This window comes from Bradyrhizobium sp. HKCCYLS2038, from assembly GCF_051167655.1.
GTDB lineage: Bacteria > Pseudomonadota > Alphaproteobacteria > Rhizobiales > Xanthobacteraceae > Bradyrhizobium.
On sequence record NZ_JBNPTM010000011.1, the window covers coordinates 1 to 165,816 of the forward strand.

At 65.7% G+C, this 165,816-nt stretch carries 133 protein-coding genes and 2 pseudogenes; 56 read left to right on the forward strand and 79 right to left on the reverse strand.

What is annotated here, in order from left to right; genetic code table 11:
• The 6 genes and pseudogenes from ACQR1I_RS32175 to ACQR1I_RS32200 all read right to left on the reverse strand — a co-directional run.
• Positions 1–413: pseudogene (locus ACQR1I_RS32175) on the reverse strand (2OG-Fe(II) oxygenase); the annotation flags it as partial.
• A 625-nt stretch (positions 414–1,038) separates the two neighbouring features.
• The gene (locus tag ACQR1I_RS32180) at positions 1,039–3,348 is read right to left on the reverse strand and encodes a TIM-barrel domain-containing protein (RefSeq protein WP_434870449.1); all 2,310 of its coding nucleotides are present in this window, start codon (positions 3,346–3,348) and stop codon (positions 1,039–1,041) included.
• Between the two features lie 4 nt (positions 3,349–3,352).
• Entirely contained in the window at positions 3,353–4,447 is a 1,095-nt protein-coding gene (locus tag ACQR1I_RS32185; protein ID WP_434870450.1) for an ABC transporter ATP-binding protein, read from the reverse strand.
• A gap of 18 nt (positions 4,448–4,465) precedes the next feature.
• On the reverse strand, positions 4,466–5,521 hold the full coding sequence (locus ACQR1I_RS32190) for a carbohydrate ABC transporter permease (RefSeq protein ID WP_434870451.1): 1,056 nt from the start codon (positions 5,519–5,521) through the stop codon (positions 4,466–4,468).
• Positions 5,522–5,524: 3 nt separating this feature from the next.
• On the reverse strand, positions 5,525–6,565 hold the full coding sequence (locus tag ACQR1I_RS32195; protein WP_434870452.1) for a carbohydrate ABC transporter permease: 1,041 nt from the start codon (positions 6,563–6,565) through the stop codon (positions 5,525–5,527).
• Positions 6,566–6,597: 32 nt separating this feature from the next.
• The gene (locus ACQR1I_RS32200; RefSeq protein ID WP_434870453.1) at positions 6,598–7,890 is read right to left on the reverse strand and encodes an ABC transporter substrate-binding protein; all 1,293 of its coding nucleotides are present in this window, start codon (positions 7,888–7,890) and stop codon (positions 6,598–6,600) included.
• A 246-nt stretch (positions 7,891–8,136) separates the two neighbouring features.
• On the opposite strand from ACQR1I_RS32200, the gene ACQR1I_RS32205 reads away from it, so the two are divergent.
• The 3 genes from ACQR1I_RS32205 to ACQR1I_RS32215 all read left to right on the forward strand — a co-directional run bounded on the left by ACQR1I_RS32205 (position 8,137) and on the right by ACQR1I_RS32215 (position 12,521).
• Positions 8,137–9,120, forward strand: coding sequence for a LacI family DNA-binding transcriptional regulator (locus ACQR1I_RS32205; RefSeq protein WP_434870454.1), 984 nt, complete (start codon positions 8,137–8,139; stop codon positions 9,118–9,120).
• A gap of 13 nt (positions 9,121–9,133) precedes the next feature.
• Positions 9,134–9,490: a hypothetical protein gene (locus ACQR1I_RS32210; RefSeq protein ID WP_434870455.1), complete on the forward strand. Its 357-nt coding sequence runs from the start codon at positions 9,134–9,136 to the stop codon at positions 9,488–9,490.
• Positions 9,491–9,872: 382 nt separating this feature from the next.
• Positions 9,873–12,521: a PAS domain S-box protein gene (locus ACQR1I_RS32215; protein ID WP_434870456.1), complete on the forward strand. Its 2,649-nt coding sequence runs from the start codon at positions 9,873–9,875 to the stop codon at positions 12,519–12,521.
• Between the two features lie 97 nt (positions 12,522–12,618).
• On the opposite strand, the gene ACQR1I_RS32220 is transcribed toward ACQR1I_RS32215, so the two are convergent.
• Together ACQR1I_RS32220 and ACQR1I_RS32225 are read right to left on the reverse strand one after the other, a co-directional pair.
• Positions 12,619–13,767, reverse strand: a complete 1,149-nt coding sequence (locus tag ACQR1I_RS32220) for an amidohydrolase/deacetylase family metallohydrolase (protein WP_434870457.1) — start codon at positions 13,765–13,767, stop codon at positions 12,619–12,621.
• A 51-nt stretch (positions 13,768–13,818) separates the two neighbouring features.
• On the reverse strand, positions 13,819–14,745 hold the full coding sequence (locus tag ACQR1I_RS32225) for a MurR/RpiR family transcriptional regulator (RefSeq protein WP_434870458.1): 927 nt from the start codon (positions 14,743–14,745) through the stop codon (positions 13,819–13,821).
• A gap of 272 nt (positions 14,746–15,017) precedes the next feature.
• Between ACQR1I_RS32225 and ACQR1I_RS32230 the strand changes: the two genes are divergently transcribed.
• From ACQR1I_RS32230 to ACQR1I_RS32265, 8 genes are all read left to right on the forward strand, one after another.
• Positions 15,018–16,559: an ABC transporter substrate-binding protein gene (locus ACQR1I_RS32230; RefSeq protein ID WP_434870459.1), complete on the forward strand. Its 1,542-nt coding sequence runs from the start codon at positions 15,018–15,020 to the stop codon at positions 16,557–16,559.
• Between the two features lie 73 nt (positions 16,560–16,632).
• Positions 16,633–17,577, forward strand: a complete 945-nt coding sequence (locus tag ACQR1I_RS32235) for an ABC transporter permease (RefSeq protein WP_434870460.1) — start codon at positions 16,633–16,635, stop codon at positions 17,575–17,577.
• Positions 17,574–18,434, forward strand: coding sequence for an ABC transporter permease (locus ACQR1I_RS32240; protein ID WP_434870461.1), 861 nt, complete (start codon positions 17,574–17,576; stop codon positions 18,432–18,434). Before ACQR1I_RS32235 ends, ACQR1I_RS32240 begins: the two co-directional genes overlap by 4 nt.
• 3 nt (positions 18,435–18,437) lie before the next feature.
• Positions 18,438–19,412, forward strand: coding sequence for an ABC transporter ATP-binding protein (locus ACQR1I_RS32245; protein WP_434870462.1), 975 nt, complete (start codon positions 18,438–18,440; stop codon positions 19,410–19,412).
• Positions 19,409–20,377 carry an ABC transporter ATP-binding protein gene (locus ACQR1I_RS32250; protein ID WP_434870463.1) on the forward strand — a complete coding sequence of 323 codons (969 nt, stop codon included), beginning with the start codon at positions 19,409–19,411 and terminating at the stop codon, positions 20,375–20,377. Before ACQR1I_RS32245 ends, ACQR1I_RS32250 begins: the two co-directional genes overlap by 4 nt.
• A gap of 570 nt (positions 20,378–20,947) precedes the next feature.
• On the forward strand, positions 20,948–22,282 hold the full coding sequence (locus ACQR1I_RS32255) for a YadA family autotransporter adhesin (RefSeq protein WP_434870464.1): 1,335 nt from the start codon (positions 20,948–20,950) through the stop codon (positions 22,280–22,282).
• Positions 22,276–22,905: a hypothetical protein gene (locus ACQR1I_RS32260; protein WP_434870465.1), complete on the forward strand. Its 630-nt coding sequence runs from the start codon at positions 22,276–22,278 to the stop codon at positions 22,903–22,905. Before ACQR1I_RS32255 ends, ACQR1I_RS32260 begins: the two co-directional genes overlap by 7 nt.
• A 232-nt stretch (positions 22,906–23,137) precedes the next feature.
• A complete protein-coding gene (locus ACQR1I_RS32265; protein WP_434870574.1) occupies positions 23,138–23,380 on the forward strand; it encodes a hypothetical protein in 243 nt (80 codons plus the stop codon).
• A gap of 110 nt (positions 23,381–23,490) precedes the next feature.
• Here the strand turns inward: ACQR1I_RS32265 and ACQR1I_RS32270 are convergent, their stop codons facing one another.
• The 8 genes from ACQR1I_RS32270 to ACQR1I_RS32305 all read right to left on the reverse strand — a co-directional run bounded on the left by ACQR1I_RS32270 (position 23,491) and on the right by ACQR1I_RS32305 (position 31,287).
• A complete protein-coding gene (locus tag ACQR1I_RS32270) occupies positions 23,491–23,856 on the reverse strand; it encodes a hypothetical protein (protein WP_434870466.1) in 366 nt (121 codons plus the stop codon).
• Between the two features lie 254 nt (positions 23,857–24,110).
• Positions 24,111–25,406 carry a hypothetical protein gene (locus ACQR1I_RS32275; protein WP_434870467.1) on the reverse strand — a complete coding sequence of 432 codons (1,296 nt, stop codon included), beginning with the start codon at positions 25,404–25,406 and terminating at the stop codon, positions 24,111–24,113.
• 373 nt (positions 25,407–25,779) lie between these two features.
• Positions 25,780–26,022, reverse strand: coding sequence for a hypothetical protein (locus ACQR1I_RS32280; RefSeq protein WP_434870468.1), 243 nt, complete (start codon positions 26,020–26,022; stop codon positions 25,780–25,782).
• Between the two features lie 123 nt (positions 26,023–26,145).
• A complete protein-coding gene (locus tag ACQR1I_RS32285; protein ID WP_434870469.1) occupies positions 26,146–27,378 on the reverse strand; it encodes an MFS transporter in 1,233 nt (410 codons plus the stop codon).
• Between the two features lie 227 nt (positions 27,379–27,605).
• Complete coding sequence (locus ACQR1I_RS32290; RefSeq protein WP_434870470.1) at positions 27,606–27,821, reverse strand: DUF6880 family protein; 216 nt, start codon at positions 27,819–27,821, stop codon at positions 27,606–27,608.
• 5 nt (positions 27,822–27,826) lie between these two features.
• Complete coding sequence (locus ACQR1I_RS32295) at positions 27,827–28,192, reverse strand: DUF6880 family protein (protein WP_434870471.1); 366 nt, start codon at positions 28,190–28,192, stop codon at positions 27,827–27,829.
• Between the two features lie 17 nt (positions 28,193–28,209).
• Positions 28,210–28,899, reverse strand: a complete 690-nt coding sequence (locus ACQR1I_RS32300; RefSeq protein ID WP_434870472.1) for a substrate-binding domain-containing protein — start codon at positions 28,897–28,899, stop codon at positions 28,210–28,212.
• A gap of 351 nt (positions 28,900–29,250) precedes the next feature.
• Entirely contained in the window at positions 29,251–31,287 is a 2,037-nt protein-coding gene (locus tag ACQR1I_RS32305; protein ID WP_434870473.1) for an NAD(+) synthase, read from the reverse strand.
• Between the two features lie 164 nt (positions 31,288–31,451).
• On the opposite strand from ACQR1I_RS32305, the gene ACQR1I_RS32310 reads away from it, so the two are divergent.
• A complete protein-coding gene (locus ACQR1I_RS32310; RefSeq protein WP_434870474.1) occupies positions 31,452–32,303 on the forward strand; it encodes an NAD-dependent epimerase/dehydratase family protein in 852 nt (283 codons plus the stop codon).
• A 30-nt stretch (positions 32,304–32,333) separates the two neighbouring features.
• On the opposite strand, the gene ACQR1I_RS32315 is transcribed toward ACQR1I_RS32310, so the two are convergent.
• Positions 32,334–32,993: a TetR/AcrR family transcriptional regulator gene (locus ACQR1I_RS32315; RefSeq protein WP_434870475.1), complete on the reverse strand. Its 660-nt coding sequence runs from the start codon at positions 32,991–32,993 to the stop codon at positions 32,334–32,336.
• Between the two features lie 88 nt (positions 32,994–33,081).
• Here ACQR1I_RS32315 and ACQR1I_RS32320 point away from each other — a divergent pair, with 88 nt between their 5' ends.
• Positions 33,082–34,002 carry an SDR family NAD(P)-dependent oxidoreductase gene (locus tag ACQR1I_RS32320; RefSeq protein WP_434870476.1) on the forward strand — a complete coding sequence of 307 codons (921 nt, stop codon included), beginning with the start codon at positions 33,082–33,084 and terminating at the stop codon, positions 34,000–34,002.
• Positions 34,003–34,119: 117 nt separating this feature from the next.
• Positions 34,120–34,599, forward strand: coding sequence for a hypothetical protein (locus ACQR1I_RS32325; RefSeq protein ID WP_434870477.1), 480 nt, complete (start codon positions 34,120–34,122; stop codon positions 34,597–34,599).
• 69 nt (positions 34,600–34,668) lie between these two features.
• Here ACQR1I_RS32325 and ACQR1I_RS32330 read toward each other — a convergent pair whose 3' ends face one another.
• The 4 genes from ACQR1I_RS32330 to ACQR1I_RS32345 form a co-directional block, all read right to left on the reverse strand.
• Positions 34,669–35,295: a hypothetical protein gene (locus ACQR1I_RS32330; protein WP_434870575.1), complete on the reverse strand. Its 627-nt coding sequence runs from the start codon at positions 35,293–35,295 to the stop codon at positions 34,669–34,671.
• Positions 35,296–35,475: 180 nt separating this feature from the next.
• Positions 35,476–35,742 carry a hypothetical protein gene (locus ACQR1I_RS32335; protein WP_434870478.1) on the reverse strand — a complete coding sequence of 89 codons (267 nt, stop codon included), beginning with the start codon at positions 35,740–35,742 and terminating at the stop codon, positions 35,476–35,478.
• Positions 35,743–35,829: 87 nt separating this feature from the next.
• On the reverse strand, positions 35,830–36,807 hold the full coding sequence (locus ACQR1I_RS32340) for an NAD(P)H-dependent flavin oxidoreductase (protein WP_434870479.1): 978 nt from the start codon (positions 36,805–36,807) through the stop codon (positions 35,830–35,832).
• A gap of 56 nt (positions 36,808–36,863) precedes the next feature.
• Complete coding sequence (locus tag ACQR1I_RS32345) at positions 36,864–37,511, reverse strand: hypothetical protein (protein WP_434870480.1); 648 nt, start codon at positions 37,509–37,511, stop codon at positions 36,864–36,866.
• A gap of 155 nt (positions 37,512–37,666) precedes the next feature.
• On the opposite strand from ACQR1I_RS32345, the gene ACQR1I_RS32350 reads away from it, so the two are divergent.
• Positions 37,667–39,229: an AMP-binding protein gene (locus ACQR1I_RS32350; protein WP_434870481.1), complete on the forward strand. Its 1,563-nt coding sequence runs from the start codon at positions 37,667–37,669 to the stop codon at positions 39,227–39,229.
• A gap of 1,140 nt (positions 39,230–40,369) precedes the next feature.
• Entirely contained in the window at positions 40,370–40,654 is a 285-nt protein-coding gene (locus ACQR1I_RS32355; protein WP_434870482.1) for a hypothetical protein, read from the forward strand.
• A gap of 160 nt (positions 40,655–40,814) precedes the next feature.
• Here ACQR1I_RS32355 and ACQR1I_RS32360 read toward each other — a convergent pair whose 3' ends face one another.
• Positions 40,815–41,294 carry a DUF5680 domain-containing protein gene (locus ACQR1I_RS32360; RefSeq protein WP_434870483.1) on the reverse strand — a complete coding sequence of 160 codons (480 nt, stop codon included), beginning with the start codon at positions 41,292–41,294 and terminating at the stop codon, positions 40,815–40,817.
• 16 nt (positions 41,295–41,310) lie between these two features.
• Positions 41,311–41,721: a DUF1801 domain-containing protein gene (locus ACQR1I_RS32365; RefSeq protein WP_434870484.1), complete on the reverse strand. Its 411-nt coding sequence runs from the start codon at positions 41,719–41,721 to the stop codon at positions 41,311–41,313.
• A 225-nt stretch (positions 41,722–41,946) separates the two neighbouring features.
• On the opposite strand from ACQR1I_RS32365, the gene ACQR1I_RS32370 reads away from it, so the two are divergent.
• Positions 41,947–43,638 (forward strand): methyl-accepting chemotaxis protein, encoded by a 1,692-nt coding sequence (locus ACQR1I_RS32370; RefSeq protein ID WP_434870485.1) that lies wholly within the window; start codon positions 41,947–41,949, stop codon positions 43,636–43,638.
• A gap of 609 nt (positions 43,639–44,247) precedes the next feature.
• Entirely contained in the window at positions 44,248–45,939 is a 1,692-nt protein-coding gene (locus tag ACQR1I_RS32375) for a methyl-accepting chemotaxis protein (protein WP_434870486.1), read from the forward strand.
• 293 nt (positions 45,940–46,232) lie between these two features.
• Here ACQR1I_RS32375 and ACQR1I_RS32380 read toward each other — a convergent pair whose 3' ends face one another.
• The 4 genes from ACQR1I_RS32380 to minC are packed head-to-tail and all read right to left on the reverse strand — an operon-like array spanning position 46,233 to position 48,831.
• Positions 46,233–47,006 (reverse strand): thioesterase family protein, encoded by a 774-nt coding sequence (locus tag ACQR1I_RS32380; RefSeq protein ID WP_434870487.1) that lies wholly within the window; start codon positions 47,004–47,006, stop codon positions 46,233–46,235.
• A 21-nt stretch (positions 47,007–47,027) separates the two neighbouring features.
• Complete coding sequence (gene minE / locus ACQR1I_RS32385) at positions 47,028–47,303, reverse strand: cell division topological specificity factor MinE (protein WP_434870488.1); 276 nt, start codon at positions 47,301–47,303, stop codon at positions 47,028–47,030.
• Positions 47,300–48,115, reverse strand: a complete 816-nt coding sequence (gene minD / locus ACQR1I_RS32390) for a septum site-determining protein MinD (protein WP_434870489.1) — start codon at positions 48,113–48,115, stop codon at positions 47,300–47,302. Before minD ends, minE begins: the two co-directional genes overlap by 4 nt.
• Positions 48,116–48,135: 20 nt before the next feature.
• Positions 48,136–48,831 carry a septum site-determining protein MinC gene (gene minC, locus ACQR1I_RS32395; RefSeq protein WP_434870490.1) on the reverse strand — a complete coding sequence of 232 codons (696 nt, stop codon included), beginning with the start codon at positions 48,829–48,831 and terminating at the stop codon, positions 48,136–48,138.
• Between the two features lie 515 nt (positions 48,832–49,346).
• Here minC and ACQR1I_RS32400 point away from each other — a divergent pair.
• The 7 genes from ACQR1I_RS32400 to ACQR1I_RS32430 all read left to right on the forward strand — a co-directional run bounded on the left by ACQR1I_RS32400 (position 49,347) and on the right by ACQR1I_RS32430 (position 61,986).
• Positions 49,347–49,976, forward strand: coding sequence for a hypothetical protein (locus ACQR1I_RS32400; protein WP_434870491.1), 630 nt, complete (start codon positions 49,347–49,349; stop codon positions 49,974–49,976).
• A 42-nt stretch (positions 49,977–50,018) separates the two neighbouring features.
• Positions 50,019–51,629: an ABC transporter substrate-binding protein gene (locus ACQR1I_RS32405; protein ID WP_434870492.1), complete on the forward strand. Its 1,611-nt coding sequence runs from the start codon at positions 50,019–50,021 to the stop codon at positions 51,627–51,629.
• A gap of 137 nt (positions 51,630–51,766) precedes the next feature.
• Positions 51,767–53,290 (forward strand): ABC transporter substrate-binding protein, encoded by a 1,524-nt coding sequence (locus ACQR1I_RS32410; RefSeq protein ID WP_434870493.1) that lies wholly within the window; start codon positions 51,767–51,769, stop codon positions 53,288–53,290.
• A 213-nt stretch (positions 53,291–53,503) separates the two neighbouring features.
• Positions 53,504–55,075 (forward strand): ABC transporter substrate-binding protein, encoded by a 1,572-nt coding sequence (locus ACQR1I_RS32415; protein ID WP_434870494.1) that lies wholly within the window; start codon positions 53,504–53,506, stop codon positions 55,073–55,075.
• A 503-nt stretch (positions 55,076–55,578) separates the two neighbouring features.
• A complete protein-coding gene (locus ACQR1I_RS32420; RefSeq protein ID WP_434870495.1) occupies positions 55,579–56,388 on the forward strand; it encodes a response regulator transcription factor in 810 nt (269 codons plus the stop codon).
• Between the two features lie 138 nt (positions 56,389–56,526).
• The gene (locus ACQR1I_RS32425; protein WP_434870496.1) at positions 56,527–58,920 is read left to right on the forward strand and encodes an autotransporter outer membrane beta-barrel domain-containing protein; all 2,394 of its coding nucleotides are present in this window, start codon (positions 56,527–56,529) and stop codon (positions 58,918–58,920) included.
• A 42-nt stretch (positions 58,921–58,962) separates the two neighbouring features.
• On the forward strand, positions 58,963–61,986 hold the full coding sequence (locus ACQR1I_RS32430; protein ID WP_434870497.1) for an autotransporter outer membrane beta-barrel domain-containing protein: 3,024 nt from the start codon (positions 58,963–58,965) through the stop codon (positions 61,984–61,986).
• 244 nt (positions 61,987–62,230) lie between these two features.
• Here ACQR1I_RS32430 and ACQR1I_RS32435 read toward each other — a convergent pair whose 3' ends face one another.
• The 5 genes from ACQR1I_RS32435 to ACQR1I_RS32455 all read right to left on the reverse strand — a co-directional run bounded on the left by ACQR1I_RS32435 (position 62,231) and on the right by ACQR1I_RS32455 (position 65,543).
• On the reverse strand, positions 62,231–63,199 hold the full coding sequence (locus ACQR1I_RS32435) for an NAD(P)H-dependent flavin oxidoreductase (protein ID WP_434870498.1): 969 nt from the start codon (positions 63,197–63,199) through the stop codon (positions 62,231–62,233).
• A gap of 170 nt (positions 63,200–63,369) precedes the next feature.
• Entirely contained in the window at positions 63,370–63,996 is a 627-nt protein-coding gene (locus tag ACQR1I_RS32440) for a hypothetical protein (protein WP_434870499.1), read from the reverse strand.
• Positions 63,996–64,577 (reverse strand): YqaA family protein, encoded by a 582-nt coding sequence (locus tag ACQR1I_RS32445; RefSeq protein WP_434870500.1) that lies wholly within the window; start codon positions 64,575–64,577, stop codon positions 63,996–63,998. Before ACQR1I_RS32445 ends, ACQR1I_RS32440 begins: the two co-directional genes overlap by 1 nt.
• A gap of 63 nt (positions 64,578–64,640) precedes the next feature.
• Positions 64,641–65,042, reverse strand: coding sequence for a phosphoribosyl-ATP diphosphatase (gene hisE, locus ACQR1I_RS32450; RefSeq protein WP_434870501.1), 402 nt, complete (start codon positions 65,040–65,042; stop codon positions 64,641–64,643).
• A gap of 105 nt (positions 65,043–65,147) precedes the next feature.
• A complete protein-coding gene (locus ACQR1I_RS32455; protein ID WP_434870502.1) occupies positions 65,148–65,543 on the reverse strand; it encodes a hypothetical protein in 396 nt (131 codons plus the stop codon).
• A gap of 263 nt (positions 65,544–65,806) precedes the next feature.
• Here ACQR1I_RS32455 and ACQR1I_RS32460 point away from each other — a divergent pair, with 263 nt between their 5' ends.
• From ACQR1I_RS32460 to ACQR1I_RS32485, 6 genes are all read left to right on the forward strand, one after another.
• Complete coding sequence (locus ACQR1I_RS32460) at positions 65,807–66,868, forward strand: ABC transporter substrate-binding protein (protein ID WP_434870576.1); 1,062 nt, start codon at positions 65,807–65,809, stop codon at positions 66,866–66,868.
• A gap of 88 nt (positions 66,869–66,956) precedes the next feature.
• The gene (locus tag ACQR1I_RS32465) at positions 66,957–68,747 is read left to right on the forward strand and encodes a glucan ABC transporter ATP-binding protein/ permease (protein WP_434870503.1); all 1,791 of its coding nucleotides are present in this window, start codon (positions 66,957–66,959) and stop codon (positions 68,745–68,747) included.
• A gap of 175 nt (positions 68,748–68,922) precedes the next feature.
• On the forward strand, positions 68,923–70,332 hold the full coding sequence (locus ACQR1I_RS32470) for a D-alanyl-D-alanine carboxypeptidase family protein (RefSeq protein WP_434870504.1): 1,410 nt from the start codon (positions 68,923–68,925) through the stop codon (positions 70,330–70,332).
• Between the two features lie 193 nt (positions 70,333–70,525).
• On the forward strand, positions 70,526–72,214 hold the full coding sequence (locus ACQR1I_RS32475) for a long-chain fatty acid--CoA ligase (RefSeq protein WP_434870505.1): 1,689 nt from the start codon (positions 70,526–70,528) through the stop codon (positions 72,212–72,214).
• A gap of 141 nt (positions 72,215–72,355) precedes the next feature.
• Complete coding sequence (locus ACQR1I_RS32480; protein WP_434870506.1) at positions 72,356–72,841, forward strand: peroxiredoxin; 486 nt, start codon at positions 72,356–72,358, stop codon at positions 72,839–72,841.
• Between the two features lie 231 nt (positions 72,842–73,072).
• On the forward strand, positions 73,073–73,258 hold the full coding sequence (locus ACQR1I_RS32485; RefSeq protein ID WP_434870507.1) for a hypothetical protein: 186 nt from the start codon (positions 73,073–73,075) through the stop codon (positions 73,256–73,258).
• Here ACQR1I_RS32485 and rnhA read toward each other — a convergent pair.
• From rnhA to ispH, 3 genes are all read right to left on the reverse strand, one after another.
• Positions 73,255–73,719, reverse strand: a complete 465-nt coding sequence (gene rnhA, locus ACQR1I_RS32490; protein WP_434870508.1) for a ribonuclease HI — start codon at positions 73,717–73,719, stop codon at positions 73,255–73,257. The genes ACQR1I_RS32485 and rnhA overlap by 4 nt on opposite strands.
• The gene (locus tag ACQR1I_RS32495) at positions 73,716–74,687 is read right to left on the reverse strand and encodes a homoserine kinase (RefSeq protein ID WP_434870509.1); all 972 of its coding nucleotides are present in this window, start codon (positions 74,685–74,687) and stop codon (positions 73,716–73,718) included. The genes rnhA and ACQR1I_RS32495 overlap by 4 nt, the downstream gene beginning before the upstream one ends.
• A 171-nt stretch (positions 74,688–74,858) precedes the next feature.
• Positions 74,859–75,827 carry a 4-hydroxy-3-methylbut-2-enyl diphosphate reductase gene (ispH, locus tag ACQR1I_RS32500; RefSeq protein WP_434870510.1) on the reverse strand — a complete coding sequence of 323 codons (969 nt, stop codon included), beginning with the start codon at positions 75,825–75,827 and terminating at the stop codon, positions 74,859–74,861.
• A gap of 267 nt (positions 75,828–76,094) precedes the next feature.
• On the opposite strand from ispH, the gene ACQR1I_RS32505 reads away from it, so the two are divergent.
• Positions 76,095–76,790: a DUF1013 domain-containing protein gene (locus ACQR1I_RS32505; RefSeq protein ID WP_434870511.1), complete on the forward strand. Its 696-nt coding sequence runs from the start codon at positions 76,095–76,097 to the stop codon at positions 76,788–76,790.
• A gap of 257 nt (positions 76,791–77,047) precedes the next feature.
• Here ACQR1I_RS32505 and ACQR1I_RS32510 read toward each other — a convergent pair whose 3' ends face one another.
• The 10 genes from ACQR1I_RS32510 to ACQR1I_RS32555 form a co-directional block, all read right to left on the reverse strand.
• Entirely contained in the window at positions 77,048–77,779 is a 732-nt protein-coding gene (locus ACQR1I_RS32510) for an OmpW/AlkL family protein (protein ID WP_434870512.1), read from the reverse strand.
• A gap of 194 nt (positions 77,780–77,973) precedes the next feature.
• The gene (locus tag ACQR1I_RS32515; RefSeq protein ID WP_434870513.1) at positions 77,974–78,246 is read right to left on the reverse strand and encodes a hypothetical protein; all 273 of its coding nucleotides are present in this window, start codon (positions 78,244–78,246) and stop codon (positions 77,974–77,976) included.
• Positions 78,247–78,573: 327 nt separating this feature from the next.
• On the reverse strand, positions 78,574–80,478 hold the full coding sequence (locus ACQR1I_RS32520) for a propionyl-CoA synthetase (protein WP_434870514.1): 1,905 nt from the start codon (positions 80,476–80,478) through the stop codon (positions 78,574–78,576).
• A gap of 123 nt (positions 80,479–80,601) precedes the next feature.
• Positions 80,602–81,927, reverse strand: coding sequence for a tetratricopeptide repeat protein (locus ACQR1I_RS32525; protein WP_434870515.1), 1,326 nt, complete (start codon positions 81,925–81,927; stop codon positions 80,602–80,604).
• Between the two features lie 144 nt (positions 81,928–82,071).
• Complete coding sequence (locus ACQR1I_RS32530) at positions 82,072–82,842, reverse strand: tetratricopeptide repeat protein (protein WP_434870577.1); 771 nt, start codon at positions 82,840–82,842, stop codon at positions 82,072–82,074.
• Positions 82,843–82,910: 68 nt separating this feature from the next.
• Positions 82,911–83,711, reverse strand: a complete 801-nt coding sequence (locus tag ACQR1I_RS32535) for an SDR family NAD(P)-dependent oxidoreductase (protein ID WP_434870516.1) — start codon at positions 83,709–83,711, stop codon at positions 82,911–82,913.
• Between the two features lie 19 nt (positions 83,712–83,730).
• On the reverse strand, positions 83,731–84,105 hold the full coding sequence (locus tag ACQR1I_RS32540) for a DUF1850 domain-containing protein (RefSeq protein WP_434870517.1): 375 nt from the start codon (positions 84,103–84,105) through the stop codon (positions 83,731–83,733).
• Entirely contained in the window at positions 84,102–86,195 is a 2,094-nt protein-coding gene (locus ACQR1I_RS32545) for a TRAP transporter permease (protein ID WP_434870578.1), read from the reverse strand. Before ACQR1I_RS32545 ends, ACQR1I_RS32540 begins: the two co-directional genes overlap by 4 nt.
• Before the next feature lie 153 nt (positions 86,196–86,348).
• Positions 86,349–87,311, reverse strand: a complete 963-nt coding sequence (locus ACQR1I_RS32550; protein ID WP_434870518.1) for a TAXI family TRAP transporter solute-binding subunit — start codon at positions 87,309–87,311, stop codon at positions 86,349–86,351.
• A 212-nt stretch (positions 87,312–87,523) separates the two neighbouring features.
• A complete protein-coding gene (locus tag ACQR1I_RS32555; protein ID WP_434870519.1) occupies positions 87,524–88,003 on the reverse strand; it encodes a hypothetical protein in 480 nt (159 codons plus the stop codon).
• A 164-nt stretch (positions 88,004–88,167) separates the two neighbouring features.
• Here ACQR1I_RS32555 and ACQR1I_RS32560 point away from each other — a divergent pair, with 164 nt between their 5' ends.
• The gene (locus ACQR1I_RS32560; protein ID WP_434870520.1) at positions 88,168–88,470 is read left to right on the forward strand and encodes a hypothetical protein; all 303 of its coding nucleotides are present in this window, start codon (positions 88,168–88,170) and stop codon (positions 88,468–88,470) included.
• Between the two features lie 231 nt (positions 88,471–88,701).
• On the opposite strand, the gene ACQR1I_RS32565 is transcribed toward ACQR1I_RS32560, so the two are convergent.
• Together ACQR1I_RS32565 and ACQR1I_RS32570 are read right to left on the reverse strand one after the other, a co-directional pair.
• Entirely contained in the window at positions 88,702–89,883 is a 1,182-nt protein-coding gene (locus ACQR1I_RS32565; protein ID WP_434870521.1) for a hypothetical protein, read from the reverse strand.
• Between the two features lie 25 nt (positions 89,884–89,908).
• On the reverse strand, positions 89,909–90,538 hold the full coding sequence (locus ACQR1I_RS32570; RefSeq protein WP_434870522.1) for an NUDIX hydrolase: 630 nt from the start codon (positions 90,536–90,538) through the stop codon (positions 89,909–89,911).
• An 80-nt stretch (positions 90,539–90,618) separates the two neighbouring features.
• Here ACQR1I_RS32570 and ACQR1I_RS32575 point away from each other — a divergent pair, with 80 nt between their 5' ends.
• From ACQR1I_RS32575 to ACQR1I_RS32585, 3 genes are all read left to right on the forward strand, one after another.
• Complete coding sequence (locus tag ACQR1I_RS32575) at positions 90,619–91,041, forward strand: PaaI family thioesterase (protein ID WP_434870523.1); 423 nt, start codon at positions 90,619–90,621, stop codon at positions 91,039–91,041.
• Between the two features lie 193 nt (positions 91,042–91,234).
• Positions 91,235–92,245, forward strand: a complete 1,011-nt coding sequence (locus tag ACQR1I_RS32580; RefSeq protein WP_434870524.1) for an aldo/keto reductase — start codon at positions 91,235–91,237, stop codon at positions 92,243–92,245.
• A gap of 1 nt (position 92,246) precedes the next feature.
• On the forward strand, positions 92,247–93,560 hold the full coding sequence (locus ACQR1I_RS32585; RefSeq protein ID WP_434870525.1) for a tetratricopeptide repeat protein: 1,314 nt from the start codon (positions 92,247–92,249) through the stop codon (positions 93,558–93,560).
• A gap of 6 nt (positions 93,561–93,566) precedes the next feature.
• Here ACQR1I_RS32585 and ACQR1I_RS32590 read toward each other — a convergent pair whose 3' ends face one another.
• Together ACQR1I_RS32590 and ACQR1I_RS32595 are read right to left on the reverse strand one after the other, a co-directional pair.
• The gene (locus ACQR1I_RS32590) at positions 93,567–94,532 is read right to left on the reverse strand and encodes an NAD(P)-dependent oxidoreductase (protein WP_434870526.1); all 966 of its coding nucleotides are present in this window, start codon (positions 94,530–94,532) and stop codon (positions 93,567–93,569) included.
• Positions 94,533–94,561: 29 nt separating this feature from the next.
• Complete coding sequence (locus ACQR1I_RS32595; RefSeq protein ID WP_434870527.1) at positions 94,562–95,863, reverse strand: M24 family metallopeptidase; 1,302 nt, start codon at positions 95,861–95,863, stop codon at positions 94,562–94,564.
• 121 nt (positions 95,864–95,984) lie between these two features.
• On the opposite strand from ACQR1I_RS32595, the gene ACQR1I_RS32600 reads away from it, so the two are divergent.
• The 3 genes from ACQR1I_RS32600 to ACQR1I_RS32610 are packed head-to-tail and all read left to right on the forward strand — an operon-like array spanning position 95,985 to position 98,668.
• A complete protein-coding gene (locus ACQR1I_RS32600) occupies positions 95,985–97,046 on the forward strand; it encodes a LacI family DNA-binding transcriptional regulator (protein ID WP_434870528.1) in 1,062 nt (353 codons plus the stop codon).
• A 57-nt stretch (positions 97,047–97,103) separates the two neighbouring features.
• On the forward strand, positions 97,104–97,922 hold the full coding sequence (locus ACQR1I_RS32605) for a CoA transferase subunit A (protein WP_434870529.1): 819 nt from the start codon (positions 97,104–97,106) through the stop codon (positions 97,920–97,922).
• A 2-nt stretch (positions 97,923–97,924) separates the two neighbouring features.
• Positions 97,925–98,668: a CoA-transferase gene (locus tag ACQR1I_RS32610; protein ID WP_434870579.1), complete on the forward strand. Its 744-nt coding sequence runs from the start codon at positions 97,925–97,927 to the stop codon at positions 98,666–98,668.
• Between the two features lie 2 nt (positions 98,669–98,670).
• Here the strand turns inward: ACQR1I_RS32610 and ACQR1I_RS32615 are convergent, their stop codons facing one another.
• From ACQR1I_RS32615 to ACQR1I_RS32665, 11 genes are all read right to left on the reverse strand, one after another.
• Positions 98,671–100,140, reverse strand: a complete 1,470-nt coding sequence (locus ACQR1I_RS32615; protein WP_434870530.1) for an N-acyl-D-amino-acid deacylase family protein — start codon at positions 100,138–100,140, stop codon at positions 98,671–98,673.
• A gap of 278 nt (positions 100,141–100,418) precedes the next feature.
• Positions 100,419–101,885, reverse strand: a complete 1,467-nt coding sequence (gene glgA, locus ACQR1I_RS32620; RefSeq protein WP_434870531.1) for a glycogen synthase GlgA — start codon at positions 101,883–101,885, stop codon at positions 100,419–100,421.
• Positions 101,882–103,147, reverse strand: a complete 1,266-nt coding sequence (glgC, locus tag ACQR1I_RS32625; RefSeq protein ID WP_434870532.1) for a glucose-1-phosphate adenylyltransferase — start codon at positions 103,145–103,147, stop codon at positions 101,882–101,884. The genes glgA and glgC overlap by 4 nt, the downstream gene beginning before the upstream one ends.
• Positions 103,148–103,291: 144 nt before the next feature.
• Positions 103,292–104,239, reverse strand: coding sequence for a carbohydrate kinase family protein (locus tag ACQR1I_RS32630; RefSeq protein ID WP_434870533.1), 948 nt, complete (start codon positions 104,237–104,239; stop codon positions 103,292–103,294).
• Positions 104,239–105,888, reverse strand: a complete 1,650-nt coding sequence (locus ACQR1I_RS32635; protein ID WP_434870534.1) for an FGGY-family carbohydrate kinase — start codon at positions 105,886–105,888, stop codon at positions 104,239–104,241. Before ACQR1I_RS32635 ends, ACQR1I_RS32630 begins: the two co-directional genes overlap by 1 nt.
• Positions 105,889–105,917: 29 nt before the next feature.
• Complete coding sequence (locus tag ACQR1I_RS32640; protein WP_434870535.1) at positions 105,918–106,691, reverse strand: SDR family NAD(P)-dependent oxidoreductase; 774 nt, start codon at positions 106,689–106,691, stop codon at positions 105,918–105,920.
• Between the two features lie 47 nt (positions 106,692–106,738).
• On the reverse strand, positions 106,739–107,746 hold the full coding sequence (locus tag ACQR1I_RS32645; RefSeq protein ID WP_434870536.1) for an ABC transporter ATP-binding protein: 1,008 nt from the start codon (positions 107,744–107,746) through the stop codon (positions 106,739–106,741).
• A gap of 18 nt (positions 107,747–107,764) precedes the next feature.
• Positions 107,765–108,595: a carbohydrate ABC transporter permease gene (locus ACQR1I_RS32650; protein ID WP_434870537.1), complete on the reverse strand. Its 831-nt coding sequence runs from the start codon at positions 108,593–108,595 to the stop codon at positions 107,765–107,767.
• Between the two features lie 3 nt (positions 108,596–108,598).
• Positions 108,599–109,471: a carbohydrate ABC transporter permease gene (locus ACQR1I_RS32655; protein ID WP_434870538.1), complete on the reverse strand. Its 873-nt coding sequence runs from the start codon at positions 109,469–109,471 to the stop codon at positions 108,599–108,601.
• Positions 109,472–109,975: 504 nt separating this feature from the next.
• Positions 109,976–111,280 carry an ABC transporter substrate-binding protein gene (locus ACQR1I_RS32660; RefSeq protein WP_434870580.1) on the reverse strand — a complete coding sequence of 435 codons (1,305 nt, stop codon included), beginning with the start codon at positions 111,278–111,280 and terminating at the stop codon, positions 109,976–109,978.
• Between the two features lie 375 nt (positions 111,281–111,655).
• Complete coding sequence (locus ACQR1I_RS32665; protein WP_434870539.1) at positions 111,656–112,606, reverse strand: sugar-binding transcriptional regulator; 951 nt, start codon at positions 112,604–112,606, stop codon at positions 111,656–111,658.
• A gap of 253 nt (positions 112,607–112,859) precedes the next feature.
• On the opposite strand from ACQR1I_RS32665, the gene ACQR1I_RS32670 reads away from it, so the two are divergent.
• From ACQR1I_RS32670 to ubiG, 5 genes are all read left to right on the forward strand, one after another.
• A complete protein-coding gene (locus ACQR1I_RS32670; RefSeq protein ID WP_434870540.1) occupies positions 112,860–113,183 on the forward strand; it encodes a hypothetical protein in 324 nt (107 codons plus the stop codon).
• Positions 113,184–113,298: 115 nt separating this feature from the next.
• Entirely contained in the window at positions 113,299–113,709 is a 411-nt protein-coding gene (locus ACQR1I_RS32675; protein ID WP_434870541.1) for a flagellar basal body rod protein FlgC, read from the forward strand.
• A gap of 227 nt (positions 113,710–113,936) precedes the next feature.
• Complete coding sequence (locus tag ACQR1I_RS32680) at positions 113,937–114,602, forward strand: methyltransferase family protein (RefSeq protein ID WP_434870581.1); 666 nt, start codon at positions 113,937–113,939, stop codon at positions 114,600–114,602.
• Positions 114,599–114,994: a DUF4149 domain-containing protein gene (locus tag ACQR1I_RS32685; RefSeq protein ID WP_434870542.1), complete on the forward strand. Its 396-nt coding sequence runs from the start codon at positions 114,599–114,601 to the stop codon at positions 114,992–114,994. Before ACQR1I_RS32680 ends, ACQR1I_RS32685 begins: the two co-directional genes overlap by 4 nt.
• Positions 114,995–115,019: 25 nt before the next feature.
• Entirely contained in the window at positions 115,020–115,799 is a 780-nt protein-coding gene (gene ubiG / locus ACQR1I_RS32690; protein ID WP_434870543.1) for a bifunctional 2-polyprenyl-6-hydroxyphenol methylase/3-demethylubiquinol 3-O-methyltransferase UbiG, read from the forward strand.
• Positions 115,800–115,828: 29 nt separating this feature from the next.
• Here ubiG and ACQR1I_RS32695 read toward each other — a convergent pair whose 3' ends face one another.
• The 4 genes from ACQR1I_RS32695 to ACQR1I_RS32710 all read right to left on the reverse strand — a co-directional run bounded on the left by ACQR1I_RS32695 (position 115,829) and on the right by ACQR1I_RS32710 (position 120,849).
• Positions 115,829–116,014, reverse strand: a complete 186-nt coding sequence (locus ACQR1I_RS32695) for a hypothetical protein (protein ID WP_434870544.1) — start codon at positions 116,012–116,014, stop codon at positions 115,829–115,831.
• Positions 116,015–116,154: 140 nt separating this feature from the next.
• Positions 116,155–116,409 carry a hypothetical protein gene (locus tag ACQR1I_RS32700; protein WP_434870545.1) on the reverse strand — a complete coding sequence of 85 codons (255 nt, stop codon included), beginning with the start codon at positions 116,407–116,409 and terminating at the stop codon, positions 116,155–116,157.
• Between the two features lie 165 nt (positions 116,410–116,574).
• Complete coding sequence (locus ACQR1I_RS32705) at positions 116,575–118,404, reverse strand: tetratricopeptide repeat-containing sulfotransferase family protein (protein ID WP_434870546.1); 1,830 nt, start codon at positions 118,402–118,404, stop codon at positions 116,575–116,577.
• Between the two features lie 120 nt (positions 118,405–118,524).
• Positions 118,525–120,849: an autotransporter outer membrane beta-barrel domain-containing protein gene (locus tag ACQR1I_RS32710; protein ID WP_434870547.1), complete on the reverse strand. Its 2,325-nt coding sequence runs from the start codon at positions 120,847–120,849 to the stop codon at positions 118,525–118,527.
• Positions 120,850–121,347: 498 nt separating this feature from the next.
• On the opposite strand from ACQR1I_RS32710, the gene ACQR1I_RS32715 reads away from it, so the two are divergent.
• Entirely contained in the window at positions 121,348–122,646 is a 1,299-nt protein-coding gene (locus ACQR1I_RS32715; RefSeq protein WP_434870548.1) for a TadE/TadG family type IV pilus assembly protein, read from the forward strand.
• Positions 122,647–122,719: 73 nt separating this feature from the next.
• On the opposite strand, the gene aqpZ is transcribed toward ACQR1I_RS32715, so the two are convergent.
• Positions 122,720–123,460, reverse strand: a complete 741-nt coding sequence (aqpZ, locus tag ACQR1I_RS32720) for an aquaporin Z (protein ID WP_434870549.1) — start codon at positions 123,458–123,460, stop codon at positions 122,720–122,722.
• A gap of 306 nt (positions 123,461–123,766) precedes the next feature.
• On the opposite strand from aqpZ, the gene ACQR1I_RS32725 reads away from it, so the two are divergent.
• Both ACQR1I_RS32725 and ACQR1I_RS32730 read left to right on the forward strand, forming a co-directional pair.
• Positions 123,767–124,045: a metal/formaldehyde-sensitive transcriptional repressor gene (locus tag ACQR1I_RS32725; RefSeq protein WP_434870550.1), complete on the forward strand. Its 279-nt coding sequence runs from the start codon at positions 123,767–123,769 to the stop codon at positions 124,043–124,045.
• Positions 124,046–124,050: 5 nt separating this feature from the next.
• A complete protein-coding gene (locus ACQR1I_RS32730) occupies positions 124,051–125,112 on the forward strand; it encodes a nickel/cobalt efflux transporter (protein WP_434870551.1) in 1,062 nt (353 codons plus the stop codon).
• Positions 125,113–125,214: 102 nt separating this feature from the next.
• On the opposite strand, the gene ACQR1I_RS32735 is transcribed toward ACQR1I_RS32730, so the two are convergent.
• Entirely contained in the window at positions 125,215–126,120 is a 906-nt protein-coding gene (locus ACQR1I_RS32735) for a DUF1259 domain-containing protein (RefSeq protein ID WP_434870552.1), read from the reverse strand.
• Between the two features lie 17 nt (positions 126,121–126,137).
• Positions 126,138–126,353, reverse strand: a complete 216-nt coding sequence (locus tag ACQR1I_RS32740; RefSeq protein WP_434870553.1) for a hypothetical protein — start codon at positions 126,351–126,353, stop codon at positions 126,138–126,140.
• On the opposite strand from ACQR1I_RS32740, the pseudogene ACQR1I_RS32745 reads away from it, so the two are divergent.
• Positions 126,259–126,570: pseudogene (locus tag ACQR1I_RS32745) on the forward strand (ABC transporter permease); the annotation flags it as partial. The gene ACQR1I_RS32740 and the pseudogene ACQR1I_RS32745 overlap by 95 nt on opposite strands.
• 204 nt (positions 126,571–126,774) lie before the next feature.
• The gene (locus ACQR1I_RS32750; RefSeq protein ID WP_434870554.1) at positions 126,775–128,178 is read left to right on the forward strand and encodes a TAXI family TRAP transporter solute-binding subunit; all 1,404 of its coding nucleotides are present in this window, start codon (positions 126,775–126,777) and stop codon (positions 128,176–128,178) included.
• Positions 128,179–128,316: 138 nt separating this feature from the next.
• On the opposite strand, the gene ACQR1I_RS32755 is transcribed toward ACQR1I_RS32750, so the two are convergent.
• From ACQR1I_RS32755 to ACQR1I_RS32775, 5 genes are all read right to left on the reverse strand, one after another.
• On the reverse strand, positions 128,317–128,682 hold the full coding sequence (locus ACQR1I_RS32755; protein WP_434870555.1) for a DUF7677 family protein: 366 nt from the start codon (positions 128,680–128,682) through the stop codon (positions 128,317–128,319).
• 162 nt (positions 128,683–128,844) lie between these two features.
• Positions 128,845–129,852, reverse strand: a complete 1,008-nt coding sequence (locus tag ACQR1I_RS32760) for an FAD:protein FMN transferase (protein ID WP_434870556.1) — start codon at positions 129,850–129,852, stop codon at positions 128,845–128,847.
• Positions 129,833–132,037 carry a PepSY domain-containing protein gene (locus ACQR1I_RS32765; protein WP_434870557.1) on the reverse strand — a complete coding sequence of 735 codons (2,205 nt, stop codon included), beginning with the start codon at positions 132,035–132,037 and terminating at the stop codon, positions 129,833–129,835. Before ACQR1I_RS32765 ends, ACQR1I_RS32760 begins: the two co-directional genes overlap by 20 nt.
• A gap of 16 nt (positions 132,038–132,053) precedes the next feature.
• Positions 132,054–132,524, reverse strand: coding sequence for a DUF2271 domain-containing protein (locus ACQR1I_RS32770; RefSeq protein WP_434870558.1), 471 nt, complete (start codon positions 132,522–132,524; stop codon positions 132,054–132,056).
• Positions 132,525–132,761: 237 nt separating this feature from the next.
• A complete protein-coding gene (locus tag ACQR1I_RS32775) occupies positions 132,762–133,181 on the reverse strand; it encodes a PepSY domain-containing protein (protein WP_434870559.1) in 420 nt (139 codons plus the stop codon).
• Positions 133,182–133,343: 162 nt separating this feature from the next.
• Here ACQR1I_RS32775 and ACQR1I_RS32780 point away from each other — a divergent pair, with 162 nt between their 5' ends.
• The 3 genes from ACQR1I_RS32780 (at position 133,344) to ACQR1I_RS32790 (ending at position 135,771) form a co-directional block, all read left to right on the forward strand.
• Positions 133,344–134,006 carry a response regulator gene (locus ACQR1I_RS32780; protein ID WP_434870560.1) on the forward strand — a complete coding sequence of 221 codons (663 nt, stop codon included), beginning with the start codon at positions 133,344–133,346 and terminating at the stop codon, positions 134,004–134,006.
• The gene (locus ACQR1I_RS32785; RefSeq protein WP_434870561.1) at positions 134,003–135,328 is read left to right on the forward strand and encodes an ATP-binding protein; all 1,326 of its coding nucleotides are present in this window, start codon (positions 134,003–134,005) and stop codon (positions 135,326–135,328) included. Before ACQR1I_RS32780 ends, ACQR1I_RS32785 begins: the two co-directional genes overlap by 4 nt.
• Before the next feature lie 209 nt (positions 135,329–135,537).
• Positions 135,538–135,771, forward strand: coding sequence for a hypothetical protein (locus tag ACQR1I_RS32790; protein WP_434870562.1), 234 nt, complete (start codon positions 135,538–135,540; stop codon positions 135,769–135,771).
• Positions 135,772–135,906: 135 nt separating this feature from the next.
• On the opposite strand, the gene ACQR1I_RS32795 is transcribed toward ACQR1I_RS32790, so the two are convergent.
• The 4 genes from ACQR1I_RS32795 to ACQR1I_RS32810 all read right to left on the reverse strand — a co-directional run bounded on the left by ACQR1I_RS32795 (position 135,907) and on the right by ACQR1I_RS32810 (position 139,742).
• Complete coding sequence (locus tag ACQR1I_RS32795) at positions 135,907–136,065, reverse strand: hypothetical protein (RefSeq protein WP_434870563.1); 159 nt, start codon at positions 136,063–136,065, stop codon at positions 135,907–135,909.
• Between the two features lie 422 nt (positions 136,066–136,487).
• Complete coding sequence (locus ACQR1I_RS32800; protein WP_434870564.1) at positions 136,488–137,183, reverse strand: hypothetical protein; 696 nt, start codon at positions 137,181–137,183, stop codon at positions 136,488–136,490.
• A complete protein-coding gene (locus tag ACQR1I_RS32805) occupies positions 137,180–138,154 on the reverse strand; it encodes a hypothetical protein (protein ID WP_434870565.1) in 975 nt (324 codons plus the stop codon). Before ACQR1I_RS32805 ends, ACQR1I_RS32800 begins: the two co-directional genes overlap by 4 nt.
• Complete coding sequence (locus tag ACQR1I_RS32810) at positions 138,141–139,742, reverse strand: AMP-binding protein (RefSeq protein ID WP_434870566.1); 1,602 nt, start codon at positions 139,740–139,742, stop codon at positions 138,141–138,143. Before ACQR1I_RS32810 ends, ACQR1I_RS32805 begins: the two co-directional genes overlap by 14 nt.
• 266 nt (positions 139,743–140,008) lie before the next feature.
• On the opposite strand from ACQR1I_RS32810, the gene ACQR1I_RS32815 reads away from it, so the two are divergent.
• The 4 genes from ACQR1I_RS32815 to ACQR1I_RS32830 all read left to right on the forward strand — a co-directional run bounded on the left by ACQR1I_RS32815 (position 140,009) and on the right by ACQR1I_RS32830 (position 144,583).
• Positions 140,009–140,719 carry a hypothetical protein gene (locus ACQR1I_RS32815; protein ID WP_434870567.1) on the forward strand — a complete coding sequence of 237 codons (711 nt, stop codon included), beginning with the start codon at positions 140,009–140,011 and terminating at the stop codon, positions 140,717–140,719.
• Between the two features lie 299 nt (positions 140,720–141,018).
• On the forward strand, positions 141,019–142,671 hold the full coding sequence (locus ACQR1I_RS32820; RefSeq protein ID WP_434870568.1) for an AMP-binding protein: 1,653 nt from the start codon (positions 141,019–141,021) through the stop codon (positions 142,669–142,671).
• Positions 142,672–142,698: 27 nt separating this feature from the next.
• The gene (locus ACQR1I_RS32825; protein ID WP_434870569.1) at positions 142,699–143,604 is read left to right on the forward strand and encodes a hypothetical protein; all 906 of its coding nucleotides are present in this window, start codon (positions 142,699–142,701) and stop codon (positions 143,602–143,604) included.
• Between the two features lies 1 nt (position 143,605).
• Positions 143,606–144,583, forward strand: coding sequence for a UDP-glucuronic acid decarboxylase family protein (locus ACQR1I_RS32830; RefSeq protein WP_434870570.1), 978 nt, complete (start codon positions 143,606–143,608; stop codon positions 144,581–144,583).
• Positions 144,584–144,638: 55 nt separating this feature from the next.
• On the opposite strand, the gene ACQR1I_RS32835 is transcribed toward ACQR1I_RS32830, so the two are convergent.
• The 3 genes from ACQR1I_RS32835 to ACQR1I_RS32845 all read right to left on the reverse strand — a co-directional run bounded on the left by ACQR1I_RS32835 (position 144,639) and on the right by ACQR1I_RS32845 (position 165,777).
• The gene (locus tag ACQR1I_RS32835) at positions 144,639–146,102 is read right to left on the reverse strand and encodes a tetratricopeptide repeat protein (protein ID WP_434870571.1); all 1,464 of its coding nucleotides are present in this window, start codon (positions 146,100–146,102) and stop codon (positions 144,639–144,641) included.
• Positions 146,103–146,194: 92 nt separating this feature from the next.
• Positions 146,195–148,279, reverse strand: a complete 2,085-nt coding sequence (locus tag ACQR1I_RS32840; protein ID WP_434870572.1) for a tetratricopeptide repeat-containing sulfotransferase family protein — start codon at positions 148,277–148,279, stop codon at positions 146,195–146,197.
• 113 nt (positions 148,280–148,392) lie between these two features.
• The gene (locus ACQR1I_RS32845; protein WP_434870573.1) at positions 148,393–165,777 is read right to left on the reverse strand and encodes a beta strand repeat-containing protein; all 17,385 of its coding nucleotides are present in this window, start codon (positions 165,775–165,777) and stop codon (positions 148,393–148,395) included.
• Positions 165,778–165,816 lie beyond the last annotated feature (39 nt).

The window sequence follows — 165,816 nt, forward strand, 5'->3', positions numbered from 1 at the left end:
TCCCTGTTCTTGTCATGCGAATTGTCCAGATGCGGATTCAGGAAATGATCCTTTGCCATCATGCTGATCCCGCCCGCATAGAGGTGGGTGTCGGGCTGCAATCCCTTGATCCCTGTGATTTCGGCAACTTCAGCAACGACGCCGGGCTCCTGAAACGCGTAGATGATCTCTTCAAGAATCGGGGCGTGCTTGTTCATCTGCGCAGACGCGAACTTGAACTCGCGAAGATTCCTTTTCAGCGGCATGTCCCGCCCCGCCGGGAAGGATCTAAAGATGCCGGCAACTTCCTCCTCGGGAAGAAGGTTGTCGATGAAGCAGCTCTGGATCGGATGAGCTTGAAAATCGGCCTTCATCCGCTGACGCTCTGCCAAGAGGCGTTGCGCAATCAGATCACCATATTGTCTGCGGTTCATCAAACACCCCTGCGGCAGTTTGAATAAGAAATGCGAAAAATTCGCGAGAATAGCTCCCAGTATACCTATTGGTACTCTTGGTCTTTGCTAACCACAAGATCACGGCTTATCGGCTGCTTGGTAGCCTTCGCCGATCCGACCATGGTTTTTCCCCCGTCAACGACATCGTCGCCGAACACCAGCGTCGGGGTGTCGGGACCACATGACTTGACCGTCCGCGCGACGAGGTTCGTCCGCATCCCCTATGAGATGCTGCGTCGCCCCGCAGCCACCGCTCCCCGCCGCAACGCCCTGTGACGATCGCGATACGCCCCTCTCCGGGCGGGCGGGATGGCGGCACCAAACCGCTGATTTGGCGAGGGTGTCAGTAGATTTTCTGATATTCAGAATCTACGCGGTTGATGTTGGCCTGCGGCCCGAGCCGCGCAAAATCACGTTTCCGCTCCCCGCTTCTATATCAGCCGTTGAGATGGGGTTACGGTACAGTGCATAAAACTCTGGCGGGCCTGCCTGCTCCCGAGATAGCGCGCTATGGCCCTGGCTCGAATTCATGAGGTTGCGATGACCGCGGGTGCGCGCGCCGGCGTGCTGCATGACAATCGATCCTTCACTTGGCAGAGCGCGCTCACCGCACGGCTCCAGGCCGCAGGTTCGGCACGCCTATGCCGCGGACACGGATCGGGACTGGCAACGCTCCTCCGCTGACGTCGAGCCCGAAGCCCGCGCCATCGCGGCGCAGGCGGAAGCCGATGGCACGACCGGTGTTGCGCCAATCCGCCGTGTCGCCGTCGTCGACATAGAGGCAGCCTGCGCTGCCCTGATCGGGCGCGCCGAACACGACCGCTGTCAGCCCGTTCCCCTCCTCGATCGGAATGATCGCGCCGGCGCGGGCGAACAGGGGCAGGCGGCCGAGCGGGGCGGCGATGGTGATGCTGCGGCCGCCTTCGAACGGCGTGCCGTCGTGCCAGTCGTACCAGCCGCCGGGATGGTCGGGCAGATAGACTTCGCGGGTGGTCGCGCACTGTTCGAGCACGGGAGCGACGAGCAGATCCGGGCCGAGCATGAAGGCGTCCTCGGTCCCGGCCGCGATCGGATCCGACGCGAAATCCCACAGCAGCGGTCGCACTGCCGGCATGTCCTCGACTGCGGCGCGCCACATCTGCGTGTAGAGATAGGGGATCAGGCGGTGGCGCAGCTCGAGCACGGCGCGCACCTGCGGCAGCACGGCGGGATGCATCCAGGGCGTCGAGAAGTTGCCGTCGTCCTTCCATGAGTTCATCACCATGCGCGGCCACAGCGCGCAGAACTCGACGAAGCGGCACAGCAGCTCCGGTCCCGGCGACGGTCCGTGGAAGCCGCCGACGTCGTGGCCGATGTTGTAGAGCCCCGACAGGCTCATGTTCAGGCCCTGGGTGAGATTGTAGCGCAGGGTCTTCCAGGCGGTCTCGTTGTCGCCGCTCCAGGTCTGGCCGTAGCGGGCGATGCCGGCGCCGCCGGCACGCGTGATCGTGTAGGGGCGCTTGCCCGGATCCTGCGCGGCCTGGGTCTCGTAGGCGAGCTTGTGCATCAGGAGCGCCTGCGCCGGGCGGGCGAGCGCCTGCGGGAATGGCCGGCCATCGCCGGCGCACACCGCATCCTCGTCCCAGATCTCGTATTCGTTGTTGTCGCTCCACACCGCCGTGACGCCATAGGCGAGCAGCGCGTCGCGGATGCCGTCCGCCCACCACTGCCGTCCCCTGGGGTTGGTGAAGTCGACATGGAAGCCGAGGCCGTCCCAGAATTGCGCTGTTGCCGGCGCGCCGGTCTCACCATCGGCGACCAGGATGCCGCGCGCCTTGGCCTCGTCGAGCCGCGGATGATCGTCGAGCAGGCAGGGCTTGATGTTGGTGACCGGCACCATGCCCGCCGCCTTGAGCCGCGCCATCGTCGCCGCCGGATCGGGAAACTTGTCGGTGTTCCAGTTGAAGACGTAGCGGCGCTTGCCGATCGAGGTGTAGCCCGAGCCGAAGTGGAAGCTGTCGCAGCGGATGCCGTGGCATTTGCAATCGTCGATGAAGGCGGTGACGCGCGCATCGGCATCGGGCGCATCCGCGATCGTCATCGTCGTCATCGCGAAGCCGAGCGACCAGCGCGGCGCAAACGCCTGTCCGCCGGTCAGCCAGGAAAACCGCCTGGTGACGTCGGGCACGGTCGGGCCGGCCAGCACGTAGTAGTCGAGATCACCATCCTCGGCGCGATAGAAGCGGAACAGGCCGTGATAGTTGTCGATCGTGCAGCCGAGGTCGACCACGCCGGGCGCGAGGTTGTCGTAGAACACGCCATGGGCGCCGCGCGCGCCATCGACGATGACGAACGGCAGCATCTTGTACAGCGGGTCGGACAGTTCGGCATCGAAGCCGCAGGGATCGACCGCGTCGATGGCGAAGCGTCGGCCGGTGCGGTCGAGCGGACCGGCCTTGTCGCCGAGACCGTAATGGCGCTCGTCCTTGTGGCGCTCCATCGCATGCATGAGGGCACCGGATTTGCGCGACAGCAGATAGGCCTGGGTCGGACGATCGCGCAGGAACGGCTGGGATTCACCGGGGCGATGCCAGGCGATGCCGAACGGATCGAGCTTCACTTCTGCGCGCAGCCCGGGCGTGGCGAGCGTGACGACGCCGCCCTGCTCCGACACGTCAAGAACCGGATTGGCAAAGCCGGAGACGTCGTCGCGCGGCCGTCCCGCGAACGGCGGCTCAATGTGGTCGGGCGCGATCGCCCAGCCGCGATCGAGCCGGTAACCCTCCGGCCGGCGCAGGGTGACGCGGCCGATGTCGCGTTCGAGGATGGCGACGCGCAGCGTGGCGAGCACGGGCGCATCGGCTCCGGTCGCGAGATCGAACAGCGCGGCGCCGTCGTGGACGCCGCGGAAGCGGCCGTGGGTGAGGGCTTTCATGAGATCAGGCTCCGGGTCGATCCGGGCCGGCGAGTGCCGCGCCGGTCGCGTCGAACAGATGCAGATGGTCGGGGGTGAAGTTGATCGCGATGGCATCGCCACGGCGCAGGCGCGACTGGCCGTGCTGGCGCAGCGTGATCTGCGGCAGGCCGGGCGCCGTCGCCGAGATAAAGCTCTCGCCGCCGAGCTGCTCGACGAGATCGACGCTCACGGTCAGCATGCCGGCGTCCGGCGCGATCTCGACATGCTCGGGCCGGATGCCAAGCGTCACGCTCTGGCCCACAGCGAGGTGAGAGGCCGGCCTGGGCATCGCGATCTCGCGCTCGCCGATGCCGAGGCGGAGCGTGCCGTCGTCGGCGGCGACCATTGCAGGCAGCAGGTTCATGCGCGGCGAGCCGATGAAGCCGGCGACGAAGACATTGGACGGATGATTGTAGAGCTCGAGCGGCGTGCCGACCTGCGCGATGCGGCCGGCATTGAGCACCACGATGCGATCGGCGAGCGTCATCGCCTCGACCTGGTCATGGGTGACATAGATCATCGTGCCGCCGATCTCGGCGTGCAGGGCCGCGAGCTCCTTGCGCGTGGCGACGCGCAGCTCGGCGTCGAGATTGGACAGCGGCTCGTCGAACAGGAAGATCTTCGGATCGCGCACGATCGCCCGGCCGATGGCGACGCGCTGGCGCTGGCCGCCGGACAACGCCTTGGGCTTGCGGTCGAGATAGTCGGTCAGCCGCAGCATCGCGGCTGCGCGCGCAACGCGCGCCTCGATCTCGGCCGGCTTCAGCCCCATGTTCTCGAGCGCAAACGCCATGTTCCGGCGCACGCTCATATGCGGGTACAGCGCATAGGACTGGAACACCATCGCAAGCCCGCGGTCTGAGGCCGGCAGATGGGTGACGCGCGCGCCGTCGATATGGATCTCGCCGCTGGTCACCGTCTCCAGGCCGGCGATGACCCGCAGCAAGGTCGACTTGCCGCAGCCGGAGGGGCCGACGAAGACGACGAACTCGCCATCCCTGACATCGAGGTCGATGCCGTGCAGCACGTCGATCGGGCCGAACGATTTGCGCGCGCCGGTGAGTTTCAGATCAGCCATGGCTCATAACCCGATTGCTCATTTCATTCCGGTCGAGCCGATGCCCGTGGTGATGAAGCGCTGCAGGAACACGAACACCAGGGCGACCGGCGCGAGCGTCACCACCGTCATCGCCAGCAGATAGTGCCACTGCGTCTGCAGCTCGCCCTGGAAGGCATTGAGCGCGATCTGCAGCGTGTAGACCTCGGTCTTGGTCAGGACCGCGAGCGGCCACAGGAATTCGTTCCAGCGCCACATGATCGAGAAGATCGCCAGCACCGCCAGCGCCGGCAGGGTCAGCGGCATGACGATGCGCCAGTAGATCTGCCACTCCGACGCCTTGTCCATACGTGCGGCCTCGATCAGGTCCTTCGGCAGGGTCAGCATGTATTGCCGCAGCAGGAACACGCCGGTCGGCGTCGCAGCGCCCGGCAGGATCACCGCCCATAGCGAGTTGGCGAGACCGAGCTCGGTCACGACCAGATAGACCGGCACCAGGACGATGGTGATCGGGATCATCAGCGTGCCGATCACCGCGAGCGTGGCGACCTGCTTGCCGGGGAACGCGTAGATGGCGAGCGCATAGGCCGCCATCGAATTGATCAGCAGCGTGATCAAGGTGGCGACCGCGGTCACGAACACCGAGTTGAACAGGAAGCGCAGGAAGGCGAAGCGCTGCAGCGGCTCGGTGTAGTTCTCGGTCGCGAAGGCAACGCGGCGCACCGGCTCGCGCTTGTCGATCGCAACGCGGAACTGCTGCGTGGGATCGGCGGGATCGACCATCTGGGCGACGAGCCCGACGCGACGCAGCTGCGCGAGCTCGCGCACGGAGCCGTCGGGCAGCGTGGTGCGAAACAGCGGCAGCGGCTGCGGCTGGCCGGCGACCTTGACCTCGACCTGCGCGGACGGCAGCAGCGACGGCGGAAACTCCAGCAATGCGCCCGGCGTCTTGAAGGACGACAGCACCAGCCACAGCACCGGGCCGAACATCAGCACGACGCCGAGCGCGAGATAGGCGTAGGCGGCGATGTCGGTCCAATGCAGCGGACGTCCTAGACCGTTGCGGCGCTGACCGAGCAGGCTGGCAAGGCGCATGGGTCAGACCTCCTTGCGCCGCGCGGCGGCGAATTGCAGCAGCGTCAAGATGAACAGCACGACGCCAAGCACCACGGAGGCGGCGGCGGCGAGGCCGAAATTCTGCACCTGGCTGGCGAAGCCGGTCTCGTAGATGTACTGCACGATCATCAGCGTGGCGGTGCCGGGGCCGCCGCCGGTCAGTACGAACACCTCGTCGAAGGTCTGCGCGCCCTTGATCAGCGCCAGCACGATGACGACGATCATGTTCGGCCACAGCAAGGGCAGCGTGACGTGCGTCAGCACGCGCCAGCGCGGCGTCGCATCCATCTCCGCCGCCTCGTAGAGATCGGCCGGGATCGCCTGCAGGCCGGCGAGCAGGATCAGGGTGTAGAAGCCCATATGTGCCCACACCGACACGAACACCGCCCAGAACATCGCCCAGCCGGGATCGACGAAGAACAAAATCTTCTGCCCGCCGAGCGTGGTGATCGCGGCATTCAGCAGCCCGTCGCGCTGCAGGATCCACTTCCAGATCAGCGCGACGACCACCGGCGACAGCAGGACGGGGAAGAAGTAGACCGCGCGGAAGAAGCCGCGGGCGCGGATCTTCATGTTCAGGACCAGCGCGGTGACGAGCGACAGCAGCACCATCGCCGTCACCTGGAACAGCACGAACTTCACGGTGTTGGCGACGCCGCGCCAGAAATGATCCTCGCGGCAGCTACTCGCATCGAGATAGGAGCCGCAGTCGAACAGATAGGCGAATTGCTCGGCGCCGACATAGGGCCGCTGCGATGGAAACAGCGCCACGCCGCCGGTGACCGAGAACACCAGATTGATGCCGATCGGCAGGAACACGAACAGGCCGAAGAACACGAAGTTGGGCAGCAGAAACACGTAGGCCATGCGGCGCGCGCCGATCAGCCGCTGCAGCGCGCGCATCGGCGGATCGAACAGCTGCAGCGCAAGCTCCACCGGCAGCAGCGCGACGCGCCTGAGCCCGGCGGCGGCGTCCGCTGCAAGGCCGGGCTGCGGGCGCGTGGCGGACGGCACGTCCGGCATCGCCGTGCTCTCCTGCCGTGAGCCCGCCGCGCTCACTTCTTGTTGCGCTCGGCGATCTGCTGGGTGACGTCGGCCGTGATGCGCTTATAGGCGTCCTCGAGCGTCGTCTCGCCGGAGACGGCCTGGCCGAGCCGGCTGATGACGGCGTTGAAGATGATGCGGCTGTTGGTGTAGCCCTGGGTGCGATAGGCCAGCGGCGAGATTTGCGCCGCGCTGGCGGTGAACACTTTCAGCGCGGCGGCGGCCTCGGGGCTGGCGGTCGGATAGTCGACGCCCTTCTTCGCCAAACCGAGATGGCCGGGCACGAACAGCGTGCGCGAATAGAACTCCGCCAGCACCGGCTCGCTCGCGAGATACTCCATCAGCCGCGCGACTTCCTTCGGATGCTGCGTCGACTTGAACGCGATCAGGCCGGCACCGCCCGGCATGCTGCTGCAGCCGCCGGGACCGCAGGGGTTCGGCACCGCCACCCAGTCGAACGCATTGCCGACGGTCTTGGCGAACTGCGCGATCTGCCACGAGCCGGACAGATACATCACGACCTGCGCGTTCTTGAACTCGTCATTGGCGCCGCGATAGGCCGTGCCCGACACCGAGCCCCACAGCTCCTTCGACATCACGCCGGACTTGTGCCAGTCGTAGATCAGTTGCGCCGCGCGCTTGAAGCCGTCGTCGACCACGTCGGGCTCGCCAGCGGCGGTGAACACCTGCGCGCCTTGCGACATCGCCAGTGCGTAGAAGCGGTGGCCGGAGCGGTCGAGCGCGAGCGGGAACGGCGCCTGCACCTTGGCCGCGACCTCCTTCAGCGCCTTCGCCCAATCCTCCCACGTCGCCTTATCGCCGGGCATCGGGATGCCAGCCTGCTCGAACAGCGTCTTGTTGACGAACGGACCGGTGACGGTGAGCTGGGTCATGAAGCCCGGGATCGCCTGGGTGTCGCCGGGCGGACGCATCCAGGCGAGGAACGGGCCGAAATTCGCGTCCCAATAGCCGGGATCCTTGAGCAGCGGCCGCATGTCGAGCGCGTAGCGCGACAGCCCGCCCATGTCGACGACCCGCGCCATGTCGGGGCCCTGGCCGGATGCGAGTTGCACCGGCAGATTCTCGTTGATCGCCTTGTACGGCACCTGGTCGAGGACGACCTCGATGTCCTTGTTCTGGTCGTGGAAGCGCTTGAGCAGGTCCGCCATGACCTCGCCCTCGTTGCCGTCCGAGTACCACGCCATGCGCAGCGTGACGGTCTCGGCCACAGCGGGCCCGTTCAATGCGGTCGCGGCCAGCACCGACAACAGAAGCGACGTGACGAGTGGCGTCAGGGCACGCATGATCGTTTCTCCCCTTCTTCTCAGCACCGGTCCCGAGCATTGCGGCACGCCGCGGCGGGTCCGTTGCGAAGCCAGTCACGCAGGGCTGGCGTTTCCTCGAGCGATGCCTCCGGCCCGAGCCGGATGCTTTTTTGCATTTTGGCAAACGTTTGCCAAAGCGTCAACCCAGGTCTAACCTGCCGCTGGTCGTCGCGGCTACCCCGCCAGCGGCTTCCGATGCCCGCCACGTAGGCCCGAGGGAGCGCGATGACCGACGACGTCTCACTTGCCACCGTCGCGACCAAGGCCGGCGTTTCGGTCTCGACCGTGTCGCGGATCGTCAATGGGCAGACGCATCGCGCCTCGATGGCAACGGTGGCGCGGGTGCGCGAGGCGATCGCGGCGGTCGGCTATCGGCCGAACCCTGTGGGGCGCGCGCTCAAGCGCGGCCAGAGCCAGCTGGTGGCGATGATCGCGGCCAATCTCGACAACCCGGCGATGGCGACGATCGCAAGCTCCACCGAAGCGGCGCTGCGCCAGGCCGGCTACGTCATGGTGTTGTGCGACACCCATGACCGGCCCGAGCTGCAGGACGAATATCTCGCAGCGATGCGGGCGCAGCTGGTCAGCGGCTATGTGCTGGTCGCGGCGGTACCCAGCCCCGGGCTCGAAGAGCTCTCGACGTCGGGCGCGCCGGCCGTGTTCGTGAACCGCCGGAATCCGCACGGCTCCGGCCCGTTCGTCGGCATCGACGATCGGGCGGCCGGCGCCGCCGTCGCCGATCATTTCGTCGATCTCGGCCGGCAGAGGCCGGGCGTGGTGTTTCCGCGGCTGGGCTCGTCGGCGACGCGCGACCGCGTCGCCGGCTTCCTGGCGCGGCTGCAGGCGCGCGGCGTCGCGGAGGCGGCGATCATCCGTGAAGGCGGGGACGGCCGAACGCATCTCGAGATCGGATACGATGCCGCCGCGCGCGTGTTCGCGCGCCGCGAGAGGCCGGATGCCCTGCTTTGCGTCAGCGACCAGATCGCCTATGGCGTCAACCGCAGCGCCCGCGAGCACGGCCTGACCATTCCCGCCGACTGCGACCTCGTCAGCATCGACGGCACGCCGCTCAACCAATGGGTCGCGCCGTGGCTGCGATCGATCGAAATTCCCTACGCCGTCTACGGCGCCGAGATCGTTGCCGGCTTGCAATTGCTGTGGCAGGGCGAAGCGTTCGGCGAACGCCTGCTTCCCTACCGGTTCGACTGAGGCGCAGGGCCACATGATCCAACAATGGTTGACGAACTATGGGCCGGTCATCCCGATAGGATTCGTGTTCGGAGCGTTGTTCTCGCTGGTCAAAGAATTCTTTCGCCGGCTCGTCTTCAGCGCAATGCTGTTTCTGATCACCTACAAGGCGATCGTGAACGCGACGGCCCATGCCGGGTTTCAGTGGGATCATCAACTCGCCGCCAGTGGCTTGTTGGGAGTCCTCCTCGGCTGCCTCGTACGACCTGCCGTCGCCGGAATCGGGCGCAGACTGACGTCACCGGCGGGTTCGAGCCGAGAGCATGGTGAAAACGGCGGTCCTACCGCTGTAGCTGACGTATCGTCGAACGACCATGTGACCGAAGACTGAGCCTCTTGTCGTCCACGCGCCAAACGAACACACAGAGGGTGCGCTTAATCATGCAGGCGCGTCCGAAGCCGATCGAGCTACACGATACCTGCGCTATACCAGAGTTCGCTTTTTCATGATGACTTCCGATCATGCCGCCAGCTAGTGGCCTCACACAAACTCGGAAGCCCACGAAACGCGCAAACCCATCGATGGTTCCAACGTCATATCAACTAAAAGCTGTGGACAAAGTCGAAGGTACCATGAGAATGCCTGCCTGTGCGATGTGGCACGGTCGAGCGTGAGACATTCAGTGCGAGTGCGTGCGAGTTCTGGTCGTGTAAGTGCTGCGCTCAGACGGGCTGCGCTGCCACCGCACCGCACCCAATGAAGGGCTGGCCTGATGGTTGTCGGCGACGGAAAAGTAGTAAGGTTTTCGATCCGGCCGACATCACCTCCCGCCGAAAGCCGTCCCATCAACGAGGCCCCTCTCAGGGTATTGATCGTCGACGGCTCTTCGGATCAGCGCATGGCGGTGCGAACCGCTCTCGAAGCGGATGGCTATCTGCTGAGCGAAGTGGACGACGGGACGAAGGCCCTCGCGACGGTCGGGGCGCTTCAACCGGATTGTGTGCTGCTCGATGATCACCTGCCCGACGTCAACGACAGGAACGTGCTGGACCTCCTGCGCCGCTCCGACGGATCAATGCCCTGCGCGGTGGTGATTTTGACCAGTTCGGAGCAAGCCGACAGTCTTGGCCGCTCGCGAGACCCCGGGGAGTTCGACACCTTCAATCGACGGCAGGTGGCTGACGTCAGCCTGAGCCGTACCGTTCGCGCCGCCGTCGAGCGTCATCGCCTCCTCGAACAGCGGCGGCGAACTGCGGAGCGCGATGCCCATCTTGCCGCGCTCCTCGAATCCTCCGACGACGCAATCATCTCGACCGACATCGAGGACCGGGTTAAGACCTGGAATCCGCGGGCGGTGACCCTGTTTGGTTTCGCCGAGCACGAGGCTGTCGGCCGAAAACTCGACGAGTTGGTCGTGCCCGACGATCTCATCCAGCAGCGTCAGAAGCTTTATCAAGACGTGAAGCAAGGCCGGGTCGCAATCAAGTGCGAAAGCCGGCGCCGCCGGAAGGACGGCGGCTCCGTGGAGGTCGAAATCAGAGCGGCGCCGATCTTCGATGCAAATGGCAATGTCGACGGATTGTGCTTCATCAAACGCGACATCACAGACCGCAAGACGACAGAAGACGGACTCGTCCAGGACATCTCCACGCGCAAACAGGCCGAGGCGGCGCTGGCCGAAAGCGAGCAGCGGTTGCGCGACGTCCTGAACGGGATGGACGAGGCGTTCGGCCTGATGGACCGCGACTTCCGCATCCTCATGCAGAACGAAGCGGCGCTGCGGCTCGACGGACGCACGTCAGGGGAGATCTTTGGCCGCACCCACTGGGAGGTCTATCCCGGCTCGGAACACAGCAAACTCGGGCAGCTCTACAAGCGAGCAATGAGCGAGCGTATCCCGGTCGCGCTCGAGCACCAGTCTCGGCGCGACGGCGAACCTGCGCGCTGGCTGGACATGCGCGCCTATCCGGTTCCAGAGGGTCTGGCGGTGTTCTGGCGCGACATCACCGGACGCAAGCAGGCCGAGCAAAGCCTCATTGCTGCTCACGCCACGATGCGCCATTTGGTCGATCACTCGCCGTTCGGCATCTACATGGTCGACGCCGACTTCCGCCTCGTTCAGGTGAGTGAAGGCGCACAATCCGTCTTCAGGAACGTGCGACCGCTGATCGGCCGCGACTTCGCCGATGTGCTGCGCATCGTCTGGCCGGAGCCGTTCGCCAGTGAGGCCATCGAACGATTCCGCCACACGCTCGCGACCGGCGAGGCCTATCACTCGCCGAGTACGGTCGAGCAGCGCGGAGACATCCCCAGCAAGGAAGCCTACGACTGGAAGCTCGAGCGCGTGACCCTGATGGACGGTCGGCCTGGCGTGGTTTGCCACTTCTACGACCTGTCCGAAAGGCAGCGCCATGAGGAGCACGTCCAGCACCTGATGCGCGAGGTCAATCACCGGGCGAAGAACATGCTCACGCTCGTCCAGGCGATTGCCCGGCGAACCGCCGCGACAAGGCCCGACGACTTCATCGCCTACTTCAATCAGCGTGTACGCGCGCTCGCAGCCAACCAGGACCTGCTGGTCAAGAACGAGTGGAAGGCGATCCCGCTGCGCGATCTCGTTCGCTCTCAGCTCGCGCATTTCGATGACACGCGCATTGTGATCGACGGGCTGTCGGTCGAGATCAACGCATGGGCGGCACAATCGCTCGGCCTGGCGCTGCATGAACTTGCTACCAACGCCGTGAAATACGGCGCGCTCTCCAACGATTCAGGTCAGGTCGAAATCAGCTGGGAGGTCTCGCATGGCGAAGACGGCCCGCGCTTCTCGATGTCCTGGGTCGAGAAGGCTGGTCCGGCCGTCGAGCCGCCAACACGTCAAGGCTTCGGCTCGACGGTAATCGGCGGCATGGTCAAGATGAGCCTCGGCTGCGATGTACGCATCGATTATCGACCGAGCGGCCTGACCTGGCGCATCGAGTGCCCGGTGGACAAGGTCGCCGAAGGTGGCAGGGCGTCGATCGCCGCTCACGAGACCGGAGATGCAGCCGTCTCAGGTCTGCCCTCGACACATCATCAACGCCGCGTGCTGGTTCTCGAGGACGAGCCACTGATCGCAATGGATGTCGCCGCGGCCTTGTCGGACGCTGGATGGAGCGTGATTGGACCGGCCAGCACCGTCGCGCAGGCGCTTGCGCTGTTGAGAACGATCGGTTGCGATGCCGCCGTTCTGGACACCAACATCGGCGCCGAGACGGCCGAGCCGGTTGCCGCCGAGCTCGTGAGATCCGGTACGCCGTTCATCACTGTTTCCGGTTACTCGCACGAGCAGCAGCCCGAGATCATGAAAAAGGGTCTGGTGATGAGCAAGCCGGTCGAGCGTGAACGACTGGTCGCCGCGATCGGCAGATGCCTCGTCCGCTAGACAAGGATGCACGCCGGGCGGCGCAATCCGGACGCGTCCATTCTCGACGCCAATCAGGGGACGATAGCAGCATCGCGGCCAGACGCCGGTCAGCGCGCTAGCGGCTGCCGGTCGGATGCCACCACTGTCCGTTCAATGTCATCCCGGCGATTGCAATCTGCTTCGTCCCCGTCATGCGCTCGCCGGTCGAATCGACGTAGGTGAAATTACCCTCGTTGACGGTGAAGACCGTTGCATCTCCGGCAGAGCCCGGCCGCAGGGTTCCAAGCTCAGGCCGGCGAATGGCGGCCGCTGCATTTGCAGTGGTGGCACGAATGACGTCGGTCAATGGCGTGCCGAGACTCAGGAATTTCGACAGCGTGGTCGCCTGGTCGAACACCGGCCCTTCGAGGTTGAGAATGTGCACGTCGGACGAGATCGTATCCGGCATGAAGCCGCCGGCCAGCATGGCGCGGGCGACCTTGAAGGAGAACGAGCCCATGCCGTGGCCGACATCGAATAGGACCCCGCGTTGCCGGGCCTCGATGACCGCCGGCTTGATGGCGCCCTGCCCCGTGACCGGCGTATTGGGAAACGGACGAAAGCAATGCGTGAGAACGTCGCCTGGTCGCAGCCGCGCGAGAACGTCCTCGTAGCTCGGCGGCGGCTCGTCGATATGCGCCATCAACGGCAGACCCAGCTCTTCGGCGACCTGAAGTGCGATGTCGAGCGGCGCTGCGCCGGACGCCCCGCTTGCATTGCGGCCAACCCGGACCTTGATGCCGACGATGACGTCACGATGCGCGTTGGCGACGGCCACCGCGTCCGCCGGGCTCATCAGCCGCATGTCGCTGCTTTCGCCGACCATGATGGTTTTCGAGAACGCGTAGATTCCGGCGAACGAGACGTGAAGATAGGCAAGGATGCGCGGTTCGCTCCGCTCGATGACATGCTTGAGAAAGCCGCGGAAGTTGCCGGGGCCGGCGCTTCCGGCGTCGACCACGGTGGTCACGCCGCTCTGACGCGCAAAATCGGTCGCATCGACGCCGAGCGACGTGCCGCCCCAATAGACATGGGTATGGAGATCGATGAATCCCGGCGCCACGATGCGACCGCTGACGTCGCGGACATCGGCGCTATCCGCGGCAGAAATGCCCGCACCGACGGCGGCGACGCGGCCGCCGGAAAATGCGACGTCCGCGATCTGATCGAGTCCTTGCGCGGGATCGATGACGCGGCCTCCTTTGAGCACCAGGTCATAGGTCATGTCGTTGTCGTCCTTTCCGGTTGCTCGCGGTGAGGAACGCCTGATGCTTGGCTAGTCGCCCAGCGGGCCGTTCGCGTCTTCCTTGGTTGCCTTCAGCAGTTCATATTTGATGCGCCGCATCCGCTCCTGAGCCTCGCGCGGCTTGAGATAGGCGGTCGACGTCGCCAGGAGGTCGATGATGGCGAGTAGGGCATAGCGCGACGCCGTCGGCTTCAGCGCATCCGGCGCCTCCGGCACATGAAACCCAAGCGTGATGTCTGCGACGGCTGCCAGCCGGCTCTGCGGTTTGGTGATCGCGATGACCATCGCGCCGTATCGCTTGGCGACCATGGCGGCCTCGATCACCTCGGCGATGATCCCGGTGGTGGATATCGCGATCACCACGTCGTCGCGGCCGAGCGTCGCCGCGAACATGCGCATCAGGCGTGGATCGGAGGAATGGTTCACGGCAATGCCGAGCCGGAAGAAGCGGTTCTCGACCTCCGCGACCGCGACGGTGGAGCCGCCGCCGACGCCGAAGGCCGCGAGACGCGAGCAGCGCGCGATCGCCTCGGCGGCCCTCTCGACGTCCTCCTTCTGCAACTGCTGCTCGACGGCCGAGATCGCGTTGCGGATTTCCTGAAACACCGATCGCCACAGCGCGGGCCGCGCCAGCTCGGTGCCGACATGGGGCGGCAGTTCGAGATAGATGCGGCCGACAGCGGACGCCTGGGCCAATCGCACCTTGAGCTCGCGAACGCCGCGGCAGCCGACCGACCGGCTGAAGCGGGTCACCGTCGGTTCACTGACCCCGGCGCGGCGTGCGAGCTCGCCATTGCTCGAATGGACGGCAAAGTCGACATCCGCCAGCAACGCAGCCGCGACGCGCTGTTCCGATGGACTGAGCGTCGGCTCGATCTGCCGGATCACGGAAATGATGTCGTCCGGACCAAAGTCGCGCTGCGGCAGCACGGGGCTTGCGCCCGCTTTCTCCGCCACTGCCGCTCGGGGCTTGCGCCTTGCTGATCGTGCCATTCGCCGCCTCTCTGTCCGGAGCACAGCCCGGCCCGTGCTCCCGGACGCCCGTAATAAAGTTACGAGACTGGCCGCACTGCACAAGAGATTCGGCCGAAACTTCGCAAATCCGGACTTGCGCTTTAGCACGTTCTGTACGTAACTTTCAAACAAACACGCTGTCTGGCGATAGAAACAACCAATGCGCGGGACGACCCGCGCGAGCCGGGTCGGCGCGAGCAAAGGGGAGGTTGGCCATGACACCGGGACTGGGCTGGGTGACGCGCGCCGCCGCGGCTCTCATCACCGCATCGCTCTTGACTACGCCGGCCGGCGCGGCCGGCACGCTGCGGGAGGCCACCATCGGCGAGCCGCCGCCGCTCGATGTGATGCTGACGACCGCCGACGTCGCGTCGACCATCGGGCGCCACATCTTCGAGACGCTCTACGCCTGGGACTCGACCTACACGCCGCAGCCGCTGCTGGCCGATCGCGACCGCGTCGAGGATGGCGGCAAGACCATCATCATCACGCTGCGCCAGGGCGTTCTCTTCCATAACGACAAGGAATTGACCGCCAAGGACGTCGCCGCATCGATGGTCCGCTGGGGCAAATTCGGAGCCCGCGGCAAGTTGCTGATGGCCTCTGCGACCTCGGTCGAGGCGACCGGCAAGTATGAAGTCACGCTGAAGCTGTCGGCCCCGAACGGCGCCTGGAAGAACCTCATCGCCGACGTCAATGGCGGGCTGGCGATCTATCCGGAAGACATCGCCGAAAAGGCGGGCAACAAGCCAATCGAGCAGAAGGACTACATCGGCACCGGCCCCTACAAGTTCGTTGACTGGCGGCCGAACCGCTATGTCGAGGTCGAGAAGTTCGACAAATACAAGCCGCGCAGCGAAACGGCCGACGGCTATGCCGGCGCTCGCATCGCCAATTTCGACAAGATCCGTTTCGTTCCGGTGCCCGATGTCGGCACGCGGGTCAGCGGCGTGCAGGCCGGCGACTACGACTATGCCGAGATGATCTCGGGCGACCTCTACGACAATCTGAGCAAGGACAAGACGGTCCAGGTGCAGCGGAGCAACGCGCCGATCTTCGGCCTGTTCTTCATGAATTCGAAGGACGGCATCCTGAAGGACAATTACAAGCTCCGCCGCGCGATCCAGACGGCCCTCGACAAGTCGCAGGCGTTGCGCGTCGCGTTCGGTCCAAAGGATCTGTGGAACGCGGACGGCTCGTTCTTCCAGAAGGGAACGCCCTGGTACACGACAACGGGCGTCGCCGGCTACAGCCCGCATGACGCCGCGAAGGCGAAGGAGCTCGCCAAGGAGGCGGGCTACACCGGCACGCCCATCCGCCTGCTGGTGTCGACCAACTACCAGGCGCATTACGACGAGGCGGCGGTGTTCACCCGCCAGCTCGCGGATGCCGGCATCAACGTCCAGATGATGGTCGTCGACTGGGCGACGCTGTTGAAGATGCGCGGGCAGCCCGAACAGTGGGACATCTTCGTGACCCATCACAGCCTGGCGCCCGATCCCGTGCTGCTGACCTTCATGAATGCGAGTTATCCCGGATGGTGGGACAGCGCGGAAATCCAGGCATTGCGGACCGAACTCGTCAATTCGTCCGATCAAACCGCGCGCAAGGCGGTCTGGGACAAGATCCAGGCGCTGGTCTACGAGCAGGTGCCGGTCATGAAGGTGGGCGATGCCTATACCTATGACGTCGCGTCCCCCAAGCTGAAGGGGCTCAATCCGAACGGTCCGGTGTTCTGGAACGTGTCCACCAAGTAGCTGCGCAGGCGGCGCGGTTCAGGCGGTCGTCCTGGCCTCGCGTCCGTCGCCGCCCGCCAGCCGGCAGGTTTGAATGTGGTCTTACGCCATCAAGCGCACTGCGACGACTGCGGTCACCCTTCTGGCGGCCTCGGTCGTCGTGTTCGCCTTCATCCATGTCATTCCGGGCGATCCGATCTACGTCCTGCTCGGTGATACGGCGACGCCGGACCAGATCGACGCCTTGCGCCATGAGCTCGGCCTCGATCAGCTCATCGTCGTGCAATATCTGCAATGGATGGCCCACGCGCTCCGCGGCGATCTCGGCCGCTCGATCTTCTTCCAGGCGCCGGTTCTGTCAGTGATCGCCGACGGCGCCGAAACCAGCGCGCTGCTCGCCACCATGACGATGGTCTGGGTCGTACTGATCGGCATCCCGATCGGCGTGATCGCAGCTGTCCGACATGGCAGCTGGCTCGACCAGGGGCTGTCCGGCGCGGCGATGCTGATGGCTTCGGTGCCGACGTTCTGGGTCGGCCTCTATCTGATCCTGGTGTTTGCCGCGACGCTGGGCTGGCTGCCCAGTTCGGGCTATCCGTCGATCTTCGACGGCGGCCCGGGCAATCTCCGCTATCTGATCCTGCCGAGCCTGACACTGGCTGCGCCCAACGCCGCGCTGATCCTGCGATTGACGCGCGCCAGCATGCTCGACGTCTCGCGCGAGGACTATGTGCGCGCGGCGCGCGCCAAGGGCATCCGCCCCTTTCAGGTGGTGCGCCGTCACATCCTGCGCAACGCGCTGCTGACGGTGGTGTCGGCGTTCGGCTTCACCTTCGCGGCGCTGCTGTCCGAGGCGGTCGTCACCGAAACGGTGTTTGCGCTGCCCGGCATCGGGCGGCTCGTGGTGCAGTCGATCCTGCGCCGCGACTATCCGGTCATTCAAGGCATCATCCTGGTCATCGTCGTGATCTATCTCGTCATCAACCTGATCGTCGATCTGACCTACCGCCTCCTCGATCCGCGGGTGGAGCTGCAATGACCCGGGGCGGCCTGGCTTTCATGTTGACGCCGTTCGTCGCGCGCCCGATCGCGCTGGCCGGACTTGGCGTCCTCCTGGCCGTCGCGCTCGCCGCAATCACGGCGCCCTGGCTCGCGCCGCACGACCCCTACGCGATCGATCCGATTGCCCGACTGACGCCGCCGAATGCCGCGCACTGGTTCGGCACCGACCAGTTCGGGCGCGATACGCTGTCCCGCGCCATCTACTCCGCGCGCATGGCGCTGCTGATCGGCTCGGGCGTTGTGGTCTTCGCACTCGTCACCGGCGTGCCGATCGCCGTCTTCTCCGCGCTGTTTCCGCGGCTCGGCCATGTCCTGATGCGCATGGTCGACGTGCTGATGGCGTTCCCGTCGCTGCTGCTCGCGCTCGGGCTCATCGTCATCCTCGGGCCCAGCGTCGCCAACTCGATCCTCGCCATCGGCATCGGCTTCATGACGACGACCACACGCATCGTCTACGGCCTGACCCTGCGCCTGCGCGCGGAGACCTATGTCGAGGCCGCGCGCAGCATGGGCTCGGGCACCGGATGGATCGCCGCCAGGCACATTCTGCCAAATCTGATCTCGCCGCTGCTCGTGCAGGCGAGCTTCGTGTTCGCGTTCGCGCAGCTCGGCGCGGCATCGCTCGATTTTCTCGGGCTCGGCGCGCCGCCGGAGATTCCGAGTTGGGGCAACATGCTCGCGGAGTCGCGCACCTTCATCACGCGCGCGCCATGGCTGCTGCTGTTTCCGGGCATGATGATCGTGCTGACCGCGTTCTCGCTCAATCTCGTCGGCGACGCGCTGCGCGACCGGCTCGATCCGCGCTTCCGCGACGTCTTCGGTGGTGAGGGCTAGACGGTGCTGTCGGTTCAAGACCTCGTTGTCTCGCTCGGGCCGGACAGGGCGCCGATCGATATCGTCTCCGGTGTCTCGTTCGATATCGGCAAGGGCGAGATCCTCGGCCTGGTCGGCGAATCCGGCTGCGGCAAGAGCATGACGTCGCTGGCCGTCATGGGCCTGCTGCCGCGGCCGGGGCCACGCATCCGGCGCGGACAGATCGTGCTCGCAGGCTCCGACGTGACGCAATTGCAGCCGTGGCAGCGGGTCGAGGCCGGTCACGGCCGCATGGCGATGATCTTCCAGGAGCCGATGACCTCGCTCAATCCGGTGCGGCGCATCGGTGACCAGATCGTCGAAGCGGTGCGCGTGCACGACGGGCTCACCGGAGCGGCCGCGACGGCGCGGGCCCGCGAGCTGCTGGAGATGGTGAGGATTCCCGACGCGGCGCTGCAGCTCTCCGCCTATCCGCATCAATTGTCCGGCGGACAGCGCCAGCGCATCATGATCGCGATCGCGTTGGCCTGCCGGCCGCAGGTCCTGATCGCCGACGAGCCGACCACGGCGCTCGATGTCACGATCCAGATCCAGATTCTCGGACTGCTGCGCGAGCTCTGCAATCGGCTCGACATGGCGATCCTGTTCATTACCCACGACATGGGCGTGATCGCGCAGCTCGCCGATCGTGTTGCCGTGATGTATGCGGGGCGGATCGTCGAGACCGCGGCGACGACCGCGCTGTTCGGCCGTCCGGCTCATCACTATACGCGCGGGCTGATGGACTGCATGCCGGCGAGCAATCCGAGCGCACGCCGCTTGCCGACCATCCCCGGACAAGCGCCGCGACCAGGCATGATCGCGGCCGGCTGCGCCTTCGCACCCCGCTGCAGCGCGTCGCGTGACGTGTGCCGGGACCGGGCGCCGCCGCGCGTCGAGATCGCAGCCGCGCATGAGGCGCTGTGCGCCTTCCCGATCGACGCCGGGAGGACGACGTGACCGAGACCACGATCCTGACCGTCAGCGACCTGAAGACCTCGTTCAAGGTCAAGCGGGCGGGCCGCAAATATCGCGTGCAGGCCGTCGACGGCGTGTCGCTGTCGCTGCGCGAAGGCGAGGTGCTGGGTCTCGTCGGAGAATCCGGCTGCGGCAAGACCACGGTCGGCCGCTCCCTCGTCCGCCTGGTGCAGCCGGACAGCGGGGCGATCGATTTCAAGGGCACCGACGTGATCGCGGCCAGCGGTGCTTCGCTGCGCGGTCTGCGGCTGAGCATCCGCATGGTGTTCCAGGATCCCTTCGCCTCGCTCAACCCCCGGCGCTCGATCGGCGACTCCGTTGCGGAAGCCGGCGACATCAATGGCGTCTTCAAGAGCCGGTCCGAGCGCGCTGCGCTGATCGCGCAAACGCTCGTGGCCGTCGGTCTCGATCCGTCGTTTGCCGAACGCCATCCGCACGAATTGAGCGGCGGCCAGCGTCAGCGCGTCGGCATCGCGCGGGCGGTCCTGCCGCGACCCGCGGTCATCATCGCCGACGAGCCGGTGTCCGCGCTCGACGTCTCCGTGCAGGCCCAGGTGTTGAACCTGCTGATGGACCTGCGCGAGCAGCTGAAACTGTCGATGCTGTTCATCTCTCACGATCTCGGCGTGATCGAGCGGATCAGCGACCGCGTCGCGGTGATGTACATGGGACGCATCGTCGAAACAGCCGACACCCGAACCATTATTGATCGCCCGCTCCATCCCTATACGCGCGCGCTGATGGCCGCCGTACCGAGGCCAGATCCGTCCAAGCGCATCGCCGGCGCGATCGAGACCGGCGAGCCGCCGAGCCAGTTCAGCCGGCCGAGCGGCTGCACCTACGCCGCCCGATGTCCGCTGCGAACCGCCCGCTGCCTCGCCGAGGTGCCGGCGTTGCGCACGTCCGGTCCCGAGAGGCTGGCGGCGTGCCATAACCTGACGGATTAGACGAGGGTTTCCAACGTGGTGGCAAATTGATCCTGTCGATCCGGCTGTCATCGTCCGCCCCCGGGTCTCGCGAGCCCGAGGACAGGCTCCGGCGGACGATCCAGTACGCCGTCAGCCCTCGTTGAACATCTTCTGCTGCGGAGTACTGGAGGCTCCGCCTTCGCGGAGCATGGCAGCTGCTGCAATCAGTTCGTTCACCCCATCGCGACCGTTTCTCGGTTCCATCCGGCCAATTTTGTGTGGCACGGCGGACACGGTTAGAAACTCGTTGTCGCGAGAAGATTTCTGAACATTTCCAAACCTGTCGAACTAATGAATGATACCGGTAAAAAGGCAGCATGGGCCAATATTGAGAGTAAGATGGGCGGTAAGCATTTTTCGAAGAAGTCATATCTTCTGCGCAATACGGCGGTTCTGTTCGCCCTGTTCGGATCAGTTGCACTGCCCGCGATCTCCAATCCAGCGTCCGCGCAATTCGTATGCGGCGGCAGCGCAACAGGCTCGGCCCCCGTCAGCGGTTCCGGATCGTCTTCAGCCAACCAGCATGACGTCGCCTGCGGCATTTCGTCCGTGGCACAGGGCGCTGCGTCCGGCACCTCGGGCGGCGCGACCGCCGTGGGCTTCGGGGCCTTTGCACTCGGCGCCAACTCAACGACCATCGGCAGCTTCTCGGGCGCGTCCACGCCGTCAGCCGGCGTCACCAGCATCGGCGCCAATGCCAACGCGTTCGGCAGCCCTGCGGGCACCTACAGCACCGCGATTGGCGCTGGCGCCGATCCCAATTCTGGTAACCAGGTTCAGTCGATAGGCAACTACAGCGTCGCCATCGGCGGCGGCGACGGCGTCGGCGCGAACGCAGCCAGATCGCTCGGAAGCCTTAGCGTCGCGATCGGCGGTAGCACGGTCGCGAGTGCGGCGAACAGCACCGTTGTCGGTTCGAACAGTTCAGTGGCCGCCGGCAGCACCGGCAGCGCCGCGTTCGGCACTGGGCAGACCGTGAACGGCACCAACAGCACGTCCATGGGCTCAGCCAACAGCGTCACCGGGAATAACAGCGGTGCGTTCGGCACCGGCCAAACCGTTAACGGCAACGGCACCTTCGCAATCGGCGATCCCAACACCGTCAACGGCAACAGCAGCTTCGTGTTCGGTGACGGCAACACCGTCAACGTCACGAATACAGCGGGATTTGGCGACAACGTGCAGGTCATAGGTACCAACAACACCGTGGCTGCGACCGCGAGTTCAGCCGGCGCGAGCGTGATGGGTACGGGCAACACCGTGAACGGCACCAACATCGTCGCGATCGGCACCAACACCACCGTGACCGGCAACAACGGCATCGCGATCGGCAACACTGCGCAGGCCACCGGAATCAGCGCCATGGCCATTGGCACGGGTGCGACGGCGGGATTCGCCGGCTCGACCGCGATCGGCGCCGGAGCAACGACAACTGCCGTCAACCAGGTCTCGATCGGAACCACCAACAACACCTACAAGATGGCGGGCCTGACCTCAGCGGCAAGCCTCGCCGCGCAGACCGGCGCAACCTCGTTCGTGACCACCGACGCCGCCGGCAACCTGGCGGCGACGAGCTTCAACCCGGGCAGCTTCCAGACCCAGATCAACTCGCTCTCGGCGCAGATCACCGACAACCGGCTCGAGGCACGCACCGGCACCGCCATTGCGCTCGCTGCCGGATCGATGCCTGCGCTGCTACCCGGCCGCAAGTTCGCGCTTTCCGCAGGTTACGGCAACTTCCAGGGAGCCAATGCGTTCGCCGTCGGCGGCACCGCGCTGCTCTACGACGGTAAGAGCTACGCCATCGTCGGCAATGCCGGCGCTGGCATTGGGCTCGAGCGCAACGTCGCGGGTGGCCGCGGAGCCGTCTCGGTCCAGTGGTAAGTCAAACCCTCGCAGCGATCGCGCGGCGCGCCGGCGCCGTGCTGCTCTTGCTCATCCTGAGCAGCACTGTCGCTCTCGCGCAGCCGCAACCGACGCCGAACGCAAAGCCCGCCAACATCGATCGCAACGGCGTGCTGATGCTGATCCGCTCGGCGCTGTTGGCGCTCGACCAGGCCAACAAGACCGGCAACTACACCGTTTTGCGCGACCTCGGCGCGCCCGGCTTCCAGGCGGCCAACACGGCCGCGCGCCTGTCTGAAATTTTCGCCTCGCAGCGCAATGACAAGCTCGACCTGTCGGGCACTGCCGTCATCGATCCGCAACTCAGCCTGCTGCCGGAGATCGTGCCAAACGGCATGATGCGCATGGCCGGCTTCTTCCCGTCCGTTCCCTCGCAGGTGAACTTTGAACTTATCTTCGCACCCGTCGACGGCCAATGGCGACTGTTCGGTCTCGCGGTGAACGTCTCACAATCCGCACCCGTCGCGCCGGCAGCGCCCGTCACGCCGGCAGCGCCAGCGTCACCCGCAGCCAAGAATGGAGCTCCGGCCAAGAAGCCGGCTGAGGCGAAGCAACCGGAGGCGAGGCCGCCGACGTCACCTCCGGCAGCGCCGAAAGAGTAAGCAGCGCAAAGTCGCGTTAAAGGCGGTCGCTATTCAGCTTCCAAAGCCGGCGCGTCCATAGTTGACCGGTCGCGGAGACAGACGGACGCAAAATTTGGACCGTCAGATTTGATCCACTGCGTTCCCGGGAATGCTGCGCACCCAGCCTGTTTCGCGCCGCAGCGTTGCCAATCAGGCGAATTGGGCGCAGGCTCGTCCCAAGCGCGCAAGTCGCATTCATGGGGAGAGACGGATGAAAGAACCGGGTCTCGACGGACGCCACCGGGACAAGGATGGCGAGATCAGCAGGAAGCATGGGAATACGCTGGTCAGCACGCTGCGCAAGATTTACGGCAAATCGTTCGCGGCGGGCTATCCGGACTCCACCAAGCTCAGTGACGTTCTGATGCAACTGAACGAGACCTCGCTCAGCCAACTGCGCCGGGACCACGGCACCGGGCATCTGGACCACAAGATCAAGGAAGCTTCGAAGTAGTCGGCGACGCGAATTGTCGCGGGCGTCCACCTGTTGGATCGACGCTACCCGCGGCGCCGAGGCTGACGAGATATTGGCCGCCTGAGCGCCTCGGCCTTGCCGTTCACCGTTCAATCTAAGCCGGCCCATTTCAGGATGTCGGCGAACTGTTGTTCGAATTTTTTCTGCTGTCCTGTACTGGGGAAATAGACGACCCGACCGCCGTTGATCACGTTGAAGCCATCCTTCGTCAACCTGGGTTCCAGAATCCGGCAGACATTTGCTTTGATCAATATCAGCGGTACACCCCGATCTGACAGCAGGCTGGAGAGGTCGTCGATGAGAAGCGGATAATCTCTCTCAATCACCGCGTCGCGGTCATGGCTCGCATCCTTTGGCAGCTTGTCCACTTGCTGGTAGGTTGCGTCAACCAGCATCCATCCCTTGCGCTGAAATTCGCGCAACCCGGCTTCTTTCGTGGTGGGGCTGTTTCCCATTTGGTGCGCGAGGGCGGCGAATAACGGCTCCTTGATCGACCCAGTCGGATCATAGAAGTATTTCCAGAAGCTGGCGGCGATTCCGCGACGATGACGAGCTTGACGAATTCGGGCTCATACTGACGTCTCAGCCCAAGGTAGCCCCGATCTCTCGGTGACATCTGACGTTGCCCCTCCGTCACAGCGATGTCACGTGCTTTCCTGGACGCATGCAGTCCACCATCGTCGCCGTGAATAAACCACGCGTAGCGGGCTTACACTGCTGTCGGCGTCGTCCATGACTGCTGGCCGTTCTGGTTCCAGAACGACTCCGTCAGGGCCGCGCCGTTGAGCGTCAATGTCGCGTAGCCATTGGTGACGAAGTAGTCTGTGCCTGGCCCCAGATTCTGGCCTTCGTACCAGAGCACGTTGCCGGATTGGCTCAGATCGGTGGCGACACCCCAAGGGATGCAGCCATGTCCGCAGCAGCGCGGGGTGATGGTGATCCCGTTGATCTGTTGCGCGTTGTACACCGCGGCGGCATGCTGGTGCCCCCAGTACCAGACGACGTTTCGACTGGCGCCGGACGGGATCTGTTGCAGGACTTGCGTGACCTGCTGCCATAGCAGGTAGGCGGCATCGGCCGCCGTCGGGACCGATCCGTCGAGGTTCAGGCCGTTGTGATGCGTGAGCAGGATCAAGCTTTGCCCTGAACCGAGCCGGGCAATCTGGTTCTGCAGAAACTGTATCTGGGCGCCTTGCGGGTCACCCAGGCTGCCGATCATGTAGCCCGGGAAGTCCTTGAGCTGGTTGTCCGGTGCGTAATACGCCGAATCCAGCCCCACGATGCGGAAGGCGTTGTTGGTGAGCGCAAAGCAATTGCCTCCTTGGGAGGCGAACGCCGGCGCCGCCAACGTCGTCAAGGAATAGCCAGTGGCGTGAGCGTACATTTCGTGATTGGAATTGAGCGCGAAGGATTTCCCGGCTGCGCCCGGCCAGACCTCTACGAAGTTCGTCGACTCAATGGGGTCCAGAATGTCGTCGCCGTTGGTGCCCGCATAGTAGACGTCGCCAAGATGAATGAGATAGTCGGCGGCCTTCGCGGCGGCGCCGACGGCCAGGGCCGGCGCGTTCGCCCCGCCCCAGTCGCCGAGAAGGGCCAAATTGGCGCTGTCCGGAATCTGAACTGTATTGCCGACCGTGAACGGCGGCGTCTGGTCCTCGGTGAGGACCATTGCGGGGAAGCAGTAAGCCCACCCGAGGTCCGTGGAATCATAGTCGACATCGCCGAAATACACCTCGCCATTCGGCCCGACGGTCGTGAAGAAATCTTCCGGAAAGACAGCGCCCGGCGCGAGCAGTTCGCCCTCGAGCTCCGCGCGGAGCAGCCTGTGCAGCGCCACGAGCTCCCGATCCGTCGGACGCACCACGGCGGCGACAGCCTTGTTCCGCACCGCGACAGCATGGTTGTGGGCGTCGAGCATCTTCAGCTGCAACTGCGGCTTGATATGCGACGGGACCCTGGCCCAGGCGGCCTTCACCTGCTGCCGCAATCGATGGAGATCCTTCATCTGTCGCTCCTCTCGCTGGATCACGTCGAGCGTTCGTTTCGAACGACGGGCGTCCGAACGGCTCGCACACCGAGCGAGGAACCTTAGATGATAAAATCATTCGAAACAATCACAAGTAGAGGCGCAAATTCTGTTGTTTGTGCAACGTTGCGCCATGGGACGCAGGTCGCGAAAGCTTGACCGGTCCGAGCCGACCAACGCCGAACTTCGGTCCGGATCAACCCGACCCATGCGAGTCCTCCGGCCGATCTTCCGGCGATAGGCATATCGCCGGGTGTGCTGTCGCTGAGAGCACGACACGTTAGGCAGCCTCAGTCTCCGATCGGAAGGCTCCTGCAAGAAGCCATCCGACGGGAGCCTCGCAACCTGCCAACTACTTCGGCAGGCTGCCAGCCTGGTTCGTGCCCGGGCCGACATTGCCCTGGCTCGACGAGGTGGAGTCGCGGCCGGACTTCATATTGCTGCCGCTGGTCTGCATGTTGCTGCCGGTGGTCTGCGACGAGGTCGCGGACGACGAGGCGTGGTGCTTCTTGTGATGCTTCGCCTGGGCGGCCATCGGGACGGCGGCGAGGCTGGCAGCGACGAAGGTGGCAATGGCGAGCTGGGTCTTCTTCATGGATCCGATCTCCAGAGTTGAACGGCACGCTCGCCCAACCCGGCTACGACATCGGAGTTCCACCGCCAGGATCAAGCGTTGTTGTCAGACGTCGCGTCCGCGTGAAAGTGCACTGCGGCAGCCTCACGCCGGTGCTTGCAGCGGCGCGGCGGCCTGCTCCGGCACAGGCCTGGGGAACGGCTTGAACGTCATCATCATCAGGACCGCGCCGAGACCCATCAGCCAGGAGCCGACATAGAGCCACGTGTAGCTGGCAAAGCTGTCGTAGATCAGGCCGCCGGCCAGCGGGCCCGTCGCCATCCCTAAGCTGCCGGCCATTGCGGTGCCGCCGATCACCGTGCCCATGATCGATTGCGGAAAGTTGTCGCGCGCGATCGCGGCGTAGAGCGGCATGGTGCCGGCATAGAGGAAGCCGAAGATCGCGGCGACCGCATAGAACGCGGCGAGGTCGCGCACGGCCACATAAGCGAGCGCGCCGAACGCCTGGGCGAGCAGGCCGAGCACGAGCACGCGCTTGGCACCGAAGCGGTCGCCGAGCAGGCCGAAGCCGATGCGGCCGCCGAGCCCGGCGAGACCCTCGACGCTATAGATCGTCACCGCCGCCATCAGCGGAATGCCGCAGGTGACGGCGTAACTGACGGTGTGGATGATCGGGCCCGAATGGGTGGCGCAGCAGAAGAAGTTGGTGGCGAGCAGGATCAGGAACTGCGGCGAGCGCAGCGCCACTGATCGCGTCATCTCGGGCGGCGCGGCGGCGGGAGCGGACGCGATGGAATCGCCGGGCGCCGACACCGGCGGACGGCCTACCAGCAACGACGTCGGGATCATGATGGCGGCAACGATGGCGGCGATGCACTGCATCGCGGTCCGCCAGTCGTAGTTCGAGACGAGCCAGGCCGCGAGCGGCGACATCGTCATCGGCGCCACGCCCATGCCGGCCGACACCAGCGAAACCGCGAGGCTGCGATGGGTGTCGAACCAGCCGGTGACGGTGGCCATGACCGGCGGGAAGATCGCCGCCGTCGCGATGCCCGCGATCAGCCCGAACAGCAGCTGGAACGCCAGAAGCGACGATGTCAGGCTGGCGAGCAGCAGGCTAAGGGCGAGCAGGGTCGAGCCGATCAGCAGCACGGGACGCGGGCCGATGCGGTCGGACAGCGTGCCCCACGCCATGCTGGTGCAGGCCATCGCCAGGAAGCCGATCGTCAACGCGCTGGAGATTCCGGCGACCGACCAGCCGGTCTCTGCGGCCATCGGCTTGAGGAACACCGGCAGCGAGAACAGGCCGCCGACGGCGACGCAGCCGAGTACGCCGCCGGCCGCCACGATCACCCAGCGATACTGCGTTGTGCTCATCTGTCGGTCTCCGTTGTTTCGGCTTCTTACTGCAAGACGTGCCGGAGACCACCGCGACGACAGCACGGCGACAATTTTTCAGGTCAAACGATCACGCCCGGGAACCGGCCCCGCGCGTCGTCGGATCGCCGCGACGTCCGGCGCACGATGGTGGAACGCCCGGCGCACGCTGGTTCCACCTCAACTCATCAGGTCCCAGAAGCTGGCCTTGCGGCCATGCTCGAACTTCAGGCGCGAGAGATAGGCCGCGTGCGGCTGCCCTGCAGGGTGTCGTCGATCATCGCGCGCAGCAGCAGCGTGGCCGCAAGCGGATGCTTGCCGGCGAGCGCCTCCGCCGCCGGCGCGAGCACGTGATAGGCCTCGCCGTTCAGTTCCCGATTGCGCCGGAGCACGAGCTTCGCGGCGCGATCCAGCGCCTTCCACGGGACGAGAAAGTCGAGCACCCGAATCAACTGGGGAAACTGTTCGACGTGATCGAGCGCACGCCGCTCGCCAGATCCATGAACTGCCACATCACCTCCAAGGCTGTCGCGGCGTCGTGCTGCGCCACCTGCCCGGTGATGCTGTCGCACAAAGCTTCGAGATCGGCGGCCAGCTGGCGCAGCTTGTTGCGCTCGATAAAGGTGGTGGCGCGGGCGATCTGCGCCAACCGCTTGCGCAGCTCGGCCGCCATCTTGTTCGGCGCCGCGGTCTCGAGCTTGAGCCGCCGCTTGATGGCCGCGTCGCGCTCGGCCACCTCCATCAGCAGCTCGGCCAGGCGCGGCGCGCCGAGCGCTTCGTGGGCCTTGGCGGTCAGCGTCGTGTTGCCGGCCATCGCAGCCCCCCCTTTGCTCACACCGGCGTCATGCCGTGTTGGCGCTTGGTCTCGGCTGTCTCCTCCGAGACGAGATACTCGATGAACGCGCGCGCCGCCTCGCTGTGCGCGCCGGCCTTGCACAGCCCAGCGGCGAACACCGTGCCTGGCTGCAGCGCGTCCGGCAGCAGGCCGACGATGTCGATGCCGGGGGCGCCGAGCATTTCGCTGAGCTGCTGGAAGCCGACATCGACCTCGCCGTCGGCGAGCAGCTTTGCCACGGGAATGCCGGGCTTGGCCTGCACCAGGCGCGAGGCGCCCTCGCCCTCCAGGCCCCAGCCACGCGCCAGCGTCTGCACGTGGGTGCCGCTCGGGCCGGTGGAGATGCCGATCGCCCTGGCGTTCTCCATCGCCTTGCGCACGGCGGCCTCGTCGAGCGGATCGGGCTTGGGGCGGCCGGCACGCACCGCCATCGCCATCGGCGATTCCGCGATCTCGATGATGCTGCCGGGAACGAGATGGCCGTCGGCTTCGAGCTTCTGCAGCGCATCGGATGCCAGCACCGCGAAGTCGAACGCCTCGCCGGCGCGGATGCGCTTGGCGGCATCGACGCCGCCGACGGATTCGATCGTGATCACCTCGCCGGTGGCCTCCTCATACGCCGCCGCGAGCTCGGCGAGGATCTGCCGGGTTGCCATCGAGGAAATGCCGGCGGCGGTCACGCTCATGGGGGACTCCGTTGGAAGAGGTGCGTGCGACCCGCGCACGGGACGCCTTTCGTCCGGGATATTGCAAGCGGAGCAGCAGAGCAAGCTGGCAACGATCAGTCGATCGGTCGTTCGCGTCGGCCAATTGCCAGGGTCCATGGGCGAAACATTGGCTGGCGCCCCACGAGCGGTGCGCTTTCTCGCCCCGTTCTTACGGGGAGAGGGTCGGGGTGAGGGGCAACCGCACGAGTGGTGTGAATGGATAGAGCTGTACCCCCTCACCCGGATTGCATCTGGCGATGCAATCCGACCTCTCCCCGCAAGCGGGGCGAGGTACATCGAGCAAGCCGCCAGAGCATCACTCCCGACTAATCACTTCGGCACGCTCTCCAGATCCTCCAGCCACGCCGCGGCATTGCCATCCGACGGCGCGCGCCAGTCGCCGCGGGGCGACAGCGAACCGCCGGCGACGACCTTCGGGCCGTTCGGCATCGCCGAGCGCTTGAACTGGCTGAAGGCGAAGAAGCGCTTGAGGAACACTTCGAGCCACTTCCTGATATCGCCGAGCGCGTAGGCATTGCGCTTGTCGGGCGGAAAGTGCGGCGGCCAGGCGCCGTGGCCGGCGTCCTTCCAGGCGTGATGCGCCATGAAGGCGATCTTCGACGGGCGTAGGCCGTAGCGCAGCGTGTAGAACAGGTTGAAATCCTGCAGCTCATAGGGGCCGATGGTGGCCTGCGTGCTCTGCGGCGTCTCGCCCTCCTTCACCGGCACCAGCTCCGGCGAGATCTCCGCGGACAGCACCGCTTCCAACGTGCGATCGACATCGGCCGAGAATTGATGCGTGGCGATCACCCAGCGGATGAGATGCTGGATCAGGGTCTTCGGCACGCCGGCGTTGACGTTGTAGTGCGACATCTGATCGCCGACGCCATAGGTGCACCAGCCCAGTGCGAGCTCGGAGAGATCGCCGGTGCCGAGTACGAGGCCGCCGCGGTCGTTGGCGAGGCGGAACAGATAGTCGGTGCGCAGGCCGGCCTGCACGTTCTCGAAGGTGATGTCGTAGACCTCTTCGCCGCGCCCGAACGGATGGCCGATATCCTTCAACATCTGCGTCGCCGCGGGACGAATGTCGAGCTCGGCGGCGCTGACCTGCAGCGAGGCCATCAGCGCATGCGCATAGGACTTGCTCTGCGCGCCCGTAGCGAAGCCCGGCATCGTATAGGCCAGGATGTTGGTGCGGGGCAGGCCGAGCAGGTCCATCGCCTTGGCGGCGACGATCAGGGCATGCGTGGAATCGAGCCCTCCGGAGACGCCGATGACGATGCGCTTGGTGCCGGTAGCGCGCAGCCGTTGCGTCAGGCCGGCGACCTGGATGTTGTAGGCCTCGTAGCAATCCTGATCGAGCCGCGCCGCGCCGCTCGGCACGAACGGGAAGCGCTCGATCGTCCGCATGAAGCCGATATCGCCCTCGGCCGGCTGCAGCTCGAAGCCGATGCGGCGCCAGTGCACGCCGCTGTCAGTGGCGCGCGCGTTGTCATCGAACGTGCCCATCAGCGCGCGTTCCTGGCGCAGCAGGTCGAGATCGACGTCGGCAAAGATGGTCTGGCCGGTCTGGCGGAAGCGCTCGCTCTCGGCGAGCAGCACGCCGTTCTCAAAGATCGAGGTCTGGCCGTCCCAGGACAGGTCGGTGGTGGATTCGCCTGCGCCCGCCGCGGCGTAGATGTAGGCCGCGAGGCAGCGCGCCGAGGTCGAACGACAAAGTAGCGAACGGGATTCGGCGCGGCCGACGGTGATCGGGCTGCCCGAGAGATTGGCGAGCACGGTGGCACCCGCCAGCGCGAGCTCCGAGGCCGGCGTCACCGGGACCCACATGTCCTCGCAGATCTCGACGCCGATCACGAGTCCCGCAACATCGGCGGCGGCGAACAACAAATCCGTGCCGAACGGCGCCATCGTCTCGGCGACCTCGATCATCTCGCCGCGAATGCCGGCACCGGAGGCGAAGTGGCGGCCTTCGTAGAACTCGCGATAGGTCGGCAAGTAGCTCTTCGGAATGACGCCGAGCACCTCGCCGCGATGGATCACGACGGCGCAATTGTAGACACGATGCGCAAAGCGCAGCGGCGCGCCGACGATCAGCACCGGCATCAGGTCGTGCGAGGCTTCGACCAAGGTCAGCAGCCCGCGCTGCACGGCATCGAGCAGCGGGTCCTGCTTGACCAGGTCCTCGATCGCGTAGCCCGACAGACAGAGCTCGGGGAAGACTGCGACCGCAGTGCCCTGATCGTGACAAGCCCGCGCAGCCGCCAGGATCGCCGCCGCATTGGCGGTGGGATTGGCGACGCTCGAGGCGGTGACGCAGGCGGCGACGCGGGCAAAGCCGTGGCGGTAGATCGAATGGAAATTCATCGGGGCAGTCCATCTCCTGTCGCCGGAGCATACGACATCTTTCATGACGGGAGCCATAACAAGGGCGGCAGGCCAGCACCGCAGCGCCGGCAGGGTGCGCCGTCGGGCGCGGGTCGCGTCATTTGATTTGCATCGGGCCGGGCAGCCCGGGTAACTCGAACGCCATGAACCTGTTCGTCATCGGCTTCGGCTACACCGCCCAGCGCTTCGTCGACCTTCACGGCGGCGGGTTCGCCCGCATCACAGGCACCGTGCGGAGCGCCGACAAGCGCGCGCAGCTGGCGTCGCATGACATCGACCTGTTCGACGGCGCGGCGCCGGCGGCCGCGACCTTGGCGAAGGCCGCCGCGGCCGACGTCGTGCTGATCTCGGTGCCGCCCGGCGCCGGTGACGATCCAGCGCTGACGGCGTTCGGCGATGCCATCACATCCGGCTCCGCGCGCGTGATCTATCTCTCCACCGTCGGCGTCTATGGCGATCACCAGGGCGACTGGATCGACGAGGACACGCCGCTGGCGCCGGAGCACGGAAGGGTGCAGGCCCGGGTCCGCGTCGAAGACGAATGGCGGAGTCGGATCGGTGACCGGCTCGCGGTGCTCCGGCTCGGCGGCATCTATGGCCCCGGCCGCAACGCACTGGTCGAGCTGCGCGCGGGGCGGGCGCGCCGCATCGTCAAACCGGGCCAGGTCTTCAACCGCATCCATGTCGATGATGCGGCGCGCGCGATCATGGGCGCGGTCCAGCGCGGGCAAGGCGGCGCCTGGAACATCGTCGACGATGAGCCGGCCCCGCCGCAGGACGTCATTGCCTACGCCGCAAGCCTGATGGGCATCGCGCCGCCGCCGGAGCTGCCGTTCGACAGCGCCGAGCTGTCGCCGATGGCGCGGAGTTTTTACGCTAGCAACCGGCGCATCCGGAACCTCCGCGCCAAGCAGGATCTCGGCCTCGTCTTCGCCTACCCGACCTACCGCGCCGGGCTCGACGCGTTGTGGGCGGCGGGTGAAGGGCGGCGCTGAGGCGCGCAGTTCAAGACTGAGAGACTGCGCTCAACCCGAGGAGCCGCAGGCCGCACGGAGTCCGCGGCCGAACAGACGCAGGGCCGCCTCCTCCGGTCCTGGATCGCCGGGACGCCCGCCGCCGAGCGAGCCGTCGATGCGGAGCATCGCGAGCCCATGCGCAAGACCCCAGGCCGCCACCGCGGCCTGCTCGAGTGGAGCGGCGGGTGTTTCGGCGGGGAGAAAGTCTGCGAGAGCATGGCGCAGCGGCGTGAAAGTCGCCCGTTTCGCCGCCGCGACGTCTGGATAAGCGTGCCAGTCGGCCAAGCCGACGCCGAACATCAGGCGATACAGCTGCGGATGCATCGTCGCGAACCGGATGTAATCGAGGCCGAGGCTCGTCAGCCGATCTTCGGCATCCGAGCCGTCCGCGGCCGCCTCGTTCTGCGCCGCTGTGAGCGCAAGGAAGCCGGCCTCGGCGACGGTGGCGAGCAGATCCTCCTTGCTGGCGAAATGATTGTAGGGCGCAGACTGCGACACCCCTGCCACGCGCGCCACTGCCCGGAACGATAGCGCCTCGGCACCGTCCTGCTCGAGAAGATCGGTTGCGACCGAGATCAGGGCGCGCTTCAGATCGCCATGGTGATACGGCCGGCGTTCAGACCCGGCATTCGGCTTCGTTGGCTTGGAATTCGCTGGCTGTTTCGTCATTGCAATTCAATGTTGACAGTGAACATATTCGATCTAGGATGATGTTATCACTGCTTACATTTCGCACAAACCGAGCTGGAGCTGGACGATGAACGAGGCAACGACATCTCCCAATCCCTCCCGACGGCTGGCGCTCGCCGGAGCGGCGGGAGGACTTGCACTGGGAGCGATCGGCGGGGCAGCCATCATGCTGCAGGCAGGCCAAAAGCCCGCGCCCACCATCATCGCCGCGCCCAAACGGTTCGCTGGCAGGACCGTTCTGATCACCGGGGCGACATCCGGCATCGGCCGCGCCGCTGCCGCGGCCTTCGCGCGGCAAGGCGCAGCCGTGGTGTTCTGCGGCCGGCGGGAAGCGCTGGGCCGTCAGGTCGAGGCCGAGCTCAAGGCCCAAGGGGGCCGTGCGCTCTACGTCCGAGCCGACGTGCGCGTCGAATCCGAAATGCGCGACCTCGTGGCGCAAGCGGTCGCGAGCTTTGGCAGCCTCGACATTGCACTCAACAATGCCGGCATCACGATCGAAAAGCCGCTGCACGAATACGACGCCGGCGACTGGAGCGACATCGTCGACACCAACCTGCGCGGCGTGTTCTTCGCGATGAAGTACGAGATCGCGGAGATGCGGGCGCGCGGGGGCGGCACCATCCTCGTCACCTCGTCCTCGGTTGCGCATCGCACGGGACCGCACCGGAGCATCTATACTGCGACCAAGGCTGGACTGATCGGACTGGTCCGGTCGGCAGCGCTCGACTATGCCGACGACAATATCCGCATCAACGCGATCCTGCCGGGCACCACCGACACGGCGCTGGTTCGCCGCGTCGCCGGCACGGAAGGCATGCCCGACGCGATGTGGGACATCGCCGCCGTGGAGTGGGCGCGTGCCAAGATGCCCGGCCTCAAGCGCATGGCCTCTCCCGAGGAGATCGCCGAGTTCGCCGTCGCAATGGCCTCCCCGGAACTGACCTACACGACCGGTGCGGCGCTGAGTTCGGACGGCGGCAGCGGCTGAGAATTTGAAGCCGACTGCGAAACCTTTCGCGTAATCGGCGATTGCACCGAACAGAAATTGTCATGCGGGGCTGACGCGACTGCACGTCGTGCGACCCTCACGCAAAGGATGTTCGACATGCAAGGTGAACAACCCATCAGCTGGCTCATGTTCTTCACACTGGCGGCCGCGATCGTCATCGCCGCCGGTGCGTTCCTCTCGTTCCTGCGCTCGCGGCACAATCGCGAGATCGCGGCGGTCGCGCTCGAAGGCGACGGGCGTGGCCGCGGCATGGCGCCGTCGGGCGCGCTGCCCGAGCTCGGCGCCGTGTTCGTGCTCGCCCTCGTCGTCGGCGGCCTACTGGTCGCCGGCTATCAGAGCGGCGGTGCGACGCGGTTTGCCGGCGGCGACAAGCCGACGCCGGTGCCGACGGCGCCGACCAACACCGACCGCGGCACCACCGTCGGCGCCGGCGCGGCGATCACTCCGCCGCAGGCGCCGACCATGACCCAGCCGGCCCGTCCCGATCCCGACCTGCGCACCGCGCCCGCCTCGTCCCCGACCGGCGCCGGCCCGGAGAGCGGCGGGCATCCGGAGGCCAATCCGCCGGCGCGGTAAAAAACCCCACCCCGAAAACAGCGAAGGCCGCGCGATGCGCGGCCTTTTTGTTGTCCGGCGACGTCTCGATCAGATCGCAGCTGCGACCTTGTCGAGGCCGATGGTGCGGGCGAGCCGCCGGACTTCGTCCTTCTGGTCGTCGCGCAACTGCCACAGCAGCGGCATAGCCGCCGATTTGAGCTGCTGCACCTCATCCGACTCCGGATCGATCGCCACCGCGCCCGGCTTGGCGGCACCCTGGCGCGCCGTGTGGATCTTGCGGGCGACGGCGCGCAGCGCGGTCTCGACCGCCGGCCAATAATATTCCTGGCTCGACGACAGCCGCAGCCGATCCTTGATCCCGGCGATCTGGGTGTCCGACAGTAGCGAATAGGCCTTCTGCACCTCCGGCTTCAGCGGCGCCGGCGCCGGCTCGGTCCTCGCCAGGATCTTGGACTTGGGCACGACCGGCTCGGCGATCACAGCGGCGGCCGGCGCAGCCTTCGCCATCTCCTGCTCGGCCGGCGCGTAGGCATAGGCCTGGCGCAGGGTTGACCTGGTTGCGGGGCTGGGTTGCGGCGCTTCGGCAGCCGCAAGTGTGACCATGGCGAGGCGGTCACCCTTGGCTTCGCGGTTGGAGATCGGGCTCTTGGCCACGACGGTCGGCATCATGGCACCGGCCGACGGCACGCTGTCCCGCATCAGGACGCTGGTCACGGCCGCGGCTGCGATCAGGACGCCCAGCAAAGCAGCAAAAGCGATCGACTTCGTCACGCAATTCTCCGTATCCCGGCGGAAAGCCGCACCTTGCCGAAAAATGGGAGTCAATTAAGGCTTTACGATGCCACAGAAACACGAAGGTCACCATTCCGCCCTGTCCACAGGACGGATTTTTTCTCACGCGGCGGAATGCAGCTCGGCTGGAACCTGCAGATCGTAGGCCGCCTGGATGTCGGCAACGATATCGGAGGCCTCCCACAGCGCAGTCGGTTCCACCGAATGCAGGCTGATGGTCCAGTTGCCGCCGCGCGCGGTCCGCGGCACGCTCATGATGTCGAACTGGACGTTGCGGCACAGCGGGTGCCGCTGCAGGGCATGGCCGACCCGGATCCGGATCTCCTCGAGCGTCGCCCGCTCCTTCTCCTGCACAATCCTCAGTGCCATCGCGCCATTCCGCCAAGTTCAAGCCTGGCCGATAGTGGGGCGGGATGGTTAATGGCCACTTAAGCCGATGCCCCGGGCGGTCCCGCATCAGGCGGCGCCCCGTGGCTCTGCGGCATTTCGATACTCCTGCGCGGTGCGTGCGATCAGCGCCGCGACGGACGCAATGTCGGTGACGCCCGAGGTGGCATGGCCGGCACTCCAGATGTCGCGCCAGCGCTTCGGCCGCGCCTCGCGCGCCCCCACATCGATGTCCTTGCCGATCTCGATCATGCCGCGCGCTGGCAGATCATCCGGATCGAGTCCGGCCGCGACGATCGACGGCCGCAGCATGCTGGTCGGCAATCCGGTGAAGGCCGAGGTCAGCAGGATGTCGTCGGCCGAGCTCTCAACCAGCATCGCCTTGTAGCGCGGATCCGCCATGCTCTCCTGCGTGGCGATGAACTTCGTGCCCATGTAAGCGAGGTCGCAGCCGAGCACCTCGGCCGCGCGCAGGCACACGCCGTCGCTGATGCCGCCGGCCAGCACGATGGGACCGGCGAAGAACGATCTGACAGCGCGCACGAAGGCGAACGGGTTGAGCCAGCCGGTCTGGCCGCCTGCGCCCGCCGTCAACAGCACCAGGCCATCAGCCCCGGCCTCGGCGGCGCGCTCGGCGTGGCGGACCGAGGCGACATCGGCAAACACCAGCGCGCCTGCATCGTGCAGCGGGGCGATCACCGGAGCCGGCGAGCCGACCGAGGTGATCACGAGCTCCGGCCGATGCCGCAGCAGCACGGCGAGATCTTGCGGCAGCCGCACGTTGGAGCGATGCACGATCAGGTTCGGACACAGCGGCGCGGCCGCCACGCCGCTCGCATCGCTGCCGCGCGCGAGCCGCTCCGAGATGTCATGCAACCAGGTATCGAGTTCGTCCGGAGAGCGGCAGTTCACCGTCGGGAACGCACCGATGATGCCGTTGGCGCAGGCCGCGCTCACCAGCTCGATCCCCGACACCAGGAACATCGGCGCTGCGATCAGCGGCAGGCGAAGCCGCGCCCGCAGGCCGGCCCATGATCCGTCTTGCACCGCGCCGTCTCCCTGATGCTCGTTTTGCTCAGGAATAGCGGCGCCAGCGCAGGCGATCAATCGTCGCCGAAGAAGCTGAAGCGCGGCCCATCCATCCCGACCGGCTGCGCGGCATAGGCTCGCGGCGTCGAATCCTCGCGCACCGCCTGCTCGACGGCGCGCAGATCCTGCTCGCGGCGCTGGCGGCGACGCTCGGCATATTGCCGGTGCCGCTCGGCGCGGCGCTGCTCGGCGACACGCTTGCGCTCGGCATCGCGGGCCTTGGACTCGGTGGATTCCTGGGCCTTCTCCGCGGATTTGTCCTGAGCCTTGTCCGCGACCTTGGCCTGGGCATCGTCGGTCGCGCCGGCCTGGACGTTGATGTCGGACTGTGCAGGAGCGGTGGCGGTGACCGTCGTCTCCGCAGGAACGGCTTGCGGCGGCGACGAGCTGGCGGCAGGCGTGGGCGTCGTAGCCGCACTCTGCGCTGCGGCCGGCGCCACCTTGATCGGCGTCGTCGCAGCCGCCTGCGTTGCGGCAAGATAGGAGGTGACCGTCGGACTGGGCGACGGCTGCTCCGGCAATGATCGTTCGAGCTTGGCGGTGTCCGCAGCCGGCGATCGCGGATGCATCCCCTCGGCAATCATCAGCCCGCCCCCGAGGCCTGCCGCGACCGCGATGGAGACCGTTCCGACTCCCGCAAAGAAAGCTGTCGAGGTGCGCATGGCCTTGCTCCGTAGATGTTCGGCCGGGCAACGCATCGCCCGCGACGATGTTCCGAGCCACGCCCCAGCGAGCTTGAGCGCAACCCGCATTCTGATAGCGTTCGTCACAACCCATGCGACGCAACAACGATCGCAGCATCACGGGAGGACGTTCCATGAGCCATCAGCTTCATTCGTTTCCAGTCGTCTGCGAACAGACGCTGCTGACGCTGTCGCGGCATCCGTCGCGCACCGCCTTCAGCTGGCCCGGCGGATCGCTGTCCTATCAGGGCGCGATCAATCTCATCGGACGCCTGCAAAGCGTGTTCATGCGGCTCGGCCTGCAGCCGGGAACACGGGTCGCGTTCCTCACCGCAAACCGCGCCGACAGCTGGTGCGCCGGCATGGCGGCGCAACTGTCGCGGCTCGCCATCACCTGGCTGCATCCGCTGGGCTCGCTGGAGGACCAGCTGTTCCAGCTGGCGGATTCCGAATCGCAGGTGCTGGTGATCGATGCCGCCGCGTTCCGCGACCGCGGCGGCGAGCTGGCCTCGCGCGCGCCCGGCCTGCGCCACGTCTTCACGCTGGGGCCTGCGGACTATGGCGCCGACCTGCTGGCGGCGATCGAAGCGGCCGGCCACGCCAGCGCGCGCAACTTCGCCACGCCCGACGACATCGCCACCTTGAACTACACCGGCGGCACCACCGGCAAGTCGAAGGGCGCGCTGCGCCACCATCGCGAATATGGCGGCTTCGCCACCGCCATCCTGGCCGACTTCGAAATCCCGGACCGCGCACGCTATCTGACGGTGGCGCCGATCAGCCATGTCGCCGGCACCAAGGTGCTGCCGACGCTGATGCGCGGCGGCACCGTGCACATGTTGAAGGGGTTCGATCCCGAGGCCGTGCTCGCGACCATCGCACGCGAGCACATCAACTTCACGCTGTTCGTGCCGACCATGATCTACGTGCTGCTCGACCATCCCGCGCTGGCGAAGACCGACCTGTCCTCGCTGGAGCTGGTGCTCTACGGCGCGTCCGCGATGTCGCCGACGCGGCTGGTCGAAGGCATCGAGCGCATCGGCCCGGTGTTCTCGCAGCTCTACGGCCAGACCGAATGCTATCCGGTGTCGGTGCTGCGCAAGGCCGACCACGATCCGAAGCAGCCGGAGCTGTTCCTGTCGTGCGGCTTCCCGATCGCGGCCTGCGAGGTCAAGATCCTCGACGACAATGATCAGGAGGTGCCGCAGGGCGAGGCCGGCGAGATCTGCGTGCGCGCGCCGCACGTGATGACGGAATATTGGAAGCGGCCGGACATCACCGCAGAGACCCTGAAGAACGGCTGGCTGCACACCGGCGATGTCGCCCGGAGAGACGAGCGCGGCTACATGTACATTCTCGACCGCAAGAAGGACATGATCGTTTCCGGCGGCTTCAACATCTTTCCGCGCGAGATCGAGGATGTGCTGACCCAGCACGCCGACGTCGCGATGTGCGCGGTGGTCGGCGTGCCCGACGACAAATGGGGCGAAGCGGTCACCGCGATCGTGGTGCCGCGCGCGGGCGCGCAACCGAATGCGAGCGAGCTGATCGAGCTGGTCAAGGCGCGCAAGGGCTCGGCCCACGCGCCGAAGCGCATCGAGTTCGTGGCGGAGCTGCCGGTCACCGGCGTCGGCAAGATCGACAAGAAGGTGCTGCGCGCCAAGTACTGGGAGGGCCGCGGGCGGATGGTGGGGTGACGGCACTTCACGCTCCTTCCGCCGTCATTGCGAGGCGCCCTTGCGCCGAAGCAATCCAGGGCCGCGCGTGTCGCCCCTGGATTGCGTCGCTGCGCTCGCAATGACGGAGATCTCTCGAAACACCGGGACCAGACGACACGATTGCGCGAATGTCTGGTCAGCCCGGCTCGCAACCGCCGCACTCCGCTGTCGTCCCGGGCAAGCGAAGCGCGAACCGGGATCCATAACCACAGGGGGTCGTGGTGAGCGCGGATGTCGCAACGGGCGTGCCTCAATCGATCTGCTGTGGTTATGGGTCCCGGCTTTCGCCGGGACGACACCATTGCTGTGGGACGGGCGCCGGCAGCCAATATCATTCCTACTCGACAAATAAGCGCCCACTTCGAATCGAGCTGAACGTCTGTTGCACCTGCTGCAAACACGGCATGGCCGCCTCGCGGCGCATCTGCGTCCGAGTTGCTGCATTCGTCCCCTCCATCAGGACGGAGGGTGCAGGGAAGGCCAGGCCTCGGCTGAGGCCTGCGGTCCGCGTGCAGCAAAAAAGCACGCGGCAGAACCACAGGTCAGCCGGATAACCCGGCCCTCCCTGCGCGATGGCTTTACGATTTATACGCAGTCTCCCCGGCGACCGGGCTTGTTTGCCACCGTCGTCCCGCAAGACGCCTCTCGGCGTTCCCCGCGAAACTTGACCTCAGCGTCGGGAGGCCAGGACCTTGCGACTTCACCGTCCGCGACAAGACGTACGTCGGCATGCCGAGCATGCTGCGCCCCCTCGCGGCCACCGCCTCCCACCCCAACGCGTCGTGACGTTCGCGAAGCGCCCCTCGTCAATGAGGCGGGATGGAGAGAGGAAAGCAGAGATTTCGGAAAAAAGAAAGTCAAAATTTTTACGTGGAAGATCTGGACGGGCCAAACGGCTTGCAGCCGCTACGGAATTTCGCGTCGGCGCACGCGGTTTCCGCCGCACGGCCCGACCCTCGGGCCGTCGTGGATCTGAGAAAGCCTGCTCGTCGGGCAAATCAACTGTGCGGGCCCCAAGCCGGTCTTCCAGCCAGCAGCAGACGAGATCGTCCTAAGATCCGTGCTGCGACCTCCGACGCCGTGCTAGGAAGTCGCTGCGAAGGAAGAGAGCACAATCAAATGGCTTGGGATCGGGTTCACACCATCAACGACTACTATGACGGACCCCGCCTCGGCATCGCCGACCTGGACGGAATTCCGCACATCTACGAGGCGGAGTTCGATCATAGCACTGACGAGTATGGCGACACATATTGGCTTTCGCCGGTCGACGACGACCTCCTGGCATTGGTCCTTGAAAACGAGGAGATCTGGCTGCGCTGGGACGCGGCCTTCAAGCGGGGAGCCGTCCCGCATGCGACCCTCCCGCCCTGCCGGAGGACCGAGAGCGACACGAGGCCTTGAAACTGGCGATCGGCGATCGTCTGCGCGCAGACCGCCCGTGCACGCGATACAAGCGTGCCCGGTTTGGTGTTTCGCCAGCACGCGAAACGATCGTGGAGTGGTCCGACGTCGGCTGACCGTGCCGAGCCGTCCGGTCCGAACGAGCGGGGCGACGGCCGCTCTACCTCAAGAGACCACCCGCATAGTGCAGTTCATACACGTCCCGACCATGCCGCTCGATCGTCTCCACACCGTGGAAACGCGCGAGACAGCCCTCGGCGTCATTGCGATAGCTCAGCCCGCCTGACGCGAACGCGGCGGGACCGCGATAGGGACGATCCGTTTCCACCTTCAGCAAGGCCATGCGGAGAAATGCATAGACCGCGACGACCGTTTCCCGGTCCGAGATGACCGCGCGGATGCCGCCGCCATAGGACATGGACCAGATGACCCGGTCATTGCTTGTCACCGTCTCCTGTCCGACGAAGAAGCCGATGCCGAAATAGATGTCGCGATAGACGTAGGCACCGGCGCGATGCTCGAGCTGTTTCGCGCCGGCGAGCGCGGGCGTCGCCAGCGTCGCATCGTCGTCGAGGCTGGCATAGGTGCGCCGCTTCGCCTCGACCAGGAATGTCGCGAGCTCGTCAAGATCGATCGACATCGCCGGCTCCGTGCGCCTAGCGCTTCTTCTTGGCGGTGTTCGACGCCACCGCGGCCTTGATCAGCGCCGTGAACGCCGCCTCGTCGATCTCGTCGCCTTCGTGGATGTCGATGGCCCGGCGGGTGTTGCCGTCGAGGCTGGCGTTGAAGAGGCCGTTCGGGTCGGGCAGCGAGGCGCCCTTGGCGAAGGTGAGCTTGATGGTGGCCTTGTAGCTCTCGCCGGTGCAGATGATGCCGGCGTGCGACCACACCGGAACGCCGCGCCACTTCCATTCTTCGACGACATCCGGGTCGGCCTGCTTGATCAGGCCGCGGACCCGCGCCAGCGCGGCGCCGCGCCAGTCGCCGAGTTCCTTGATACGGGCGTCGATCAGGTGCGACGGAGCGTCGCGCCCCTGCGACGCTGGCGCGGAATGGCTCTTTTTCATCAGCTGACCCGCTGCATTCGGCAATTTTACACGCGACCCGTAGTTTTACGGCGGAAGTTCTACGCGCCACGGCGCTGCTTGTCATTAGAGCAAATTTTAACAATGGGAACCCTAACTCAATCTCGGTTCCGCTGATCTCTCAACGATCAGCCTGCGCTCGTTCGATCACCATTCACCTCATTTGGCGCAGCCCGAGAATCTCTCGTTCGAAATCCGGAGTCGACGATGCCGTCCTTTTCCAATCTGTCCATCCGCAACAAGGTGCTGCTGGCGTTCGGCATTGTCCTCATCACTGCCATAGGGCTCGGTGGCTTTGCGATCGACCGGCTCGGTCGCGTCAACGGCTTCGCCGCCGAAGTTCGCGACAACTGGCTGCCGTCTACGGGCTGGCTCGGCACGATTTCAAAGGAGGCCGAAAAATATCGTGCGCGGCAAGGGCAGCTTCTGCTGTCCACCACGGACGAACTCAAGAACGCCCAGGAGAAGCTGCTCCAGGAGACGCTTGCAGACTTCCAGAAGACATGGGCGCTCTACGAGCCGACCGTGACCACGGCAGAGGAGAAAGCACTGGCTGGCGCGATCAAATCGGCGTGGTCCACCTACATCAATGAGAGCAAGGAGCTGTTCGAGCTGTCGCACAAGCATCAGACCGAAGCCGCATCGGCGCTCTACATGGGCAAGCTGCGCGACGACTTCTCGAAGGTACGGAAAGCGCTGGAAACGGATCTGACCTGGAACGTCGAGCAGGGCAAGGCCGAGGCCAACAAGGGTGCGGCGGTCTATTCGTCCTCGCTCACGTGGATCATGGCCGTGATCGCGCTGGCCGCCCTGCTCTGCATCGCCATGGGCTACCTGATCGTGGCCGGCGTGTCGCGACCGATCGCTGCCATGACCGAGGCGATGCGCAAGCTCGCCGGCGGCGACATGTCGGCTCACATTCCTGGCGTCGAGCGCAAGGACGAAATCGGCAAGATGGCCGGTGCCGTGCTGGTGTTCAAGGACAACGCCATCGAGACCGAACGGCTGCGCGCCCAGCAGGCCGAAACGGAGAAGCAAGCCGCCGAGCGGCGCAAGCGCGACATGCACGAGCTCGCCAACAGCTTCGAGGGCGCGGTCGGGCAGATCATCGACACCGTCTCTTCGGCGTCCACCGAGCTCGAGGCCTCCGCCAGGACGCTCACGTCGACCGCGGAGCGCACCCAGCAGCGCACCACCACAGTGGCGGCCGCTTCCGAGCAGGCCACCGCCAACGTGCAGTCGGTCGCCTCCGCCACGGAGGAGCTGACGTCGTCGGTCACCGAGATCAGCCGGCAGGTGCAGGAATCGGCGCGGATGGCCAACGAGGCCGTCGACCAGGCGCGCAAGACCAACGACCGCGTCAGCGAGCTGTCGCGGGCCGCGGCACGGATCGGCGACGTGGTCGAACTGATCAACACCATCGCCGGCCAGACCAACCTGCTGGCTCTGAACGCCACCATCGAGGCGGCGCGGGCCGGTGAGGCCGGGCGCGGCTTCGCGGTCGTCGCCTCCGAGGTCAAGGCGCTCGCCGAACAGACGGCCAAGGCCACCGGCGAGATCGGGCAGCAGATCTCCGGCATCCAGAGCGCGACGCAGGAGTCCGTCGGGGCCATCAAGGAGATCAGCGGCACCATCGAAAAACTGTCTGAGATCTCCTCCACCATCGCCGCAGCCGTCGAGGAACAGGGCGCCGCGACCCAGGAGATCTCGCGCAACATCCAGCAGGCCGCGCAGGGCACCCACGAGGTGTCGTCCAACATCACCGACGTGCAGCGCGGCGCCAGCGAGACCGGCTCAGCCTCCTCCCAGGTGCTGTCCGCCGCCCAGTCGCTGTCGCAGGACAGCAACCGGCTGAAGCTGGAAGTCGGACGGTTCCTGAACACGGTGCGCGCGGCGTAGCGACGGCCACTGTTAGTTGGGCCGCAGCTCTCTCCCCGATGATCGGTGCGCTCCCCTCCCCCTTGCGGGGAGGGGTCGGGGGTGGGGGTCCCCGGGCGCCGAACGGCGTTAGTGCCCCAGTCGCATCGAAGCGCGGGACTTCATTAGCATACATAGATCCCAAGCTCGGACTTGTTCGATCCCAGGCTCGGACTCATTCAGAGCGGGACTCGGAGCCCCCCACCCCCGCCCCCTCCCCGCAGGGGGGAGGGGAGCGCACCGTTCGCGCCGCGGCAGCTTCGGCCTTTCGCGACCTTGATCGTGACTAATTAGTTCCTGCCACTCACGTCTTCTCGGCCATCAGACTGTGGAGTCATCCGCGGCAATGGCCCCTTCACGTCGCCCAGCCGCCACTTGTCCGACCTACCTGATCGTCCCATGCATCCCGTAATCTTACGGCTGATGCGTGCTGCCCAATATTAGAGCAAAATTTATCAGTCGCCCGCTTAATCGATCGTACGCCCCCATCATGATGCCTCAACGGCGAGCATCTCACGCGCACGGTCGCCGTGCGCGCTCTGCTGGGCGTTTGTCCTTTCATTGCTTGGAATTCGTGAGCTGGAGTCGAAGATGCCGTTCTTTTCCAATCTATCCATCCGCAACAAGGTGCTGCTGGCCTTTGGCATCGTTCTCGCGACGGCCATGGGACTCGGCGCCTTCGGCATCGATCGCTTGGCGACCGTGAATGGCTCCGCGGCCGAGGTTCGCGACAATTGGCTGCCAGCCACGGGCTGGCTCGGAACAATGGCCAAGGCTACGGAACAGTATCGCAGCCGCCAGGGCCAGATGCTGATGGTGACGAACGCAGCCGAGCGGAGCCAGCACGAGCAGTTCGTGAGCGAGGCACTTCAGATTTTCGATAAGACCTGGCGGCTGTACGAGCCGACCGTCACGACGGCGGAGGAGAAGGCCCTGGTGGCGGCGTTCAAGACATCATGGAGTGCCTATCTCGACGACAGCCGACAGCTGCTCGAACTGGTCCGCAAGAACCAGATCGAGCCGGCGCAAGCGCTGTTCCTGAGCCGGATGAAGGACAATTTTGGCGGCGTGCGCAAGGCGCTGGAGCGTGATCTCGCGTTCAACGTCGAGCAGGGCAAGGCCGAAGCCGACAAGGGCGCGGCCATCTACCTGTCGTCACGCATGTGGATCCTGGCGGTGATCGCGCTGGCCGCCCTGCTCTGCATCGCGATGGGCTATCTGATCGTGGCCGGCGTGTCGCGACCGATCGCGGCGATGACCGAGGCGATGCGCAAGCTCGCCGGCGGCGACATGTCGGCTCACATTCCCGGCGTCGAGCGCAAGGACGAGATCGGCAGGATGGCTGGCGCCGTGCTGGTGTTCAAGGACAACGCCATCGAGACCGAGCGGCTGCGCGCCGAGCAGGCGGAAGTGGAGAAGCACGCGGCCGAACGGCGCAAGCGCGACATGCACGACCTCGCCAACAGCTTCGAAGGCGCGGTCGGGCAGATCATCGATACCGTCTCGTCGGCGTCCACCGAGCTGGAAGCCTCGGCCAAGACGCTCACCTCGACGGCGGAGCGCACCCAGCAGCGCACCACCACCGTGGCCGCCGCCTCCGAGCAGGCCACCGCCAACGTCCAGTCGGTGGCATCGGCGACCGAGGAATTGAGCTCGTCGGTCACCGAGATCAGCCGGCAGGTGCAGGAATCGGCGCGCATGGCCAACGAGGCCGTCGACCAGGCGCGCAGGACCAACGACCGCGTCAGCGAGCTGTCCCGGGCCGCAGCGCGGATCGGCGACGTGGTCGAACTGATCAACACCATCGCCGGCCAGACCAACCTGCTGGCGCTGAACGCCACCATCGAGGCGGCGCGGGCCGGTGAGGCCGGCCGCGGCTTCGCGGTCGTCGCCTCCGAGGTCAAGGCGCTCGCCGAACAGACGGCCAAGGCCACCGGCGAGATCGGGCAGCAGATCTCCGGCATCCAGAGCGCGACCCAGGAATCGGTCGGCGCCATCAAGGAGATCAGCGGGACCATCGAAAAGCTGTCGGAGATCTCCTCGACCATCGCCGCCGCCGTCGAGGAACAGGGCGCCGCCACCCAGGAGATCTCACGCAACATCCAGCAGGCCGCGCAGGGCACCCACGAGGTGTCGTCCAATATCACCGACGTGCAGCGCGGCGCCAGCGAGACCGGCTCGGCCTCGTCCCAGGTGCTGTCCGCCGCCCAGTCGCTGTCGCAGGACAGCAACCGGCTGAAGCTCGAGGTCGGACGGTTCCTGAACACGGTGCGCGCGGCGTAAGGGCAACATCATTGTGAGTTGCTCCGCTCTCACCCCGATAGCGGTGAACTCCCCTCCCCCTTGCGGGGAGGGGTTGGGGGTGGGGGTCCCCGGGCGCCGAACGTCGTGAGTGCCTCGATGTTTAAAGTCATCTACGGCGACCTCGCGAGGGTTCTTCACTCCGCGCTCCCTAACTAACAACGGGACTCGGAGACCCCCACCCCCGACCCCTCCCCGCAAGGGGGAGGGGAGCGCACCGTCAGCGTGGTCATAGGGTCGCCAGCTCAGGATGAAGACGTGATCAGACCTTCCCCTCACCGCTTCTCGATTACCAGGCTCTGCACCACGCGGCCGAAATAGCCCTTCGCGTCGCCCAGCCGCGCCATCGCGAGGCCTGCGCCATCGGGGCCGATCCAGCTTTCGGCGTCGAGCAGGATCCACTCGCCGACCGGCTCGCGGGCCATGTTGACGGTGAGGTCGGCGTTGAGGAACGTGTAGCTGTGGAAGTCGAGCGCGGCCGAGGTGCCGTTGCAGAAGTCGCTGGCGACCACCGCGCGCATCGCCTGCGAGACCGCATGGCCCTCGACCAGCGGCCAGTCGACGCGATACCAGATCGCGCCGGGCCCGCGGACGCCGAAGCGGCCCCGCGCGGCGCGGAGCGTCATGCCGCGAACGAACGGGCTGGTGGAGAAATCCGCGGGCTCCGGCTGCGCTTCGTCGGGCCCGGCGAGGTCGACCGGCAGCTCGCGGACGTCATCCGGCAGCGGCACGGCGTCCTGCCTGATCTTCAGCACGGTCGCGGTGACCACCACGGTGTCGCCGGCGCGCAGGCGCACCGTCGAGAGCTGAATCTTGCGGCCCTCGCGCAGCACCTCGGTCTCGATTGCGAGCTCGGCGAGCGGCACCGGCCGCATCAGGTCGATGCTGACGCGGGCGATACGCATCGGCGATTTCGTCGCGATCCGCTCAGCGGCCCACACCACCAGCGCCGATGGCGCGGAGCCGTGCTGCATGGTCGGATCCCACGGACCCGCGGCATCGGGGCTGACGACGACCTGATTGTCCGTGACGCGGAAGATCGGCCGCATCAGCGCAGGCCTCGCCACGTCTCAGCCCGCGCTGGCAAAGGCACGGTCGGCGCCGTTGGGCAGTTCGATGTCGACCTCGAGCGTCGAGACATGCTTCCCCCGATCCATGCGGACGATGACCTTGTCCGGATCGAGTAGCACATGGCGCGACACCACGCTGAGGATTTCCTCGCGCAATTGCATCAGGAGATCGGGCTGGCCGCGCAGGCTGCGCTCATGCGCGAGCAGGATCTGCAGCCGCTCCCGCGCGACTGGCGCCGAGGCTGTACGCCCCGTGAAGAGCCGCAGCACACTCATGCAGCCCTCCGTCCGAGCAACAGGTTCATCAGGCCCTTGCGCTCGCTCGGGATCTGCATCTCCACGTCTTCGCCGAGCAGGCGGCGCATCGCGTCGTGATAGGCGCGCGCCGGCGCGCTCGCCGGGCTGTTGAGGGTGACCGGGCAGCCGACATTGGAGGCGCGCAGCACGTCCTGGCTCTCCGGGACGATGCCGAGCAGCGGCGTCGCCAGGATCTCCAGCACGTCCTCGATCGACAGCATCTCGCCGCGCGCGGCGCGGCCGGCATCGTAGCGGGTGATGAGGATGTGCTTCTCGACGCGCTCGCCGCTCTCGGCGCGCACCGTCTTGGAATCGAGCATGCCGATGATGCGGTCGGAATCGCGCACCGACGACACTTCCGGATTGGTGACGATGATCGCCTCGTCGGCATAGCGCATCGCGAGCATCGCGCCGCGCTCGATGCCGGCGGGGCTGTCGCAGATCACCCAGTCGAAGGTCTTGCGCAGTTCGGCGATGACGCGGCCGACGCCCTCCTCCGTCAGCGCGTCCTTGTCCTTGGTCTGCGACGCCGGCAGCAGCCACAGATTTTCCAGCCGCTTGTCGCGGATCAGGGCCTGCGGCAGCTTGGCGACGCCGTGTACCACGTTGATGAGATCGAACACGACACGGCGCTCGGCGCCGAGGACCAGATCGAGATTGCGCAGGCCGACGTCGAAATCGACCACCACGACCTTCTCGCCGGCCTGCGCCAGCGCCGCGCCCATCGCCGCCGTCGTGGTGGTCTTGCCGACGCCACCCTTGCCCGACGTCACAACAAGTACTTTGGTCATCTTGGGAATCCTCCTGCTACTCAGTTCAATGCAACGATCTTCATGGAATGGCCTTCGAGCCGCGCTTGCGCGGCCTTGCCGCGCAGGCCGGCGTCGATCTGCTCGGCGGTCTGGTAGTAGCCGTCGATCGCGACCAGCTCGGCCTCGATCTTCTGGCAGTAGATGCGCGCCGCCGCGTTGCCGTTGATGCCCGCCATCGCGCGGCCGCGCAGCGCGCCGTAGACGTGGATCGAGCCGCCGGCGACGATCTCGGCGCCGGACGACACCGCACCGAGCACGGTGACGTCGCCGTCGGGAAACACGATCGACTGTCCCGAGCGCACCGGCTGATCGAGCAGCAGCGAGGTCGGCGGCTGCAGCTGCGGCTTCTCCGGCTCGATTTCCTGCACGGCGCAATGGCGGCCGCCGGACAGCAGCGGCGGCATGCCGACCGACAGCCGCGCCTGCTCGACGCCTTCGAGGCCGAGCACGCGGATGTTGCGCGATTCGATGCTCTTGATGAGATGGGTGATGGCGAGCGGGCTCAGATCGACCGCCGAGAGATCGAGCACGATCGGCTTGCCGACGAAGAAGCCCGGCGAGCCCTTCAGCGTCGCGTCGAGCTCACCGAGCCAGTCCGCGATCGGCACCGCCGGCGTGAACACGAAGGCGACGTAGGAGCGCCCGCGCAGACGAATGAGGGGACGTACCGTTTCAGCGCTCGCACTCATGACCATCCGACCCAACCTTCTTAGTGATTGGTTAACTGTCGGCGCCAGATGGTTAACGGATGGTTAAATCGACGCTAAGCCGCTCGAAAATCGACAGCGACCCGCCCGACACAGTTCGATCATGGTCGAATCATGGCGCAACCTTGGCGTGAATGCGACGCAAGTTTTGAGCATCTACGTCAAGACTCGGCACGCCTCATTTCGATCACATCATGATGATAACTTTAACGTACATATAATTTCGGGCCAGGGCGTAGTTCGGGGTCCGAACAATTGACACTCGTCAGGGGGCGGGGCATGGGATCGACAGAGGCGCCAAAGGTACGATCAACGTGCCAAGGCGCCTTGCAGGAAAGGACCTTTGGCGTGCGATCGACGATCGGCGCAAACCGTCTGATTCTGCATAGGATTTCGTGTGGACTGAAGTGGCAACGACGCTCCCGCTCTACGTTGGAACTAACTCTCTACGACGTGGCAGAAGCGTATCAGTTTACCGGAATCGAGCGTCAGAGGAGTAGCGTATGAGTTCGTTGAGTGAACAGAATCCGATGAACCCGCAGGACCCGCTGCACTACGCGCCGCGGTGGTTGCGGGAGCGCCCGGAGGCGACCCGCCTATCTCTCGTTAACGACAAGGCAGCGGAGGCGGCCGAGCGTCCCGCTTCGGGACAGCAAGGACCGCTCGATGCTCGACTGGAGACCGCCGTGTTCGAATCCCTCCGCCAGTCGCTGAACCCGCAAGTCATGCGCGAGCCGCCGGATATCGAGCGCGACCGCCGCTCGGTCGTGTTCAAGTTCGCCGGCCGTTTCGCCGCGGCCACCGGCGTCGCCGCCGTCGTCGCGCTGTTCTTCCTCAACATCGTTCCGGTGTGGCGCCAGCCCGATGCGAGCCAGTCGTTCGTCGCCGCCGTGCAGTCGATGAAGACGCTGCCGCCGGTCGCCGCCGATGCCCAGGACGCCAGGGCCGACCAGACCAGCTCACTGCCGGAGCGCACAGAGACTCAAGCGCAGGTCCCGGCGCTGTCGCAGTTCCAGTCGCTGCTCGCCGCGGATGCTCCGGCGCCGACGGCTGAGGCCGAAACTCCCGAAAAACCCATGCTGCAGCAGTTCATGCAGTGGAACCAGAAGTCGGGTCAGGAGCGGGTTCGCTAACCTTCTGCCCTGATCCGGCATCAAACACGTCACAAGGCGATCATGACCGACGTCCTACCGCAGAAAGCGGCAGCACGCCGAACGCTGGCTCACGCCCGCATGGCATTGCCCCTGCTCGCGACCCTGGTGGCGAGCGGAGCCACGGCCGCGCCCGGCGAGAACTTGTCCACGGTGCGCCAGCTCGGCAGCCGCGTTGGTCCGATCATCGGATCGGCGCTCGCCTGCCGTGAGATCGCGCGGCCGCGCATCCAGGCCATCATCGAGAAGTTTCAGGTCGTCATCCGCGAGGCCGCTGCTGATGAGGTCGATCGCGACGAATTGACACGCCTGCTCGACCAATACGTGGCCGAGGGCCGCAGCCTCGTGACGGGCCGCCGGCTGGACTGCGGCGGCGCCGATCGCCAGCTCGCCGACCTCGAGCGCTCGATTGCAGCGCCGGCGCAGACCAGATCCAGCCTGCCGGCGGTGAGCATCGGACCAGCGGCCGCACAGGCCGCGACGCCGTCAGCACAAGTGCTGCCGCCTGTCTCCAACGTGCGCGGCGTGACCCAGAACGACATCAAGTTCGGCATGGTGATTCCCACCACCGGACCGGTGAGGGAGAGCGGACGGCAGTTGAAGATCGGCATCGAAGCCGCGTTCGGCCGCGTCAACGCGGCGGGCGGAATCAACGGCCGCGTGCTCAAGCTCGTCACGGCCGATGACGGCTACGATCCCGCGCGCACGCTCGACGCGATGAAGCTGCTCTACGAGAAGGAGCAGGTGTTCGGCTTCGTCGGCAATTTCGGATCGGCCACCGCGGCGGTCGCCATTCCCTACGCGCTCGAGCGGCGCGTGCTGTTGTTCGCGCCCTACACCGGCGCCAACGTCGTGCGCCACGACCCGCCCGACCGCTATGTCTTCAACTATCGGCCGAGCTACGCCGAGGAGACCGACGCGCTGGTCCGCTACATGGTCAAGGTCCGCAAGCTGAATCCGCGGCAGATCGTGGTGTTCGCGCAGAACGACGCCTTCGGCGACGCGGGCTTCGCTGGCGTGGCCAAGGCGTTCCGCTCGCTCGGCGTCAGCGACAATGCGATCGTGCGGGTGAACTATCCGCGCAACACGATCGACGTCGACGATGCCATCAATCAGCTGAAGCTGTTGCGAACACCGGTTCGCGCCGTGGTCGTGCTGGCGACGACGCGCGCCGCCGCCAAGTTCATCGAGAAGGCCCACGACGTGTTTCCGGGCGCGGTATTCGCCAACATTTCCGCCGTGGCCGGATCGGCGCTCGCGAGCGAGCTGATGCTGCTTGGGCCGCGCTTCACTGATGGCGTGATCGTCTCGCAGACCGTACCGAGCGTCGCCGGCTATTCCAGCCTGGTGCTGGAGTACAAGAACGCGCTCGCGAACTACTTTCCCGGCGAAGCCGCCGACTACACCTCGCTCGAAGGATACATCTCGGCGAGCATCCTGATCGAAGGCCTCAAGCGCGCCGGCCCGAGCCTCGATACCGAGCGGCTCGTCGACACGCTGGAGACCATGCGCAATCTCGACCTGGGACTTGGGACTCAGCTCGGCTTCGGCCGCGCCGAGCACCAGGCTTCGCACAAGATCTGGGGCACGGCCCTGAGCGAGACCGGCACCTATCAGCCGATGGAGCTTGACTAGGATACCGCTGAAGACGGTATCAACACCGCCTGCGGCGACAAAAACACGAAAGAGAAACCCGACATTAATTTGAAGTACCACGAATAGCAGGACGATGAGGATTAGCAGCATCTTGTAGAGCGAGTGATAGAAAGACGATGACCGTCCATTGGTCCGCATTGATCATCGGAAGCCTGTTCGTGGCTCCCCTCAGCTCCGCCCTCGCGGCGGCCCCCGATGTCGTCCGGGATCTCGCCGGACGCGTGGGACCGATCGTGGGGCAGGCGTCGACGTGCCCGGACATCACGCAGGGACGGGTCCAGAACATCGTCGAGAAGTTTCGCGAGGCCATTCGCCAGGCGTCGAACAATGACGGTGAGCGCGATCAGCTGATGCGCGGCTTCAATGGCTACATCGCCGAAGGCCGCAGCCGTGGCGGCGCATCGCAGGCCGCCTGCGCCAACGTCGAGCGGCAATTGGCCGATCTGGAGCGCTCGCTTGGCCAGCCGGCAGGCGCCGCGCCATCCAGCCAGCCCGTTGGCACGACCGGCGCGGTGTCGTCCGCCCCCGTCCGCGGCATCACCGATCGCGAGATCCGTTTCGGTATCGTCATGCCATTCACCGGAATCCGCAAGGAGACCGGACGCCAGATGAGGCTCGGCATCGAGACCGCCTTTGCGCGCGCCAACGAGGCCGGCGGCATCGGCGGTCGCCAGCTCCGCCTGATCGCCGCCGACGACGGCTACGACCCGAACCGGACGCTCGCGGCGATGACGCAGCTCTACGAGAAGGAGCAGGTGTTCGGCTTCATCGGCAATGTCGGCACCGCCAACTCACAGGTCGCGATCCCCTACGCGCTGGAGCGGCGGACGCTGTACTTCGCCCCGAACACCGGCGCGGCCGTGGTACGGCGTGATCCGCCGGATCGCTACGTGTTCAACTATCGGGCGAGCTACGCCGAAGAGACCAATGCGCTGGTCCGGTATCTGGTCAAGATGAAGCGGATCCCGCCGCGCCAGATCGCCGTCTTTCAGCAGCAGGACGCGTTCGGCGACGACGGCTTCGCCGGGGTCGCAAAGGCCTATCGTCAGCTCAACATCTCCGATCCGGTGCCGCGCTTCACCTATCCGCGCGCCACGGTGGACGTCGACGAAGCCGTGAACCAGATCAAGGCCCACAAGCCGCAGATCAAGGCGGTGATCATGGTGTCGACCGACCGGGCCGCCGCGAAGTTCATCGAGAAGACCCGCGATTCGATCCCGGGCCTGATCTACGCCAACGTATCAGCGGTAGGATCGACGTCGCTTGCAACCGAGCTCAAGCTGCTCGGCCCGCGTTTCACCAATGGCGTCATCGTGACGCAGGGCGTGCCGTCAGTGGCTGGCTACTCGAGCCTCGTGCTCGACTACAAGACTGCACTGGCGAAGTTCTCGCCCGGCGAGGCGCCGGACTACACGTCCCTCGAAGGCTATATCGCGGCGACGATCCTGATCCAGGCGCTGAAGCAGACCAATCCGCTCGACACCGAACGGCTGGTCGACACGCTCGAATCGATGCCCAACCTTGATCTCGGCCTCGGCGCGGCACTCGCGTTTGGACGCGCAGAACACCAAGCCTCGCACAAGATCTGGGGCACTGCTCTCGACGAAACCGGCACGTACCAGCCAATCGAAATTGAATAGACTTAGCGGCAAGGAGAATAACTGGTTGATGACGACCCATTAGCAGGTTCTAAAGCATGATCCGAGATAGCCGTGCCGGGTTACCTAAATGGTCATGGTATTAGGAAAGGCTAGTCTGTGCATGGTGGCGGTCATAGTATTTCTCCGTCGCAGACAAAGCGTCGAAATCACCAGGCGAAAGACCTGGATGGGGTCCATAGTGGGATAGTGGCAATGAGCTTTCGTTCTAGCGTGTTCTTGGTTGCGGCATTGCTCGCAACGCCCGCCAGCGCGGCGGGCACCAATGCGGATGTGGTGCGTAATCTTGCGAGCCGGGTCGGGCCGATCGTGGGAGCAGCATCCGCCTGTCAGGCGATCGACCAGGGCCGCGTACAGGCCATTGTCGACAAGTTTCGCGAGGTGATCCGAGAGGCATCCACAGGCGGCTCGGATCGCGATGAATTGACACGCGTGTTCAACGGCTACGTCGCTGACGGACGCAACCGCGTCGGGGCCGCCCAGACGGACTGCAACGCCGCCGGGCGTCAGCTGGCCGAGCTGGAGCGTTCACTCGGACAGAGCGCACCGAGCCAGACGGCCTCCAGCCTCGCCGGGGTGATCGCCCCGTCCGCGGCGGTCGCCGCGACGGCGCCCACTGCGACGCTACCGCCGCCCACGGCCAGCACCGTGCAGGGGGTCACTGCCAACGAGATCCGCTTCGGCATCGCCGCTCCGTTCTCGGGCGCCGCCAAGGAGCTCGGCCGGCAGATGAAGATGGGCATCGAGGCCGCCTTCAATCGCGCCAATGACGGTGGCGGGATCGGTGGACGCTCGCTGCGCCTGTTCTCGGCCGACGACGGCTACGAGCCCTCGCGGACGCTGGACGCGATGAAGCAGCTCTACGAGAAGGACAAGGTGTTCGGCTTCGTCGGCAACGTCGGCACGCCGACGTCGGCCGTCGCCATGCCGTACGCGCTGCAGCGCCGGGTGCTGTTTTACGGGGCGTTCACCGGCGCCAACATCCTGCGCAACGATCCGCCGGATCGCTACGTGTTCAACTACCGCGCCAGCTACGCCGAAGAGACCGACACCGTCGTGCGCTATCTGGTGAAGCTGCGCCGCCTGCCGGCGCGCGACATCGCCGTGTTCGCGCAGCAGGATGCCTATGGCGATGCCGGCTTCGCCGGTGTGTCCAAGGCGTTCCGCTCGCTCGGCCTGGCCGACACCTCGATCGTGCGCTTCAACTACAAGCGCAACACGGTCGACGTCGACGAGGCGGTGAACCAGCTGCGCGCCATGAAGAACCCGCCCAAAGCCATCGTCATGGTGGCGACCTACCGGGCGGCGGCGAAGTTCATCGAGAAGACGCGCGATCTGTACCCGAACATGATCTACACCAACGTGTCGTTCGTGGGTTCGACCGAGCTGTCCGACGAGCTGATGCTGCTCGGACCGCGCTACGCCAATGGCGTGATCGTCACCCAGGTGGTGCCGGCCGTCGGCGGCTATTCGAGCGCAGTGCTCGAGTACAAGACCGCGCTGGAGAAGTACTTCCCCGGCGAATCGCCGTCCTACGTCTCGTTCGAAGGCTACGTCGCGGCCAACGTCCTGATCCAGGCGCTGCGCCGGGTCGGCACGCAGCTCGACACCGAGGCGCTGATCGACACGCTTGAGAACATGCAGACCGTCGACCTCGGCCTTGGCGCCAAGCTCGGCTTCGGCCGCGCCGAGCACCAGGCCTCGCACAAGATCTGGGGCACGGCGATGGACGAGCGCGGCAAGTTCCAGTCGATCGAGCTCGAGTAGTTCGAGCGCTGTAGCAGCAATCCAACCATCAGGACGCGGCGGGCCATGCCTGCCGCGTCCTTGCTTTTTGGTCCCGCGCAATCATGGGCGACATCCGCGCCGCGCTCCCTGCCGCCGGCCTGGATCCTGTATAGTGGATCGCCTCGGACATGGCGTTGCCCTGACCCGCTCCGAAGCGCGCGACCGACGCATTTGGCCCCGGCACTGCTGCGGCTGAGGCCGAAGCCGCATGACTGCGACGTGCTGCCGCAGATGCAGTGCGGAAATTTACAATCCTAGATTGATAATCTGTACTGTTATCGCCACCGGTTAGTGTTAGCAAATGGAACCGTGTGCTCTCATGCACCACAATTTTACCACGAACGCTCGCGTTCGACCCGCCGCTGCTCACCGCTTTTTGCCGCGATGAAGCGGTCCGGACCACGGTCGGCGCGGACGGCGGCGCACGGCGTCTGCGCGGGCGCCGCGCCGGACCCGAAACGGAGACGGAAAGACAAGTCCACATGACTTCTTCGAACCTCACCTCGGACGATTGGCGCGCCATGCTGACGCTGGTCGGCGAGATCGGAGAACTCAGCGCCTCATCGGACGCGGCATGCAGCCATTTCATGAGTGGATTGGCCGGCCTGATCGGCTGCGGGCCGGTGTGGTGGAGCGTGATCGGAGGATCCGACGCCAGCGCTGCACAATCCGACGACGGTGTCGCCGACGTGACGCGCTCGCGGGTCCACGGCCTCGCCCCGGAGACGCTGCAGAGGTGGGAACGGAGCTATCTCGAGACGCGCGCCTATGGCGAGCATCCGACCTGGGAGCCGGCCTTCGCAACGCCGGGCATCGCACGCTGCTTCCTGCGCCGCGACATCGTCCACGACCACGTCTGGTACAACAGCCCCCACGTGATGGAGTACTCCCGCAGCTTCGACGCCGACGACCTCGTCTCCGCGATCGTGCCGATCGGCGGCGGCGCCGAGCTCTGCGTCGTCGGCATGCGCAACTGGGGCGACACCGGCTTCACCGCGCGCGAGCGCGAGATCCTGCTGCTGCTCGCGCAGCATACGGCTTGGCTGGCGCAGCGGCCAGACCCGCTCGTCAGCCTCGCCAGAGGAAAGCTCGCCGCCCCCGTCACGGTGGCGCAGCTCGCGCCGCGGCACCGTGCGGTGCTCGAACTCCTGGCTGCCGGCCGCAGCGAGAAGCAGATCGCCGCCGCCCTGACCATCAGCCCGCGCACCGCCCACAAATACATCGAGCAGATCTACCGCGCGCTCGGCGTCTCTAGCCGCGCCGAGCTGATGGCCCGCTTCATTGCACGCTGACAACACTCGGACGCAAACTTCGCCCCCGTAGCCATTTGGCTACGCTGACGGGCACTTTGCCCCACCGGTACCGTGATCGGGTTCAGTTCCGTGCCGCTCATCCGGCACGGCGCGCCCCGTTGACGTCCGGAGACCGGAATGCCTGCCCTGCCGACCCGTGCCGCCCTGCTCGCCTCCACGGCGCTGGCCACCGTCCTGCTGATCGCAACGCCGGTCGCTTCGCAGGCTGACAACTGGCTCGCGGCGCCCGCCGACGGCAACTTCAGCAACGGCGCCAATTGGGACACCGGCTTGCCACCGAACTTTTCCTCAGCCATTTACGGCACGTCCGCCATCACCAACGTCTCCATCGGCTTCGTCCAGATCGCCGACATCACCGTCAACGCGGGGACCTACACGTTCACGTTTTTCGATGACTTCGCCAACCCCACGCTCAATGGCGCGGGCATCATCGTCAACGGCGGCAGCGCGACCGTCATCAACAATTCGTCCCCGGGCATCTACTTTCTGGGCAACAGCACCATTGTCGGCGCGACCGTCATCAACAACGCCGCTATCGTCTTTGCCGACTCGAGCTCAGCGGGAAACGCGGCCATCACCAACGCCGGGTTTCTGCTTTTTTTCACCAACAGCACGGCCGGCAATGCGACGCTCAGCAACACCGGCACGGTGGATTTCTCGGGCTCGGCCGGGCCAGCCGGTGACGGCAGACTGAGCGCAGGCTCGATCGCCGGCGCCGGCAGCTATGTCCTCGGCGGCAACCAACTCACCGTCGGCGGCAACGGCAACTCGACCGAGGTCAGCGGGGTGATCTCCGGCGCCGGCGGGTCGCTGGTCAAGACCGGCACGGGCACGCTGACCCTGTCGGGCACCAGCAGCTACACCGGCTCGACCACGGTCGATGCCGGCACGCTGGCGGTCAACGGCTCGATCGCGGCGTCGAGCGGCGTCACCGTCAACACCGGCGCCACGCTCGGCGGCACCGGCCAGTTGCCCAGTGTCATCCTCAATGCCGGCGGCACGCTCGCCCCGGGCAACTCGATCGGCACCGTCACGGTCAACGGCAATCTGCAGTTCGGCACCGGCAGCTTCTACACCGTCGAGGTCTCGCCGACGGCGGCCGACCGCACCAACGTCACCGGCACCGCCAACCTGACCGGCGCCACGGTGCAGGCCGTGGCGCTGCCAGGAAGCTTCTCCAGCCGCTCCTACACCATCCTCAGCGCCACCGGCGGCCTCGGCGGCACCCAGTTCGCCGGGCTCACCACCACGGGCAGCTTCAACCCGACGCGCCCGCGTCTCGCCTACGATGCGAACACCGCCTATCTCGTGCTCGATCCGGGCACGCTGACGCTGCCGCAGGGCGCCAGCCGGAACCAGAGCAGCGTCGCCGGCAGCATCAACCGCGCCGTCAGTAGCGGCACGACGCCGCCGGCCGGCTTCGACACGCTGCTCAACATGCCCGGCGGCGCCGTCGGCCACGCCCTCGACCAGCTCTCGGGCGCGAGCAGCACGCAAGCCCAGAGCGGCGGCTTCCAGCTCGGCAACTCGTTCCTGGCGCTGATCTCCACCCCGCCGGGCGGCCAGGGCGGCGCCGGCCGGCCGCTCGGCTATGCCAGCGTGCAGCCGTCCACGCCGGTGCGCGATGCGTTTGCCGCGCTCGATCGCCCCGCCCCGGCTGATCCGCGCTGGGCCGTGTGGGGCACCGGCTTCGGCGCCGGCAACAAGCTGGCCGGCGATGCCGCGACCGGGAGCCCCGACAGCTCCGCCCGCGCCGGCGCGGTCGCGGCGGGCGCCGACTATCTGATCACGCCGACCACGCTGGCCGGCTTCTCGCTCGCTGGCGGCAGCATGAGCTGGTCGGCCGGCAATGGCGGCGGCAACAGCGACGTGCTGCTCGCCGGCGTCTATGGCAAGCACGAGATCGGCGCCACCACCATCACCGCCGCCGCGAGCTACGCCAACTATTGGATGTCGACGACGCGCACCGTCACCGTCGCCGGCCTCGACCAGCTCACCGCGCGCTTCAACGCCCAGAGCTTCGGCGGCCGCATCGAGGCCGGCCAACGCCTGCCGGTGCCGTTCCTCGGCGCCAGCTGGACCCCCTACGGCGCGCTGCAGGCGCAGAGCTTCCGCACTCCCTCCTATGCCGAGAGCGCCGCGGTCGGCTCCAACCAGTTCGCGCTGAGCTATGCCGGCCGCACCGCCACCGCGGTCCGCGCCGAGCTCGGCGTGCAGACCGAGCGCAAGATCGCGATCGACAGCGGCGGCCAGCTGACGCTGTTCGGCCGCACCGCCTATGCCCATGACACCGTCAGCAATCCCACGCTCACCGCCAACTTCACCGCGCTCGGCGCCGCCGGCGGCTTCACCGTGTTCGGGACGCGGCCGTCGCAGAACCTGCTGCTGACATCATCAGGTGCCGAGTGGCAGCTCGCCACCGGCGTCTCCTTCATGCTCAAGGCCGAGAGCGAATGGGGCGAGCGCTCGCGCACCTGGGCCGGCACCGGCCGCATCCGCTACGTCTGGTGAGCGGCCTCGCCTGCTTGGGATTGTTGTGAGTTGGAGACTGGAATGCCCGCCCCGTCGACACGCCGCGCGCTGCTCGCCTCGACGGCCGTCACCACTTTGGCGCTGAGCGCGGCGGCGCCGGCCACGGCGCAGGTCGCGAACTGGCTGGCGACGCCGGTCTCGTCGGATTTCAACACGGCAGCCAACTGGGACACCGGCACCGTTCCGACGCAAGGCGCGGTGTTTTCCGGCTCGACGATCACCAACGTGTCGATCTCGGCGAACACCACGATCGGCGGCATCGTGCTGGACCCGACCTCGCCGAACTACGTCTTCAACGTCAATGGCGCCCGCCTGACCTTCAGCGACTTCGGCTTCGTCAGCCAGAGCGGCGCGACCGCCAGCTTCTTCGTCAACGGGGCCGGCGCCGGGCTGACGTTCCTGGGGGCGAGCAACCCGGGCCTGGCGAGCTATACGCTCGGCAGCCAGACAGCGGTCGATTTCCGGGACTTCAGCTCCCCCGGCGCGGCCGCGTTCTATTCGGCGGCCGACTCGATCATGAATTTCCGCGACTCCAGCAGCGCCCAGTCCGCGTCAATCGGAGGCGGCGTCGTGCACTTCTACGACAACAGCACTGCTGGCCAGGCGACGATGGGCATCACCACGCAACTGACGTTCCACGGCACCACGACGGCCGACCATGCCACGATCGGCAATGGCGGCCTGATGGAGTTCCGCGACAGCGCGACGGCGGCGAGCGCCGCCATCATCAACACCCAACAGCTGTCCTTTCTCAACGACAGCACCGCCGCGAACGCCAACATCACCAATAGCAGCGGCGCCCAGTGGATACGCTTCCAGGACAATGCCACCGCCGCCAACGCGACCATCCTGAACCAGGACGAGCTGGAGTTCTATGGCCACAGCACCGCCGGCCACGCCAGCATCACCAACCAATTCATCCTGACCTTCAACGACACCAGCACGGCCGCCAGCGCGACCATCACCAACTCGGGGGACCAGACCTTCAACGGCAGCAGCACTGCCGCCACCGCCAGCATCACCAACAACCGCAACCTGTATTTCCGCGACACAGCCACGGCCGCCAACGCCACCATCGCCAATGCCGGCACCCTGCTGTTCGAGGGCAACACCACCGCGGGCAGCGCTGCGATCGTCAACAATGCCGGCGGCATCGTCGATTTCTCAGCATCGACGGGGCCGGCCGGCGACCGTCATCTCAGCGCCGGCTCGATCGTGGGCGCTGGCAACTACATTCTCGGCGCCAACCGGCTCTCCGTCGGCGACAACAACGCCTCGACCACGGTCAGCGGCGTGATTTCCGGCGCAAGCGGGTCGCTGACCAAGACCGGCACGGGCACACTGACCCTGTCCGGCGTCAACAGCTACACCGGCGGCACCACGGTGGATGGCGGCAGGCTCGCGGTCGACGGCGCGATCACCGCCTCGAGCGGCGTCACGGTCAATGCCGGTGCCACGCTCGGCGGCACCGGGCAATTGCCCAGCGTCCTCGTCAATGCGGGCGGCACGCTGGCCCCGGGCAACTCGATCGGCACCCTCACCGTCAACGGCAATCTGAATTTCGCGCCGGGCAGCTTCTACACCGTCGAGGTCTCGCCGAGCGCCGCCGACCGCACCATCGTCACCGGCACCGCCGATTTGAGCAACGCCACCGTCAATGTTGTCGCGCTGCCGGGCAGCTTCACGGCGCGCAGCTACACCATCCTCAGCGCCACCGGCGGCCTCGGCGGCACGGCGTTCGCGGGCTTTGGCCTCGGCACCGGCAGCTTCAGCCCGGCGCGCAACCCGCATCTCAGCTATGTCGGGAACGACGTCTTTCTCGTGCTCGATGCCGCATCGCTGACGCTCGCGCCGGGCGCGACGCCCACCGAGAGGGGCATCGCCAATGCCATCAACCGCGCAGTCGACAATGGCGCGACGCCCCCTGCGGGGTTCGACACGCTGCTCAACATCTCCGATGCTGCCGCCGCGGCGCGCGCGCTGGACCAGCTCTCGGGAGAGAGCAGCACGCAGGCCCAGAGCGGCGCCTTCGTGCTCGGCAGCTCCTATCTCAATCTGCTGACGGCGCCGCGCGACGACCGTCGCGGCAAGGCCGCTGCCGCGCTCGGCTATGCCGCGGCGTCGGATGGAGTATCGGAGCGCACGGCCTCCACCGCGATCCGCTCGGCCTTCGCGGCGCTCGGCCCGCACACAGCGCCGCGCTGGAGCGCCTGGGGCGCCGCGTTCGGCGGCAGCAACACGATATCCGGCGAGGCGGCGAGCGGTACACATGCCGCCACCATCAATGGCGGTGCCACCGCAGCCGGCGTCGACTATCGCTTCGCGCTGGGCTCGGTGGCCGGGTTCTCGATGGCCGGCGGCCGCGCCTTGTGGTCCGCCGGCAATGGCAGCGGCGCCGCCGACGTGCTGATGGCCGGCGTCTATGGCCGGCACACGGCCGGGCCGTCCTACATCGCGGCCGCCGCTGTTTACGCGAACCATTGGATGTCGACCACGCGCAACGTCACGGTGGCTGGCCTGGACCGGCTCGCGGCACAGTTCGACGCGCAGAGTTTTGGCGCGCGGATCGAGGCAGGGACGCGGCTGGTGGCGCCGTTTCTCGGCGTAAGCTGGACACCCTATGGCGCCGTGCAGACCCAGCATTTTCGCGCGCCCGGCTACACGGAGATAGCAGCCTCCGGCTCCAACCAGTTCGCGCTTCGCTTTGCCGGCCGGAGCGCAGACACTTTTCGCGCCGAGCTTGGCGTGCAGAGCGAGCGGCGCATCGCGCCCGACTGGGCCGGCGAGCTGAACCTGTTCAGCCGCACCGCCTATGCCTATGACGCCGTCAAGCAGCCAGCGGCCGCAGCGAGCTTCACAGCGCTTGGACCGAACAGCGCCTTCACCACCTTGGGCGCGCAGCCTTCGCAACATCTGCTGCTGTCGTCTGCAGGCGCCGAATGGCGCCTCGGCAGCGAGCTCGCGGTGATGGTGCAGGCCGAGACCGAATGGGGCGAGCGCTCGCGGAGCTACGGCGGGAGGGCTCGCCTACGGTATACTTGGTAGGAGCAACGTTTGATTGCCGCACGGCGCGTGCCTGCTGGCCTATCCTACGCGCTGCTCCGCTGATCCCAGGCGATCATTTGGAGATGATCGCGTCTCTCTCCGCCGTCATTCCGGGGCGTGCGCAGCACGAGCCCGGAATCCATTTCACGCCGAGACGTGCAGCCAGATGGATTCCGGGCTCGCCGCGCTGGCGCGCAGCGCCCCGGAATGACACCGAGAATGGAGCAACACTTGCCCCATCAGCTCACAGCGGCGGATCGATCGCCTCGTCGTATTCCTTCTTGAAGCGGGCGATCAGTTCGGCTGCCGGCAGGACCTCCTTGATGGCACCGATGCCCTGGCCGGAGCCCCAGATCTCCTTCCACGCCTTCGGCTTGTTGCGCTCACCGGAGGCATCGGTGCCGAAGCTCATCTTCGACGGATCGGACGTCGGCAGATTGTCGGGGTCGAGGCCGGCGTTGACGATCGACGGCTTCAGGTAGTTGCCGTGCACGCCGGTGAACAGGTTCGAGTAGACGATGTCGTCGGCGCCCGACTTGGTGATCATGTCCTTGTAGTTGTCGACCGCGTTCGCCTCCTTGGTGGCGATGAAGGCCGAGCCGACATAGGCGAAGTCGGCGCCGAGCACGCGCGCGGCGCGGATGGCGCGGCCGTTGGCGATCGCGCCCGACAGCGCGATCGGGCCGTCGAACCAGCTGCGCGTCTCCGACACGAAGGCGAACGGCGAGATCGTGCCGGCATGGCCGCCGGCGCCGGCCGCGACGAGAATGAGGCCGTCGGCGCCCTTCTCGATCGCCTTGTGGGCGAAGAACTGATTGATGACGTCGTGGAAGACAATGCCGCCCCAGCGGTGCGCCGCCTGGTTCAATTCCTCGCGCGCGCCGAGCGAGGTGATCATCATCGGCACCTTGTACTTCTCGCACAGCGCCAGATCCTGCTCGAGCCGGTTGTTCGAGCGATGCACGATCTGGTTGACCGCGAACGGAGCCGACGGACGTTCCGGATGCGCGCGGTCATACGCGGCGAGTTCTTCCGTGATGCGCGCCAGCCATTCGTCGAGCAGCGCGGCGGGGCGAGCATTGAGCGCCGGAAACGAGCCCACCACGCCGGCCTTGCATTGCGCGATCACCAGATCGGGCACGGAAATGATGAACAGAGGCGAGCCGATCACCGGGATCGACAGGCGGCCCTTGAACAAGGCGGGCATGGACATGGACAGGAATTCCTCTCAGTGAAATGCGGAGACACGCGTCATCGCGAGCATGCCCGACATCATGCCATGATGGCAATTCGATCGCAGAGGGACCGGAAAAGCCCGTGGAGGGTCTTGCGTTGAGGCGCTGACTCGGGCCGAGGCCGCGACGCGCCGACTGGGCCAATGGCCTATTGGCAGAGCGCCGAGGTCACGAAGGTGTCGGTGCGACAGTCGTCCGGCTTGCGCTGCCGTCCAGGGATCAAAACCTTGGCCGAGCAGGTCTCGGCGGAATCGGTATTGAGGCTCTTGCCGTCCTTGTAGCCCTTGCTCTGGCACAGCCGGTCGGCGCCGAGCTTGCAATCGGACTTGCCGTTGGCTGCGACCGGACAGACCGTGCGGCCGGACACCATGCTGGACGGCTTGGCAAGCCGCGAGAGCGTGTCGCCAGTTTCCTTGAGGACGCTGCTCGGCTCACCGCCCTTGGCAGCGCCGGGCCGGTCAACGGTACGCGGAGCCGGCTGCGGCTGAGCCGCAGGCGCGCTGGCGGTCTCGCCATCGGTGCTCTGCGGCTCTGCGCTCGCCTCGGGGCGCTTGAGAGGAATGATCGAGATCTTGTCGAACAGCTTGCCGAGCTCTTCCACCAGACCAGGATTGGAAGGCTGCGGCGCCGGCTCGACCGCGGCTGCCGGCGGCGGTTGCGACGGCGCCTCGCGCAGACCGGCAGTCGGCGGCGTTTGCGCCGACGCGGCCGCGAGCGAGAGCGTCGCGGCCATCAAGACCGAGGCAACAACGAGCGCTGGGCGCCGCCGCATCATCAGATCAGCTTCACCGCGACGACGAAGCCCGCGATCAGCACGGCCGCGCCGAGCGCCACCCACAGCCCGAGGTGCTTCTCGATGTGCACCCTGATCCATTCGCCATAGCGGTTGAGCAGGATCGCGGCGATGAAGAAGCGGCCGCCCCGCGCCACGATCGAGCAGATGACGAACAGGAAGAGGTTGTAGCCGGCGAAGCCCGAGGTGATCGTGACGAGCTTGTAGGGGATCGGCGTGAGCCCCTTGAGGAGGATGATGATGGCGCCCCATTCCGCATAGGAGGCGCGGAACGCATCGACCTTGTCGCCCAATCCGTAGAGATGGATCAGCCACTGGCCGAGCGAGTCGTAGAGCAACGCGCCGATCGCATAGCCGACCAGTCCGCCGGCCACCGACGCCACCGTGCACACCCCGGCGAACAGCCAGGCGCGCTGCGGCTTCGCCAGCGACATCGGGATCAGCATCACATCCGGCGGCACCGGGAAGAACGAGCTTTCAGCGAACGCGATCGCCGCCATGATCCAGAGGGCATGCGGCTTGTGGGCGGCGTCGATACACCAGTCGTAGATCCGTCTGAGCATGGGCCGGGATGAAGCAAACCGGGCAGCATTTGTCCATGGGCGATGTGCCCATCCCAGGCGATGCTAGTGCCGCTTGCGGATGGCCCGGCTGTCGGCCGCGACGATCGGTCGCCCCTGCACGCGCGCAGATGACACTTTTGCGACCTTCACCGGCGATTTCGGCAGCTTCTCGGCGATGCCCAGCAGCAGCTCGCGCCGCTCCATCTCGCGCCAGACGTCCTCGGGCTGGATTCCGAGCTCGGCCCACAGCACCGTGAGATTGTAGATCAGGTCGGCGCTCTCGCGCACCACGGCCTGGGCATCGCCGCCGACGGCGTCGATCGCGACCTCGATCGCCTCTTCGGCGAGCTTCTTGGCCATCTTGCCGCTGCCCTGCTGCATCAGCTTGGCCGTGCGCGAGCGCGCCGGCTCCAGATCCCTGGCCGCCAGCACCGCGCGATAGAGCCGCTCGATCGAATCAGTCATCGGCGCACAATAGTTAAAATCGATGGCGGCGGTGTTAACGTCTGCGGCAGGCAAGAAAAAATCCGCCGGCGCTTGAGGCCGGCGGATCGCTGCGGTGATGTGGGGTTACCAGGGCTGGTAGTAGCCGCCGCCATAATAGGGGCCGCCGCCGCCATAATAGTGCGGGCCATAGCCGCCGTAATAGGCCGGACGGCCATAGTAGTAGCTGTCCTCGTAATAGGAGCGACGGTTCTGCGCCGCCGCGATGGCAAGACCGGTGCCGACAATGCCGGCAAAGGCCGCGGCAGCCGCCGCACCGCCGTTGCCGCGATAGTGGCGCCGACGGGCGCTGACGTCGGTCAGGCCGCCCTCCTGGGCCGTCTTGGCGACGACGCCCTTCTCGGCCGGCGCCGAGCCCGCGAAGGCGAGCGTCGGCTGGACCGCCGTCAAAGTCACCGCGGCCACCGTCGCCAGGACGGTGGCGCGGCCGAAGCGTGAAGAACTTCCGCGCTGTGCGATCATGTGATCCTCCGTACGATCAAGAATTCTGCCCACCAACGCCTCAACTGGGGAGACAGTTCCCCCGGCGAAACCCGAAGTCGAAGCCGCAAATCGCCGCAGGGCTTGCTCATGGACCGTTCAGATTCGTTCAGACATGATCAGGCACCGCCGGCCCCGAGCGGCACGTCACGACATCGACATGTCGGTCGCACGCAGGCCGGTGAACTGATTGGGATACCGGCGTGACAAAGCCGGAGTGGCTTGCGGATACCGGCGTAATTCTGATGCGTGTGCGACGACCCGTCCCCCTGCTCGCGCTGGCGCTCTTGGCGCTTCTGGCGGCCGCAATCATGTGCGCATGGCTGCCGCAACCGGCCGCCGCCGAGGAGCCGAAGCGTGCGGTCGCGGTGATGTTCACGCTGGACCGGCCGCTCGACGGCAGCATGGCGCCGCTGGTCCTCGCCACCAGCCGCGGCCTGTTCGCCGCGGAGGGCGTGACCGTCACCACGACCACCGCCAAGGGCTCTCCCGATGCGATCGCGCGCGTGGCGTCGGGCGAGAGCGACATGGCGCTCGCCGACATCAACGAGCTGATCCGCTATCACGACACGCAAGGCAGCCAGCCGGTGAAGGCGGTGTTCGTGCTGTTCAACAGCGCGCCCTATGCGATCATCGCGCGCAAGAGCCGCGGCATCAACGGGCTCGCCGATCTCGAGGGCAAGACGCTCGGCGTTGCCGAGGGCGATCTCTCGATCCGGCTGTGGCCCGCGGTGGCGCGGCACAACCATCTCAAGGCTGACGCCGTGAAGCTGTCGCGTGTGGGCGCCGCCGTGCGCGAGCCGATCCTGTCGGCGGGCCAGGTCGACGCCGTCAGCGGCTTCTCCTACCTCTCGGCGATCAATCTGCGCGACCGCGGTGTGCCCGCCGCCGATCTCGCCGTGTTGCGGTTCGCCGATTACGGCTGCGAGGCCTATGGCCATGCCGTGATCGTCAATCCGGCCTTCGCTGCCAAGCAGCCGGCGGCCGTGAAGGGATTCCTGCGGGCGCTGACATCGGGCCTCCAGCTCGCCATCAAGGACCCCGGCGCGGCCACGGCCGAAGTCGTGAGCCGGATGGACGACGGCTCGCGCGAGCTCGAGCTGGAGCGGCTGCAGACCGTGCTCGCCGACAACGTGCTGACAGCGGACGTCCGCCGCGACGGTATCGGCGGCATCGATCCGGCCCGCTTCGAGCGCGCCCTCGACCAGCTCGCGGAAGGCGGCAAATTCCACCACAAGCGCCCCACGGCAGCCGATATCTTCGACGACAGCTTCCTGCCGCCCGCCGACAGCCGCCTCGTCAACTGAGCGCTCGCCGCACCCGCCCTTCCCTTGCTAACATGCGTCATGCGCCGTCCGGCGCCGATCCCACCTCTGCCGACGAAGCGCATCGCCCATGTCCCTGCTCCGAATCTACATCCGCGTGCTCCAACTGCTCGGAAAGGAGGCGCGGCTCGGCTGGTTCGTGGCGGTCGCCAACCTCGCGCTCGCCGTGGCCCAGTTCGCCGAGCCGGTGCTGTTCGGACGCATTGTCGATTCGCTGTCCGGCAACGCGTCGGCGAACGCGGCCTGGCCGCTGCTCGCGGCCTGGGCGGCGTTCGGCCTGTTCACGATCGCCGCCAGCGCCTGGGTGGCGCTGCAGGCCGACCGGCTCGCCCACCGCCAGCGCCACGCCGTGCTGACCAGCTATTTCGAGCACATCCTGCAGCTGCCGCTGACGTTCCACTCCGGCACCCATTCCGGCCGGCTGATGAAGGTGATGATCAACGGCACCGACGGGCTTTGGCATTTGTGGCTATCGTTCTTCCGCGAGCATTTTGCCGCGATCATGTCGGTGATCGTGCTGCTGCCGCTGTCGCTCTATCTCAACTGGCGGCTCGCGATCCTGCTGTTCGTGCTCTGCGTCGTGTTCACGGTGCTGACGACGCTGGTGGTGCGCAAGACCTACGGCATGCAGAGCGAGGTCGAGGAGCACTACAGCAATCTCTCGGCGCGCGCTTCCGATGCGCTGGGCAACGTCGCGCTGGTGCAGAGCTTCGTGCGCATCGATGCCGAGGTGCAGGGCCTGCGCAACGTCACTGGACAATTGCTCTCGGTGCAGATGCCGGTGCTCGGCTGGTGGGCGCTGGTGACGGTCATCACCCGCGCCTCGACGACGATCACCGTGATCGCGATCTTCACGCTCGGCATCGCGCTGCATCAGGCCGGACTCACCTCGGTCGGCGAGATCGTGATGTTCGTGTCGTTCGCGACCATGCTGATCCAGAAGCTCGAGCAGGTCGTGTCGTTCATCAACAACGTCTTCATGGAGGCGCCGCGGCTCGCGGAGTTCTTCACCGTGCTCGATGCCGTGCCCGCAGTGCGCGACCGTCCCGATGCGATCGATGTCAGCAGGCTGTCGGGTCTCGTCGAGTTCAACGACGTCTCGTTCTCCTATGATGGCAAGCGGCCGGCCGTCGAGGATCTCACCTTCACCGCGCTGCCCGGCCAGACCATCGCGCTGGTCGGTCCGACCGGCGCCGGCAAGTCGACCGCGATCGCGCTGTTGCATCGCGCGTTCGATCCGCAGTCCGGCTTCATCAAGATCGACGGCATGGACGTGCGCGGCCTCAAGCTGGCCGCGCTGCGGCGGAACATCGGCGTCGTGTTCCAGGAAGCGCTGCTGTTCAACCGCTCGATCCGCGAGAACCTGCTGGTCGGCAAGCCCGACGCCACCGACGAGGAGTTGCGCACTGCCGCCGCCCGCGCCCAGGCGCTCGAGTTCATCGACCGCGGCGAGCAGGGTTTTGATACCAATGCCGGCGAGCGCGGCCGCATGCTGTCCGGCGGCGAGCGCCAGCGGCTGTCGATCGCGCGTGCGCTTCTGAAGGACCCGCCGATCCTGATTCTCGACGAAGCGACGTCAGCGCTCGATGCCGTCACCGAGGCCAAGGTCAATGCGGCGCTGGATGAGGTGATGAAGGGACGTACCACCTTCGTGATCGCGCACCGGCTGTCGACGATCCGCAACGCGACGAAGATCCTCGTCTTCGAGAACGGCCGGGTGATCGAAAGTGGAACGTTCGATGAACTCGTCGCCAAGGGCGGCCACTTCGCGGAACTCGCCAAGGCGCAGTTCATGGTGCAGGAGACCGCTCGCGCGTCGCTCCCGGCGCCCGAAAGTGACGAGACCAGCGTCAAGGCCTGATCGCGGGACGCTTTCATCGTGGAATTGAATGGCTCGCCCCTGTTCTGGAGCATCGAGCCGGTATAGGTTCGCGGCCTGCCGCAACCAAAGCGGCACCGGACACGCTTGAAACCCGAAAGCCCGTTTGCCCACCTTGCTTGCGCGAGGCGGGTTCTCAAAGGACCGGACCAGACCAGTGCAGACGCTTCGCCTGTTGTCCCGCTATTCCCCGCTCAAGATCCTGATTGTTGCCGCTGCGCTCGTGCTGGCGCCTCGCTTGGCCAATGCCGAGGCGCTGCTGCTGGTCGAGGCCGACACCGGCAAGGTGCTGGAGGCGCAGAACGCGACCTATCCATGGTACCCCGCCTCCGTCACCAAGCTGATGACGGCCTATGTGACTTTGAAGGCGGTCAAGGACGGCAAGACCTCGCTCGACGCGCTGCTGACGGTGTCGCCGACCGCGGCCTCGCAGTCGCCGTCCAAGATGGGCTATCGGCCGGGTACGCAGGTCACCGTCGACAACGCGCTGAAGATGATGCTGGTGAAGTCCGCCAACGACATGGCGGTCGTGCTGGCGGAAGGCATCGGCGGCTCGATCGACGGCTTCTCGATCATGATGAACGAGACCGCGCAGCGGCTCGGCATGACCCAGACGAGCTACGTCAATCCCAACGGCCTGCCCGCCGACGGCCAGATCACCTCGGCGCGCGACCTCGCGATCCTGGCGCGCGCGATCATTCGCGACCTGCCCGAATACGAATACTTCGTCCACATCCCCTCGATCCGCTACGGCCGCCGCGTGGTGCAGAATTTCAACCGGCTGATCGGGCGCTATCCCGGCGCTGACGGCTTCAAGACCGGCTTCATCTGTGCGTCGGGCTACAATCTCGTGGCGTCGGCGACGCGCAATGGCAAGCGCCTGATCGCGGTGGTGCTCGGCGCCTCCTCGGGACAGACGCGCGCGGTGCGCGCGATCCAGATGCTCGACCGCGGCTTCAACGGCAACCAGCTCAGCTGGCTCAAGGCGCCGCTCGGCAATGTCGAGCAGTTGGTGCCGGTCGATGCCACGCCACCGAACCTGCGCGACGACATGTGCAATGGCCGGCGACACCGCCCGGCCAGCGACGATGACGAGGAAGCCTCCGTCGGGTCGGAAGGCGAATCGACCGGCGGCACCCTCCTCGCCGGTCTGCAGGCACCGGCGATGAAGCCGTCCGAACTGCTGGCCTCGGCTCCCGCCCCGTCCGAGCCGGTCCTGGTCTATACCGGCCCGACGCGCACCGGAGCGGCCCTGATCGCGGCCGTTGCCGCGGATGCCGATGCCCAGGTGTCGACCCGGCACCGCGGCAAGAAGGCGCATGGGGCCGGCAAGAAGCCGGCGACCCGGACCGCAGCCAAGACCGACGGCGAAGCCAAGCCGGGCACCAAGCCCGGTTCGAAATCGTCCGACGTGAAGCCGGGCGCCACGCGCCACGTCGCTGCCAAGCACGACACCGCGGCAAAACCGGCAGAAAAGCCGCTGTCCGATACCGCAACTAAGCCCGCCAAGCCAAAGGCAGCCGCCAAGCCGAAGGCCGACGGTAAGCCGGCCCCGAAGGACGGCTGAGTGAGCCCCGCGCGCGGGCGCATGGTCGCCCGTTCGCCGTAGGCCCAAGCGCTCCTAACCATTCCTCCTTCGTCTACGCCCCGGCCGCTTGCCTTGCCCGGCCGGAGATTCGATATTGGCCGCAACTGGCGCCTGGCGAACCCGGGCCGCAGAACGAATCGCGACCATAAGAGACGATCAGAGAGGAAGGTTCATGGAGCGCATCTGGCTCAAGCACTATCCGGCCGGCGTTCCCGCCGACATCGACCCGAGCAAGTACTCATCGCTCGTCGATCTGCTGGAAGAGAGCTTCAAGAAATTCGCAGACCGCCGCGCCTTGATCTGCATGGACAAGGCGATCAGCTACCGTGAGCTCGACGAGATGTCGACGGCGATGGGCGCCTATCTGCAGGGACTGGGGCTGTCCAAGGGCGCGCGCGTCGCGCTGATGATGCCGAACGTGCTGCAATACCCGGTCGCGATCGCGGCCGTGCTGCGCGCCGGTTACGCGGTCGTCAACGTCAACCCGCTGTATACGCCGCGCGAGCTCGAGCACCAGTTGAAGGACTCCGGCGCCGAAGCGATCATCGTGCTGGAGAATTTCGCGCACACCGTGCAGCAGGTGATCGGGCACACCCAGGTCAAGCACGTCGTCGTCGCCAGCATGGGCGACCTGCTCGGCTTCAAGGGCGTGATCGTCAACCTCGTCGTCCGTCGCCTGAAGAAGATGGTGCCGGCGTTCTCGCTGCCCGGCTCCGTCTCGTTCAACGATGCGCTCGCCGCCGGCCGCGGCAAGCGCATGCAGAAGCCGGCCATCGGTCCCGACGACGTCGCCTTCCTGCAATATACCGGCGGCACCACCGGCGTCTCCAAGGGCGCCACGCTGCTCCACCGCAACGTCATCGCCAATGTGCTGCAGAACGATGCCTGGCTGCAGCCGGTGATGGACAAGCCGCCGCATGTCGATCAGCTGCTGATCGTCTGCGCCCTGCCGCTGTATCACATCTTCGCGCTGACCTGCTGCTTCCTGCTCGCGGTGCGTGCGGGCGGCACCAACCTGCTGATCCCCAATCCGCGCGACATCGCCGGCTTCATCAAGGAGCTGATGAAGTATCAGGTCAACAACTTCCCGGCCGTCAACACGCTCTACAACGGCCTGCTGCAGCACCCCGACTTCAAGAAGCTCGACTTCTCGAAGCTCAAGGTCTCGAACGGCGGCGGCATGGCCGTGCAGCGGCCGGTGGCCGAACAATGGAAACAGGCGACCGGCTGCAGCATCGCCGAAGGCTACGGGCTGTCCGAAACCGCTCCGGTCCTGACCTGCAACCTGCCGACCTCGACGGAGTTCACCGGCACCATCGGCCTGCCGCTGCCCTCGACGTGGCTGTCGATCCGCGATGATGACGGCAACGAGGTGCCGCTGGGACAAGCCGGCGAGATCTGCGCCAAGGGGCCGCAGGTGATGGCCGGCTACTGGAATCGTCCCGACGAGACCGCCAAGGTGATGACGTCGGACGGCTTCTTCCGCACCGGCGACATCGGCATCATGGCCGCGGACGGATCGATCAAGATCGTCGACCGCAAGAAGGACATGATCCTGGTCTCGGGCTTCAACGTCTATCCCAACGAGGTCGAGGAAGTGATCGCGGCGCATCCCGGCGTGCTCGAAACCGCGGTCATCGGGCTGCCCGACGCCAAGACCGGCGAGGTCGTCAAGGCGTTCGTGGTCAAGAAGGATCCGAACCTCACGCCCGAGGCCATCATCAAGCACTGCCACGAGCAGCTGACCAACTACAAGGTGCCGAAGCAGATCGAGTTCAGGACCGAGCTGCCCAAGACCAATGTCGGCAAGATCCTGCGCCGCGAGCTGCGTGACGACAAGAAGCCGCCGGCGGCGGCCTGAGCCGCTTGGCGGGCTGCATCCGGCATGCGATGACGGATACGTGATCACGGCGGGCCGTTGCCGTTTCCGGCCCGCCGAATAGTGTACCGCGCCAGGCGCAAGACATTATTGGCGCGACATCCAGGGGAAGGAGTTACTCGAATGACCATTCAGGTTGGCGACAAGCTGCCGCAGGCGCAATTCCGCGTCATGACCGCCGAAGGCCCGCAGGTCAAAACCACCGACGACATCTTCAAGGGCAAGAAGGTCGCGCTGTTCGCGGTGCCCGGCGCCTACACCGGCACCTGCCACAAGATGCATCTTCCCAGCATCTTCCTCAACGCCTATGCGATCAAGGACAAGGGCGTCGACACTATCGGCATCATCTCCGTCAACGACGCCTTCGTCATGAACGCCTGGAAGCGCGACACCGACCAGCGCGACGAGGCCGTGTTCCTGGCCGACGGCAATGCCGACTTCACCAAGGCGATCGGCATGGAACTCGACGCCTCCGGCGCCGGCCTCGGCATCCGCTCCAAGCGCTATTCGATGCTGGTCGAGGACGGCACGGTGACCAAGCTCAACCTCGAGGCCGCCCCCGGCAAGGTCGAGGTCTCCGGCGGCGATACGCTGCTCGGGCAGCTGTGAGCCAGCTTGGCTTGATCTGAATACGAAGGCCCGCGCTACCGCGCGGGCCTTTTGCTTTTTTGTTCCTTCTCATTTTACCGGATCGAGAAGAGCATCGGAAAGCGTTCTGTCGCTAGGACTGGGCCGGGAGATCGCATGACAACAATCCTGATCGCCTGCGCCGTAGCTGTCTTTTGCCTCTGGCGCGTGCGCCGGATCTTTGATGACACGGCGGAGCATGTGGCGAGCGGAATGACGCGCGATCCGCTCTATTGGCTCGGCAGCGTCATGGCGCTGATCGTGCTCGGATTGGCGATGTACATGGCCCGTGAGCACATGGGCTTCACGGCCGCAGGACGCTGGTTCTGGGGCGCGGAGTTCGTCTTGATCGTCGCGACCCTCCTGGTCCGCCGGACGCTCAAATGGCGATATGGCTAACTCCGCACGTTCTTCTGCATCCTCGCCATCGCAACCCCATCGCGCGCTAACTGGTCGGCGCGCTCGTTCTCGGGGTGGCCGGCGTGTCCCTTGACCCAGTGCCAGTTGACCTTGTGCGGCTTCAGCGCCGCGTCGAGGCGCTGCCATAGCTCGGCGTTCTTGACCGGCTTCTTGTCGGCGGTCTTCCAGCCGTTGCGCTTCCAGCCGTGGATCCAGCCGGTGATGCCCTGCCGGACATATTGGCTGTCGGTGTAGAGCTCGACCTGGCACGGCTTCTTCAGCGCCTCCAGTGCCGAGATCGCGGCCATCAGCTCCATGCGGTTGTTGGTGGTGTGCGGCTCGCCGCCGTTGAGCTCTTTTTCCTTGTCGCCGAAGCGCAGGATCGCGCCCCAGCCGCCGGGCCCAGGATTGCCCGAGCAGGCACCGTCGGTGAAGATGCTGACGATCGGGGGCTCGCTCACGTCGCAGCTCCGATGCCGTAGTCGCGCACGCTGGTCACCGCCTGATGGAAGCGCAGCTTGCGGACATATTCGAGCGGATCCTTCGGCTTCACCAGCGCGCCCGCGGGCACGTTGAGCCAGTCGACCAGCCGCGTCAGCAGGAAGCGGATCGCCGCGCCGCGCGCCAGCAGCGGCAACGCGTCGAGCTCCGCCTGCGACAGCGGCCGCACGCGGCCATAGGCGTTGAAGAAGGCGCGCGCCTTGGTGACGTTGAGCGAATGATCGGCCTCGAAGCACCAGGCGTTGAGGCAGATCGCGACGTCGTAGGCGAGAATGTCGTTGCAGGAGAACGGGAAGTCGATCAGGCCCGACAGCTGGTCGCCGAGGAAGAACACGTTGTCGGGAAACAGGTCGGCGTGAATGACGCCCTCGGGCAGGTCCGTCGGCCATGAGCGCTCGAGCAGGTCGAGCTCGGTCGACAGCAGCGCGGACAGGCCGGCCTGCACAGTATCGGCGCGGCCGCCCGCCTGGGCGAACAACGGACGCCAGCCGGACACCGAGAGCGGGTTCTTGCGCACCAGCGGAAAGTCGCGACCGGCGAGATGCATGCGGGCCAGCGCCTCGCCGACACCGGCGCAGTGCACGACGGCCGGCTTGCGCGGCCACATCCCTTCCAGGAAGTTGATGATCGCCGCGGGCCGGCCCGACAGGCTCGAATAGACAGCACCGTCGCGATTGCGCGCCGGCTGCGGGCAGACGACGCCGCGCTCGGCGAGATGCGCCATCAGCCCCAGGAAATACGGCAGGTCGTCCACCGCCACGCGCTTCTCATAGAGCGTGAGGATGAAATAGCCCTTGGTGGTGTGGAGCAGGAAGTTGGAATTCTCGACGCCCTCGGCGATGCCCTTGTAGGAGAGCAGCTCGCCGATGTCGTAGGTCTTGAGGAAGTCCGCAAGCTCGTCGGCGGCGACGTCGGTGTAGACCGCCATGCGCTATCCTGATTGTCGAAGTTCGCCTGGCGCCGCCTCCCCCGATGCGAACTTCGAGACCAGGGAGGCCCGTTGCGCCCTTCATCGCGCATGCCGGCGCTTCGTTCAAGGCCGATGCGCCACCGATCGCCCGAAAAGGACCGACGAAAAGGACGGGCGAAGCGGAAGGCGCTACTCGGCAGCCGCTTCCGGCCGCAACGAGCGCGGCAGCGGGAAGAACTCGTTCTCCTCGGCGGCCGAGACCGTTTCGACGTGGAGCGTGTAGCGCTCGGCAAAGGCGCCCATGATCTCCTCGACGATCACCTCGGGCGCCGAGGCGCCGGCGGTGATGCCCAGGCTCTTGATGCCCTCGAAGCGCGACCAGTCGATGTCGGAGGCGCGCTGCGCCAGCACCGCAATCGGGCAGCCCTCGCGCTCGGCGACCTCGCGCAGGCGCTGCGAGTTCGAGGAGTTCGGCGCGCCGACCACGATCAGCGCATCGACCACCGGCGCCACCTTCTTCACCGCCAGCTGGCGATTGGTGGTGGCGTAGCAGATGTCTTCCTTGTGCGGGCCCGAGATGTTCGGGAACCGGCCCTTGAGGATCGCGACGATATCCTTGGTGTCGTCGATCGACAGCGTGGTCTGGGTCACGAAAGCGAGGTTGTTCGGGTCCTTCGGGGTGAAGGTCGCCGCGTCCTCGGCGGTCTCGATCAGGGTCACGGCACCGGCCGGCAGCTGGCCGACCGTGCCGACCACCTCCGGATGGTGCGAATGGCCGATCAGCAGGATCTCGCGGCCGCGCTTGAAGTGGATCGCGGCCTCGCGGTGCACCTTGGTGACCAGCGGGCAGGTCGCGTCCAGGGAGAAGAAATTGCGCGCCTGGGCCTCGGCTGGAACCGATTTCGGCACGCCATGGGCCGAAAACACCACCGGTGCGTTGGTACTGTCGGGGATCTCGGCCAGTTCCTCGACGAAGATGGCGCCCTTGGTCTTCAGGCTGTCCACGACGTATTTATTGTGCACGATCTCGTGGCGGACATAGACCGGCGCGCCGTAGATGGTGAGCGCCCGCTCGACGGTATCGATGGCGCGCACCACGCCGGCGCAGAAGCCGCGGGGCGAGCAAAGCACGATTTTGAGGTCTGGTTTGGCTGCCATGGGCTGATCTTAAGGGCCTGATCTGTGCGGCTTGTTGCGGCGACCGGAAAACCCCGGGCCGGCAAGCGGGGCGGTCGATACGTCACGGCTTCGAGCTAGAATGCGTTTGGGTAGGACTTGGGACTGCTTTCGAGCGCTGTCAAGGCTGTTTTCGTCAGGCCATTGCGCCGCGCCCCTCGGACGGCTTATATAGGGCTAATTCCCGTCATCGTCGATGACCGCAGGTTTCGCCTCCGAAGAGTGGGCGGAGCACAAAGGAGATTTGCCATGAGCAATGCCCCGCTGATGCCGAAGGCAACGGCCGTGTGGCTGGTCGACAATACCGCGTTGACCTTCGACCAGGTCGCCGATTTTACCAAGATGCACCCGCTCGAGGTGCGCGCCATTGCCGACGGTGACGCGGCCCAGGGCATCAAGGGCATGGACCCGATCTCGACCGGCCAGCTCACCCGCGAGGAGATCGAGAAGGCCGAGCGCGACCCGAACTACCGCCTGCGCCTGCAGGAGAGCAAGGTCGTGCTGCCGCCGCAGCCGAAGCGCAAGGGCCCGCGCTACACCCCGGTGTCGCGCCGTCACGAGCGCCCGAGCGCCATCCTCTGGCTGGTGCGGAACCATCCCGAACTCAAGGACGCCTCGATCATGCGTCTCGTCGGCACCACCAAGACCACCATCGCCAGCGTCCGCGACCGCACCCATTGGAACGCGCAGACCCTGACGCCGATGGATCCGGTCACCCTCGGCCTTTGCTCGCAGATCGAGCTCGATTTCGAGGTGCAGCGCGCCGCCAAGGAGAAGCCGCTCGACGCCAATTACAGCGGCGCCACCCTGCTGCCGGCCTCCGAGACCACCCGCAAGGACGAGTACGAGCCGGCCGGCCGCGACGAGGACGACCTCAACGTCGACGCCGTGTTCGCCAAGCTCAAGACCATCGGCGGCAAGAAGCACGACGAGGACGAGGAGTAGGACGCTCCTTGCTGTCGTCCCGGCGAACGCCGGGACCCATAACCACCGGCTTGCGTAGTCGCCCGCGCCGGCTGTGACTCGGCGCTTCCTTCCTCATTCCCGCTGCGGCGTATGGGTCCCGGCTCAAGGCCGGGACGACAGCGGCGTGGAGGCGCGAGGCTCCCGCCTCACCAAACTCCCAACGAAAGAGCGTCTTCGAAAAAAATGGCGCCGGAACCGCCGGCGCCATGTCAAGTCTTGGGAGGAACGCAACAAAATCAGAACTTGTAGGTGACGCCGGCGCCGACCAGCCACGGGTCGATGTTGGCGCGGCCGGAGACCGCGGTGACGCCGTTGACGGTCGCCGAGTAGTTCGGCTGCAGCCACAGCTTCTTGACGTCGACGTTCAGGCCCCAATGCTTGTCGAGCATGTAGTCGAAGCCGAACTGGACCGCGGCGCCCCACTGGTTGGAGATGTGCAGGCTGGTGACGGCGAGGCCGTTCGACACCTGGTTGGCGGCGTTCTGATTGTAGAACACCGTGTAGTTCACGCCAGCGCCGACATAGGGCTTGAACGCGCCGAAATCGGTGAAGTGATATTGCAGCGTCAGCGTCGGCGGCAGCAGCCAGGACTTGCCGATGTTGAGGCCGTTGAGCGCGCCGGTGCCGCTGATCGAATGCCGGGTGACGCCGAGGATCAGTTCAGCCGCGATGTTCCTGGTGAAGAAGTAGCTGATGTCGAGCTCGGGAACGACAGAGTTGGAAATCGTCAGGCTCGAATTCGGTGACGACAGCGCCGGAACGCCGGTCACGTTCACGGTCGATCCGCCGGCATCCGGCAGCACGCCCAGCGCGCGGACGCGCAGCATCCAGGGATTCCAAGCCTCGACCACCGGAGCCTTGGCATAGACGGGCGCCGCCTGCAGATCGGCTGCCTGCGCGGAGCCCATGGCTCCGCAGACCGCCGCCAGCACCAGCAGCGACGACGAGAGTTTCAACAAAGTATTCATCGAGGTCCCCATAGCCACACGTGAGCTACACTTCCGCTTGAATTGCGCGGGCCACGCCGCGCTTGCGGCCACAGGTGTGGCAGGGACGCCGTCGCGTTGGATTTGATTTCAATCAACCGGCGTTGCTGCAGCGCCGATGTCGCAAAACCTGTTGCCGTGAAGTCACGCGCCATGAGACGCGCTTGCAGTCGCGCTCAGTGACGATCGGGATGATTGAGCATGAACTCGCCGAGATCGCGCTGGCGCCGATCGGCGCGCGCCTCGGCGCGCTGCCGCTGCACGTCGCGGTCCTTGCGGCAGGCGACATAGTCGGGCGACCCCGGCGCGACCTTGCCACCGGCCTGGCAGACGGCATCGTCGTCATCATTGCCGCGCGCGATCGCTGCGGCGTCATTGCGGGCGGCGCAAGACGCGAGCGAGAGCGCGGCCATCAGAACCAAGGCAAGGCGGGCGGAAGTCTGTCGCATCGAGCGTTCCATTCTCGTCATCGGCGGTCTGAAGCCGTTGCTTGACGACAATGAGCGCCCGGGTCAAGCCCGGCACCGCAATCGCTTCTCATGTGATGAAGAAGCTTCCACCCCTCACCCTGAGGAGCGCGCCAGGGGCGGGCGTCTCGAAGGGCGAGGCCCCAGCTCTGGCCTCATGGTTCGAGACGCGTCGCAAGGGCGACGCTCCTCACCATGAGGGGCGAGCGGCGGAGCGGCCGCTGCGAACCATGAACACACTGTCAGCGTGTTCACGGAGAGTAATCAGCTCCGAAGCCGGAGCTACACATCGGCCATGAGCAGCGCCCGCTATACCCGGCTCTTCAGCGCCTCGCCGATCTCGTCGAGCACCTTGGGGTCCTCGATCGTCGCCGGCATGCTCCACTGCTCGCCATCGGCGATCTTCTTGATCGTGCCACGCAGGATCTTGCCGGAGCGGGTCTTCGGCAGGCGGCCGACGGTGATCGCGAGCTTGAACGCCGCGACCGGGCCGAGCTTGTCGCGCACCAGCGCCACGATCTCCTTCTCGATCACCGACGGGCTGCGCGACACGCCGGCCTTGAGCACCAGGAAGCCGCAGGGCACCTCGCCCTTGATCGCATCCTTGATGCCGAGCACGGCGCATTCGGCGACGTCGGGATGCGAGGCGAGAATCTCCTCCATGCCGCCGGTCGACAGCCGATGTCCGGCGACGTTGATGATGTCGTCGGTGCGCCCCATCACGAAGACGTAGCCGTCCTCGTCCTTGAAACCGGCGTCCGAGGTCTTGTAGTAGCCAGGGAATTCGCTGAGATAGGATTCCTTGAAGCGATCCTCCTGCTGCCACAAGGTCGGCAGGCAGCCCGGCGGCATCGGCAGCTTGATCACGATCGAGCCCATCGTATTCGCCGGCACGGGCTTGGCTGCCTCGTCGACGATGTCGACCTGATAGCCCGGCATCGGCACCGTCGGCGAGCCGTGCTTGACCGGCAACAGGCCAAGGCCGACCGGATTGCCGGCGATGCACCAGCCCGTCTCGGTCTGCCACCAGTGATCGATCACCGGCACCTTGAGCTGCTGCTCGGCCCATTCCACCGTCGGCGGGTCGGCGCGCTCGCCGGCCAGGAACAGCGTGCGGAACTGCGACAGATCGTATTTGCGCAGGAACGTTCCCTCCGGATCCTCCTTGCGGATGGCACGGAACGCCGTGGGCGCCGTGAACAGCGCCACCGCCTTGTGATCGGCGATCACGCGCCAGAACGCGCCGGCATCCGGCGTGCCGACCGGCTTGCCCTCATACATCACCGAGGTCGCGCCATGGATCAGCGGCCCGTAGATGATGTAGCTGTGGCCGACGACCCAGCCGATGTCGGAGGCACACCACCACACCTCGCCCGGCTTGATGCCGTAGAGATTTTCCATCGACCATTTCAGCGCGACGAGGTGTCCGCCGTTGTCGCGCACCACGCCCTTCGGCACGCCTGTCGTGCCGGACGTGTAGAGGATGTAGAGCGGATCGGTCGCCAGCACCGGCACGCAGGGTGCGAGCTTGTTATTGGCGAGCGCGGATTTGCGCAGCGCCGCCCAGTCGTAGTCGCGGCCGGGCTTGAGCTCGCAGGCATGCTCGGGCCGCTGCAGGATGATGCAGGCCTGCGGGCGCTTGTCCGCAAGCTCGATGGCCTGGTCGAGCAGCGGCTTGTACTGCACGATGCGGCCGGGCTCGATGCCGCAGCTCGCCGACAGCACCAGCTTCGGCATGGCGTCGTCGATGCGGGTGGCGAGCTCCTTCGCGGCGAAGCCGCCGAACACAACCGAGTGCACCGCGCCGATGCGCGCGCAGGCAAGCATCGCAACCATCGCCTCCGGCACCATCGGCATGTAGAGGATGACGCGATCACCCTTGCCGACGCCGAAATCCTGCATGACCGCGGCGAGCGTCTGCACCTCCTTCAGCATCTCGGCATAAGTGAGCCGGGTGACGGAGTTGGTGAGCGGCGAATCGTGGATCAGCGCCAGCTGCTCGCCGCGGCCGGCGGCGACATGACGGTCGAGCGCGTTGTAGCAGGTGTTGACGACGGCGCCGGCGAACCAGCGGCCGTAGGCCCCCATCGACGGGTCGAACACTTTCTTGGCCGGCTCGATCCAGTCGATCGCGCGCGCGGCCTCCGCCCAGAAACCTTCCGGATCCTGCAGCGACCGTGCATGGACCTCGTGATAGCGGCTCGCAGCGCTCATGACGTTTCCCCAAGATCTGTGTTTATTCCGGACTATTGTCACGGGACAAAGCGACAGTTCAAGCCGTCATGAATTGATCCAGATCAGGCGCAACCCTGGGTCACGGCATTTTCTGCGGCCAGATCAATGCGCTGCGTCGCGGAGCGTATCCAGCCGGCGCTGCAGGGCTAGACGAAGGTCGTAGCCGGGCTTGCCGAACCGGGCGTTGCGCTCGGCGATGAAGTCGCGCTGAGCGCCGCGCAGCTCGGAGGCGGAGCGGCCGCGCGAGGACTTCAGCAGACGCGCGTAGCTTTCGGAAATCCCGAGATCGAGGACCGAGAGCTGCGGATCGGCACAGATGACCTTCTCGACCTCGCGCACGGCAGTGGCGCACTCGAACGACGGGCCGCTGCGCTCCGAGGGCGCATTCAATGGACGGGGCGGCTCGGCACCGAACTTCTTGATCTCGGCCATCATGATGCGGCGGCCGCTGGCGGCATTGTCGTTGCCCGGGTCAAGCCGCAGCGCGGCCTCATAGTCCGCCAGCGCCTTGGCGCGCTCGCCCATCTTCTTGAACAGCACGGCACGGTTGTTGTAGGCGAGCGCGAAGTTGGGATCGAGCCGCAGCGCCGCGTCGTAGTCGCTCAGGGCCGAGCCCAGCTCGTTCTTGAACTGATAGGAATCGCCGCGGTTGGTCAGGAAATTCGGCTTCGGCTGCAGCTTGATCGCCTGGTCATAATCTGCGATCGCCTTGTCGTACTCGCCGAGCGACGCATAGGTGAGGCCGCGATTGTCGAAATATTCCGGCACTTTCGGATCACGCCGGATCGCCTCGTGATCGTCGGCGAGCGCCTTGTCGGTCTGGCCCAGCTTCTTGTAGGCGGCGGCGCGGTTGGTGAAGGTGCGGGGACGGTCGGGATCGAGGCGGATGGCTTCGTTGTAGTCCAGTACCGCCTTCTCGTTGTCGCCGCGCAGATAGAACGCGACGCCGCGATCGGCATAGGCCTGAGCATAGTCCGGCTTCAGGCGGATCGCCTGATCGTAGTCGGCGAGCGCGCGATCGAGCCGGCGCTGCTCGGTATAGACGACGCCGCGCAGCTCATAGGCCTCGGCATCATTGGGATCGAGCGAGATCGCCGTGCTGAGATCGGCCGTCGCTCTGCCGGCATCGCCGCCGGCCTCGCGCATGAGATCGCCGCGCAGCCGGAAGGCCCGCGCATTCTTTGCGTCGAGCGCAATCGCGCGATCGAGATCCTTCAGCGCCTGGGTCATTCCCCCGCTGGTGCGCGCCTGGGCGTCGGCACGCACCACCAGGGCGGAGGATTGATCCCTGGGCGAGCCGGAGGCCTGCTCGAATGCAGCGGTGCAGGCACTGATCAGCTGGGAGGGGGTCGCTTTGCTACCCATCGCACATTCGGTGTCAGCGGCAAACGCGGGCACGATTCCAATGGTGGCGACGAGGCCGGCCATCAGACAGAGCGTGCGGTAAGATGAGCGGGACGAGATCGATCGAGCGAATGCATGCATCGGCGTGGCTCGGCTGGTTCTTGGCGACAGACGACTGTGCAATTGTCGTCAGCAGCCGGACCCCGGTTCAAACCAGCTGGCCGATGGTTAATAGCCGTCCGAGCCGTTCAGCCGCCGCAGCCGATCCTGCATCGCCTTCTTGAGATCGTAGCCGGGCTGGCCGAAGCCGGCATTGCGGCGGGCGATGAAGGTATCCTGCTCGCGCTGCAGGGCGCGTGCGGCAGCCGGTCCCGCCGCTTCCCGGATCACGCGGGCATGCGAGCCGTCGATCTCGCGATCGAGGTTGGCGAGCTCGGGATCGGCGCAGATCGCCTTCTCGACGGCCCTGCGCGCCCGGGCGCAGTTGAAGCTCGGCCGGCCGACGACGGCCAACTGCGCACCGAGACGTTCGAGCTCGACGGCGAGCGCGTGATAGTTGCTGCGTGCGCTGGCGTGATCGGGGTTGAGTCGCAGTGCCGCAGCGAAGTCGGCCAGCGCTTTCGGACGCTCGCCCTTCTTCCGATACAGCTCGCCGCGGGCGTTGAGGATGTCGGCGAGCGTCGGATCGAGCTGCAGCACCACATCATAGTCGGCGATGGCGCGATCCGCCTGGCCACGGGTGATGAAGATGGACGCCCGCGCGATCAGCGCATTGATTCGATCGGCCCTCGCCGCCTTGGGGTTGTCGATCAATGCGCTGCATTCGGTGAGCACCTTGTCGGCATCGCCCGCCTCTGAGGCTGCGATGCAGGCGGTCGCGTCGGCAATCGGCTCCTTGCCCGGCTCGGCAGCACCGACCGCATGGGCCTCTACCGCCGACAGCATCAGCACGACGGTCAGCACGGCTTGAATGACCGTTGCGAAGCGGCATGGCTGCATCATCACGTCCCGCTGAAATCGCCCCTGCACGGTATGGCGCAGGAGCCACCGCGATGCAATCGACCCGGCTAGCTCCGGCAGGTCAGTCCGCCATCGACCACCAGCGTGATGCCGGTGACGTAGCGCGATTCGTCGGAGGCGAGGAACAGCGCGGCGTTGGCGACGTCGAAGGCGTCGCCCATGTGTCCCATCGGCACCTGCGCATCGCGCTTGCGCCACATCTCCTCGACATCGCCCTTGGCGTAGCTCGCCGCAAGGCCGGCAGAGTGCTCCACCATCGGCGTCTTCATCAGGCCGGGCAGGATCGCATTGACGCGGACGTGCTTCGGCGCGAACTCGACCGCGGTCGTCCGCGTCATCTGGTTCATCGCCGCCTTGCTGGCGCCGTAGCTGACATAGGAGATGCCGACCTGGCGGATCGAGGCGACCGAGGAGATGTTGATGATCGAGCCGCCGCCCTGCCCGATCATGATGGGAATGACGTGCTTCATCGTGAGATAGGCGCTCTTGAGGTTGACCGCGAACACGCGATCCCACTCCGCTTCGTCGACGTCGACGACGCTGCCCATCTCGGCGATGCCGACATTGTTGTCGAGCACGTCGATGCGGCCATGGGACGCGAGGCAGGCCTTGACCATGGCCTCGACCTCCGCCGCCTTGGAGACGTCGGCGGTGAACGCCTCGGCCTGGCCGCCCTCGCTCGAAATGATCGCAGCCGTCTCAGCCGCGGCGTCCCGGTTGCGGTCGACGCAGAACACCTTGGCGCCCTGCCGCGCAAAGGTCACCGCGGTGGCCTTGCCGTTGCCCCAGCCCGGCCCGATCGAGCCGGCGCCCACCACCAGCGCCACCTTGCCCTCGAGACGTCCCATCGCGTCCTCCCGTTGCTTGCTATTCGTTGCAGGCGCTCATCGTGATCGTCGCGGCGCCGATGTCGTGCTCGAATATATCCGAGAGCGTCCGGCACTGTCCCTCGGTGCAGATCCGCCATTCACCTGCGGCGCCGGAATTGCCGAGCACGATCCGCGACAGCGGCTCGCGTTGCACGGGCCACTGGAACCAGCCATCGATCAGCCGCGCCTCCGGTGGCGGCTCCATGCCCGCGCCCGAGCCCTTCACGCGCGCAGCGACCAGTTGAAGTCCATCTGCGGTGACGCGCCAGTCCTCCTGCCACGCGGTCTTCTCGACCGAATGGGTCCAGGCCAGCGTGAACGCGGCGAGTGCCAGCGTCTTCACGACGCCGGCGGAAGCGAGACAGAGGCTCAAGCGGATGCCACCACGGCCGATGGCGGCCGCTGCCGCCATTGCCAGGCCACGATCACCACCGCCAGCGCAAAGCCGAGCACGTCGCTGTAGGGGAACTCCCCGAGCAGGCACACCGACGCGCCGAACGCCAGCAGGCGCTCGACCACCGTCATGCGCGTGAACAGGAAGCCGATCGCGACCATGCCGAACAGGCCGATCGAGATCAGCGCCTTGACGAACGCGTACGCCACGGCCCCGAAGAAGCCGATCTGCGCCTCCATCGGATCGCCCGCCTGCAGCATCAGTGCGGGCGAATAGACGAACAGGAACGGAATGACATAGCCGGCGAGCGCGATGCGCATCGCTTCCCAGCCGATCTTGTCGGGGTTCTCCTTGGCGATCGGCGCCGCAGCGAGCGCGGCCAGCGCCACCGGTGGCGAGAGATCGGCCATGATGCCGTAGTAGAACGCGAACATATGGCTCGCGATCAAGGGCACACCGAGCTTGGCCAGCGCGGGAGCGGCCAGCGCCGCGGTGATGATGTAGGTCGGGATCGTCGGGATGCCCGTGCCGAGCAGGATCGACAGCAGCATGGTCATGATCAGCGCCGCGAACAGGCTGGTCTTGCCCAAGCCGATCACCCAGCCGCCGAAGATCGAGCCGACGCCGGTCTGGGTCATCATGCCGATGATGACGCCGACGATGGCGCAGGCCATGCCGACGGTGAGCGCCGACTTGGCGCTTTCGGCCAGCGAGTCGCGGCAGGCATGCAAGGTCGCCATGCCGCCGCGCACGAAGCCGGTGATGATGACCAGCGCGACCACGACGGAGGCAACCGGCACGATCTGCAGGCCGTTGCGCGACAGCGCGCCGACCACGAGCGCGAGCCCGATCCAGAACACGTAGCGCAGCACCTGGTTGGAGAAGCCCATCGTGATCGACGTGCCCAGGATCAGCGCCACCGTGAGCGCGAGCCCCATCGAGCCCGCATACAGCGGCGTGAAGCCTTCGAACAGCATGTAGACCAGCGCGGCGAGCGGCAGGACGAGGTACCAGCGCGCGACCAGCGCCTTCCAGGCGCTCGGGATCTCCGATGCCTTCATGCCGGTCAGGCCGTGCTTGCCGGCCTCGAGATGCACCATCCAGAACGCAGAGGCGAAATAGAGGATGGCCGGAATGACGGCGGCCTTGACGATGACCGAGTAGTCCACGCCCAATGTCTCGGCCATGATGAAGGCGACCGCGCCCATGACAGGCGGCATGATCTGGCCGCCCATCGACGCGGTGGCCTCGACACCAGCGGCGAAGGCGCGGCGGTAGCCGAATCGGATCATCAGGGGAATCGTGAACTGGCCGACGGTTACCACGTTGGCGACGCCGGAGCCGGAGATCGTGCCCATCATGCCCGAGGCGAACACCGCGACCTTGGCCGGACCGCCGCGAGTGCGGCCGAACAGGCCAAGCGAGACGTCGGTAAACAGCTGGATCATGCCGGCGTGCTCGAGGAACGAGCCGAACAGGATGAACAGGAAGATGTAGGTGGCGGAGACGTAGATCGGCACGCCGTAGAAGCCTTCGGTGCCGAAGGACAAATGCGTCACGATCTGATCGAAATCATAGCCGCGATGATTGAGCGGTGACGGCAGATACTGGCCGAAGAACCAATACAGCAGGCAGGCGCCGCACATCAGCGGCAGCGCGAGGCCCATCAGGCGGCGCGTGCCTTCGAAGATCAGCACGGCCAGCAGCGTTCCGACGACGAGATCGGCGCGGGTCGGATCGCCGTCGCGGGCGATGAGATCGGCGTAGAAGATCCACTGGTAGAGACCGCAGAGGAAGCCCATGGCGCCGATCGCCCAGCCGGCGATGCGGCCGGCATTGGTCTTGGCCGTGAAATTACCAATCAGGCCGAAGGTCAGGAGCAGCAGAAAGCCGACATGCACGCCGCGCACGACCTGGCTCGGCAGGTAGTTGAAGGCCGCGACATAGAGCTGGAACACCGCGAAGGCGAGACCGATGCCGTAGGCGAGATAGCCCCAGCGGCCGGGGCCGAAACCTTCCGGAAAGCCGTGCTCGAAATTGTCGAACTCGACCTTCACGGGCGTTTCCATGTTCACGGCTTCAATCGTCATGAGTCCCTCGAGACGCCTCTCGGCCGGCCGGCCACCACCGTCCAGCCTGAACAACAAGACTGCGCGGGACACCTCCCGCGCAGTCGATGGCGAACGATCCGGGCCGCGATGCAGACCCGGCGTGCAGCGTCCTTACTTGAGGACGCCCTTTTCCTTGTAATAGCGGATCGCGCCCGGATGCAGCGGCACCGGGCTGTCCTGCGCCGCCGTCTCCAGCTTGATCTCCTTGCCGGCGGCATGCGCATTGGCGAGCTCGGGCAGCGATTCGAAGATCAGCTTGGTCATCTGGTAGGCGAGATCGTCCGACACGGCCGAGCTGGTGACGAGATAGTTGATCACGGCCGCGGTCGGCACGTCCTTGTCCTGGCCGGTATAGGTGTTGGCCGGGATGGTGGCGGCGACGAACGGCGGACCGATCTTGTCGACCACCTCCTTCGGCACCGACACCACGGTGATCGGCGACGAGGTCGAAAGATCCTTCAGCGAGGCGACGCCGAGGCCGGCCGATTGCAGGGTGGCGCCAAGCTGACGGTTCTTCATCAGGTCGACCGACTCGGCGAACGGCAGGTATTCGACCTTGCCGAGATCCTTGTAGCTCATGCCGGCGGCCGCCAGGATCGCGCGCGAGTTCAGCTCGGTGCCGGATTTGGGCGCGCCGACCGACAGGCTCTTGCCCTTCAGATCCGCCAGCGTCTTGATCCCGGACTCCGCCGTCGCGACGATCTGGATGTAGTTCGGGTAGATCGCGCCGAGCGTGCGCAGCTTGTCCAGCTTGGACTTGAAGCCGGCCTCCTCCTCGCCGGCCCAGGCCGATTTCAGGGAGTCGCCGAGCGCGAAGGCGAGTTCGCCGCGGCCCTGCTGCAGCAGGATCAGGTTCTCCACCGACGCCTTGGTGGCCTGCACCTGGGTCTTCACGTTCGGGATCTTGTCGCCGTAGATCTTCCCGATCGCGACGCCGAGCGGGTAATAGACGCCCGAGGTGCCGCCGGTCAGCACATTGATGAAGCTCTGCGCCTGTGCGGCAGGTGCGGCCAGCACGCAGGCGGCGGCCAGAATGAGACCGGTTGCAGTGCCAAAGAATTTAGAACAGCGCATTGATCCTCCCATTGATTTTGCCGGCAAATTGGACGGATGCAGGCGCGCGGTCAACCCATCCGAAAGGCTGGCGGGTGGCCGTCTGCCGAGCGGTGGCGCACGCCTGGAACAATCCGGCCGCGCCGATCAACCTTGCATTGATGAGACCTCGCGCCTCGCCGCCAGGTTCGCAACCGCGTCCCCGGGGACGGATGCCTCAACCGGGCTACGCCTCACTGGAACGTCATGTCGAGGCATTTGGAGATGTCCGAGCCGAGCCCGGAGGAGATCGTGATGCAGCCCCGCACCTTCTGCTGAGTGGTGTCCGCCACCCAGATCGAATAGCCGCCATTGCCGAAGAAGGAATTGGTGTTCGCCGGCTCGGTCTCGGTGGCGTCGAACTCGTATTTCGAATCGGTGTCGAACACGCGCGGCTTCTTGGTGCAGCCGCCGTCGGTCTGGACGTTGATGACCTCCTTGTTGTCCCGGGTCAGCGACAGCGACACCTGGCAGCGGAAATATTCCGAGGTCTTCACGTTGAAGACGTAGGCGTAGGACTTACAGACCGCCGTGTTCAGCTTGCCGGCCGAGAGACCGCGGCTGCAGGCGATCCGCTGGTTGTTCGACAGCTTGAAATCGTCGGCCAGGGCGACCGATGCCGACGTCACCAGCAGCAATCCCGTAATACAACCGATCTTCGTGACGAGGCTCATTCGAATCATCCCCAAAGCGTTTTCTTGGCCTATGCTTGTAAACCACGCTGCAGGATAATCGCGAGAGCAGCGGGTGGGAAATCCCGCGAGATCGGACGCGGTGCCTCAACGCAGCGACCCGTTCGTGATTTGTTCGAAAGTTATTCGAGATTGGAGGAGGACATATGACGAGCCTGGTTCTGAAAGCCCTTATTGCAGCCGGAGCCCTCTGCGCGCTGACCACGGCCAGCCATGCGGCGCCGCCCGAGCCTTGGGAGCTGAAGGCCGACATGGGCTACGCCTACGGCAAGGACGGCAAGACGCTCGCCTACAGGATGGGCACCAAGAACGCCGACATGCTGCTGAAGGGCGCCAAGAAGGTCCCCCGGGGTACGCTGTTCTTCATCGGCCAGAACGGGCAGCTCTACATGCGGACGGGCTCCTATCTCGAAGGCGACGGCAGCTTCTCGTTCGGCGCGGACGAGTGAGTTGGCCCATTGGGCCAACGCGAGCGCATCACTCTAACAGAGTCGTCCCGGCGAACGCCGGGACCCATAGCCACCGCCCTCGGTTGTTCGAGTTCGCTGGAGCTACGATCTTCGCAACCACGACCTCCTGTGGTTATGGGTCCCGGGTCGGCGCCTCGGCGTCGCGATGCGACGACAAGGCTTGCCCGGGACGACAGCGGAATGTCGGGCGCGATCGCGCAGCCCAACGCCTCAGAACGCCGCCGCCAGCTCCTTGGCGCCGGGCAGGCTGCTCAGCGAATCCATCCTGGAATCGGTGACCGCGAGCAGCTTCGCCACGGTGTTGTGGCGGACGGCGACCGGATTGCGCTCGTAGCCGCCGCGCTGGAAGAAGTTGGCGGTCGGGACCTGGTCGCGCATCTCGAGCGGCATGGTCACCATGTCGAAGCCGGTGCCGTCGCCGGTCAGGTTCATCATCTCGAGCTCGGCGGCCGAGAGCGGCCGGGTATAGCCCTTGGCGCGCGCGAACAGCACCGACGTCAGCAGCTTGTGGGTCTGCAGCATCGGCCCGACATCGATGTCGAGCACCATCGCATGCATCGCCCAGCCCTGTTCGGTGTTGCCGATCTTCTCATGCGCCGACCAGTCGTCCGGCACCGAGCGCGCAACGGCGACCATCTTCTTCAGCACGGCGAGCTTGTGCTCCAGCGCGGCACGGCCCGGGCCGGAGGTCTGCGCCACGCGCTCGCCGAGCACGCGGATGAACAACGGTCCCTGCTCCGCCAGCAATTCGACCGTGTTGGTCGTGAGCAGCTGATTGTAGCCGATCGCGGTCGAGATCGCGCGGTTGCCTTTGAAGCCGGACTGCGAGTCGTGACGGCCATTGCCGCCGGTCTCGAACGAATAGACTCGCACCGCCTGCTCGCGCGTCAGGCCCGAGGTTGCGGCAAAGCGGGCATAGGCCCGCTTGAAGTCGACGTCGTTGGTCGGCCGCTGCGGCGACCACTGGAAATGCTCCTGCGCGGCCTTCAGGAGATCGGCGACGACCGGAATGTACTTGCGTTCGCGCGGCTCGCCTTCCGGCTCCGGCTCGGGATTCACCGGCCGCTTCGGCCCGGTGTAGACCGGCGGCTGCTCGAGCACGTAGTCATCGAGCCCGATCGGCTGCCGGTCGCGGCGCTTGGCATTGCGGACGCGGCGCTTGTCCGAAATCGCCTTCCAATAGGCGCCCGCCTCCTGGTCGAACGCCGCGCGCGCCGCCTGGTACTCGGCGAGCTTGCGTTGATAGTCCGCAATCGCCGCCGGCGAGGCCATCTGGGCGAAGGCGTCGCGCGGGGCTGCGACCGGCTCGGGTTCCCCGGCGAGCAACGGCGGTGCGCCTGCGACCGCGCAGGCGAGAATCAGGGCAAGCTTGCGAATCGGCTGATGCAGCATGCTGCCCTTTTAGCCGAAACCTCGGCTACTTCCAGGCAAACACCGGCTGTTCCAGATCGTGGACGCGGGTGTCGCGTCCGGCCAGCACCTCGCGGAACTGATAGATCAGGGCCGCCGTCGGGGCATGGATCAAGCCTTCGCGGGCGTGAAAACGGATCACGCGCCGCGAGCTCTCGGGAATCGCGGTGAAGTCGAACGCGTCGTCAGCGGCGACTGCATCCAGATCGATCCGATGCACCTCGGCAACCTCGTCCGGATTCGGCCGGAGTGTGCGACCATCGGCCGCCCAGACGACGACAGGGGTAATCAGATAGCCGGACCGGGTCGGATAGTCGTCGAGCAGTCCCAGCACGTCGTCCGGCGCGAGCGCCAGTCCGAGCTCCTCGGCGAGCTCGCGCAGAGCCCCTTCGACCGGCGTCTCGCCGGCGTCGCAGCGGCCGCCCGGCAGCGCCCATTGGCCGCCATGGCTGCGCAGGCCTGCTGCGCGCAGGGTGAGCAGCAGCGTCGCTGCGCCGGTCTTGTGATGCGGGGCCAATGCAATCGCCACCGCAGCGCGCTTCAGCGGCGGTGTCGGCGCGATCGGATCCAGGCGCGCGAAAGCCGCACAGCACGTGGCAATTTTCCGCCTGGTGGCATCGTCGAACGGCATGGCCATGCAGCTTGACTACACTAGCCCCGCAGCGGATGAAACGGCCACGTGCCGGGCCCGCGGCACTGATCGAAGGGGTGTTTGACATGACGAAATCGGCCGCGGCGCGCATGAAGTCCGACGGCTGGGAGATCGTCGACACCTCGGGCTTCCTGCATCTGATCGGCCCGCTGTGGCAGCGGATCGCCGACGGCGCCCACGAATACGCCATCGTGACCGAGGACAAGCATCACAACCGCCGCGGCCTGGTGCAGGGCGGCGTGATCATGACATTGGCCGATCGCAGTTGTGGCATGACCGCCCGCTACGCCGCGGGCAAGGAGCACATGGCCACCGTCCAGTTCGACACCCATTTCGTCGAGGCCGGCAAGATCGGCGAGACGCTGGTGTCGCGGCCGCACGTGGTGCGCATCACCCGCAGCCTGGTGTTCATCACCACCGAAGTCACCGCCGCAAGCCGCGTGGTCGCGATGGCCTCGGGCGTGTTCAAGATCTTGAAGAGCGAGTGAGGCGCTTTCTCCGTCATTGCGAGGAGCCAACGGGTCCGCGCAAAGCGCGGCGCGATGACAGGCTCCGCGACGAAGCAATCAAGAGTCCCGACCCGGCCCCTGGATTGCTTCGCTGCGCTCGCAAAGACGCGTCGAGGGAGCTATCGTACCCATCCCCGTCCGCGGGTGGTGATGGTTTCGAAATGAGGCAACAATGCAATATCGTCAGCTCGGCCGTTCCGGCCTGAAAGTGTCGCCGATCTGCCTGGGCACGATGATGTTCGGCGGCCCGACCGACGAGCCGACCTCGGGCCGCATCATCGCGAAGGCGCGGGACGCCGGCATCAATTTCATCGACACCGCCGATGCCTACAACAAGGGCGCCTCCGAGGAGGTCGTCGGCCGCGCCATCGCCGCCGAACGCGACCGCTGGATCGTCGCCACCAAGCTCGCCAATCCGATGGGCGACGATCCCAACCGCGCCGGCCTGTCGCGGCGCTGGGTGCTGCAGGCCGCGGACGAGAGCCTGAAGCGGCTCGGCACCGGGCACATCGACATCTACTATTTGCACAAGGAGGATCACGCGACGCCGCTGGAGGAGACCGTGCGCGCCATCGGCGACCTCATGCGAGCCGGCAAGATCCGCTATTTCGGCGTGTCGAATTATCGCGCCTGGCGGCTCGCGGAGATCTGCAATCTCTGTGATGCTGACGGCATCGACCGCCCCGTAGTCAGCCAGCCCTATTACAACGCGATGAACCGCATGCCTGAGGTCGAGCATCTGCCGGCCTGCGGCTATTACGGCCTCGGCGTCGTACCCTACAGCCCGCTGGCGCGCGGGGTACTGACGGCGAAGTACAATCCCGATGCGCCGCCGGACAAGGAGACCCGGGCCGGCCGCAACGACACGCGGATGATGCAGACGGAGTGGCGCCCGGAATCGCTGAAGCTGGCGCAGGAGATCAAGCGCCACGCCGAAGCCAAGGGTTTTACGCCGGGACAGTTCGCGGTGTCCTGGGTGCTGAACTCTGCCTTCATCAGCTCGGTCATTGCAGGTCCCCGCACAGAGGCGCAGTGGGACGACTACATCCGCGCGCTGGACTATCCGTTCGCCGCAGACGACGAGGCGCTGATCGATGGCCTGGTCGTCACCGGCCATGCCTCGACGCCAGGCTACAACGATCCGGCCTATCCGATCGAAGGCCGCCGGCCGCGGGTGGGCTGACATGGAGGAGGATCGCTACGGGCTGCCGCTGTCGACGGTGTCCGCCGAGGCGGCCGCCGCCTATCGCGAAGGCATCGATCTCTTGCTCGCCTTCTGGCCGGGCGCGACAGATGCGCTCGAACGCGCGATCATGCTCGATCCGGAGTTCGCGCTGGCGCATGCCGCGCGCGCCCGCATCCACGCGATCTACATGCAGCGCGAGGCCGCGTTGCAGACCATCAAGCGGGCGCGTGACCTCGTCGCCAAGCGCGGCACCGAGCGCGAGCAGAGCCATGTCGCGACCCTGGTGCTGGCCATCGAGGGCCGCGGCACTGAGGCGCTGACGTCGACACTGACCCATCTGGCGAGTTGGCCGCGCGACGCCATGATCATGGCGCTGCCGCTCGGCGCCTTCGGCCTGCTCGCCTTCTCCGGCCGCGCCGATCATGACGCCGCCCGCCGCGACCTCTGCGATCGCTTTGCCTCCGACTACGGCGAGGACTGGTGGTTCATGTCCAACCACGGCTGGGCGCTCACCGAAGCCGGCGACGTCAGCCAAGGGCGCGCCGTCACCGAGCGCAGCTTCGCGCTGCGCCGGCGCAACGCCTATGCCGTGCACGCGCTGCTGCACGCGATGTTCGAAGCCGGCGCGCTGGACCAGGCCGATACGCTGGTGAACGATTGGATCGGCGACTACGACCGCACCGGGATGCTGCACGGTCACATCTGCTGGCATCAGGCGCTCGGCGCGCTGGACCGCGGCGACGCCGCCGGGGCGCTGAAGGTCTATACCGACGTGCTGGTGCCGACGATGGACACGGCACCGCCGCTGAATACGTTGTCCGACTGCGCTTCGCTGCTGTGGCGGTTGACGGCGGAAAAAAATGCCGTGCCGGATGGCGCCTGGGCCGACGTTGCGTCCTATGCCAGTCCCCGTTTCGCCGGCTCAACGCTCGCCTTCATCGAGATGCACCTGATGATGATCGCTGCGGCCATCAACGACACGGCTGCGCTGAAGGGGCGTCTCGCCGCGATCGAGCGACGGCAGGCCGAGGGCATGCTCCCCGCCGGCCGCATCGTGCCGCACATGCTGCGGGCGCTCCGCGCGTTCGCCGACGACAACTGGCGCGGCTGCGCGCGCGAACTCGCGCCTGTGATGGGCGATCTCGCCCGCATCGGCGGCAGCCACGCCCAGCGCGAGGTGGTCGAGGACACCTACATCCTCGCATTGATCCGCAGCGGCGCGCTGGCGCAGGCCCGCGAGGTGCTGGATGCTCGCCTGCACCGCCGCCCCTCGGCGCGTGATACGCGATGGCGGGCACTCACAGCGGGCTGAGGCAGGTTACCCCTCCGTCTCCAGCCCGGTCGACATCGGCACGTTCTCCGGCTGCAGCTTGACGCCGGCGGCGAGCGCCACGGTCTCCAGCAGCGCCGCGAAATCCTTCTCCAGATAGGCAGCCGGATCATTCTGCAACGAGGCGGCGCCGACATGGGCCTGCAACGCCTCGCGCGCCGCCGCCGTCACCGGCATCGCGACGTCGAGCTGTCGTCCGGCGGACAGGCCGAGGTCGAGATCCTTGCGCAGCAGCGGCGGCGTGAAGGTCGTGGTCCAGTCGAGATTGACCAGCGCGTTGCTCTTGTACTTGGTGAAGGTCGAGCCCATCACGCTGGCGTTCATGAAGTTGAGGAAGGCGTGGCGCGGCACGCCGGCCTTCTGCGCCAGGATGGTGATCTCGGCGAGGTTCTGGATGACGACGCCGAGGAACACGTTGTGCGCGATCTTGCAGATCCGCGCGAGCTCGCCCTCGCCGACATAGGAGACACCGGCGACGGCGATCTTGGCGAGATAGGGCTCGATGGTGTCGAAAGCAGCCTTGGGACCCGAGACGACCGAGGAGAGCTTGCCGGCCTTGACGCACTTGCCGTTGCCCGACACCGGCGCGCGCACGAGCTCGCAATCGAGCCGCTTCAGCTTGGCGGCGATCGCCTCCGACTGCTCGATCCCGATCGACGAGCAGTCGACCAGGATCTTGGGACGCGGTCCGAGGCTCGAGGCGACCAGACCATTGCTGCCGAAATAGACCTGTTCGAGGTCCTTGCCCGTCGACACCATCGTGAACACGATGTCGCACGACGCGAGGTCGCTCGGGTGGTCGACGATCACACCGCCTTTGGCCGCGAGCGGCTCCGCCTTGGCGCGGGTGCGATTGAAGATCGACACCTTGTGCCCGGCCTTGAGCAGGCGCTCGGCCATCGGGTAGCCCATGCGCCCCATGCCGATCCAGCCGAGCGAATGCGTCGCTGCCATTTGCGTTACTCCTTATTTTCTTGCTTCGCTCAGTAGCGGTTGGCGATCGGCAGCTCTTCCGCCGGGAACAGCGTGATCACCTGGCAGCCCTTGTCGGTGACGACGACCTCCTCCTCGATACGCGCGGCTGAAAAGCCGTCCGTGGCGGGGCAGTAGGTCTCGAGCGCGAACACCATGCCGGTCTTGATCTCCATCGGATTGTCGAGCGAGACCAGCCGCGAGATGATCGGGCGCTCATGCAGCGCGAGTCCGAGCCCATGGCCGAACTGCAGGCCGAACGCCGCCATCTCCGACGGGAAGCCGAACTCCTCGGCTTTCGGCCACACCTTGGCGACGGTGTCGGTCGAGACGCCCGGCTTGATCAGCGCGATCGCATTGTCGAGCCATTCGCGGCACTGCTTGTAGGCGTCGTGCTGCGCCGGCGTGGCGCGGCCGACATTGAACGTGCGGTAGTAGCAGGTGCGGTAGCCCTGGTAGGACTGCAGGATGTCGAAGAACGCCTGGTCACCCGGACGCAGGATGCGGTCGGTGAAATTGTGCGGGTGCGGATTGCAGCGCTCGCCGGAGATGGCATTGATCGCCTCTACGTCATCCGAGCCCATCTCGTAGAGCATCTTGTTGGCGAGCGCGACGATGTCGTTCTCGCGCACGCCCGGCTTCAGGTTCTCGTAGATCGAGTGATAGACGCCGTCGACCATGGCGGCGGCCTGGTTGAGCAGCATGATCTCGTCGATGTTCTTGATCTCGCGCGCATCCAGCATCACCTGCTGGCCGTCGACCACCTTCATGCCGGCCTTCTGCAGCTCGAAGAACATCGCAGTCTCGGCGAGGTCGACGCCGACCGGCATGTCGGCAACGCCCGCCGCGCGCAACAGGCTCATCACCTCCTCGGCGTGGGCCTTCATCAGGCCGACCGCCGGCGGCACGGTGCCGCGCATGCCTAGCATGCCGGCGCGGCAGTTCTCCGGCGCCAGCCAGTCGCAGAAGATGCGGTGATGCACGGCGGCCGAGCCGAAATCCCACACGATCGGTTCGCCATCGCCCGCCAGGAGCGCAAAGCGACAAAGCTTGTCGCGCTCCCATTCACCGATCTTGGTGCCGGAGACGTAGCGGATGTTGTTGACGTCGAACAGCAGCAGCGCACCACAGCCCGAGTTCTTCAGGGCCATCCGCGCCCGCGCCAGCCGGTATCGCCTGAGGCGATCGAAATCGACGCGGCGCTCGAAATCCACCGAGACATGGCCGTGCGAGGGGATCGCCCGGCTCCAGCGCCAATGCGGGTCGAGATGCTCCGGGCTGACCAGATGCGGCTTCAACGCGCTGGCTGTCATGTGGAAGTTCCCCATTAAGTTATTGCAATCGATTGCAGAGCCGGATTTATTGCACGCACGTTAAGGGTGTCAAGGTAGGATCGGTGAAAACGTCGCTGCGCTGCGATACCAGGGGTTGGGAATGAAGCACACATTGCGACCCGCGACAGGCCTGCGCACAGCCGCCCCCGCGCGCCCGACGATCAAGGACGTGGCGGCGCGTTGCGGCGTCCATCCGTCGACAGTCTCGCGCGCGCTCAGCCCGGCGATGAAGCACCTCGTTGCCACCGATGTCGCCGACCGCATCCGTGCCGCGGCCAACGCGCTCGGCTACCGGCTGAACATGGCCGCCAAGGGCCTGCGCACCGGACGCAGCGGACTGATTGGCGTGCTCGCGCCCGATATCGCCGACCCCGGCTTTCCGCCGGTGCTGTCCGGCATCGCCGATCACCTCAATGCGGAGGGCTATGCCACGATCGTCGTCGACGTCGGCAGCAAGGGCTCGGAGCAGGACCTCGTCGACCGCCTGATCGCCCGCGGCGTCGACGGTCTGGTGCTGGCGACGGTGAGCTTGCGCGACGACGTCGTGAAGCATTGCCTGGACACGGCGCTGCCGGTCGTGCTGCTCAATCGCGTCGATGCCGCCGGCATGCTGCCTTCCGCCGCCAGTGACGACGCCGCCGGCATCCGGCTCGCCGTCGAGCATCTTGTCGCGCTCGGTCATCAGCGCATCGGCCACGTCGCCGGCCCGCAGGAGATCTCGACCGGCGCCCGGCGCCGCGCGGGTTTCGAGGCGAGCGTCCATGACGCCGGATTGCCGGCGCGCCATGCGCCGGTCGAGATCGCCGACACCTATACGCGCGCGGATGGCCGCGAGGCTGCGCTGCGGCTGCTGGCGCGCAGGACGCGGCCGACCGCGATCGTCGCCGCCAACGACCTGCTCGCACTCGGCGTCTACGACGCGCTTGCCGAACTCGGCTTGAGCTGCCCGCGCGACGTCTCCGTCGTCGGTCACAACGACATGCCGTTCGTCGACATGGTCGCGCCGCCGCTCACCACGGTGCGGATCGCCCAGCGCGACATGGGCGAAGCGGCCGCGAGGTTGCTGCTGGCGCGTGTCGCCGATCCCGCAGCGGCGGCCGAGCACATCGTGCTGCGACCGCAGCTGATCGTTCGCGGATCGACCATCGCAAACGAACGCTGACAAGCTTTATCAGGCGCCGGTACACGCGACGCCGAAGCACGACAGGAGGATACACCGATGACGGAGATGATCGGCCTGCAGGCGCTGGTGGCGTCGATCGCACCGGGGCAGTCGGTGGCGATCCCGGTGGACCGCGCCGGCGTCTCGATGGCCGCGACCGCGGCGATGATCGAGGCGGGTCTCACCGGCCTGCATCTGGTCTGCGTGCCGATCTCGGGCCTGCAGGCGGATCTGCTGATCGGCGCAGGCGTCGCCACAGTGGTGGAAACCAGCGCCGTCTCGCTCGGCGAGGCCGGCGGCGCGCCGCGCTTCGTCGCGGCGGTACGCGACGGCAGCATCAAGCTGCGCGACGCCACCTGCCCTGCCATCCATGCCGGCCTGCTCGCCGGGCAGAAGGGCGTGCCGTTCATGCCGATCGCCGGCATCATCGGCAGTGACCTGCTTGAGGTGCGCCCCGACTGGAAGGTGATCGACAGCCCGGTCGGCGAGGCCGGCAAGGTGGTCGTGGTGCCCGCGATCACGCCGGACGTGGCGCTGTTCCACGCGCCGGAGGCCGACCGCTTCGGCAATGTCCGCATCGGCCGCTATCGCGAGCTGGCGGCCATGGCCTATGCCGCCAAGCGCACGCTGGTCACCGTCGAGCGCATCACCGATCGCGACCTGATGGCCACCGAGGACTCCGCGGCCGGCGTGCTGCCGGCGCTCTATGTCGATGTGATTGCGGTTGCCGAGAACGGCGCCTGGCCGCTGCCGCTGTGGGACGAATACGACACCGATGGCGCCGAGCTTGCGCGCTACGCCGCGATGGCGCGCAGCGACGAAGGCTTTCGCGCCTATCTCTCCGCCTTCCTGAGCCGCAGCAAGGAAGTGGCGTGACCATGCAGGACGAGCGTGCGCGCAAAGAGCTGCTGATCACCACCATCGCCGACCTGCTCGACGGCATTCGCCATGTCGCCGTTGGCGCCTCGTCGCCGATCCCGGCGGCCGGCGCGATGCTGCTGCGCGCCCGCAATGCGCAGGCCGGCAAGCCGCCGGTGCGCATCTCGATCCTCGGCTCGAGCCGGCACAATTTCTTCACCAATGGCGGCGTCGAGCTGTTCGACTGCGCCGCGCAGGGCCGCGTCGACGCGTTCTTCCTCGGCGGCGGCCAGATCGACGGCGCCGGAAACATCAACCTGGTCGGCACCGGCGAGTATCCGACGATGGACGTGCGCTGGCCTGGATCGTTCGGCTCCGCCTATCTCTATCACCTCATTCCGCGCGTCATCCTGTTTCGCGAGGAGCATTCGCCGCGCGTACTGGTGCCGAAGGTGGATTTCGTCAGCGCCGCCGCGACGACCCCCGAAGTGAAGCGCCGCGGCGGACCGCACGCGCTGCTGACGAATCTCGCGCTGTTCGATTTCGACCGTATCAACGGCGGCTTCCGGCTGCGCTCGGTGCATCCCGGCTACACCGCAGAGGACGTCCGCGACCGCACCGGATTCGACTACGAAGCGCCGGAGATCGTGCCGCCGACGCCTGCGCCCGACCGCGCGACAATCGAGCTGATACGCGGCCGGATCCTCGACGAGCTCGCCGAATGCTATCCGGAATTCGCCCGGACAATGGCGGCAGCGGCTTGAGCTCACTGCAGTCCGGCGCGCGCAATCACCTGGCCCCCGCGCGCGTTCTGGTGCGCGCCTTGCCACCACGTCAGTGCGCCATTGACGATGACGGCCTCGATGCCGGCGGCCGGTACACAGGGCTCGTCATAGGTCGCGGTGTCACGCACGCTGGCCGCATCGAAGATCGTGATGTCGGCATGGTTGCCGATCGCCAGCGTGCCGCGGCCCTTGATGCCGAAATTCTGCGCGGTCAGGCCGCTCATCTTCCACACGGCAGTTTCCAGCGAGAACAGTTCGAGCTCCCGGCAGTAATAGCCGAGCACGCGCGGGAACGTGCCCCAGAGCCGCGGATGCGGCCGCTCGCCGAACGGCAGGCCATCGGAGCCGATCATGGTCGGCTCGAAAGCGAGGATGGTGCGCACGTCGGCCTCGTCCATCGAGAAGTAGATCGCGGAGGCCGGCTGCAGCCGCTTGGCGGCTTCGAGCCGGTCGACGCCCCATTCGGCTGCGATGTCGGCGAGATCGCGGCCGGCGACCTCGGGATGCGGACCTGACGCCGCGACAACGACCTTGACCTGCAGCTTGGCCGGATCGGTGTGCAGCATGGTCGACGACGCGTTGTAGGGATAGCAGTCGAGCGCGACGCATTGGCAGCTCATCGCCTTGGTGAGCAGCGGCAGCGTCTCCTTGGTGCGGCCGAAGTTCGCCGGCCCCACCACCTTGTGGTGCGAGATCACGACCTGGACGTCGAGCGCCTTGCCGATGGCAAAGCTCTCCTCCAGCGACTTGATCACGTCGTTCGCCTCGTTGCGCATGTGCGTTGCATAGACGCCGCCGCTGCCGGTGAGCGGGCGGCAGACCTCGATGATCTCCTCGATCGGCGCCGCCTCCGCCGGCGGATAGAACGTCCCGGTGGAGACGCCGATGGCGCCGGCATCGAGCGCTTCCTGCACATGGCCGCGCATCTCGGCGATCTCGGCTTCGGTCGCGGCGCGGCCGAGATCACTGACGACAGAGGCGCGCAACGCCGTATGCCCGACCATCGGCGCAACGTTGACGGCGGCGGGCGCGGCGCGCAACGCCGCGACGTAGTCCGCGAAAGACTCATATTCCGCGATTCGCCCGTCGCCGGGAGACAGCAGGCCGAGCGGCATCGGCCGTGGCGAGCCCGGCTTCAGCGGCGCGATGCTGACGCCGCAATTCCCCGTGACGACCGATGTTGCGCCCTGCGACACCTTGCAGGTCATGCCCGGATCGACCAGCACGGCGCTGTCGTCATGGGTATGCGCGTCGATGAAGCCGGGCGCGACGATGCGGCCGGTGGCGTCGATCTCGTGGGCGACGGTCCGGCCGTCAAGCGCACCGATCGCAACGATCCGGCCGTCCTTGATGCCGACATCAGCCTCGAACCGTGGCCCCCGCGTGCCGTCAATGATCGTGCCACCGCGGATGATGAGGTCGAAGGAGGCAGAAGGCTGGGTGTCGGTCATGAGGTCTCGCGCAGCATTTTCAGGGATGTGGCGTGACTATCGGCGCACACCGTGGATGCGTCCAGCGCGATAGGCATGAACAGAACGCTGGGTGGGCCTACCAAATTGGTGATCAGACCGACGCACTCGCCGAGGCGACGGTGCCTGCCCTGTCCTACAAGCGGCGGGCTTACGAGCGCCGGAGTTTTGTACCGGTCTATCTCCGCGTCGTCATGGCCGGGCTTGTCCCGGGCATGACGGAGAAAATCATCCGCAGGGTTGTCCGGCGCGACGATGTGCTACCCCGCCGGCTTCCGCTGCGCGACGATTTGCCGGTACAGCTCGGCATAGCGCCCTGCCCGATGCCGCCACGACACATCTGTCAGCATCGCGTTGAGCTGCATTCGGGTCCAGTTGGAGGCGTTGCTGCGGGCGGCGTAGAAGGCGGCGGCGGCGCGGCGCAGGGTCTGGTCGAGGGCTTCGGCGGTCACGGACGCGCATTTGAATCCCGTTGCAGCGACACCCGCTTCGGTCTCGTCGATCACAGTGTCGGCGAGGCCGCCGACCGACGTGACGATCGGCAGCGCGCCGTAGCGCAGCGCGCAGAGCTGCGTCAGGCCGCATGGCTCGAACCGCGACGGCACCACCAGGGCGTCGCAGCCGGCCTGGATCAGATGCGCCAGCTGCTCGTCATAGCCGATGAGGACGCCGATCTGTCCGGGGTAGCGCGCGGCAGCAGCGCGGAACGCATCGCGCAACTCGGCCTCGCCATCGCCGAGCAGCGCCAGCTGGATGCCGCTGCTGGTCAAGGTCGGCAGGCAGGACAGCAGGAGATCGAGCCCCTTCTGCGAGGTCAGCCGGCTGACCACGCCGAGCAGGAACGTCTCGGGCGAGACCTGCAGGCCCATGCGGGTCTGCAGCGCGGCCTTGTTCGGCGCCCGCGCCTCGAGCTTTTCGATGCCGAAATGCGAGGCGATGGCCGGATCACTGCCAGGATCCCACACCGTCGTATCGATACCGTTGAGAATGCCGACGAGGTCCGACGCGCGCTGGCGCAGCAGGCCGCCGAGGCCCATGCCGTGCTCGTCGCTCTGGATCTCCTGGGCATAGGTCGGCGACACCGTGGTGATCTTGTCGGCGAATTGCAGCCCCGCCTTGAGGAAGCTGATGTCGCCGTAATATTCGAGGCCATAGATCGAGAACGATTCCGGCGGCAGGCCGAGCGGCGGCAGGAAGTGGCGCGGGAAACGTCCCTGGAACGCCAGATTGTGCACCGTGATGACCGTGCCGGGATGCGGCCGGTGGCTGTAGAGCAGATAGGCCGGCACCAGGCCCGCCTGCCAGTCGTGGCCATGGACGACATCGGGCACGAAGCTCGGCACCGCGCCGAGGCCGATATACGACGCCGCGCGTGCCAGCGCTGCGAAGCGGAACGGATTGTCCGGCCAGTCCTTGCCGTCGGGTCCGAGATACGGATTGCCCTCGCGGTCGTAGAGATGCGGCGCATCGAGCACGAACAAATCGAGCGCGCCATGGCTGCCGCCGAGCAGCCTGGCGTTGCCGCCGAAGAAGTTCGGCAGCGAGCTGATCTCGCTGGCCTGCTCCAGCGCCTTCATCACGGCGGGATAGCCGGGGATCAGCGTACGGACCTCGACATCCTCGGCGAGCAGCGCCCAGGGCAACGCGCCGACGACATCGGCGAGGCCGCCCGTCTTGACGATCGGATAGACTTCGGACGCGACCGACAGAACGCGCAATGGCGTCATGAATTGAGCCCGTCGATCATCTGCTGGGTAATCAAGGTGACGCCGTTCTCCGTCGTCCTGAACCGCTTCGCATCGAACTCCGGATCCTCGCCGACCACAAGGCCTTCCGGGATCTGCACGCCGCGATCGACCACGACGTTGGTCAGGCGGGCATGGCGGGCCACGTCGACGTAGGGAAGCAGCACGGCATTGTGCAGCTTGGCGTAGGAGTGCAGATGCGAGCCGGTGAACAGCAGTGAGCGCTGCACCTGGGCGCCGGAGACGATGCAGCCGCCGGACACCAGCGAGCAGGTCGCCTCGCCGCGGCGGCCATCGGTATCATGGACGAACTTCGCCGGCGGCGTGATCTCGGAATAGGTCCAGATCGGCCAGGAGCGGTCGTAGAGATCGAGCTCGGGCACGACATCCGTCAGGTCGAGATTGGCGGCCCAATAGGCGTCCACCGTGCCGACGTCGCGCCAATAGCTGCCCTGGTCGGAGGCGGCGCGGACGCAGGAGCGCGAGAACTGATGCGCCACGGCGCGGCCGTTCTTGACGATGTAGGGGATGATGTCGCGGCCGAAATCATGGTTGGAGTTCGGATCGGCGGCGTCGCGCTTCAGCTCCTCGAACAGGAATTTTGCGTCGAACACGTAGATGCCCATGCTGGCGAGCGACTTGTCCGGCTTGCCGGGCATCGGCGGCGGATCGGCGGGCTTCTCGATGAAGTCGCGGATCGTGTGGTCCTCATTGATGTGCATGACGCCGAAGCCGGAGGATTCCTCGCGCGGCATCTCCAGGCAGCCGACGGTGACGTCGGCGCGCTGATCGACATGCTGCTGCAGCATCAGCTCGTAGTCCATCTTGTAGATGTGGTCGCCGGCCAGCACGACGATGTATTTGGTGTTGTAGGTCTCGATGATGTCGATGTTCTGGTACACGGCATCGGCCGTTCCGACGTACCACATTGTCTCCGACACGCGCTGGCTTGCCGGGAGAATGTCAAAACTCTCGTTGCGCTCGGGGCGGAAGAAGTTCCAGCCCATCTGCAGGTGGCGGATCAGGCTATGCGCCTTGTACTGCGTGGCGACCGCGATGCGCCGGATGCCGGAATTGACCGCGTTCGACAGCGCGAAGTCGATGATGCGCGACTTGCCGCCGAAATAGACCGCGGGCTTGGCGCGCCGGTCGGTCAGCTCCAGCAGGCGGCTGCCGCGTCCGCCAGCCAGCACGAAGGCCAGCGCGTGACGGGACAGCGGTTCGGTCCTGGCGGCTGGTGCCATGTTTCTCCTCCCTGCAACTCGTTGTCGCGTCACGACTTCGCGGGTCCGTGCCGGCCGCCGCGAGGTATCGCGTCGGCTTCCGGTCCTCTCATAATGACGGAGAAACAGCCAACCAGTTCCCAATGCAGAGTGCAATGGGGTGCTTCAGCCCAGGCGATCCCAGGTTGCGGCCATCTCGCTCCAGCGCGGCGGGTCGGCGCCCTCGCGCGTGCAGGTGACGGCGGCACACGCGCCGGCAAAGGCGAGCACCTTGCGCAACTCGGCTTCGCCGAGCCCTCGGAGCGCCTCCCGGCCGATACGTCCGAGCTTGCGCAGCGCGAACAGCATCCCGGCCTGGAAGGTGTCGCCGGCGCCGATCGTATCGACAACGTTAACCTTGGGGACAGCAACTTCCACCGCCCCCGCTTGAGCATGCCAACCGAGTGCCCCCTTGGGGCCGCGGGTGACGACGACCAGGCCCGTGCCGCGCGCCAGCAGCGCAGCGGCCCGCGCGGCGTAATCGTCATGGCCGTGCAGATAGTCGAAATCGACATCCGACATCTTGATCAGGTCGGCGCGCGCGGCGAATTCATCCATGCCGGCCACGTAGGCGGCCTTGTCGGTCACGAGGTTCGGCCGGCAGTTCGGATCGAAGGAGATCGTCACCGCGCCCTGGGTGGCCGCCATCATGGCGCGGGTCTCGCGTGCGCCCTGGTCGTGGATCAGGGTCGTCGAGCCAACATGGATGGCATCGATATCGGCGAAGGGGATGCTGCCGGGTCGGAACGTCCATTTCCGTGCCGCGGTTTCGGCATCATAGAACGCGTACTGCGCCTCGTTGCCGACATGGCGCACGAAGGCCAGCGTGGTCTGGTCGGGGCTGCGGGTCGCATAGTGGAGATCGACGTCAGAGCCTTGCGCATGCGCCGCGATCATGGTGCCGAACAGGTCGGTCGAGATGCCGCCGACGAAGCCGGTCGGCGCGCCCAGCCGCGCCAGGCCCACCGCCACGTTCAGGCACGAGCCGCCGACCACCGGTCGCAGGACATCGCGCCCATCGGCCGATTTTGCCGGAACGAAATCGATCAGCGCATCGCCGCAGCTCAGGATCATCAGCGTGCCTCCCCACCGGCCCCATGCATCACGGAACGGCTGTCGCGATCAAGCGTCCGCATCATCCCGTGGATACGGCGCTTGCGGCGATGGAAGTCGGCCATCGCGGGATCCGTCGGCTCGCTGAGGCGGCCGAGCGTGGACATCGAGGCCATTGTTTCGCCGATCGAGCGGAAGGCGCCGCTGGCGACGGCACCGAGCATGGCCGCACCGAGCAGCACCGGCTCCTGCGTGCCGGGCAGCGCCACCGTCAACCCGGTCGTGTCGGCCATGATCTGGCGCACCAGCGGACTGCGCGAGGCGCCGCCGGCCATGACCAGCGTCCGGCTAGTGACACCATTGGCGGCGAACGCATCGATGACGTCGGCGAGCCCGTAGGCGAGGCCGCACAACCCCGCGACGAACAGCCGCTCCATGGCGCCGATGTCGGCGTCGAGGTCGAGGCCGGCGATGACAGCCCGCGAGTCCGGATCGGCATAGGGCGAGCGGTTGCCGAGAAACTCGGGCAGGATATGGATGTCGCGCGCCAGCAGCGCGGCCGCGCCGACGCTGGATGCGCGCGCCATGATCCGCTTTTCGAGGAAGCTGATCAGATCGAGCCCCTCGGCGCGGGCGGCCGCGTTGGCCTCCGCCGATGCCGGATGCGAGCGCAGCAGGTGGTCGATCGCCGCTCCCGCGGCGGACTGGCCGCCCTCGTTGAGCCAGAAGCCCGGCACCATGCCCTGATAATACGGCCCCCACACGCCGGGGACGAAGGATGACGCGCGCGTGGTCGCCATGATGCAGGCCGACGTCCCCATGATGTAGGCGAGACGGTCGCAGACATCGACCTCGCCGCCGTCGGCGGCCCGGCCACCGATCGCGCCGATGCCGCCGGCATGGGCGTCGATCAGCGCGGCGCCGACGGGCGTGCCGGCAACAAGGCCCAGCTCCGCCGCAGCAGTGCGCGTCAGCCCCTGCGCGAGCCGCGTCCCCGGCGCAACGATCTCGGTGCCGATGCGCGTGTAGTCCTCGGTGACGAAGTCTTCCAGACCGATGCGACCGAAGTAGTCCGCACTCCAGCGCGTCTCGTGCGCGAGGTAGTTCCACTTGCAGGTCACCGTGCACATCGAACGCGCGAGCGAGCCGGTCGCGCGCCAGGTGAGGAAGTCGGCGAGATCGAAGAAGTGCCCGGCGGAATCGAAGCTGGGACGCAAGTGGCGCTTCAGCCACAAGAGCTTGGGCATTTCCATTTCCGGCGAGATCGAGCCGCCGACATAGCGCAGCACGTCGTCTTCGGTCGCATTGATGTCGCGCGCCTCGGTCAGCGCCCGGTGATCCATCCAGACGATGACGTTGCGAGCGGAGCTGCCGGAGCCGCTCACCGTGACCGGCTCGCCCCTGGGATCGAGCACCACCAGCGAGCAGGTGGCGTCGAAGCCGATGCCCTTGATCAGCTCCGGGGAAATGGCCGCTTCCGCGATCGCGGCTTTGACGGCGGCGCAGCAGGCGCGCCAGATGTCGTCGGAGGACTGCTCGACGACATCGCCCGCCTCATGCCAGGTCTGGATCGGATGCCGCGCCGCGGCAAGCAGGCGGCCGGTCTCGTCAAAAATCCCGGCGCGCGTGCTGGTTGTGCCGACATCGACACCGACAAAGGCCTGCCGCATGTTTCGCTCCCGTCAAATTTGACGCGAGCTTACCAGCAAGTGTAGCCGCCATCGACAACGACGACGCTGCCGGTCATCAAACTTGCCGCCTCCGAGGCCAGGAACAGCACGACGGAGGCGATCTCCTCGACCTGCCCCATCCGCGCCATCGGGGTTCCGCCGATCCAGGCGTCGTACATCCGCGGATTGCTCTTCACGAAGGCGTTGAGCGGCGTCTCGATATAGGTCGGCGCGACCGCGTTGACGCGGATGCCGCGCGCGCCCCATTCGGCGGCCAACGACTTGGTCAGATGGTGCACCGCGGCCTTGGAGGCATTGTAGAAGCATTGCTCCTGCGGCTTGTTGACGATGAAGCCGGACATCGAGCCAATATTGACGATGGCGCCGCTCTTGGCCGCCAGCATGTGCTTGCCGAACGCCCGGCAGCACCAGAAGGTGCCGTTGAGGTTGACGTCGAGCACGTTCAACCAATGCTCGTCGGTGACCGTCTCGGCCGGCGTCTCGCTGCGGGCGATGCCGGCATTGTTGACGAGGATGTCGACCTTGCCGTGGCGCGCCGCCAGATCGTCGGCCACCGCGCTCACCTGCGCCGAATTGGTCACGTCCATTAGCGCCGTCTCGGTCGAGAAGCCCTTGGCCTTCATCGCGGCCTGCGCGTCCGCCGCGGCCTTGGCATCGCGATCGGCGATCACGACATGCGCGCCCGCCTCCGCCAGCGCCTCGACGCAGGCAAGCCCGATGCCCTGCGCGCCGCCGGTGATCAGGGCGGTCCTGCCGTTCAGCTTGAATTTCTCCAGATACATCGTCGTCGTCCGTTGTTGTCGTTGACGCCCGGAGGGGACGTCACCTCTCATGCGAAGATGGAATTGCCGCTCTGGTCGAACCGATAGATGCGGTTCGGCTCCGGCCGCAGCGTCACGGCATCCCCGGCGCTGAGTCGCTTCTCGCCGACCACGCGCACCGTCAGCGTTCCGAGCGCGCCTGCATCGACGTAAAGAAAGGTGTCGCTACCGAGATGCTCAGCGATGACGACCTTGCCGGGCCACCCCTCGCCGCCGTCGTCGACGATCCCGATGTGCTCAGGCCGCACGCCGATCGTGGTGGCGTTGTGCTTGCCCGCTTCCGCGCCGGTGATGAGGTTCATCTTCGGCGAGCCGATGAAGCTGGCGACGAACAGGTTGGCGGGGCGCTGATACAGTTCGATCGGCGAGCCATACTGTTCGATGCGTCCGGCATTGAGCACCACGATCTTGTCGGCCATGGTCATGGCCTCGACCTGGTCATGCGTCACGTAAATCGCGGTGGTGCCGAGTTGCTTCTGCAGCCGCGTCACCTCGAGGCGCATCTGCACGCGCAGCGCCGCATCGAGATTGGACAAGGGCTCGTCGAACAGGAACGCCTTGGGCTCGCGCACGATGGCGCGGCCGATGGCGACGCGCTGGCGCTGGCCGCCGGACAGCTCGCGCGGCTTGCGGTCGAGATAGGGCGTGAGGTTCAGGGTCGCCGCGGCGGCCTCGACCTTCTGGTTGATCTCGGCCTTCGGCAGCCCGGCCATCTTCAAGCCGAAAGCGATGTTGCCGCGCACGCTCATATGCGGATACAGCGCATAGGACTGGAACACCATCGACAGGCCGCGCTTGGCCGGCGGCACGTCGACGACGTTCGCGCCGTCGATCAGGATGCGGCCGCCGGAGACGTCCTCGAGCCCCGCGATCAGCCGCAGCAGCGTGGTCTTGCCGCAGCCGGAGGGGCCGACGAACACCACGAACGCACCGTCGGGAATATCGAGATCGGCGCCCTTGATGATGTGGACCGGCCCGAACGATTTCTGGACACCTTCCAGCGTGATCCGTCCCATGTGATCCCAGCCCTTCCGTTACTTCACTGCGCCGAAGGTCAGCCCGCGCACGAGCTGTTTCTGGCTGAACCAGCCGATGATCAGGATCGGCGCGATCGCGAGCGTGGAGGCCGCCGAGAGTCGCGCCCAGAACAGGCCCTCGGGGCTCGAATAGGAGGCGATGAAGGTCGTCAGCGGCGCCGCCTCCAGGGTCGACAAGTTCAAGGTCCAGAACGCCTCGTTCCAGGCGAGGATCAGATTGAGCAGCAGGGTCGAGGCGAGCCCGGGGATCGCCATCGGCGTCAGCACATAGATCAGCTCGCGCCCGATCGTGGCGCCATCCATCCGCGCCGCTTCGAGGATGTCCTTCGGGATCTCCTTGAAGTAGGTGAACAGCATCCAGATCACGATCGGCAGATTGCCGAGGCAGAGAATGAAGACCAGCCCGGTGCGCGTGTCGAGCAGCCCCATGTTCTTGTAGATCAGGTAGATCGGCACGAGCACGCCGACCGGCGGCATCATCTTGGTCGAGAGCATCCAGAGCAGGATGTCCTTGGTGCGCTTGGTCGGCGAGAACGCCATCGACCACGCCGCGGGAATGGCGATCAGCATCGCGATCAAGGTCGAGCCGCCGGCGATGATCAGCGAGTTCAATGCGTGATGCAGATAGTCGCTGCGATCCTGCACGGTAGCGTAGTTCTCGGTCGTCCAGTGGAAGAAGAGGAATGAGGGCGGCGTCGCGAACGCCTCCAGTTCCGTCTTGAAGCTCGCCAGCACCATCCACAGGATCGGGAAGAAGATCACGAAGCCGGCGAACCAGGCGCCGACCGTTGAGATCACGACGTGACGTCCGGTGACCTTGCGCGCCATGGCTCATGCCTCCAGATTGCGGCCGACGACGCGGACCAGGAAGAAGGCGACGATGTTGGCGATGACCACCGCAACGAGGCCACCGGCCGAGGCGGTGCCGACATCGAACTGGATCAGCGCCTGCGAATAGACCAGGAAGGCGATGTTGGTGGTCTGCAGTCCCGGCCCGCCACCTGTCGTGACGAAGATCTCGGCGAACACGGTGAGCAGGAAGATGGTCTCGATCAGGATCACCACCGTGATCGGCCGCGCCAGATGCGGCACCGTCAGGTAGATGAAGCGCGACAGCGCGCTGGCCCCATCCATCTCGGCCGCCTCCTTCTGCTCCTCGTCGAGCGACTGCAGCGCCGTCAGCAGGATCAGCGTCGCAAACGGCAGCCATTGCCATGCGACGATGAAGATCACCGCGAGCAGCGGCGCATCGGTGAACCAGTCGATCGGGGTGAAGCCCAGCGAGGTCGCGATCCACGCGAACAGGCCAGACACCGGATGCATCAGCAGGTTCTTCCACACCAGCGCGCTCACCGTCGGCATCACGAAGAACGGCGCGATCACCATCAGGCGGATGAAGTTGCGGCCAATCACCGGCTGGTCGAGCAGAATGGCCAGGGGAATGCCGAGGCCGATGGTGAGCAGCAGCACCGAGCCGACCAGCACCAGCGTGTTCTGTAGCGAGGCGAGGAAGGCGGGATCGGTGAGGAAGTACTCGAAATTCTCCAGGCCGACGAAGCTCTCGGAGCCAGGATCGAGCAGGCTGTAGTGCAAAGTCGAGAAGTAGACCGTCAGCGCCAGCGGCACGATCATCCAGATGAACAACAGGATGACCGCCGGCGACATCAGCGCTCGGGCGAGCAGTTGAGTCTGTCTGGTGGCCATTGCCGAAGATCCTTGTTCACTCGACAGATATTGCCGCATTGCGAGCGAAGCGACTTGTCCGCTGTAGCGCAGCGCGACGCTCTAGGGACGGGCGCGATGCCCATGAATGCGCCCTCTCCCCTTGTGGGAGAGGGCATCACTGGCCCATCCGCGTATGCGGTCGGGTGAGGGGTATCTCTCCGCGAGCTCCACTTGTGGAGACATACCCCTCACCCGACCGAGTTCGTCGCGCTGTCCTACATGCCCTCTCCCACAAGGGGAGAGGGCGCAGTCATGCGCACCGTATTCATGCTCAACTGATCAATCCGTAGGGTGGGCAAAGGCGCGAAGCGCTGTGCCCACCATCTTCGATCTTGCCGTGGCGCGGTGGGCACGCTGCGCTTTGCCCACCCTACGGGTCGCGTCTGCCTCGTGAGAGAAAATGCGGCCATCCCTTGTGGGGAGGGATGGCCGCCAGTGATCAGCTCGGGAGGAGTTTGGTGTCGAGCTGATGACCTCGCGCGGCTATTTGATGTAGCCGGCGCGCTTCATCTCGCGTTCGGTGGAGGACTGCGCCGCAGCCAAGGCAGCATCGACCGTCATCGAGCCGGCGAGCGCCGCGGAGAACTGCTGACCGACGGCGGTGCCGATGCCCTGGAATTCCGGAATGGCGGCGTATTGCACGCCGACATAGGGAACGGGCTTGACCGTCGGATGGCTCGGGTCAGCCGCATCGATCGACGCCAGCGTCAGCTTCGCGAACGGCGCGACCTTCAGATACTCCTCGTTCTTGTACAGCGAGGTGCGCGTACCCGGCGGCACGTTGGCCCAGCCTTCCTTCGAGGCGACGAGCTTCAGATAGTCCTTGCTGGTGGCCCAGGCGATGAACTTCTCGGCCGCCTCGACCTTCTTGGAGCCGGCGGGCACCGCGAGGCTCCACGCCCACAGCCAGTTGGCGTTCTTGCCGAGGCCGGTGTTCGGCGCCAGCGCGAAACCGACCTTGTCGGCGACCTTCGATTCCTTCGGATTGGTCACAAACGAGGCCGCCACCGTGGCGTCGATCCACATCGCGCATTTGCCGGAGTTGAACAGCGCGAGGTTCTCGTTGAAGCCGTTGGAGCTGGCGCCGGGAGGGCCGGCCTCCTTCATCAGGTCAACATAGGTCGACAGCGTCTTCTTCCATTCCGGCGTGTTGAACTGCGGCTGCCATTTCTCGTCGAACCAGCGCGCGCCGAACGAGTTCGACATCGCGGTCAGGAACGCCATGTTCTCGCCCCAGCCGGCCTTGCCGCGCAGGCAGATGCCGAACGTGCCGGCCTGCTTGTCGGTGAGCTTCTTGGCCGCGTCGATGACGAAGTCCCAGGTCGGGCTTTCCGGCATCTTCAGCCCGGCCTTCTCGAACAGGTCGGTGCGGTACATCACCATCGAGCTCTCGCCGTAGAACGGCGCGGCGTAGAGCTTGCCGTCGACCGACACCGCGTCCTTGATCTTCGGCAGGATGTCACCAGCATCGTAGTCGGCGCCGAGCTTGTCGAGCGGCACCAGCCAGTCCTTCTTGGCCCAGATCGGCACCTCGTAGGTGCCGATAGTGAGAATGTCGAACTGACCGCCCTTGGTGGCGATGTCGGTGGTGACGCGCTGGCGCAGCACGTTCTCTTCCAAGGTCACCCATTTCACGGAGATGTCGGGATTGGCCTTGGTGAATTCGCTGGTGAGTCCCTGCATCCGGATCATGTCACCGTTGTTGACGGTGGCGATGGTCAGGCTGGTCTCGGCCATCACGGGCGCGTTGGTCAGCAGCGTGGCGCCGCCGACCAGGGCGGCAAGCATGCTCGTCCGAGTGAAGATGGTCTTCACGGTCTCCTCCCATTCCCGTGAATTTTGAACATATGCTCACGGGCTGAGCTGATGTTCACATCACCGGTCAGACTTTGTCAAGCATGCGCCGGCGCCCACAGGTTGTGCGCTGCGATAGGACATTGCCGTGAGGTTGAGGAGACTGCCGGAGATGATGCCTCTTTGCCCGCCCCCGTCGTTCCGGGGCGCGCGCAAGCGCGAGCCCGGAACCCATACCCACAGGGAGGAGTGCTAGGCACCCTTGTCGTGGGTATCTCGCCTCCCAACCTCAGCCTGGGGTTATGGATTCCGGGCTCATTCGCTGACGCGAATGCCCCGGAATGACGAGAGGAGAAAGGTGCGCGACCTTCACGCCAGGATGGCGCGAGCCGTGGCCTCGTCGGTGATCAGGCCGTTGATCAGCCGGCCGGCCAGCGCCGCACGGATCGCCGCGATCTTCGCCGGCCCGAGCGCCGCGGCGATGGTCATGGCGCGGGCCGGCACATCCGGCGGAATGCTGGTCAGCCGGCGGTTGGTGCCGCCGTCGATCAGCCGCCCCTTCGCGTCATACGCCCAGCCGGTGATCTCGCCGATGGCGCCCAACCGCATCATCTCGGTCAGTTCGTCGCGGGTGACGAAACCGTCGACATGCATCTGCGCCTTCTGGTCCATCTGGCCGATGCCGACCAGCTTGAGATCGGCCTTGTCGGCGACCGCCTTGACCTTGGCGATGGCATCGAGCGTCACCATGCGGTCGCGCTCGTCCTCGCTGCCCATCAGGAACGGCAGCGGCATCGGATAGTGCCGCGCGCCGGTGCGGTCGGCGAGCCGGCCGACCGTGTCGAAGAAGCTCGCGGAGCCGTCGGCAAGGATGTTTCCGACCAGCGAGACGATCTGGTGCTCGGGCCGGTCGACCGGCGTAACGCGCTCGACCGCGGCACGCACCGCGCGCCCGGTACCTAGCGCGATGATGACCGGTGTCTCGGTCCGCAGCGTGGTCTCGAGCAGGTTGGCGCAGCGCTCGGCGATCCCTGCCGCGCCGGCCGGCGCAGCCGGATCGGTCGGCACCACCTCGCAATGCACCAGCGCGAAGCGCTCCTTGAGCTGGGCGGCGAGCGCCATGCAGGAGGCGATCGGGTGCTCGAGCCGGAAGGTGATCAGTCGCTCGGCGAGACACAGCGACACCAGCCGCTGCGCCGAGGCCCGCGACACCTGCAGCATCCGGGCGATCTCGTCCTGGGTGTGACCGGCGATGAAATACAGCCAGCCGGCGCGGGCGGCGTCGTCGAGCCGTGATTTGTCGCTGTCGCTGGCCGCCATGACGCCGGATCGATCTCCTTCCAGACTTCCGGCCGCACTATGCCATGACCGTCACAGCATCGGGAACCGGACCTCGCCCCCGTCCCCAAGGGAAACCGGGCAAGCCTCCGGAAGCAGATCATATGCTCCAATCATGGGCAATAGCTCGAGTCATTAGGTGCATCGCAACGAGGGGCCGGAACCTCGCCTGCCGCACGTCGGCTATCTTCTCAAGGGGGATGCGCCGCATCGGGCGGCGTCTTAGCTCACGGCGATGCCCCTGCCCCGCATTGCTCAATCCCGCCGCGCCGCCCCCGTGCTGATCTGCCGCAAATGCCTCAAGCGCAGCGATGACGCCAAAGCCATCAAGAAGGCCATCAAGCGCACGCTGAAATCGGAGGGTGAACACGGCACCGGGACGGCCGACAAGCCCGCGCGCGTGGTCATGACGAGCTGCTTCGGCCTTTGCCCGAAGCGGGCGGTCGTCATCACCGGCCGCGACCGCGCGGCGCGGGGCGAGTATGTGCTGCTGTCCTCGCCGGCGGACGTGGCAGGCGCATTGCAATTATTGACCGACGCTCAGGAGCCATCCTCCTGAGCGGCGTAGATGTTAATGAAACCTTGCTTCGAACGGTCAATTCTCGCCGCGGATCTTGACGCTTGCTTGGCACAAGCCGGGCTTAGCTGACGCGTCAACCTTGTCGGCAGGCATCATGAGCCCCATCGCCACCATCGCAGTTTCCGGCATGAAGGCGGCCTCGCAGCGGCTTGAGGTGTCCGCCTCTAACGTCGCCAATGCGATGAGCACCGGCGCATTGCCGAATGCCGACGGCACGCTGCCGGCCGGCGCGCCCAAGGCCTATGATCCGCTGACGCTGGTGCAGAGCGACGTCGCCGGCGGCGGCACGCAGGCGACGATCACCAAGGCGAGCCAGGGGACGTCGGCGAGCTACCAGCCGTCAGCGCCGTTCGCCAACAAGGACGGACTCGTGGCTGCGCCCAATGTCGACCTCGCCGAGGAGATGATCAGCCAGCTCGTCGCCAAATACAGCTTCGCCGCCAACGCCAAGGTGCTGAAGGCGAGTGACGAGATGAGCCGGATCGTCATCGACATGAAGGTGTGACCGGCGTCGCACGCTCGCTCGCCGCTTCACGCATCCGTGAATTCGGGTTGAAATCCGCGTCACTGCGAGCGGCGTAGCCGCAATGTGACCCGCTCGCCCGACATCTCTCCCGCCTTTCGGCGCTGCTGCGCGCGGCCCTCGCCGCGCCCGCGGGCGCGGGCCGGATTGCGACCGCTGTCGTTACCGGCCTCGTCTGCCACACGCTGTTTGCCGCGGCCGTGCTGGCGATGATCGGTGCGATGTTCTTCGGCATGAGCGAGAGCTTTGGCCGCGTGCCCTGGCCGTGGTCCCTCGCCGCCAACGCCGCGCTGCTGCTGCAGTTTCCGCTGGTTCATTCGCTGTTGCTCGGACCCGGCCGCCGCTGGCTGGCGCGCATGGGACGGCATGGTTCGACACTCGCCACCACGCATTACGCCATCATCGCCGCAACACAGCTGCTGTGCCTGTTCGCGCTGTGGACGCCGAGCGGCATCATCTGGTGGCGGGCAGAAGGCGAAGCCTTCGTCGTGCTCTGCCTCGCCTATGCCGCGAGCTTTCTGCTGCTGATCAAGGCGAGCTGGGATGCCGGCGTCGAGGTGCAGTCCGGCGCGCTCGGCTGGCTGTCGCTGGCGGCCGACCAGCCGCCGCGCTTTCCCGGCATGCCCGTCACGGGCCTGTTCGCGCTGATCCGCCAGCCGATCTATCTGTCGTTTGCGTTGTCGCTGTGGACGGTGCCGGTGTGGACGCCCGACCAGCTCGCGGTCGCGCTGGTGCTGACGGCCTATTGCCTGCTCGCACCGCACTTGAAGGAACGCCGCTTCGCGCAGATCTACGGCGCCCGTTTTGCAACCTATCGCGCCCGCGTGCCTTACATCCTGCCGCGCTGGCCCGCGCGCGGAGGCCCCACGCCATGATCAACGCTGCCGCCCTCCTCATCACCGCGCTGCTGTTCGGCGGCATGACGCTGTTCTCGTTCGGCTTCGCGCCGTTCCTGTTCAGCGCGCTGCCCAGCGACACCACGCGAACGCTGATCCGTCGCGCCTTCCCGCACTTTTATCTGTTCGTCATCGCGACCGCGGCCGCCGCCGGCCTGCTGGCGCTATCCGGAGATGAGCTCTCAGGCGGAGCGCTGGTCGCGATCGCACTGACCGCGGTGCTGGCACGGCAGGTGCTGATGCCCGCGATCAACCGCGCCACCGATGCCGGCGAGAAGCGCCACTTCGCCCGCCTTCATGGTGCCTCGGTCATGCTCACCTTGATCCATATCGTGCTGAGTGGCGGCGTGCTGCTGCGTCTCGCGCAGTGAGGACGCCCGCGGAGAAAGGACAGCGATGCTCTACAAGGATGCCGTGAAGCCAGCCTTCGCCGCGACCGCCGAGGGACCCTCGACCGTCGACCCCGCCGAGATCGCGCGATTCTCGCGGCTCGCCGAGGAATGGTGGAAGCCGGACGGCGCCTTCAAGCTGGTGCACGCCTTCAACGCTGCGCGCGTGACCTATCTCTGCGACCGCCTGCCCGCGCTGGTCGGCCGCGACGCCGGAGCGAACCTGCCGCTGGCGGGCCTCGACATTATTGACGTCGGCTGCGGCGCCGGCATCGTCACCGAGCCGTTGTCGCGGCTCGGCGCCGAAACGCTCGGCATCGATGCTGCCGAACGCAATGTGCTCGTCGCTGCCGATCATGCGCGCAAGCAGGGCGCGCTCGTCGCCTATCGCCACGCGCTGCCGGAAGACCTCGCCGCGGAAGGCGAGCAGGCCGACATCGTGCTGACACTGGAAGTGGTCGAGCACGTCGCCGATCTCGGCCGCTTCATAGGCCATGTCGCCGCGCTCGTGCGCCCCGGCGGCATCCTTGTGGTCGGCACCTTGAACCGCACGCCGATCTCGTTCGTGAAGGCGATCATCGGCGCCGAATACATCCTCGGCTGGCTGCCGCGCGGCACCCATGACTGGCGCCGCTTCGTGAAGCCCGCCGAGCTGGAGACCTTGCTGGCGTCGCGCTTCACGCCGGTCGAGACGGTCGCCGTCGAGCTCAACCCGCTGACGATGCGCTGGCGCATTGGCGGCCGCCCTTCGACCAACTATCTGCAGATCTATCGCCGAATGCCCTGAGCTTGGCTGCAAGACGGCTGGCGCTGCGATCAGCGCGCCAGCACGGCGACAAGCCAGTCGATCAGCGTGGCCCCGCCGATCGGCGCGATCAGCAGCAGCACCATGTTGAAGCCGAGCAGCGCGAGCAGCACCCGCTCGCCCCGCGGCGACAGCCGCCGCTTCGGCGGCTCGGGCTTGGGATCATCGGGCCAATAGGCGGGGTGATCGACGAACATGGCGACGCTCCAAGGCGCGGCGGGTGCGCGATCATCTATACCACGGCGCGCAAGCTCCTGCGGCAACGCCATCGGACCCGGGACAGATCATGGTTCCGCGATTTGCAGCAGGGCTTCCCTGAACCGAAATAATCGATTGCTCACCGGCCGTCAGTTCCGGTCTGTCGGTCGCCGCGACACTTTGGCGAGAGCGCCGGAACATTCGCCCATGGCCAATTGTGCCATCGGCCATCCTTGTCGACGCAAGCGGACGATTTTGGCGACGGGCTCGTCGTCTCGAGCGCGGCGGCATCGCGCGCGGCAAAGCGGTGGTCGACATAGGTCGTGGACAGATATCCGGCGACGGTCACCGCCAGGACGACCGCAAATCCCTTGGCTGAGTCACTTCCGCGCATGTCAGTCCATCCCTTGTTCGGCGCGCCAGGAACATATGGGAGCATCTTGCCGCGCAGCCGCGCGGCGGGCTGTGAGAGAGGTCACAGCGACATCAACCGGCTCGCAATGCCGGCGCGAGAGGCCTTGCTGAGGATGCAGCGCTCCTGCACGGCCGCCTGTCCTCGCTAGATGTCGTATCCGAGCCGCAGAATCGCGGGCTCCAGGATCGGGATCACCGGCGCGAGGTGCTTCAGATACGGACGATAGCGGAAACGCGAGCGGTCGTAGAGGCGCTCGGTCACCTGCGCGTAGCTGGCGGTGCGGGCATAGCGGCGGTTCTCGTGGAACGACAGGCAGCGGCGGTCGAACGGCAGGCCGATGAAGGCAAACATCCGCCTCACCTCGGTCTCCTGATCGGCGATGATGTCCTCGTAGCGCACCGCGTGATAGCGCAGCTGCATCTGTGACAGATAATGCTGCACGAGATCCGTGATCAGCAGGTAGTGCCGGGCGATGCTCTCGAGGTCATAGGCGCAGTAGTAGCCGTGGGTGAGGTGGTTGGAATAGACCGAGAGCACGACGTCGAGCGGATGGCGCTGCAGATGGATGATCGGCGCCTTCGGGAAGATCAGCCCGATCAGGCCGAGATGGGTCTCGTTCAGCGGCATCTTGTCGGTGAACCATTGCGCGCCCTTGCGGATCACGCCAAGCTGGCGCGCGCGCTGCAGGTAGTAGTCGCGCAGATTGTCGAGCCCTTCGACCTGGTCGCCGAGCCAGAGATCGGCGAGCGCCTCGGGATAAGCGAGCGGGCTGCCGAGCATGCGCGGCATCAGCGCGGTGATTTCGTTGATGATCGGCAACTCGTCGCCGGCGGTGATCTTGGGATGCGCGCTCAGGGTCTGCTCGACCATGGTGGTGCCGGAGCGCGGAAAGCCGACGATGAAGATCGGCTGCGCCACGTCGGTTCGCGTCGCCGCACGCGGCAGGATCTGCAGCCGTCCTCCAATGAAGAAGCCACGCAGCCGAGCGGCGAGCGAGCCCGCCTCGTCGGCGAGATAGGACAGGCCGGTCAGCTCGCGCAGCGTGCGCTTGCCCTCGCGGAAGGCCGCAAAGGCGTCGTCGAAACGCCCCATCTTGTCGAGCAGCAGGCCCTTCTCGGTCCATTCGGCCGGACCCAGCCCGCCGCCGTCGCGGCGCTGCTCGATGTCGTCGAGGATCGCGATCGCCTTGTCGTAGTCCCTGGTGCGGCCATGCAGGATGGCGCGCGCGAGGCGCGTGTTGGAATTATCTGGCGCGACGCGTTCGGCAGCATCGAGCAGTTCGCCGGCGCGCGCGAAATTGCGGTCGGTCTCCTCCATCCGCGCCCAGCCATACAGCGTCTGGTAGATGTCGGGCGCGAGCATCACCGACTCCTCGTAGAGCCGGCGCGCCTCCTCGATGCGGCCCTGGTTCTTCAGGTTCCAGGCGAGGTTGGCGAGCACGATCGCATCGCGGCGGCCTGATAGTTCCAGCACGCGGCGGTAATGATACTCGCCGATCTGCGGCCGGTTGGCCTCGGTCATGATCATGCCCATCAGATTGTGCGAGCGCGGATCGGTCGGCGCCAGCCGCACCGCGTTGCGGGCATGATGCTCGGCTTCGGCCAGCGCGCCCCGCTCGAACATGAGCTGCGCCAGCGCCTGAGTGGCGAGCAGATTGTTGGGATCGAGCCGCACGATGCGGGCGAGCAGCGCTTCGGCGGCGGGCAGCTTTTGCTGAGCGAAGCGGATCTGATAGAGCAGATCAAGCGCACCGAGATGGCGCGGCAGCCGCATCAAAACCGAGAGCGCGATGCGCTCGGCGACCGCGATGTCGCCGGCCCTCGCCGCCAGTTGCGCCGCATCGAATTCCGGCACCGGCTGCGGGACCGCCGGTGCGGCGCTCCAGTCCAGCGCGCAGCAGCGGTCGTCCGGCAGGCCGCTGCCACAGGCGCAAGCAGATGCGGCCAGTTGCGCCGCGCCCGAGGTGTCGGACATCCCGTTCATCCCTGCTGTCTCGGTCGGCCGGGCGGCATTGTCAATCGCACGCGGCCGCAGCGACGTCAGCGCGGCTGCGCGCGGCGGCAGCGATCGCGCCAGCCCTTCCGAAGCAGAACTCTAGAACGCGACCCGCAATCCGCCGCGGCCGGAGACGACGTGGCTGCCGTCGGACAGCGCCAGATATTCGCCGGCGGCATAGACGCCGACAGTACCGATGCGCCATTCCAGGCCGCTGCCACCATAGCCGCCCCACAGATTGGTCTTGCCGGGGGTGGCGAACGGGATCGCCTGGCCGAGCAACGTGGCCGGCACCGTGCCGCCGCCCATCAGTTGGCTGCCCTGCAGGCCGGCGAAGGCCGACAGCGCCAGCGCCGTCTGCGCGGAGAAGCTCACGGTCCGCGTCAGCTTCAGTTCGCCACGCTCGTCGAGCACGTTGACGCTGCGCGCGCCGACCGTCAGCGGCGCGGTGGTTCCGGTTTCGGTGTAGCCGCCGAACGCGCCGTAGAGATAGCGCAGCTTCAGGCTCGGCGTCAGCATGTACACGGCATCCGCCATCCGGCCGAGCCCGATATGAGTGCCGATCTGCGCCTCGGGGCTGACATACCAGCCATTGTAGTTGGCGGCCGCGCGCTCCAGCCCGTTCGCGACCAGATTGTTGTTGACGATGCGGCTGGTGCTGGCCTGCATGGCGCCGCCCTGCAGCGTGGCATTGAGGAAGGCGGAGCCCATCGCAAAGCGCGCGGCGAGACCGGCAAAGCCAAGATCGCTGGCGCCCGACGCGCCATTGGCGATGCCGGTCGTGGTATGGCCCGCGCCGGCGAAGGCACCGAGCCGCAGGTCGGGCCTGACCTGCCGGTCGAAGCCGACCATGCCGCCATAGAACTCGTTGCGGGCCGACACCAGCGCGCCGTCGCCGGGCTGGCTGCGTACGCCGGCAAAGCCGCGCGACCACACCGTCCAGCCGTCGGCATAGGCGACGGTCGGCGCCTTGAAGGCGATGCCGTCGCCGGCATAGGCGGACAGCCCCGGCAATGCCGCGAACGCCTGCTCGATCCGCGATGGCGCGTCCGGAGCTGCGAAGCCGAGCGGCGTGCTGCTGCCACCAGGGCTACCACCGACCTGCGGCAGCGCGCCCGACACCGCGCCGGTGACATCGCCGAGCGTGCGCCAGCCAAGCGCAAACGGGGTCGGATCGATGGTGACGACGCGATTGCCGCTGACCACATAGGGCACGTTGGAGGTCACCGTGACGCCCGCCAGCGTGTTGAAGGTCAGGTTCTGGTTGCCGGTGCGGACGTTCACGGTGTCACCGGCACCGTTGAGATCAATCGCGCCGATGATAGTCGAGCCCGGCAGCAGGTTGAGCGTGTTGTCGACGCCGTTGAATGCGATGGCCGTCGTGGGACCGGCGATGAGGCCTGAGTTGCTGATCGTGCCGGTGCCGAGGATCCGAATGCCGACGCCGGTCGGTCCGTTCGCGATGATGCTGCCGCTATTGATCACATTGCCGTCGCCGCCGACAAAGATGCCGTGAGCGCCGCAGCCACAACCGGCAGTGGCTTCGATGCGGCCGGAATTGATGACCGTGCCGTTGCCGGCGATGCTGACGCCGTAGCCGACGCCGGAGCTCATCGCGGAAATCGTGCCGGTGTTGGTGACACGACCGTCGCCTGCGATCTGAATTCCGTAGGCCGTCCCTGCGCCATTGGCGACGATGCTGCCTGTATTCGTCACCGCACCAGAGCCGAGAAGGACTCCGGCAGCATTGTAGAGGCTTGTACCGACGATCTGGCCGGTGTTCGTCACGGTGCCGTTGCCGGGGAGAAGAATGCCGGCCGCGCGGTAGATGCCGCTCGCCTCGATCGTTCCCGCATTGGTCACGCCGCTGCCGCCCCGGACGCCGTAGGCGTAATAGCCCGTGGCCCGGATCGTATTGGAATTCGTGACGGCACCGGTGCCGCCGATCTGGACGCCCACGCCGCGCGTATTGGACGCAAACCCGCCAAGTGCGGCGATGCTGCCGGTGTTGGTGACTGTCCCGTTGCCAAGGATGAAGACGCCATAGACCGCGCGGCCCTGGCCGGTGATGGTGCCGGAGTTGGTCACACTGCCGTCACCGGTGATAAACGTCCCGACGCTGACCTGCGATCCGTAGCCGCCCACGCTGCCGGCGTTGGTCACGACGGAGCCATTGCCCAGCGCCACACCGAAGCTGTTGACTCCCGCGCTGCCAGTGACCGACGCGCCCGACAGCACCAGCACGCTGGCGCCGGTCTCGGTGCCGGTCCCGAACCCGTTGGTGCCGTCCTGATTGGTCGTGGAGCCCGTGCAGGTCGCGATAACGCCGTTGCCGGCCGCAGGGCTGCAGGCGGCCCAGGCCGCATCGAACGGCGAAAGGACCAGCGGGAAAAGCGGCAAAGCTAGAAGCGGAACTCGCTGCATCACACGCCTCGGACCGGTTCCTCGCGCGGGAACATCGATCGTGCGTAGTTCATTCAGCGATAACTTCCCATACCGAGTTGACAATCGCCCGCAATTTCACGGGCCGCCTGTGGCGCGGCTGCCACTTCCGGGCGAGCGGGAATCGGTCGCCCTATTCAATCGCGCGCAAAACTAGATCTCGCAACCGCCACGTGGAGTCCTGCAGACCGCACTTGAACTGGAGCCGCCTGCTTGGCAGTCGCCCGGCACTTCGCCGTCAACCTTGTCCGAGCCCTCCACGACAGACGAAGCATCAAGCTCAGCCGGCATTGGGCGGCCGGCGCGCCGGAGGCGGGTGCCTGCCGTCGCGCCCCGGCTCGTTCATTTCAAAGCATGTCTATCGATGCGCCGATGACAATCAGAAATGCAGCGTAACGGTATCTCGGCAATTCAATCAATTTCGGAGCAATCGTTGATCCGCAATATCGCGCCAACATCCCTCACCCGTTGGAGCGTGGCGTGCTGGCCGGATACCCCTACCTCGGACTCCTGTCACGTTTCGGCCGTGACCGGAACGGCAACATCGCGATCATCTTCGCACTGGCGCTGCTGCCGATCGTCGCCTTCGTCGGCGCGGCCACCGACTATTCGTTGGCCGTGCGCGCCAGGGCGCAACTGTCGGCCTCGATCGACGCCGCGATGCTCGCGGCGACCAGCTATGCCGCCATGCGCGACACCGCGTCGGCTGCCAAGACATCGGCGACCAGCATGTTCAATGGTCAGATGGCGGCGCACAACCTCAGTGCAAGTTCGTTCAGTGTCACCGTGACCGACGGCGTCAACGCCCGAACCGTGACCGGCACCGCAAGCGTCGCGGTGAAAACGACCTTCATGTCCATGTTCGGGTTTCCGACCATGACGGTCTCGGCCTCGTCGTCGGCGTCCGCCTCGTTCCCGACCTATATGGACTTCTACGTGCTGCTCGACAATTCACCGTCGCAGGGCCTAGGCGCAACCACCGCCGACATGACGACGCTGCAGGGCCTGACATCGGACACATGCGCCTTCGCCTGCCACGACACCTACACGTCGAGCTCGAAGAAGAAGCTGCAGACGAACAGCTATTATACGATCGCCAAGAATGCGGGCGTCACGATGCGTATCGACGTGGTGCGCAGCGCGACGCAGTCGCTCACGGACACGGCGACCTCGAGCCAGGTCGTCAGCAGCCAGTACCGCATGGCGGTCTACAGCCTGGGCAGCGACTGCGGCGCGCTGGGCCTCACGACCATCGCAAGCCTGTCCTCGAGCCTGTCCTCGGTGAAGTCGTCGGTCGGCACGCTCGATCTGATGACCATCCCCTATAGCGGGTACAACAACGACATGTGCAGTGATTTCGACGGCGCCCTGTCCTCCATGAACGGAGTGATCCCGACGCAGGGCGACGGCACCTCGACCAACCCGCAAAAATGGCTGTTCTTCATCTCCGACGGCGTCGCCGACTATTACTATCCGAGCACCTGCAGCAAGACGACGGTCTCCGGCGGTCGCTGCCAGGAGCCGCTGAACACCGAGACCTGCACGACGCTGAAGGCGCGCGGCATCAAGATTGCGGTGCTCTATACCACCTACCTGGCGATCACCAACAACGCCTGGTACACGACTTACATCGCGCCGTGGCGCGACGACATCGGCACCGTCATGAAGTCCTGCGCCAGTTCCGGCTACTACTACGAGGTCGATTCCAGCGGCAGCATCAGCGCCGCGCTGACCGCCCTGTTCCAGCAGGCGATCGCCTCGGCCCATCTGACGAAGTAGCGAGCCGCCCCCCATCATCCGCATCCTGGCACGACGGAATCATGGCCTCATCGGATCGCGAGAGGAGATTCCCCTAGACGCGTTTCGGGATCGCGGTCTGCCCGGTCACCTCGCCCGCTGGCTCCGGGGTCAGCCAGCGATAGATGAATCCGCCGGCCGCGCCGCCGAGCAGCGGCGCCACCCAGAACAGCCAGAGCTGCGCCAGCGCCCAGCCGCCGGCGAACAGCGCCGGTCCAGTGCTGCGCGCCGGGTTCACGGAAGTGTTGGTGACGGGAATGCTGATGAGATGAATCAGCGTCAGCGCAAGCCCGATCGCCAGCGGCGCAAAACCCACCGGCGCCTTGCCATGCGTCGCGCCCATGATGACGAACAGGAACATCATCGTCAGCACGAATTCGCTGAGCAGGCACGCCCCGAGCCCATACTTGCCGGGCGAATGCTCCGCATAGCCATTGGCGGCAAAGCCACCGGCCAAGCTGAAGTCCGGCGCCCCGCTCGCGATCGCATACAACACGGCCGCACCAACGATGGCGCCAATCACCTGCGCAATGATGTAGGGCACGATCAAGCTGGTCGGAAACCGGCCGCCGCATGCCAGTCCCACGGTGACAGCCGGATTGAGATGACAGCCCGAGATGTGTCCGATTGCGTAGGCCATGGTCACCACGCTGAGCCCGAACGCCAGCGCCACGCCGAGCAGACCGATCCCGACATCAGGCACCCCGGCCGCGATCACCGCACTGCCGCAACCGCCAAAGGTGAGCCAGAAGGTGCCGATCGCCTCCGCCACGAGCTTGTTGTTGTTGCCGTTCATCATCGCCTCCCTGGGTGCGTGTGATTGGCCGGAGCCCTGCGTCTCCCGTCAACGGAGAAGATGATCACTTCGGCAACCTGGAGTCAAAGCCGGATTCGGGGTCGAGCGTGGGTTGCCGATGTGGAAGATGACCCTGGCTTCAGCCGCGTTGCTAACTGCGCTCGTCCAGCCTCCCATCCCGCAACCCGCCGCCGACCACCAGGCCCATCATCCGGATCAGAAGGAGGCCCCTGCCGCCGGATCCGGCACGGCAGACTAGGAGGCCCATCCATTGACTCATATAGGGTACCCCCCTATCTTATATCGATGGCGCACACGATCAAGAACAAGTCGAAGCTCCTGGGCCGTGTCAGGCGGATCAAGGGCCAGTTGGAAGCTGTCGAGCGCGCGCTGGAAGCGGAGCTTGGCTGCACCGACGTGCTGATGCTCGTCGCCTCCGTCCGCGGTGCCGTCACCGGCCTGACCACGGAATTGCTCGAAGATCACATCCGGCACCACGTCGTCGATCCCGCTTCCGAAAAGGATCCGGACAAGGCGAGGGGCGCTGCGGATCTGATCGATATCGTCCGCACTTACTTGAAGTGAACGACATGACCGACCTGGCTTCGCTGCTCCAACAGAGCAGTTCACACGCGTGGCTCTTCATCCCGAGCGCGATCCTGCTCGGCGCGCTTCATGGGCTCGAGCCCGGTCACTCCAAGACGATGATGGCTGCTTTCATCGTGGCGATCCGAGGGACGGTCGTCCAGGCCGTGCTGCTTGGTCTGTCTGCCACGATCTCGCACACCGCCGTGGTCTGGGCCGTAGCGCTACTCGGCCTCTATTTCGGTCACGACCTTTCCGGCCAACGCAGCGAGGCTTACCTGCAATTGGTGTCCGCGGTGATCATTCTCGGCGTGGCCGCCTGGATGGTGTGGCGCACGTGGCGCGATCCGACCACGGAGCACGAGCAACATCATCACGACGGGCCGCAGACCGTTACGCTCGCAGGCCGCACGCTCATTCTAGAGGTCTTCGAGGACGGGGTTCCGCCACGCTGGCGACTTCGCTGCGAAGACGCAAGCCGGCTTGATGCCCGCGATGTCGTGATCACGACCATTCGCCCGGACGGCTCTGAGCAGACCTTTGCGTTCGCTGACCATGGCGAATACCTCGAGAGCATCGAAGACATTCCGGAGCCGCACGCCTTCAAGGCACGCGTGGAGCTGGCTGGCGATACGGCCGAAGTGTTGTTCGAGGAGCACGATCACCATCACCTCGATCTCGGCGACGAAGACGACGCGCATGCGCGGGCCCATGCGGCCGACATCCGCAAACGCTTCGCGGGACGCACCGTGACCACGCCTCAGATCATCCTGTTTGGATTGACCGGAGGTCTGATACCCTGTCCGGCAGCCATCACCGTGCTGCTGCTTTGCATTCAATTGAAGCAAATCAGCCTCGGCTTTGTGCTCGTGCTGTGCTTCGGCATCGGTCTCGCGATCACGATGGTCTCCGCCGGCGTCGCCGCGGCCCTTAGTCTCCGCCACATCGAGCGCAATTGGGGCGGCTTCAGCCGATTGGCGCACCGTGCTCCTTACGTGTCCGCGGCCCTGATCGTCCTCGTTGGCCTCTACACCGGTTGGTCAGGGTGGCACGAATTGATGATCTGACCAGCGCGCGCACCTGTCAGTCGGGCGGCAGCGGGTTGACTTGGTAGACCATTCCGCTGCCTCCCATTCGCTTTCGTCAGCTTCGGTTTTGCGCGCTCTGGCTCAGCTCTTCGTGCTGGCGGTCTTGTCGAGCGCAGCACGTAGCCCTTCAGCGAGATTCACCGCGTCGTTGTTCGCCCAGAAATGCATGAAGAACAGTCCCGGCTGCTCGTCGAGCATGTGGCTGTGCAGCGCGGTCAACTCGATGCCGTGCGTCCGCAGCGCCATGATGACCGGGTTGACCTCATCCGCGGTCAGGACGAAATCGCCGGTGATCGCAGCCTTGCCGTCTCCGGTCGGCTGAAAGTTGATGCCGATGGCGACACCCATCGGCCCGGCGGGTGTCAACGGCATGCCCTCCTCCGTGATCGGGTCGCGCCGCTTGACGTTGAACTGATAGACACCACCGTTGGCGTGGCCCTTCACGCCGATGATCTGGTCGAGCTTCGCGGTATCGAGATCGATCGCGGCGGGTGGGCCCGCCGGCGCGGCAGCAGTCAGCGGCGTCTTGCTCTCAGCCAACGCGTCGTGGATGGCCGAAGCGAGCTTGACGGGATCGCCATGGCCGGCCACGTGCATGTAGAACGTCGCCGGGCTCGCGCGCAGCAGATGGTTGCGTACCGCCGTGATCTCCAATCCGCTCGCAATCATCTTCGCCATCACGGGATTGATCTCGGATTCCAGCAGCACGAGGTCGCCCATCACCATTGTTGCGCCATGGGCGGGCTTGAATGCGACCCAGCCTCCCAATGCCAGCGCCGGCTTGATCGCGACGCCGTCCAACGTCACCGAGAGATCGCTGCGGGGAAAGCCGTAACGCCGGACGTCATCCGAGACAGCGGGCTTGCGGCCCAGTGTCTCGTCCACCTTCTGCCATTCGGCATCCTGAGCGTAGGCCGGCGGCAATGGCGCAAATCGGAACGACAGCAGGATGCCGAGGCCAATCAGGAACAAGATAGTCTTCTTCATGGTGCTACTCCTCACGCTCAATCGCGCTCTTTGATCTGGCCGTTGCTGTCGAGGACGAGCGTCACCGGCTTGCCGTCCTTCATGGCTTTGGCGACGATGCCTTCGGCCGTCGACGTGACGTCTTTCACCTGCGAGTAAGCTTGTCTTGCGCTCGGCGGCACGCGGCACCAGGCGCTGTTGCCGATCATACGGGACGCCCTGAGAAGCGGCTTCATGCCGATCATGAACAGCATGGCGGCGATCGGCGTTGTCTCCCTCCCGGGAATGATGACCGGCCAGATCCTCGCAGGCGTCGAGCCGGCCGACGCGGTCAAATACCAACTGCTGATCATGTTCCTGATCGCTGGCGGGACCGGGTTGGGAACGCTGGCGGCGGTATTAGGCGGCGCTCATTTGCTGACCGATCATCGACACCGGCTGCGCCTCGATCGCCTTTCGACCGGAATGTAGGGGACCCAGGCCCGGGGTACACGGGCGCGCCGATCGACGGAGATCACGTAAGATTGTCGTGATCGTCGCTTATAGATTGCTTTAGGCACAGCTATTCGCCTTTCGTGAACCCGCAGGTTGGCGGAACATTCCGCACTGAGACCGGTTCGCTCAAGTTCCCATGCTGCTCTTAACCTTCAAGGCGCTTGCTCCAGAGGTCCGCTGATGTCATCGCTCGATCCCGTCAAAAGTGCTCATGACGGCCGCCAGCGACGGTTGCTGATCGTGCTGGCTTTGGGATTTATTGCCTTTGGCGCCGCAGCGGCTGCCCTCTACTACATCTTGCAGCCCGAGACCCTGCGGATCGCCGTTGGACCGGCCGGAAGCGACGACCATCGGGTGGTCCAAGCCATGGCCGACGCTTTCGGCGAGGAAAGCAGGACGGTGAGGCTCTCCCCGATCACGACCGGGGGAGCTGCTGAATCTCTCGCCCTGCTGGCGACCGAAAAGACCGACCTGGCAGTCGGCCGCGGTGACCTCAACATGCCGCCTGATGCCCAGACGTTGGCCGTCTTACGGAAGAACTACGTCGTCCTGTGGTCTACGTCGGGTCGAGGCCGCAGCGATCCAAAGCGGAGGGCCAATGGCAATATCAAGGAGATCGCCCAGCTAGCGGGTCACAAGGTCGGCATTATCGGAAAAACCGGAGCAAACCTCGCAGTCCTCCAGACCATTCTGGAGGGCTCTGGCGTGCAGCCTGACAAGGTGGCCACGGCCCAATTCGGGACCGATGAGATCGAAAAGCTTGCGCGAGACCCCACCCTCGATGCGTATCTCGCGGTCGGTCCGCTCGACAGCAAAATCACCGCGGATGCGATCAATGAGACCTCCCGAGAGCGCGGAGCTCCCACGTTTCTCCCGATCGAGGCATCCGAGGCTATCGCTCTGAAACATCCCCGCTACGAGGCCGAGGAGATTCCGGCGAGCGTCTTCAATGCGAGACCGGCCTGGCCGGAGGACAAGATCGACACGATCAGCGTCAACCATCTGATCCTGGCAAGAAAGGAACTCTCCGAGGCCAAGGCCGCCGCCTTCTACCGGCAGCTCTTTGCGGTCCGCGACACGATCACGCAAGGCATCGCCGGCGCTTCGCACGTCACGAAACCGGATACAGAGAAGGAGACGGATCCTTCCGTGCATCGGGGCGCCGCGGCGGTGATCAACGGCACGGAGCGAACCTTTCTGGACAAGTACAGCGACTACTTCTGGTTTGCCTTGCTTGCGCTATCCGGAATCGGTTCGGCCGCCGCCTGGCTGCGCCGCTATCTGAACCGGGACGAACTCAACGACGGCGACAGCTGCCGCAGCCGCGTTCTTGCGGCGATGTCGGAAGTTCGCAATGCTGAGTCCGAACAGGATCTCTTGAAATGGCAACGGGAAGTCGACGCGATCATAGGCGAAGCCCTCAAGGGCTATGACGATGGAGTCGTCGAGCCAGAGGACTTGGCCGCCTTCGGTCTCGTCGCTGAACTGTTCAATCATGCCGTTGCCGAACGGCGAACGACGCTGCAAAGCGGTCCCATCGATCAACCACGGACGACGAGTCCAACCCTCGCTTCGCTACGATAGGGCGCGTTCGTGGCCGGATCCCGGACTCCGCCTGGAGCAGGCTCCAGGCGTAAGCCGCTCGTTGAAATTACGGTGCACGTTTCTGCTCGCAGCATCTCGAGCCCCGCATACCCCATCTCTGCACAAAATTCGATCGGCTCACTCCCGCTGGTTCGCCACGGGCCACGGCTTCGGATCCTCCCTCGGCGGCGGGCGATGGAGTGCGACCTCCCAGGGCTCGAATGGCGGCACCACCTGGAATCCGCGATCACAATAGGCCCGGATGTATTGGGCGGCGCGATGCTCCGCATATTTCGCGTTGACGGGCGTCCCCTCCGGATCGAACTCGATAACATTTGCAAAGATCGCAAACGCCTGCTCCATCAGGCTCGGCTCCGCCAACATGGTCTCGCGATATTCGATCCCGTCGAGCAGCGGAAGCCCGACGGAGCCGCCCGCGATCCAGTAGCTGAAGGTCCGCAACGCGCCCGAGAAGGCAGCGCTCAGTCTTGTGGGATGATTCATGTCCGCCCCCATGGCATGCGGCCCGTGACCCTGCGTGATGGTGTACCGCGACGGTGCAACTAAATATAGAGCGTACAGTGACCGTAATACTGCCTGAGCTCTCGCTCGCAGTTGCCGCCATGCGCACTCGTGGCGGGAAGCCGGCGTCACTATCTCGCCGTTTCAGAACGCCGGCACTCGTTCGCGTCGGCTCAATTCCTGCGGCGCGCCCCGGGGCTCATGGAACAGGGGACCGACAGGAATTTCGGAGAACGTCTCGCCTTGCCGCTGGATAAGCAGCGCATCCAGGCCTTGCTTCTGCGCCAGGGCCTTGCCTTGCTCTGGACCGAGAACCATGAGCGCAGTGGCCCAAGCATCGGCATCCATGCAGCTGGCGGCAACGACTGAAACTGACGCAATTCCATTATCTACCGGACCGCCGCGCGATCGGTCCATCACGTGAGAGAGGCGCTTTCGCCCGATGCTGACCCAGTGCCGATAGTCGCCCGAGGTCGCAACCGCCGCATCACGCAATTCGATCACGCCGAGCGGACGGCGCAGTTCGTAATCAGGCGCCTCAACCGCTACACGCCACGAGGTTCCGTCTGCCTTGGCGCCTCGCGCTTTCAACTCTCCATCAAGACCGACCAGCGCATTGCAGACGCCGAAGGTCTCGACCACGCGCATCATCTCGTCCACGGCAAAACCCTTGGCGATGCCCGAAAGATCGAGGGCGAAGTGGCTGTGTTTGCGCGCCCTTCGTCCAGGCACATCCAGTTCGAGAACAGTGTGGGTTGGTGGCAGTCGCTCGCGAAGAGCCACGCGAGGCGCCTGCGCGTCGAGCGCTGAACAGCGAGGTCCGAAACCCCAGGCATTGACGAGACGTCCCAGCCCGATATCAAAGGCTCCACCCGACGCGCGCCCGATTGCGGCTCCCCGCTCCAGAACCCGCATGAGTTCAATCGGCAAGGGTTCCCAGATGCCCAGCGGCGCTGCATTGAGGCGCATCAGGTCGCTGTCCGACTTCCATGTGGACATCTGATCGTCGACGCAATTGACGGCGCGGACCAATGCGGCTTCCAGTGCGGCAACATTGGTGGACCGCGGCGCATAGAGCAGCGCCGACCAGCGCGTTCCCATGGTGGCACCGCTCAATGCATGATGGAGCAAGTCAGTAGACATCTTCGACATATCTCCCTTGGGCTTTGAGCGCGACGGGAGCCAGGCCGATCGGCGCCAATACGTCGGCCATCGCCTGCATAACGCCCGCTGCCATGCCGCGCCCACCGCAGACCATGACCTGTGCCCCGCCTGCAATGAGAGTGCGCAGGCGATCGGCGTCATCGCGCAGGCGATCCTGCACATACCCGCCGCCCTTCACGCGCGAGAAGGTGGTGGTGAGGCTCGTCAACCGCTCCTCACCCAGCCAGCCATCGATCTCGTCCTGATAAAGAAAATCCGAGGCCGGATCGCGCCCACCGAAATAGAGATGCATCGGCCGGCGCGCGTCGTTGGCACGAACAAATCCTGCCAGCGGACCTATGCCGGTGCCGGCGCCGATCAGGATCACCGGCTTTCGTCCATGCGCCGGATGGAAAGCGGGATTTGCCTTCACGAAGGCCTCGACCTTGTCGCCCGGCTGAAGGCCGTGGAGCAGACCAGAGCAGAGCCCGCCTGGATGCTTACGGACGCAGATTTCGACGAAGCCGTCACGAGCCGAACTGGCCAACGAGTAGTAACGCGGCAACGTGCCGTCCGGCGGCAGAATTGCGATCAGGTCGCCTGCGGCGAAACGCGGCCAGCCCTTCCCTGCGAGGCGCGCGAACATGCCGCTTTTCGGCAGCGCAAAGCGCAGCACGCAAGTTGGCGCCTGCACCTCCGCGCCGTAATCGACGCGGTCGATAAGCGTCAGCGTATGAGTGTGCGAGCGTTCCGGTACATGGGCCAGCACCAGCTTTTCGCCCATGACACCCGACAGCGCCTCACCCCACCGCGCGAACTCCTGCCCGGACTGGCGGTCGATCGTCTCCAGCGGCATCAACGACGTCCAACCTTTGCGCGCCAAGGCCCCTTCGACATCGCTGGCGAACTGGCAGTATTGCGGAAATTGTCGATCTCCAAAGCCGAGAACAGCGACTGGAAAGGACGGCAGCTCGGAGATCGCATCAAGGCGTTTGAGGAACACGCTGGCCGTAGCCGGAGCTGAGCCATCGCCATAGGTCGCCGTAAGCAGGAACATGCGTCGCGCCGAGGGATACGACGGCAAAAGGCTGTTCATCGGAGCAGCATGAACCCTGTGCCCGTTGGCCGTCAGCGCCGCATGCAGCGTGCGTGCAAAGCCCCATGTGCTGCCGCCCTCGCTGCCGACCAGGATCACCGTGTCGGCGTTCTTGGCGAGCACGTCGTCTGCGATCCGAGCGTGAGTACGCCGCCGGCTCCACCACATGACGGCCCCACTCGCACTAAGCACCGGCACGCTGAGGGCGCTGATGCCGAGTAGCAGGCCAAGCCACCAGAGCCCCTGGCCGGTGTGCAACATGTAGATGAATTCGTAGATCCGCTGGGCGGCCGTATGCGCCTGCCAAGCCAGCATCTCTCCACTCGCCGGGTCGACGTAGCCCTCGCCGACGGCGGTGGTCAGATGGAAGAGATCATCCGGATTCGCTCGATTGGGAAAAGTCAACTCGCGCAACTCGGCGAGATCAATCGCGCGCAAAGCGGTCATTTGCTCGATCGGAATATGTGGGCCGCCGCTTGTCACGTTCGGAAACGCAGGCGCCTGCGGCGTGCCGTCCGGAATCAGTCCGAAGGTCGCAAGCGACAGATAGAGCGCCGTCACCGTCGACAGCACGAGCCCGAAGGCAGCCAGCCGACCGAGATCGGCATGCAGGCGCGACACGCCGCCGCCACGAGAGTAACCGAGGACATGCCGCCATCCTCCCATGCGGCGGGCGGTCATCTGCAGGCCAGACACCGTCAGAACAAGCATCGCGAGCGCGCTCGCGCCTGCGGCCACGCGCCCGCCATCGTCGAGAAAGAACGAGCGGTGCAGGTTGGTCATCCAGCGCTCGAAAGGCGACCTCACATAGTCGGAAGCCGGCTTGCCGCTGGAAGGGTCCACCACGCTCGCGGCCGGGCCGTCAGCACCGGCGTAGAAGGCAATGACCTTGCCGGATGGCAGCCGTTTGATCTGTTCGACACCGGGCGAGCTGTTGGCAACGCGCCCGGCCAAATCGGCGACGCTCGTCCTGCCTGGCGAAATCGCTCCAGCTCGTTCCGAGGCCGGGATCACCGACAGCACTGATCCGCTGAGAACAAGCACAATCACCGGCAGGAGGACGGCAAGAGCCAGGACTTTGTGAATCCAGCGCAGCATCACATTCATCCCGCGACTACATGCCGTAAGTGAACGAGCGGATGTAGCTGCGGCCCGTCACCGGCTTTCCCGCACCAGCGGCCGTCAGCGGAACGACCACTTCCGACGGGCTGTCGCGCATGTCCTCGGCGGCGGCGTCGATCTGCAGCTTGTAGCCCGCATCGAAGAGCGCATCCGCAAGATCGAGCGTGATTTTCAGCGTGCGGCCGGCACCGACGCTTGCGCCGGTGATGCCGTTGATATCTGCAAGGTTTCCACGAGAACTGCGCTCCCAGCCGCTGAGGTGGCTGTAATATTTGGACTTGGAGCCCGCCATCCACAGGGTGCCCTTGTAGGCTCCAGTCGCGTCGGTCACGTAAAGCGCCAAATACGCGCCGTTCCCGCCGTAATTGTTGAGCGTCGTGGTCAAGGTGACAGGTCGCGCCATGGCCATTCCGGGGGCGGTCAGCGCGGTGGTTACGGCAAGGGCGGCAATCATCGATTTCATTTTCGTCTCCAACAGTGGCGCTTCTATCGCGCTACGACTGAATGGTGCGGCTGACGTGCTCCTGAAGGCCGATACGATTCTGCTTCAGGTCGACGTCAGGTTGGCGCTCTCTGCAAAAGCAAACGCCCCGCACGACGCGGGGCGCGCTGAACGCGATATCGCGCTCGCTCGGTTCAGGCGACGGCGGTCGGTCAGGCCAGCCCCTTGCATCTCATGATGCTCGCGACTTCCAGGCCGCTACTGAATTTGCGCCTTGGGGGCGCCGCCGCCCTGAAAAAGTCCATTGGGGGCAGGGGCCACCGTCGACGGGAGCGCTCGTCCCGGTTCCGACTGATCGCCGCGCCGATCTCGGTCACCGTCATCGTGATCCTTGTCGTGCTCTCCGCGTCTTTGCTTCACGCGGATCACAGCCAAAGATGCAGGATCGACTTTTGCCTCGATGGCGCGACCGCCTTCGTCCTGCCCCTTGATCTCATAGCATCCATCGTCGATCTTGATTCTGCGCACGGTCCAACCACGCGCTTTCGCCATCTGCTCGACCGCCTCGCGCGGCTGCCATTGCGCCATGGGCACCTTGCAATCTTCATCATCTGCCAGCGCTATGCCCGAGGTTAGCCCGCCCAGCAGAATGGCGGCAATCAAGACTGTCCTGTTCACGTTACCTTGCTCCCGGTTCAAGGCCTCTATCTGCCTTCTTCGTGAGCCGTTTTCCTGACGTCAACCTGAAGACGCCGCGACTTTTGCTTCAGGTCAACGTCAGAATTTCCCCTATCATTATCTGTAGCCTTACAGGTTGACGGGACCGTCGGAAATGACCCGATGCGGATATTGCTGATCGAAGACGACACGATCCTGGGAGCGGCCGTGCGCGACCAAATTGTGTCGGATGGACATTCCGTGGACTGGGTCACTCGCCTAGACGCGGCAAGGGAATATCTGCGCAGCGCGGTCTATGACCTGTTGCTCCTGGATCTGATGCTTCCGGACGGCCGCGGTATCGGACTGCTGCGCGAACGACGCGCCAAGGGCGACGTGACGCCGGTCATTATCCTAACGGCACTTGATCAGTTGTCCGATCGAATAGACGGGCTCAACGCTGGCGCGGACGATTACATGATCAAGCCTTTCGATCTTTCGGAGCTTACGGCCCGGCTGAATGCCGTCGCTCGCCGCTATGCCGGCAATCCAAATCCGCTCATCCGAATTGGCGATCTTCAGATCGATCTGGCCGCTCGATCGATGACGCGTGCTGGGAAGAACGTCGCCCTGACTGCGCGCGAATGGGTGCTGCTCGAAACTTTTTTGCAGCGTCCGCGGCAGGTTTTATCCAAGTCACTGCTTGAGGAACGGCTCTATTCCTTCGGCGAGGAGATCGAGAGCAACACGATCGAAGTGCATGTTAGCCGGCTTCGCAAGAAGCTAGGACACGCCGTCATTGAGACCGTGCGAGGTCTCGGCTATCGCCTGGGAATCGCCTCGTGAGAATGCCGCGCAGCCTGCAGTGGCAGATCTCATTATGGCTCGGGCTCGGCATCGCGCTCCTTTGGCTCGTCGCGGCCGTTGTGACAGGCCAAAGACTGCGTCACGAAATGAACGAGGTATTCGATAGCGCGCTCGAGGAGACGGCTCAGCGGATTCTTCCGCTTGCGGTGCTCGACATCCTCGGCCGTGAGGCAGGCGACATGTCTCAACGTATTGCCACGCTGAGGCAGCACGACGAATACTTCACCTATGTGGTCCGCGACGAGCGCGGATCCGTGCTGTTGCGCTCGCACCGCGCCAGCGATGCGATCTTTCCTCCTTTCTCCGGAACGGGGTTTGCCGACACCCCTACCCACAGGATCTATTTCGACGCTGCACTGCAAAACACAGTGACGATCGCGGTGGCGGAGCCGCTGGCACATCGCCGCGAGGTCGCGAACCAGGCGCTCCTCGGGCTTGCTTGGCCGCTGGCACTCCTCATTCCCCTCGGTCTTCTCGCCGTATGGAGCGTCGTCCGCGTTTCGATGACCCCGGTCAGGCGCCTGCGGAGCGGCATCGAAGCGCGCGGCACCGGCGACCTGTCTCCCGTTCCAGCAGCGGGACTGCCATCCGAGATCGGGCCGATCGCCGATGCCGTGAACGGCCTGCTGGAAAAGCTTCGGCGTGCCCTGGAAGCTGAGCGGAGTTTCACGGCTAATTCCGCGCACGAACTACGTACGCCGGTAGCTGCCGCGCTCGCGCAGACGCAACGGCTCATTGCGGAGACCGGGGATACCGCGGCGCGAACCCGAGCACAGCAGATCGAGGTGGCACTGCGGCGGCTTTCGCAATTGTCCGAAAAGTTGATGCAGCTCGCGAAAGCAGAGGGCGGACGGCTTCAGGGCAGGGAAACGACTGACATCGCGTCGGTTCTGAAACTGGTCATTGGCGAGATGATGCGCGATCCGGCCGCGGCCGGTCGGCTCGCTGTCAACATTCCTGCTACACCGGTTCTTTTCGATATTGATACCGATGCCTTTGCCATTCTAGCGCGCAATCTTATTGAGAACGGCCTCAAGCATGGAGCGTCCCACGCGCCAGTCGTTGTAACTCTTTCCGACCATGGCGTGCTGACCGTCACAAATGAGGGAACAGCCGTCCCGCCGGAGTCGCTGGAACGCTTGTCTCGCCCGTTCGAGCGCGGCAGCACCGATGCTGAGGGCTCGGGGTTGGGCCTCGCCATTGCAAAAGCCATCGCCTCCGGAGTTGGTGCCGAGCTTATCCTGACGTCCCCTTTGCCTGGAGCGCAGGGCGGCTTCCAGGCGAGGTTCTCCGCGCAGTGAGTTCATGGCGGTCAGTCCAAGGTTTCTCCGGGGCTGCCTGCAGGCGCGACGCACACCTGCGGCGGTGATCCGGGATCAAGCAAGAGCATTCGAAGGCGGATGTTTCTCCCGCGCAATAGCTTCTCGGCTTCAGAGCGCATCTCCTATGCTTCCTGCCGTCGACCTTGATTTGCCAGCTGCCAGCGAGTTGACAACCTGACAATCCCCGAATGCTGGCGCGCCATGTTGCAGCGATGTACGGGCGGCTGCAGTTCTGGGCCGAGGACGCGACGACGCGATCGCATGCGGACCGCTGGCTCGACTGGAATGCGGCCGCGCTGGAGCCAGATTTTCTCACCGGCATTTTCTGGGGCTGGTACCGAACGCCCGCTGACAAGCGGAACATGAGCGCCGTCGAGGCCAGGTTCGCGCTTGGCACAAGTGGACGACATCCGCGGGCTTGATGCCCGCCACCCCGTGCGATCGACCGGTTGCGCCGGGCGCAGATTCTGAATACCAGAAAATCTGTTGACGCCGCCCCCAAATCAGTGGTTTGATCCGGCCATCCCGCCCGCACTGAGAGGGGCGTATCGCGATCGTCACGGGACGTTGCGGCGGGGAGCGGTGGCCGCGGAGCGACGCAGCATCTCGATCGAGGTGCGGACGAACGTCGTTTTGCGGACGGTCAAGCCGTGTGGTCCCGACACCCCGACGCTGGTGTCTTGGTCGGCGACGATGTCGATGACGGGGGCAAGCAAGCCGGTCCCCTGGGAGAGCACGGAGCAGCCGTAAGACCATTGCGCAGGGAAGGCCGGGTTGATTCCGGCTGAGCCTGTGGTTCCTGCCCCGTGCATTTCCTTCGCACGGGGGCCACGGGTGCCAGTCGGCACTCGGCCTTCCCTGCGCCCTCTCCTCTGACGAGGACGCCAACTGCAGCAGAGCTCGGGCCTGACGGGCCGCGAGGTCGCGGCGGCATGGGCGCGAGCTACGGCTGCTGATAGCGGCGGGCTGTTTGACAGGGTTAATCGGAGATCACGGAGCGCGTCTCTCGATGCCTGCGTCAACGCCGACAACGATAGAGCCGACCCTTGTCGTGGCCGAGAAGAAGATCCGACAGCGTCCCTTCGAACGTCGGCGAACCACGTCCCTCAGATTCAGGGTACCAGGCGCGCTTTGAGAGTTACCAGATCGCCGCGCCAAGGTTCAGCATCCGGACGTAATTGTCATAGTCCACCTTGCCGGTGACGCGCAGCAGGACACGATGGGTGGTGACGGGAGGCACACCGTGAGGATAGCAGTCCTTGAAGAAGAACACGCGGGCATCCGCCGCGAACCTCTGCGTGCCGCGTTGAAAGATCATGTCGGCGCCGCCGCTGCTCAGAATGAATGTCGTCGCCGCATAGCCCTGCTCTTCCCAGAGCGCGTCGCTGCGCGAGTCGACGTGAACCGGCCCGAAACCGCCGGGAGCAATGCTCATGACGCGCACGATTTCGATCTGCGAATACGGCAGGCGTTCAACGACAGAGCGTACATAGGGAACGTCGAAGCGGGAGTCCCAGTGCCAATCATCGAAGCGAGCACGAAGCGAAAACGATCCTGCCGATGATCCCTCGTGCCGCGGCGTGACGGTCAGGCTGCAGCCGGCCCAGGTCGGCTCTCCCGGCTGATAGACGAAGCCGCCATCATCGTTGGTCTCGACATATTCACAGCGGGCGTAGAACTCCTCCGGCGCCACCTCGAAGAACGCAGCCTTGCGCGCAAACCGCTTGGCCGGAGCCAGCGGCTTCCAGCCGGGCCTGGTCGACAGGATCTCGGCAGTCATGCGGTCGCAATCAAAATCGAGATCGAGCGGACAATAGGCCGGAAACTTCTTCATGGCGTCGGACCGCCGGCGGCTGACTCGCGAGCTTGCGATGCCCGTCCTGTCAAAGAGGGATGAATGCGGCCGTCCATCAGCAACTCGAAGGGATGGACCTTGCCGAACGACGCGTTCGGTTCCCATGCATCATCGTCGGCGTGATAGGTGAACCAGGGCGAGGTGCCGAGCACGAGGTGGACGCGGTCGAGCGTCGTTTTCCCCTGGCAGTACACCCGATGCGGAACGTGCGTATCCCACGAATAGGCCTTGCCCACCTCGAGGTGCCGGGGTGCTTCGCCTTCGATCTGAAATACGAAGTTCGGATCGGTCTGCAGCGGAATGTTGACGCGCAGGTTCTCGTAGACCGGCTCGTCCCGATGCCAGCCGGCGGTCGCAAGGTAGTTCTCATCAGCCGGATCGACCTGGCTGCCGTAGATGATGCCGACCCGGCTCCTGATCAGCGGCACCTGCAGCTGATCGAGAAAGGTGCCCAGCGCACCATGCTGTGATGCCGGCGTGCGGCGACGGAAACCATACGTATCGAAGTAGGAATCCTTGAGGGGCCGATTGCGGTCGCGCTGATTGTAGAAGAACCGGTCGGCCGTATTCTGCGGCGTGCCGAGCGAGCTCACATTGGGGTCGAGATTGTCCCTGTGGTTCGGATTGTATGCGAGCGAGAAGCCGCCATAGGTGGACGCCTTGCCGTCGGCACGCTGCCAGCCGGCATGGCCGAACTTGTCAATCGCGTCCAGGACGGCCGACCTCAGTGCCGCCAACAGCGCGGGATCGAGGTCCATCTCGATGAAGCGATAGGATTTGTGCTTTTCCGACATGGCGCGCAGCGCCTGCCGATACGGCGTCTGCCGCGCCAGGAAGGCGAAGGTGGTCAGATTGTCGGGAACATCCCTGACCGGAAAGCGCGATACGTCGGGAGCCGCTGACGACGGCGCCTCGGCGGTTACGGTCTCGGCGGCGTCAACCTGGTGCATCGGTGAGTTCCTCCCCCGGGCTCGGAGCTGCGGTGCTGTCGGATGCCGCTTCCTGATAGGTCCATGTCATCGCTCCCGTTGCGAACAACGGCACCAGCGATCTGCGATTGATCTTGCCCTGGCCGAAGCCTGGAAGGTCGTCAGAGAAGACAAGCTGTCGCGGACATTTCGAGATCGTCAGCCGGGATCTGCACCACCGCCAGATCTCCTCGGCCTGCGCGACGGTCGGCGCAAATCCGGGACGCAGCACGATGACGGCGCCGACGATCTCGCCGAATTTCGCATCCGGAATGCCGCAGGCGGCGCAGGCCGCGACGGCCGGATGCGCGAGCAGGACCTCGTCGACCTCGGCCGGCATGACATTGTTGCCGCTGAAGTCGATCACCTCGGCGGTGCGTCCGGCGAGGTACAGATAGCCTTCATCGTCGAGATAGCCCCGGTCGCCCAGCGTAAAGAAATCGCAGCGATGGACGGCCTCCGTCGCCGCGGGATTGTTGAGATACGTAAAACGCTGATACCGGGCGAGACGGAAATAGATCAGGCCGTGCTCGCCGGGCTCGCAGGCAACACCGTCCTCGTTGAGGATGCAGACCAGCCCCGGTTGCGGCCTGCCGACGCTGCCTTCGTGCTGGAGCCACTCGGCGGAGGTGATCAGCGTTCCGCCACCTTCGGCGCCGGCGTAGAACTCGGTCACGATCGGCCCGAGCCACGCAATCAATGCCCGCTTGATCTGCCTGGGCGACGGGCTGCCGCCATGCAGGACGCAACGGAGCGATCGTACGTCATAGGATTGACGCACCTGTTCCGGCAATTGCATGAGCTGACGCATGAGGTAGTTCGGGAGATACAGATGCGTCACCCGCTCGCGTTCAATGGTGCGCAGCACGTCCTCCGCGTCGGCCTCCATCGTCACCGTGAGATCGGAGATCAGGACGCCGACGCCGGCCCGCAACGGCAGTCTCACGGCGAGATTGAGCACCCCAGACGCCTGAACGCCGCCGGGCGCGAACGCAAGATCCGTCTCCGGCACGAAGGCCGTCACCGCCAGCAGTTGACGCAGATAGGGTGGAACGTAGGGATGCTTGCGGAACACCGCCTTGGGGCGGCCCGTCGTGCCGGAAGTGAGCGGCATCGCAAGGCCGGCGACGCGCTCAGGCAGTGATCCGGCGGGAGCGTCGGCCAGGACGTCCTCGTAGCTCAGGAAACCAGGTACGGCCTGCACATGCAGCTTGGTCTCGAATGGCGCCAGCAGCGTCATGACCTCGTCGCTGACAGGCATGTTGATGATCAGGGCATGCGGCGCGCAGCACAGCAACTCCGCTTCGAGATCGTGACGCCCCGCGACGGGATTGATGATCGTGAAGCGCAGTCCGGCTTTTTCTGCTGCGATTGCCGCCTCGACCAGCTCGATGCTGTTGCGGCAGATGCTTGCGAGCCGCTGTCCGCTCTGCAAGCCGCGTGCAATCAGTGCGCTCGCGAGGCGATCGGTGCGATCTTCGAATTCGCAGAATGTCCGCGTTTTAGCGCCGCATTTCAGCGCCAGCCGGTCTCCTTTATCGACCGCCGCGTGAATGTTCTTGATCTTCATGGCAAGGGTTGCAACGCTCGAGAGTTGCCAGCGTGCCGGCGAGATGCCGTATTTTGATCATCTGAGGGTTGAAGTCCAGATGTTTCTAGGCGACACAAGCGTGCTTTCAGATTCACGTTCGCAAATGCCGCTTGCAGACTTGAGCTCATCGCGGCTCTCTTGCGACCGACGGACGGCGACGTGAACGGGCACCGTTCAACTTGAAGGCCACGGTCGCTTCCGAACAGGAACGGTCCGTTGCATCCTGTCTCGATGAGTTCGACCCAATGGCGTTCTCCAGCCTTCTCCGCACCGGCGCCGGCCCTCTCAGCGAGGCCGCTCTCCGCGACGTCGCGGCGCGCGCGTCGACTCTCGATGTCTCGGTTTCACTATCGAACGATTTCGACGAGCTCTACGCAGTCAACCGCGCCAACCGGGACAGCTGGGATGCCCTGATGCCCCAGTTTCATCCCGACTACTTCAGTGGTGGCGGCGACGCAGCGTTCTGGATCAAGGGGACGGATCAAACCGGCGAGGTCATCCTGACGCGCGGCTATCGCCGCTACGATCTGTCCGGCGGCCAGACCATGCACGACGCGCTCGTCGGCATGTCGCTGTTCTACGATGACCCGGCCCGCGCGCAGCCGGGCGAGCAGGTGGTGTCGACGGCAGAGACGCCACGGCGGGTTCGCGGCTCGTTCGCGCTTTCCGGCGCGCAATGGATCCATCCCCGGTTTCGGCGCGCCGGACTGTCGAGCCTGACCTGGCCCGCCGGGCGATCCATGGTCTGTGACCTCTGGCAGTCACCGTTCCTGTTCGCCTTCGTGGAAGACGTGCCAAAGATGAAATCCGTGCTCGGATTTCAGAGCCAGGAAGGCGGCATCCGGTGGACGAACTCCTATGTCGGACCGAGCTTCGATTTCACAATTATCTGGTGGACCCTGGACGAGATGCGCCGAGACGTCGAAGACTTCCTTCGGCACGGTCAGTCCGGCTGAGTTCCCGGATTTTCGCTGCATAGGACGACGCACTTCGCCGGGCCGAATCTAAGCTGCGTTCGCATGGTCGCGGCGAGGGATCGTCGCCCCACATCGATCACGCAATATCTCGCGACCACGCGCATCTCTACAACTATTGCGCGCGTCGCGAATCCGGCGTGAGGCTTAGACCACCGCGCGCCAGAACCGCCCTTTCGGCAACTGCTATGTATCAGGTCACACTCCACCGCCGGCTTCCAACCGGCCGGTTGAAGCCACCCGATTTCTGTTGTCTAAATCCGGCAGGAAGGAGCGACTGGATGGCCATTGAGACCCTCGTTGCAGCAGACAGCAACGATAACCCTGCAGCCCGCCGGAGGCATTTCAAGCGGGGCGTATCGTTGGCCACCTGGGCGAGGCTCGCCGGCGATCGCACAGCGCTGCATTGTTCGCTCGGCGATCGTTCCTTCGCGGAGCTCGACGACAACTGCAGCCGCCTTGCGCACGTGCTGCTGGAACGCGGCATCGGCGCCGATGACGGCTTGGCGCTGATCTGCGGCAATCGTCCCGAATTTGTCGAAACCACGCTCGCGGCGGAACGAGCCGGCATCCGCGTGACACCGATCCGAGCCGACCTGACCGCGCGAGAGGTCGACTATCTGCTCGAGGACAGCGGCGCCAAGGCCGTCATCGCCGACGGCAGCATTGCCGGGCCTCTGGCGGACATGCTGGGTCATCAAACCGGTCGACGCGCGACGCTGACCATCGGCACGACGCTACCCGGCGCAGAGGACTATCATTCCGCACTGGCCCGCGCGGCCACTGCCGCGGTTTCGTGCGAGAAGGTCGGGATTCCCCTGATCTACACCTCGGGCACGACCGGCGCGCCCAAGGGCGTCTACCGGCGGGAGCCGGTCTCGCTGTCGACGCAAGTCGCGGTCGGTAGACGACTCAAATTGTCGGCGAGTCATGACTTTGCCCTGGCGCCGCTGGCGTTGTGCCGGCCCGGCGTATTCAATCTCAGCGTCCGCCTGCCGCTCGTCTGCGGCGTGCCGGTGCTGCTGACCGAAAAATATGATCCGCTGGCCCTCCTCGCCCTGATTGCCGAGAACCGGATCACCTACGCCTATCTGACGCCGTTCCTGCTGCATCGGTTGGCACAGTTGCCGCCGTCGCTTCGAAGCCGCTACGACATCTCTTCGCTGCGCAACGTGCTCCACACGGGCGCACCTTGCGCCGTGGGCCTCAAGCGCGAGATCATCGACTGGTTCGGTCCGATCATCACCGAATGCTACTCCGGAACCGAAGGCGGCGACATCGTCATCTCCAGCGACGAATGGATCCGCAAGCCCGGCAGCGTGGGGAAAGCGAGCGATCGGGTCGCCATCCTCGACGACGCCGGGCGGGAGCTGCCTGTCGGGACAATCGGCCGAGTGTTCCTCGATGCACCGGAGCGCGGACGATTCGAGTATTTCAACGATCCGGAGAAGACCCGTTCTGCCTATTGCGGCGATCGCTACACCATGGGGGATCATGGCTATCTCGACGCCGATGGCTATCTCTTCCTGACCGGCCGGAGCGCCGAGATCATCAACTGTGGCGGGCTGAAAATCTATCCGGCTGAAGTGGATGCGATCCTCGTGAGCCATCCCGCGGTCGCCGATGCCGCCTGTATCGGCGTTGCTCATCCGGAGATGGGCGAAGAGGTCTTGGCGCTGGTCACGCTTGCGGCGGGCTACACCGAAGGTGTTGCGGTGGAGAACGAACTTCGGAGCCACTGTGCTGCCCTGCTCGCCCCTTACAAATGTCCGAAGCGGTACCAATTCGTCGGCGACATCCCCCGCCTCCCGACCGGCAAGATCCTGCGCGAGGCGCTCCGCCGCCGTCATGCAGCCTCCGCCGCACAAGCCGATGATGGACTGACGGTCCATCCCCGGGTGGAGCACGCCGAAGAACCGCGCACGCACTATTGATTCACCCCATCTCTCCGACACGAGCCGATGCGTATCCTCATCACCATTCCCCATTTCTTCGGCGGCTCAGACAGCGCCGAGAACCGATCGACGCAGGCCAACAAGCGGGACGAACGGCTGCGGGCGCTGATGGCGACCATCTCCGGATTGCACCAGGCGCTGGGCGCCAGCAGCTACGGCCTCGATCATGGCACGGCCACAGCATGGCCGATGACGACCGCCCAGCCGCACGCACTCGAGGTCGCGATCGTGACGACCGGCAACTCGCATCTCGTCGACGCGCTCGGCCCACTGGCGCGCATGTACCGGCACGTGCCGACCGACGCCGATCCCAAACTACTGGGCTTCGAATGCCACCGGTTGTTGCGAGCAGCGCGAGGCAGCTATGACTATTACGGCTATGTCGAGGATGACATCGTCATCGTCGATCCTCTGTTTCTGCGCAAACGCGCGATGTTCGACCGCGCGTTCGGCCCGATGGCGCTGCTGCAGCCCAACCGATACGAGGCCACCCCGCTGCCACCAGTGACCAAGCTGTATGTCGACTATCGGCTCGGGCCGCACGTTACCGCACGCTACCAGCACATCAGCGATCAGCCCCGCCTGGAGATGCCGTTCCTCGATGACAGAGTCGCGTTCGAGCGGACATCCTATCCTTCCGCGGGCTGCTTCTTCCTCAACGGCGTTCAGCTTGGGTTTTGGGCGGACAGTCCGCATTTTCTCGACGGCGACGTGTCCTATCTGAGCCCGCTCGATTCGGCCGTGACCCTCTCGATCATGAAGACGTTCCGCATCTACAAGCCGGTGCTCGAACAGGCGTGGTTCCTCGAGGTGCTGCACGCCTCGCCGCGCTGGATTGGCAGCGTCACGCAGATCGCCCGCCTCGAGGCGACGCCACCTCCCCCGCTGACCGCCACGCCCTTGGAGACCTGAGATGCGCCACGATCTCGCCGATCGCGTCCTGGTCACCGGCGGCAGCGGCTTTCTCGGCTCGCATCTGTGCGAGCGCCTGCTCGACGGCGGCGCTGAGGTGCTCTGTGTCGACAATTTCTTCACCGGGACGCGGCGCAATATCGAGCAATTGCTGTCGCACCCGCGTTTCGAGCTGATGCGTCACGATGTGACCTTTCCGCTCCATGTCGAGGTCGACCGCATCTACAATCTCGCCTGTCCGGCATCCCCCGTGCACTACCAGCACGATCCTGTGCAGACGACCAAGACCAGCGTGCTCGGAGCTATCAACATGCTGGGGCTGGCGAAGCGTCTCAAGGTACCGATCCTCCAGGCGTCGACGTCGGAGGTGTATGGAGATCCGACGGTGCATCCACAGACCGAAGACTACTGGGGCAACGTCAATCCGATCGGACCGCGCTCGTGCTACGACGAGGGCAAGCGCTGCGCCGAGACGTTGTTCTTCGACTATTTCCGTCAGCACCGCGTGGCCATCAAGGTGGCGCGCATCTTCAACACTTACGGCCCACGCATGCATCCGAACGACGGGCGGGTCGTCTCCAATTTCATCGTCCAGGCGCTGCGCGGCGACGACATTACCATCTATGGCGACGGCGAGCAGACGCGCGCGTTTTGCTACGTGGACGATCTGATCGACGGTCTAATGCGACTGATGCAGAGCGGGCTCGGCGTCACCGGTCCGCTCAACCTCGGCAATCCCGCGGAGATCACCATCCGTTCTCTTGCCGAGACAGTCATCGCGATGACCGGCTCTCGGTCGAAGATCGTCGTCCGGCCCAAACCCCAGGATGATCCGCGGCAGCGTCGCCCCGATATCTCACAGGCCAATGATGTGCTGGGCTGGGCCCCGCAGACACCTCTGGCGGACGGACTTGCGCGAACCATCGCCTATTTCGACGATCTTCTGATGGGCCGGGCGGAGGCGCAGGTCGGCGTCTGATGTTGTCGGGTTCGAGACGTTGGCCCCCGTGCTGGCACGCCGAGCGTTCGGCGCATCATGGCTTGATGAGCTTCATCAATTCGGCCGATGCCGCGTCGAAGACGAAATCCCAGTCACCTTCGCCGCGCGGCCTGAACAGTCGCATCGAAGGATACCATGGACTGTCGCTGCGATCGAGCAGCCAGAGCCAGTGCGCCCAATGCCCGAGCAGCACCCAGACCGGCCGACCGAGTGCGCCGGCCAGATGGGCCACCGCACTGTCGGTCATGATGATCAGGTCGAGCTGCGCGATGGCAGCCGCCGTGTCGGCGAAGTCCGTGATCAGCGGCGCGAGGTCGATGATCGGGCCGCCGCGCGGCAAGGCACGCAATTCCTGTTCGGGCGGTCCCTTCTGCAGACTGTAGAGCTGCACGCCGGGCAGCGCGAAGCCCTGCAGAAAGCGCAACAGCGGCTGGGCACGTTCGGCGTTGCGCTTGAAGGTGACGCTGCCGGACCAGACGATTCCGACCTTGAGCCAGCCGCGAGCCTCATCAAGCCGCGGCTTGAACTTCGCCATCCGCTCCCGCGGCGGCGCGAGACAGGCTGAGGTGGGAATCGAAGCGAAATCGTGCGTGAACAGACCGGGGAGGCTGCACAAATAGCAGTGATAGTCGGCCTCGGGAAGCGGCGCATCCCGCACGACGAACTGGTCCACGACCTTCATGCCGGCAATCAGCGGGATCAGCTCGGCCTGGCACTCCATGACGAGTTCGCCTCCCAGCGCCTTGACGCGCGCCAGATAGCGGGCGACCCACAGCGTATCTCCGAACCCCTGTTCGACGACGAGGACCACGCGCTTGCCGGCATAGGGCTGGCCGTTCCATGGCTCGCCCGGCAGCGTCTTGGCGGGCAACTGGCCCGTGAAACGCCGCACCTCGTAGTCGGGCCAGGCCGCACGGTAGTTGCCGAGATACAGGTAGCTGCGGCCACGATCCCACTTCACGATCAACCGTGCCGGATCGAGCTCGACCGCACGCGAGAACGCAGCAATCGCCTCGCCATGCTGGCCAGCCTCGGCCAGCGCGGTCCCCAGATTCTGGTGGAACAGCGGCTCGGTGCCATCGGACATCGCGAGTGCCCGCTCGTGACAGGCCACCGCGCTCTTGAGATGCTTGAGCTTGGTGAGCGCATTGCCCAGATTGGTCCACACGCCGGCTCCGCCGCCGCAGCCGAGTGCATCGCGATAGCACCAGACCGCGTCGAGCTCGCGCCCCATTGCTGCGAACATCACCCCACGCGCATTCAGCAGCTCCGGATTGCCGGGATCGCGCGCAATGGCGTCGCGGAGCACCGCTTCGGCTTCGGCCAGCGCACCCTTGCCGTGAAGGGAGGCGGCAAGTCGAAAGGCTTCGTGCGAGCTCGTCGTCACCACTTGCGTAGCGGGGACGGCAGGGACCGGAATGCCCGTGAGAACCGCCCCGAGGTCGAAGACCTCGTCGGCACGATGGGTGGGAACGAGCGCTGAATTCTGCTGAGTCATGTAAGTCCACGAAAAACTGCATCGTCATGGCGCGAGCCATTGACCGCCTTGTGCTGTTCGGGCGCTACCCGCCTGTCTTCGTTAGCTGTCAACTACGGCAATTCCAGCTCTTCGCGCAACGGCTGCAGCATCTGCTCATAGGCGCGCCACCGCTCGACCGAGGACGCATAGAGCGGCCGTCGGACCTGCGCGACGCTGGCGGTATTCACGGCCCGTGCCGTCTTGTGAAAGGCCAGACAGGCATCGGACCATTCGAGACCACAATGGGACACGATCCGCCGCGCCTCCGAGTCGAAGTTGGCCACGAGCTGCTCGTATTGCACGTCGATCATGATGCCCGGCGGCAGGATACGATGCCAATGCGACATCAGCCGGTCATAGGCCTTGTAGAGCCGGCCAAGCTCGCGCAGATCGAACGTGAAGGCCTGACCCTGGTCGAATGATATCGAATAGCAGGACAGGCACGTATCGAGCGGATTTCGGCGGGCATGAATGATTCTGGCATGCGGGAAGGCGAGATGGATCAGTCCGACGTAGCGGAAATTGGCCGGCATCTTGTCGGTGATGCGCGGCTTTCCGCCGGCAAGCGGCCGCGTTGCACGGAGATAATCATCGGCCAGCCATGACAGCCATCGCTCGTCCATGACCTGGACATAGTCGGGAAACTGGCGTGTGTCCCCCGTCTGACCAGGGAGCGCGGTGGCACTCTGCTCAAGGATCGTCAGTTCGCCAGCGCCGAAGACCTGATCGTGACTGGCCAGGACCTGCTCGATCAGGGTCGTGCCGGAGCGCGGCATTCCGACGATGAAGATCGGCGCCTCGGAACGATGCCCGGCGCCTCGGTGGCGCTCGATGATCTGCCGCGAAAACAGCTCACGAATGTTGTCCAGGTCCTGCAGCGCGCCGCGCTCGTCATAAGCAATTCGCCGACGCTTCAGCGTATTGGCCTTGACCATGTGATCGGCGGCGCGATCGAACAGATAGAGATCGTCATAGGCCTTTGCCAATGCATAGTGGAGCGCGGTCGTCGCATCTTCGTCGAGCAACGCCGGATCGCCGAGCAGGTCTTCCATCGTTGCAAGGTACGGATCCCCCGGCTTGAAATGCATCAAGCCTGCCAGATCGCTCAGGAGCCGCGGGTTACGGGGCGCCAATCGCAGCGCGCGGACATATTCAGCCTTTGCCTCCTCGATGAACCCGTGCCGCGCATAGATCGCAGCCAGCGCCGCGAGAGATTCGAGATCCTTCGGGTTGAGCTCCAGCGCCTTGCGAAAACTCACCTCCGCCCGCTTCTGATCGCCGATCCCATCGAATGCGCGTCCGAGATGGTGGAAGGTCTCGGCGGTGTGCGGCTGTAGCCGAATGGCCGCCCTGAAGCTTTCAATCGCCGCCTGGTGCTGCCGGCAGCCGAGCTGCGCGCGTCCGAGGCAGACATGAACCTCCGCGAAATCCGGACGAAGCGCGAGGGCGGAGTGGCAGCAATCGATCGCTTCCTGGTACTGCTCCTGCTTCAGGAGTGCGCAGGCCATGCCGTAGCGCGCCTCGGGAAGTTCGGGCCGCAAGGCTGCGGCTCTGCGAAACAGCGGGACGGCGCGGGCGACATCGCCCCGCTCCAAGAATGCTGTGCCGAGATTGTTGAGCGCATCCGGGAAGTCGGGCCTGGCCTGAAGTGCCCGCTCCAGATGAGCGCTTCCGTCCAGGCCCAGTTGCTGCAGAATGGCGCCAAGATTGTTGTTGGCCTCGGCATGCTCGGGGACCTGGCCCAGCACCATCTCATATTCGCGGCGCGCCGCGAGAAGATCGCCTGTCCGGCTTAACGCCGCCGCAAAATTGGCGCGCGCGTCAATGTAGCCCGGCGTCAAGGACAAGGCCTTCCGGTAGCACGCCAGCGCAAGGTCGAGCCGCCCTGTCGAGAAATACACCGTCCCGAGGTTATTGTGAGCGGCCGCCGCCCCCGGCTCGACCTCGACGGCGCGTTTGAGCCAATGCTCGGCGCCAGCCATGTCTGCTTTGCGGTAGCAGACCACCCCGCAGCCGTGCAGACCATCGAAGCAGTCCGGTTGATGGTCGATGATCGCACGATAGAGCTTTTCGGCGTCGCCGAGCCGGTTCTGCGACTCGGCATTCTGCGCGTCGAGCACCATTGCGCGGAGCATCTCGGGCGATAGACCACTCATCGGACGTTCTCGCCCTCCTCTCTGCCGACCCGCTGCGGCGGGTCGTTCACGACACGACGATCCCCCATTGCTTGACACCCGCGGTCCGACGCAGCAAGCCCACCTCCCTATCCTCAGCTATGCCATGCGGCTGCCAGCGCCGCCTGCAAGGTGGAGTCGGCCGGCAGCTGGGCCGTACTCATCGGATCGAAGCCGGCATGATTCGTCGAGTAGGTGGCCATCGCCTGCACCAGCTGCGCGACCTGGCTGTCGAGCTTGAGCCCTCCGGCCGTGATCTCCTGCAGCTTGTTGCCGTTGGAGGCGAACCAGCCGTCGATGGTCACCTGATTGGTGGTTCCCATCACGTCGATCACCAGGTTGTTGCCGGACTGCAGGAACCACAGCTGAGCGTTGCCGATCCCGGCTCCGAAATCCAGCTCGTTCGAGGCGCTGGCATTGGCGGCGCCCCCGTTCACGATCGTGGCACGGGTCGCGTTGGCGCCGAACTTGTAGAAGCCGCCCGAGCCGCTGTCGATCAGCGTATCGGTCCCGCTGCCCGCGATCAGCGTGTCATTGCTGCCGCTGGCGATCAGGGTGTCGGTCCCGCTGCCGGCGGTCAGCGTCGCGTTGCTGCCCGCCATCACCACATGGATGTCGGTCAGCGTGTCGGTCCCGCCATAGCCGTTCTGCGCTGTCCCGGTGGCGAGGTTCACCACCGCCACCCCGGTCCCCAGTGCGTAGTCTGCGATCGCGACGCCGCCGAGATTGCTGCCGTAGAGCCGGTTGTTGCCGCCCGCCGCGATCAGGGTCGTGGTTCCGGCGCCGCCAATCAGCACGTCGTTGCCGGTGCTGCCGATCAGGGTGCCGCCGCCAGCGCCGGCATTCAGCCAGTTCGCTGCCGCCGTGCCGAGCAGCGTGTTGCTGCCCGTCGTCCCGCTCTGGAACGCCATCCCGGCCACGCTGATCGTGGTCCCGTCCGCGAAGCTGAAGGTCTGGATCTGATCCAGCGGATCGAACCAGTTCATCATCGTCATCTTGTCGGTCAGCTGGCTGAACGTCGCCGTCGGGCTCGCCGTGTTGTCGAGCGCGATCACCAGGTTGGTACCCGACGCCTGACCCAGCACGTCCGCCACCTTGATGCCGGACTTGAACGTCAGCGTGTCGGCACCGCCGGCGACGTGGGTCGTCACCGTCGTGGTCGAAGTGGTCGGGGTCGCCGTCACGCTGGTCGAGGTCACGTAGTACACCGACGACGTCTGGCCTACGGCGTAGCTGGACGTGACGCCCCCCTTGGCGGTCGTGCCGTATACAATATAGGTGTAATTGTAGTACGTCATCGACGGCGTTACCGTCGTCTTGGTCGTGTACACCGTCGAGGTGGTCGTCACCGTCGAGACCTGCTCGATGTGGTCGAACAGCGTCTCGAAGCCGTAGCCGCGGCCGAACACGAACGTCGTGTTGCCCTTTCCTGCGATCAGCGTGTCGCCGCCGCCAAAGCCGTCCAGCGTGTCGGTCGTGCTGTCGCCGGTCAGCGTGTCGGCATAGGCCGAGCCGATCAGATTGTGAATGCCGGTCAGCACATCGGAACCGCCGAAGCCGTTCTGCGAGGCCGTTCCCGCCGCCAGGTTTGCGACGACCTTCGCCGTGGCCGCCGTATACGAGGCCGTTGCTCCGCCAGCCCCCGCGATCAGCGTGTTGCTGCCGGCGCCTCCGATCAACGTCGTCAGGCTCGCGCCACCCGTCAGGGTGTCGTTGTAGACCGAGCCGACCAGAACCGAGATGCCGCTCAGCACGCTGCCCTGCGCACTGCCGCCGGTTCCGGCGCCGGTGGTCAGATTGACGGCGATCGCCGCGGTCGAGGCCGCAAAGTTGGCCGTCACGCCGCCACCGCTGCCGATCAGCGTGTTGCCGGCGGCGGCATAGATGACCGCGGTCCCGTTGCTGGCAACGAGCGTGTTTCCGCTGCTGGTCGCGATCAGGGTGTTGGCGCCGCTGTCGGACTTCAGCACATTGCCGCTGCCGCTCACCGTGAGGGTATTGCCGTTGCCGGAGGTGACCTCCAGCATCATGCTGCTCGAGCCGATCAGCGTGTCGTTGCTGCCGGCCACCTGCAGCTGGCTAATGCCGGTCAGGGTGTCATAGCTACTCGATCCGCTCAGCTTTGCCGTGCCGGCTGCGAGGTTCACCGCAAAGTTGTTGCCGGCATACAGCGCCACCGCCTCGGTCGTCTGAGCGATCAGGGTATTGCCGATGCCGCTACCGACCAGCGTGTTGACGCCGCTATACGATCGCAGCACGTTGCCGCTACCGGTTGCGAGCAGCGTATTGCCGTTGCCATACACGTTCAGCACTTGACCGCTCGATGCGATCAGCGTGTCGTTGCTGCCGTTCACTATTCCCCAGTTGATCCCAATCAGCGTGTCGTAGCTGCTCGATCCCGCCAACTGCGCTCGGCCGGTCGACAGGTTCATCACCAGATTGCTGGCGTCGTAGCTCGCGACCGCCGTACCGCTGCCGGCGACGAGATTGTTGCCGCCGGCGTTTCCGATCAGCGTCGTCGTGCCCGTGCCGCCGAGCAGCGTGTCGTTCGTGCCCGCCGCGATCAGCGTCATGTTGCCGGCGCCGCCGAGCAGCGTCTCGTTGCTGCCCGAGGCCACCGCTTTCATGATCCCGATCAGCGTATCGTAGCTCGCCGAGCCATTCATCTGCGCGCGGCCGTTCGCGAGGTCCACCGTCACATTCGACGCGCCATATTGCGCGAAAGCGAGGGCGGCGCCCATCAAGGTATTGCCTGCGCCGCTGCTGATCAGCGTCGTCTTGCTCGTGCGGGTGGAACCGGCGACCAGAGTATCGTTGGCGCCGAGCCCGATCAGAACGTCGCTGCCGGTGCCGCCCAGCAGCGTGTCGCTGCTGCCGGTTGCGATCAGCGTGTTGGTGCCGGCATCCGACTTCAGCACGCTGCCGCTGCCGCTCGCCGTCAGGACGTTGCCCGCCCCGCCGGTCGCCTCCAGCCACGCATTGTTGCTCGCGGCCAGCAGCTTGCTGCTGCTGCCATTGGCGAACAGCTGCGTCGTGCCGGTGCCGCCGATCAGCGTGTCGCTGTTGCCTACAGCGATCAGCGTATCACTGCCGCTGCCGCCAATCAGCGTCGCATTGCTGCCGACCATCGCCACGTGGATGTCGGTGAGCGCGTCGGTTCCGCCATAGCCGTTCTGCGCCGTTCCGGTGGCAAGGTTCACCACCGCCACACCGCTTGCCAGCGCATAGTCGGCGATCGCGACACCACCCAGACTGCTGCCGTACAGCCGGTTGTTGCCGCCCGCCGCGATCAGGGTCGTCGTTCCCGCGCCGCCAATCAGCACGTCGTTGCCGGTGCTGCCGATCAGGGTGCCGCCGCCAGCGCCGGCATTGAGCCAGTTCGCTGCCGCCGTGCCCACCAGCGTGTTGCTGCCCGTCGTGCCGCTCTGGAACGCCATGCCGGCCACGCTGATGGTGGTGCCGTCCGCGAAGCTGAAGGTCTGGATCTGATCCAGCGGATCGAACCAGTTCATCATCGTCATCTTGTCGGTCAGCTGGCTGAACGTCGCTGCCGGGGTCGCGGCATTCGCGAGCGCGATCACCAGATTGGTGCCCGACGCCTGGCCCAGAACGTCCGCCACCTTGATGCCCGACTTGAACGACAGCGTGTCGGCGCCGCCGGCCAGATGCGTCGTCACCGTCGTGGTCGAGCTCGTCGGCGTCGCCGTCACGCTGGTGGAGGTCACGTAGTACACCGACGACGTCGTGCCTATGGCGTAGCTGGACGTGCTGCCGCCCTTAGCCGTCGAACCGTACACAATATAGGTGTAGTTGTAGTACGTCATCGACGCGGCAACCGACGTGCTGGTCGTGTACACCGTCGACGTCGTCGTCACCGTCGAGACCTGCTCGATGTGGTCGAACAGCGTCTCGAAGCCGTAGCCGCGGCCGAACACGAAGGTCGTGTTGCCCCGCCCGGCGATCAGCGTGTCACCACCGCCATTGCCGTCCAGCGTGTCGGTCGCGCTGTCGCCGGTCAGCGTATCGGCATAGGCCGAGCCGATGACGTTGTGGATGCCGACCAGCGTGTCGGTGCCGCCATAGCCGTTCTGTGCGGTTCCGGTGGCGAGGTTCGCCACCACCTTCGCCGGCGCAGCCGCGTACGAGGCCGTCGCACCGCTGCCAGCTGCGATCAGCGTGTTGTTGCCGCCTGCGCCGACCAGGACGGCGTTGCTGCCGGTGGCCGACAGGATGTCGTTGCCGGCACCGCCGATCAGCGTATCGTTGTTACCCGCAAGCACCACCTGGCTGATCCCGACCAGCGTGTCATAGCCGCTGGATCCGTTCAGCTGCGCCGTACCCGCTGCAAGATTGACCGTCACATTGCTGGCCGCATACAGCGCCACCGCCTGGGCCGTTCCGCCGATCAGCGTGCTTCCGGTGCCGGTGCCGACCAGCGTGTTGATCCCGCTGTCGGACTTCAGCACGTTGCCGCTGCCGCTGGCGATCAGGGTATTGCCGCTGCCCGACACCACCTCGAGCAGTTCGCCGCTCGCCCCGATCAGCGTATCGTTGCTGCCGGACAGCAGCAGCGTGCTGATCCCGAGCAGCGTGTCGTAGCTGCTCGATCCTGCCGCCTGCACCCGGCCGGTCGACAGGTTCACCACCAGATTGCTGCCGCTGTAGCTCGCGACCGCCGTGCCGCTGCCGGCCATCAGCGTGTTGCCGCCGGCATTGCCCACCAGCGTCGTTGCGCCCGCACCGCCGATCAGCGTGTCGTTCGTGCCCGCCGCGATCAGCGTCGTCGTGCCGGTGCCGCCGAGCAGCGTCTCGTTGCTGCCCGAGGCCACCGCGCTGGTGATCCCCACCAGAGTGTCGTAGCTCGCCGCGCCGTTGACCTGTGCCCGCCCGGTCGCCAGGTTCACGGTCACGTTCGCCGCATTGTACTGCGCGATCGCCCCCCCGTCGCCCGCCATCAGCGTGCTGCCGGCGCCGCCACCGACCAGGGTCGCCTTGCCGGTGCCACCGATCAGCGTGTCGTTGACGCCGAGCCCGATCAGGACGTCGCTGCCGGTGCCGCCCAGCAGCGTGTCGCTGCTGCCGGTCGCGATCAGCGTATTGGTGCCGGCATCCGACTTCAGCACGCTGCCGCTGCCGCTCGCCGTGAGGACGTTGCCCGCCCCGCCGGTCGCCTCCAGCCACGCATTGTTGCTCGCGGCCAGCAGCGTGCTGCTGCTGCCATTGGCGAGCAGCCGCGCCGCGCCCGAGCCGCCGATCAGCGTGTCGCTGTTGCCGGTGGCGATCAGCGTATCGCTGCCGCTGCCGCCGACGAGAGTCGCATTGCTGCCGACCATCACGACGTGGATGTCGGTCAGCGTGTCGGTGCCGCCGTAGCCGTTCTGCGCCGTTCCGGTGGCAAGATTGATCTTCGCCACGCCACTCGCCAGCGCATAGTCGGCGACCGCGACGCCGCCCAGACTGCTGCCGTACAGCCGGTTGTTGCCGCCGGCCGCAATCAGCGTCGTCGTTCCCGCACCGCCAATCAACACGTCGTTGCCGGTGCTGCCGATCAGTGTGCCGCCGCCAGCGCCGGCATTGAGCCAGTTCGCTGCCGCCGTGCCGACCAGCGTGTTGCTGCCCGTCGTCCCGCTCTGGAATGCCATGCCGGCGACGCTGATCGTGGTGCCGTCGGCGAAGCTGAAGGTCTGGATCTGATCCAGCGGATCGAACCAGTTCATCATCGTCATCTTGTCGTTCAGCTGGCTGAACGTCGCCGTCGGGCTTGCCGCATTGGCGAGCCCGACCACCAGATTGGTGCCCGACGCCTGGCCCAGCACGTCCGCCACCTTGATGCCAGACTTGAACGACAGCGTGTCGGCGCCGCCGGCCAGATGCGTCGTCACCGTCGTGGTCGAGGTCGTCGGCGTCGCCGTCACGCTGGTGGAGGTCACGTAGTACACCGACGACGTCGTGCCGATGGCGTAGCTGGACGTGCTGCCGCCCTTGGCCGTCGAACCGTACACAATATAGGTGTAGTTGTAGTACGTCATCGACGCGGCGACCGACGTGCTGGTCGTGTACACCGTCGACGTCGTCGTCACGGTCGAGACCTGCTCGGTGTGGTCGAACAGTGTCTCGAAGCCGTAGCCGCGGCCGAACACGAAGGTCGTGTTGCCACGTCCCGCGATCAGCGTATCGCCGCCGCCATTGCCGTCCAGCGTGTCGGTGTTGCCCTGCGCAGAAAGCGTGTCGGCGCCGGCCTGACCGATCAGCGTCGCGTTGTTGCCGGTCACGGCCGCACGTGCGGTGCCGACGACCGTATCGGCAACGCTCGATCCGTTGACACGCACCGTCCCGGCCGCGAGGTTCATCGCGACGTTGTCGAGGGCACTGATCAAGGTCGTCTGGCCGGCGCCGATCTGGAGGACATCGCCAACCGCGTTGGCGATCAGCGTCGTCGTTCCGGTGCCGCCGATCAGCGTGTTGCCGGTCCCCAGTCCGATGAGAACGTCCGCGCCGCTGCCCGCGAGCAGGGTGTCGCCGCTGCCTTGGGCGATCAGCGTGTTGGCACCGCTGGCCGATCGCAGCACGTCGTGGACGCCGGTCGCGATCAAGGTGTTGCCGGTGCCGGAGGCGACCTCGACGCGCGCGTTGTCGATCCCGATCAATTTGTTGTTGTTGCCGGACGCCAGCAGCGTGGTGGTCCCGGACCCGCCGATCAGCGTATCGTTGCTGCCGACCGCGATCAGCGTGTCGACACCGGCGCCGCCGGTCAGCGTCGCATTGCTGCCGACCATCGCCACGTGGATGTCGGTCAGCGTGTCCGTGCCGCCATAGCCGTTCTGCGCCGTCCCGGTGGCGAGGTTCACCACCGCCGCGCCGCTTGCCAGCGCATAGTCCACGATCGCGGTGCCGCCGAGATTGCTGCCATAGAGCCGGTTGTTGCCGCCGGCCGCAATCAGCGTCGTCGTTCCGGCGCCGCCGATCAGGACGTCGTTGCCGCTGCCGCCGATCAAGGTGCCGCCGCCGGCTCCGGCATGGAGCCAGTTGGCCGCTGCCGCGCCGACCAGCGTGTTGCTGCCCGTTGTCCCGCTCTGGAACGCCATGCCGGCGACGTTGATCGTGGTGCCGTCGGCGAAGCTGAAGGTCTGGATCTGGTCGAGCGGATCGAACCAGTTGACCATGGTCATCTTGTCTGCCAGTTGGCTGAACGTCGCCGCCGGGGTCGCCGTGTTGTCCAGCGCGACCACGAGATTGGCGCCTGACGCCTGGCCGAGCACGTCCGCCACCTTGATGCCGGCCTTGAACGACAGCGTGTCCGCCCCCCCCGCCCGATGCGACGTCACCGTCGACGTCACGCCGACCGCGCTCGATGTGACATAGGCCGTTTTGTACAGGAAGATCGAACTCGACGTCACGTCGTAGGAGCCGGCGTTGCCGCCCTTGGCGGTCGAACCATAGACGGTCGTGACCTGGTAGGTCGTGGTCACGCGCAACGACTGGGAGGTTGTATACACCATCGAGGTCGTCGTGACCGTCGATACCTCCTCGATGTCGTCGAAGATGGTCTCGAAGCCGTAACCGCGCCCGAACACGAAGGTCGTATCGCCCCGCCCCGCGATCAGCGTGTCGCCGCCGCCATTGCCGTCGAGCGTATCGGTCGCGCTGTCGCCGGTCAGCGTATCGGCATAGGCCGAGCCGGTCACATTGTGGATGCCGATCAGCGTATCAATGCCGCCATAGCCGTTCTGCGAGGTCCCGATGGCGAGGTTCGCCACCACCTTCGCCGGAGCAGCCGCATACGAAGCCGTCGCACCGCTGCCTGCCCCGATCAGCGTGTTGTTGCCGCCGGCACCCACCAGCACATTGTTGCTGCCGGCGACCGAGAGCGTGTCGTTGCCGGCGCCGCCAAGCAGCGTGTCGTTGCTGCCCGCCAGCACGATCTGGCTGATCCCGACCAGCGTGTCAGCGCCGCTCGCCCCGTTCAGCTGGGCGGTACCCGTCGCAAAATTCACAGTGATGTTGCTGGCCGCATACAGCGCCACCGCCTCGGCCGTTCCACCGATCAGCGTGTTGCCGGTGCCATTGCCGATCAGCGTGTTGATCCCGCTGTCCGACTTGAGGACATTGCCTTTGCCACTGGCGATCAGCGTATTGCCGCTGCCGGAGATGATCTCGAGCAGTTCGCCACTGGCTCCGATCAGCGTGTCATTGCTGCCGGACAGCAGCAGTGTGCTGATCCCGATCAGGGTGTCGTAGCTGCTCGATCCCGCAGCCTGCACCCGGCCGGTCGACAGGTTCACCACCAGGTTGCTGCCGCTGTAGCTGGCGACCGCCGTGCCGCTGCCGGCCATGAGCGTGTTCCCGGTCGCATTGCCCACCAGCGTCGTTGCGCCGGTGCCGCCGACCAGCGTGTCGTTCGTGCCTGCCGCGATCAGCGTCGTGGTCCCGGTGCCGCCCAGCAGCGTCTCGTTGCTGCCCGCCGCCACCGCGCTCGTGACCCCGATCAGCGTGTCGTAGCTGGCCGATCCGTTCACCTGCGCCCGTCCGGTCGCCAGATTCACCGTCAGGTTCGCGGCGCCATACTGCGCGACCGCCGCGCCACCGCTTGCCGCCAGCGTGTTGCCTGACGCATTGCCGACGAGTGTCGCAGTTCCGCCTTCGCCGATCAGCGTGTCGTTCGATCCCGACGAGATCAGCGTGTTCGTCCCCGCCTCCGACTTCAGCACGCTGCCGCTGCCGGTGGCGATCAAAACGTTGCCGGTGCCTCCGGTCGCCTCGAGCAACACGTTGCTCGACCCGACAAGCGTATCGTTGAGGCCCGAAATCTGAGCATGCGAGATTCCGATCAGCGTATCATTGTCGGACGATGCATTCGCACGCGCATGCCCCGCCGTCAGATCGACCAGAACGTGGCTGCCGCCATAGCTGGCAATTGCGTCCCCGGAGCCAGCCAGAAGCGTATTGCCACCCGCGTTGCTGATCAGTGTGGTCGTGCCGGTGCCGCCGATCAACGTGTCGTTACGACCAACCGCAGACAGCGTCTCGACGCCGGCACCGCCGATCAGCGTCGCCTGATTCCCGGTCACCACGACATCATCGATGCCTATCAGCGCATCGTATACGCTCGATCCGCCGACGTGGGCCGATCCGCTCGACAGGTCGACGGTGACACCTGTTCCGACATAGGCCGCGACGGCGGCTCCGGCGCCTGCTTCCAGCGTATTGCCATTGGCGTTGCTGATGAGCGTCGTCGCACCGCTGCCCCCGATCAGCGTGTTGTGGCTTCCGGTCGAGCTCAGCGTGCTCTGGCCGCTGCCGCCGATCAGGACGTCTGCCGTTCCGGATGCGACCACATCGACGATACCGATCAGCGTGTCGAAAGCGCTGGAACCGTCAATCTGCGCCCTGCCCTTGGCGAGATCGACGATGACGTCGTCTCCAGCATAGCTGGCGACCGCGAGGCCGGTCCCGGCCTGCAGCGTGTGGGCGCCAGCATTGGAGACGAGGGTCGTCGTCCCCGTGCCTCCGATCAGAAGATCATGGCTGCCGGCAGCGATCAGCGTGTCGGTGCCGGATCCGCCGATGATGGCGGCATTGCTGCCGACCATCACGGCGTGGATGTCGGTCAGTGTGTCGGTGCCGCCGTAGCCGTCCTCCGCCGTTCCCGTCGCGAGGTTGACGATGGCCTGGCCTGGCGCTGCGCGATAGTCCGCAACGGTCTGGCCCTTGCCGCCATACAGACGGTCATTGCCGCTGGCGCCGACCAGCGTGGTCGTCCCGGCGCCGCCGATCAGCACGTCGCTGCCGCTGCCGCCGATCAGGGTGCCGCCGCCGGCACCGGCATTCAGCCAATTCGCCGCCGCCGTTTCCACCAGCGTGTTGTTGCCGGCGCCGCCGCTCTGGAATGCCATGCCCGCGACACGGATACTGGTCCCGTCGGCGAAGCTGAAGGTCTGGACCTGGTCCAACGGGTCGAACCAGTTGACCATGGTCATCTTGTCGGTCAGCTGGCTGAACGTCGCCGCCGGATTGGGCGCGCTGGCAAGCGCAATCACCAGATCGCTGCCGGCCGCCTGGCCGAGCACGTCCGCCACGGCGATGCCGGTCTTGAACGAGAGCGTGTCCGCGCCGCCCGCGACATGCGTCGTCACGGTCGACACATTGGTGACCGTTGCCATATAGAGCGAGCTGGTTGTTCTGGTCTCCTCTCCGCTGACGACACCTCCCTTGCCGGTGGTGCCGTAAACCGTAACGGTATACGTGTAGGTCGTGGTCGCCTGCACCACCGAGGTGCTCGACACGTTCGAGACCTGGTCGACGTGATCGATGATGGTCTCGAAACCGTAGCCGCGGCCGAACACATAAGTGTTGCTGCCGGCCCCCGCGATCAGCGTGTCGCCGCCGCCATTGCCGTCCAGCGTATCGGTCGCGCTGTCGCCGGTCAGCGTATCGGCAAAGGCGGTGCCGATCACGCTGTGGAGGCCGACCAGCGTGTCGGTCCCGCCATAACCGTTCTGCGCCGTCCCGGTGGCGAGATTGACGACCACCTTCCCCGGTGCATTCGCATAAACCGCGATGGCGCCGTCCGAGCCGGCAATGAGCGTATCATTGCCGCCGCCGCCGATCAGCGTGTCGTAGCCCGGCCCTCCCTTGATGATGTTGTTGAGGCTGTTGCCGACGAGGATCTGCGGGGTCTCGGCGGTGCCGGTGAGGTTTTCGAGATTGCCTCCAAGGACGAAAGTGGCGAGCGAGGTGACGACAGAATCTGTTCCCGCCCCCGGGTCCTCGATGATGATGTTGCTCGCATCGTTGACGATGTAGGTGTCGTTGCCGGTCCCGCCGACCAGCGTATCGACCCCCGTGCCGCCGGCCAGGGTGTCATCGCCGGCTCCGCCGAACAGCTTGTCGTTGCCGGCGCCGGCGACCAGGATGTCGACGCCGCTGCCGCCATAGAGCACATCATTGCCGGCGCCGCCCTGGATGTAGTTCCAGCCGTTGCCGGCGACGATCACGCTGCCGGCCGCGCCGCCGACCAGGATTTCATTGCCGGCGGCGCCGGCTCCGTTGAAAGAATTCGCGACGTCATCGCGGCCGAACCACACCATGTTGCCGGGCGACGCCGTGACCCGCCAGACGCCGGACACCATGCTGGCCGACGCCGCGCCGCCGAAGCCGCCGGCCACCAGTCCGTCATCGAACACGAACTGGATGGTCTTGCCGTTGGCATCGTCGACTTCGGTGGTCTGATCACCGAAGCCCATCACGGCGCCGGGGATGTCGACGCCGTTCGCCACCCGGATCGAGATCGTGACGCTGCCATCGCTGTTGCGCTTCACCGACAGGCCCGACGCATCGAAGTTCAATCCGGCCTTCCTGACCGAATCGAGGAAGCCCGGCAGGCCGCCGAGGAAGTCGCTGACGCCATATTCGTTCAGGCCGAGCTCCATGGCCCGGAGGAACGTGGCAGCCCAGCCTTCGGCAAAGGCCGAGGTCGGGTTGAGCTCGATCAGCGCGTTGATCACCTCGCGATTGTTGAGGTAGCGCTCGTAGTCCGCTGCAATCTGCAGATCGCCGACCAACTGGGTGACGCTCGAATATTGCGAATGCTGGTGCGCGCGCTTCACCAGAAGGTCGCCGCCGATCACCTCGGTGTTGTGCAGGATCTTGCTGGATGCGTAGGTGATGGCCGCGTCGGCCTTGGTGAAGTAATTATAGTCCCAGCCGCCGCCATTCCACGTGGCGGCGACGTAGGGAATATCAGGCGAATCGGTCTGGTAGCCGACCATGCTGCGCTGGCCGTGATCGATCGCAAGTCCATTGACCACGCTGAGATAGGCGTTGAGGGTGCCGGTCAGCGCATCGGCCATCTGGTTGGAGATCGACTGATCGCCGCCGTCGGAATTGGAGACGAACCAGCTGCCCCTGCTGAAGCTGGTGGAGCCCACCTCGACGAACGTCATGGCACCGGGGTGCGGATTGTCGCCTAACAGGTCGCCGAGGAACGTGCCCAGCAAAGTGCCCAGGAAGGCTCCGATGCCCGGCAGGATGAAGGTCATCGCCAGGCCCATGAGAAAGCCGGCGGAGGTTCCGATCGACGTGGCGATCAGGCTGCCGACAATGCTGCCGATCGAGCCGAGCAGTTGGCCGCCAATCGCACCGATCTGGGTCTGCGCCGGCAGAATGGTGTTGGCAAGGATCGAGCCGATCGTCCCGCCAACAGCGCCGACCGCACTCCCGAGGGCGTTGGCGAAGTTCAAGTTGCTGATGGCCGTGGCCCAGCCGGCCGCTCCAGCGTTGTGCACGATCTGATTGACGACGCTGCCGACAAATCCGCCGACGGCGGAATTGAAAAGCTGGGCGCCATAACCGTGCAGGCCGAGAGACGTGCCGATTTCGGCGATCAAGAGCGAACTCGCCGCACCGGCCGCGGAACCGGCCAGATCGAGCCCAAAGCCTTTGAATCCGTCGGTGAACGATTGGCCCAGATCGACAAAATCGGTCTTGAGACCCAGATAGAGCGACTTGACAAGATCCGAGGTAATCGTGCCGACCACGGTATTGATTGCGATGGTCGCGAACTGATTGCCGCCGGCCAGCGCCGCGCCCAGCGACGAGCCGAACGCCGCGCCCAGCGTGTTGCTGGTCGGCGAAGCGATCTGTCCGCCGGCCGCAACCAGCTTGTCGTTCATGCCGACGAAGTTAACGGTCGCGCCGGAGCCGTACACGACGACGTCGTCGTTGCCGATGATGGTGACCGATGCGCCGCTGGCGACGGTGATGAAGGCGCCGTTGACCGTGATCTTGTCGTTGGTGCCGTCGACGTAGATGTTCTTGTTGCCGTCCGCCAGTTTCACCGTGTTGCCGTTGCCGATGACGGCGGTCTCGGTGTTGGTGCCCTGGACGATGTCGGTATATTGCGAGGCGCCATTCGCGCTGGTGTAGGTCGTCGCGGTCTGCTTGAGCGAGTGGGCGGCGTCGGTCTTGTAGGTCTGCAGCGTCGAGACCACGCTGCCGTCAATCTTGGTGGTCTCGGTCAGAACGCTGTCGTAGAAGTTTGAATTGGTGCTGTCGGTCAGGACCGTCCGGGTCAGCCCGTCGGCACTGACCGTCGTGACGACCCGGTCCCTCGGCGATCCGTCGGCATTCCGATGCGATCCGGTCGCCGTCGTCGACCCGTCGGCGTTCTTGATCGTGGTCTCGACGTAGTCATAAACGTCGGTGCCCGACGACGACGTCTTGACGGTCTTGACCAGGCCGTCGGCGCTGACGCTCGTGACCGACTTGTCGGTCGGCGTACCGTCGGCCTTCAGATGCTTGGTGATCGTGACGGTGCTGCCGTCGGCGTTGGTGGTCGTGACTTCCGAATAGTCGGTGAAGTTCTTACCGGTCTTGTCCTCGAGCAGGGTCTTGGTGCGGCCGTCGGCGCTGGTGGTCAGAACGCCCTTCTGCCGCAACGTACCGTCGCTGTTGATGTCGACGATGGTCTCGGTCCGGCTGCGGTCGGCATTGACGACGGTGATGTCGGAGCGGGTGCGATCGAACGTCCCGTTGCCATCCAGATCCCAGCGCGTGACCGAGCGCAGCCCGTCGAAGCTCGTCGTGGTCCGGGCGCTGTCGTGCAGGACGCCAGCCTCGTAGTCATCGACCAGCGACACGGTGCTGCCGTCGACCCGCTTGACCGTCGTGACCCTCTGGTCGACGTTGCCGTCGCCGTCGCGGTCGCGCGTGACCACCGTGGTATGGCCGTCGCCGCTGACCTTGGTGACCGTCCTGTCCTTGATCGTCGTCCCGTCGGTCTTGAAGTCGGTGACCGTCTTCTCGGTGCTGCCATCGGCGTTGGTGATGGTGACGACCGTCTGCTTCTCGTCGAACGTGCTGTCGCCATTGACGTCGCGGGCGATGGTCACCGTCCGGCCGTCGGCGCTGGTCGTCACCACCGACGTCGACTGGGGGCTGCCGGTCGCGGTCGTCGTGGTGATCGTCTCCGTCGTGCTTCCGTCGGCATTGAGAACGGTGACGTCGGTGCGCCGCTGCGGCGTGCCGCCGGCGGTCGGATCGAACTGCTGCGTGACGCTGCGGCCGTCGGCACTGGTGGTGGTGACGGTGCGGGATTTCAGCCCGCCGTCGGCCTTGAAGTCGCTGACGGTCTCGGTGCGGCTGCCATCCGCATTGAGGACCGTGACGTCCGTCCGGCTGGCATCGGTGACGTTGTCGCCATTGAGATCGAAGGTGGAGCTGGTGGCGAGGCCATTGGCGCTGGTGGTGGTGACCGTCCGGTCCTGCAGAACCCCGTCGGCATCGAAGGTGCTGACGGTTTCGGTGCGGCTGCCATTGGCATTCAGCACGGTCACGTCGGTGCGCGAGCCGGTCGGGATTCCCAGCGACAGCCATTGCGTCGTTACCGAGAGGCCGTCGGCGCTGCGCCGGGTGATGACCCGGTCCTTGACGAAACCGCTGGCATTCAGATCGGAAGCCGTACGGACCGTGCTGCCATCGGCATTGGTAACGACGGTGACGATCTGATCGACGACGCCGTCGCCGTTGAGATCGATCTGGGACGTCTGCGTGCGCCCGTCGGCACTGACGGTGACGACGGTGCGGTCGCGCAGCTTTCCATAGGCGAGATAGTGAGAGAGCGTCTTGACGGTGCTGCCGTCGGCATTGAGGACGGTCTGCTCCACCTGCGAGAGGTTGAAGACATTGCTGCCGGTGGCGTCGTATTGCGTCGTCCTGGTCAGGCCGTCGGCGCTGGTCGTCACCACGGTCTGGTCGCGCAGCGTGCCGTCCGAATTGTGAGTCTGGATGGTCTCGACCCGGCTGCCATCGGCACGCAGCACGGTGACGTCGGTCGTGGTCTGGTCGACCGTGCCGTTGCCGTCGACATCGCGCCGGGTGGTGACCGATAGGCCGTTGGCGCTGGTCGTGGTGGTGATGCGATCCTTCAGCGCGCCATTGGCGCCAAAATCGGAGACGGTGGTGATGGTCTGGCCCGCGGCGTCGACGGTCTTCGACAGCGTCTGGTCGACTTTGCCATCGCCATCGAAGTCCCGCGTCGCGGTCACATCGCGACCGCCGACGCTCGTCGTCGTCACGGTCCTGTCGATCAGCGCGCCGCTGGCGGCGGAATCGGTGACCGTCTCGGTCGTGCTGCCGTCGGCGTTGAGCGTGGTGACGTCGGCGCGCGTGCGCTCGAACACGTTGTCGCCATTAGAATCCCAGCTCGTTGTCGTGCTGAGCCCGCTCGCGCTCGTGGTCGTGACCGTCCGGTCGCGCAGGCCGGCATTGGCATTGAACTCGCTGACCGTCTCGGTGCGGCTGCCATCGGCATTCAGGACGGTGACGTCGGTCCGCCTGAGGTCATCAGCGCCGTCGCCATTCAGATCGTAGGTCGTAGTCCGGCTGAGGCCGTTGGCGCTGACGGTCGTGACGGCGCGGTCGCGCAGCGTCCCGTCGCGGCTGAAATCGCGGACGGTTTCGGTCTTGCTCCCATCGGCGCCAAGCGTCGTGACATCGGTGCGCGTCTGATCGAATACGGCATTGCCGCTGGCGTCCACCGCACCGGTCGTATCGAGTTGGGTCGTGACCGCCAAGCCATTGGCACTCGTGTTGGTCACGGCGCGATCCAGCAGCACGCCATTGGCGGCATAGTCGGACACGGTCGTGGTGACGCTGCCGTCGCTGTTGACGACCCGGCGCTGCACGCGGTCGTTGACGCCATCACCTTGCGAATCGACGCTGATCGACGTGGTGCGCTGGTCCGCGCTGACCGTCGTCACCGTCTTCGCCTTGAGCGAGCCGTCGGCGTTGCGGTCGGTGATGGTCTCGATTCGGCTTCCGTCAGCGTTGAGAACGATGGCGTCGCTCTCGCTCAGGTCGAAATGCCCGGCGCCAAAGCGGTCCTGCTGCGTCGTCTTGCTCAGACCATTCGCGCTGGTCGTCACGACACTGCGGTCGAGCAGCGTCCCGTCGGCGGCCGTATCGGTGATGGTCTGGGTGCGGCTACCGTCTGCGTTCAGCACGACGACGACGGTCCGCGTCACGTCGAACGTACCCGAGCCGGTGAGATCCTGCCGGCTCGTCACCGTCAGGCCGTCGGCACTGGTGATCGTGACGGACTTGAACTTCAACGTGCCGTCGCTGTTATAGTCGGCGACCGTGACCGTCACGCTGCCATCGGCATTGACGACCCGGCTCTGCACCTCGTCGACATGACCGTCGCCCTGGGCGTCGATCTGGGTCGTCGTGGTCAGGCGGTCCGAGCTGACCGTCGTCACCGACCGCGCCCTCAGGCTGCCATCGGCATTGCGGTCGGTTACGGTCTCGTCCTTGCTGCCGTCCGCGTTCAGCACCGTGACGTCGGTCTCGGTGAGGTCGAACACGCCCGCGCCAATGCTGTCGCGCTGCGTCGTAACGGCAAGACCATTGCCGCTGGTGGTGACGACCGTGCGATCGCGCAGCGTCGCGTTGCCATTGAACTCGCTGACCGTCTCGGTGCGGCTGCCGTCCCCATTCAGGACCGTGACGTCGGTCCGCCTGAGGTCATCGGCGCCATCGCCGTTCAGGTCGTAGGTCGTCGTCCGGCTGAGGCCGTTGCTGCTGCTGCTGACGACGGTGCGGTCCCTCAGCGATCCATCGGCATTGAGGTCGCTGACCGTCTCGGTCCGGCTGCCGTCGGCGTTGAGAACCGCGACGTCGGTGCGCTTCTGGTCGAACACGGCGTTGCCGCTCGCGTCGATTGTGCCCGTCGTATCGAGTTGCGTCGTGACCGACAGCCCATTCGCACTCGTTGTGGTTACGGCGCGATCGAGAAGCACGCCATTGGCGGCATAATCGCTCACCGTCGTGGTCACGCTGCCATCGGCATTGACGACGCGGCGCTGCACTCTATCGTAGACGCCGTCGCCCTGCGAATCGGTGCTGACAATCGTCGTGCGATGGTCGGCACTGACGGTCGTCACCGTCCTCGCCTTCAGCGAGCCATCCGCGTTGCGATCCGAAATGGTTTCAACCTGACTGCCGTCAGAGTTGCGAACAATAACATCACTCTCGCTAAAGTTGAAACTTCCGGCGCCAAAAGAATCCTGCTGGGTTGTCTTGCTGAGCCCGTTCGCGCTGGTGGTCACGACGGTGCGGTCGATCAGCGCGCCATTGGCGCTGCGGTCGGTGATCGTCTCGGTGCTGCTGCCGTCGGCATTGAGCACCACCACGTCGGTCCGCACCTGGTCGAACACGCCCGTCCCGGTCGTGTCCTTCTGCGTCGTCACCGACAGCCCGTCGGCGCTCGTGGTCTTGACCGTCCGGCCCAGCACCGCGCCATTGGCGGCATAGTCGATCACCGTCGAGGTCACGCTGCCGTCGGCGTTGACCACCCGGCTCTTCACTTCGTCGAGGTGACCGTCGCCCTGCGCGTCGATCTGCGTCGTCGTGGTCCGCCGGTCGGCGCTGACCGTCGTCACCGTCTGGTCGCGCAGGCTGCCGTCCGCGTTGCGGTCGGTCACCGTCTCGGCCTTGCTGCCGTCGGCGTTCAGCACCGTGAC

Coding starts and splice junctions, on each gene's coding strand:
- ACQR1I_RS32180 (WP_434870449.1), bottom strand. CDS start 3,348: ATGAAAGCCCTCACCCACGGCCGCTTCCGCGGCGTCCACGACGGCGCC.
- ACQR1I_RS32185 (WP_434870450.1), bottom strand. CDS start 4,447: ATGGCTGATCTGAAACTCACCGGCGCGCGCAAATCGTTCGGCCCGATC.
- ACQR1I_RS32190 (WP_434870451.1), bottom strand. CDS start 5,521: ATGCGCCTTGCCAGCCTGCTCGGTCAGCGCCGCAACGGTCTAGGACGT.
- ACQR1I_RS32195 (WP_434870452.1), bottom strand. CDS start 6,565: ATGCCGGACGTGCCGTCCGCCACGCGCCCGCAGCCCGGCCTTGCAGCG.
- ACQR1I_RS32200 (WP_434870453.1), bottom strand. CDS start 7,890: ATGCGTGCCCTGACGCCACTCGTCACGTCGCTTCTGTTGTCGGTGCTG.
- ACQR1I_RS32205 (WP_434870454.1), top strand. CDS start 8,137: ATGACCGACGACGTCTCACTTGCCACCGTCGCGACCAAGGCCGGCGTT.
- ACQR1I_RS32210 (WP_434870455.1), top strand. CDS start 9,134: ATGATCCAACAATGGTTGACGAACTATGGGCCGGTCATCCCGATAGGA.
- ACQR1I_RS32215 (WP_434870456.1), top strand. CDS start 9,873: ATGGTTGTCGGCGACGGAAAAGTAGTAAGGTTTTCGATCCGGCCGACA.
- ACQR1I_RS32220 (WP_434870457.1), bottom strand. CDS start 13,767: ATGACCTATGACCTGGTGCTCAAAGGAGGCCGCGTCATCGATCCCGCG.
- ACQR1I_RS32230 (WP_434870459.1), top strand. CDS start 15,018: ATGACACCGGGACTGGGCTGGGTGACGCGCGCCGCCGCGGCTCTCATC.
- ACQR1I_RS32235 (WP_434870460.1), top strand. CDS start 16,633: ATGTGGTCTTACGCCATCAAGCGCACTGCGACGACTGCGGTCACCCTT.
- ACQR1I_RS32240 (WP_434870461.1), top strand. CDS start 17,574: ATGACCCGGGGCGGCCTGGCTTTCATGTTGACGCCGTTCGTCGCGCGC.
- ACQR1I_RS32265 (WP_434870574.1), top strand. CDS start 23,138: ATGAAAGAACCGGGTCTCGACGGACGCCACCGGGACAAGGATGGCGAG.
- ACQR1I_RS32270 (WP_434870466.1), bottom strand. CDS start 23,856: ATGGGAAACAGCCCCACCACGAAAGAAGCCGGGTTGCGCGAATTTCAG.
- ACQR1I_RS32275 (WP_434870467.1), bottom strand. CDS start 25,406: ATGAAGGATCTCCATCGATTGCGGCAGCAGGTGAAGGCCGCCTGGGCC.
- ACQR1I_RS32280 (WP_434870468.1), bottom strand. CDS start 26,022: ATGAAGAAGACCCAGCTCGCCATTGCCACCTTCGTCGCTGCCAGCCTC.
- ACQR1I_RS32285 (WP_434870469.1), bottom strand. CDS start 27,378: ATGAGCACAACGCAGTATCGCTGGGTGATCGTGGCGGCCGGCGGCGTA.
- ACQR1I_RS32295 (WP_434870471.1), bottom strand. CDS start 28,192: ATGGCCGGCAACACGACGCTGACCGCCAAGGCCCACGAAGCGCTCGGC.
- ACQR1I_RS32300 (WP_434870472.1), bottom strand. CDS start 28,899: ATGAGCGTGACCGCCGCCGGCATTTCCTCGATGGCAACCCGGCAGATC.
- ACQR1I_RS32305 (WP_434870473.1), bottom strand. CDS start 31,287: ATGAATTTCCATTCGATCTACCGCCACGGCTTTGCCCGCGTCGCCGCC.
- ACQR1I_RS32310 (WP_434870474.1), top strand. CDS start 31,452: ATGAACCTGTTCGTCATCGGCTTCGGCTACACCGCCCAGCGCTTCGTC.
- ACQR1I_RS32315 (WP_434870475.1), bottom strand. CDS start 32,993: ATGACGAAACAGCCAGCGAATTCCAAGCCAACGAAGCCGAATGCCGGG.
- ACQR1I_RS32320 (WP_434870476.1), top strand. CDS start 33,082: ATGAACGAGGCAACGACATCTCCCAATCCCTCCCGACGGCTGGCGCTC.
- ACQR1I_RS32325 (WP_434870477.1), top strand. CDS start 34,120: ATGCAAGGTGAACAACCCATCAGCTGGCTCATGTTCTTCACACTGGCG.
- ACQR1I_RS32335 (WP_434870478.1), bottom strand. CDS start 35,742: ATGGCACTGAGGATTGTGCAGGAGAAGGAGCGGGCGACGCTCGAGGAG.
- ACQR1I_RS32345 (WP_434870480.1), bottom strand. CDS start 37,511: ATGCGCACCTCGACAGCTTTCTTTGCGGGAGTCGGAACGGTCTCCATC.
- ACQR1I_RS32350 (WP_434870481.1), top strand. CDS start 37,667: ATGAGCCATCAGCTTCATTCGTTTCCAGTCGTCTGCGAACAGACGCTG.
- ACQR1I_RS32355 (WP_434870482.1), top strand. CDS start 40,370: ATGGCTTGGGATCGGGTTCACACCATCAACGACTACTATGACGGACCC.
- ACQR1I_RS32360 (WP_434870483.1), bottom strand. CDS start 41,294: ATGTCGATCGATCTTGACGAGCTCGCGACATTCCTGGTCGAGGCGAAG.
- ACQR1I_RS32365 (WP_434870484.1), bottom strand. CDS start 41,721: ATGAAAAAGAGCCATTCCGCGCCAGCGTCGCAGGGGCGCGACGCTCCG.
- ACQR1I_RS32370 (WP_434870485.1), top strand. CDS start 41,947: ATGCCGTCCTTTTCCAATCTGTCCATCCGCAACAAGGTGCTGCTGGCG.
- ACQR1I_RS32375 (WP_434870486.1), top strand. CDS start 44,248: ATGCCGTTCTTTTCCAATCTATCCATCCGCAACAAGGTGCTGCTGGCC.
- ACQR1I_RS32380 (WP_434870487.1), bottom strand. CDS start 47,006: ATGCGGCCGATCTTCCGCGTCACGGACAATCAGGTCGTCGTCAGCCCC.
- minE (WP_434870488.1), bottom strand. CDS start 47,303: ATGAGTGTGCTGCGGCTCTTCACGGGGCGTACAGCCTCGGCGCCAGTC.
- minD (WP_434870489.1), bottom strand. CDS start 48,115: ATGACCAAAGTACTTGTTGTGACGTCGGGCAAGGGTGGCGTCGGCAAG.
- minC (WP_434870490.1), bottom strand. CDS start 48,831: ATGGTCATGAGTGCGAGCGCTGAAACGGTACGTCCCCTCATTCGTCTG.
- ACQR1I_RS32400 (WP_434870491.1), top strand. CDS start 49,347: ATGAGTTCGTTGAGTGAACAGAATCCGATGAACCCGCAGGACCCGCTG.
- ACQR1I_RS32405 (WP_434870492.1), top strand. CDS start 50,019: ATGACCGACGTCCTACCGCAGAAAGCGGCAGCACGCCGAACGCTGGCT.
- ACQR1I_RS32410 (WP_434870493.1), top strand. CDS start 51,767: ATGACCGTCCATTGGTCCGCATTGATCATCGGAAGCCTGTTCGTGGCT.
- ACQR1I_RS32415 (WP_434870494.1), top strand. CDS start 53,504: ATGAGCTTTCGTTCTAGCGTGTTCTTGGTTGCGGCATTGCTCGCAACG.
- ACQR1I_RS32420 (WP_434870495.1), top strand. CDS start 55,579: ATGACTTCTTCGAACCTCACCTCGGACGATTGGCGCGCCATGCTGACG.
- ACQR1I_RS32425 (WP_434870496.1), top strand. CDS start 56,527: ATGCCTGCCCTGCCGACCCGTGCCGCCCTGCTCGCCTCCACGGCGCTG.
- ACQR1I_RS32430 (WP_434870497.1), top strand. CDS start 58,963: ATGCCCGCCCCGTCGACACGCCGCGCGCTGCTCGCCTCGACGGCCGTC.
- ACQR1I_RS32435 (WP_434870498.1), bottom strand. CDS start 63,199: ATGTCCATGCCCGCCTTGTTCAAGGGCCGCCTGTCGATCCCGGTGATC.
- ACQR1I_RS32440 (WP_434870499.1), bottom strand. CDS start 63,996: ATGATGCGGCGGCGCCCAGCGCTCGTTGTTGCCTCGGTCTTGATGGCC.
- ACQR1I_RS32445 (WP_434870500.1), bottom strand. CDS start 64,577: ATGCTCAGACGGATCTACGACTGGTGTATCGACGCCGCCCACAAGCCG.
- hisE (WP_434870501.1), bottom strand. CDS start 65,042: ATGACTGATTCGATCGAGCGGCTCTATCGCGCGGTGCTGGCGGCCAGG.
- ACQR1I_RS32455 (WP_434870502.1), bottom strand. CDS start 65,543: ATGATCGCACAGCGCGGAAGTTCTTCACGCTTCGGCCGCGCCACCGTC.
- ACQR1I_RS32460 (WP_434870576.1), top strand. CDS start 65,807: ATGCGTGTGCGACGACCCGTCCCCCTGCTCGCGCTGGCGCTCTTGGCG.
- ACQR1I_RS32465 (WP_434870503.1), top strand. CDS start 66,957: ATGTCCCTGCTCCGAATCTACATCCGCGTGCTCCAACTGCTCGGAAAG.
- ACQR1I_RS32475 (WP_434870505.1), top strand. CDS start 70,526: ATGGAGCGCATCTGGCTCAAGCACTATCCGGCCGGCGTTCCCGCCGAC.
- ACQR1I_RS32480 (WP_434870506.1), top strand. CDS start 72,356: ATGACCATTCAGGTTGGCGACAAGCTGCCGCAGGCGCAATTCCGCGTC.
- ACQR1I_RS32485 (WP_434870507.1), top strand. CDS start 73,073: ATGACGCGCGATCCGCTCTATTGGCTCGGCAGCGTCATGGCGCTGATC.
- ACQR1I_RS32495 (WP_434870509.1), bottom strand. CDS start 74,687: ATGGCGGTCTACACCGACGTCGCCGCCGACGAGCTTGCGGACTTCCTC.
- ispH (WP_434870510.1), bottom strand. CDS start 75,827: ATGGCAGCCAAACCAGACCTCAAAATCGTGCTTTGCTCGCCCCGCGGC.
- ACQR1I_RS32505 (WP_434870511.1), top strand. CDS start 76,095: ATGAGCAATGCCCCGCTGATGCCGAAGGCAACGGCCGTGTGGCTGGTC.
- ACQR1I_RS32510 (WP_434870512.1), bottom strand. CDS start 77,779: ATGAATACTTTGTTGAAACTCTCGTCGTCGCTGCTGGTGCTGGCGGCG.
- ACQR1I_RS32515 (WP_434870513.1), bottom strand. CDS start 78,246: ATGCGACAGACTTCCGCCCGCCTTGCCTTGGTTCTGATGGCCGCGCTC.
- ACQR1I_RS32520 (WP_434870514.1), bottom strand. CDS start 80,478: ATGAGCGCTGCGAGCCGCTATCACGAGGTCCATGCACGGTCGCTGCAG.
- ACQR1I_RS32525 (WP_434870515.1), bottom strand. CDS start 81,927: ATGGCCGGCCTCGTCGCCACCATTGGAATCGTGCCCGCGTTTGCCGCT.
- ACQR1I_RS32530 (WP_434870577.1), bottom strand. CDS start 82,842: ATGCAGCCATGCCGCTTCGCAACGGTCATTCAAGCCGTGCTGACCGTC.
- ACQR1I_RS32535 (WP_434870516.1), bottom strand. CDS start 83,711: ATGGGACGTCTCGAGGGCAAGGTGGCGCTGGTGGTGGGCGCCGGCTCG.
- ACQR1I_RS32545 (WP_434870578.1), bottom strand. CDS start 86,195: ATGGAAACGCCCGTGAAGGTCGAGTTCGACAATTTCGAGCACGGCTTT.
- ACQR1I_RS32550 (WP_434870518.1), bottom strand. CDS start 87,311: ATGCGCTGTTCTAAATTCTTTGGCACTGCAACCGGTCTCATTCTGGCC.
- ACQR1I_RS32555 (WP_434870519.1), bottom strand. CDS start 88,003: ATGAGCCTCGTCACGAAGATCGGTTGTATTACGGGATTGCTGCTGGTG.
- ACQR1I_RS32560 (WP_434870520.1), top strand. CDS start 88,168: ATGACGAGCCTGGTTCTGAAAGCCCTTATTGCAGCCGGAGCCCTCTGC.
- ACQR1I_RS32565 (WP_434870521.1), bottom strand. CDS start 89,883: ATGCTGCATCAGCCGATTCGCAAGCTTGCCCTGATTCTCGCCTGCGCG.
- ACQR1I_RS32570 (WP_434870522.1), bottom strand. CDS start 90,538: ATGGCCATGCCGTTCGACGATGCCACCAGGCGGAAAATTGCCACGTGC.
- ACQR1I_RS32575 (WP_434870523.1), top strand. CDS start 90,619: ATGACGAAATCGGCCGCGGCGCGCATGAAGTCCGACGGCTGGGAGATC.
- ACQR1I_RS32580 (WP_434870524.1), top strand. CDS start 91,235: ATGCAATATCGTCAGCTCGGCCGTTCCGGCCTGAAAGTGTCGCCGATC.
- ACQR1I_RS32585 (WP_434870525.1), top strand. CDS start 92,247: ATGGAGGAGGATCGCTACGGGCTGCCGCTGTCGACGGTGTCCGCCGAG.
- ACQR1I_RS32590 (WP_434870526.1), bottom strand. CDS start 94,532: ATGGCAGCGACGCATTCGCTCGGCTGGATCGGCATGGGGCGCATGGGC.
- ACQR1I_RS32595 (WP_434870527.1), bottom strand. CDS start 95,863: ATGACAGCCAGCGCGTTGAAGCCGCATCTGGTCAGCCCGGAGCATCTC.
- ACQR1I_RS32600 (WP_434870528.1), top strand. CDS start 95,985: ATGAAGCACACATTGCGACCCGCGACAGGCCTGCGCACAGCCGCCCCC.
- ACQR1I_RS32605 (WP_434870529.1), top strand. CDS start 97,104: ATGACGGAGATGATCGGCCTGCAGGCGCTGGTGGCGTCGATCGCACCG.
- ACQR1I_RS32610 (WP_434870579.1), top strand. CDS start 97,925: ATGCAGGACGAGCGTGCGCGCAAAGAGCTGCTGATCACCACCATCGCC.
- ACQR1I_RS32615 (WP_434870530.1), bottom strand. CDS start 100,140: ATGACCGACACCCAGCCTTCTGCCTCCTTCGACCTCATCATCCGCGGT.
- glgA (WP_434870531.1), bottom strand. CDS start 101,885: ATGACGCCATTGCGCGTTCTGTCGGTCGCGTCCGAAGTCTATCCGATC.
- glgC (WP_434870532.1), bottom strand. CDS start 103,147: ATGGCACCAGCCGCCAGGACCGAACCGCTGTCCCGTCACGCGCTGGCC.
- ACQR1I_RS32630 (WP_434870533.1), bottom strand. CDS start 104,239: ATGATCCTGAGCTGCGGCGATGCGCTGATCGATTTCGTTCCGGCAAAA.
- ACQR1I_RS32635 (WP_434870534.1), bottom strand. CDS start 105,888: ATGCGGCAGGCCTTTGTCGGTGTCGATGTCGGCACAACCAGCACGCGC.
- ACQR1I_RS32640 (WP_434870535.1), bottom strand. CDS start 106,691: ATGTATCTGGAGAAATTCAAGCTGAACGGCAGGACCGCCCTGATCACC.
- ACQR1I_RS32645 (WP_434870536.1), bottom strand. CDS start 107,746: ATGGGACGGATCACGCTGGAAGGTGTCCAGAAATCGTTCGGGCCGGTC.
- ACQR1I_RS32650 (WP_434870537.1), bottom strand. CDS start 108,595: ATGGCGCGCAAGGTCACCGGACGTCACGTCGTGATCTCAACGGTCGGC.
- ACQR1I_RS32655 (WP_434870538.1), bottom strand. CDS start 109,471: ATGGCCACCAGACAGACTCAACTGCTCGCCCGAGCGCTGATGTCGCCG.
- ACQR1I_RS32660 (WP_434870580.1), bottom strand. CDS start 111,280: ATGCTTGCCGCCCTGGTCGGCGGCGCCACGCTGCTGACCAACGCGCCC.
- ACQR1I_RS32665 (WP_434870539.1), bottom strand. CDS start 112,606: ATGGCGGCCAGCGACAGCGACAAATCACGGCTCGACGACGCCGCCCGC.
- ACQR1I_RS32670 (WP_434870540.1), top strand. CDS start 112,860: ATGCCCCTGCCCCGCATTGCTCAATCCCGCCGCGCCGCCCCCGTGCTG.
- ACQR1I_RS32675 (WP_434870541.1), top strand. CDS start 113,299: ATGAGCCCCATCGCCACCATCGCAGTTTCCGGCATGAAGGCGGCCTCG.
- ACQR1I_RS32680 (WP_434870581.1), top strand. CDS start 113,937: ATGATCGGTGCGATGTTCTTCGGCATGAGCGAGAGCTTTGGCCGCGTG.
- ACQR1I_RS32685 (WP_434870542.1), top strand. CDS start 114,599: ATGATCAACGCTGCCGCCCTCCTCATCACCGCGCTGCTGTTCGGCGGC.
- ubiG (WP_434870543.1), top strand. CDS start 115,020: ATGCTCTACAAGGATGCCGTGAAGCCAGCCTTCGCCGCGACCGCCGAG.
- ACQR1I_RS32695 (WP_434870544.1), bottom strand. CDS start 116,014: ATGTTCGTCGATCACCCCGCCTATTGGCCCGATGATCCCAAGCCCGAG.
- ACQR1I_RS32700 (WP_434870545.1), bottom strand. CDS start 116,409: ATGCGCGGAAGTGACTCAGCCAAGGGATTTGCGGTCGTCCTGGCGGTG.
- ACQR1I_RS32705 (WP_434870546.1), bottom strand. CDS start 118,404: ATGTCCGACACCTCGGGCGCGGCGCAACTGGCCGCATCTGCTTGCGCC.
- ACQR1I_RS32710 (WP_434870547.1), bottom strand. CDS start 120,849: ATGCAGCGAGTTCCGCTTCTAGCTTTGCCGCTTTTCCCGCTGGTCCTT.
- aqpZ (WP_434870549.1), bottom strand. CDS start 123,460: ATGAACGGCAACAACAACAAGCTCGTGGCGGAGGCGATCGGCACCTTC.
- ACQR1I_RS32725 (WP_434870550.1), top strand. CDS start 123,767: ATGGCGCACACGATCAAGAACAAGTCGAAGCTCCTGGGCCGTGTCAGG.
- ACQR1I_RS32730 (WP_434870551.1), top strand. CDS start 124,051: ATGACCGACCTGGCTTCGCTGCTCCAACAGAGCAGTTCACACGCGTGG.
- ACQR1I_RS32735 (WP_434870552.1), bottom strand. CDS start 126,120: ATGAAGAAGACTATCTTGTTCCTGATTGGCCTCGGCATCCTGCTGTCG.
- ACQR1I_RS32740 (WP_434870553.1), bottom strand. CDS start 126,353: ATGCTGTTCATGATCGGCATGAAGCCGCTTCTCAGGGCGTCCCGTATG.
- ACQR1I_RS32750 (WP_434870554.1), top strand. CDS start 126,775: ATGTCATCGCTCGATCCCGTCAAAAGTGCTCATGACGGCCGCCAGCGA.
- ACQR1I_RS32755 (WP_434870555.1), bottom strand. CDS start 128,682: ATGAATCATCCCACAAGACTGAGCGCTGCCTTCTCGGGCGCGTTGCGG.
- ACQR1I_RS32760 (WP_434870556.1), bottom strand. CDS start 129,852: ATGTCGAAGATGTCTACTGACTTGCTCCATCATGCATTGAGCGGTGCC.
- ACQR1I_RS32765 (WP_434870557.1), bottom strand. CDS start 132,037: ATGCTGCGCTGGATTCACAAAGTCCTGGCTCTTGCCGTCCTCCTGCCG.
- ACQR1I_RS32770 (WP_434870558.1), bottom strand. CDS start 132,524: ATGAAATCGATGATTGCCGCCCTTGCCGTAACCACCGCGCTGACCGCC.
- ACQR1I_RS32780 (WP_434870560.1), top strand. CDS start 133,344: ATGCGGATATTGCTGATCGAAGACGACACGATCCTGGGAGCGGCCGTG.
- ACQR1I_RS32790 (WP_434870562.1), top strand. CDS start 135,538: ATGCTGGCGCGCCATGTTGCAGCGATGTACGGGCGGCTGCAGTTCTGG.
- ACQR1I_RS32800 (WP_434870564.1), bottom strand. CDS start 137,183: ATGAAGAAGTTTCCGGCCTATTGTCCGCTCGATCTCGATTTTGATTGC.
- ACQR1I_RS32805 (WP_434870565.1), bottom strand. CDS start 138,154: ATGCACCAGGTTGACGCCGCCGAGACCGTAACCGCCGAGGCGCCGTCG.
- ACQR1I_RS32810 (WP_434870566.1), bottom strand. CDS start 139,742: ATGAAGATCAAGAACATTCACGCGGCGGTCGATAAAGGAGACCGGCTG.
- ACQR1I_RS32815 (WP_434870567.1), top strand. CDS start 140,009: ATGGCGTTCTCCAGCCTTCTCCGCACCGGCGCCGGCCCTCTCAGCGAG.
- ACQR1I_RS32820 (WP_434870568.1), top strand. CDS start 141,019: ATGGCCATTGAGACCCTCGTTGCAGCAGACAGCAACGATAACCCTGCA.
- ACQR1I_RS32825 (WP_434870569.1), top strand. CDS start 142,699: ATGCGTATCCTCATCACCATTCCCCATTTCTTCGGCGGCTCAGACAGC.
- ACQR1I_RS32830 (WP_434870570.1), top strand. CDS start 143,606: ATGCGCCACGATCTCGCCGATCGCGTCCTGGTCACCGGCGGCAGCGGC.
- ACQR1I_RS32835 (WP_434870571.1), bottom strand. CDS start 146,102: ATGACTCAGCAGAATTCAGCGCTCGTTCCCACCCATCGTGCCGACGAG.
- ACQR1I_RS32840 (WP_434870572.1), bottom strand. CDS start 148,279: ATGAGTGGTCTATCGCCCGAGATGCTCCGCGCAATGGTGCTCGACGCG.